At 74.1% G+C, this 197359-nt stretch carries 169 protein-coding genes and 3 pseudogenes; 79 read left to right on the plus strand and 93 right to left on the minus strand.

What is annotated here, in order from left to right:
• The 3 genes and pseudogenes from ACZ3YL_RS21920 to ACZ3YL_RS21930 all read left to right on the plus strand — a co-directional run.
• A pseudogene (locus ACZ3YL_RS21920) lies at positions 1 to 95 on the plus strand (ABC transporter ATP-binding protein); the annotation flags it as partial.
• Positions 96 to 154: 59 nt separating this feature from the next.
• Positions 155 to 2743, plus strand: coding sequence for an ABC transporter permease (locus ACZ3YL_RS21925; RefSeq protein WP_465659205.1), 2589 nt, complete (start codon positions 155 to 157; stop codon positions 2741 to 2743).
• Positions 2744 to 3051: 308 nt separating this feature from the next.
• Positions 3052 to 3240, plus strand: coding sequence for a hypothetical protein (locus tag ACZ3YL_RS21930; protein ID WP_188305126.1), 189 nt, complete (start codon positions 3052 to 3054; stop codon positions 3238 to 3240).
• Positions 3241 to 3322: 82 nt separating this feature from the next.
• Here ACZ3YL_RS21930 and efeU read toward each other — a convergent pair whose 3' ends face one another.
• From efeU to ACZ3YL_RS21950, 4 genes are all read right to left on the minus strand, one after another.
• Complete coding sequence (gene efeU / locus ACZ3YL_RS21935; RefSeq protein WP_465659207.1) at positions 3323 to 4165, minus strand: iron uptake transporter permease EfeU; 843 nt, start codon at positions 4163 to 4165, stop codon at positions 3323 to 3325.
• Positions 4166 to 4462: 297 nt separating this feature from the next.
• The gene (gene efeB, locus ACZ3YL_RS21940) at positions 4463 to 5788 is read right to left on the minus strand and encodes an iron uptake transporter deferrochelatase/peroxidase subunit (protein ID WP_465659209.1); all 1326 of its coding nucleotides are present in this window, start codon (positions 5786 to 5788) and stop codon (positions 4463 to 4465) included.
• Between the two features lie 86 nt (positions 5789 to 5874).
• A complete protein-coding gene (gene efeO, locus ACZ3YL_RS21945) occupies positions 5875 to 7023 on the minus strand; it encodes an iron uptake system protein EfeO (protein ID WP_465659211.1) in 1149 nt (382 codons plus the stop codon).
• Between the two features lie 160 nt (positions 7024 to 7183).
• On the minus strand, positions 7184 to 8059 hold the full coding sequence (locus ACZ3YL_RS21950; RefSeq protein ID WP_188305122.1) for an ABC transporter ATP-binding protein: 876 nt from the start codon (positions 8057 to 8059) through the stop codon (positions 7184 to 7186).
• 293 nt (positions 8060 to 8352) lie between these two features.
• Between ACZ3YL_RS21950 and ACZ3YL_RS21955 the strand changes: the two genes are divergently transcribed.
• Positions 8353 to 10446: an amino acid adenylation domain-containing protein gene (locus ACZ3YL_RS21955; RefSeq protein ID WP_465659212.1), complete on the plus strand. Its 2094-nt coding sequence runs from the start codon at positions 8353 to 8355 to the stop codon at positions 10444 to 10446.
• A 7-nt stretch (positions 10447 to 10453) separates the two neighbouring features.
• Here the strand turns inward: ACZ3YL_RS21955 and ACZ3YL_RS21960 are convergent, their stop codons facing one another.
• Positions 10454 to 11782 carry a hypothetical protein gene (locus ACZ3YL_RS21960; protein WP_465659214.1) on the minus strand — a complete coding sequence of 443 codons (1329 nt, stop codon included), beginning with the start codon at positions 11780 to 11782 and terminating at the stop codon, positions 10454 to 10456.
• A gap of 231 nt (positions 11783 to 12013) precedes the next feature.
• On the opposite strand from ACZ3YL_RS21960, the gene ACZ3YL_RS21965 reads away from it, so the two are divergent.
• On the plus strand, positions 12014 to 13606 hold the full coding sequence (locus ACZ3YL_RS21965; protein ID WP_465659216.1) for a M4 family metallopeptidase: 1593 nt from the start codon (positions 12014 to 12016) through the stop codon (positions 13604 to 13606).
• A 10-nt stretch (positions 13607 to 13616) separates the two neighbouring features.
• Here ACZ3YL_RS21965 and ACZ3YL_RS21970 read toward each other — a convergent pair whose 3' ends face one another.
• The 3 genes from ACZ3YL_RS21970 to ACZ3YL_RS21980 form a co-directional block, all read right to left on the minus strand.
• Positions 13617 to 14531, minus strand: coding sequence for a hypothetical protein (locus ACZ3YL_RS21970; RefSeq protein WP_465659218.1), 915 nt, complete (start codon positions 14529 to 14531; stop codon positions 13617 to 13619).
• A gap of 215 nt (positions 14532 to 14746) precedes the next feature.
• Positions 14747 to 15709, minus strand: a complete 963-nt coding sequence (locus tag ACZ3YL_RS21975; protein ID WP_465659220.1) for a D-2-hydroxyacid dehydrogenase family protein — start codon at positions 15707 to 15709, stop codon at positions 14747 to 14749.
• A 228-nt stretch (positions 15710 to 15937) separates the two neighbouring features.
• Entirely contained in the window at positions 15938 to 16918 is a 981-nt protein-coding gene (locus tag ACZ3YL_RS21980; protein ID WP_223242768.1) for an ArsR/SmtB family transcription factor, read from the minus strand.
• An 82-nt stretch (positions 16919 to 17000) separates the two neighbouring features.
• Between ACZ3YL_RS21980 and ACZ3YL_RS21985 the strand changes: the two genes are divergently transcribed.
• Both ACZ3YL_RS21985 and ACZ3YL_RS21990 read left to right on the plus strand, forming a co-directional pair.
• On the plus strand, positions 17001 to 17957 hold the full coding sequence (locus tag ACZ3YL_RS21985; protein WP_188306927.1) for an aldo/keto reductase: 957 nt from the start codon (positions 17001 to 17003) through the stop codon (positions 17955 to 17957).
• 67 nt (positions 17958 to 18024) lie between these two features.
• Positions 18025 to 18675 (plus strand): histidine phosphatase family protein, encoded by a 651-nt coding sequence (locus ACZ3YL_RS21990; protein WP_317621243.1) that lies wholly within the window; start codon positions 18025 to 18027, stop codon positions 18673 to 18675.
• Positions 18676 to 18731: 56 nt separating this feature from the next.
• Here ACZ3YL_RS21990 and ACZ3YL_RS21995 read toward each other — a convergent pair whose 3' ends face one another.
• The 4 genes from ACZ3YL_RS21995 to ACZ3YL_RS22010 all read right to left on the minus strand — a co-directional run bounded on the left by ACZ3YL_RS21995 (position 18732) and on the right by ACZ3YL_RS22010 (position 20725).
• On the minus strand, positions 18732 to 19199 hold the full coding sequence (locus ACZ3YL_RS21995; RefSeq protein WP_465659223.1) for a nuclear transport factor 2 family protein: 468 nt from the start codon (positions 19197 to 19199) through the stop codon (positions 18732 to 18734).
• A gap of 44 nt (positions 19200 to 19243) precedes the next feature.
• The gene (locus tag ACZ3YL_RS22000) at positions 19244 to 19846 is read right to left on the minus strand and encodes a class I SAM-dependent methyltransferase (protein ID WP_465659225.1); all 603 of its coding nucleotides are present in this window, start codon (positions 19844 to 19846) and stop codon (positions 19244 to 19246) included.
• A complete protein-coding gene (locus ACZ3YL_RS22005) occupies positions 19843 to 20337 on the minus strand; it encodes a hypothetical protein (protein ID WP_465659227.1) in 495 nt (164 codons plus the stop codon). The genes ACZ3YL_RS22000 and ACZ3YL_RS22005 overlap by 4 nt, the downstream gene beginning before the upstream one ends.
• Before the next feature lie 157 nt (positions 20338 to 20494).
• The gene (locus tag ACZ3YL_RS22010; RefSeq protein WP_188306923.1) at positions 20495 to 20725 is read right to left on the minus strand and encodes a hypothetical protein; all 231 of its coding nucleotides are present in this window, start codon (positions 20723 to 20725) and stop codon (positions 20495 to 20497) included.
• Positions 20726 to 20961: 236 nt separating this feature from the next.
• Here ACZ3YL_RS22010 and ACZ3YL_RS22015 point away from each other — a divergent pair, with 236 nt between their 5' ends.
• Positions 20962 to 21486 (plus strand): hypothetical protein, encoded by a 525-nt coding sequence (locus ACZ3YL_RS22015; protein WP_465659229.1) that lies wholly within the window; start codon positions 20962 to 20964, stop codon positions 21484 to 21486.
• 169 nt (positions 21487 to 21655) lie between these two features.
• Here ACZ3YL_RS22015 and ACZ3YL_RS22020 read toward each other — a convergent pair whose 3' ends face one another.
• From ACZ3YL_RS22020 to ACZ3YL_RS22030, 3 genes are all read right to left on the minus strand, one after another.
• Entirely contained in the window at positions 21656 to 23779 is a 2124-nt protein-coding gene (locus tag ACZ3YL_RS22020; RefSeq protein WP_465659231.1) for an acyltransferase family protein, read from the minus strand.
• Positions 23780 to 23989: 210 nt separating this feature from the next.
• Complete coding sequence (locus ACZ3YL_RS22025; RefSeq protein ID WP_465659233.1) at positions 23990 to 25714, minus strand: glycosyltransferase family 2 protein; 1725 nt, start codon at positions 25712 to 25714, stop codon at positions 23990 to 23992.
• A 186-nt stretch (positions 25715 to 25900) separates the two neighbouring features.
• Positions 25901 to 26470 (minus strand): GNAT family N-acetyltransferase, encoded by a 570-nt coding sequence (locus ACZ3YL_RS22030; protein WP_465659235.1) that lies wholly within the window; start codon positions 26468 to 26470, stop codon positions 25901 to 25903.
• A 269-nt stretch (positions 26471 to 26739) separates the two neighbouring features.
• On the opposite strand from ACZ3YL_RS22030, the gene ACZ3YL_RS22035 reads away from it, so the two are divergent.
• Positions 26740 to 27636 carry a lysozyme gene (locus tag ACZ3YL_RS22035; protein WP_465659237.1) on the plus strand — a complete coding sequence of 299 codons (897 nt, stop codon included), beginning with the start codon at positions 26740 to 26742 and terminating at the stop codon, positions 27634 to 27636.
• Positions 27637 to 27708: 72 nt separating this feature from the next.
• Here the strand turns inward: ACZ3YL_RS22035 and ACZ3YL_RS22040 are convergent, their stop codons facing one another.
• On the minus strand, positions 27709 to 28080 hold the full coding sequence (locus tag ACZ3YL_RS22040; RefSeq protein ID WP_188310026.1) for a hypothetical protein: 372 nt from the start codon (positions 28078 to 28080) through the stop codon (positions 27709 to 27711).
• A gap of 143 nt (positions 28081 to 28223) precedes the next feature.
• Here ACZ3YL_RS22040 and ACZ3YL_RS22045 point away from each other — a divergent pair.
• Positions 28224 to 28696 (plus strand): annotated as a pseudogene (locus ACZ3YL_RS22045) (hypothetical protein); the annotation flags it as partial.
• Here ACZ3YL_RS22045 and ACZ3YL_RS22050 read toward each other — a convergent pair.
• Positions 28686 to 29315: a maleylpyruvate isomerase N-terminal domain-containing protein gene (locus tag ACZ3YL_RS22050; RefSeq protein WP_465659238.1), complete on the minus strand. Its 630-nt coding sequence runs from the start codon at positions 29313 to 29315 to the stop codon at positions 28686 to 28688. The pseudogene ACZ3YL_RS22045 and the gene ACZ3YL_RS22050 sit on opposite strands and share 11 nt — an antisense overlap.
• Positions 29316 to 29436: 121 nt before the next feature.
• Here ACZ3YL_RS22050 and ACZ3YL_RS22055 point away from each other — a divergent pair, with 121 nt between their 5' ends.
• From ACZ3YL_RS22055 to ACZ3YL_RS22070, 4 genes are all read left to right on the plus strand, one after another.
• On the plus strand, positions 29437 to 29571 hold the full coding sequence (locus ACZ3YL_RS22055; protein ID WP_465659240.1) for a hypothetical protein: 135 nt from the start codon (positions 29437 to 29439) through the stop codon (positions 29569 to 29571).
• A 255-nt stretch (positions 29572 to 29826) separates the two neighbouring features.
• Positions 29827 to 30549, plus strand: a complete 723-nt coding sequence (locus ACZ3YL_RS22060; protein WP_188310024.1) for a TetR/AcrR family transcriptional regulator — start codon at positions 29827 to 29829, stop codon at positions 30547 to 30549.
• A 50-nt stretch (positions 30550 to 30599) separates the two neighbouring features.
• Positions 30600 to 30938: a hypothetical protein gene (locus tag ACZ3YL_RS22065; RefSeq protein ID WP_465659242.1), complete on the plus strand. Its 339-nt coding sequence runs from the start codon at positions 30600 to 30602 to the stop codon at positions 30936 to 30938.
• 16 nt (positions 30939 to 30954) lie between these two features.
• Positions 30955 to 32034: a M14 family metallopeptidase gene (locus ACZ3YL_RS22070; RefSeq protein WP_188310022.1), complete on the plus strand. Its 1080-nt coding sequence runs from the start codon at positions 30955 to 30957 to the stop codon at positions 32032 to 32034.
• 91 nt (positions 32035 to 32125) lie between these two features.
• Here the strand turns inward: ACZ3YL_RS22070 and ACZ3YL_RS22075 are convergent, their stop codons facing one another.
• From ACZ3YL_RS22075 to ACZ3YL_RS22090, 4 genes are all read right to left on the minus strand, one after another.
• Entirely contained in the window at positions 32126 to 33514 is a 1389-nt protein-coding gene (locus tag ACZ3YL_RS22075; protein WP_188310021.1) for a hypothetical protein, read from the minus strand.
• Between the two features lie 6 nt (positions 33515 to 33520).
• Entirely contained in the window at positions 33521 to 34288 is a 768-nt protein-coding gene (locus ACZ3YL_RS22080) for a hypothetical protein (protein ID WP_188310020.1), read from the minus strand.
• An 18-nt stretch (positions 34289 to 34306) separates the two neighbouring features.
• Positions 34307 to 34603, minus strand: coding sequence for an ABC transporter permease (locus ACZ3YL_RS22085; RefSeq protein ID WP_188310019.1), 297 nt, complete (start codon positions 34601 to 34603; stop codon positions 34307 to 34309).
• 294 nt (positions 34604 to 34897) lie between these two features.
• Positions 34898 to 35524, minus strand: coding sequence for a TetR/AcrR family transcriptional regulator (locus tag ACZ3YL_RS22090; protein ID WP_465659244.1), 627 nt, complete (start codon positions 35522 to 35524; stop codon positions 34898 to 34900).
• Positions 35525 to 35751: 227 nt separating this feature from the next.
• Between ACZ3YL_RS22090 and ACZ3YL_RS22095 the strand changes: the two genes are divergently transcribed.
• Genes ACZ3YL_RS22095 through ACZ3YL_RS22105 form a run of 3 tightly spaced genes read left to right on the plus strand, consistent with a single transcriptional unit; the run spans position 35752 to position 38260 of the window.
• Positions 35752 to 36510: an SDR family oxidoreductase gene (locus ACZ3YL_RS22095; RefSeq protein ID WP_465659246.1), complete on the plus strand. Its 759-nt coding sequence runs from the start codon at positions 35752 to 35754 to the stop codon at positions 36508 to 36510.
• Positions 36507 to 37292 carry an SDR family oxidoreductase gene (locus ACZ3YL_RS22100; RefSeq protein ID WP_465659248.1) on the plus strand — a complete coding sequence of 262 codons (786 nt, stop codon included), beginning with the start codon at positions 36507 to 36509 and terminating at the stop codon, positions 37290 to 37292. The genes ACZ3YL_RS22095 and ACZ3YL_RS22100 overlap by 4 nt, the downstream gene beginning before the upstream one ends.
• Positions 37289 to 38260, plus strand: a complete 972-nt coding sequence (locus ACZ3YL_RS22105) for an NADPH:quinone oxidoreductase family protein (protein ID WP_188310016.1) — start codon at positions 37289 to 37291, stop codon at positions 38258 to 38260. The genes ACZ3YL_RS22100 and ACZ3YL_RS22105 overlap by 4 nt, the downstream gene beginning before the upstream one ends.
• Before the next feature lie 92 nt (positions 38261 to 38352).
• Here the strand turns inward: ACZ3YL_RS22105 and ACZ3YL_RS22110 are convergent, their stop codons facing one another.
• From ACZ3YL_RS22110 to ACZ3YL_RS22170, 13 genes are all read right to left on the minus strand, one after another.
• Positions 38353 to 39402, minus strand: a complete 1050-nt coding sequence (locus ACZ3YL_RS22110; protein ID WP_465659251.1) for a DUF6081 family protein — start codon at positions 39400 to 39402, stop codon at positions 38353 to 38355.
• 114 nt (positions 39403 to 39516) lie between these two features.
• Positions 39517 to 39744: an acyl carrier protein gene (locus ACZ3YL_RS22115; protein WP_188310015.1), complete on the minus strand. Its 228-nt coding sequence runs from the start codon at positions 39742 to 39744 to the stop codon at positions 39517 to 39519.
• Positions 39745 to 39836: 92 nt separating this feature from the next.
• Positions 39837 to 40853, minus strand: a complete 1017-nt coding sequence (locus ACZ3YL_RS22120) for a 3-oxoacyl-ACP synthase III family protein (RefSeq protein ID WP_188310014.1) — start codon at positions 40851 to 40853, stop codon at positions 39837 to 39839.
• Positions 40850 to 41890 carry an AvrD family protein gene (locus ACZ3YL_RS22125; protein ID WP_188310013.1) on the minus strand — a complete coding sequence of 347 codons (1041 nt, stop codon included), beginning with the start codon at positions 41888 to 41890 and terminating at the stop codon, positions 40850 to 40852. Before ACZ3YL_RS22125 ends, ACZ3YL_RS22120 begins: the two co-directional genes overlap by 4 nt.
• A complete protein-coding gene (locus ACZ3YL_RS22130) occupies positions 41887 to 42657 on the minus strand; it encodes a thioesterase II family protein (RefSeq protein ID WP_188310012.1) in 771 nt (256 codons plus the stop codon). Before ACZ3YL_RS22130 ends, ACZ3YL_RS22125 begins: the two co-directional genes overlap by 4 nt.
• A 78-nt stretch (positions 42658 to 42735) precedes the next feature.
• On the minus strand, positions 42736 to 44046 hold the full coding sequence (locus tag ACZ3YL_RS22135; protein ID WP_188310011.1) for an amidohydrolase family protein: 1311 nt from the start codon (positions 44044 to 44046) through the stop codon (positions 42736 to 42738).
• A gap of 118 nt (positions 44047 to 44164) precedes the next feature.
• Positions 44165 to 45421, minus strand: coding sequence for an MFS transporter (locus tag ACZ3YL_RS22140; protein WP_188310010.1), 1257 nt, complete (start codon positions 45419 to 45421; stop codon positions 44165 to 44167).
• 43 nt (positions 45422 to 45464) lie between these two features.
• Positions 45465 to 47081 carry an FAD-dependent monooxygenase gene (locus ACZ3YL_RS22145; RefSeq protein WP_465659256.1) on the minus strand — a complete coding sequence of 539 codons (1617 nt, stop codon included), beginning with the start codon at positions 47079 to 47081 and terminating at the stop codon, positions 45465 to 45467.
• Positions 47082 to 47173: 92 nt separating this feature from the next.
• Positions 47174 to 47566 carry a carboxymuconolactone decarboxylase family protein gene (locus tag ACZ3YL_RS22150; RefSeq protein WP_188310008.1) on the minus strand — a complete coding sequence of 131 codons (393 nt, stop codon included), beginning with the start codon at positions 47564 to 47566 and terminating at the stop codon, positions 47174 to 47176.
• A gap of 95 nt (positions 47567 to 47661) precedes the next feature.
• Positions 47662 to 48348 (minus strand): HAD family hydrolase, encoded by a 687-nt coding sequence (locus ACZ3YL_RS22155; RefSeq protein WP_188310007.1) that lies wholly within the window; start codon positions 48346 to 48348, stop codon positions 47662 to 47664.
• Positions 48345 to 49067, minus strand: coding sequence for an AAA family ATPase (locus tag ACZ3YL_RS22160; RefSeq protein WP_465659259.1), 723 nt, complete (start codon positions 49065 to 49067; stop codon positions 48345 to 48347). The genes ACZ3YL_RS22155 and ACZ3YL_RS22160 overlap by 4 nt, the downstream gene beginning before the upstream one ends.
• Positions 49068 to 49308: 241 nt before the next feature.
• Positions 49309 to 50178, minus strand: a complete 870-nt coding sequence (locus tag ACZ3YL_RS22165; protein WP_188310005.1) for a helix-turn-helix transcriptional regulator — start codon at positions 50176 to 50178, stop codon at positions 49309 to 49311.
• Between the two features lie 216 nt (positions 50179 to 50394).
• A complete protein-coding gene (locus ACZ3YL_RS22170) occupies positions 50395 to 51147 on the minus strand; it encodes an SDR family NAD(P)-dependent oxidoreductase (protein WP_465659262.1) in 753 nt (250 codons plus the stop codon).
• 125 nt (positions 51148 to 51272) lie between these two features.
• Here ACZ3YL_RS22170 and ACZ3YL_RS22175 point away from each other — a divergent pair, with 125 nt between their 5' ends.
• A complete protein-coding gene (locus ACZ3YL_RS22175) occupies positions 51273 to 52184 on the plus strand; it encodes a LysR family transcriptional regulator (protein WP_465659264.1) in 912 nt (303 codons plus the stop codon).
• 37 nt (positions 52185 to 52221) lie between these two features.
• Here the strand turns inward: ACZ3YL_RS22175 and ACZ3YL_RS22180 are convergent, their stop codons facing one another.
• Complete coding sequence (locus tag ACZ3YL_RS22180; RefSeq protein WP_465659266.1) at positions 52222 to 53043, minus strand: NAD(P)H-binding protein; 822 nt, start codon at positions 53041 to 53043, stop codon at positions 52222 to 52224.
• Between the two features lie 79 nt (positions 53044 to 53122).
• Here ACZ3YL_RS22180 and ACZ3YL_RS22185 point away from each other — a divergent pair, with 79 nt between their 5' ends.
• Positions 53123 to 53536: a winged helix-turn-helix transcriptional regulator gene (locus ACZ3YL_RS22185; RefSeq protein WP_465659268.1), complete on the plus strand. Its 414-nt coding sequence runs from the start codon at positions 53123 to 53125 to the stop codon at positions 53534 to 53536.
• On the opposite strand, the gene ACZ3YL_RS22190 is transcribed toward ACZ3YL_RS22185, so the two are convergent.
• From ACZ3YL_RS22190 to ACZ3YL_RS22235, 10 genes are all read right to left on the minus strand, one after another.
• Complete coding sequence (locus ACZ3YL_RS22190; protein ID WP_465659269.1) at positions 53533 to 54465, minus strand: threonine/serine dehydratase; 933 nt, start codon at positions 54463 to 54465, stop codon at positions 53533 to 53535. The two genes, ACZ3YL_RS22185 and ACZ3YL_RS22190, sit on opposite strands and share 4 nt — an antisense overlap.
• 27 nt (positions 54466 to 54492) lie before the next feature.
• Positions 54493 to 54855, minus strand: coding sequence for a DUF6086 family protein (locus tag ACZ3YL_RS22195; RefSeq protein ID WP_465659271.1), 363 nt, complete (start codon positions 54853 to 54855; stop codon positions 54493 to 54495).
• Between the two features lie 144 nt (positions 54856 to 54999).
• Positions 55000 to 56304, minus strand: a complete 1305-nt coding sequence (locus ACZ3YL_RS22200) for an alpha/beta hydrolase family protein (RefSeq protein ID WP_317621466.1) — start codon at positions 56302 to 56304, stop codon at positions 55000 to 55002.
• Positions 56305 to 56456: 152 nt separating this feature from the next.
• A complete protein-coding gene (locus ACZ3YL_RS22205) occupies positions 56457 to 57017 on the minus strand; it encodes a histidine phosphatase family protein (protein ID WP_465659272.1) in 561 nt (186 codons plus the stop codon).
• Between the two features lie 225 nt (positions 57018 to 57242).
• Positions 57243 to 58118 carry a methyltransferase domain-containing protein gene (locus ACZ3YL_RS22210; protein ID WP_465659274.1) on the minus strand — a complete coding sequence of 292 codons (876 nt, stop codon included), beginning with the start codon at positions 58116 to 58118 and terminating at the stop codon, positions 57243 to 57245.
• Between the two features lie 57 nt (positions 58119 to 58175).
• Entirely contained in the window at positions 58176 to 59408 is a 1233-nt protein-coding gene (locus tag ACZ3YL_RS22215) for an acyl-CoA dehydrogenase family protein (RefSeq protein ID WP_465659276.1), read from the minus strand.
• A 2-nt stretch (positions 59409 to 59410) separates the two neighbouring features.
• Positions 59411 to 60439: a phosphotransferase family protein gene (locus ACZ3YL_RS22220; protein ID WP_465659278.1), complete on the minus strand. Its 1029-nt coding sequence runs from the start codon at positions 60437 to 60439 to the stop codon at positions 59411 to 59413.
• Positions 60440 to 60613: 174 nt separating this feature from the next.
• Complete coding sequence (locus ACZ3YL_RS22225; protein ID WP_465659280.1) at positions 60614 to 60850, minus strand: hypothetical protein; 237 nt, start codon at positions 60848 to 60850, stop codon at positions 60614 to 60616.
• A 124-nt stretch (positions 60851 to 60974) separates the two neighbouring features.
• A complete protein-coding gene (locus ACZ3YL_RS22230; protein WP_465659282.1) occupies positions 60975 to 61184 on the minus strand; it encodes a DUF397 domain-containing protein in 210 nt (69 codons plus the stop codon).
• Between the two features lie 3 nt (positions 61185 to 61187).
• Positions 61188 to 62012, minus strand: coding sequence for a helix-turn-helix domain-containing protein (locus tag ACZ3YL_RS22235; protein ID WP_465659284.1), 825 nt, complete (start codon positions 62010 to 62012; stop codon positions 61188 to 61190).
• A gap of 106 nt (positions 62013 to 62118) precedes the next feature.
• On the opposite strand from ACZ3YL_RS22235, the gene ACZ3YL_RS22240 reads away from it, so the two are divergent.
• The 5 genes and pseudogenes from ACZ3YL_RS22240 to ACZ3YL_RS22260 form a co-directional block, all read left to right on the plus strand.
• A complete protein-coding gene (locus tag ACZ3YL_RS22240) occupies positions 62119 to 62466 on the plus strand; it encodes a recombinase family protein (protein ID WP_188309385.1) in 348 nt (115 codons plus the stop codon).
• Positions 62463 to 62828, plus strand: a complete 366-nt coding sequence (locus ACZ3YL_RS22245) for a hypothetical protein (protein WP_465659285.1) — start codon at positions 62463 to 62465, stop codon at positions 62826 to 62828. The genes ACZ3YL_RS22240 and ACZ3YL_RS22245 overlap by 4 nt, the downstream gene beginning before the upstream one ends.
• Positions 62829 to 62927: 99 nt before the next feature.
• Positions 62928 to 63923, plus strand: a complete 996-nt coding sequence (locus ACZ3YL_RS22250; RefSeq protein WP_465659286.1) for a trypsin-like serine peptidase — start codon at positions 62928 to 62930, stop codon at positions 63921 to 63923.
• A 178-nt stretch (positions 63924 to 64101) separates the two neighbouring features.
• A complete protein-coding gene (locus ACZ3YL_RS22255; protein WP_188309382.1) occupies positions 64102 to 65316 on the plus strand; it encodes a polysaccharide deacetylase family protein in 1215 nt (404 codons plus the stop codon).
• Positions 65317 to 65346: 30 nt separating this feature from the next.
• Positions 65347 to 65493, plus strand: a pseudogene (locus tag ACZ3YL_RS22260) (RNA polymerase subunit sigma-24); the annotation flags it as partial.
• A gap of 7 nt (positions 65494 to 65500) precedes the next feature.
• Here ACZ3YL_RS22260 and ACZ3YL_RS22265 read toward each other — a convergent pair.
• Positions 65501 to 67576 carry a transglycosylase domain-containing protein gene (locus ACZ3YL_RS22265; protein ID WP_465659288.1) on the minus strand — a complete coding sequence of 692 codons (2076 nt, stop codon included), beginning with the start codon at positions 67574 to 67576 and terminating at the stop codon, positions 65501 to 65503.
• Between the two features lie 176 nt (positions 67577 to 67752).
• Between ACZ3YL_RS22265 and ACZ3YL_RS22270 the strand changes: the two genes are divergently transcribed.
• A complete protein-coding gene (locus ACZ3YL_RS22270) occupies positions 67753 to 68871 on the plus strand; it encodes a hypothetical protein (protein ID WP_188309380.1) in 1119 nt (372 codons plus the stop codon).
• Between the two features lie 24 nt (positions 68872 to 68895).
• On the opposite strand, the gene ACZ3YL_RS22275 is transcribed toward ACZ3YL_RS22270, so the two are convergent.
• The 5 genes from ACZ3YL_RS22275 to ACZ3YL_RS22295 all read right to left on the minus strand — a co-directional run bounded on the left by ACZ3YL_RS22275 (position 68896) and on the right by ACZ3YL_RS22295 (position 72898).
• Complete coding sequence (locus tag ACZ3YL_RS22275; protein WP_317621465.1) at positions 68896 to 69525, minus strand: ribonuclease FAU-1 family protein; 630 nt, start codon at positions 69523 to 69525, stop codon at positions 68896 to 68898.
• Entirely contained in the window at positions 69522 to 70421 is a 900-nt protein-coding gene (locus tag ACZ3YL_RS22280) for a Gfo/Idh/MocA family protein (protein ID WP_188309379.1), read from the minus strand. The genes ACZ3YL_RS22275 and ACZ3YL_RS22280 overlap by 4 nt, the downstream gene beginning before the upstream one ends.
• Positions 70422 to 70447: 26 nt before the next feature.
• Positions 70448 to 71128: an O-methyltransferase gene (locus ACZ3YL_RS22285; protein ID WP_465659291.1), complete on the minus strand. Its 681-nt coding sequence runs from the start codon at positions 71126 to 71128 to the stop codon at positions 70448 to 70450.
• A gap of 89 nt (positions 71129 to 71217) precedes the next feature.
• Positions 71218 to 71877, minus strand: coding sequence for a DedA family protein (locus ACZ3YL_RS22290; RefSeq protein WP_465659293.1), 660 nt, complete (start codon positions 71875 to 71877; stop codon positions 71218 to 71220).
• 202 nt (positions 71878 to 72079) lie between these two features.
• Positions 72080 to 72898: a class I SAM-dependent methyltransferase gene (locus ACZ3YL_RS22295; protein WP_188309376.1), complete on the minus strand. Its 819-nt coding sequence runs from the start codon at positions 72896 to 72898 to the stop codon at positions 72080 to 72082.
• 290 nt (positions 72899 to 73188) lie between these two features.
• Between ACZ3YL_RS22295 and fabV the strand changes: the two genes are divergently transcribed.
• On the plus strand, positions 73189 to 74403 hold the full coding sequence (gene fabV, locus ACZ3YL_RS22300; protein WP_188309375.1) for an enoyl-[acyl-carrier-protein] reductase FabV: 1215 nt from the start codon (positions 73189 to 73191) through the stop codon (positions 74401 to 74403).
• A gap of 69 nt (positions 74404 to 74472) precedes the next feature.
• Here the strand turns inward: fabV and ACZ3YL_RS22305 are convergent, their stop codons facing one another.
• Positions 74473 to 75681, minus strand: coding sequence for an MFS transporter (locus ACZ3YL_RS22305; RefSeq protein WP_465659294.1), 1209 nt, complete (start codon positions 75679 to 75681; stop codon positions 74473 to 74475).
• A 136-nt stretch (positions 75682 to 75817) separates the two neighbouring features.
• Between ACZ3YL_RS22305 and ACZ3YL_RS22310 the strand changes: the two genes are divergently transcribed.
• Positions 75818 to 76135, plus strand: a complete 318-nt coding sequence (locus tag ACZ3YL_RS22310) for an ArsR/SmtB family transcription factor (RefSeq protein WP_188309373.1) — start codon at positions 75818 to 75820, stop codon at positions 76133 to 76135.
• 36 nt (positions 76136 to 76171) lie between these two features.
• On the opposite strand, the gene ACZ3YL_RS22315 is transcribed toward ACZ3YL_RS22310, so the two are convergent.
• Entirely contained in the window at positions 76172 to 76966 is a 795-nt protein-coding gene (locus ACZ3YL_RS22315) for a spermidine synthase (protein WP_188309399.1), read from the minus strand.
• Between the two features lie 104 nt (positions 76967 to 77070).
• The gene (locus ACZ3YL_RS22320) at positions 77071 to 78042 is read right to left on the minus strand and encodes an alpha/beta hydrolase (protein ID WP_188309372.1); all 972 of its coding nucleotides are present in this window, start codon (positions 78040 to 78042) and stop codon (positions 77071 to 77073) included.
• Between the two features lie 258 nt (positions 78043 to 78300).
• On the opposite strand from ACZ3YL_RS22320, the gene ACZ3YL_RS22325 reads away from it, so the two are divergent.
• Positions 78301 to 79704, plus strand: a complete 1404-nt coding sequence (locus tag ACZ3YL_RS22325) for a selenium-binding protein SBP56-related protein (RefSeq protein ID WP_465659297.1) — start codon at positions 78301 to 78303, stop codon at positions 79702 to 79704.
• Between the two features lie 366 nt (positions 79705 to 80070).
• Here the strand turns inward: ACZ3YL_RS22325 and ACZ3YL_RS22330 are convergent, their stop codons facing one another.
• The 3 genes from ACZ3YL_RS22330 to ACZ3YL_RS22340 form a co-directional block, all read right to left on the minus strand.
• A complete protein-coding gene (locus ACZ3YL_RS22330) occupies positions 80071 to 81429 on the minus strand; it encodes an alpha/beta hydrolase family protein (protein WP_465659299.1) in 1359 nt (452 codons plus the stop codon).
• Positions 81430 to 81493: 64 nt separating this feature from the next.
• Entirely contained in the window at positions 81494 to 82777 is a 1284-nt protein-coding gene (locus ACZ3YL_RS22335) for a globin domain-containing protein (RefSeq protein WP_465659301.1), read from the minus strand.
• 97 nt (positions 82778 to 82874) lie between these two features.
• Positions 82875 to 83783: a helix-turn-helix domain-containing protein gene (locus ACZ3YL_RS22340; RefSeq protein ID WP_188309369.1), complete on the minus strand. Its 909-nt coding sequence runs from the start codon at positions 83781 to 83783 to the stop codon at positions 82875 to 82877.
• A 159-nt stretch (positions 83784 to 83942) separates the two neighbouring features.
• On the opposite strand from ACZ3YL_RS22340, the gene ACZ3YL_RS22345 reads away from it, so the two are divergent.
• On the plus strand, positions 83943 to 85094 hold the full coding sequence (locus ACZ3YL_RS22345) for an NAD(P)-dependent alcohol dehydrogenase (RefSeq protein WP_465659302.1): 1152 nt from the start codon (positions 83943 to 83945) through the stop codon (positions 85092 to 85094).
• A 217-nt stretch (positions 85095 to 85311) separates the two neighbouring features.
• On the opposite strand, the gene ACZ3YL_RS22350 is transcribed toward ACZ3YL_RS22345, so the two are convergent.
• From ACZ3YL_RS22350 to ACZ3YL_RS22360, 3 genes are all read right to left on the minus strand, one after another.
• Positions 85312 to 85905, minus strand: coding sequence for a DUF6114 domain-containing protein (locus ACZ3YL_RS22350; RefSeq protein ID WP_411293094.1), 594 nt, complete (start codon positions 85903 to 85905; stop codon positions 85312 to 85314).
• A gap of 2 nt (positions 85906 to 85907) precedes the next feature.
• Positions 85908 to 86564, minus strand: coding sequence for a DUF6230 family protein (locus tag ACZ3YL_RS22355; protein ID WP_188309367.1), 657 nt, complete (start codon positions 86562 to 86564; stop codon positions 85908 to 85910).
• A 139-nt stretch (positions 86565 to 86703) separates the two neighbouring features.
• Positions 86704 to 87456: a TetR/AcrR family transcriptional regulator gene (locus tag ACZ3YL_RS22360; RefSeq protein WP_188309366.1), complete on the minus strand. Its 753-nt coding sequence runs from the start codon at positions 87454 to 87456 to the stop codon at positions 86704 to 86706.
• Positions 87457 to 88054: 598 nt separating this feature from the next.
• On the opposite strand from ACZ3YL_RS22360, the gene ACZ3YL_RS22365 reads away from it, so the two are divergent.
• From ACZ3YL_RS22365 to ACZ3YL_RS22375, 3 genes are all read left to right on the plus strand, one after another.
• Positions 88055 to 88726, plus strand: a complete 672-nt coding sequence (locus ACZ3YL_RS22365; RefSeq protein WP_465659304.1) for a Tat pathway signal sequence domain protein — start codon at positions 88055 to 88057, stop codon at positions 88724 to 88726.
• Between the two features lie 211 nt (positions 88727 to 88937).
• Entirely contained in the window at positions 88938 to 89828 is an 891-nt protein-coding gene (locus tag ACZ3YL_RS22370; protein WP_188309364.1) for an AAA family ATPase, read from the plus strand.
• Positions 89825 to 91252, plus strand: a complete 1428-nt coding sequence (locus ACZ3YL_RS22375; protein ID WP_465659306.1) for a VWA domain-containing protein — start codon at positions 89825 to 89827, stop codon at positions 91250 to 91252. The genes ACZ3YL_RS22370 and ACZ3YL_RS22375 overlap by 4 nt, the downstream gene beginning before the upstream one ends.
• A gap of 113 nt (positions 91253 to 91365) precedes the next feature.
• On the opposite strand, the gene ACZ3YL_RS22380 is transcribed toward ACZ3YL_RS22375, so the two are convergent.
• From ACZ3YL_RS22380 to ACZ3YL_RS22390, 3 genes are all read right to left on the minus strand, one after another.
• Positions 91366 to 92025, minus strand: coding sequence for a hypothetical protein (locus ACZ3YL_RS22380; RefSeq protein ID WP_465659308.1), 660 nt, complete (start codon positions 92023 to 92025; stop codon positions 91366 to 91368).
• Positions 92022 to 92609 carry an RNA polymerase sigma factor gene (locus ACZ3YL_RS22385; RefSeq protein WP_317621070.1) on the minus strand — a complete coding sequence of 196 codons (588 nt, stop codon included), beginning with the start codon at positions 92607 to 92609 and terminating at the stop codon, positions 92022 to 92024. The genes ACZ3YL_RS22380 and ACZ3YL_RS22385 overlap by 4 nt, the downstream gene beginning before the upstream one ends.
• Positions 92610 to 92744: 135 nt before the next feature.
• Complete coding sequence (locus ACZ3YL_RS22390; RefSeq protein ID WP_465659314.1) at positions 92745 to 94976, minus strand: MMPL family transporter; 2232 nt, start codon at positions 94974 to 94976, stop codon at positions 92745 to 92747.
• Positions 94977 to 95237: 261 nt separating this feature from the next.
• Here ACZ3YL_RS22390 and ACZ3YL_RS22395 point away from each other — a divergent pair, with 261 nt between their 5' ends.
• Positions 95238 to 96458 carry a sensor histidine kinase gene (locus ACZ3YL_RS22395; RefSeq protein ID WP_188304963.1) on the plus strand — a complete coding sequence of 407 codons (1221 nt, stop codon included), beginning with the start codon at positions 95238 to 95240 and terminating at the stop codon, positions 96456 to 96458.
• On the plus strand, positions 96455 to 97174 hold the full coding sequence (locus ACZ3YL_RS22400) for a response regulator (RefSeq protein WP_188304964.1): 720 nt from the start codon (positions 96455 to 96457) through the stop codon (positions 97172 to 97174). Before ACZ3YL_RS22395 ends, ACZ3YL_RS22400 begins: the two co-directional genes overlap by 4 nt.
• A 6-nt stretch (positions 97175 to 97180) precedes the next feature.
• Here the strand turns inward: ACZ3YL_RS22400 and ACZ3YL_RS22405 are convergent, their stop codons facing one another.
• The 3 genes from ACZ3YL_RS22405 to ACZ3YL_RS22415 form a co-directional block, all read right to left on the minus strand.
• Complete coding sequence (locus tag ACZ3YL_RS22405; protein WP_188304965.1) at positions 97181 to 98149, minus strand: alpha/beta fold hydrolase; 969 nt, start codon at positions 98147 to 98149, stop codon at positions 97181 to 97183.
• Between the two features lie 206 nt (positions 98150 to 98355).
• Positions 98356 to 101787: a S8 family serine peptidase gene (locus ACZ3YL_RS22410; RefSeq protein ID WP_223242287.1), complete on the minus strand. Its 3432-nt coding sequence runs from the start codon at positions 101785 to 101787 to the stop codon at positions 98356 to 98358.
• Positions 101788 to 102371: 584 nt separating this feature from the next.
• A complete protein-coding gene (locus tag ACZ3YL_RS22415) occupies positions 102372 to 103226 on the minus strand; it encodes a siderophore-interacting protein (RefSeq protein WP_188304967.1) in 855 nt (284 codons plus the stop codon).
• A gap of 89 nt (positions 103227 to 103315) precedes the next feature.
• On the opposite strand from ACZ3YL_RS22415, the gene ACZ3YL_RS22420 reads away from it, so the two are divergent.
• Entirely contained in the window at positions 103316 to 104077 is a 762-nt protein-coding gene (locus ACZ3YL_RS22420; RefSeq protein WP_465659316.1) for a TetR/AcrR family transcriptional regulator, read from the plus strand.
• A gap of 13 nt (positions 104078 to 104090) precedes the next feature.
• Here the strand turns inward: ACZ3YL_RS22420 and ACZ3YL_RS22425 are convergent, their stop codons facing one another.
• Positions 104091 to 104288 (minus strand): hypothetical protein, encoded by a 198-nt coding sequence (locus tag ACZ3YL_RS22425; protein ID WP_188304969.1) that lies wholly within the window; start codon positions 104286 to 104288, stop codon positions 104091 to 104093.
• Positions 104289 to 104465: 177 nt separating this feature from the next.
• Here ACZ3YL_RS22425 and ACZ3YL_RS22430 point away from each other — a divergent pair, with 177 nt between their 5' ends.
• Positions 104466 to 105812, plus strand: a complete 1347-nt coding sequence (locus tag ACZ3YL_RS22430) for a D-alanyl-D-alanine carboxypeptidase family protein (RefSeq protein WP_465659318.1) — start codon at positions 104466 to 104468, stop codon at positions 105810 to 105812.
• An 86-nt stretch (positions 105813 to 105898) separates the two neighbouring features.
• Positions 105899 to 106309: a PPOX class F420-dependent oxidoreductase gene (locus ACZ3YL_RS22435; RefSeq protein ID WP_188302987.1), complete on the plus strand. Its 411-nt coding sequence runs from the start codon at positions 105899 to 105901 to the stop codon at positions 106307 to 106309.
• 33 nt (positions 106310 to 106342) lie between these two features.
• Here the strand turns inward: ACZ3YL_RS22435 and ACZ3YL_RS22440 are convergent, their stop codons facing one another.
• Positions 106343 to 107293, minus strand: coding sequence for a GlxA family transcriptional regulator (locus ACZ3YL_RS22440; protein WP_188302988.1), 951 nt, complete (start codon positions 107291 to 107293; stop codon positions 106343 to 106345).
• Between the two features lie 103 nt (positions 107294 to 107396).
• Here ACZ3YL_RS22440 and ACZ3YL_RS22445 point away from each other — a divergent pair, with 103 nt between their 5' ends.
• Complete coding sequence (locus ACZ3YL_RS22445; protein WP_465659321.1) at positions 107397 to 108074, plus strand: HD domain-containing protein; 678 nt, start codon at positions 107397 to 107399, stop codon at positions 108072 to 108074.
• 32 nt (positions 108075 to 108106) lie between these two features.
• Complete coding sequence (locus ACZ3YL_RS22450; protein WP_188303008.1) at positions 108107 to 108508, plus strand: NTP pyrophosphohydrolase; 402 nt, start codon at positions 108107 to 108109, stop codon at positions 108506 to 108508.
• A 20-nt stretch (positions 108509 to 108528) separates the two neighbouring features.
• Here the strand turns inward: ACZ3YL_RS22450 and ACZ3YL_RS22455 are convergent, their stop codons facing one another.
• Positions 108529 to 108729, minus strand: coding sequence for a hypothetical protein (locus ACZ3YL_RS22455; RefSeq protein WP_465659323.1), 201 nt, complete (start codon positions 108727 to 108729; stop codon positions 108529 to 108531).
• A gap of 57 nt (positions 108730 to 108786) precedes the next feature.
• On the opposite strand from ACZ3YL_RS22455, the gene ACZ3YL_RS22460 reads away from it, so the two are divergent.
• The 3 genes from ACZ3YL_RS22460 to ACZ3YL_RS22470 are packed head-to-tail and all read left to right on the plus strand — an operon-like array spanning position 108787 to position 111715.
• Positions 108787 to 108948, plus strand: a complete 162-nt coding sequence (locus ACZ3YL_RS22460) for a hypothetical protein (protein ID WP_465659325.1) — start codon at positions 108787 to 108789, stop codon at positions 108946 to 108948.
• Complete coding sequence (locus ACZ3YL_RS22465) at positions 108945 to 111188, plus strand: heavy metal translocating P-type ATPase (RefSeq protein WP_465659326.1); 2244 nt, start codon at positions 108945 to 108947, stop codon at positions 111186 to 111188. Before ACZ3YL_RS22460 ends, ACZ3YL_RS22465 begins: the two co-directional genes overlap by 4 nt.
• Positions 111185 to 111715 (plus strand): copper chaperone PCu(A)C, encoded by a 531-nt coding sequence (locus ACZ3YL_RS22470; protein WP_465659328.1) that lies wholly within the window; start codon positions 111185 to 111187, stop codon positions 111713 to 111715. Before ACZ3YL_RS22465 ends, ACZ3YL_RS22470 begins: the two co-directional genes overlap by 4 nt.
• 69 nt (positions 111716 to 111784) lie before the next feature.
• Here the strand turns inward: ACZ3YL_RS22470 and ACZ3YL_RS22475 are convergent, their stop codons facing one another.
• Positions 111785 to 112636: a universal stress protein gene (locus ACZ3YL_RS22475; RefSeq protein WP_188302993.1), complete on the minus strand. Its 852-nt coding sequence runs from the start codon at positions 112634 to 112636 to the stop codon at positions 111785 to 111787.
• A 384-nt stretch (positions 112637 to 113020) separates the two neighbouring features.
• On the opposite strand from ACZ3YL_RS22475, the gene ACZ3YL_RS22480 reads away from it, so the two are divergent.
• The 12 genes from ACZ3YL_RS22480 to ACZ3YL_RS22535 all read left to right on the plus strand — a co-directional run bounded on the left by ACZ3YL_RS22480 (position 113021) and on the right by ACZ3YL_RS22535 (position 128744).
• The gene (locus ACZ3YL_RS22480; RefSeq protein WP_465659409.1) at positions 113021 to 114724 is read left to right on the plus strand and encodes a sensor histidine kinase; all 1704 of its coding nucleotides are present in this window, start codon (positions 113021 to 113023) and stop codon (positions 114722 to 114724) included.
• A 164-nt stretch (positions 114725 to 114888) separates the two neighbouring features.
• On the plus strand, positions 114889 to 116163 hold the full coding sequence (locus tag ACZ3YL_RS22485; RefSeq protein WP_465659331.1) for a sodium/calcium exchanger protein: 1275 nt from the start codon (positions 114889 to 114891) through the stop codon (positions 116161 to 116163).
• A gap of 344 nt (positions 116164 to 116507) precedes the next feature.
• A complete protein-coding gene (locus ACZ3YL_RS22490) occupies positions 116508 to 118058 on the plus strand; it encodes an amino acid adenylation domain-containing protein (protein WP_465659333.1) in 1551 nt (516 codons plus the stop codon).
• Positions 118055 to 118297 (plus strand): phosphopantetheine-binding protein, encoded by a 243-nt coding sequence (locus ACZ3YL_RS22495; protein ID WP_188302996.1) that lies wholly within the window; start codon positions 118055 to 118057, stop codon positions 118295 to 118297. The genes ACZ3YL_RS22490 and ACZ3YL_RS22495 overlap by 4 nt, the downstream gene beginning before the upstream one ends.
• On the plus strand, positions 118294 to 119733 hold the full coding sequence (locus ACZ3YL_RS22500) for a flavin monoamine oxidase family protein (RefSeq protein WP_465659335.1): 1440 nt from the start codon (positions 118294 to 118296) through the stop codon (positions 119731 to 119733). Before ACZ3YL_RS22495 ends, ACZ3YL_RS22500 begins: the two co-directional genes overlap by 4 nt.
• A gap of 111 nt (positions 119734 to 119844) precedes the next feature.
• Entirely contained in the window at positions 119845 to 121554 is a 1710-nt protein-coding gene (locus tag ACZ3YL_RS22505; RefSeq protein ID WP_465659337.1) for a class I adenylate-forming enzyme family protein, read from the plus strand.
• Positions 121555 to 121560: 6 nt separating this feature from the next.
• Positions 121561 to 122991, plus strand: a complete 1431-nt coding sequence (locus tag ACZ3YL_RS22510; protein ID WP_188302999.1) for a KamA family radical SAM protein — start codon at positions 121561 to 121563, stop codon at positions 122989 to 122991.
• Positions 122988 to 124046 carry an ATP-grasp domain-containing protein gene (locus ACZ3YL_RS22515; protein ID WP_188303000.1) on the plus strand — a complete coding sequence of 353 codons (1059 nt, stop codon included), beginning with the start codon at positions 122988 to 122990 and terminating at the stop codon, positions 124044 to 124046. Before ACZ3YL_RS22510 ends, ACZ3YL_RS22515 begins: the two co-directional genes overlap by 4 nt.
• Positions 124043 to 125269 (plus strand): AMP-binding protein, encoded by a 1227-nt coding sequence (locus ACZ3YL_RS22520; protein WP_188303001.1) that lies wholly within the window; start codon positions 124043 to 124045, stop codon positions 125267 to 125269. The genes ACZ3YL_RS22515 and ACZ3YL_RS22520 overlap by 4 nt, the downstream gene beginning before the upstream one ends.
• Positions 125266 to 126549, plus strand: coding sequence for an MFS transporter (locus tag ACZ3YL_RS22525; RefSeq protein ID WP_465659340.1), 1284 nt, complete (start codon positions 125266 to 125268; stop codon positions 126547 to 126549). The genes ACZ3YL_RS22520 and ACZ3YL_RS22525 overlap by 4 nt, the downstream gene beginning before the upstream one ends.
• A complete protein-coding gene (locus ACZ3YL_RS22530) occupies positions 126546 to 127430 on the plus strand; it encodes an SDR family NAD(P)-dependent oxidoreductase (RefSeq protein WP_188303003.1) in 885 nt (294 codons plus the stop codon). The genes ACZ3YL_RS22525 and ACZ3YL_RS22530 overlap by 4 nt, the downstream gene beginning before the upstream one ends.
• Before the next feature lie 54 nt (positions 127431 to 127484).
• Entirely contained in the window at positions 127485 to 128744 is a 1260-nt protein-coding gene (locus ACZ3YL_RS22535; protein ID WP_465659342.1) for a phenylacetate--CoA ligase family protein, read from the plus strand.
• Positions 128745 to 128766: 22 nt separating this feature from the next.
• Here the strand turns inward: ACZ3YL_RS22535 and paaI are convergent, their stop codons facing one another.
• The 12 genes from paaI to ACZ3YL_RS22595 all read right to left on the minus strand — a co-directional run bounded on the left by paaI (position 128767) and on the right by ACZ3YL_RS22595 (position 140057).
• Positions 128767 to 129180 carry a hydroxyphenylacetyl-CoA thioesterase PaaI gene (gene paaI, locus ACZ3YL_RS22540; protein ID WP_188303005.1) on the minus strand — a complete coding sequence of 138 codons (414 nt, stop codon included), beginning with the start codon at positions 129178 to 129180 and terminating at the stop codon, positions 128767 to 128769.
• 466 nt (positions 129181 to 129646) lie between these two features.
• A complete protein-coding gene (locus ACZ3YL_RS22545) occupies positions 129647 to 130105 on the minus strand; it encodes a pyridoxamine 5'-phosphate oxidase family protein (RefSeq protein ID WP_465659344.1) in 459 nt (152 codons plus the stop codon).
• A 78-nt stretch (positions 130106 to 130183) separates the two neighbouring features.
• Positions 130184 to 130900 (minus strand): response regulator, encoded by a 717-nt coding sequence (locus tag ACZ3YL_RS22550; RefSeq protein WP_188303007.1) that lies wholly within the window; start codon positions 130898 to 130900, stop codon positions 130184 to 130186.
• Positions 130901 to 131071: 171 nt separating this feature from the next.
• Entirely contained in the window at positions 131072 to 131605 is a 534-nt protein-coding gene (locus tag ACZ3YL_RS22555; protein ID WP_465659347.1) for a hypothetical protein, read from the minus strand.
• A gap of 109 nt (positions 131606 to 131714) precedes the next feature.
• Complete coding sequence (gene ctaD, locus ACZ3YL_RS22560) at positions 131715 to 133490, minus strand: aa3-type cytochrome oxidase subunit I (RefSeq protein ID WP_465659411.1); 1776 nt, start codon at positions 133488 to 133490, stop codon at positions 131715 to 131717.
• 366 nt (positions 133491 to 133856) lie between these two features.
• Positions 133857 to 134729 (minus strand): Vgb family protein, encoded by an 873-nt coding sequence (locus tag ACZ3YL_RS22565; RefSeq protein ID WP_465659349.1) that lies wholly within the window; start codon positions 134727 to 134729, stop codon positions 133857 to 133859.
• A gap of 78 nt (positions 134730 to 134807) precedes the next feature.
• Positions 134808 to 135896 (minus strand): AI-2E family transporter, encoded by a 1089-nt coding sequence (locus ACZ3YL_RS22570; protein ID WP_465659350.1) that lies wholly within the window; start codon positions 135894 to 135896, stop codon positions 134808 to 134810.
• Between the two features lie 116 nt (positions 135897 to 136012).
• On the minus strand, positions 136013 to 137128 hold the full coding sequence (locus tag ACZ3YL_RS22575; protein ID WP_465659351.1) for a winged helix DNA-binding domain-containing protein: 1116 nt from the start codon (positions 137126 to 137128) through the stop codon (positions 136013 to 136015).
• A 41-nt stretch (positions 137129 to 137169) separates the two neighbouring features.
• Entirely contained in the window at positions 137170 to 137883 is a 714-nt protein-coding gene (locus tag ACZ3YL_RS22580) for a glycerophosphodiester phosphodiesterase (protein WP_188306628.1), read from the minus strand.
• Entirely contained in the window at positions 137880 to 138323 is a 444-nt protein-coding gene (locus ACZ3YL_RS22585; protein ID WP_188306629.1) for a hypothetical protein, read from the minus strand. The genes ACZ3YL_RS22580 and ACZ3YL_RS22585 overlap by 4 nt, the downstream gene beginning before the upstream one ends.
• Before the next feature lie 46 nt (positions 138324 to 138369).
• Positions 138370 to 138786 carry a TOBE domain-containing protein gene (locus ACZ3YL_RS22590; protein WP_188306630.1) on the minus strand — a complete coding sequence of 139 codons (417 nt, stop codon included), beginning with the start codon at positions 138784 to 138786 and terminating at the stop codon, positions 138370 to 138372.
• A gap of 86 nt (positions 138787 to 138872) precedes the next feature.
• Positions 138873 to 140057, minus strand: coding sequence for an ROK family transcriptional regulator (locus ACZ3YL_RS22595; protein WP_465659354.1), 1185 nt, complete (start codon positions 140055 to 140057; stop codon positions 138873 to 138875).
• Between the two features lie 90 nt (positions 140058 to 140147).
• Between ACZ3YL_RS22595 and ACZ3YL_RS22600 the strand changes: the two genes are divergently transcribed.
• The 7 genes from ACZ3YL_RS22600 to ACZ3YL_RS22630 all read left to right on the plus strand — a co-directional run bounded on the left by ACZ3YL_RS22600 (position 140148) and on the right by ACZ3YL_RS22630 (position 146644).
• Positions 140148 to 141377, plus strand: coding sequence for an MFS transporter (locus ACZ3YL_RS22600; RefSeq protein ID WP_465659355.1), 1230 nt, complete (start codon positions 140148 to 140150; stop codon positions 141375 to 141377).
• A gap of 114 nt (positions 141378 to 141491) precedes the next feature.
• Positions 141492 to 142031 (plus strand): HEAT repeat domain-containing protein, encoded by a 540-nt coding sequence (locus ACZ3YL_RS22605; protein ID WP_465659357.1) that lies wholly within the window; start codon positions 141492 to 141494, stop codon positions 142029 to 142031.
• Between the two features lie 286 nt (positions 142032 to 142317).
• Positions 142318 to 143046: a TVP38/TMEM64 family protein gene (locus tag ACZ3YL_RS22610; RefSeq protein ID WP_465659359.1), complete on the plus strand. Its 729-nt coding sequence runs from the start codon at positions 142318 to 142320 to the stop codon at positions 143044 to 143046.
• 64 nt (positions 143047 to 143110) lie between these two features.
• Entirely contained in the window at positions 143111 to 143626 is a 516-nt protein-coding gene (locus ACZ3YL_RS22615; protein WP_188305313.1) for a DinB family protein, read from the plus strand.
• A gap of 273 nt (positions 143627 to 143899) precedes the next feature.
• Positions 143900 to 144289 carry a cell division protein SepF gene (locus ACZ3YL_RS22620; RefSeq protein ID WP_188305314.1) on the plus strand — a complete coding sequence of 130 codons (390 nt, stop codon included), beginning with the start codon at positions 143900 to 143902 and terminating at the stop codon, positions 144287 to 144289.
• Between the two features lie 160 nt (positions 144290 to 144449).
• A complete protein-coding gene (locus ACZ3YL_RS22625) occupies positions 144450 to 145076 on the plus strand; it encodes a TetR/AcrR family transcriptional regulator (RefSeq protein ID WP_223242366.1) in 627 nt (208 codons plus the stop codon).
• Positions 145073 to 146644: an MFS transporter gene (locus ACZ3YL_RS22630; RefSeq protein ID WP_465659361.1), complete on the plus strand. Its 1572-nt coding sequence runs from the start codon at positions 145073 to 145075 to the stop codon at positions 146642 to 146644. Before ACZ3YL_RS22625 ends, ACZ3YL_RS22630 begins: the two co-directional genes overlap by 4 nt.
• Positions 146645 to 146711: 67 nt before the next feature.
• On the opposite strand, the gene ACZ3YL_RS22635 is transcribed toward ACZ3YL_RS22630, so the two are convergent.
• The 3 genes from ACZ3YL_RS22635 to ACZ3YL_RS22645 form a co-directional block, all read right to left on the minus strand.
• Complete coding sequence (locus ACZ3YL_RS22635) at positions 146712 to 149177, minus strand: SpoIIE family protein phosphatase (RefSeq protein WP_188305317.1); 2466 nt, start codon at positions 149175 to 149177, stop codon at positions 146712 to 146714.
• Positions 149178 to 149322: 145 nt separating this feature from the next.
• Positions 149323 to 149943 carry a TetR/AcrR family transcriptional regulator gene (locus tag ACZ3YL_RS22640; RefSeq protein ID WP_188305318.1) on the minus strand — a complete coding sequence of 207 codons (621 nt, stop codon included), beginning with the start codon at positions 149941 to 149943 and terminating at the stop codon, positions 149323 to 149325.
• Between the two features lie 107 nt (positions 149944 to 150050).
• Positions 150051 to 151637 (minus strand): 4-coumarate--CoA ligase family protein, encoded by a 1587-nt coding sequence (locus ACZ3YL_RS22645; protein ID WP_188305319.1) that lies wholly within the window; start codon positions 151635 to 151637, stop codon positions 150051 to 150053.
• A gap of 224 nt (positions 151638 to 151861) precedes the next feature.
• On the opposite strand from ACZ3YL_RS22645, the gene ACZ3YL_RS22650 reads away from it, so the two are divergent.
• A complete protein-coding gene (locus ACZ3YL_RS22650; RefSeq protein ID WP_465659364.1) occupies positions 151862 to 152563 on the plus strand; it encodes a hypothetical protein in 702 nt (233 codons plus the stop codon).
• The gene (locus tag ACZ3YL_RS22655) at positions 152550 to 153236 is read left to right on the plus strand and encodes a class F sortase (RefSeq protein WP_465659365.1); all 687 of its coding nucleotides are present in this window, start codon (positions 152550 to 152552) and stop codon (positions 153234 to 153236) included. Before ACZ3YL_RS22650 ends, ACZ3YL_RS22655 begins: the two co-directional genes overlap by 14 nt.
• 15 nt (positions 153237 to 153251) lie before the next feature.
• Here ACZ3YL_RS22655 and ACZ3YL_RS22660 read toward each other — a convergent pair whose 3' ends face one another.
• From ACZ3YL_RS22660 to ACZ3YL_RS22675, 4 genes are all read right to left on the minus strand, one after another.
• Positions 153252 to 154439 carry an acyl-CoA dehydrogenase family protein gene (locus ACZ3YL_RS22660; RefSeq protein WP_465659367.1) on the minus strand — a complete coding sequence of 396 codons (1188 nt, stop codon included), beginning with the start codon at positions 154437 to 154439 and terminating at the stop codon, positions 153252 to 153254.
• 101 nt (positions 154440 to 154540) lie between these two features.
• Positions 154541 to 156496 carry an acetyl/propionyl/methylcrotonyl-CoA carboxylase subunit alpha gene (locus tag ACZ3YL_RS22665; RefSeq protein WP_465659369.1) on the minus strand — a complete coding sequence of 652 codons (1956 nt, stop codon included), beginning with the start codon at positions 156494 to 156496 and terminating at the stop codon, positions 154541 to 154543.
• A gap of 8 nt (positions 156497 to 156504) precedes the next feature.
• Entirely contained in the window at positions 156505 to 158103 is a 1599-nt protein-coding gene (locus ACZ3YL_RS22670) for an acyl-CoA carboxylase subunit beta (protein ID WP_465659370.1), read from the minus strand.
• Positions 158100 to 159758, minus strand: coding sequence for an acyclic terpene utilization AtuA family protein (locus tag ACZ3YL_RS22675; RefSeq protein ID WP_465659413.1), 1659 nt, complete (start codon positions 159756 to 159758; stop codon positions 158100 to 158102). Before ACZ3YL_RS22675 ends, ACZ3YL_RS22670 begins: the two co-directional genes overlap by 4 nt.
• A 287-nt stretch (positions 159759 to 160045) precedes the next feature.
• On the opposite strand from ACZ3YL_RS22675, the gene ACZ3YL_RS22680 reads away from it, so the two are divergent.
• The 5 genes from ACZ3YL_RS22680 to ACZ3YL_RS22700 all read left to right on the plus strand — a co-directional run bounded on the left by ACZ3YL_RS22680 (position 160046) and on the right by ACZ3YL_RS22700 (position 165269).
• The gene (locus tag ACZ3YL_RS22680) at positions 160046 to 160549 is read left to right on the plus strand and encodes a GNAT family N-acetyltransferase (protein ID WP_188309425.1); all 504 of its coding nucleotides are present in this window, start codon (positions 160046 to 160048) and stop codon (positions 160547 to 160549) included.
• A complete protein-coding gene (locus tag ACZ3YL_RS22685) occupies positions 160542 to 161300 on the plus strand; it encodes a class I SAM-dependent methyltransferase (RefSeq protein WP_465659372.1) in 759 nt (252 codons plus the stop codon). The genes ACZ3YL_RS22680 and ACZ3YL_RS22685 overlap by 8 nt, the downstream gene beginning before the upstream one ends.
• 87 nt (positions 161301 to 161387) lie before the next feature.
• Positions 161388 to 162131: a class I SAM-dependent methyltransferase gene (locus tag ACZ3YL_RS22690; protein WP_188309427.1), complete on the plus strand. Its 744-nt coding sequence runs from the start codon at positions 161388 to 161390 to the stop codon at positions 162129 to 162131.
• Positions 162132 to 162398: 267 nt separating this feature from the next.
• Positions 162399 to 162812: a VOC family protein gene (locus ACZ3YL_RS22695; RefSeq protein ID WP_465659374.1), complete on the plus strand. Its 414-nt coding sequence runs from the start codon at positions 162399 to 162401 to the stop codon at positions 162810 to 162812.
• A gap of 93 nt (positions 162813 to 162905) precedes the next feature.
• Positions 162906 to 165269, plus strand: a complete 2364-nt coding sequence (locus ACZ3YL_RS22700; RefSeq protein WP_188309429.1) for an ATP-binding cassette domain-containing protein — start codon at positions 162906 to 162908, stop codon at positions 165267 to 165269.
• Positions 165270 to 165275: 6 nt separating this feature from the next.
• Here the strand turns inward: ACZ3YL_RS22700 and ACZ3YL_RS22705 are convergent, their stop codons facing one another.
• Positions 165276 to 165830, minus strand: a complete 555-nt coding sequence (locus tag ACZ3YL_RS22705; protein ID WP_188309430.1) for a GNAT family N-acetyltransferase — start codon at positions 165828 to 165830, stop codon at positions 165276 to 165278.
• Positions 165831 to 166045: 215 nt separating this feature from the next.
• Positions 166046 to 166945 (minus strand): Gfo/Idh/MocA family protein, encoded by a 900-nt coding sequence (locus ACZ3YL_RS22710; protein WP_317621472.1) that lies wholly within the window; start codon positions 166943 to 166945, stop codon positions 166046 to 166048.
• 217 nt (positions 166946 to 167162) lie between these two features.
• Here ACZ3YL_RS22710 and ACZ3YL_RS22715 point away from each other — a divergent pair, with 217 nt between their 5' ends.
• From ACZ3YL_RS22715 to ACZ3YL_RS22725, 3 genes are read left to right on the plus strand one after another with little or no spacing between them, the layout of a single operon-like run.
• Positions 167163 to 168458 carry a hypothetical protein gene (locus tag ACZ3YL_RS22715; protein ID WP_465659375.1) on the plus strand — a complete coding sequence of 432 codons (1296 nt, stop codon included), beginning with the start codon at positions 167163 to 167165 and terminating at the stop codon, positions 168456 to 168458.
• Entirely contained in the window at positions 168455 to 169294 is an 840-nt protein-coding gene (locus ACZ3YL_RS22720) for an FkbM family methyltransferase (RefSeq protein WP_465659377.1), read from the plus strand. The genes ACZ3YL_RS22715 and ACZ3YL_RS22720 overlap by 4 nt, the downstream gene beginning before the upstream one ends.
• Before the next feature lie 29 nt (positions 169295 to 169323).
• Positions 169324 to 170484 carry a glycosyltransferase family 4 protein gene (locus ACZ3YL_RS22725; protein WP_465659379.1) on the plus strand — a complete coding sequence of 387 codons (1161 nt, stop codon included), beginning with the start codon at positions 169324 to 169326 and terminating at the stop codon, positions 170482 to 170484.
• On the opposite strand, the gene ACZ3YL_RS22730 is transcribed toward ACZ3YL_RS22725, so the two are convergent.
• Positions 170485 to 171153 (minus strand): response regulator, encoded by a 669-nt coding sequence (locus ACZ3YL_RS22730; RefSeq protein ID WP_465659380.1) that lies wholly within the window; start codon positions 171151 to 171153, stop codon positions 170485 to 170487.
• Positions 171141 to 172418, minus strand: coding sequence for a sensor histidine kinase (locus ACZ3YL_RS22735; RefSeq protein WP_465659382.1), 1278 nt, complete (start codon positions 172416 to 172418; stop codon positions 171141 to 171143). The genes ACZ3YL_RS22730 and ACZ3YL_RS22735 overlap by 13 nt, the downstream gene beginning before the upstream one ends.
• Positions 172419 to 172570: 152 nt before the next feature.
• Between ACZ3YL_RS22735 and ACZ3YL_RS22740 the strand changes: the two genes are divergently transcribed.
• The 8 genes from ACZ3YL_RS22740 to ACZ3YL_RS22775 form a co-directional block, all read left to right on the plus strand.
• Positions 172571 to 173317: an ABC transporter ATP-binding protein gene (locus ACZ3YL_RS22740; RefSeq protein ID WP_465659384.1), complete on the plus strand. Its 747-nt coding sequence runs from the start codon at positions 172571 to 172573 to the stop codon at positions 173315 to 173317.
• An 8-nt stretch (positions 173318 to 173325) separates the two neighbouring features.
• A complete protein-coding gene (locus ACZ3YL_RS22745; protein WP_465659387.1) occupies positions 173326 to 175296 on the plus strand; it encodes an ABC transporter permease in 1971 nt (656 codons plus the stop codon).
• A 194-nt stretch (positions 175297 to 175490) separates the two neighbouring features.
• A complete protein-coding gene (locus ACZ3YL_RS22750; protein WP_465659399.1) occupies positions 175491 to 176165 on the plus strand; it encodes a response regulator in 675 nt (224 codons plus the stop codon).
• 22 nt (positions 176166 to 176187) lie between these two features.
• Complete coding sequence (locus ACZ3YL_RS22755; protein ID WP_465659401.1) at positions 176188 to 177582, plus strand: sensor histidine kinase; 1395 nt, start codon at positions 176188 to 176190, stop codon at positions 177580 to 177582.
• 129 nt (positions 177583 to 177711) lie between these two features.
• Positions 177712 to 179034, plus strand: coding sequence for a serine hydrolase domain-containing protein (locus ACZ3YL_RS22760; RefSeq protein WP_465659402.1), 1323 nt, complete (start codon positions 177712 to 177714; stop codon positions 179032 to 179034).
• A 210-nt stretch (positions 179035 to 179244) separates the two neighbouring features.
• Positions 179245 to 189489, plus strand: a complete 10245-nt coding sequence (locus ACZ3YL_RS22765) for an amino acid adenylation domain-containing protein (RefSeq protein WP_465659403.1) — start codon at positions 179245 to 179247, stop codon at positions 189487 to 189489.
• 63 nt (positions 189490 to 189552) lie between these two features.
• Positions 189553 to 189759, plus strand: coding sequence for an MbtH family protein (locus ACZ3YL_RS22770; protein WP_465659404.1), 207 nt, complete (start codon positions 189553 to 189555; stop codon positions 189757 to 189759).
• Between the two features lie 124 nt (positions 189760 to 189883).
• The coding region (locus ACZ3YL_RS22775; protein ID WP_465659406.1) for an amino acid adenylation domain-containing protein at positions 189884 to 197359 on the plus strand (7476 nt) is incomplete at its 3' end.

Consider the following 197359-nt stretch of genomic DNA (forward strand, 5'->3'; position numbering starts at 1 on the left):
CCGACGGCCGCATCGTCGACGAACTCCACCACCCCACCGCCGACACCGTCCTGGACCGCATGCGCCGCTTCGAGGCCAAGGGCCGCACCAGCTGAGCCCGTTCAGCCACCCGACGCCCCCGATCCCCTAGTACCCCCAGGACTGACGCTCCCCCATGTTCCGCACCGCACTGCGCAACGTACTGGCCCACAAGGGCCGACTGCTGATGACGATGCTGGCCGTCATGCTCGGCACCGCCTTCGTGGCCGGCACGCTCGTCTTCACCGACACCATGGGCCAGGCCCTCCGGACCCAGAACTCCAAGAGCTACGCCGACATCGCCGTCACGGTCAGCGACGACTCGGCCGTGGGCAAGGGTTACGACCGCGGCGCCACCACCGTCACCGGCCCGACCCTCACCGAGGAGGCCCGCCGGAAGGTCGCCGCGCTGCCCGGCACCGCCGAGGCCCGCGGCGTGGTCAGCGGCTTCGCCGGCATCGCCGACAAGAAGGGCGCGCTGATCGGCAACGGCTTCTCCACCACCGGCACCAACTACGTGCCGGGCGCCGACGGCACCGACCCGCGCTACCCGCTGGTCCAGGGCCGCGGCCCCAAGGACGCCACCGAGATCGCGCTCGACACCAGGACCGCCGAGAAGGGCGGCTACCGGGTCGGCGACACCGTCCGGGTCGCCGTCAACGGCCCGGTGATGGAGCTCAAGCTCACCGGCACCCTGCACACCAACGACCCGCGCGTCCTGGCCGGCGGCTCGCTGGCCGCCTTCGACACCGCCACCGCCCAGCAGCTCTACCTGAGCCCCGGCCGCTTCGCCTCGCTGGACGTCAAGGCCAAGCCCGGCACCGATGACACCGCCCTGCTCGCAGCCGTCAAGCAGGCGCTCCCCCAGGGCGACACCATCGAGGCCAGGACCGGCCGCGAACTGGCCGCCGAGCAGGACCGGATGATCGACCAGGGCTCCAAGGTCCTGAACACCTTCCTGCTGGGCTTCGCCGCCATCGCGCTGTTCGTCGGGATCTTCATCATCGCCAACACCTTCACCATGCTGGTCGCCCAGCGCACCCGGGAGCTGGCCCTGCTGCGCGCCGTCGGCGCCACCCGCCGGCAGATCACCCGCTCGGTGCAGGTCGAGGCCGTCCTGGTCGGCCTGACCGCCTCCGTCGGCGGCCTGCTGGCCGGTGTCGGGATCGCCGTCGGGCTCAGGGCGCTGCTGAACGGCCCGATGGACTTCAACCTGCCGGACGGCCCGCTGGTGATCGCCCCCACCACCGTCCTGACCGCGCTCGCGGTCGGCGTGCTGGTGACGCTGGTGGCCGCCTGGCTGCCCGCCCGCCGGGCCTCCCGGATCGCCCCGGTGGCGGCGATGAGCGCCACCGAGCAGCCCGCCACCCAGAAGAGCCTGGTGGTCCGCAACACCGTCGGCCTGCTGTTCTCGGTGGCCGGGCTCGGTCTGCTGGCCGCCGGTATCAGCGGCAAGGAGGTCAAGCTGGTCGGCCTCGGCGCGGCCGCACTGCTGCTCGGCGTGTTCGTGCTGACCCCGCTGCTGTCCCGGCCGCTGATCGCGCTGCTCGCCCCGGTGCTGCGCGCCGTGTACGGCACCCCGGGCAAGCTCGCCCAGGAGAACGCCGTCCGCAACCCGCGCCGCACCGCCGCCACCGCCTCGGCGCTGACCATCGGCGTCACCCTGATCACCTCGCTGACGGTGATCGGCGCCTCGGTGAACAAGGCCGTGGACGACTCCACCGAGAGCGACCTCAAGGCCGACTACACGGTCGCCATGCAGAACGCCTCGATGCTCTCCGACGAGGTCGCCACCCAGATCGCCAAGACGCCCGGTGTCCGCGTGATGAGCGCCGAGCGCGGGCTTCCGGTCACCGTCGGCCAGGGCAACGGCGAGGGCGAGGGCGACGGCGACGGCGACCGGGAGTGGCTGACCGCGGTGGACGCGGCGACCATCGACCAGCTGACCACCGTCAAGATCAAGGAAGGCTCCGCGGACGCCCTCAAGCAGGGCAAGCTGCTGGTCAGCGCCGGCCGCAGCGAGCGCGCCGGCTACAAGCTCGGCGACACCCTCGCCGTCACCTACCCGGACGGCGCCAAGGGCTCGCTCACCGTCGGCGGCATCCTGGAGGCCGACACCGCGCCGGCCAACGTAATCGCCCCGGAGGCCGTCGTCGGCCCGCACGCCAAGCCCGGCACCGGCCTGGACAAGATCCTGGTCAAGGGCGAGCACGGCGCGACCGAGCAGCTCAAGCAGGCGCTGCGGGACGCCACCGGCGGCAACCCGCTGATCGCCGTCAAGGGCGACAAGGACATCAAGGCGGAGAGCCGCCAGGCCATCACCAACATGCTCAACCTGATGTACGGGCTGCTCGGCATGTCCGTGGTGATCGCCGTCCTCGGTGTGGTCAACACCATGGCGATGTCGGTGTTCGAGCGCCGCCGGGAGATCGGCATGCTGCGGGCCATCGGCCTTGACCGGCTCGGCATCCGCCGGATGGTCCGGCTGGAGTCGCTGCTGATCGCGCTGTTCGGCGGGCTGGTCGGGATCGGCCTGGGCATCCTGACCGCCTGGGCGGCGATCCGGACGATGGCGGACGACCTCAAGGGGCTCGGCACCGTGGTGCCCCCGCTGCAGATCGCCTGCTTCCTGCTCGCGGCCGCCGTGATCGGCCTGCTGGCCGCGCTCTGGCCGGCCCACCGGGCGGCGAGGCTGGACATCCTGGACGCGATCAAGAGCCAGTAACCCGCGCCCCGCGTCACCCACGGAGCCCCGGACGGTCCGACCGTCCGGGGCTCCGCGCTTGCCCCGTACACCGAGGACCGGTGGCGTGCGCCGGCGTTCGCCGGCGCTCGGTGGTGTTCGGTGGTGTTCGCTGGCGCTCGGTGGTGATCGGTGGCGGATTGTCGGTGATGCGTGCAAGGATCGCCGCACATTGACACGACGTCACACCACGGGGGTGGATCGTGATTTCGAGCTGGATCACGGGGACGGACTCGAGCGGGAACACGCACACGGCGAGGATCGTCACGCGCGGCAACGACGAGCGCTATGTGGAGTGCGACAGCTGCGACTACCAGCGGCGGGTGTCCTGGAGTGCGCGCGACACCGCCGAGTCGCACCTGTGGAACGCCCACGACGCCTCCGGGTTCCACCGGCGGCTCGCGGCCGGCCCGTTCGTCGTGGCCGGCATCGCGCTGCTCGTGATGTTCTTCTTCCTGGCCAAGTCCCACATGATCTAGGACAGATCCAGGACTGTTGACACGACACCGCACCGCCCGGCGGGGCGGCCGGGCGGTGCGGGGCGTGCGGTGAACTGCCGGGTCAGGCGGCCGGCTTGGCGGCGACGGGCTCGGCGGGCTTCGCCTTGCCGCCGAACAGGTTGAAGAACACGGCCAGCGTGGGCAGCAGGTAGGCCAGCCAGACCACCAGCTGCAGCACTGTCGGGTCCGGCTGGAAGTTGAACACGCCCTTCAGCAGGGTGCCGTACCAGCTGTCCTTGGGGATGGTGCTGGAGATGTCGAAGGCCGTCGCGTGCAGGCCGGGCAGCCAGCCGGCCTCCTGGAGGTCGTGCACGCCGTAGGCGAGCACGCCGGCCGCGACCACGACCAGCATCGCGCCGGTCCAGGTGAAGAACTTCGCCAGGTTGATCTTCAGCGCGCCCCGGTAGAACAGCCAGCCGAGCACCACCGAGGTGAGCAGGCCGAGCGCGGCGCCGATCAGCGGGTTCCAGCCGTCGTCGGTGGCCTGCACCGCCGACCAGATGAACAGCGCGGTCTCCAGGCCCTCCCGGCCGACCGCCAAGAAGGAGGTGACCACCAGCGCCGTGGTACCCATCGCGAGCGCCGCGTCCAGCTTGCCGTGCAGTTCGGTCTTCAGGTGCCGGGCGGTGCGCCGCATCCAGAACACCATCCAGGTCACCAGCCCGACCGAGATGATCGACAGCGAGCCGCCGAGCGCCTCCTGGGCCTCGAAGGTGAGCTGCGAGGAACCGAACTGCAGCACCGCGCCGAAGACCATGGAGAGCACCACGGCCGCGCTGACGCCGAGCCACACCGGCGGCAGCTTGTCCCGGCGGTCGGTCTTGACCAGGTAGGCGATCAGGATGCAGACGACCAGGCTGGCCTCAAGGCCCTCGCGCAGGCCGATCAGGTAGTTGCCGAACACGGCTGACTCCTTGGATCCGTGGGGGTGGGGACGGGCCTGTCTCTCGGGTTGTGTCGGATCAGGCCGCGGCGTTGGGGTGCGTGCATCGCAAGGCGGAGGTGGGGGCGCCTCCCGGCCGGAGGCCGGGAGCGGAGGCGATGCGGTGGGGGCACCTCCCGGCCGGAGGCCGGGAGCGGAGGCGATGCGGTGGGGGCACCTCCCGGCCGCCTGGCTGGGGGCCATCGGGCGACCGACGACAACGCGGCGAGGTGCGTGCCCCAACACCGCGGACCCGGCAAGGGCCCGGGAGACAGGCCCCTAGCCGAACAGGGCCTGGCCCCACCACTCGCCCGGCTTGCGTACGCCCGCCGGGCAGGCGAAGTGGGCGGAGCCGACGTGCTGGATGTACTCGTTGAGCTTGTCAGAGGCCGCGAGCCGCTGCTGGAGCGGCACGAAGGCCTTGCGGGTGTCGCGCTGGTAGGCGAGGAAGAACAGCCCGGCGTCCAGGCGGCCGAGGCCGTCGGTGCCGTCGGTGAAGGAGAAGCCGCGGCGCAGGATCATCAGGCCGTTGTTGGCGTCCGGGTGGGCCAGGGCGACGTGCGACGTCGCGGGCATCGCCTTGAGGTCGGGGGCGTCGTGCTCCCTGCCCTTGCCGTACGGGGCGCCCTCGCCCTTGGTGCGGCCGAAGGTGTCCTCCTGGTCCTTGAGCGAGGCGCGGTCCCAGGTCTCGATGTGCATCCGGATGCGGCGGGCGACCAGGTAGGAGCCGCCGGTCATCCACTCCGGGCCGTCGCCGGGGGCGGCCCAGACGTGCGCGGCCAGGTTGCCGGCGTCGGAGCCCGCGATGTTGTGGGTGCCGTCCTTGAAGCCCATCAGGTTGCGCGGGGTCTGCTCGTCCGGGGTGGTCGAGGAGGTCTTGCCGAAGCCGAGCTGGGACCAGCGGATGTTGACGGTGCCCATGCCGATCCGGGCCAGGTTGCGGATCGCGTGCACGGCGACCTGCGGGTCGTCGGCGCAGGCCTGGACGCAGAGGTCGCCGCCGCTGCGCAGCGGGTCGAGCCTGTCGCCCTTGAAGGCGGGCAGTTCGATCAGGGCGTCGGGGCGCTGGGCCTTGAGGCCGAAGCGGTCCACCGGTTGTCCGTCCGGGCCGGTCTTCTCGAACAGGCTGGGCCCGAAGCCGATGGTGAGGGTGAGCCGGGAGGCGGGCAGGCCGAGCGCCTCGCCGGTGTCGTCCGGCGGCGCCTCGGCGGAGCCGGGGACGGCGCCGGTGCCGACCTCGCGGCCGCCGGTCATCGCGGCGGCCGCCTTGGTCCACTCCTTGAGCAGCTTGACCAGGGACTCCCGGGTGGCCTTCTCGGAGACGTCGAAGGCCGCGAAGTGCAGCCGGTCCTGGACCGGGGTGGCGATGCCGGACTGGTGCTCCCCGTAGAAGGGCACCTCCCCGGCGGCCGTCGCGGCGGCGGCCGGGGCCGGGTCGTCGTCCTGCCGGACGGCCGCGGCGACCGAGCCGACGGCGGCGGCGCCGAGCGCGACGCCCGCGCCGGCCCAGCCGATGACGGCGCGGCGGCTGACCGCGCCCGGGTTGGCGGTGGCGGTGGCGGCAGCGGCCGGGGTGCCGTTCTGCTGCTCGTTCTCGGCGTCCATCGGCGGGCGGGCCCTTCTCACGTGCTGAACCACTGAACTGCTGAACTTCTGACTGACTGGCCTACTGAAGTGCTCTCGGCGGAGCGCTACTTGACGACCACGGCGGCGGCCAGCCGCGACAGCGGCTCGCCCAGCGAGTTGACCGCGTCGGAGAAGGTCTTGCGCTCGGCCTCGGTGACCTTGTCGTACGGGGTAAAGATGCCGTCGGCCTGCCGGTACTTGGCGAGCAGGGCGTTGATGGCGGCGAACTCGGAGTCGAGGGTCTTGGCCAGCTCCGGATCCTTCTCGGCGGCGACCGGCTTCAGCAGCTCGTAGGCCTTCTGGGCGCCCTCGACGTTGGCGTGGAAGTCCGCCAGGTCGGTGTGGCTGTAGCGGTCCTCCTCGCCGGTGATCTTGTTGGTGGCGACCTCGTCCAGCAGCTCCTTGGCGCCGTTGGCCATGCTGGTCGCGGTGATCTCCGCCTCAGGGATCTTCTTCTGCCAGTCCTTGAGGTCGGCGACCAGCCGGTCGGCGAGGGTCTTCTCCTCGTCGCCGATCCTGGCGTCGGCCCAGAGCGCCTTCTCCAGCCGGTGCCAGCCGGTCCAGGCCTGGCCCTGCTCCAGCTTGTCCTCGCGGGTGTCGGTCTTGGGGTCGACGTCCCCGAAGCTCTCGGCGACCGGCTCGGTGCGCTCCCAGCCGGTGCGCGAAGGCGCGTACAGCGACTTGGCCTTCTCCAGGTCGCCGGCCTTGATCGCGGCGGCGAAGGCTTCGACGGCCGGGATGGTGGCGTCGGCCTGCTCCTGGGCGTAGGTGCGGTAGGAGTCGACGGCGGCGGCCAGGCGCGGGTCGGCCGGGGCGGTGCTGCCGCCCTCGCCGGTGACCGTGATCTTCTGGCGGATGCCGTCGCCAACCATGCCGGGTTTGCAGGCGATCTCGTACGAGCCGGCCTTGATCTCGGCGTTGATGCTGGCCTTGGTGCCGGGGCCGATGTTCTCCCGCTCGGTGACGATCTTGTCGCCGGCGGCGTAGACGTAGACCTCGGTGGTCTTGGAGCCCTTGTTGCTGATGTCCAGCACCACGTGACCGGCCGGGAAGCTGGCCTTGGAGACCTCGCAGGCGGTGTCGGTGGCGTTGATCCTGACCGCGTCCGCGCCGCCCGCCCCGTCGTCCTTCTTCGACGCGCAGCCGGCCAGGGCGGCGGTGGCCACGGCGAGGCTGAGCAGCGCGGCTGCGGTGGAACGACGGCGGGCGGGCATGGGGGCTCCAACGGAAAAGGGCATGGGGGTGCCAAGGCCGGGTAAAGCGCCGGCCAGGCCGGTGCCTCCTTTTTAGCTAAGGCATACCTTACGTAAGAAGTCTTTACCGTCGACACCCGGCCCCCGCCCTGCCCGAACCGTTACCTCCCTGCCCGAACCGTTACCTCCGGGGCCGCCGCTCCTCCGGCTGCTCCCCCGCCTGCTCCGCCGCCTGCCGCTCCGGCACCCGGCGGGCGGCCGCGCGGGCCGTCCAGCGGCCCTCCCGGCGGCTGATCCGGATCGGGTGGCCGAAGGTCTCGCTGATCAGCGCGGTGGTCATCACCTCGTCCACCGGCCCGGCCGCCAGGCACTCGCCCTCGCGCAGCAGCAGGGCGTGGGTGGTGCTCTCCGGCAGCTCCTCCAGGTGGTGGGTGACCAGCACGCTCGCCAGCTCGGGGTGCTGGTGGCGCAGCAGGTCCAGGCTGTCCAGCAGCAGCTCGCGGGCCGTGAGGTCCAGCCCGGTGGCGGGCTCGTCGAGCAGCAGCAGCCGGGGGCTGGGCATCAGCGCGCGGGCGATCAGCGCCCGGCCTCGCTCGCCCTGGGAGAGCGTGGTCCACGGGGCGTCGGCCATCGCGGCCATGCCGAGCGTCTCGATCAGCCGCTCCGCCCGCTCCACCGCCTCGGGGGCGGGCTTGCGGTGCCACTCCGGCTCGATCGTGTTGGTGAACCCGGTGAGCACCACCTCGCGCACGCTCAGCGGCGAGCGCAGCGGGTGCCGCGGGTTGACGTGCCCCAGGTGGGCGCGCAGCTCCCGGATGTCGACCCGGCCCAGCCGGCGGCCGAGCACGTCCACGGTGCCCCGGGTCGGGTGGGAGACCGCGCCGAGCAGCGCGAGCAGGGTGGACTTGCCCGCGCCGTTGGGGCCGAGCAGCGCCCAGTGCTCGCCGGGCCGGATCTCCAGGGTGATGCCGCGCAGCAGGTGCCGGCCGTCGCGCACGACGTCCACGTCCTGGGTGCGCAGCAGCGGGCCGTCGAAGGACGGGTCGGACGTGGTCATGGGGGCGGCTCTCCGATCGCTGCACCGGGCAGGGTACGGGCGGGGCGCCGCACCGGCCGGCCGGCGCCGATCGTCCGTGTGCACCGTACAACCGTCGGCGGGAGCGGAACCCGGCCGTCCGAGGGATGGACCCCGGCCCGCGCGCAGCGGGCCCGACCCGCCCGGCCGCGCGCGGCCTGCGCCTGACGCCGGATCCGATCGGCCCGCCCGCGGGCGAGTCTTCAGAATCCCCTTGCGCGAAGGGAGTTGGGGAGGAACATGGTGCCTTCCGAGGGGGACGAGGGGGAGGCGTGATGGTCGTGGACGAGGAACGGCCCGACAGTCTGCACGGCCTGGTCGAGCGGCAGGCCCGCCGGGCGCCGCAGGCGGTGGCGGTGCGCTGCGGCGAGCAGGAACTGACGTACGGGGAGCTGGACGCCCGCGCCGACCGGCTGGCCGCCCACCTGGCGGGGCGCGGGCTGGGCCCGGGCCGGCGGGCGGCGGTCGCGCTGGGCCGGGGCACGGAGGTGTACGTCGCGATGCTGGCGGTGCTGAAGACCGGCGCCGCCTTCGTCCCGCTGGAGCCGACGGCGCCCGACGCGCTGCTGCGGCACGTGCTGGGCGACGCCGCGCCCGAGCTGGTGGTCACCGAGGAGCGCCACCGGGTGCGGCTGGCGGACGCGGGTGGGGCGCAGTTGGTCTGCCTCGACGAACCGGACCTGCCGCAGCGAGAGTTCGCGCAGCCGGAGGTGTCCCCGGGGGACGTCGCCTGCGTCTTCTACACCTCCGGTTCCACCGGCCTGCCCACCGGCACCCTGGTCGAGCACCGCAACCTGCTGGCCGCGTACGCGGGTTGGCGCGAGGTGTACGGGCTGACGCCCGAGGACCGGATCCTGCAGACGGCGAGCCTGGAGTTCGACGTCTTCACCGCCGACTGGGTCCGCGCGCTGGGCACCGGCGCCACCCTGGTGGTCGCCGCGTACAACCTCACCCTGGACCGCACCGCCGACCTCGCCGCCCTGCCCGCCCTGGTGGCGGAGGAGCGGATCACGGTGCTGGAGCTGAACGTCCGCACCGCGCGCCGGCTCACCGCCCTGCTGACCGCGACCCGCGCCGGGCTGCCCGGGGTGCGGCTGCTCACCATCGGCGCGGAGAAGTGGTACCTGGACGAGCAGTTGGCCCTGCAGCGCCTCCTCGGCGGGAGCACCAGGGTGCTGAACGTCTACGGCCTGGCCGAGGCCACCGTGGACAGCACCTACTTCGAGGTGCGCGGCGCGGCCGCCGCCGAGGGCGCCGAGCGGGTCTCGCTGGTCGGCCGGCCCTTCCCCGGCACCCGGGTGTACGTGCTGGGCCCGAACGCCACCCCGGTGCCGTCCGGGCGGGTCGGCGAGATCGCGATCGCGGGCTCCGGCCTGACCCGCGGCTACCTCAACCGGCCGGTGGACACCGCCCGCCACTTCGTCCGTGCCGACTTCGCCCCGGACGGGCGGGTGCTGCTCACCGGCGACCTCGGGGTACTGCGGGCGGACGGCGTGCTGGAGTTCGTCGGAAGGGCCTCCACCGTGGTCGGCCCGCTCGGCGCGAACCGGGCGACCACGGTGACCACGCGGGTCAAGGCGGCGGCCCGGGCCGAGGGCGCGCTGCGCGCCCACCCGGCGGTGCGGGAGGCGGCCGTGGTCGAGGTTCAGCCCGTACCGGGGCGGCGGGTGCTGGTCGGCTACGTGGTGCCCACCCAGGGCTCGCCGGGCGGGGTGGACGGCTGGTCGCTCACCCAGTACCTGCTGACCGAGCTCAACGGCTTCTCCTCGCCCGCCGCCGTCATCGTCGTCCCGGAGCTGCCGCGCACCCGGGCCGGGAAGCTGGACCGCGCCGCGCTGCCGCTGCCGGCCCCGCCGCAGCACACCGCGCCGCACTCGGCCAAGGCGGGCGGCAGCCGCAAGGGCGGCGGCAAGGCGGGGGGCGGGGCGAACAACGGCGACGACTCGGCGGGCTGCCTGGCGGCCTTCATCACGGTGGTCACCACCATCCTCACCCGGGCCCTCACCGACACCTTCTTCCCCGGTTCGACGGACCTCTCGGGGGTGCCGTCCGAGTACCACTTCTGGTTCGGACTCCTGTACTTCGCCGAGTGCGCCGCCTTCGGCGCCGGGCTGGCCTTCCTGTTCCTCGGCCTCCCGGCGGTGCTGCGGCAGGGCCGCTCACCCAAACTGTCGGTGCTCACCCACCTCTCGGTGGTCTGGCTGCTCGCCAACTGGTGGCCGCAGGACAATCTCTACCGGCTGACCGCGGCCACGGACTGGGCGCGCGAGACGGCGATGGTGTACGTGTTCAACATCTCGCTGATGCTGGCCGCGGTGATCGTGGTGATCTTCCTGTTGACCAAGCCCCGTGCCGGCAGCAGAAAGTGACGTGTGATCAGCGCAGTGCCTCGAACATCCCGGTCAGCCCGTGGTTGGCCGCCGTGAGCAGCGCCTGGGCGGCGTCTAGCGCCTCGGTGTCCGGCCCGGCCAGGGCGAGGCCGACGGCGGGCTCCGGCTCGTGGCCGGCGGTCGGGATCAGCGGCAGCAGGGTGACCCCGAGCCGGGCGCAGCGCCGGCGCTGCCGGTCGAGGTGGTCGTGCAGCGCCTCGGGGGCGAGCCGGGCGCCGAGCGGCAGCGCGTCCAGGGTGCGGACCAGGTGGCCGGGGCCGCGTACCCGGTCGAGGCGTTCGCGGAGCATGAAGGCGACGGCGGGGCCGGTGAGCCGCAGGTTGATCTCGGTGGGGGCGAGCCGGCGCTGCCGGTCGGTGACGAAGTCGACGTCGTACCAGCCGCGGTAGCCGTCGGCGGCCAGCCGCTCCCCCACCGCGAGGGCGAGGCCGCGGGCGGTCTCGGCGGCGGCCCGAGGCACCACGCCGGGGCCGACGGTGACGCCCTGGTAGCGGGTGCCGGCCACCTCCATGGCGCCCGCCCCGACCGGGTGCACGGTGCCGTCGGGGCCGATCACGGCGTCGTAGGTGAGGTCGCGCAGCCGGGCGGCCGGGCCCGGGTCCACGTACTCCTCCAGGAGCAACTCGCCCTGGGGCGGCAGGACTTCGGAATGGACCAGGCGGCGCAGCAGCGCGCCACCGCCGCCGGCGGCGAACAGTTCGGCGGGCTCGACCACGACGGTGCCGTATCCGCCGACGCCGTGCGGGCTCTTCAGTACGGTGGTCAGGCCCCGGGTGGCGCGGACGGTCAGCCGGCGGGCGGCGCGGCGGCGGCCGTCAGCGCGCTCCTGGGCCGGGACGACGATCCCGGGGTATGCGGGCGCGAGCTGCGCGAACAGCCCGTGGGCGGCGGCCTTGGACTCGTAGCGGCGGACGGCGGCCAGTTCGGGCCCCTCGCCCTGGGCCGCCGTGCGGCCCCAACTGATGACCGGGTGGCCGGAGTCGGCGATCGCGGCGGCGAGGGCCGGCCGGGCGGCGAGCGCCTCGGCGAGCGTCTGCCCGGCCGCGACTCCGCTGTGCACCTGGACCGGCCCCCAGGCCAACTCCCGGGCCAGCCAGTCGGTCCAGGCCCGGTCGACCTCGGCGGGCAGTACCAGCACCGCCGGTTCCGGGCTGTAGCCGACGGCCAGGCAGGCGTAGTGGTGCGCCTGCCGCAGCCGTCGTGCCCGCTGCGCGGCATCCATGCCGGGCGCGACGAACTGCGCGTTGAAGTCCGCGACGTTGCCGATGTGCACCGCCGCCCGCCCGCCGGTCCAGGCCCCCACCCATCCGTCCATGGAGCGAGAGCTTAGGGGCTCGGAGCGTCAACGGCCCCGGCGGTGCCGGTAGTCGACGGTCACGACGGCCGTGTGGACGGCTTGTTAAGTTCCGATCAGTTTTGATTTGACAAGGACACAACTTGGCAAAGTTATGACCTTTCCTCTAGCTCAACCTGACTGATCGCCGTCAATCTCGGTCGCAGCTCTTTGCAGCCCCTTTCCCTGCAGCTAACCCCACTGGAGCCAGAGTTGAGCCTGACCCCCTCCTCCCACCGTGTCCGCACGGCCGGAGCGATCGCCGTCGTCGCCGCCCTCGCCGCCGTGGCCGTCCCCGCCACCACGGCCTCCGCCGCGCCCGCCACCCGCGACGCGGCGATAGCCCAGGCCCGCGCCAACGTCACCCACAACGCCGGGGTCTTCGGCTACGGCGCGGGCCAGGACCTCGTCCTCAAGGACGTCGTCCTCGACGCCGACGGCACCTCCCACATCCGCTTCGACCGCACCTACCAGGGCCTCCCCGTGGTCGGTGGCGACCTGGTCGTCCACCAGGACACCCGCGGCAGGCTCAAGGACACCTCCCGGGCGGCCGCCCACGACGCCGCCGTGAAGTCCACCGTCCCCAAGGTGCCCGCCCAGTCCGGCGCCGCGAACGCGCTCTCCGCCGCCCCCGGCGTCCGGGACGCCACCAGCACCCCCGAGCTGGTGGTCTGGGCCGCCGACGGCACCCCCCGGCTGGCCTGGCGCACCGTCGTGGAGGGCACCGGCGAGCACGGCCAGCCGGCCGGCAAGGTGGTCGTCACCGACGCCACCACCGGCGAGCAGATCGAGTCCTACGACGCCGAGCACCAGGCCGCCGGCACCGGGAACTCCGAGTACACCGGCCAGGTCACCATCGAGACCACCGCGGCCAACGGCGGCTACACCCTCACCGACCCGGTCCGCGGCCACGTCACCAAGGACGCCGGCAACCTCTCCGCCGGCTCGATCAAGGCCACCTCCGGCACCCCGTTCACCAGCACCACCAACGTCTGGGGCGACGGCCGGAAGTTCTCCGCCAACCGCGCCACCGCCGCCGTCGACGCCCACGCCAACACCGCCTGGACGTACGACTACTACAAGAACGTGCACGGCCGGAACGGCATCAAGAACGACGGCAAGGGCGCGACCGTCTTCGTCCACGTCGGCACGAACTGGGACAACGCCCAGTGGTCCGACAGCTGCTTCTGCATGATGACCGGCGACGGCAACGGCAACACCGACCCCGAGCAGGTCGACCTCGACACCATGGGCCACGAGATGACCCACGGCGTCACCAGCGCCACCGCCAACCTGCGCTACAGCGGCGAGTCCGGCGGGCTCAACGAGTCCACCAGCGACATCTTCGGCACCATGGTGGAGTGGTACGCCAACAACAAGGTCGACACCGGCGACTACCTGTTCAGCGACCAGTCCACCCCGCCGTGGCTGCGCCGCTTCGACAAGCCCTCGTTGGACGGCAAGTCGGCCGACTGCTGGAGCAGTTCGGTCGGCAAGCTCGACGTCCACTTCTCCTCCGGCGTCGGCAACCACTGGTTCTACCTCGCCAGCGAGGGCAGCGGCGGCAAGACCGTCAACGGGGTCGCCTACAACAGCCCGACCTGCAACAAGTCCACCGTCACGGGCATCGGCAACCAGAAGGTCGCCAAGATCTGGTACCGCGCGCTGACCGTCTACATGACCTCCACCACCAACTACAAGGGCGCCCGCGCAGCCTCCCTCAACGCCGCCCGCGACCTCTACGGCGCCGGCAGCACCGAGTACAACGCGGTCGCCGCCGCCTGGAGCGCCGTCAACGTCAACTGACGCCCCACAGTCAGCTGTTGAACCCGATGTGGACGTGGTCGTGGTGGGTGTCGTCGGTGAAGAACCGGTTGCCGACACCCGCGATCGCCACCGGCCCGCCCACGTTGTACGAACCGGCCGCCGCCGCGTCCCGCATGAAGGACTCGACCAGCTGCCGGGGCGTGGCCGGGTCCACCACCGCCCGGCCGTCGATCCGCCACACGTCGAAGGCCCGGCCCAGCGGATGGTCGCTGGGCCGGGCCGTCCCGAAGACGTCCAGCGGGTGACCGCTGCGCACCACGCTCACCGACAGCGCGTACGGGCCGGCCAGCCGCAGCATCGCCGCGAGCACGGTGTCGTGGACGGTGCCGCTGCGCAGGTCGTCCGCCGCCTCGGGCGGCAGCTCGATCCTCGGCTCGGCCAGCACCCTGGCCACCGCCGGGACGGGCGAGGCCGCGGCCGGGCCCGGATCCCCCGGGTACAGCGCGGTGACGGTCCAGCGCGGCTCGGCCCGGCTCAACCGGACGTCCACCGTGACGCCGCCCGAGGCCACCGAGCCGTCCGGCTGTCTGGTCCACTGCCGGCAGACCACCAGCACGCTGGCCGAGTCGGCGAGGATCCCGCCGTACTGGGCGACGATCACCTCCAGGCTCGCCTCCGGGGCCGCCGCGGCGAGCCGGCCCGCCTGGTCCGCCAGCCCCGGCGGCAGGCCCAGCGCCGCCACCCGGGCCCGGGCCGCCGGCGCGCCCTGCCCGCCGGGCGGCCAGGCGCCGAGCGCGGAGACCAGCTCGACGGCGCGGCGCTTGACGTCGGGCTGGATCTCGCCGGGGCCGGGCTGCCAGAGCGGTGGGTTGGGCAGCGGGCTCGGGGTCGGCGTCAGCGTTGGTGTCGGCGTCAGCGTTGGTGCCGGCGTTGGTGTCGGCGTCACCGCAGGGGTCGGGGTCACCGTCGGGGTTGGTCCTTCGGTCAGGGCGGACCCCGAACTCGTCGCCGCGGCACGTGGTTCGGCCCCGCCGGAACACCCGGCCACCCCCAGCAGCACCACCGCCGCCCCCGCCCGCAGCACCCCGCGCCGGCCCGCACCCCGGCCACCGTCTCCGAGTCCGTCTCCGCTCGCCATGCGGTCAGTATGCGACCGGCGGCCCCGACCGGGCGCGGGCGTCAGCCCAGACAGCGGATCGGCTCACCCGCCAGGAAGGCCGCGATGTCCTCCACCGCCTCGCCGAAGTACCGCCGGTAGTTGTCCTGCGAGACGTACCCCAGGTGCGGGGTGGCCAGCAGCCGGGGCGCGCGGCGCAGCGGGTGGTCGGCGGGCAGCGGCTCGATGTCGAAGACGTCCACGGCGGCGCCCGCGATCCGGCCGCCGGTGAGCGCGGCGAGCAGCGCGTCCTGGTCGACGATCGCCGCCCGGGAGGTGTTCACCAGGTAGGCCTCGGGCTTCATCAGGGCGAGTTCGGCGGCGCCGATCAGCCCCCGGGTGCCCGCGTTGGACGCCAGGTGGACCGACACGAAGTCGCTCTCCCCGAGCAGTTGCTCCTTCGACCCGGCCCGGCGCACCCCCGCCTCGGCCGCCCGCTCCTCGGTCAGGTTCCGGCTCCAGGCGAGCACGTCCATGCCGAAGGCGAGCCCCACCCGGGCCACCGCGGCGCCGATCCGCCCGAGGCCGAGCAGGCCGAGCGTCCGCCCGTGCAGGTCGGCCCCGACGGTGCTCTGCCAGGGGCCTCCCTCGCGCAGCGCGGTGTTCTCCTGGACGATGCCGCGGGCCAGGCCGAGCAGCAGCGCCCAGGTCAGCTCGACCGGCGGGGTGCCGGAACTGGCGGTGCCGCAGACGGTGACGCCGTGCGCCGCGGCGGCCGCGTGGTCGATCACCGAGTTGCGCATGCCGGAGGCGATCAGCAGCTTGAGCCGGGGGAGCCGGGCGAACAGCGTGGCGGGGAACGGCACCCGCTCGCGCAGGGTGACCACGATGTCGTACTCGGCGAGGGCGGCGGCCAGTTCCTCCTCCGAGCCGTGGTGCTCGCGGAAGGCCGTCACCTCGACCCGGCCGGCCAGCGGGGACCAGTCGGCGGAGCTGGTGGCGACGCCCTGGAAGTCGTCCAGGACGGCGCAGCGAAGGAGCGTCATGCCTGCAGCTAAGCAGACGGGCCACGGCCCCGGGAGCCGCAGCCCGTCACGGTCCCCGGTCCGGACGATCCACGAGGGCGCGCCGAGCTCGGCGCGCAGGACGGCCATCGGGTACCTCGGCTCGCGCGGGTCGGACCAGGCGCCCCGGCCGTCCAGCAGGATCTCCAGCGGGCCCTGCTCGACGGGTTCGGCTCCGTCCGTGCCGGGCAGCCTATCCGGCCGGCCGGCTCAGCCGTCCGGGGTCAGCAGCGCCTCCGCGGTGGCCGTGCGGGCGTACAGCACCCAGCGGCCCGCGCGGTGGGCGCTGACCAGCCGGGCGTCCCGCAGCGCCGTCAGGTACTGGGAGACAGCGGAGGGCGACAGTCCGGTGCGCCGGGCGAGTTCGGCGGTCGAGGCCGGGGCGGCGAGTTCGGCCAGCAGCCGGGTGCGGGAGCGGCCGAGCACCGCCGCCAGCGCCTCCGTACCGGGCGGGGGTGCGGTCGCCCTCCAGAGGCCGCCGATCCCGCGGGCCGGGTAGGCGAGTTGCGGCGGGTCCGGCGGGGCGAACCGGGTGTACAGGGCGGGGCCGGTGAAGGCGGACGGGATGAGCAGCAGGCCCGGCCCGGCCGTGCCGCGGGGCAGCGGGCGGGAGCGCCGGCTCAGCTTCAGGGCGCCGTCCGTCCACCGCAGTTCGGCGTGCAGGTCGTTCAGCGCCCGCTCGGCGCCGTGCTCGGCGGCCTGCCGGGCCCGGTGCCGCACGTCGGCGTCGAGCACCGCGCGGATCCGCGCCCAGTAGGGCGCGAGGGCCAGTTCCCAGTACGCCTCGACCGCCTCGGCGAGCCGCGCCAGCCCGGCCTCCGGGTCGGTGTGCAGGGCCCGCAGCCGGGGACCGAGGGCGCCCTGTTCGGCCGCCAGCCGGTCCAGATCGCGCCGCACCTGCCCGGCGGGGGTGGCCCGGATCGCGGCGAGTTCCCCGCCGAGGGTCGGGGCGGGGCCGGCCGGGGCCGGGTTGATGAAGTCGGGGACGTAGCCGCTCGGCGGCACCAGTTCGGCGAGCAGTCCGGACACCGCCGGGCCGAGCGCCGCCAGCCGGGGCCGCACCTGCTCCGCCCAGGGGCCGTGGACGGCGTGCGGCAGCCCCGAGCGCAGCAGGCGCAGGCTCGGCCCGACCTCCCACATCGGTGCGACCACGAACCGCATCCGCGCCAGGTCGCCCGCCGTGAACCGCAGCTCCGCCAAGGCCCGCCCCCGTGGATTCACACATGTCCGAATCAGTGGCGATCAGACTAGTTCAGCGACGATCATGACCGGCATGACCTCCGCCACCACCCCGACCGCCGCTGTCACCGCCCCCGCCAGCACCCCGACCGCCAGCACCCTGACCGCCGCCGCCTCCGGCACCTGGCAGCTCGGCGACCGCGCCGTCCACCGGATCGGCTTCGGCACGATGCGCCTGCCGCAGACCGGCCCCGCGCTGGTGCCCGACGCCGTACCCCGCGACCGTGACCAGGCCCTGCGGGTGCTGCGCCGCGCGGTCGAGCTGGGCGTCAACCACATCGACACCGCCGCCTTCTACTTCTCCCCGCTGCGCTCCGCCAACGAGCTGGTCAACCGCGCCCTCGCGCCGTACGCCGACGACCTGGTGATCGCCACCAAGGTCGGCCCCGCCCGCGACGCCGACGGCCGGTGGGCCGACCACGCCCGCACCCCCGAGGGGCTGCGTGCCCAGGTCGAGGAGAACCTGCGCCAACTCGGCTGCGACCACCTCGACCTGGTCAACCTGCGCATCCTCGGCACCGACTCGATCGCCGAACGCTTCGGCGCACTCGCCGAGTTGCGGCAGGCCGGCCTGATCCGCCGGCTCGGCCTGTCCAACATCCACCCGCACCAGCTCGCCGAGGCCCAGACCATCGCGCCCGTCAGCTGCGTGCAGAACCCGTACGGCATCGGCGCCCCGGCCGCCCAGGACGAACTGCTGCGGCTCTGCGGCGAGCAGGGCATCGCCTTCGTCCCCTTCTACGCGATCGCCGGCGCCGGGCGCGAGCGGGGCGCCGGCGGCGCGGAACCCGCCGAGGTCCGCACGGTGGCCGAGGCCCGCGGCGTCAGCACCGCCCAGGTCCGGCTCGCCTGGACGCTGCACCGGGGCCCGCACGTCCTCACCATCCCGGGCACCGGCGACGTGGCGCACCTGGAGGACAACATCGCCGCGGGCGCCCTGCGGCTGACCGCCGAGGAACTCGCCCTGCTGGACCGGGCCCACACCGGCTGACCCGGAACCACCGGCGGCCCCACCGGCGTCGCTCCGAGGCAACCGTTCCCGACCCCGGAGCCCGCCCGTGCCCGACATCGCCACCGCCACCGCCACCGCCACCCGCTACCTCTACCTCGCCCGCCACGGCGAGGCCACCCAGGACGGCCCGGACGGCGGCGGCCTCACCCCCGCCGGCCGCCGCCAGGCCGCCCTGCTCGGCCGCCGTCTGGCCGGCCGCCCCCTCACGGCCGTCCACCACGGGCCGCTCCCCCGGGCCGCCGAGACCGCGCGGCTCGTCGGGGAGCAGCTCGACGGGGTGGCGGTGTCGGTCTGCGAGGAGGCCGGCGACTACCTCCCGTACGTCCCCTCGGCCGGTGAACTCCCCGCCGAAAGTGCCGAGTTCATGCTCCGCTTCCTCGCCGGCGCCTCCGCCGAGGAGCGCTCCCGCGGCCCCGAGCTGGCCCGTCGGGCCGTCGACCGCTTCACCGGTCCCGCCCCGGGGCCCGAGGAGCGGCACGAGCTGGTCGTCACCCACGCGTTCCTGATCGGCTGGCTGGTCCGGCACACCCTGGACGCCCCCGCCTGGCGCTGGCTCGGCCTCAACGCGGCCAACGCGGCCCTCACCGTCCTCCGCTTCGCGCCGGGCCGCCCCTCCGCCGTCCTCGTCCTCAACGACCAGACCCACCTGCCCGAGGAGCTCCGCTGGACGGGTTTCCCGCCCGAACTGCGGCTCTGAGGGCCCTGCCTGTCCCCGCACGGGAAGTCGGACGGGCCGACTTCCCGTGCCGGCGACTACCGCCGGGCGGCGGCCTGGTGCAGATGGCGGCTCACATCGCCGACCAGGGTGATCCGGACCAGCCGTTCGGCGAACCGCCAGTGCCCGTCGGCGCGTTCGAAGCGGTCGCGGTAGCGCCCGGCGGCGATGGGTTGCAGCGGCAGCTCGGGCAGGGCCTGGAACACGGTGACGTACGAGCGTGCGAGCGCCGTCCCCGCCGGCTCGTCCACCTCGACGGCGAGGTTGCTGACGACGTGCTGGGTGCGCGGTGTGCCGTCCCCGTGGATGATCACGGTGTCCCGGAACATCCGCTCGATCGCCGCGCGGCCGCGCACCGGCTGGCCGCCGCCCGCGAAGACGGCATCGGCGAGCAGTTCACCCAGCCCCGCGAAGTCCCCGTCGTCCACCAGCTCGGCGTAGCGCGCGATCAGGCGCTCGATGGCCCGGTGGCTTGACCCCGGATCCCCGGGCACGTCCTTCGACATCGATACCTCTCCTCCCCGCGCCGCCGGGCGGCGCCGGACAGGGCCTAACGCCCGCGTTCCAGGACCAGTTCGGTCCAGCTCACGTCCTGGCGTCCGTGCAGGTCGGGGCGTTCACCGCGGTGGAGCAGCCGCAGGCCCTGGGCCTGCGCCAGGGTGACGGTGTGCTCGGGCGGGACGTCGAACATCCGGCGGCCTGGCGGCACCGGGCCGTGCCGGAGGCTGAGGGCGAGCCGGGCGCCGGGGGCGAGCAGCCGGGCCACGGCGGCCATCGCGGGCGGGCGTTCGGCGGGGGCGAGGTGCATCCACACCGCGGTGATCAGGACGAGGTCGAAGCGTTCGCCCGCCGCGCTCAGCCGGGGCAGGGCGGGCAGCTCGTCCGCCACCCACCGCACGCCCGAGTCGGGGTGCAACCGTTCGCCGACGGCCCGCAGTTCCGGGGTCGGTTCGACCGCGACCACCCGGTGGCCGAGCGCGGCGAGGGCGGCCGCGTCACGGCCGGTGCCGGCGCCGACGTCCAGGACGGCGGCGGGCGGGGCCGGGTAGAGGTGCAGCAGTGCGCGGTGGACCTCGGTGAAGTCCACGCTCTCGTACTGGACGGCGAGTTGTTCCGCCGCCTCGCCGTACCCCGCCGTGCCCGGGGCGCTCATTCCGACTCCCGGACGACCACCGCGTCGCCGGCGGCGGCCGCGCCCGCGAAGAAGTCCCGTAGTTCGCGCAGGTCGTGGACGACCCGGCTGGCCCAGGTCTCCGACCAGGGCGGCTCGGCGCCGAGCTGGGCGACCCTGCGGGCGAGCACCGTGTCCTGCTGACGGACGAGTTCGCCGAGCGCGGAGTCCCGCAGGAAGGTGAAGGCGGCCGCGACCTGTTCGGGGCGCAGCACCAGCATGTCGCCCCCGGCCTCCGGGGGTGCTCCGCCGTAGACGGGCAGCCGGGCGGCCGGGTCGGGATGCAGGCCGTTCTCGGTGAGCGCGAGTTCCATCAGGACGGCGGTCTGCCGCACTCCGAGGGCCAGTCCGGCGGCGACCAGCCGGTCGTAGCCGACGTCGCGGCTCCGGGGCACCAGTTCGCCGAGTTCCTCGGGCGAACAGACGTCCACGGCCTGCCCTGGCAGGCGACGCCAGAAGTGATCAACGCTCACCCGGAAAGCGTAGCGAACGGCGGGCCCAGCGATCAGCGGCTCAGGGCCCGTCTCACCATGCGAGCCGTTCGAGTCGCGTCAAGGATCCGCGGGGCGGGGGTTGCGGGGCCGGGGTTGCGAGGCAGGGGCCGCAGGGTGGGGGTTGCGGGGCGCGGGTTCAAGCCTCACCGGGGTGCCAGGTCGGCCATTCCCAGGGGCGGTCGGCCCAGTGCACCTTGGCGGGGTCGTGCGGGTCGAGGCCGGGGAAGAGCTGCTGGACACGGGGTTCGAACTCCTCGGGGGCGAGCGGCTCCCAGCCGTGGCCTTCGAAGTGGACGAGGCGGTAGCGGCTGTCGGTCCGGAACTCGGCGATTTCGACCGGGTGTGCGGACGTGCTGTTGGTCTCCATGACCCCCAGCATGTGGCGCGGCGGCAATCAGCGCCCGCTCAGACCCCTCTTCCGGGTCATGTCCCCGCGTCGGCGCGCTCGTTGAGCAGGGAAAGGTACGGCGGGGGCGGCGCTGGAAGGACAAGCACATGACTGGGCAGCCCACCGGAGGACAGTGGCAGTGGCCGCCGAACGCCTGGCAGCCTCCTCCGGTCCCCATTCCGGCACAGGCCGGACCGCCTCTGACGGGGCCGTCCATGGGGCCGCCGGTGGGCCCGGATCCGGGCCCACCGCGCCGTTCGCGGAAGGCCTGGGCGGTGGCGGCGGGCGGCACGCTCGCGCTGCTGGCCGCCGTGCTGGTGATGTGCGGGCCGGGTTCGGGCGATGACGTCCGGGTGGTGGCATTGCCGGAGGCCTCGCCCTCGGCCACCCCGTCGGAGCTGCTGCCGGTCCTCCCGCCGGCCGGCACCCCCTCGCCCTCCCCGGGGCCCTCCCCCGCGCCGTGGGGCGCCCTGCCGGGCGGCGGTGGCCCGGCCACCGCGGCGGCCGCCCCGGGCGGGGCGGAGCGGGCCGACGCCCAGCACGCCTCGCCCGGGGCGCGGCCCAAGTCGGGTCGCGGCTCGCACCCGAGTCCGACCGGCCGGCCGGCGCCGAGCGGGGGCCCGGGTGCGCCGGGGGTCCCGTCGCTCGGCCCGGGCACGATCTGCGACCAGGCCGAGCGGATCGGCCGCTGGTCGGCCGGTTCGGAGCAGGCCCGCCTCTGCCGCGGCGTCTACGGCTGACCCTCGCCGATCGGCCCTGACCGGCGCTGACCGGCGCTGACCGACCCCGCCGGCGCCCGCCACCGCCCCCGGACGGGCGCCCGTCCGGTGGAACGGCCCCGCGAGCCCGTCCCGGGCGGAGCCGGCAGCGGGCAGCGGGCGCCCCGTGCGGGCCGGTTCCCGGCCGGCCTCACCGCGTGCCCAGCAGCTCCTTGTCCAGTCGGGGCGCCAGCACCCGGGCCAGGGTGTCCGTGATGTGCCCGGTGTCCCGGTAGAGCACCACGCCCTCCAGGACGGCCGGGCAGCTCGGCCCGCCGCCCGGGCAGAGCACCGGCCCGAGGTCGAGGGTCCGGACGCCGTAGCGGGCCGCGAGGCCGCCGTCGAGCAGGGGGTCGGGCTCGAAGGCGGTGTCGCGGGGGAAGAAGCAGGCGTCGGAGCGGCCGTCGGAGGCGGCCAGGCAGGTGGGGATGTCCTTGCCGGGCATCGGGGTGTCGCCGAGGTAGGCGAGCGGGGCGCCGAGCGCGGTCAGCCGGTCCAGGGTGCGGGTCCAGCCGGCGGTGCGTTCCTCCTGGCTGCCGTAGCGGTTGAGGCCCGCCAGCAGGACCAGCCGGGGCTTGGGCCCGGAGGTGAGCCGGGTGAGGGTGTTCTCGCGCCAGCGGTCGCACTCGTCGAAGGTGCGGCCGAGGACGTCGTTGCGCACGGTCAGGGTGGCCAGCGGGCAGCCGGGCTTGACCAGCACCTCCAGCGCCCAGTGCCGCTGTTCGGCCATCTTCAGCCCGGCGGAGATCCACTGTCCGGCGTGGGAGTCGCCGAGCAGCACGATCCGGTCGGGGCTGTCCTGGTTGCCGAAGAGGCAGCGGGGGCTGGCGTCGGCGTTGAGCGGGATCTCGCAGCCCTTGCCGGGCGGGAAGTCCTCCCGGGCGCGGGCGAGCGACGGGGTGAGGCCGAGCACCCGGACGCCGGGGGCGAGCAGGGCGGGTCCGTCGACGGCTCCGGCGGGTGCGGCGGCGGGGGTGTCCGCGGTGCCGCCGAGCGCGCGGACGGTGCCGCCGCCGAGGGTGAGGGCGGCGATCAGCGGGATGACCAGGGCGCTGGCGCCGACGGCGAGGCCGCGCCGGGGTACCGGGCTGCTGCCGTACCGCAGCGGCTGTTCGACCAGGCGCAGGGTGAGCCAGGCGGGCAGGGCGCTGGCGGCGGTCAGGGCGAGCAGGACCGTCCAGGGCAGCTGGCCGTAGCGGGCCTGGGCGATGGTCAGTACCGGCCAGTGCCACAGGTACCAGGCGTACGAGAGGCGTCCGGCGGCACGCAGCGGTCGGGTGGCGAGCAGGCCGCCGACCATCCGGTCGGCGGGGGCGGCGAGCAGCAGGGCGGCGGTGCCGAGGACGGGCAGCAGGGCGGCCGCACCGGGGAAGGGGGTGGTGCGGTCGTACCGGAAGACCGCCGCGAGGACGGCCGCCAGGCCCGCCCAGCCGAGCAGTCGCAGTGTGCCCGTCAGGGCGCGCCCGGGGGTGCGGGCGGCGAGGGCGCTGCCGAGCAGGGCCGCGCAGGCGCCGGCCGCGAACTCCCAGAGCCGGCTGCCGGTGGAGAAGTAGGCGAGCGGCGCGGAGGTGGCCGTCCAGCGCAGGCAGAGGGCCAGCGAGGTCCCGCCGATGGCGAGGGTGGCGAGGGTGATCGCCAGGGTCCGGCGGCGGCCGTGCAGGTAGCGGGCGAGGCCGAGCAGCAGGACGCCCCAGAGCAGGTAGAACTGGTTCTCCACGCCGAGGGACCAGAAGTGCTGGAGCGGGCTGGGGTCGCGTTCGGCGGCGAGGTAGTCGGTCTGCTGTCCGACGAAGCGCCAGTTGGCGAACTGGCCGGCGGCGGCGATGAGGTCGCGGGCGAGGTCGGTGCCGCGCAGTGGGTCGAGCAGGGCCCCGCCGGCGGCGGCGGTGGCGACCAGCACGGTGGCGGCGGCGGGCAGGATGCGACGGGCCCGGCGGGCGGCGAAGTCCCACAGGCCGATCGGGCGGCCGGTGAGCAGGCCGGTGATCAGGAAGCCGGAGATGACGAAGAAGATGTCGACGCCGACGAAGCCGCCGGCGGGGCCGGGGACGGCGGCGTGGAAGGCGAGGACGGAGAGCACGGCGATGCCGCGCAGCCCCTCGATGTCGGGGCGGAAGGCGGTGCGCCGGCGGGGCTCGCCGGTCGGCACCGGTTCGGCGGTGGCGGAGGCCGGGGCGGTTTCGGCGGCGACGGCCTGCCGGTCCACCCGGACGACTCCGGGCAGCAGTTCAGCGGAAGGGGACGTGGAAGACGTCGGTGGTACGGCCGTTGACACGGCGGTGCTCCTTGCTGGGCTGGCAGCGGTGGTCGGGCCCGCCGGGCCGATGGGGCGGCCTGGCGGCGGGGTCCGCGCCGGTGGGGCGACGCGCAAGGAAACGCAGCGTTGGACAGTCGGTTCCAGAGGACGGGCGGTTCCGGAAAACGGTCGGTGCTGGAAGAACAGTCGGTGCTGGAAGAACAGTCGGTGCTGGAAGAACAGTCGGTGCTAGAAGATCAGCGGATCGGCCCAGCCGGAGGCGAGCACCCCGCACAGCACCAGCACGGCGGTGACGGCGACGGCCTCCGCCCGTCCGAAGCCGAGGTCGGAGCGGCGTCGCACCGGCGCGGCGACCTCGCCGCCCCTGCCGCCGGCCCCGCCGAGCAGCGGCCACAGTTCCCTGATCAGCGGGATCATGGTGTACGCGGTGAGCCCGAGCAGCGCGGTGAGCGCCCAGAAGGGCCGCCAGCCGTACTCCAGCGCGGCGCGCACCAGCCCCGCCCCGCCCGCGAGGACGACGAGGCCGAGCCAGCCGACCCCGAGCCGGGCGACGCCGCGGGCCAGCGCGGTGCCGCCGGAGACGGCGCCGGTGGGCACCCAGTCGGCGGAGCGGCGGCGCAGCGCGTGGGCGATGGCGATCACGTGGCAGAGCCCGCCCAGGAGTTGGACCCGGGTGACCTCGAAGCGCCAGCGGGTGCGGGACATCGCGGGCAGCAGCACCAGGGCGACCCAGATCGGCGGCAGGAAGGGCAGCACCTGCCAGGGCTGGATCTGCTCGGGGGCGAAGAACAGCATGATCAGCGCGGGCAGCGGCACGGCGAACACGTTCACCGCGCTGGTGACGTAGCCGAGGATGCCGTTCCAGAAGCAGAGCCGGGCCGAGCGCGGCAGGGGTCCACGGCGGAAGTCCGGGTCGCGGACGAGGGCCAGGGAGCCGAGGCACCAGCGGTACTGCTGGCTGATGAAGGCGGGCAGGCCGGTGGGCGACATGCCCTTGGCGACCAGCGCGGGGACGTAGCGGGTGCTCCAGCCGGCCCGGGCGAGGGCGAGGCCGGTGTAGAGGTCCTCGCTGTGGTCGATCTCGGCGAAGCCGCCGATCCGTTGCAGGGCGGCGCGTCGGTAGAGCGCGTTGGTGCCGCAGCAGACGGTGCCGTCCTGGGCGTCCCGGGAGGGCTGGATCCAGCGGTAGAAGATCTCCTGGGTCGCTCCCGCGGCGCGTTCGAGCCAGGACATGTCGGCGTCGGTGTCGAAGCACTGCGGGCTCTGCACGATGCCGACCCCGGGGTTGTCGAGGTAGGGCACCAGGTGGTGCAGGAAGTCGGGGCGCGGGCAGAAGTCGGCGTCGAGCACGGCGATGATCTCGCCGGCGCCCTCGGCCAGGCCGTGGTTGAGGTTGCCGGCCTTCTTGAACCGGCCGCGGTCGGGGCGGGCGCGGTACTGGAAGCCGTAGGAGCGGGCGAGTTCACGGACCTCGGGCCGGTCGGCGTCGTCGAGGACCAGGACGGTGAGTTCACCGGGCCACTGGACGGCGGCGGTGTGCCGGTAGGCGTTGTCCAGGACGGCCAGTGGTTCGCCGGCGGTGGGCAGCAGCAGGTCCACGCTCGGGTGGCGGGCGGGGTTCCAGGCGCGCAGCAGCAGGTCGTGCGAGTCGCGGGTGAAGCGGCGGGCGCGCTGGCCGTCGGCGAGCGAGAGCAGCCACGTGACGGCGTTGAGCACGGTGAGCACCAGGAACGGCCACAGCAGCGGCTTGCTCAGCGCGAACAGGCCGAGGGTGGCGGTGGCTCCCGCGTAGGAGAGGGTGGCGCAGAGCAGCACCCAGCGGCGCTGCGGGCCGAAGTACCAGTAGAGCTCCTGGTCGTCGGGTGGGCTGGGGAGTCGGAGGTCGGGGTCCGCGGGTATCGGGCGCGGACCGGTGTCGGGTGCGGGCATGGCGGTGCCATGGAGTACGGGCATGCGGAGATGGCCCCCCTGGGCATCGGACGGAACCTTGCCGTTCGACCACAGCCTCTCATATTGGTCTGGACCAATCATGAACGAGGTGTGACATCTCCGCATCGCCCCAGCTCAACGACTTGATGCCGCGTCAGTAGCACGACGGACCGTCAAACGATCAACAAACCGGCCCGCTTCCACCCACCCTCAGGCCGCCTTCAACTCCTTGATCAGCCGCTCGAAGCGGAGGTCCGGCCGGCGCGGGATGCCGAACCGCTCGTCCCCGTACGGGAAGGGGCTGTACTCGCCGGTCCGGCGGAAGCCGCGCCGCTCGTACCAGGCGATCAGCTCCGCGCGCTGCTCGATCACCGTCATCTCCATCGCGCCGACGCCCCACTCCTCGCCCGCCAGCCGCTCCGCCCGGGCCAGCACCGCCCGGCCGATCCCGCCGCCCTGCAGGCCGGGACGCACCGAGAACATGCCGAAGTAGGCGCGGTCGCCGCGCCGTTCCAGCTGGCAGCAGGCCAGCAGCTCGCCGTCCCGCTCGGCCAGCAGCACCAGCCCGTCGGTGTGGCCGACGGCGTCCGCCACGGCCTCGGCATCGGTGCGCCGCCCGCCCAGCAGGTCCGCCTCGCTGGTCCAGCCGGCCTTGCTGGCCTCGCCCCGGTAGGCGGACTCGACCAGCGCGACCAGGGCCGGGACGTCGGCGAGGGTCGCGGTACGGAAGGCGGGTTCCCCGGTGGGCTCGGTGGCGGGCCCGGTGGCGGTTTCGGACATGGCGGTTCCCCTTCTCAGGCAGGTCGGCTCGATCCGGGCATCGTGCCACAGCGAGCACACCCCCACCGCGAGGACCATGGCCGTCACCGCCAGGGGAGGGCGACTCGCCGTGTGGCCGCGGAGCCTGGCGCAGCTGGCGGGTACATGGCTACCCTGCTCCCCGGCCGGTGCCGACCACCGGCCGTACCGGGCCCGTCCGGCCCATCCGTAACGGGCTCGTCCGTACCGGGCTCGTCGAGCCCGGCCGCACCGGAACCAGAGGAGTGTCCATGCCCCGCTCTTCCCGCTCCGCCCGCCCCACCGGTCCCACCAGACCGGGAGCCCGCCGCCGGCTCCCCGTACTGGCCGCACTCGCCGCCGCGACCGCCCTGGTCGCCGGCGCCACCGCGCCCGCGTACGCGGCCGACCCAGCCCCTCTCGCCCCCGCCCCCACCACCGAGCACCGCCCGGCCTTCCACCCCGACCGCGACTTCGCCGGCTCCACCGTCGCCGCCCACGAGGGCCGCACCCCCGGCTCGCCCCCCGCCCTGCTCGACGCCGCCCAGACCCCCGGCCTGGATGTCGCCAGCTACCAGGGCAACGTCGACTGGACCACCGCCGCGGCCAACGGCGCCCAGTTCGCCTACGTCAAGGCCACCGAGGGCACCAGCTACACCAACCCGTACTTCGCCCAGCAGTACAACGGCTCCTACAACGCCGGACTGATCCGCGGCGCCTACCACTTCGCACTGCCGGACCACTCCTCCGGCACCGCCCAGGCCAACTGGTTCGTCGACCACGGCGGCGGCTGGTCCGCCGACGGCGCCACCCTGCCGCCCGCCCTGGACATCGAGTACAACCCGTACGGCGCCAGCTGCTACGGCCTCAGCCAGAGCGCCATGGTCGGCTGGATCCGCGACTTCAGCAACACCGTCCTCAACCGCACCGGCCGCTACCCGACGATCTACACCACGACCAACTGGTGGTCGGGCTGCACCGGGAACTACGGCGGCTTCGGCGCCACCAACCCCCTCTGGATCGCCCGTTACTCGTCCACCGCCGGCACCCTGCCCAACGGCTGGGGCTACCAGACCTTCTGGCAGTACTCCGACTCCGGCACCTTCCCCGGTGACCAGGACCTGTTCAACGGCGCCGCCGACCGGCTGAGCGCCCTCGCGCTGGGCTGACGCGGAAAGAGCGGCTCCCCGTGGGTACGGGGAGCCGCTCGGCGCGCGGAACCGCTCGACGCACGGAACCACTCAGCGCGGGTCGGTCAACTCCGGTGCGAACACCGTGCCCAGCGGCTCCGGCCCCACGTACTGCTGGCAGTTGCACTGCCCGGGCTCGAAGCGCACCGGGCGGCGGTCGGCGTCCCAGGCGGTGGGCGTCTCGACCACCTCGTGGCAGCGGCCCTGCCGGTCGTGCTTGGCCAGGTGGTGGGTGCAGCCGCAGACCGGCTCGGGCGGCCGGTGGGCCTCCTCCAGGACGAGGCGCTGCCGGTGCTGGGCGTCGAGCAGTTCGAGCTTGCGCTCATGCCGGTCCTTGATGTCCCGGCGCACCCGGTTGGCGATGTTCCCGCCCCCGTAGAGGACAGCCGGTACCAGCCACCACAGGTTCCACAACGAGTCCATCGACGCCCCCCAGCCCTGCCGTTCTTCTGGTGCAGATCATACGACCGACCAGCGCGTACGGCTCCCGCGCGGGATCGCCCCCGCCCAGGGGTGGTGAACTGCCGGCGGTTGAGTGTTGTTGAGTGATCTTTGCTGTTCATGGCCGCTTCCGGCAACTCGTCGACGGCATGCCCACCGGCAGACTTCGTGCCAGGCTCGCCGCCATGACCGCCGAAGCCGGAATCGGTGTGATCGCGGTCGATCCCGCCTACACCAGCATGTGGGGCGCGCAGCACTGGCAGGCCCCGCTCTCCACACCCCGACGCCCCGCCGGCCGCCACCAGGCTGCCGCCGTGGCGATCGGCAGACGCGCCCTCGGCCACCGGATCAGGCGACGGACGGCACCCGTGCACACCAGAGCGATGTGCACGGGCATCGGACCGCCCAGGCCCGACCCGGCGACCAGGGGCGTGAGGGAAACCGCCCCGCGCACCCGGACCACGGACACGATCCGTGCGCGCCGAACGCGGCAGGAACGCGGTCGACCAGCCCATCCACAACCGTTCGGGATGGGCGCAGTGCCGGATTGACCTCGATGGTCACTTCTGATCACTGTCCAGGAACGGTCAGCGGATGACCGGCAGCACCGGCTCCGAACTGCGGCCCGCCGCCGCCTCGATGAAGGCCATCGGGTCGGCGACCTCGGCCAGCAGCGCACGGGTGAAGTGCAGCGCTCCCTCGGCCGGCGCCGGCCCGCCGACCGCCGCGATCAGGTCGAGCAGGTGGACGGTCGCCTCCATCAGCGCCACCTCGCCGAGCGCCCCCACCGTCACGGGGCCGAGCAGCGGGTGCGCCACCACCGTGTCGGGCGTGAGGTCCGCGATCCCGGCCAGGGCGGCCGGCCCCTCGGTGCCGAACCGGGCGATCAGCGTGGCCGGTTCGGTCACCTTGGCGGCCTCCTTGGCCAGATCGGCGACCTGCCCGGCGGCGGTGTGGGCGAGCCCGCCCGGCTGGTTGAACGTCCGCAGCATGTCCGCCCCGCGGGTCAGCCCGGCCGGGGCGTCGACCACGATGGCGCGCAGCCCGGCGAACTGCTCGGGCACCGGCGCCACATGCGCGTACAGGTCCCGTACGGTCCACTCGGTCAGCCGGGTGGGCCGGTCCCAGTCCGCCGCGCTCAGGGCCGCACCGCGTTCCGCCCAGGACGACCACGCCTCGACCAACAGCTCGTTGACGCGGGTGTTCTGACTGCTCATCGGTACCTCCTCGAACCAATGTTCACCGGAGTGCCCCACAGTACCCGCCGTCACGGGCAAAACCCCTTGCACCCCCTACCGCACCGCCGTCACCGCCCTGCCCGGCCGCGGCTCCTCCGTCTTGACCGCGCCGACCCCGCCCGGCCCGGTGCGCGCCTTCCCGGCCCTGCTCGGGATCACCCTGCCCAACCCGCTCGCCGTGCCATCCTTCGCCGCCCTGGTCGGCGGGCTCGCCCTCCGGCTGCTGCTCGGCTGATCGCCCCCGACCGCCGCACCCCGGACCACCACACCCCCCAGCCCCACCGCACCCCAGCACCACCGCACCCCAGCACCACCGCAGCCTGACACCACCGCATTCCGGCATCGACTACGCTCCGTCACCGATCATGGTGCAACCAAGGCCTGTTTCCGACCTATTCGTCCCTTGTATCCTGGTTCTGTATCCGCTGCGTCACCTGCCGCCTGTCCGGCCGGGGCACGGCCGACGGTGCCGACTCGGAGGAGTGCGGACATGGTTGAGCGGGACGGGCCCGAGAAGCGGGGTCGCCTGAGTCGTCCACTGGTGCTGGCCGCCGCCGTCGCCCTGGTGGACCGCGAAGGCCTCGCCGCGCTCACCATGCGCAGACTGGCGGCGGAGCTGGGCGTCGAGTCGATGGCGCTGTACCGCTACACCCCCGGCAAGGAAGCCCTGCTGGACGGCCTGACCGAGGCCTACTTCACCGAGATCAACGCCCGGCTGCGCACCAGCCCCGGTCGCGGCCCGGACGAGCCCCAGTGGCGGATGGAGCTGCGGCGGATCGCCCAGGCCTTCGCCGCCGTGGCGCACGCCCACCCCGAGATCCTGCCGCTGGTCGCGACCCGCCCGCTGGCCGTCCCGGTGTCCCGCCGGCCCGCGCCGGCCCTCGATCTGACCGAGCACATCCTGTCGGTGCTCGGCCGGGCCGGCTTCGACGACGCCACCGCCCTGACCGTCTACCGCACCTTCGTGGCCTGGAACCTCGGCTGCCTGCTGGTGGACAAGCGCCAGGTGGTCGACAACCCCGAAGAGCCGGACCCGGTGCTGCGGCTGGGCCTGCACCGGCTGCCCGCCGCCGACTACCCGCGGTTGCGGGCGCTGGTCCCCCGCTTCGCCGACTTCGACGACCGCGCCGAAATGCTGGCCGGCCTGGACAGCCTGCTGGACGGGATGCCGGAGCCACCCCTTGACGGGTTCTACGACGGCGGCGGATCCTGAGGATACGAGGTACACGTCGGACATATCCGTACTCATCACCCGAGGTCGTCATGTCCGCCGTCCCATCCGCATCATCCACCCCTCCCCGGCCCGACATCCTCCGGCTCCGCGTCACCGCCAAGGACGCGGAGACCCTGCTCGCGCTGCTGCGCGACACCCGCCCCGACACCGGGGGACACCCCCAGCCGGAGCCGGACGGCCGGATCGGCATCGACGTCTACGCCCCGGACGCCCAGGTCGCCGCCCTCGAACGCGAGGGCGTCACGGTCACCCGGCTCGGGAACGCCAGCGAGGACGGGCGGGCCGCCCAGGCCGAGGTCGGCGCCGGCGACCGGTTCGCCGCCGCCGACGCCGTCCCGCACGGCCTGGCCGCCAAGCTCACCGGCTGACCGGGGAGGGCCCGTCATGTCGTACCTGAACATCACCGAGGTCGAATCCGCCGTGACCAGCCTGGCCGGCGCCTACCCCGGCCTCACCGAGCTCATCACCCTGCCCGAGCCCTCGATCGAGGGCCGCACCGCCCACGCCCTGCGGATCGGCGCACCCACCGCCACCGGCCCCAAGAGCTGCGTGATGATGATCGGCGGCGTGCACGCCCGCGAGTGGGGCAGCTGCGAGATCCTCGTCCACCTCGCCGCCGACCTGCTGGAGGCCTACCAGTCCGGCACCGGCCTCGGCTACGGCGGCACCGCCTTCACCGCCGACCAGGTGCGCGGACTGCTCCAGCGGCTGGACTTCGTGCTCTTCCCGCTGGTCAACCCGGACGGCCGGCTGCACAGCCAGACCGTCGACCCGATGTGGCGCAAGAACCGCAACCCGGCCAACTCCGGCGGCAGCGCGAACCCGGACTGTATCGGCATCGATCTCAACCGCAACTACGACTTCCTGTTCGACTTCACCACCGCCTTCGCCCCGACCGCCACCCCCCAGGTCTCCACCAACCCGTGCGACCAGCAGGTCTACGAGGGCCCGAGCGCCTTCTCCGAGCCCGAGACCCGCAACGTCCGCTGGCTGCTGGACCGGTACCCGCGGACCGGCTGGCTCGTCGACGTGCACAGCTACTCCCAGGACATGCTCTACAACTGGGGCGACGACGAGAACCAGTCCGACGACCCGGGCATGAACTTCCGCAACGCCCGGTACGACGGCAAACGCGGCCTGCCCGGCGACACCGCGTACGCCGAGTACATCCCCAAGGACGACGCCGACAGCGCCCTCGAACTCGCCACCGCCTTCTGCCAGGGCGTCCAGGGCGTGCGCGGCACGGCGTACAAGCCGCTGACCGGGTTCCACCTCTACCCGACCAGCGGGACCAGCGACGACTACGTCTACTCCCGCCACTTCACCGACCCCGACCAGGGCAAGGTGCTCGGCTTCACCGTCGAGTGGGGCGTGAAGTCCTTCCACCCGCCGTGGGCGGAGATGGAGAAGATCGTCCTCGACGTGGACGCCGGGCTCGTCCAGTTCTGCCTGGCCACCGCCTGAACACCCCCGAACCACAGTGCCCGACAGCGGGGCGCCCGCCACGACCGATCGTGGCGGGCGCCTCGACGCCGGCGCTCAGCGACACCGGCGCTCAGGCGGCCCGGTGGAAGAAGAACGGGTCGAGGGACGGCAGCACCCGGGTGACACCGTCGAGGGCGAACAGCTGGTGGGTGGTGAAGTTGGCGTTGCGCTGGTACGTCACGCCGACCGGGAAGTTGGCGCTGTCCGGGGTGTTGTTGCCCACGAAGACCCCGTAGAAGTCCTTCCCGATCGTGAGCATCCGGATGTAGTCGCCCAGGTACGGCAGGTGGCCCGGCGGAGCCTTCGGCACGTTGCCGGGGGCCTGGTGCAGGACGTGGCTCTCCATGGTCGTGAAGCCGTCCGAGGTCAGCTCCAGGGCCGTCGTCCACTGGTTCTTGGCGAGCTGCTGGTAGACCAGTCCGACCAGCCCGTCGGAGTTGACCGCCAGCGAGGGGTTCTTGGCGTTGATGAGGTCCTGACGGGCCGCGGCCCACGTCCTCCCTCCGTCGCCCGAGTGCCGGACGTGCAGCACGTAGTCGGTCGGAACGGTGCCGCCGAGGCCGTCGCACCAGGCGATCCAGACGCTGTCGGCGTCGTCGGGGTCGACCGCGATCGACAGGTCCGCGCCGGTCCGCTCCTGGCCCAGCGACGCCACCTGCACGTTGAACGGCACGGTCCGCCCGCTGACCACCGGCTGACCGATGTCGCCGGCCTGGTCCGTGAGGCCCTCGAACGGACCGAGCCCGCCCTTGTCGTCGCGGGTCACCACGACGTCGAAGGTGACGACCAGGGTGTTCTGGTCGAAGCCGGTCCAGTTCTCGAAGGCCGCGTAGACGACCTTGCCGCCGGGGTGGGCGGCGAGCCGGACCGGCGGCCCGTCCTGCGGTGCCGTGGCGGGACGCTGGTCGACCTGGACGTCGGCGAACCCGCCCGTACCCGTACGGGCGTCGGCCGAGACCGCCACCTCGGCGGTCCGGGGCGCGCTGCCGACGATGTTCTTGCCGACGTACACGACGTCCTGGCCCCCGCCGTTGGCTGCGGCGGCACCGGTGACCACCCACGGCTGGTCCGGCGTGTGCTGCGAGGGCACGGTCGCCAACACCGTCATCGGGGTGGTCGAGGCGATGTTCGGCGCCCGCAGGATCTGCAGGTCGTCGGTCCGGCCGTTGAGGATGCCGGTGTAGAGCGTGCCGCCCTGCGCGGCGAAGCCGACGCTGATGTCCCCGGTACCGGTGCCGGGGGAGTTGCCCGGGACGACGCTGTTCAGCACCCAGGTGTCCCCGCCGTCGGTCGAGACGTAGACCGGGGCGAGCGGCCCGCCCAGCGGGTCGGGAGTGAAGGCGGTCGCGACCATCTCCTTCGGGTTCTCCGGGTTGACGGCGAGGTTGGGCTCACCGTCCAGGTTCGCGTCGCCGCTCTGCGCCTTGGGGGTGATGTTGACGACCTTGATGGTGGGCATGTCGGCTCACCTCCGTTCCCGCAGCACGGCGAGGTTCTGCGCCGGCTGGTAGTCGTCGGGATCGCTCAGCTGGTACGGGGCCTGCGCCGCCAGGTCGGCCGGCGCGGCGTGCAGCAGCCACAGGCCCAGCTGCCCGGCCGTCGGCTTGGGGATGGCGCGCCAGCGGACGTCCCCGCTGCGCGGGTAGAGGAAGGTGGTCCGCCCGTCGACCGGGCCGGACTCGACGTGCGAGACCTCCAGCGTGGCGCGCCACCAGAGCGGGGCGTGCTCGGAGAACGCCGGCAGCCGGAGATCCTCCAGGGCGACCACGGTGCCGACCACCACGGCCTGCGCCGTCCGGGCATGGGCGGCGAGGTCCTCCTCCCGGTTCTCGCGCTGCACCGAGGAGAACGGCAGTTCGTCGGCGGTGGTGGCGGCCAGCGAGACATGGGGCTCGACCTCGGCGGCGGGCAGCCGACCGACCTCGGCGAGGCCCAGGCTCTCGCCGTAGACCATCCCCTGGGTGAAGAAGGCAGCCGTCTCGCCGACCTTCAGCAGATCCGCTTCGGGCGCCAGCTGAACGGTGACCTCACTGCCCGCGAGGTGCCGGAAGGCGGCCGGAGCGTGGAGCACCTCGTTCACCTTGACCACGGTGGTCCGCTCGTTCCGGGCCTCGGCCGGGAAGGCCGCGAGTGAGGTGCCGCCGACCCGGGTGACCGTGCCCAGGAAGCTCAACGGAGCTTGCCGGACGAGTCTCTTCAACTGCTCGGAGGCGGTGGGAGTCCTGTCTTCCATGACGGCTCTCCTCTCCGCTCACCGCGCGGCGCGGGCCGCGGCCGGGTGCGCCCGGCGCCACTCGATCCGCGCGCCGAGCAGACAGGCCGCCGTGACGGCGGCCGCCAGGGCGACCACCAGCCACTCGGCCGCGCCGCTGCCGGCGTCCGGATCGACGCCGAGGAGCGTCTCGATCCACTGCGGCCACACCAGGGTGAGCAGGAACAACAGCCCGGACAGCCCGCCGAGGGCCGTCTCCAGCCAGAAGCGGGGCCGGACCGGGCTGGAGCTCTGCTGGGGGATTCCTTGCCGGGGCTTTCCCTGCCGGGAAGGCATCGTTGCGCCTCCCCTCTCCCTCCGTCCGGGCCGCGCCCGACGCGCCACGCGCTCGACCGGTCCGCCGGTCGGCCCGGGTCGGGGGTCGGCTCCCGTCGGCGCCACCGGTCGGGGCGCGGTCGCCGCAGGAGGCACTGCTGGGGGTGCGCGGCGACGGAAACCGCGCCGGGGTCCGTTGACCGGGCCGGGAACGCGCCGACATCGGCGCTGTACGCCTACGAGGCACACGTACTTCGTATACGAGTCTGCCCGCACCCCCGGAGTTTGGTCAAGGGCGGCCGCAGGGGCCGGCGGTCAGAGCCGGGCGCCGAGCATCCGCAGCACCAACTCACCGTAGCGGCGGCCGAGTTCCTCCGGGGTCTCGGAGGAGCGCTCGGTGTACCAGCGGGAGACGTCGATGCCCAGCGAGGTGACCGCGCGGGCCGCCGTGCGCACCTCGGAGACCTCGAACTCCCCGGCCGCCGCGCCCGTCTCGATCAGCACGCTGACCTCGCGCTCGATGTCCAGGCGCAGCGCCGCGACCAGCGCGTAGTCGTCCTCGGGCAGGGCGTGCAGCTCGTAGTTGACCACCCGGCCGACGGTCCGGGCCCGGGCGTGCCAGGCGGTGAACTGCTCGACCAGCCGACGCATCCGCTCCGCCGGGCCGCCGTCCCCGGCCACCGCCTCCCGCACCAGGGCGAGGGTGGCGGCGTGCCCGGCCCGGCTGATCTCGGCGAGCAGGGCGGCCTTGGACTGGTAGTGGATGTACAGCGCGGCGGGGCTCATCCCCGCGGCGGTGGCGATGTCCCGGGTGGTGGTGGCGTGGAAGCCGCGCTCCGCGAACGACTCGACGGCCGCCTGGAGCAGCCGGTACGCCGCCTCGGGGCGGGTGTCGGCGCCGGGCAGGGTCGGCCAGAGGTCGGCGATGGGCGTGCTGGTCATGGCGTCATCCTCGCAGAGAACTCGTACAGGCTTTCCCGTCGGCCGTCCGGCGGGCCCGGGCGGACTGTTGACAGGCTCCCGCACCGACAGCATGCTGAGCAAGCGCTTAGTCAGCGCCCATGAAGCAGCGGCACGAAGCAGCGGCATGAGGCAGCGACGTGAAGCAGCAGCGCGAAGCAGCAGTGTGCAGCAGCAACGTAGAGCAGACCGGAAAGGCAGGACCCTCCGTGGTGCACTCCTTCAAGGGCCGGGTGGCCGTCGTGACCGGATCGAGCCGCGGCATCGGCCTCGGCATCGCCCGCGAACTGGTCGACCGCGGCGCCAGTGTCTGCCTCACCGCCCGCAACCCCGAGCCGCTGGCCGAGGCCGTCCGCGACCTGGGCGGCCCGGACAACGCGATCGCCGTCGCGGGCAAGGCCGACGACCCGGCCCACCAGGAGGAGGCGGTCACCCGCACCCTGGAGGCCTTCGGACGCCTCGACCACCTTGTCAACAACACCGGCATCAACCCGGTGTACGGCCCGGTCCTGGAGACCGACGAGGCCGCCGCCGCCAAGATCTTCGCCGTCAACGTGCTCGGCCCGCTGGCCTGGACCCGCCGGGCGCACGCCGCCTGGATGGGCGAGCACGGCGGCTCGATCGTCAACGTCGCCTCGATCGCCGGCATCCGCGCCTCGCTCGGGATCGGCATGTACGGCATCAGCAAGGCCGCGCTGATCCGGCTCACCACCGAGCTCGGCGCCGAGCTGGGCCCCCAGGGCATCCGGGTCAACGCCGTCGCCCCCGCCGTCGTGAAGACCAGGTTCGCCGAGGCGCTGTACGAGGGCCGGGAGGAGAAGGTCGCCAAGGCCTACCCGCTGGGCCGGCTCGGCGTCCCCGAGGACGTCGCGGGCGCGGTCGCCTTCCTGCTCTCCCCCGAGGCCGGCTGGATCACCGGCCAGACCCTGGTGGTGGACGGCGGGGTCACCCTCGGCGGTGGCATGTGACCACCGACCTGACCGGCCAGGGCGTGGTGGTCACCGGCGCCGGCCGGGGCATCGGCGCCGCGCTGGCCCGGGCCTTCGCCGCGGCCGGCGCCCGGGTGGTGGTCAACGACCTGGACGCCGAGGCCGCCCACACGGTCGCCCGGGACTGCGGCGGCACCGCCCTGCCCGGCGACGCCGCCTCCGCCACCGGCCTGGCCGCCCTGGTCGACCGGGCCCGCGCCGAACTCGGCGAGATCGACGTGTGGTGCGCCAACGCGGGTGTCGCCCCGGTCGGCGGCGCCGACGCACCGGCCGCGGCCTGGGCGGGCGCCTGGGAGGTCAACGTCATGGCCCACGTCCGGGCCGCCGAGCTGCTGCTCCCCCGCTGGCTGGAACGCGGCCGGGGCCGCTTCCTGGCCACCGTCTCCGCCGCCGGGCTGCTCACCATGCTCGGCTCGGCCCCGTACGCGGTCAGCAAGCACGGCGCGCTCGCCTTCGCCGAGTGGCTCTCCGCCACCTACCGCCACCGCGGCGTACGGGTGCACGCGCTCTGCCCCCAGGGAGTGCGCACCGACATGCTGGCCTCCACCGGCGCCGTCGGCGAGGCGCTGCTCGCGCCGACCGCGCTGGACCCGGAGGACGTCGCCGAGGCGACGCTGGACGCGCTGCGCGAGGAGCGCTTCCTGATCCTGCCGCACCCCGGGACCGCCGAGTACTACCGCGTCCGGGCCACCGAACCGGAGCGCTGGATCGCCGGGATGAACCGGCTCCAGCAGGACCTGGAGAAGGGCGGAGCACTGTGAGGGCCTGGCAGGTGCACGAACTGGGTGAGCCGGCCGCCGTGCTGCGGCTCGCCGACGACGTCGCCCGGCCGGTGCCGGGCCCGGGGCAGCTGCTGGTCCGGGTCCGGGCGGCGGCGGTGAACTTCCCGGACGCCCTGATGGTGCGCGGGCACTACCAGGTCCGCCCGCCGCTGCCGTTCACCCCGGGGGTGGAGCTGTGCGGCGAGGTCGCCGAGGGCCCCCGGCGGGGCGAGCGGCTGATCGGCAACCCGGTGCTGCCGCACGGCGCCTTCGCCGAGTACGCGCTGCTGGACGCCGCGGCCGCCTTCCCGGCGCCCGAGGCGCTGGACGACGCCGAGGCGGCGGCGCTGCACATCGGCTACCAGACCGCCTGGTTCGCCCTGCACCGCCGGGCCCGGCTGCGGGCCGGGGAGACCCTGCTGGTGCACGCGGCGGCCGGCGGGGTCGGCAGCGCAGCCGTCCAGCTCGGCCGGGCCGCTGGGGCCCGGGTGGTCGCCGTGGTCGGCGGGCCCGCGAAGGCCGAGGCGGCCCGGGCGCTCGGCGCCGACCTGGTGGTGGACCGGACCGGCCAGGACTTCGTCGCCGCCGTCAAGGAGTTCACCGGCGGGCGCGGCGCGGACGTGGTCTTCGACCCGGTCGGCGGCGACGCCTACACCGGCTCCACCAGGTGCGTGGCCTTCGAGGGCCGGATCGTGGTGGTCGGCTTCGCGGCCGGGCAGATCCCGGCACCGGCGCTCAACCACGCCCTGGTGAAGAACTACGCGATCCTCGGCCTGCACTGGGGCCTCTACAACACCCACGACCCGCAGGCCGTCCGCGCCGCCCATGACGAGCTGACGAAGCTCGCCGACCAGGGCGTCGTCCGGCCCCTGATCAGCGCCCGGGTGCCACTGGCCGAGGCCGCGACGGCCGTCCAGCTGGTCGCCGACGGGCGCAGCACCGGGCGGATCGCCGTCCTGGGCGGCTGAGGGCCGGGGAAGGGCCGGGGAGCCATGGGCGGCTGAGGACCGGGGAGTCCCGGCCCGGCGCACGGGTTCCGGGCCGTGCGCCGGGCCGGAGATCACTGGGTGGTGGTGACGGTCAGGTACGAGGAGGAGATCTCCGCGCCCTGGCCCCAGAGCCGGTCGCCCGGCCGGCTGTTCGGGTCGACGAAGGTCTGCGGGGCCGGCCGGCCGCTCAGCGGGGCGTAGTAGTAGCCCGGGGTGGTGTCCAGCCGGACGAGCCCGCGGCCGTCCTGGCCGGCGCCGTCCATGATGGTGAACGTCCCCAGGCCGCACAGGAGTTGGCGCGGCGCGACGGCCTGGTCGGTGCCGCCGTGGTCGGTGACCAGGTGGGACCGGTCGGCCGGGCGGGCGCCGAGGCCGGACACGCTGTACACCGGGATGCCGTCGATCATCCAGGTCGCACGGGTGCGGCTGTCGTCCAGCACGATCCGGTAGTTCAGGGACGCGCCCTTGGAGATGGTCGCCACCGGCACCGCGTAGGCGAAGGCCGAGTACGTGGTGTTGGGGTAGCGCAGCCGCTCGTACCAGGCGTACACCGTGTTGTCGGTGACGTGGAGGTCCATCAGCACGCCCGTCTCCAGGTCGGCCACGACCATCCCGCCGTTGGCGAGCCGGAGGTCGGACTGGGCGTCGGTGGCGTTCACGCCGAACGGGTTGGCCCCGGTCTTGCGGGTGGTCACCGACAGGTTGGCGTCGCAGGTCCAGCTGCCGGTGGCCGGGGTGTCGTAACCGGCGAAGCCCGCCGTGGAGTTGTGGTTGGCGAAGGTCAGCCACTTGGTGTGGTCGCGGTCGCCGGCACCGCCGGCGGTCTGCTGGGCGGTGGTGAAGGCGAAGGCCGGGTTCCCGGTGGCCGGGTCGGTCCCGCTCGGTATCACGTGCAGCCCGTTCGCGTCCGTACTGGGGATGCCGTCACCGCTCGGCATGCCGGGCGCGGGCCAGAGCTGCCACTTGCCGGCGGCGGAGGTGTCGAAACCGCTCTGGAAGTCGTCGGTGAAGACGGTCGTGGTCGTGCCGGCGGCGTGGGCCGGGGAGGTCGCGACCGGGACGACCGCGGAGGCCAGGGCCAGTGCGGCGGCGGCGCGGACGAGACGTCTGATCGGGCGCATGGCAGCAGGTACCTTTCGAGGTTGCTCGGGCTTGTTCGGGGACGTTCGGGGTTGTTCGGGGTTGTTCGCGGGTGTGAGGTCCCGGCGGTTCGGGGTACGGCCGGCGGGCGGGGTTCAGCGGGCGGCCGTCAGCAGATCCGCTATCGCGTCCGCGTTGCCCGCGTCCATCAGTTCGTCGCCCGGTATCCGTCGGCCGTACTCGTGCTCCAGGATGACGGAGAGTTCGAGCATGACCAGGGAGTCGATGTCGATGTCGGAGAACCGGGTGGCGGGCGTGACCTCGCCCTCCACCGCGAACTTCTCCACCAGGAGTCCGACGATCCGGTCGGCCACTGCGCTCATGGGTTCTCGCCTTTCGATGCCGGCCGGCCCTGCCCGGGCCGGCCTCGGTACGTCGTTCGGATGGGGTGGGGGGCGCGCCGGGGAGCTGCGCCTCAGTCTCCGAGGACGCCGTCCACCGTGATGTCGGGCCAGGTCAGGGCGGTGGAGCCCCAGTTGAGACCGACCCCGAAGGTGCTGGAGAGGATGCGGTCGCCGACACCGAAGGTCCCGGCCGCGGCGGCGTGGGTCATCGCCAGCGGAATGGAGGCCGCCGAGGTGTTGCCCACCCGGTCGATGTGCAGCAGGACCCGCTCGCGCTGCACCTTCAGCAGGTCGGAGACCGCGTACAGGATCCGGGAGTTGGCCTGGTGACCGGCGAACCAGTCGACGTCCCCGACCTCCCAGCCGATCCGGTCCAGCAGCTTCGCCGAGGAGGAGCTCATCCGCTCGACCGCGTGGGAGAACAGGTCCTTGCCGCGCATGGCGAGCAGGTTGTCCTCCTCCGTCGGCGGCTGCCGGTGGGAGCGCTGCCGGGAGCCGCCGACCGCCAGCCGGGCCAGATCGTGGTGCTCACCGTCGCTGCCGAGGTCGAAGCCCCGGAACGCGCCCGGCTCGTCCGGATCACCGGCCCGCAGCACCGCCGCGCCGGCCCCGTCGCCGAAGATGATCGCCGAGGCCCGGTCCCGGTGGTTCAGCCGGGTGGACCAGATGTCGGCCCCGATCACCAGCGCCCGGTCGACCAGGCCGGCCGAGATCGCGCCGACGGCGTTGGCCATCCCGTAGACCCAGCCGGTGCAGGCCGCCGAGAGGTCGTACGCCCAGGGCTCGCCGAGGCCCAGCCGGTGGGCGATCTCCGGTGCGGTGGCGGGCATCGGCTGGTTGGGGGTGCTGGTCGCGAGCACCACCAGGCCGACCGTACCGCCCCCGGCGGACTCCATCGCCCGCTGTCCGGCGGTGATCGCGAGATCGCCGGTGACCGTACCGGGGTCGGCCCAGTGCCGTTGCCGGATGCCGGTCCTGGTCCGGATCCAGGTGTCGTCGCTGCCGACCAGCTCGCCGATCTCGTCGTTGGAGACGATCCTCGGCGGCACCATCGCGCCGAGCCCCTCCAGTACCGCGGCCCTGGTCACACCGCCACCTCCGCCCGGTCGTCGCGGACCCGGCCGGCCGGCAGCCGGTGGGTCGCCGCACAGCGGATCCGGAGGTGTTCGAAGGCCGCGGCGATGTCGACCACGCGCCAGTCCTCCCCCTCCCTGGTGGTGAGCAGCCGCGGTTCGACCAGTTCCACGGACAGCGGCGCCGGGCCGGCCACCGGCCGGTGCGGGTCGCCGATCTCCAGCACGGTCTGCCGCATCCAGAGCGTGTCGCTCTCGGCGCGGGGGACGTCGTCCAGTCCGTAGATCAGGATCTGGCCCAGCTGGATCGCGCCGACGAAGGCGTCGATGACCGAGACCGACCCGTGGCTGTAGCTCTCCAGCCCGCCCACCGGGCCGGCCGGCGGCTCCACCGCGCGGCTGCCGAGCAGGGCGGTCGCCCGCCGGGCGGACAGGTCCACCCGCAGGTCCTCGATGGTCTGCGCCCTGCTCCGGTGCGCGGCGGCGAAGGGCCGCAGCGGGGCCGGCCCGAGCAGTACGTCGGGCGAGTCGCAGCGGGCGGTCCGGGCGGCGCCGGCCGGGAGCTGCGGGTGCTCGACCTCCAGGCGGGCCCGCAACTCGCCGACCTGGCAGTCCACCACGGTCGAGTGCCCGGACGGCCGGGCGGCGGTGGCGCGGACGGCGAAGCCCCCCAGCTCCTCCTCCACCGGCTTGGTCCCGGCCTTCAGCCGCACCCGGCGCAGCCGGAGCCGGCCGCGCTGCTCGGCGCCCAGGCCGAACGTGTGCGTCAGGTGCAGTTCGGCGGCCTCCCCCGCGATCAGCAGGGCGTCGATGCTGCTCAGGTGCGGGGCCTGGTCGGTGCCGCCCTTGCGGGACCAGTCGGCCGGGTACTCGACGGCTCCGCGGGCCAGCACCGTACCGGTGCCGTCGGCCTGCGAGCTGATCCGGATGTCGGTCAGCCGCTGCCGCGCCCTGCGGTAGCCGCTGCCGAAGAAGCGGCGCTCCCCCGCGCCGAGGTAATCGTCCACCGTGGTGCGGGCCGGTGCGCCCGGCGTCTGTGTCGTGCCGATCATCTCACTCCCCCGTGGTTGTCGATCACGGCTGCGAGCCGCGTGAAGAATGCGTCCTTGGACTGTCGTTGGAAGAAGTGCCCGCCGGGGACCACCTGGAGGGTCCCGCCCCGCATGGAGTGCTCGGACCAGGCGGCCGCGTCCGCCACCGCCACCAGGGGGTCGTCGGCACCGGCGAAGACGTCGATGGGGCAGGGCAGTTGGTAGCTGAGGTCGGTGTGCCGACGGCTCTCGCACAGTTCCAGGCCGGCCCGGACCTGGGCGAGGTGCTCGGCGAGCCGGTCCGGGCAGCTGCGGACGGCCTCCGGCAGACCGTCGAACGCGGCCAGCCGGCGCATGAGCCAGGCGTCGTCCAGGTGCAGCGCCGACTCCAGCGGGAGCGGCAGGTGCGGCGCCGAGTGGGCGCCCACCAGCAGCCGTTGCGGCAGCCGGCGCCCGGTCGCGGCCAGGAACCGGACCAGGTGGTACGCGACCAGCGAGCCCATGCTGTGGCCGTAGCACAGGTACGGTTCGTCCAACTGCGCACCGAGCTGCGCCTGCAGGGCCCGGGCGAGCGCGGCGAGGTCCCGGTGGGGTCCGCTGCCGGGCCCGTCCCGCTCCGGCAGCCGGACCGCGACGACCTCGACCCGCGACCCCAGCCGCCGCTGCCAGCCGGCGAACGAGGCGGTGCTGCCGCCCGCGTGGTGGAAGCAGAACAGCCGGACCGGCCGCGCGGCCGGCGTCGCGCGGGCGGCGCGCACGTCGGCGAGACGGACGACGTCGGCACTCACAGGCTGTTCCTCTCCTACGGGCTACGGCGGGCGGCGGTGGGTGCGTGCCCGCCCCGGCCGGGGCGGGCACGCGGTCGGTCACTGCTCGGTGCCCCGCAGGTGGGCGGCCGAGGCGACGGCCAGCTGACGGGCCCGGGCGGTGTCGGCCAGCAGGCGGCCACCGCGCTTGACGACCCGGCCGGCCACCAGGACGGTGTCCACGTTGCCGGTGTGGGCGGCGAGGACCAGCGACTCGGCGGCGGTGGTGACCGGAGCCAGGTCGATGTCGTCGGCGCGGACCAGCACCAGGTCGGCGGCCTTGCCCGGCTCGATGGAGCCCGTCCGGTCGCCGAGGTGGACGGCGCGGGCGCCCTCGACGGTCGCCATCCGCAGCACGGCCTGGGCGGGCAGCACCGGCTCGCCCTCCGGCGTGTCGGCGCGGTCGGCGGCCAGCGCGAAGCGCATCTGGGTGAACAGGTCGCCGCTGGACTCCATCTCGGTGTCGATGCCGAGACCGGGGTTGACGCCCGCGGTGCGCAGCCGGCGCACGGCCACGTTGCGGCCCAGTCCGGGCATGGTGAGCTCGATCTGCGGGCAGATCGACACGGTGGTGCCGGAGTCCGCGAGCAGCTTGAGCGCGTCGGGCTCGGCGCCGTTGACGTGCGCCAGGTTGACGTCCGGGCCGAGCAGGCCGGCCTGGTGGAGCAGCTGGACGCCCTGGTGCTCGGGGCTGGGGCTGCCGGTGGACAGGTGCGTGGTGATCGGGACGCCGAGCTCGCGGGCGAGGGCGAAGTCCTTGACCGCGTTGTCGATGCCGGAGTAGTCCGGGCCCTTGGCGGCCATCGCGAGGGTGACCAGCCCGTCGTCCGAGGGGAGCAGCTGCTCGCGGACGCGGCGGATGTCGAGCGGGTGGGTGGCGGCGAAGTCGAGCTTCGAGCCGATCGGCCAGGCGTGGCCGAACACGGCGCGCACGCCCGCGTCCTGGAGGGCCCGGACGGCGGCGTCGGCGTGCTCGGGCGAGTTCATCGCGTGGGCCCAGTCGAGCACCGTGGTGATGCCCGCGTTGAGCGCGGTGAGCGCGCCGAGGTAGGTGCCCGCGTAGACGTCCTCCGGGCGGACCTTGTCGCCGAGGCCGATCAGGGTCTGACCGACGTACTCCATGATCGAGGCCTCGGAGTCGGACTGCCGGAGGCTGCTCTGCCAGGTGTGCCGGTGGGCGTCCACCAGGCCGGGCAGGACGAAGGTGCCCGAGGCGTCGATCACCTCGGTGTCGGGGGCCGGCTGGAGGTCGGTCCCGACGGCCGTGATCCGGCCGTCCTCGATGAGCACGTCGCCCGTGGGGAATTCGCGGTTCTGGGCGTCCATCGTGACGATCCAGCCGCCACGGACCAGGGTCCGCTGAGTGGTCAAGGCAATTCTCCCAGTGTCTCCGGTGACGGCCCGGGGGTCGGGCCGTCGTCGTTCGGTTCGGTGGCCGGGCGGATCGGTCCGTCCGGCCGGTGGGGGCCGGGGCGAGCCCCGGCCCCGGTCATGCGGCGGCCGACCCGGCGCCGGCCCGGGCGTCGACCGCCCACACCAGCAGGGCCAGCAGGGCCAGCGCGGCTCCCACCGCGCACACCGCGCCCCAGCCCGCCGCCGCGTAGGCGGCGCCCGAGGCGGCGGATCCGGCGAAGCCGCCGATGAAGTAGGTGGTGGTGTAGGCGGTGGTGATCCGGCTGCGCGCGTCGGCCCGCAGCCGGTAGATCACGCTGAGGTTGGTGACCTGGACGCCCTGGACACCCAGGTCGAGCAGGACCACCCCGAGCAGCAGGGCGACCAGCCAGTGCCCTCCGTTCAGCGCGAGCAGGCCCCAGCCGGCGAGCACCACCGCCAGCAGGACGCCGGTGGTCACACGGTCCAGCCGCCGGTCGGCGAACCGGCCGGCGATCCGGGCCGCGTACGCCCCGACCGCGCCGACCAGACCGACCAGGCCGATCAGCGCCGCGTCGAAGTCGTACGGCGGCCGGGCGAGCAGGAAGGCGACGGAGGCCCAGAAGGCGTTGAACCCGGCGAAGGTGACGAAGCCGAGCAGGCAGCGCCGCCGCAGCACCGGTTCCTCCCGCAGGATGGTCAGGACCGAGCGGAGCAGCGCCGGGTAGGGGAGCCGGGCGGCCGGCTCGACCTTCGGCAGCCGGAGCCTCAACACGGCGGCCAGCAGCAGGGTGAGCACCCCGGCGGCGACGAACACCGCCCGCCAGCCGGCCCAGCCGCCGAGCAGCCCGCTGCCGGTCCGGGCGAAGAGGATGCCCAGCAGCAGCCCGCTCATCACCCGTCCGGAGACCTTGCCCCGCTCCTCCGCGCCGGCCAGGGAGGCCGCGAAGGCGACCAGCATGGGCCCGACCACGGTGCACATCGACAGCACCGCCATCGCCGCGACCAGCACGGCGAAGTCGGGCGCGGCCGCGGCGACGGCGCAGGCGACGGCCGTCACGGTGAGCATCACCACGACGATCCGGCGGCGTTCCGTGACGTCCCCGAGGGGCACCAGCAGGGCGAGCCCGGCCGCGTACCCGAGCTGGCCGACGGTGGTGACCAGGGAGGCCGACCCGCTGCCGAGCCGGAAGGCGTCGGCGATCCCGTTGAGCAGCGGTTGCACGTAGTACAGGTTGGCGACCGCGAGACCGCAGGCCCAGGCGAACAGGGTCACCAGGCGGGGGTCGATGCCCGCGCCGGGACCGGCTGCCGGGCCGGTCGGGGCGGGGGGTGACGCCGGCTCCGTGTCGTGGGCCGGGGTTCGGGGGGTCATGGCTGTCCTTCCCTGTCCTTCCGTCAGGACGGTGTGCGGGGGGTCAGGGGGTGTCGGAGCTGGCCGGCCGGGCAGCGCGCAGGAACCGGAGCACCTGGTCGGGGCGGTCCGCGCCGGCCAGCAGCGCGAGGTGGCCGTCGGGGCGGACCACCGCGAAGGCGGGGTTCCGGCCGAAGGTGCGGTCGAGGATCCGGGCCGGCCCGCCGGAGACCCGCGCGAGGTCGCGCACCGTGATCCCGGGGTCGAGCTTCCCGCTCAGCGACCGGGCCCGCTGCGCCCAGTCGGCCTTCGGGCGCCGCCCGGGCCAGAGCAGCACGGTGTAGTACGCGGGGTCGAGGGTCGGCATGCCCGAGTCCGGCTCCGGCGGGACGAACATCGGGACGCGCTGGCCGGGCTCGATCGGCCGCGGGTGGCGCAGCAGGATCGGCTCGGTGGCGAGCCGGCCGTAGCTGACGTCGACCTGGCTCAGCAGCGGCACGACCATCCGGCTGACCAGCCCGGTCTTGCAGGCGAGGGTGAACAGCGTGTCGCGCACGGCGATCCGCCCCGCGCTGCGCTGGAGCGCGAACCGGGCCTGCGCCGCCGAGGTGCGCGAGAGCCGGGTGGTGCCGGCCTGCCGCTCGGGGGCGTAGCTCTCCAGGACCGACTCCCGCAGGGTGCCGTTGACCACGCCGGCCAGCTTCCAGCCGAGGTTGGCGACGTCCATCAGGCCGACGTTGAGGCCCTGGCCGCCGGCCGGGCTCACCACGTGCGCGGCGTCGCCGACCAGGAAGCACCGGCCCTTGCTGAAGGTCTCGGCGATGCCGAGCCGCGGGCGGAAGGCCCGGGTCCAGTCCGGTGTGCCGACCTGGATGTCGCGCCGGGAGCGGGAGCTGAGGATGTGCTGGATCAACTCGCGCGAGGGGTTGCCGTCCTCCTCGCGCCGGTGCGGGGTGGTGGCGGCGAAGCGGTAGCTGCCGTTGCTCAGCGGCACGATCGCGGCGACGCCGTCGCGACAGTAGTAGTACTGGCCGAGCGGCGGGACGTCCCCGGAGAGCGGTACGTCGCCGATGGCGTAGGTGACGTCGATCTCCTCGCCGTCGAAGCGGATCCCGAGTTCGCTCCGCACGGTGCTGGCCGGTCCGTCCGCGCCGATCAGCCAGTGCGGCTCGACGGTCTCGCCGGTGCCGTCGGAGTGCTTGAGCACGGCCCGCGGGCGGGCCCCGGAACCGTCCAGCGAGACCAGTTCCACCCCGCGCTCGACGACCCCGCCGAGCTCGGCCAGGCGCCCGCGCAGGACGCGCTCGGTGTCGCGCTGCGGCAGCGCCAGGATGAAGGGGTACGGCGAGTCGTCGAGGGTGCTGAGGTCGGCGGTGCCGAGCAGCCGGCCCTCGGAGTAGTAGCTGAGGCCGGTGGTCCGCCGGCCCTCCCGGACGAGGGCGTCGGCGACTCCGATCCGCCGGAGCATCTCCAGGTTGCGCGGCCAGACGAGGACCGCCTTGGAGTGCGGGTCGCTGGTGTCGATCCGCTCCTGACGGTCAATCAGCCTGACGTTCACGTCCTGCTGGAGGAGTTCGCAGGCCAGCGCCATGCCGATGGGTCCGGCGCCCACGATCAGCACCTGCGGGGCGGGGTCGCGACCGGCGCCCGGCTGGGCCGGGGGCTGCTCGTCGGCGGGCATGTGGGGTCCTTCCGTCTCGGTGGCCGCGGTCGGCGGTCCTGGAACACCCGGTGACCGCGGTCGGCGGTCCCGGCACGTCTCGGTGACCGCGGTCAGCGGTCCTGGAACTTCTCGATGGCGCTCTGCGCGACGCCCATGGCGTTGATCGCCCGGGGCACCCCGGCGTAGAGCGCGACCTGGCTCAGCGTCTCGGCGACCTCCTCGGCGGTGGCGCCGTTGCGCAGCGCTCCACCGACGTGGAAGCCGAGTTGGCCCTCGCAGCCGCCGAGGGCGGCCAGGACGGCGACCGTCACCAGCTGGCGGGTGCGCAGGTCGAGGCCGGGACGGCCGACCACCTCGGCCAGGCCGAAGGCGACGGTCTCGGCGAGCGCCGGAGCGGTCGCGTCCAGCGCCTCCCAGGGCACGGCGGCGGTGTCTCCGGCGAGGCGGCGGAAGACCTCGCCGGCCTCCTTCCGCAGCGGGTCGGCGGACTGGTGCTCGGTCATCTCTGTTCTCCGGGAGAGTGGTTGGGGAACGGGGCACAGGGCACGGGGGCACAGGGCACAGGGCGCGGTGGCGGATCGCCCGCGCGCGGCGCGGGTCAGGCCGGCAGTGGGGCCGGGGTGTCGGCCCAGCAGGTCCACGCCCGGCCGCGGGCCTGGTCCACCAGCGCCCGGTCGGCATTGGCGACCACGACCGGGTGTCCGACCGACTCCAGCAGGGGCAGGTCGGAGATGTGGTCCCCGTACGCCCAGGAGCGCGGGAGGTCGAGCCCGTGCGTCCGGGCGGCCCCGGCGAGCGCCTCCGCCTTGTACCGGCCGATCATCGGGTGCGGGAGTTCTCCGGTGTAGCGGCCGTCGGCGACGGTGGGCCGGGCGCAGATGACCAGGTCCGCGCCGAGGTGACGGCCGATCGGGTCGAGGCAGGGCGGGAAGGAGCCGGACACCAGCACCGTCAGGTGCCCCTGCCGCCGGTGGCCCTGGAAGGCCGCCAGCGCGCGCCGGTGGAAGAGCGAGCCGCCGGCGAGTTCCCGGGCGAACCACTCCCGGCCCAGCTCGGCGAGTTCGGCCTCCGGCCGCCCCGCGTAGTTCCGGTAGTACAGCAGGTTGGCCTCCTCCCGCCGGCCGTTGGCCCGGGCTTCGGCGAGACGGGCCATCGCCTCGTCGAACGCCGCGTCCGGCAGGCCGCGGGCGGCCAGGTCGAACCGGAGGAAGCCGATCATGCTGACCACGGTGGTCAGGGTCTCGTCGACGTCGAAGAAGGCGGCCCGGCGCCCGGTGGCGCTCACTTCGCCCCCAGCACTCCGGCGGGGACCCGCTCGGTCTCCAGTCGCAGGTCCTGCCCGCCGTAGTCCGCCTTCGCCCGTCGGATCGCCTCGTCCACCGGGATCAGCGCCGGCAGGTCGAGCAGCTTGACGATCTGCTGCAGCCGCTCGGCGATCGTGCCGCCGATCACGTGGTACGGCATCCCCATCTCGGCGAAGCTGCTCAGCAGCATCTCGTCGCAGAGCCGCCGGAACTGGTCGTTCATCGGCCGGTGGCCGTCCGCGACGATCGGCAGCTCGTTGCGCAGGTGCACGAAGGTGTCGTAGGTCTTGGCGACGTGCTGCTTGAAGGCGCTGCCGTACTGGACCATCACCTGCTCGAAGAAGTCCATCTCGGCGGTCCGGGCCACGGCTTCGCCCTCCGGGAGGTGGGCGGAGGCGGTCGGGTTGATGCCCGCCCGGACCCGCAGCGTGCCGTAGATCCACTCCTGCAGCGAGGACCCGTCGGAGACGAAGCCGTCGCCCAGGAGGTTCTCGTGCACCGCGCGCTCGACGTGCCGGCGCATCACCAGCTGGAGGAACTCCGGCGGGGTGCACTCGGCGAGTGCCTTGCCCGGCAGGGCTTCGGGAAGGATCTCCCGCATGGTCTTGGCCAGCGTCCTCGGTATGCCGGTCAGATGCGACAGCGCCATCACCGTGAACGTCTTGCCGGACGAGTACGTACCCGAGACTGCCAACTTCACCTTGCGCCCCCTTGTGACCGGTCTTCCGGCTCGTCGGACGGCGAATCCCCGGGCCCGGCCCGCGTTCCCCGCCGGCCGGGCCGCCTTCGCCCGGAGACGACGCTAGATCGTCCGCGATCCTGGTGGCAGTGTCGGATCATGGTGGTGGTGGCACCACCAGGCACCGGGTACCGGACAGCACGACGGGGGCGGGCGGGCGTGGGGGAACGCCCGCCCGCCCCCGTGGGGCGGAGCGGTCCGGTCAGGCCACCGCGCGGCCCTGATCGGAGAGTTGACGCAGCAGCAGCTTGAACGGGGCGGAGGCGGCGGTCTGCTCGTCCGGCCCGTAGAGGTGCAGCCTGAGGTGCGGCGCCTCGCTCAGGTCCAGCGCGGTGTGCTCGAAGGTCAGCGCGCCGCAGCGGGGGTGCAGGACGGTCTTGGTCGCCCGGGTGGCCAGGCTGATCTCGTGCCGGTCCCAGAACGTGCGGAACAACGGGCTCTCGGTGCGCAGCCGTTGGGCGATGTCCATGAAGTGGTGGTCGTCCGGGTAGCGCGCCGCCTGGTCCCGGAGGAATCCGATGACCTCCCCGGCCACCGCCTCGGTGTCCGGGAACCTGGCGCGCCACTCGGTGTCGAGGAAGAACCGGACCGCCTGGTTGTTGTTCGCCTCGGTCAGCCCGAACACCTCGCGGGCGGCCTCGTTGAAGACCGGGATGTTGCCGTAGCGGTCGACCAGTTTGGCCGGGAACGGCATCCAGCGGTCGACGATCCGCTGGAGCCTCGGCGGGACCCCCTCGGTGTGGGTGTCGCGGGGCAGTGGGGAGTTGAGCCCGGCCAGCCGGTACAGGTGGGCCCGCTCGGGCTCGCCCAGCCGCAGGGCCCGGCTCACCGCGTCCACGACGTCCGGGGAGACCTTGATGTCCCGCCCCTGTTCGAGCCAGGTGTACCAGGAGACCCCGATACCGGCGAGCACCGCCACCTCCTCCCGCCTCAGCCCGGGGGTGCGCCGGAACCCGGCCGAGGGTAATCCGACGTCCTCCGGTTTGAGCGCGGCGCGGCGGCTCCGCAGGAAGTCTCGCAGCTCCGTCCGTCGAACGTGCCTCGCATGCGTACTGTCAATCGCCTTCTCCATAGGACCAGACTAACTCTGGAGTTTTCGGCCGAAACATCAGCGGGGCACCGGACTTGACCGGGAAGACCTGCCTGACCTGCGGTTCTCTCCGCGCTCAAGCAGCCCTGCCGGCGCATCCGGAATCCTCGGCTCGATTTCTTCACGATTCCCCAGCGACCGCCACCTGCGGTCACGCGAATACCGTGACGATTTACGCCGATTCCGGCCCGGGTTCGGTCAGCGGGGGTGAATGCCGCCGTTCAGCCCGATCACCTGGTCGGTGAGGTAGCCGTTGCGCAGCACCGCCATCACCAGGTCGGCGACCTCCTCCGGGCGCCCGTACCGTCCGACCGGGACGGCGGGCGAGAGGCTGCCCTCGGTGAGCGAGGGCAGCATCCGGGTGTTCTCGATCAGCGCCGGCGCCACCGCGTTGACCGTCACCCCGTGCCCGGCGACCTGGGGCGCCAGGGCGTGCACCAGGCCGTGCAGCCCGGCCTTGGAGGCCGCGTAGTGCGGGCCGACGATGCCGCCGATGAAGGCGGCGGTCGAGGAGATGAAGACCAGCCGGCCGTAGCGGCGCGCCATCATCGCCGGGATCACCTCCTGGGCCAGCAGGAAGGGCGCGCGGAGGTTCACCGCGAGGGTGCGGTCCCAGGTCCGGGTGTCGACGGCGAGACGGATCCGGCGAGGCGCGTAGCCGGCGTTGGGGATCAGCACGTCGATCGGTCCGAGCGCGTCCGTGGCCTCCTGGACCAGCCGTTCCGGCGTCAGCGGATCAGCCAGGTCGCCCTCCAGGGCGACCGCGTCGAGCCCGATCTCCCATGCCTCCTCGGCCAGCAGTTTCGCCTCGGCGTACCGGCCGCCGGCCGCGAAGGCCACCCGCGCACCGGCCGAGATCAACCGGCGGCCCAGCGCACCGCCGATCCCGCCGGACGCCCCGGTCAGCAGCACCGCCCTCCCGGCCAGACCCGATTCCTCCAGGCGCATCATCAGCTCTTCCCCTCACCGTCGGACCAGCGATTCCCCCCTCACCATGCGGTCGTCGGACTGCCGGTGTCCAAGACTCTTTCCCGAAGCTGTCATACCCTGCGGGCATCACGACCGAGGAGGACCCGGTGGACCTGGACCTGCGGAAGCTGCGCTACTTCATGGCCGTCGCGGAACGGCAGCACTTCGGCCGGGCGGCGGAGGAACTGCACATCGCCCAGTCGGTGCTGTCCCGTCAGATCATGGCACTGGAACGGGAGTTACGTGCCCAGCTGTTCGTCCGCACCCGGCGCACCACCCGACTGACCGCCGCCGGCGAGCAGTTGCTCGCCGACGCCGGGCCGCTGCTGGCGAACGCCGAGGCGGTCCGCCGGCGGGTCGGTCTGGCCGCCGGCTCGGGACCGCTCGGCTTCGTCGTCGGCTTCATGCCCGGCCTGATCGTCACCCCGGCGGTCCGGGTCATGTCGCAGCGCCACCCCGAGCTGTCGGTCGAGGTGTTCCGCACCGGCTGGGACGACCAGGCCCAGGTGATCAGGGACGGCCGGGCGGACGTCGGCTACCTCCGGCTGCCGGTCGACCAGCGCGGGCTGACCGTGCTGCCGCTGCTCGCCGAACCACGGGTGGCGGTGCTCCCGGCCGACCACCGGCTGGCCGGCCACGACGCGGTCACCCTCGCCGACCTGGCCGGGGAGCACCTGCTGCAGAACCCCGACGCGGTGCTGCCCCCGCACGCGGCGTCCGCGCTGCTAAACGGGCGCACGCGGCCCTCCGTCCAGACCATCCGCACCGTCGAGGAGAAGCTGGAGTACGTCGCCGCGGGCCACGGCTTCGTCGTCCTCCCGCTGTCCGTCGCGACCTTCTACACCCGCCCGGACGTCACCCACCTCCCCGTCCACGCCCTCCCTCCGTGCCAGGTGGCGCTCGCCTGGGACCGCAGCCGGCGCAGCCCGCTGATCGAGGAGTTCGCCGGCATCGCGGCCATGCTCCAGGCCTCCTCGCTCAAGCCCCTGGACGCCCGGCAGCCCACCGCCCTCGGCTGAGGCTCCGGCCTGCGGCCTCCGACCTCCGGCGCCGGGACTACCGGCCCGCGATGACCTCCAGGGCCGGGCGCGGCGGGCGGCCGAGCAGGGCCGCCAGGTCGCCCGGCCCGCCCGGGCCGGCCAGGAAGCCGTGGGCGATCGCCGAGCAGGTGCCGACCAGCATCGGCACCTGGAAGTCGCGCAGGGTGTCCGAGGCCGCGGCCGCCGTACGGGCCCCGGCGAGCCGGCCCGGGCGGTACTCGGCGCCGAGCGCCTCGGCCACCTCCGCGCCGCCGACCGCCCGCTCCCCCACCAGCTCGTACGTCCGGCCCGCGTGCCCGGCGGGCGCCAGGGCGACGTTCACCGCCACCTCGGCGAGGTCCGCCCGCGCCACCGCCGCCAGCCGGCCCGCGCCCAGCGGCGCGGTGATCACCCCGTCCGGGCCGGGCGCGGCGATCGCGGCCAGCAGCTCCGCGTAGAGGCCGTTGCGCAGCACCGTCCAGCGCAGCGCGCCGGACTCGCGCAGCCGCCGCTCGGTCCAGCGGTGGGCGAGGGCGTAGGGCAGGTGGTCGCCGTCGCCGGAGAGGCTGGTGTAGACGACGTGCTCGACGCCCGCCGTCTCGGCCGCCTCGATCGCCGCACCGTGCCGGGCGATCACCACGTCGTCCTCGGCCGCACCCGCCGAGATCAGCAGCAGGGTCCGGACGTCCTTGAAGGCCTCGGCCAGGGTCTCCGGCCGGTCGAAGTCGACCAGCCGGGCCGGGGTGTCCTCCGGTACCTTTCCTGGGGTCCGCGACCCGGCGACGACGCCCGCGCGACCGCGCAGGCGCTCCAGCACGAGACCGCCCAGACCTCCGTTGACACCGGTGACGAGCAGCATGGTTCTCCTCCTGATGACTGGCCGCTGAAGACCTGACCATCCTCGGTAACCTGGCCGTCCGGCGTAAGGAGGCACTTTCATGTCCGTAGGGCACACCACGGTAACCACCGCCCGCCCGGTCGTCTGGTGCGAGGACGGCGTGGACTGCGGGATCCGCGACCTGCTGAACCGTCTCGGCGACCGGTGGTCGGTGCTGGCCGTGGTCGAACTCGCCCAGGGAGTACGGCGGTTCCGCGAGCTGCAGCGGGCCCTGCCGGGCATCTCGCAGCGGATGCTGACCCTGACGGTGCGCCGGCTGGAGCGCGACGGGCTGGTGTCGCGGACCGTCCACCCGACCGTCCCGCCCCAGGTCGAGTACGAGCTGACGCCGCTCGGGCACAGCCTGACCCACCTGGTGCGGGCGATGGTCGACTGGTCCTCCTCCCACCACGACGCGATCGTCGACTCCCGGCGGCAGTGGGACGAGGCCAACCCGGGCTCGGAGATCCGCTAGCGGCCCGGCGCCACCAGGTCCGTCGGGTCTGTGTTGGCGCCGCAGAGCACCACGCAGACCCGCTCGCCGGGCGCGGGCCGGTAGACCGGGAGCGCCGCCAGGGCGGTGGCGGCCGCGTGCTCGACGGCCAGCCGGTGGTCGTCCCAGAGCGCCCGGCGGGCCCGGAGGATCGCCTCGTCCGGCACCAGGACGGAGCGGACGTCGCCCTGCCGCGCCACGTCGAGGGCCATGGCGGAGGCGCGCCGCGCACCCAGGGAGTCGGCGGCGACCGAGTCGACCGGCACGTCGACCGGGTGGCCCGCCTCGACGGCGGCGTTCAGCGCCCGGCAGTGCTCGGGCTCCACGGCGACGGTGCGGATGCCGTGCTGCCGGGCGGCGGTGGCCACCCCGGCGAACAGCCCGCCGCCGCCGACGGCGACCACCACGGTGTCCAGGGCCGGGAGTTGCCGGTGGATCTCGTCCAGCAGGGTGCCGGCCCCGGCGGCGATCAACGGGTGGTCGTAGGCGTGCGCGGCCAGCGCGCCGCTGCCGGCGGCGAACTCCTCGCAGGCGGCCAGCGCTTCGGCGTACTCCGAGCCGACCGGCCGCACGTCGGCGCCGTAGCCGCGCAGCTTGGCCACCTTGACGGCGGGCGCGGTGGTGGGCACGAACACGGTGGCCCGTACACCCTGCTGCTGCGCGGCCCAGGCGCAGGCCAGGCCCGCGTTGCCGCCGGAGGCGATGGTCACGCCCGCGTCCGGGAGCGTGCCGGCCTCGCGGTGTGCCCGGATGAAGTTCTGCGCACCCCGGGCCTTGAAACTTCCGGTGTGCTGCAACTGCTCCAGGGCCAGCCAGAGCCCGGCGTCGGCCTGGGCCAGCGCCACGGGTCGGACGCGTCCGGCGATCCGGTCGGCGGCGGCCTTGATGTCGCCGTAGGAAAGCTGTGGCACTGGGTCAACTCCTGGATCTGGGGATGGTCACCCGGTCATGCACCGGTCGAGCTCACGCACCTTCGCCCGCAGCCCGGCCGCCTCCGGCCCGGGCCCCCAGTCGATCACGGCGCCGGCCCGCCCGGCGAGCGCGAGCACCGTCACGGTGAACCCCTCGCCGAGCGCCCGGATCACGGCGTGCCGGCTCTCCAGCTGGTGCGCCAGCAGCGCGTTGGCGAAGACCCCGAGCGCGACCGGGTGGACCCGGCACTCGTCCGACTCCATGGGCCCGATGCCGGCGGACAGCCCGAGCTCCTCCTCGAAGACCGCGAGCTGGCGCAGGAACAGCCGGGAGGCGCCGTTGGACGGGTTCCAGAGCGTGACGCCGCCCATCGCGTAGTACTGGCTCACCTGGCGGCCCCCTCTGCTCGTCCCGCTGGTCGTTCCCGCTGGTCGTCCGGGCCGGTCGTTCCCGCTGATCGTTCCCGCCGGCCCGCACCGACCGACCGGAACGGCCAGCCTAACCGGGCACGGCCGGGCCGTCGCCCGGTTTGCCTACCGCTCGTACGTCATCTCCGGGAAGCGCGCCGAGGGCCCGTCCAGCAGGTGGTCGTCGTGGCCGCGCAGCCAGCGGTCGAAGAAGGAGGCCACGTAGCTGCGGGTGGCGAGTTCGGCCCGGTCGGGGCGGATGTCGCCGATGTCGTCGGCCAGCGTCCCGGGGCTGACGGCGCCCTGCCGGGCGAGCTGGGGCAGCAGGGACTCCGCGTCGGTGTAGGAGCCGTGCCGGGAGCCTTCCAGGGTGAGGTCGGCGTGCCAGCCGGTGCTGTGCTGCCACAGGGCGTCCCAGCCGGGCTGCCGGTGGTAGCTGCCGGAGTCGCCGTCATCGGTGCCCATCAGCAGGAAGGGGCGGTCCAGGCCGTCCTGGGCGACGCTGGGCAGGTGGACGCCGGTCCGGCCGTCCGGACCGGGGAAGTGCAGTTGGCCGTCCAGGTTGACGCCGGCCGCGATCCGCGGGTCGTCGTGCATGGTCTGCAGGGCGGTGAAGCCGCCCGCGGAGTGGCCGACCATGCCGATCCGGTCGAGGTCCAGCGCGCCGGCGAGGCCGGGCGGCAGGCTCTGGACGCGGCGCAGCCCGGTGAGTTCGTCCAGCACGAAACGGGTGTCGGCCACCCTGGTGTCCAGGGACGTGCGCAGCACCGCGCCGATGTCCAGGCCGGGCTGCCCCAGCATGGCGGGGAACACCGAGGTGGCCAGCTTCCCGTCGGGGAAGGCGACTTCGGAGGCTTCGTAGGTGTGGTCGACGGTGACGACGACATAGCCGCGCGAGGCGAGGTCCTCGACCAGGGCCGTCCCCCAGCTGCGCGGGTCGCCGAGGCCGGGCGAGTACAGCACCACCGGGCGCGGGCCGCCGGGCCGGGCCGGGGCGTCCCGCCGGGCGTGGGTGAGGATGCCCGACCAGTCCGTACTGCCGGGCCGGACACCGTAGTTGACCTTGCCGACGCCGGTGTCGCCGCCGAAGTGCTCCCCGGCGTCGGGCCGCATGTAGCGGGCCCGGTCCTCCCCGGCGGCCGGGCGGGCCGTCGGGTACCAGAAGCTGATCATCAGCTCGCGCTTGCGCCCGGGCTGCCAGGGGTCCTCCCGTCCGGCGTCGGTCAGGTGCAGCGAGGTCGTCCCGATCGGGTACGGCCCGGTCGGCTGCGGCAGCCACGCGGTGGCCTGCCGCTGCCCGCCACCGTCGGCCGGCGCGGCCACCGCCCCGGGCGCGCCCGCCACCCCGAGCGCTGCCGACGTCGCCAGCAGTACCGCCGCCACGGCCCGTCCCCGCCTGCCCATTGCTGCCTCCACGTCCGGATCGGTCACGAGGAAGACGCTACGGGCGGGGCGGGCCGGGGCCGTCACACCCCGGAGCCAAGTCCCCCTGAGTACCCAGGTATGACACCCTTACGGGCCCCTGGGCCCCGGACCCAGGGCCTCCGCCGGAGCGAGCAGGGTCACCGCCGGAGCGAGCGGGGTCACCGGGTCGGGGCGGGCCAGTCGGCGGGAAGCGTGTAGTGCCAGCCCGGGCGCCAGGCCGGCGGGGCTTCGAGCAGGTCTTCCAGTGCTGCTCCGGCGAGCAGACAGTCCAGGGCCCATCGGTTGGCCGAGTGGGCGATCAGCAGGATCCGGCAGCCGTCCCAGTGAGTGGCCAGGTCGTGGAGGAACGCGTCGGTGGCCGCCAGGACCTGGCGGTAGCTCTGTCCGCCGGGGAAGGGCTCGTCGATCCGGCGCGCCCGTTGAGCGGCGATGAGCACGGCCGGTGTTCCGTTGAGGTCGCCGTAGTCGCACTCGCGCAGTCGGACGTCCTGATGGATCGCGGGCTTGCCGTCGGGGAACGCGATCCGGGCGGTTTCCACGGCGCGGTGAAGGTCGGAGGTGAACACGGCGGCGAGCCCGTCGCCGCGTCGGCGCTCGCCCAGTTCCCCGGCCTGGCGGCGGCCCAGTTCCGAGAGCCGGCCCGGGAGCCAGCCGGTGGCGATGCCCGCCTGGTTGTCGGTGGTGGTGGCGTGCGTCTCGTAGACGATCCCTACGGCCATCGGAGGCTCTCCTCTCGGCGGGTCAGGCCGCTCCGGCGGGTGGGCGTCCTCCCCCTCATCGACGCCCTCGCCGACCGCCAGGGCATCATCCCCCGCCGGCCCGACTCCAAGACCGTCCGGGCCGAACTCGACCTCACTGCCCGGCATCCCCCCGACCAGCCCAGCCCGCAGCTCACTTCGAGCCCCACACCCACTCCTCGCCTGCTGCGACGGGCGGGCCGGCGGCTACTCGGCCGGACGGCGCCCCCAGGCCGAGATCAGCGGCGCGAGCGTCAGGTCGAGTTCGCCCGCGTGGATGGCGGCCAGGTGGGCGTCGATCTCGGTGTCATCGGCCAGGCCCGCCGCGAGCAGCTCGCCGCGCACGTGCCGGATGGTCGCCGCCTCCAGCCGGTCGCAGGCCGGCCCGCCGACCGGGAAGGTGCCCGCCGCGGCGACGTCCACCAGGCCGGCCTCCCGCAGGGCCCGCGGCAGGGTCCGGCCGTAGCTGAGGTCTGCGCCACGGCGCCGCAGCAGCTCCCGGACCGCGTCGCGCAGCCGGTTGGCCCGCCGCTGCGCCGGGCCGCTGTCGTCCAGGCACGCCAGCGGCTGCAGGGCCGTGTCGGCGTCCTCGACCAGCAGCCGGCCGCCGGGCCGCAACGCTGCCGCCATGGTGGCCAACGCCCTTGCCCGGTCCGGGACATGGACCAGCACGAGCCGGGCGTGCACCAGGTCGAAGGTCCCCGGCTCCGGGGTCGGATCGGCGGCGACGTCGTGCCGGCGCACCTCGTACCCCCCACCGGTCGTCAGCCACGACGGGTCGATGTCGGTGGCCAGCACGTACCCGGTCGGACCGACGGTCTCGGTGAGCGCCTCCGGGATGCCGGGGCCACCGGCGCCGACCAGCCAGCAGCGCGAGCCGGCCCCGACCCCCAGCCGGGCGAAGTGCCCGAGCGTGACGCCGTCGAACAGCTCGGCCAGCCAGCGGAAGCGCTCGCCCGCCTCGGCGCGCGCGTTGTCCAGCAGGTACCCGCCGGCGGGAGCGGACTCCGTGCAGGGCGCGGGGGTCCCGTCGGTCGGGTCGGGGCGGCCACCGGCGTGCGGCGGGCGGGGCGAAGAGGTCATGACTCCATGGTCGACCTACCCGCGCCGGCGACGCCAGGAGGACGGGAGAGGGATGCCTCACACGCGGTACTGCTTGAGCTCCCGCCGGGCCAGCGAGCGCTTGTGCACCTCGTCCGGCCCGTCGGCCAGGCGCAGGGTGCGGTTGCCGGCCCACAGTTGGGCGAGCGGGGTGTCCTGGCTGACCCCGGCCGCGCCGTGCGCCTGGACGGCCTTGTCGAGGATCCACTCGACCGTGCGCGGGGTGGCGATCTTGATGGCCTGGATCTCGGTGTGCGCACCCCGGTTGCCGACGGTGTCCATCAGCCAGGCCGTCTTGAGCACGAGCAGCCTCAACTGCTCGATGCGGACCCGCGATTCGGCGATCCAGTCCTGCACCACGCCCTGCTCGGCCAGCGGACGGCCGAAGGCCACCCGCTCGCTCGCCCGGCGGCACATCAGCTCGAGTGCCCGCTCGGCGATGCCGATGGCCCGCATGCAGTGGTGGATCCGGCCGGGCCCCAGCCGGGCCTGGGCGATCGCGAAGCCGCCGCCCTCCTCGCCGATCAGGTTCTCGACGGGGACGCGGACGTCCTCGAACAGCACCTCGGCGTGGCCGCCGTGGTCGGCGTCGTCGTAGCCGAAGACCGTCATGCCGCGCCTGACGGTGACACCCGGGGTGTCGCGCGGCACGATCACCATGCTCTGCTGGCGGTGCGGGGCGGCGTCCGGGTCGGTCTTGCCCATCACGATGAACAGCTTGCAGTCCGGGTTCATCGCCCCGGTGATGTACCACTTGCGGCCGTTGACCAGGTACTCGTCGCCGTCCCGCTCGATCCGGGTGGCGATGTTGGTGGCGTCCGAGGAGGCCACCTCGGGCTCGGTCATCGCGAACGCGGAGCGGATCTCGGCGTCCAGCAGGGGCCGCAGCCAGCGCTCCTTCTGCTCGGCGCTGCCGAACTGGGCGAGCAGCTCCATGTTGCCGGTGTCGGGCGCCGCGCAGTTCAGCGCGGGCGGGGCCAACTGGATGCTGCGGCCGGTGATCTCGGCGAGCGGGGCGTACTGGAGGTTGGTGAGGCCGGCGCCGTGGTCCCCGGGAGTGCTGTGCTTGTCCACGAAGAACAGATTCCACAGGCCCTGCTTCCGGGCCTCGGCCTGGAGCTCGGCGACGACCGGCGGGATGCTCCACGGCCGGCGCGCCGGGTCGGTGAGGTGCTGCGCGAGAACGGGTTCGGCGGGGTAGACGTGCTCGGCCATGAAGGCGAGCAGCTGCTCGCGGAGTTCCTCGGTCCGGGCGTCGTAGGCGAAGTCCATGCTCAGTGCTCCTTGAGGGTGCTCAGGCCGTGCCGGGCGAGGATCGGGGCCATCTCGCCGGCGCGCTCGAAACCGGCGCCGAGGGTGCGGCCCTGCTGGAAGCGGAAGTGGATGCCCTCGGCGACGGCGGCCAGCTTGAACGAGGCGAAGGCCACGTACCAGTCCAGGTCGGCGGCCTGGCGGCCGGTCAGCTCGGCGTAGGACGAGACGATCTCGTCGGCCTTCGGGAAGCCGGGGGCGGTCATGGCGTCGGGGATGATGCCGCCGCCGACGCCCGCGAGTTCGGTGTACATCACCAGGAGGCCGATGTCGGTGAGCGGGTCACCGAGAGTGGACATCTCCCAGTCGAGGACGGCGGTGATGGCGTCGGCGTCGTCGACCAGGACGTTGTCGAGGCGGTAGTCGCCGTGCACGAGCGCGGGGGCGGGCGAGACCGGGAGGCGCTCGGCGAGCAGGGCGTGCAGCCGGTCGAGATCGGGGAGGTCGCGGCTGCGGGACTTCTCCAGCTGAGTGGACCAGCGGCGCAGCTGGCGCTCCAGGTAGCCGTCGGGGCGGCCGAAGTCGGCGAGGCCGACGGCGGCGGGATCCACCCGGTGCAGCGCGGCGAGGGTCTCGACCAGCCGACGGCCGAGCGCCTCGACCCGCCCCGCCCCGAGGGCTTCCAGCAGCTGACGGTCACGGTGGGCGACGCCGCCGACGTACTCCATGAGGTACCAGGGCGCCCCGAGGACATCGGTGCCGTGGTCGATCAGCAGCATGTCCGGGACGGGGACGTCGGTGTCCCGCAGGGCCGACATCACCCGGTACTCGCGCCCCATGTCGTGCGCGGTGGCCAGCACGTGTCCGAGCGGAGGCCGTCGCAGTACCCAGCGGCCGACACCGTCCGTGAGGACGTACGTGAGGTTGGAGCGGCCCCCTTCGATCAGGTCGGCCCGCAAGGGTCCCTGGATCAGGCCGGGCAGCTCCGCGTCCAGGTGGGAGCGGAGACGGGTCAGATCCAGCCCGGGCGGGTCAGCGGGGGTCTCGGCCATCGAGCGGCTCCTCGGGAAAGCGGATCATTGACTAAGCGCTTGCTTAGCATTCAACCGAAGGAGGGCCCCTGTCAATGCCGTGAGCCCCCGGACCGGGCGGTCCGGGGGCTCGCGGAAGGGGAGGAGGAGGTCAGCGCGCATGATCACGCTCGCGCCCGCCACGGGGTGGTCAGATCAGGAGCAGGGTCTTGCCCAGGGCGCTTCGGCCTTCGATCGCGGCGTGCGCGTGTACGGCAGGTCGGGCTTGGCGTGCCACGGGTCGACGCCACGGCGAATCTGCGTCTCGACGAACGTGATGCCGGCAACGGACACCTCGACCATCACCTGCCCCGGTCCGGCAACCGGCTCCGGCCCCTCGCCCGGAACCAGAACCTCCGGGCCCCCGAAACGCACCGCTCGCACCGTCCGCATGCTGCACTCCCCTGTCCAGTGACAACGACTTCGACACCACGGATTCTTCAACCTCAACCGAACTTGAGGTCAAGGACGGGAGCAGGGGGCGACTGAAACGGACAACAGGTCACGTACCGCCCCGTCAGACGTCGCCGAACTCGCCGGAGACGGTCGCGGCGACGAAGGAGCGCCACGCGTCGATCGGGAAGACGAGGGCGGGGCCCCGCAGGTCCTTCGAGTCACGGACGGGTACCACGCCGGGGAAGTCGGGCGAGACCTCCACGCAGGAACCGCCGTTGCCGGAGTGTGACGACTTGAACCAGGAAGCGCGGGACAGGTCCGGGCGAGTCATGAGTCAAAGTTCCTTTCGGGCCTTGCGAATCAGGTCGAGGGTCGCAGCTCTGGTCAGCGCTTCCACCTGCAACCGATCGTAGGCCCTTTCCCACGCCCTGACCGTGTCCTCTTCCCTTACTACGTAACCGTGATCCGCAGCTTCCGTGTAGCCGATCACCGAACGGTCGGCAAAGGTCAACAACGTCACAAAGGAAACGAACGGGGCGTGTTCAGCCAAGCCGAACGGGGCCACCTGGAAGATCACATGAGGTCTGGCCGCCATGTCGGCCAGGTGGTCGAGCTGCGCGCGCATCGTCTCGACGCCGCCCACCGGGCGACGGATGGCACTCTCGTCTATCACCGCATGAACGACCGGCGGTTTCGCCCGCCTGTGCAGCCTCTGACGCGCCAGAAGGAACTTCACTCGCTCGTCAGCCTGATCCGGCGTACTACTTCCTCGCTGCACTGCTGCCGCTTCGATCGCGGAAGCGTAGGCCTTGGTCTGGAAGAGCCCAGGGATGAGGTTCGGCTCGAAGATCCTGATCTCGGAAGCCCGAGCCTCCTGCGCAGCATGCTCCGGGAAGCCCTCCAGGAACCCGCTCCTGCGCATCCCGACCCACATCAACTCAAGGGTCTGACCCGTCCCGAGCGCCTTGTCGGCCGCTCTGACGAAGTCTCGGCTGGTGGATTTGCGACCTGTTTCCACGGCCGAGATGTAGCTGTCCGAGTACCCCATGGCCACGGCCAGCTCCTGCTGGGTCCAGCCCCGCGCCTCGCGCGAACTGCGGAGCAGCGCGCCGAAGGAGTCGCGCGGGGATGCCGTCGGATCAAGTTCCTTGCGGTTCACGGCTCACGTCCGATTCCACTTGCGACGCAGACAAGTTGAACGATTCCCAAGCGTAGCGGACAGTGGGCACACTTGGTAGTCGTGGCACTACAGAGAGGAACGAACGTTGAGCCGCCCCACCGCTCCCCAGACCTTGCGCCGCCTTCAGGTGGTCATCTACCTGGGCAAGACCAACTCCGCCTTCCCCGAGCGCGAGTTGAGCCTGTGCGAGGCCTACGCCCTCGCCTTCGACTGGGACATCTCCCTCATCGTCGTGGACGACGAGGTCGACGTCCGGGGGCCGGAGCACCGCCCCATGCTCCAGGCCGCCCTGCGCCAGATCCTCGACCGCCAGGCCGGTGCGATCCTGGTCCCCACGAAGGCGACCATCTCCCCCATCGAGGGCGAGTTCAACGAGTTCGCCGAGCGGGTCGAGAAGGCCTCCGGCTTCATCCAGGTGGCGACCCGCCGATGAACGACCGCTACGCCATCGTCCCCGCCGACGCCCCGCGCGGCACCTACTACCAGGCCTGGGTCGTCCGCGACCGCGCCACCGACCAGTTGGTCAGGGCCCTCCCCCCGGCCGACGAACCGCTCCGCTTCTACTCGTACGTCCGGGCCCAGGCCTGGGTCCGCACCAACACCCCGGCCCCGTTCGAGGTCCGTCTGATCGACTCCGGCAGCCCGCACTTCCTCCAGCTCGACTCCTGGGGCCTCTGGAACCCCGAACGCCACGAGTACCTCCGCGCCCCCGGCTCCTCCTCCCGGATCAGGCGCTTCTACAGCCGCACGGACGCCGAAGCCTTCCGACGCAGCATCAGCCACCCCACCGTCTGACTGGGCCCGGCCAGGGTGAGCCGGCCTCGATCGTGGGCACCCCACACTGTGCGGGGGCCCACGTCGACGACCGTCTCACCCACCCAGGAAGGACCACCGATGTCGTCCAGCAGCAGGTTCACCCGGCACGCCGCAGTCATCGCGGCCGCCCTCCTGTCCACGGCCGGGCTCACCCCGGCCGCCTCCGCCACCGCCGCCTCTGCCACCACCACACCGACCACCGCCGCACCGACCACCGCCGCACCGACCACCGCCGCGCAGCTCGGCGCCTACTGGACCCCCGCCCGCATGGCCGCCGCGCTACCGGCCGACACCACATCCCCCGCACTCACCGCCCCACCCACGGCCGACGGCCCCCGCCCCGGCGAGTTCATCCCCCCGAGCAGGAGCTTCGACGGCATCCCCCAGGCCGGCGCGTTCTTCTGGACCGACGTCAACGGCACCGGCCGTACCTGCAGCGCCTCCGTCGTCCACAGCCCCGACCACGACCTGGTGCTGAGCGCCGGGCACTGCCTCAAGGGGTACGCCGGCCCCTCCCCCCGGCGGAACCTGGGCTTCGTCCCGCAGTACCACGACGGCCTCAAGCCGTTCGGCGTCTTCCCGGTCAAGGCCGACGGCATCTACCTCGCCCAGGAGTACTACGACCGGGGCGAACACGCGGGCGCTGCCTACGACTTCGGCTTCGCCGTGACCGAGCCCAACCAGGACGGCCGGCCGCTCGAAGACGCGACCGGCGCCGTCCGGCTCCTCACCGACACCGGCTACGTCCACGCCCCGGTACGGATGATCGGCTACCCGGGCGGCGCCCAGAAACCCCTGGAGTGCCTCAGCTGGACCACCCGCTGGGCCGGCGACGACCCCGCCGACCCGGGCACCTTCGAACGCATCGTCTGCGACGGCTTCACCGGCGGCACCTCCGGCGGCCCCATGCTCATCCCGTGGTTCGGCGGCTGGGCCGTGATCGGCCTCGTCGGCGGCTACCACACCGGCGGCAACACCCCCCAGGTCTCCTACAGCGCCCCCTTCACCTCCGCCGTCCGCGCCCTCTACGAGGCCGCCACCACCGGCGCCCCACCCGCCGCCCCGGCCCCCTGACCCGACGAACCCCCACCGGTGCCCCCGGCCGACCGCCACCCTCGCAAACCTTTTCGGCGAACCGCGCAACCTTTCCGGCCCTTCAAGTCATCGATCAAGGGAATGCGTTTGATCGAACTGTTGGCCGAGCGAAGGGGATTACGTGCGGACTGCTCGTGGCGCAGCCGTCCTGTTGGCCATGGGGGTCATCGCGTCCCTCACGCTGACCATGGGGGACTCGTTCTCACAGGGCAGACCGAACGCAGCCGCCCCGGATCCGGGCGGTGCCTCCGACGCCCCCGCCGAGGCCCCCGCCCCCGAGCCGAGCGCGACGCCGACCTGGGACGGCCAGGTCAAGGTGATCGGTGACGGTTCGACCTCCTACACCGGCCCGCAGCCCAAGCAGCCCAAGCCGGAGAAGCTGAAACCGGGTGAGAAGCCGCCGCAGTTCGTGGTGTTCTCCTGGGACGGGGCGCTGGAGGGTGACGACCACCTGTTCTCCCGGTTCCGCACGCTGGGTGCGGAGAACAACGCCCAGATGACGTACTTCCTGACCGGCCTGTACACCCTGCCCAAATCCAAGCGCACCCTCTACCACCCGCCCCAGCACGATCCGGGCGCCGCGTCCATCGACTACGCCACCGACGCCCACATCAAGGACACCCTGGAGCAGGTGCGCCTGGCCTGGCTGGACGGCAACGAGATCGGCACCCACTTCAACGGCCACTTCTGCGGCAAGAAGGGCGGCGGCGACTGGAGCACCGAGGAGTGGAAGAGCGAGCTCGACCAGTCCGTCTCCTTCGTCACCAACTGGAAGACCAACACCGGTGCCAAGGACCTCCCGCCGCTCCCCTTCGACTACACCAAGGAGCTGGTCGGCGGGCGGGCCCCCTGTCTGGAGGGGCAGAAGAACCTCCTCCCGGCGGAGAAGGCGGCGGGGTTCCGCTACGACGCGAGTTCCCCGGGCGAGTTCCAGGTCTGGCCGACGAAGAAGGACGGCATCTGGAACTTCCCTCTCCAGATGCTGCCCTTCCCGGCCAAGTCCACCCAGGGCCTGTCGATGGACTTCAACTTCCTCGCCGGCCAGTCCGGCAACTCCACCAAGGGCGACCCGAAGAAGTACGACGAGTGGGAGAAGGAGACCCGGGACAGCTACCTCGCCGGCTTCAACCGGGTCTACAACGGCAGCCGCGCCCCGCTGTTCATCGGGAACCACTTCGAGGACTGGAACGGCGGCATCTACATGGACGCCATCGCGGACGTGGTGAAGAACGTCTGCCACCAGGACGGCGTCCGCTGCGTCTCGTTCCGCCAGGTCGCCGACTGGCTGGACGCCCAGGACCCGAAGGTCCTCAACAGCCTGCGCCAACTCGACCCGGGCCAGCCGGGCGACTGGTCCCGCCTGCCCAAGTGACCGCCACCGGGCGGCCGCGGGCGCGTCCCGGAGCGCTCGGTGAACGGCGCGCCGGGCCGGGTGGCCCGGCGCGCCGGAGTCGTCCTGACGGTGGCCCCGCTCGACGTCGCGGACGGCCGGGTGACCAGGATCCGGGCGGTCCGCAAACCGGAGAAGCTCCGCCCGTGGTCCCGGTGACCCGTCGCTACCCGGCCGCCTTCATGTACGCGGCCCAGATCCGGCCGGGCAGCTCGGAGTCCGGGGTGTCCGGGGCGGCCCCGCCCACGCCCTCCAGCGGGAGCAGCTTCATGTCCTTGAGGTCGGCCCGGAACACGGTGACCGCCGTCGACAGCTGCCCGTTGTAGCCGACGGTCCATCCGGCCGTACGGTCCGGGGTGGTGCCGGGCTTGGCGGCCAGGCCGGGGCCGGCCGCCGCCAGCGCCTGGGCGCTGCCGCCGCGGACCGCGCCCTTGAGCGCCGTGTCCACGTCCGCCGCCACGGCCGCGGGCAGGGCCTGGACGGCGGTGGGCAGCCGGAGGTCGACCGGCGCGCCGTTGCGGGTGACACCCAGCACCGAGTACGGCTCGGTGTGGCTGCCGCCCGCCGCGAAGGCGGCGTAGGCGTCGGCGGCGCGGATGGCGCTGGGCGTGGAGTTGCCCGTCCCGAAGGCGGGCACCAGTTCGCCCATGCTGTCCGGGAGCAGGCCCAGGGCGGCCGCGGTCTGCTGCACCTTGTCCAGGCCGACGTCCATGCCGAGTTGCATCATCGGGCCGTTGACGGACTGTTCCACCGCGCTGCGCAGGCTCAGCGGGCCCCAGTTGCGCTTGCCGTCGTTGGCGGTCTTCACGACCTTCCCGTCCCGCCCCCAGTACGGGCCCTCCGGGGTCATGATGGTGACCCCGTTGTCGCCGTCGTAGCTAGTGCCGGGGGTCACCGGGGTCCGGGGGCCGCCGCGCTGGTGTTGCACGCCCTGGCTGAGTCCGGCGGCGTACACCAGCGGGGTGAAGGCCGAACCCATCGGCACCGTCGAGGTGTTGGCGTTGTCGAAGCCCTGTTTCCGGTAGTCGGGGCCGCCGTAGAGGGCGACGATCCGGCCGTCGAAGGCGACGGAGGCGGCGCCGACCTTGAGCAGCTTGTCGGCCTCGCGGCCGTCGGGGTCGAGCCCCTTGCCGGCCTCCTGCACCGCCGCGGCCAAGGCGTTGACCTTCGGTTTCTCGAAGGTGGTGCGGATCTGGTAGCCGCCGAGGTCCAACTGGGCCGGGGAGAGGTCGCTGTGGCTCTCCACGAAGCTCCGGGCGAGGTCCACCAGGTACCCGGTCTGGCCGCTCAGCCCGGCCGCCTTGGGAGGCGTCCTCGGCTCCGGGAACACGGTGTACCTGGCGCGCTCGGCGGCGGAGAGCTTGCCGGTGTCGACCATCCGGTCCAGGATCCAGGACCACCGCTCCTCGGCCCGCTGGTGGTTGGCGGCGCTCAGTGCCGGGTCGTACTGCCCGGCGCCCTTCAGCAGGGCGGCCAGGAAGGCCCCTTCACTCGGGTTCAGTTCCGAGACGTCCTTGCCGTAGTACGCCGCCGCGGCGCGTTCGATGCCGTAACTGCCGCGCCCGAACCAGCTGGTGTTCAGGTAGCCGGCCAGGATGTCCTGCTTGCTCATCCGCTGGTCCAGCTTGAGCGCGATGACCATCTCGCTGAGTTTGCGGGAGACGTCCTGGCGCTGGTTCAGGTAGATGTTCTTGACGTACTGCTGGGTGATGGTCGAGCCGCCCTGGGTGTCGCCGCCGGTGGCCATCGCGTAGACCGCGCGGCCGATGCCGCTGACGGAGATCCCCGGGTCCGAGTAGAAGGTCTCGTTCTCGGCCGACAGCACCGCCCACCGCACCGGCTCCGGCACCTGGTCCAGCGGCACCTCCTGCCGGTTGGTCTCGCCGATCCGGGCCATCTCGGTGCCGTCCGCCCAGAAGTAGACGTTGTTCTGCTGGGTGGCGAAGGCGTTGAGGTCCTCCGGGACCTTGGTGGTGACGAAGAACCAGGCCGCCAGCCCGCTCACCGCCACCGTCACGGTCCCGCCCGTCAGCAGCAGCTGCCGCCAGGAGGGCAGCCAGCGCCGGACCCCGCGCCGCCCGCCGCGCGGATAGTCGATCCGCCGCAGCAACCGCCACCGCCGACGGCCGGGCCGCTCCTCTGCGGCTTCCCCGCTCTGCTCCGCTGCCGCGCGCTGCTCGGCTTTCCCACCCTGCTCGGCTTCGGTGCCCTGCCCGGCTTCCCCGCCCTGCTGTGCACGCATCCGGTCTCCGATCTCCTGGGACGACCCCCTACTCAGATAGACGCCTTTCGGACCGCCCCAGGGCGGCTCCCCATCGGTGTGATCATGGTCATACCGCGTACCGCAACCGCCCGCCGCACCGGCCGGGACGCCCCCTCCGCACCACGACCACCCCCCGCGACCGCCACAATGGCGCCATGAGGTTGATCCACACCCTGCTCGGCGTGCTGCTGCTCCTGCTCGTCGTGGGCAGCATCCTGCGCACCCTGGTCGTCCCGCGCGGGCTCTACTCGGCCCTGGTGTTCCGGCTGTGGGCGGGGCTGCGCACCATGCTGCGGCTGGGGGCCGCGCCGTTCGGCACCTACCGGGCGCAGGACCGCGCGCAGACCTGGCTGGCGCCGCTGGTGCTGCTCGGCATGCTCGGGGTCTGGCTCAGCGGGATGCTGCTCGCCTACACCCTGCTGCTGCACGGCACCTCGGGGATCAGCTGGTCGGTGTCCATCCGGGAGGCCGGGTCCAGCCTGTTCACCCTCGGGTACGCGAGCGGCGAACGGCTGCAGCTGTCCGCGATCGACTTCCTGGCCGCCGCCAGCGGCCCCCTGGTGATCGCCCTGCAGATCGCCTACCTGCCCACCCTGTACGCCGCCTACCAGCGGCGCGAGACCGAGGTGACGCTGCTGCAGTCCCGGGCCGGCGAGCCCGCCTGGGGGCCGGAACTCCTCGCCCGGCAGTCCCTGGTGGACACCGAGACCGCGCTCCCCCAGCTCTACCGCGACTGGGAGCGGCTCGCCGCCGACATCGGCGAGAGCCACTCCAACTACCCGGTGCTGCTGTCCTTCCGCTCCCCGCAGCCCAACCGCAGCTGGGTGGTCGGCCTGATCGCGGTGATGGACGCCGCCGCCCTCCACCTCGCCCTGTGCCCGCGCTCGGCCCCGCCCGAGGCCCGGCTGGTGGTCCGGGCCGGCTTCACCGCGATGCGCGACATCGGCCGGGCGCTGCGCATCGACTTCGACGCCGACCCGGACCCGGACACCCCGATCCGGCTCAGCTACGCCGAGTACCTGGGCGCCGTCGCGATGGTCACCGCGGCCGGCTTCCCGCGCGAGCGCCCGGTCGAGGACGCCTGGCGGCACTTCCGCGGCTGGCGGGTCAACTACGAGGCCCTGGCGTACGAACTCGCCCGCCGCAGTGACTCCGTCCCGGCCCTGTGGACCGGCCCGCGCGACTTCCACGCCCCGCCCATCCCCCCGGCCCGCCCCACCGACCGCCGCCCGGAGGCCTCCCGCCCGGGCCTGCCGCCGAGCGGGCCCTCCTGACCGGCCTGACCGACGGCCCGCCCGCTACGGCCGGACGGGCCTGGCCGGGCGCTCCGGGAGCGGCCAGTCGGCGGGCGGGGCGAAGTCCCGGTGGGTCCCGTCGAAGGGGAACGCCCCCGCCTCGACCAGCCGCGCCACCGCCTCGCCGCCCGCCCGGATCGCCCGCGCCTCGGCGGCGCTCCAGTAGGCCGGGTGCCCGGTCTTGGCGGCGAAGGACTCCTCGTCCTTCCAGCGCCACCGGCGCTCGGCGTCCACCTCCAGGTCCAGTTCCAGGTCGTGGACGTCGACCTCCTCGCCGCGGTACTCCCGGTGCTCCAGGTTCACGTACCAGTGGGAGAAGCCGGTGCCCGGCTCGAAGATCCACCAGACCGCGTACGGCCGCCCGGCCGGCTGGTGGATCAGCGCGCTGACCGCGTCCCACTCGCCGGGCACCAGCGGGTAGCCCCCGGCGGGGTGGCTCTCCGGCGGAATGTCCCGGATGTGCCGCCCGCCCGGGAGTTCGGCCTTCCACAGCGGCGAGCCGGCCGCCAGCCAGAGCAGCAGCCCGTCCGGGCCGCTCTCCACCACCCGCATCGGCAGGCAGCTGGTCAGCTGCCCGCCGAAGTGGAACCGCCAGCGCAGCACCCGCCCCGGGACGTGGTCCGCCGGCCTCACACCTCCACCGTTGCGCCGCTCGTCAGCGAGCGCTCGGCGCCCGCCAGGATCTCCACCACCCGCAGGCCGAAGTCCGCCCCGCAGGGGTGCGCCTCGCCCGAGTCGGCCGAGGCCAGCAGGGCGTCCACCGCCCGGTGCAGGGCCGCGGTGGGGCCCTCGCCGCGCTCGGGAAGCTGCGCCACCCCGTGCTCGCCGCGCAGCTCCATCGCGACGCCGCCGCCCGCGCGCGGGGCGGTCAGGCTGAGCGCGAGCGTGCTGGACGCGCCGCCGGCGTGCCGCAGCACTAGGTGGACGGTGTCCTGCGGCCCGGCCACCGCGGTGACCTGCGTCGCGTCGCCCAGCACCGGCAGCAGCACGGACAGCGCGTGCGGGCCGACGTCCCACAGCGCGCCCTTGTCCTTGCGCCACGGCGAGGCCGCGTACGGGCTGGTGCTGTCCGGGGCGAACACCGAGCCGAGCCAGTCCGAGCGGCCGGTGAACCAGCCGCCGAGCTCCGCCTGCCGCTCGATCCACGGGATCTGCTCGCCGCCGAAGCGGACGGTGAAGAACACCACCGAGGCGACGCCGTGCGCGCGGACGGCGCCAGCCACCGCACGGGCGTCCGGCACGGTGAACGCGACCGGCTTGTCCAGCAGCAGGTGGCGGCCGGCCTCGGCGGCCCGCACCGCCAGCCCGGCCTGGACGGCCGGCGGCAGCGCGATGGAGACGGCGTCGACCTCGGCCAGCAGCCGGTCGAGGTCGCCGTACCCGGGCACGCCGTGTGCCGCGCCGAGCGCCTCGGCCGCCTCCGGCCGGCGGCCCCAGACACCGGTGAACTCCAGCCCGGGGTGCTCGGCCAGGACGGGTGCGTGCACCCGCTCCGCCCAGGTGCCGGTGCCCAGCAGTCCGATCCGCACGTCGTCTCTCCGTTCCTCTGGGGGGGTCAGCCCTGGACGCGGGCCAGGGTGAAGCCGTCGTAGCCCTTGCTGCCGACGGTCTGGACGGACGTCGCGGTGACCCTCGGCTCGGCGGCGATCAGCTCGTGCAGGGCGCGGGTGGCGACGACCGCCGGGTCGGTGCTGGCCGCGTCGGCGATCGCTCCGCCGCGCACCACGTTGTCGACGATGATCAGCGAGCCCGGCCGGGTCAGTTGCAGCGCCCGCCGGAAGTACTCGGGGTTGTTCGGCTTGTCGGCGTCGATGAACACCAGGTCGAAGGGGGCCTCGCCCTGCTCGACCAGCGCCGCCAGCGCGTCGGCGGCCCGGCCGGTCCGCACCTCGGCGACCGTGCCCAGCCCGGCGCGCGCCAGGTTGCCGCGCGCCACGTCGGCACGCGCGGGATCGATCTCCAGGGAGATCAGGGTGCCGTCCGCGGGCAGCGCCCGGGCCAGCCAGATCGCGCTGTAGCCGCCGAGGGTGCCGACCTCCAGGATCCGGCGCGCCCCCTGGGTCAGCGCCAGCAGGTGCAGCAGCTTGCCCTGGTTGGGGGCCACCGCGATCTTCGGCAGCCCGGCGGCGTCGGCGTCGGCCGTGGCGGCCTCCAGCACCGGGTCAGGGCCGACCAGCTGGTCGGAGAAGTAGGCGTCCACCGCGTTCCAGGTCGCCTGCTGGGTCGGCTGGGTCATCGGGCCCTCCAGTGGTGCAAGATCGGCAGCTTCCGGCCGATGCTACTCCGGGGCCCGACGACGCCAGGGCGACTACCGGCTACGCTCCGTCACTCCGTGACGGGGGCAGCGGCGGCGGCCTTGGCCGCCTCCTCCGCCTCGATCTTCGCGTGGGTCCTGGCGGCCCGGCGCTTCATCACCCAGGCCGAGAGCGCCCCGATCACCACGGCCGCGGCCAGGCCCGCCCAGGAGAACCGGGACAGCCAGGGCTCGATGGCCTTGCCCACCTTGAAGACCAGCAGGGTCGTACCGCCGGCCCAGATCACGCCGCCCAGCACGTTGGCGATCAGGAACTTCCAGTACGGCATCTTCAGGGCGCCCGCCAGCGGGCCCGCGAAGATGCGCAGCAGGGCGATGAAGCGGCCGAAGAAGACCGCCCACATGCCCCACTTCTGGAACGAGCGCTCGGCGGTCGCCAGGTGCGCGGGTCCGAAGTGCTTGGGGAACTTCCGCCCCAGCTTCTCGAAGAGCGGCTTGCCGCCCTTGCGGCCGATCGAGTACCCGATCGAGTCGCCGATGATCGCGCCCGCGATCGCACAGGCCGCGATCCCCCACGGGCTCACCACGCCCTTGACCGCCATCAGGGACGCCGTGACCAGGGCGATCTCACCGGGCAGCGGGATGCCCAGGGATTCGATCCCGATGATCAGGCCGATCAGGGCGTACACCGCGGTCGGGGGAACGCTCTCGATCCAGGCGTCGATGTGCAAGGCCAGTACCTCCGTGGCAGGTCGGGGCGGGGCCGGCTCCCCGTGGAGCCGCACGCCCGTCCCGACGGTTGTCCGATGGCGGCACCCGGGCCGCTTCCCCGGGGCGCAGCCTAACGTGCCGGGCGGCCTGTCCCCCTGGCCGATCACCCGTCGTTACGACGTACGCCCCCGCGCCAATAGTTCCAGGCCGACCGGCCTTTCTTCAAGATTGGGTAAAACGCAGGGCGACGACGGAAGGCCGCTGCTTGATCCGTCGTGCCGCCGGCAGCAGGGCCCGCAGCAGGCCGCGCCCGCCCTCCGGGTAGACCTCCCGCACGTCGGTGACCGCCGGGTGTGCCTGCGCCAGCTTGCCGAGCTCGTCCGCGTCCATGCCGAAGGGCATCGGCGGCGCCTGGTAGTGGCGGTCCCGCAGCTTGCCCCGGACGGCCAGGCGGCTGGCCCAGCGCGGCACCGCGTCGAGCACCATCGCGCCGCCGGGGAAGCGTTCGGCGCAGGCGGCGATCAGCTCCCGGACCTCGGTCGGCCGCAGGTACATCAGCAGGCCCTCGGTGGTGATCAGCACCCCGCGGTCCGGGTCCGGGTCGACTTCGTCCGCCCAGCGCAGGTCGGTGGCGGAGCAGGCGAGGATCCGGCGCCGGTCGTCCGGGGGCAGCAGCCGTTCGCGCAGCCGGGCCGTCTCGGGCAGGTCGACCGACAGCCAGTCGGCCCGCCCGTTGTCCACCCGCCAGGCCTGGGTCTCCAGTCCGTCGCCGAGCCCGACCACCGTGGCGCGCGGGTGCCGGTCCAGGAAGTCCGCCGCCTCGCGGTCGAAGCAGGCCGCCCGCAGCGCCTGCAGCTGGCTCACCAGCGGCGTCCGCCCGAACCGCTCGGCGAACGGGAAGTCGATCCGCTCCACCAGCTCGACCGCGACCGGATCGTGCAGCACCGTGTCCGGCCGCCGGGCCTCCAGTGCCCGGTGCCACAACGTCCACAGCGCCGTCTCCGGCACCTGCTCCAACTCCGGCCGTTCCCCGCCGCCCATCGCTCACTCCTTAGGACGTGCACCGTGCTCCGGCATGAACCCGCCGATTCTGACACCCGCCCCGTGCCCACCCTTCCGCCGACGCGCCGCCCGGGCTGCGGGCCGTGCCGGGCCGGACGGGGCCCGGGCGTCAGTGGTGGAACACCCCAAGATCCACTCGTGATCGTTGTGCCTGGTGGGGGCCGCTGCCGCGCCCGGCGCTGCCCCAGACTGGCTGCACGCGGCGGCCCGGCCGGTCGCCGCGGCCGGACTCCGGCCGACCCCTCCAGCCGACCCAAGGACTTGCCATCGTGAGCGAGCGCGTCATCGTCCCCCGCAACCGGGGCTTCCTCTTCCTCGACTCCCACCCGGCGGGCTGCGAGCGGCTGGTGACCGACCTGTGGCGGGACTGCCCGGAGCCTGCCGACGCCCCGGAGGGTGCCGGGCCGGTGGCCCTGATCATCGGCTCCTCGGCCGGGTACGGCCTGGCGGCCACCGTCGCCGGGCTCAAGCGGGCCGGCATCCGCGGCGTCCTGGTCTCCTTCGAGAAGGCCCCCACCGAGCGCCGCACCGCTACGGCCGGCTGGTACCGCACCGCCGCCACCGCCGAACTCGCCCGGGCCGCCGGGCGGGACGTGGTCTTCCTCAACGGCGACGCCTTCTCCGACGCGATGAAGGAGCAGGTCGCCGACCTCCTCCAGGAGCGGTTCGGCGGCCGGCTGGACTACCTCGTCTACTCGGTGGCCGCGCCCCGGCGCACCGACCCGGACACCGGCGCCGGCTACGCCTCCGTCCTCAAGCCGATCGGCGCGGCGAACCGCACCAAGACCCTGGTCTTCGACGAGCAGGGCGTCCCCGAGGTGCGCGAGGTCGAGACCGGTCCGGCCGAGGGCGACGACGTCGAGCAGACCGTGGCCGTGATGGGCGGTGCGGACTGGGAGCGCTGGATCGACCACCTGGCCGGCCGGGGGCTGCTCGCCGACGGCTTCGCCACCGCCGCGCTGTCGTACATCGGATCGCCGATGACGGCGGCGATCTACCGGCAGGGCACCATCGGCGCGGCCAAGGCCCACCTGGAGGCGACCGCCCGCACCCTGGACGAGCGGCTGGGCAGGGAGCTGGGCGGGCGGGCCGTCACCTCCGTCAACGGCGCCGCCGTCACCCAGTCCTCCACGGCCATCCCGGGCATCGCCCTGTACACCGGTCTGCTGCGCGGCGTGCTCGGGGCGGCGATGGTCCCGCCGGTGCACCAGCTCGCCGCCCTGTGGGACCAGCTCACCGGTGCCGCCCCGCTGGTCCTGGACGACGAGGGCCGGATCCGGCTGGACGGCTGGGAGCTGACCGAGTCCGTCCAGGCGGCCGTCGCCGAACGCTGGGCGGCCGCCACCACGGGCACCATCGCCGGCCTCGCCGACCTCGGCTGGTTCCACGCCGAGGTCCAGCGGCTGTACGGGTTCGCCGTGCCGGGCGTGGACTACACCGCCCCGGTGGCCACCGAGGTGCCCTGGCCGGTCCCGACCGCCTGACCGGTCGCCGCTGAACCCTCTTCTCCCGTCCGGGAGTTCGATGGTTCAGGTCTCCTCACGGCGGGCGGCTCACCGGGCCGCCGGGCTGCCGGCCGGCACCGGGGCCGTCGGGGCGGCCTCGGTGGCCTCCGCCTCGGGGGTGACCTGGCGGACGCTCAGGAGGGTGGCGAGGGCGACGGCCCCGCCGACCACCGGCACGGCGGCGGGCCCGACGCCCGACAGCGCGAGGCCGCCGAGCGCGCCGCCGACCGCCACCCCGAGGAACTGCGCCGAGAAGTGCAGCCCGAGCGCCTGGGCCCGCTGCGCGGGGGCCAGGCCGGCCAGTCGGGTCTGCTGGCCGATGCCGCCGGACCACCAGGCCGCGCCGAAGGCGAACATCAGCGGGAACGAGATCACCGTGGCCACCAGCGGGGCGTCGGTGACGGTGAGGGCGGTCAGCACCGCGAGCAGCCCGGTGATCAGGGTGAGCGCCCCGCGCAGGACGGGGGTGACGCCGCGCCTGGTGATGAGCCTGCTGACGGTCCGTCCGGCGAGCAGGCCGCCGGCGCCGAACACGATCATCAGCGCCGCCACGCCGTTGCCGCCCAGCCCGGCCGCCCGCTGCTCCACCGCGTCGAGGTAGGTGTAGACGCAGTAGGCGGCCAGGAAGAGCCCGAAGCTGGTCACCAGGCCCCAGCGGATCGGGGTGCGGCGCAGCAGGTCGAGCCGCCCGGCGGCGGAGTTGCCGCCGGAGGGGACCTCGGGCAGGCCGGTCCAGACCGCGACGGCGGTGATCACGGCGAGCAGCGTCACGAACCAGAAGGACGCGCGCCAGCCCATGGCCGAGCCGATGACCGTCCCGATCGGGGCGCCCAGGGTGAGGGCGACGGCGTTGCCGCCGGCGGTCACCGAGATGGCCTTGGGCAGTTCCTCGGGGGCGCAGAGCGCGGCCGCGGTCGCGGCAGCGGGGGCCGCGAAGAGCGAGGCGCCCAGGGCGGCGAGCACCCGGGCGACGGTGAGCACCGCGAAGTCGGGGGCGACGGCGGCGATCGCGTTCGCGGCGGCGAAGAACAGGGCGGCGCCGATCAGTAACCGCTTGGGCGGGGTCTGGTGGAACAGGCCGATCAGGGGCGGCCCGGCCAGGGCGTAGACCAGCGCGAACACCGTGACCATCTGACCGCACAGGGAGACCGAGGTGTGCATGTCGCGCGCCACGCTCGGGAGCACTCCGGCGATCACGTAGCCCTCGGTGCCCACGGTGAAAGTGCCGAGGGCCAGGAGGTGGATCCGTGGATTCATGGTTTGACGGTACAACATTCGTTGAACCTTTAGAAGGATCCCTGCGCGAAGGCGAGATGATGGCACGTCATGCCCGGCGAAGCCGTCCCGACCATGCGCCCGGAGCGTCCGTGACCACGGAAAGTAGAATCGGCCCATGCGAGATGCGTTCCACGCCGAACTGGCCAACGTCAGCCTGGCCGGGGCCATGCACGGCCTCAGCGACCCGCTGCGGCTGCGGATCGTCGACCTGCTGGCCCGCCAGGGCGAGACCGAGTGCTCGGCCATCTACAACGCCCTGGGGATCAGCAAGTCGAACGCCTCGCACCACTTCCGGGTGCTGCGCGAGTGCGGCCTGATCCTGCGCACCCACCAGGGACAGCAGCAGAGCGCCCGGCTGCGCGACGACGAGTTCGAGGAGCGCTTCCCCGGGCTGCTGCGCGCCGTCCTGGCCAACGTCGACAGCGCGGCCTGACAGGGGAACGAGGCCGCGCTGCGCCGCGCCGCCGCCTCAGCCGATGCTGAAGGCGCCGTCCGGCGGCGGCGGGGAGTCGGTGGCGTCCGCGTCGGTGACCGGGGCCGCCCGGCCGACCAGGGCGGCCAGTTCCTCGCCGTCGGTGAGCCGGGCCGGGAAGATGTCGCCCGCCAGCAGCCGGCTCAGCTCCACCGCCGGCAGCGGCGCCGTCGACCCGGCCAGCAGGATGTTGCCGTACCGGCGCCCGCGCAGCACCGGGGCCTCCGCCACCAGGCAGACGTACGGGAAGACCGCCGCCACCGTCGCCGCCTGCGCCCGGGCGAAGGCCAGCGGCGGGCCGTCCGCCAGATTGGCCGCGTAGCAGCCGCCCGGGCGCAGCGCGGCGGCGGCCAGCCGCAGGAACTCCACCGAGGTGAGGTGCGCCGGGGTGCGGGAGCCGTGGAAGACGTCCGCGATCACCAGGTCCTGGGAGTCGGCAGGGGTGGCGGCCAGCGCGGCCCGGGCGTCGCCCACCGTCGCGGTGATGTCCGCGCCGGGACCCCGCCAGGGCAGCCGCTCGGCGACCAGGTCGAGCAGCGGCCCGTCCACCTCCACCACCCGCTGCCGCGAACCGGGCCGGGTCGCGGCCAGGTAGCGCGGCATGGTGAGCGCGCCGCCGCCCAGGTGCAGCGCGTCCAGCGGACGGCCGGGCGGGGCGAGGACGTCGGCGAGGTGGCCGAGCCGACGGGTGTACTCGAACTCCAGGTGCGTGGGGTCGGCGAGGTCGACGTACGACTGCGGAGTGCCGTCCAGGGTGAGCAGCCAGCCGCCGTCGCGGTCCAGGTCCGGCATCAGTTTGGCGAAGCCGAGGTCGGTGGGCCGGCCGACCGGCACCGGCTCGTCCGACTCCGACTCGTCCGGCAGCGGCTCCGGCCCGTCCGGCACCGGCTGGTCCGTCACGCGTTCTCCCCCACCGGCCGGACGTCCAGGTAGGCCGCGAGCCAGTGGTCCAGTTCGGCGAACACCGTGCTGCGGGCCTGCTCGCCGGAGAGCACCAGGTCGTGCATGCCGCCCTCGATCCGGACGATCGTCACGTGCCGGCCCAGCCGGGGCCCCTGTGCGGCGATGTCGTCGGCGCGCAGCACCGCGTCGGCGTGGTGCAGGGCGTGGTGCCAGGTGGTGGTGGAGATCGACTTGGTGGAGGCCATCAGCAGCACTGGCACGTCGATCCCCAGCCCGCGCCGCAGCCGCCGGTGCCCCTGGTGGATCGCGGCCAGCCAGCCCGCGTACAGCGGGAAGCCCTCGGCGGGCTTGAGGGTGAGGTCGAAGTCCCACTCGCCCTTGTGGTCCTGGTGCAGGCTGTGGGTGTAGTGGGGGTTGAGCGAGGAGGGCAGGATCCGGGTCGGCTTCATCCGCCCGATCGCCGTCACCACCGGGCCGCCGGCCGTGCGCACGGCCGCCCCGGCCGGCATCGACAGGAACGGGCTGTTCAGGAACAGCCCGTTTACCAGCCCGCGCCCGGCCCGGCGCCCCGCCCACAGGGCGCCGACCAGGCCGCCGGTGGAGTGCCCGTTCAGCAGCAACTGCCGGTGGCCGTCCACCTCGCGGATGATCCGCACCGCCTCGTCGATCTCCTCGTCGTACTCGGCGAGGTCGCGGACGAAGTTCGGCGACTGGTGCGGGCGCAGCGAGCGCCCGTACTTGCGCAGGTCCAGGGCGTAGAAGGAGAAGCCGAGGGCGGTGTAGTGGTCGGCCAGGTTGGTCTGGAAGAAGTAGTCGTTGTACCCGTGGACGTACAGCACGGCCCGCTCCGAGCCGGGCACCAGCCGCCGTACGAGGGTCGCGCAGACCGCCCCCTCGTCGTCGGGCCGCAGCGTCAGCTCGGCCGCCTCGTAGGGGGCACCCAGGATGTCTTCCCGAAACTCCATCTGCCGCCGCACCCGTTCCCTCTGCTCCGCCTGCCCTTGCCGCAGGTGACCGCCCGTTTCCGCCCCCGACCATACCGGCCGGTAGGTCCGGCGGCGACCGGCGGCGGCGCCGATGCTGCCGTCCGGGCTGTCATGTACCCCGCCGGGGTACGCGTCCGCGCCTCCCGGCCGCCTCCCGGCCGCTTCCCGTGCGCCTCCTGTGCGCCGGTGGTCGTGTGGAACGCTTCCCGGACAGAGACGGCGAGTTGGGGAGTTTGCATGCAGCACGGGCATACCGATCCATCCCTGTACCGTTCGGCCGCCGAGGCGATCGCGGCGCCGCCGGAGAAGCTGGCCTACGTGGCCGGGTTCGACCGGTCGGCCCGGCAGCCGGACGCCCTGCTCACCGTGGACACCGATCCGGCCTCGGCGAGCTACGGGAAGGTGCTCAACTTCTCCGAACTTCCCACCCTCGGCGATGAGTTGCACCACTTCGGATGGAACGCCTGCTCCAGCGCCCTGGCGCACGCCTGCCACCAGAACCCGGAGCGGCGGTTCCTGCTGCTGCCCGGGCTGCGCTCCTCCCGGCTGCACGTGATGGACACCCACCCGGATCCGGTGCGCCCCCGGCTGGTCAAGACGGTCGAGGCCAAGGAGCTGGCGGCGCGGGCGGGTTACTCCCGGCCGCACACCCTGCACTGCGGGCCGGAGGGGGTCTTCCTCTCCTGCCTCGGCTCCGGCGAGGGCGGCGACGGGCCCGGCGGGGTGGCGCTGCTGGACCACACCACCTTCGAGGTGCTGCGCCCCTGGGAGACGGAACGCGGGCCGCAGCACTTCGCCTACGACGTCTGGTGGCACCTCGGGACGGACATCGGGGTGACCAGCGAGTGGGGCACCCCGTGGATGATCGAGGACGGTGTGCTGCCGGAGCAGTTGCTCGCCCGCAAGTACGGGCACGCGCTGCACTTCTGGGAGCTGGGCACCGGGCGGCACCTCCAGCGGGTCGACCTCGGGGACCAGTACCAGATGGTGCTGGAGCTGCGCCCGGCGCACGACCCGCAGGCGGAGTGGGGGTTCGCCGGGGTGGTGGTGAACGTGGAGGACCTCTCCTCCTCGGTCTGGCTCTGGTACCGGGAGGGCCCGGCGTTCACCGCGCGCAAGGTGATCGAGATCCCCGCCGAGCCCGCCGCCGCCGAGCAACTGCCGCCCGCGCTGAGGTCGTTCGGGGCTGTCCCGCCACTGGTCACCGACATCAACCTGTCGGTGGACGACCGCTGGCTGTACGTCTCGGCCTGGGGCACCGGCGAGTTGTTCCAGTACGACGTCTCGGACCCGTTCCACCCCCGGCTGGCCTCCTCCGTCCGCCTGGGCGGAGTCGCCGCCCGGACACCCCACCCGGCCGAGCCGGGGCGGCCGCTGAGCGGGGCCCCGCAGATGGTGGAGATCAGCCGGGACGGACGGCGGCTCTACCTCACCAACTCCCTCTACGGCGCCTGGGACGACCAGTTCTACCCGGACGGCATCGAGCCCTGGCTGGTCAAGCTGGACGCCGACCCGGTGGCCGGCGGGCTGAGCGTCGACGAGCGGTTCTTCCCGCACGGCGCCGACTTCCGGGGCCTGCGCGTCCACCAGACCCACCTGGCGGGCGGGGACGCCTCCTCGGACTCCTACTGCTACCGCTAGGCCTGGTCGTCAAACTCCCGCCTGCGGGGCGACGCTCCCCCAGCCTTCGGCCGGGAGGCACCCCCAGGGCACAGGCGCACCTCGCCGCGTTGATCCTTCGGGGGTTGCCGGTCAGCCGGCGGGGTCGCCGAGGTGGAGGCCGACGGCGCGGTCGAGGGCGTCAACCAAGTCGAGCTGTTCTGCACACCGCCCTGACCCGACGTCCACCGCGCCGCGGCCGGTTCGCCTCCCGCGACGAACCGGCCGCGGCCATCGCCACCTTCGTCCTGGCCTACGACGAACACGACGCCAAGCCCCACCGCCGGACCTACGACGGCAGCCCACTCCAAGCCGCACGAACCCCCGAAGGATCAACGCGGCGCCGCACTAGTGCTGGAAGAGTACTTCCGGATTGTTCGGCGAGGGGCCGTCCAGCAGCGGACTGTGGATCCCCTTCAGCGCCTGGTCGAAGAACGCCGTCACGTACTCACGCGTGATCGCGATTCCACGTTCGGGGTCGAGGGGCGGCGTCGGGTACCCGGCCTCCTTCATGAGCAGGTCCATGTCGGTGAAGGTGGGGTGGTTGGCGCCGGTGACCGCCAGCCACTTTTTGTAGCCGCCGAGGGCGGCCCAGGCCTTCCCCCAGTTGTCGCCACCGCCGGCCGAGTGGACGTCGGCCCTGCCCAGCATGAGGAACGGCCGGTTGATCTGGCCGGGCATCGGGGCCGGGAAGAAGGAGCCGTCCATGTTCACTCCGGCCCGTACGCGCGGGTCGGCGATCATCGTGGCGGCGGCCGAGGCTCCGCCGATGGAGTGTCCGGCCGTGCCGATCTGGTGCTTGTCGATGAGGTGGGCCAGGCGCCACGCGCTCTTGCCGTGCGTCAACTGGTCGATCACGAAGGACATGTCCAGCGCGCGGCTGGCGGCGACGGCGTCGAAGTCGATCGTTTCCGGGTGATCGCAGATCGCGCACGGCGGCGTCTCGCCGTTCGCCAGCGTCTCACCGCCGTCCTCGTGGGTGGGGCCGACGAGCGCGACGACGTAGCCGTGGCTGGCCAGTTCGGTCGCGAGCGAGGTGAGCGCCGAGCGCTGGTCCCCGAACCCGGGTGAGAGGAGCACCAGCGGATGCTTGCCGCGCTGCGGCCGCGCGCCGTCGAAGGCGTGCGTGGTGATGCTGGAAACGTTCTGCGGGGTGATGCCGGAGCTCGCCGGTATCTTCGCCTGCTGGATGTGTCCGGCTGCCTCGGCGAGGGTCATGTAAGGGGCCGGCGTCCCGGTCCCGGGGACGGCCGGGTAGACCATCGTGACGGTCAGTTGGCGGGGGCCGGATGACGGCACCCACGGGTCGGGACGGTTCGCGTCGGTGAGGTGGATGATGTCCTCGCCCGCGGCGTAGGGGCCGGTCGGCGCGGGGAGCGTGCCGTGGAAGGACGGCGTGGGCGCCGTGGCCGTGGCCGGTGCGCTGTCGAAGGCGTGCGTGGCCACCGGTGTGGCCGACGGTGTGGTCGTGGCGGCGAACCCGGTGCCGGTTCCGGTGACGATGGCGGCGAGCGCCAGCGCCGCGACGGCGCTGATTCGGCGATTGCGTTTCATGGGGTCGACGCTAGGTTCCGCAGCTCCGTATCGAATCAGCCCGTGGATGCAAACATTCCGGTGTCGTCCGTAGCCCCCGCGACGTACCGGAGTAATCCGCCGGGAGTATGTCGTGCGGCGCGGGCCCCCTTCGCCGGCATCGTCGAGCGCCACCTTCGTCCTGGCCGACGACGAACAGGACGCCGAGCCCCACCGCTGGACCTACGACGGAGCAGGGCTACCGGTAGACCACCCGGTCGAACCGCACCCGGTCCAACGGCAGCCCCGCCGACAGCAGTTGGGAGCTCACCGAGGCGACCATCCCGGAAGGCCCGCTGACGCAGGCCAGGTGCTCGCGCCAGTCCCCGGCGGCCGCGACGGCGTCCGCGAGCCGGCCGGACGTCACCGGGGTGAGCGACAACCAGGGTTTGTGCAGGCCGAGTTCGGCGAGCGCCTGCCAGTCGTAGAGGTCGGTGCGGTCACGCGCGCCGACGAAGAGGTGCACCCGGCGGCCCGGCGGGCGGTGCAGCGCCTGCTGCTCGACGATCGCCTTCATCGGGGCGAGTCCGGTGCCGCCCGCGACGAGCAGCAGGTCGCGGGCGTCGCCGTCGGGCAGCAGACTGCCGCGCGGCGGGCCGAGGCGCAGCCGGTCGCCGACGGCGGTGCGCTCGACCAGCGCCGCGCTGACGCCGCCGGGGCCGGTGCGGCGCACGTGGAGTTCCAACTCGTTGTCGCCGCGCGGGGCGCAGCCCATCGAGTACTGCCGCCAGGTGTGCGGCAGCGCCGGGTGTTCGACGGTGCCGTACTGGCCGGCCCGGTAGGGGTACGGCTCGCCGGTGCGCACCCGCAGGACGGCGAGGTCGGGGCGGCGGCGCTGGTGGCCGGTCACCACGGCGTGCCAGTACGGGGGTTCGGTGAGGGCGGAGTCGGCGCCGGCGACCATGGCGCCGACGGCGAAGCGCAGCATCCGCACCCAGGCGGCTTCGAGCTCCTCGGCCCACCGCTCGCCGGTCCGGTGCCGCAGGGCCGCGCACAGGGCCTCCTCGAAGGCCTCGTAGTGGACCGGCCGGACGCCCAGCTTGCGGTGGTCCCGGCCGAGTTGGCGGAGCATCCGGGCCAGTTCGGCGGGCTGGTGCAGGTGGTCGATCAGGTGGTGGAAGATGCGTTCCAGGTGGGCCCGCTGGAACTCCATCGAGGCGGGGAAGAGCGGTCGCAGGTACGGTCGGCGGCGGAACATGACCGTGTAGAGGTGGTCGATCAGCTCCGAGAGCGGGGCGACGGCTTCGAGCTCGCACCGGATCAGCCACTGGTCCGCGGCGCCGTCGTGGCCCTCGCCGCCGCCGTAACGCTCTCCGCCGCCGACATCGGCTCCGGCGCCGGCGGCGGCTCCGGGCCCGGGCCCCGAGGGCGTTGCGGGGGTGAGGAGTTGGCGCCGCAGTCTCATCGCGTGGTGGCGGGCGATCAGACGGTCGTACTCGGCGGTGGCGGTGGCGGCCACGGCGGCCTGGCTGCTGTTGTCCATGACCTGCCCAGTCAACCGCCGGGCCGGCGGGCGGGAGAAGGGCCGATGGCCCCGGGCGCCCCCGGGACCATCGGCCCTCGGCGCCGCGACCGGGCGGCTACCGGCTCTGCTCGGACGCGGCCTGTCCGGCCGGCCCGGTCTGTCCGCCGCTCTCCGCCCGCCGCTCGGTGGCGTCCCAACTCGCCAGCAGCCGCAGCGATTCGGCGGAACCGGAGCCCGGTTCGGCGTGGTAGGCGACCAGCACCTGATCGGTGTCCCCGGCCGGGCGCAGCGTCTCGTACTGCAGGCTGAGCGGGCCGACCACCGGGTGGCGCAGCCGCTTGGTGCCGTGGGCCTTGTCCTTGATCCGGTAGGTGGCCCACAGCCGCCGGAAGTCCTCGCTCTTGACGGAGAGTTCGCCGACCAGCGAGGCGAGCCCGGGGTCGTCCGGGTAGCGTCCGGCGTCCAGGCGCAGCAGGCCGACGACGTCGCTGGCCTTGCCCTCCCAGTCCTCGAAGAGGGCGCGGGCGGCCGGGTCGAGGAAGACGTGCCAGGCCATGTTCCGCTGCTCGGGCGGCATCGCGCCGTAGTCGCCGAGCAGGGCGGTGCCGAGCCGGTTCCAGGCGATGATGTCCAGCCGCCGTCCGAGCACGTACGCGGGCACGCCCTCCATCGAGTCCAGCAGTTGCCGCAGCGCCGGCCGCACCCGCTGCGGGCGGGCGGCGGCGGCCCGGCCGGGGCGGCGGCGGGCGGGCTCGGTGAGCCGGCCGAGGTGGTCGCGCTCGGCGGGGCCCAGGCGCAGCACCCGGGCGATGGCGTCCAGGACGGCGGCGGAGACGTTCTCGCCGTGGCCCTGTTCGAGCCGGGTGTAGTAGGCGGTGCTGACCCCGGCGAGCTGGGCCAGCTCCTCGCGGCGCAGCCCCGGGACCCGCCGGCGGCCGGCGCCCTCCGGCAGGCCCACGTCCTCGGGCCGCAGCCGGGCGCGGCGGGATCGGAGGAACTCGCTGAGTTCGGTGCGCTGGTCCATGACTGCAGTATGCGGGCGGGCGGACGGGCCGGGGGGCGGGCGAGGGTGATACTGCCGTGCGTACGTTCCGCGGTCGTACGTCCGGTCTTCGTACGCGCCGTCTTCGTACGACAAGCGCTGGTCTGGTTGGCCCCGCCGCCCCGCCGCACTCTGGTGGGCATGACGAACGAGACGACGCAGCGCACGATCGATGGCACGACCGGCGACACGACCGGTGACACGACCGGTAGCACGGAGCAGAGCACGACCCCGGACAGCGCCGCCACCCGCACAGTCGCCGCCTACGCGGCCCGGCTCCCGCACGCCCCGCTGGCGAGGACCACCGTCACCACGCGCGCCGTCGGCGAGCACGACATCCTGATCGACATCAAGTTCTGCGGCATCTGCCACTCCGACATCCACCAGGTCGGCGAGGACTGGGGCGACGGGATCTTCCCGATGGTCCCGGGCCACGAGATCGCGGGCGTGGTGAGCGAGGTCGGCCCGGGCGTCACCCGCTGGCGGGTCGGCGACCGGGTCGGGGTCGGCTGCTTCGTCGACTCCTGCCGGGAGTGCGACAACTGCCGGGCCGGCCTGCAGCAGTACTGCACCGGTGAGGGCGGCATGGTCTTCACCTACAACGCCACCGGCAAGGACGGCCGGCCCACCTACGGCGGCTACGCCAGGGAGCTGGTCGTGGACGAGGCGTACGCGCTGCGCATCCCCGACGCCCTGCCGCTGGACGCCGCCGCGCCGTTGCTGTGCGCGGGCATCACGCTGTACTCGCCGCTGGCGCACTGGGGCGCCGGGCCGGGCAAGAAGGTCGCGATCGTGGGCCTGGGCGGGCTCGGCCACATGGGCGTGCAGCTGGCCCACGCGATGGGCGCGGAGGTCACCGTGCTGAGCCAGTCGCTGCGCAAGCGCGAGGACGGGCTGCGGCTCGGCGCGGACCACTACCGGGCCACCTCCGACCCGGCGACCTTCGAGGAGCTCGCGGGCCGCTTCGACCTGATCGTCAATACGGTCTCCGCCGATCTCGACCTGACCGCCTACATCGGCCTGCTGCGCACCGACGGCACGATGGTGCAGGTCGGCGTGCCGGAGAAGCCGGTCTCGCTGCACCCGTTCCCGCTGGCCATCGGGCGCCGCTCGCTGGCGGGTTCGGCGATCGGCGGGCTGCCGGAGACCCAGGAGATGCTGGACTTCTGCGCCGAGCACGGCATCACGGCGCAGATCGAGCTGATCCGGGCCGAGCAGATCGACGAGGCGTTCCGGCGGGTGCTGGCCGGCGACGTCCGGTTCCGCTTCGTGATCGACGCCTCGACCATCTGACCGCCTGCCGCCCGCCGGCAACCGGACGGAACGCCCCGCGCACCCGGTGCTCTCCCACCACCGGTGCGCGGGGCGCCGCCGATGACTCCCGGCGGAACCTTCCCGCGGTCCCCTGCCTCTCGGCCCCGAAACCCAAGGTCCGAAACCTCAGGTCCGAAGCCTCAGGCCCGAGCCCTCGGACCCCAGCGCTCGGACCCGACCCCTCGGGCGCGGGTCCTCAGACCCCGGCCGTCCTGGCCCCGGCCCCCGCCCGGCGCTTCGCGCGCCGGTCCTCCCGCCGCTGCCGCCCACGGCGCAGCGGCTGGTCGGGCAGCCACCCGAAGGTCAGACAGGCGCCCACCATCCCGAGCAGCATCCCGATCACGAAACCGCCCAGGTTGGAGGTCACCCAGCTGCCCAGCGAGGCCAGCACGGCGAGGATGGAGTAGAACAGCCGCTGGGTCGGGTTGAACAGGATCAGCAGGCCGCACAGCACCATCACCGCCGGCACCAGGTAGCCGGCCAGGCCGACCAGCGAGATGTGCAGCAGAAGGGGCAGCGGGGCCCACAGCGTCAACAGGATCTCGGCGCCGCCGAGCGTCACCAGCAGCCCGCCCCAGAACGGCCGGTTGCCCCGCCAGTCGCGTTTGGCCGGTCCCGCGGGGCTCGCGGGCGCGGCGTTCGCGATGGCTCCCGAGGGAGCGGCGGCGGGGCCGGCGACGGAGGCGGCCGGCGCGGCGGGCGTGGCGGCCGTCCCCTCGACCGTCACCTCCTCGGTCCGCGCGGCGGCGCCCTCGCCGGTCCCGGCCTGCTCCGGTACGGACTCCGCCATGCTCAGCAGCCCTTGGAGCTGAAGCTCAGCCGCAGGTTGGGCAGTTTGAACCCGACGGCGGTGCTCGCGTAGTTGTGCTGGTTGAGGTGGGTCAGCTGGACGTGGTCGGCCTGCTGGCCGAAGACGCCCGGCTGGCCCTTCCCGACCGGGCCGGCCTTGGTGTAGGTGCTGGCGTCGCCGCCGATCTCGATGTTCTTGAACTCCGCGTCGCCGGACAGCAGATCGGAGTCGGTGGTGAGGTCGGAGGCGGAGACCGGAGTGCCCTGGTCGCCCGCGCGGATCACCAGGCTGACGCCGCCGAGGTCCACGCTCTGGCACAGGTTGGTGATCTCGGCGGTCTTGATCGCCGAGACCGCCACCAGCACCTGACCGCCGGTGTGGCCCTGGTTGGGGCTGCCGGGGATCATGTGGTCCAGCGAGCCGAACTGGGCGAAGCCGTCGCCGTCGAGCTTGTCGGCGGTGATGGTGAACGGCATGCCGGAGATGGAGAACTGCGCGGCGAGCACGCCCTGGGCGGTGAGGGTCATCAGGATGCCCCCGACCGCGACGGCCGGTACGGCCATCAGGGCGGAGCGCTTCATCCGGACCCGTCCTCTTCTGGTCCCGGTCGGCGTCGGCGGCGTTTCCGCCGCGGCGGCGGCTTCCTCGGACATGGCCATGTGTGCTCCCTGTGAATGGATTGGGTGTGCAGGCACTGGCACGTTGCCCTGGCGCGGACAGCGTTCCGCGCTCCGACCGGGCCGTCCGCCCCTCGGCAGCGGGGCGGATCCGGTCGGAGCGCGTTGAGTAACTGGGAAGCTACTGCCCGGTATTCGCCGGGTCAATACGGGTGCACGAAGGATCTTCACCGATCCTCGACCCGAGCCGCCTGGCCGCCTCGGCCGGCCCGAGGAACGGCGCGAGGCAGAACATGCTCAACGCCGGTAGTAACTCGGGAAGTTGATCGGTGCAGCCGGCGGCTATCCGGCGGTACACCGCGCTGTAGACGCCACCCACCACCGCATCGGTCATCTCCTGCACCCCTACCCCGCCCGGGAGTTGGGGCACCTCGGCGAAGAACACCCGGAACCGGGTGAGGAGTTGATCGCGCTCGCGCCGCCCGTCCGGGCCGACCGCCTCGATCTCGATCACCGCCATGGTCGCGAAGGACGGTGTCCCGGCAAGGAGTTGGAGCATCGCCCCGAGCGCCTGCCGAATCCCGGCGCACCAATCGGATTCGGCCGCGAAGGCCGCCGCCATCCGCCGGATCACCACCCCCGTCCCGTACCGGTGCGCGGCCAGGAAGGCGTCCTCCTTGCCGCTGAACAGCTCGTAGAAGACCGGCCTGGTCACGCCCGCCGCGCGGCAGATGTCGCTCACCGTCGCGTGCTGGTAGCCGCGTTCGGCCACCGTCCGGACCAGCCCGTCCAGCAGCCGCTCGCGCTGGGTCGCGGCGACCACTCCGGCGGGCAGCCGGCGCGGGCCCGGCTTGATCGACCTGGCCGGGTCCCGGCCGGTCCGGGCACCTGGCAGCAGGACCACGTCGGCACTCCGGAGGTTTTTGGTATCCATCACCAACTCCTGTGTCCTGTATTGACATTGACGGAACGCCGGGTTTACAACACTGCCAGGTTTCCAACCGGTCGGTGCGCAGGCCACCACCGGCGGAAACCAGGGGCTCCGACGGCCCCGGGCGAGCCGCCCGGGCCACCGGACCAGGGCCGATCCGGGTCCGCGGCGGTGGCAGCCGCCCGTGCACCCCGCACCACCGCACGTCCGCACGGCCGCACGCCGTGCCGCCGGGCACCGGACCGAACCCTCCGGCCCGCCGGGTACCGAACTGCCGTACCCGGCACCGCCGTACGGGCCCCTCGCACGATGTACCACGCACGCCGCACCAGGCACCACCACCATGCACCACACCGTCGCACCGCACGGCGATCCGCCGTACCTCGCGAAACGCCGTCGCACCGCGACGCCGCACGGCAGAACACCGCCGCACTGCACGAACACCGCCCTACCGCACGAGCGGGCCCGTGGCGCCGGGCCCGCCCGCAGCCGCGGTCCGGCGGGGCTCCCGGTACGCCATGCACCTCCCCCCGCCGTGCACACCACCACTCCGGCACGCGGGGATCCCCCACCCGTCCCCCGGACGGAGAGAGGCACCCTCATGCGCATCCGTCGCACCTTCGCAGCCGCATCCCTCGCCGCCATCGCCCTCACCGGCGCCGCGGTGGCACCGGCCCAGGCCGACGCCGCCGCCGTCATGACCCAGGGCAGCGCGTCCGGCCCGGCCATCGCCGTCGGCGACACCCTGGTCGCCAACCTGGCCTCCGGCACCGCCGCCACCTTCACCGACGGCCCCGGCAGCACCAACGGGGTGAGCTGTGCCAACTCCTCGTTCTCCGCGACCGTGACGTCCAACCCGGCCGCCCCCGGCAGCGCGACCGAGCAGCTCAACAGCCAGTCCTTCGACTCCTGCACCTCCAGCGTCTTCGGCGTCATGAGCGTGCAGAGCGTCACCGCCACCAGCCTGCCGTACACCAACACCGTCACCTCGGGCTCCGGCAACAACGTCTCGCTCAACGGCACCAGCGCCGGCCCGGTCGGCATCACGGTGGTCCTGAACACCCTGCTGGGCACCGTGAACTGCGTCTACCAGAGCCCCAGCGGCATCACCGGCTCCACCTCGAACAGCGGCAACAGCATCAGCTTCGCCAACCAGGCCGCCACCCTGGTCTCCGGCCCGGGCCTGTGCTTCTCGACCGGCTACTTCAGCGCCAGCTACGGCCCGGTCACCGACACCTCGGTCGCCGGCAGCCCGGTCCTGTACGTCAACTGACGCCCCGGGCCGGCGGATCCACGCGAGCGGCGTACGGCGGGCCACGGCCCGGCGTACGCCGCTCCACCGCACCGGCCGATCCCCCGAGACAAGCAAGTGACCGGCCGGTAGGGTGGCGCCGCACGGGCCCGCCGCAGCGAGCCCGACGGCACGGGCCCGGCGCGACGAGCCCGACGGCACGGGCACGGCGAACCGGAACGGGGCGGGTCAGATGGCCAGCGGCAGCAGCGGGAACGGCGACGGCACGGGATTCTTCACCTCGGTGGCGGACACCGCCGAGCGGCTCGCCGCCACCGGCTACCTCGCCTCCCCCGCCGTGGCCACCACCGTCTTCCTGGCCGACCGGCTCGGCAAGCCGCTGCTGGTCGAGGGCCCCGCCGGGGTCGGCAAGACCGAACTCGCCAAGGCCGTCGCCGCACTGGGCGCGGCCCGGCTGGTACGGCTGCAGTGCTACGAGGGCATCGACGAGGCCCGGGCGCTCTACGAGTGGAACCACGCCAAGCAGTTGCTGCGGATCACCGCCGGCCGCGACGAGGGCTGGGACCAGGCCCGCGGCGACATCTTCGGCGAGGAGTTCCTGCTCACCCGCCCGCTGCTCACCGCCATCCGCGGCGAGGAGCCCACCGTCCTGCTGATCGATGAGATGGACAAGGCCGACGTCGAGGTGGAGGCGCTGCTGCTGGAGGTGCTCAGCGACTTCCAGGTGACCGTCCCCGAACTCGGCACCATCACCGCCAGCCGGCGCCCCTTCGTCCTGCTGACCTCCAACGCCACCCGGGAGCTCTCCGAGGCGCTGCGCCGCCGCTGCCTCTTCCTCCACCTCGACTACCCGGACGCCGAGTTGGAGCGCCGGATCGTCCGGCTCAAGGTGCCCGGCCTGGACGACACCCTGGCCGCCTCGCTGGTCCGGGTGGTCGGCGCGCTGCGCGCGATGGAGCTGCGCAAGGCGCCGTCCGTCGCCGAGACCATCGACTGGGCCCGCACTCTGCTGGCGCTCGGCGCGGACACCCTGGACGACGCCGTCGTCCAGGACACCCTCGGAGTGATCCTCAAGCACCAGGACGACATCCGGAAGGCCGCCCAGAAGCTCACCCTCGCGTGAGCACCACCCCGGGGCCCACCGACACCGCCGCCCGGCTCACCGGCCTGGTCCGCGCCCTGCGCGGGCACGGCCTGCGGATCGGCCCGTCCGAGACGGTGGACGCCGCCGCCGTGCTCGACGTCCTCGGCTTCACCGACCGCGAGCAGATGCGGGCGGGCCTGGCCGCCGCCCTGCTGCGCTCGGACGGCCAGCGGGCCGTCTTCGACGCCGCCTTCGACCTGTTCTTCCCGCTCGGCGTCGGCACCCCCGAGGCCCTGCGCGGCTCGCCGCCGCCGGTGCCCGACGACCCCGAGCCGCCCCGCTTCGGCCGCCCCGACCCGCTGCGCGAGCAGCTGCGCGAACGCCTGGCCGCCGCCCTGGCCGCCGACGACCGGGCCGCCCAGGCCCGGCTGGCCGGCGAGGTGGTCGAGGCCTTCGGCCGGTACGGCACCGGCAGCGCACCCGGCGCGGACGGCTGGTCCGCCCACCAGGCGCTCGGCCGGCTCGCCCCCGAGACCCTGCTCGCCCAAATCCTCGCCGCCCTGCGCCGGCAGGGCACGGACGACGTCTCCGACCGCGTCCTCGCCGACGAGATCCGCCGCCGCATCCGGGACTTCCGCGCCCAGGTCACCGGCGAGGCCCGCCGCCGGGTCGCCGAACTGCGCGGTGCCGAGCGGATCGCCGAGCGTGCCGTCGCCCCCACCGCCGACCGGGTCGACTTCCTGTCCGCCGGCCGCGATCAGCTCGCCGAACTGCGCCGCACCGTCCACCCGTTGGCCCGCAAACTGGCCACCCGGCTGGCCGCCCGGCGCCGCCGCGCCGCCCGGGGGCGGATCGACCTGCGCCGCACCCTGCGCCGCTCGCTCACCACCGGCGGGGTGCCGCTGCGCCCGGCGTACCGGCTGCGCCGCCCGGCCCGGCCCGAGCTGGTGCTGCTGTGCGACGTCTCCGGCTCGGTGGCGGGCTTCGCCGACTTCACCATGCTGCTGGTCCAGGCGATGGGCGAACAGTTCAGCAAGGTCCGGGTGTTCGCCTTCGTCAACCGCACCGCCGAGGTCACCGACCTGCTGCGGCGCGGCCAGGACGACCCGGCCCGCCTCGCCGCCCGCATCCTCGCCGAGGCCAAGGTGATGGGCTACCACGGCAACAGCGACTACGGCTCCGCCCTCGGCGAGTTCGCCGACCACCACCTGGACGCCGTCGGCCCCCGCACCTGCGTGCTCGTCCTCGGCGACGCCCGCAACAACCACCGCGACCCCCACACCGACGCCCTGCGCCGGATCGCCGCCCGGGCCCGCCGGGTCTTCTGGCTCAACCCCGAACACCCCGACCTCTGGACCACCGGCGACTCCGCCGCCCCGGCCTACGCCGACGTCGTCGAGATGCACTCCTGCCGCAACGCCCGCCGCCTCGCCGACCTGATCACCCGCCTGCTGCCGGTCTAGGGCGTGCCTGACGGTCCCCGCCGGGCCGCGCGGATCGCCGGACACGCGCCGAGGCCGGGAGGCAGGTGACCGCGGGCCTCGGTCCGGGCCCGGTTCCCCCGCGCGGCGAGGGCTCAGCCCACCCCGACCACATTGGCCTGGGAGAGCGGGAAGCAGCTGGGCGTCTCCTTGGTCAGCGAGATGTCCAGGCTCCCGACGGTGGCCGGTCGGGCCGCGCCCTGGGGTGCGGTGTCGAGCAGCAGCAGGCTCTCACCGGGCGGGACGGCGGCGGGGTGCAGGATCGCGATGCGGCCGTTGTGCGGGTCCAGCGACATCACCGCGTCCAGCCGGCTGCTGTCGGTGGCCACCGGGGTGTGGCAGGAGGCCGAGGGCCTCATGACCAGCGCGGGCACGCCCACCGAGCGCAGGGCGCCCTGGAGCCCGGACCATTCGGCGCCCATCAGCTGGACGGAGACGGTGCCGTCCTGGTGGGGGGTCACCGTGTAGGAGGCGGTGCTGAGCTGCACCGACGTCGGGTCACCGGCGGCCGGGCGGGAGGCGGCGGGGCCGGAGGCGACGGGGTCGGCCTGCGGTGCCGGGGCCGTGGGGCTGCCGTCGGTGTGCGGTGCCAGGACGACCGCGGTGACGGCGGCGGCCAGCCCGAGGCCGGTCACCACCAGCCTGCGGGTGTGGCGCGGCCGGACCGGCACCGGGGTGGCCGTGGCGGGCAGGTCCGTGGCACGGGCGGCGAGTTCGGCGCCGAGCTGCTGCCGGAAGTGCAGGGGCGTGGTCACGGGGCGACCTCCAGGAGGGTGTTCACGGACGGGTGGGCGGTGCTGCTCTGCGGGGCGACCTTCTGCAGCGCCTTGCGGGCCCGGTGCAGCCGCACCCGGGCGGTGGCGGCGCTGATGCCCAGCGCCTTGGCGGCGTCGCGGACGGCCAGCCCGTCGACGGCCACCAGGTCGAGCACCGCGCGCAGCGGCTCGGACAGCGCGGCGTGCCACCCGGCCAGGGCGCGGGCGCCGCGGGTCGCGTCGATGCGCTCCTCGATCGCGGACACGTCCTGGTCGTCCAGCATCCGCTGCCCGGCGATCCTGGCCACCGCGTTGCGCTCGCGGGCACTGCCGCGGAAGTGCCCGGCCACAACGTTGCGGGATATCCCGTACAGCCACGCGACGGGCGTGCCGCGGCGGGCGTCGTAGCCGTCGGCCTGCTCCAGCGCCGTCAGGAAGATGTCGGCCGTCAGGTCGGCCGCCAGGTGGGCGCTGTCGGTGCGCCGGGTGACGAAGCCGAGCACGGTGTCGAACTGCTGCTGGTAGAACACGGCGAACGCCGCCGGGTCGCGCGAGGGTGGTGCCATCTGCTGCTCCGCTGACACGGATTGACTCCTTGGAACGTCGAGCACTGCCTGACACCTCTACTTGGCTCGGGCCGTCCGGGACGTTACACACGCATCCCGCACCCGCGGCCGGCGGCGACCGTGGGTGCGGGATGCGGGGGTGGTCAGGCGCGGTCAGCGGGCGCCGAGGTGGTCCGGGGCCGGGCGCGGCGCCGCCACGAACGGGTGGGCCTCGGTGCCGGGCGTCGCGGGCGGGGTGGGCGGGGTGGGCGAGGTGGGCCGCAGGGGCCACCAGAGGGCGCGGCCCAGGAGGGCGGCCAGGGCCGGGACGGTGATCAGGGAGAGGACCAGGGCGGAGAGCAGGATGCCGAGGGTCAGCGAGAAGGCGACCTGTTCGCTGCCCGGGGTGGTGGCCAGGGTCGCGAAGGAGCCGGCCAGGACCAGGCCCGCGGTGGCGACGGCCGGGGCGGTGTGCCGGACGGCGCGGGCCACGGCGGTACGGGCCGGGCCGGGGCGGTGCATCTCCTCGCGGATCCGGTCGGTGATCAGGATGTTGTAGTCGGTGCCGATGGCGACCACGAACAGGAACAGCACCAGCGGGAGGGTGAAGGAGACACCGGGCCGGTCCAGGCCGTGCTGGAACAGCAGGGTCGCGGCGCCGAGGGTGGCGGCGAACCCGAGGCCGACGGAGAGCAGCAGGGCGACCGGGGCGAGCAGGCTGCGCAGGAGCAGCAGCAGGATCAGCGCGATCAGGCCGGCCGCGACCGGGAAGACCACGCGCAGGTCGCGGTCGACGGCGGTGGAGATGTCGACCACGATCGCCGCGTTGCCGCCGACGTGGGCCTCGGTTCCGGCCGGGGTGTGCGCGGCGACCGCGGCGCGCACCGGGCCGGAGACCAGGTCGCGGGCCCGCTGGCTCTGCGTGTCGGCGTTGAGGAAGAGGTCGATCCGGGCGGCGCGGTGGTTGTCGGCGAGGACGGGCCGGCCGACCTGGCCGACGCCCTCCGTCTTCTTGAGCTCGCCGGCGAGGCCGTCGAACCGCTTGGCGTCCAGCGTGCCGCCGTCCTTGGCGACCATGTACACGGTGGTCGGGTCGGAGACGCCGGCCGGCAGGGCGCGGGAGATCTCCGCCGCGGTGGCGGCTGCCGCGGTGGTGGTGTCGTCGGGCTGGCTGTAGTCCATCTTGAGCCCCACCGTGCCGGCGGCCAGCGTGCCCAGCAGGACGACCGAGCCGAGCAGCAGCGCCAGCGGGCGGCGGGCGACGAGGTCACCGAAGCGGGCCGCCACGCCGGGCCGCGGCACCCGCCGCAGGCTCCGGGAGGGCCAGAACATCGCGCGGCCGCAGGCGGCGAGCAGGGCGGGCATCAGGGTCAGGCTGCCCAGCAGCATCACCAGCACGGAGACGGCGACGGCCGGGCCGAGCGAACGGAACTGGCCGAAGCTCGCCACGCCCAGCGTCGCGAAGGCGGCGACGATGGTCAGCGCGGCGCAGGTGATCGCGGTGCCGACCTTGGCGGACACCTCGGCGGCGGCCTGCCGGGCGTTCTGCTCGGGCCGGGCACGCAGCTGCTCGCGGAACCGGAAGAGCAGGAACAGCAGGTAGTCGACGCCGATGCCGAGCAGCACGACGTTGATCAGGCCGGGGGTGGAGGCGTCCAGCTTGAGCCCGGTGAGGCTCGCCGCGCCGGCCACGGCGCCGCCGGCCGCGCCGCCGACCATGGCGACCGCGAGCAGCGGCAGCAGAGCGGCCAGCGCGCTGCGGAACACCAGCACGTTGAGCAGCACGATCAGGCCGGTGAGCAGGGCGTGGCCGAGCAGCGCGGTGCTGCGGTTGGCGTCGGTGGTGTCGGAGGCCTCGGCGAGGTTGCCGGTGAAGCCGGTGCGCATGCCGATTCCGTCGAACTGGGCGCGGGCCTGGTCCCGGAAGACCCGGAAGACGCTCTGGACGCCCTCGTCGGAGGAGTTGCCGGTCATCTCGACGGTGAGCAGTTCGAAGGTCCGGTCGGGCGCCATCGTGGCGGGGGCGACCCGGGGCGTCTGGGAGTGGTCGGGCACCAGGGCGGCCGGCTCGTCGGGCTTGCGGGGCATGACGACCCGGCGTTCGGCGAGCTTGCCGGCCCCGGCCTCGATCTGCTGCTGGTCGCCGGCGGTGAGCGGCTTGCCGTCGGTCCGGGCGACCAGCACGGTGACGGTGGTGGCGTCGGGCTTGACCCCGAAGTCCTGCTCGGCGATCCGCAGCGCTGCGGCCGAGTCGTAGCTGCGCGGCAGGAACTCTCCGGTCTGGGACTGGGTCACCCGGCTCATCAGCATCGGGCTCAGGACGGCCAGCCCGATGCCCACCACCGCCCACAGGGCGATGACCTTCCAGGCGTGTCGGGTGGAGAATCCGGTCAGTGCGCGGATCACTGTTCCTCCGGTCGGTGGACGCGAACGTCGGCCTCGGCGCCGGGGGTTCCCGGCCTGTTCCAAGACCATCAGCCGCAGGGGTGCCGGGGCGTCGTGGCAGCGGAGGATCCGCCCGGGGGCCCGCGCTCCCCCCGCCCGGCCCCGGACCGGGACCGTGGTCCTGGTCCGGGACCCTGCTCCTCCGCCCGGGGGACCACGCCCGGACCGGCCGGCCGATGTCAGAATGGGGGCGTCAGCGCTGGTCAGCCGGGAGGAACACAGATGGACGGGCGTCAGCGCCCCTTGGCGGACGCGGGTACGGACGGGCCGCCGGAGGAGTGGACGGGCCGCCTTCCGTGGACCCAGACGGACGCCCTGGTGGTCATCGGGGCCGGCACCCTGGACGTGCTCGGCTACCTGCTGCTCGGCCCGTTGACCGGCACCCGCAGCATGTCCGTGCCGGGCTTCGCCGTGATCGTCCTCTCCGGCCTGCCGCTGCTGGCCCGGCGCAGCCGCCCGGTGGCGGCCCTGGCCGTCGTCCTGGTGTTCCAGGCGGCGGCCGACCTGCTCTCCCCGATGGGCCCGCACTACGGAGCGGTGCTGGCCGTCGCGCTGTACTCGGTCGCGGTGAGCCGGAGCGTCCCGGTGACCGCGGCCGCCACGGTGGTGACGGCGGTGAGCACCACGCTGACCCAGCTGCGCTACGACGCCCCGATCTGGCCGCAGCTCATCTCCGACCCGGCGGCCGCCACCATGGTGGCCGGGGCCGGTCTGGCGGTGGCCCGCTGGCAGCGCGAGGTGGCCGACAACCGCCGGCTGCTGGCGGACCGGGCGGTCGCCGACGAACGCCGCCGGATCGCCCGGGAGCTGCACGACATCGTGGCCCACCACATCACCACCATGCAGCTGATGGCCGGCGGCGCCCGGGCCAACCTCGGGGACCAGGAGCTGGTCCGGGACGCCCTGGTCGTCCTGGAGTCCTCGGGCCGGCTGGCGCTGCGCGAGATGCGCCAGCTGCTGAACGTGCTGCGGACCGGGGACGAACCGGACGCCGCGCCACCGCTGCCCCAGCCCGGGGAGGCGGACCTGGAACGGCTCGTGGACGAGTCCCGGGTGGCCGGGCTGCCGACCGAGTTCACCGTCGAGGGCTCCCCGCGCCCGCTGCCGCCCACCCTCGGCCTGACCGTCTTCCGGATCGTCCAGGAGGGCCTCACCAACGCCCGCAAGTACGCCGGGCCCGCCCGGGCCACCGTCCGGTTCGCCTATCACCCGGACCGGGTGACCGTCGAGGTGCGGGACGACGGCGGCGGCGCGCCCCCGCCGGAGCCTACCGGCCGGCCCGGCTACGGCCTGCTCGGCATGCGCGAGCGCGTCTCCCTGCACGGCGGCACCCTGGCGACCGGCCCGCAGCCGGGCGGCGGCTTCGCCGTGACGGCCGAACTTCCGCTGACCAGCGCCGAATCGGCCGAGGCGGCCGTCCAGCACGGGCAGGCGGTCCGATGACCGCGCCGACCACCCCGTCCGACGCCCCCGCGATCAGGGTGCTGATCGTGGACGACCAGCCGCTGGTCCGCCGCGGCCTGGCGCTGATCCTCTCCCCCGACCCGTCCCTCGCGGTGGTCGGCGAGGCCGAGGACGGCGAGCAGGCCGTCGCCGCCGCCCTGCGGCTGCGCCCCGACGTCGTGGTGATGGACATCCGGATGCCCGTCCTGGACGGCGTCGGCGCGACGGCGGAGCTGGCCCGCGCCCTGCCCGAATGCCGGGTCCTGGCACTCAGCACCTTCGACATGGACGAGTACGTGGTGGCCGCGCTGCGCGCCGGTGCCCACGGGTTCCTGCCCAAGGACGTCTCCCCGGAGGAGCTGGGCTCGGCGATCCGCACGGTGCACGCCGGGGAGGCGGTGGTCGCCCCGCGGCTGCTGACCCGGCTGATCTCGGCCTACGTCCGGGCGCCCGGCGCCGCCGTCCCGCCGCCGCCCGCCGCCGGAAGCGGCGAACTCACGCCCCGGGAGGTCGAGGTGTGGCGGCTGATCGCCGGCGGCCTCGACAACGCCGCGATCGCGCTGGCCCTGGAGATCAGCCAGTCCACCGTGAAGAACCACATCACCAGCCTCTTCGGCAAGCTCGACGTCCGGGACCGCGCCCAGGCGGTGATCGCCGCCTACGAGTCCGGCCTGGTCACCGCCCGTGCGGGCCAGGGTGACCAGGCCGGCTCGTGACGTGGCTCAGCCCTCCAGGCTCTTCAGGAAGTCCAGCAGCGCCTCGGTCACCTCGGCCGGGCGTTCCTGCTGGGTCCAGTGCCCGGTCTCCGGCAGCCGCACGTGCCGGTGCAGCCTGGGCAGCCGGTCCAGCAGGTGGGCCAGGGCCTCCGGCGGCACCATCGCGTTGACCAGGTCCTGCTCGCCGGCGACGTACAGCGCGGGCACCTCGACCGTCACCCCGGTGAAGGCGGCCAGCAGTTCGGCGTTGCGGTCCATGTTGCGGTACCAGTTGAGCCCGCCGGTGAAGGCCCGCTCGCCGTGGGTGGCGTAGTCGGCCGCGAAGGCGTCGAGGTCCGCGTCGGTCAGCCAGTCCGGCAGCCGCTCGGGCTCCGGGACGGTGTCCAGCAGGGCCTTGCCCTCGGGGACGATCCACGGCCGCGGCTCGCCGTCGGGCTGGATGCCGCACATGATGCGCCGCAGGCTGGACTTGACATCGGCGGCCAGTTCGGCGTCGGCCCGGCCGCGCTCCTGGAAGTAGAGCACGTAGAAGCCGTCGCCGAAGTTCTCCCGGAAGCCCCGCAGCGGCGGCGTCCCGCCCACCGGCAGCGGCGGCACGCTCAGTCCGGCCACCCCGCGCACCAGGTCCGGCCGGAGGGCGGCGGTGGCCCAGGCGACCGGCGCGCCCCAGTCGTGGCCGACCACCACGGCCCGCTCCTCGCCCAGCGCGCCGATCAGCGCGGTGACGTCGCCGACCAGGTGCAGCAGGGAGTAGGCGTCCACGTCCTTCGGCTGCGCGCTGCGGGCGTAGCCGCGCTGGTCGGGGGCGACCACCCGGTACCCGGCCTCGGCGAGCGGCCCGAACTGGTGCCGCCAGGAGTACCAGCTCTCCGGGAAGCCGTGCAGCAGCAGGACCAGCGGCCCCTCACCCTGTTCCGCGAGGTGCAGCCGGACCCCGTTCACCTCGACGTGGCTGTGCTTGATCGCGTCGTTCAACTCCCGCTCCAGATCCGGTCGACAGGTCCGTCGCGAGCCTCCTGCCCGGCGGTGCGGGCCCGCAACCCCAGCAGCTTCCGCCCCGGGCGACGACACGGCGGGAGAACGGCGGCGGCCCGGCGCCAGAACGACGGCAAGCAGCCGAGGCCGCCCCGGAACTCCGGGACGGCCTCGGCCTCAGGCGTACGCGCTGAACTGGTTGAGCGTCAGTTCACCGTGTAGCTGTAGGGAATCGCCGCGAGCACCGCACCGGTGGTGCCGAGGCTGTTGTTGGCGGTGGCCACGAAGGTCGGGCCGGACACCAGGTAGAGCACACCCTTGACCGTGCTGCCCTTCGGGCCGGTCGGGGTGACGGTCACCTGCAGCGAGCCGGTGGCGCCGGGGGCGACGGTCACCGGGGCGGCGGCAGCGGCCTTGGCGTCCACCGCGGAGGCGTACGGGTCACCGGTGCTGGAGGTCAGCGCCGGGTCGAACGCCAGGGTGTGCGCGGTGGCGGTGATGGTGGAGGTGCCCTTCGGCGCGCCGGCGGGGCCGAACGGGCCGATCTGCTGGACGAAGGTGCTCCAGCCACCGGGGACGACCGGCTGCTCGGCGGTGCCCTTGGAAGTGGCGACCGAGATGGCGGAGCCGTCCTGGGCCTTCTTCAGGTCACCGAAGAGGTCCGGCGAGGCGGTGGTGGCGCTCAGCTCGATCTGCGCCGGCGTCGAGGACGCCGCCACGGCCTTGAGCTGGTCGGTGCCCGGGGGCACCAGGAAGCTCGGCACCGAGGAGGTCAGGCTCAGCGGCAGGTTGACGCTGGCCGAGGCACCCTGCGGCACCAGCGGCAGGTCGACGCGCTTGTCGAGGCGGCCGTCGGCCGCGATCGACTGGGTGGCGACCGTGTTGTTGGTGTAGTTCACGTTGACGGTGACCGGCTTGCCGGCCGCCAGCTTGGTCTTCGCGTCGTTCGGGAGACCGGCCGCGGTGGCCTGGTTCTGGTTGAACGCGATGGTGCCGGCGAAGTCCTGCGAGAGCTCCTGGCCGCTGACCGGGCCGAGCACGTTCAGGACGAAGCGCCAGTGGCCCTCGGCCGGGTTGACCGTGGTGGCCGAGACGCCGTTGGTGGAGGCCGTCACGTTGCCCTGGGCGTCGAACAGGGCGTTGCCCTCGATGTCGACCGGGGTGCCGTTCGGGCTGATCAGGGCGCCCTGCATGAACAGGTTCGCGTCCTTGGCGACGGTGACGCCGACCCGCAGGTCCTTCTGGCCCTTCGGGACGTCGAAGCCGTAGGCGAACATCTGGGTCGGCGAGGAGCCGCGGCCGTTGCCACCCGTGATGGTGCCGGTGAAGGCGCCCTTGCCGTCCTTGACCGGGACGAGGCTGCGCAGCACGACCGGAACGCTGGTGCTGTTGCCGTTCGAGCTGGAGACGACGACCGCCTCGCTGCTGTCGCCGCTGGTCGCGGGGACGGTGAGCTGGGCCTTGAGGGTCTTGGTCTCACCCGGCTGCAGGTCGGTGGTGTTCGGGCTCACCGCGCCGGCCGGAACCGCGCGCTGGGTGGAGGTGCCGAGCTGGACGTCGCCGGTGTAACCGGCCTTGCCCGCCGGGGTGTAGAGGACCGCGGTCCACTCGCCGGCCACCGGGTGCGCGACGTCGACCAGGCCGTAGTTGGCCGGGGTGGCGCCGCCCTGCGGACGGGTGTTGGTCTCGAAGCGGCCCGACGGGTCGAGCAGCGTCATGCGGACCACGGGACCGTTGGTGACCGGGTTCGGGCCGCCGTGCCAGGCGATCGAGGCCGCGAGGCGGTCGGCACCGGCCGGAACGGTGAACTTGACCTGCTTCTGCACCCAGTCGGCACCGTTGGTGGCGTACTTGAAGGTGTCGGTCGAGGCCGAGTCCAGCTTGACGGTCTGCTGGTTGTTCGCCTGCGGCGCGAAGCTGCGGGTGGTGGCGCTCACCGACTGCGGCTCGTCACTGGTGTTGGTGACGGAGACGTCGGTGGTGTGGGTCGAACCGGGGGCACCGGAGATGCTCACCTGGCCGGTGTTCACCACGACGGTGCGGGCACCGTCGGTGCCGTCGCCGTCGTCGTAGCCGCGGGCGGCCTCGACGGCGGCCCGGACGTTCAGCAGACCGGCGCCCTGCTCCTCGGCGGGGACGCCGAGGTCGGTGGCGGTGCCGGTGATGAACTTCTTCACCAGCGCCGGGGACGGCGAGTCGCCGCCGTGGGTGTCGCGGTAGGCCTGGATGACCAGGGCCGCGGCGCCGGTGACGAACGGCGCGGCCTGGCTGGTGCCGCCGAAGGGCTGGATGTTCGAGCCCTTGCCGTTGAAGTTGGTGCAGTCCGCGTACTTGGAGGTGTCGGCGGTGCACAGCGCCCAGTCCGACTCACCCGGCGCGACCAGGTCCAGCGTCCGGCCGGCCATGGTGAAGCCACCCGAGGACAGCGCGGAGATCCGGCTGTTGTTCCAGGTCCCGTTGGAGAACTTGGAAGCCGCGTAACCGGTCTGCTGGTAGTTCTGGTTGTCCGTCGACGCGCCGACCGAGATCACGTACGGGTCGGTGGCCGGGGTACCGATGGTGCCGCTGAGGCCCGCGTCACCGGTGGAGACGGCGACGGTGACACCGGCCTTGACGGCCTGCTCGTTGAAAAGCGCGATGGTGTCGTGGGCGCCGCTGTCCGGGGTGACGTTGCCGCCGAAGGACTCGTTCAGCACGTCCACGTGGGCGACCCGCACCGCGTAGTCGATGGACTGCAGGATCGACGAGTTGGACATCATCTCGCCGCCGGCCTTCAGCGCGACCAGGTCGGCGTCCGGGGCGAGGCCGCGGATGTTGATGTTGCAGCCGGCCGGCAGCGGGTGCGAGGCGTTGACGAACTGCGAGACGTCGTAGGTCTGACGGCCCTGGGCGATGACCGCCGAGGCGTCGCCGAAGGCCTCGGCGCCACCGCTCGGCGCGTCCCAGCCCTCACCGGAGAAGTCCTGGTGGTCGACCACGGCGTGCGAACCGTCGGCCCGGATGAAGTCCGGGTTGTTCGGGTCGAGCGCGTCGGCGATGTAGGCGACCTTGACACCCTTGCCGGTGGCGAGCTTCTCCGCACCGGGGTTGCCGTTGCCGCTGTAGGCGTGGACCGAGTAGAGGCCCTCGGGCTCCAGCAGCGGCTTGGACGGGTCGGAGGGGCAGACCGTGTTGGTCGCGTTCTCCTGGGAGGCCTGGCCGTTGCTGCCCGTAACGGCCTTCGAGGCGTCGGCGGACTTGCCGGACGTCGCAGCCGCGGCGTCGGCCTTCTTCGCGGTGGTCCCGGCGACCGGGGCCACCTGCACCTGGGTGTCCGCAACCACGGCGGCGACCGCCGGGTCGGCCTGCAGCGACGCGCGCTCCGCCGGGCTGACCGTGGCGGAGAAGGCGTTGCCGACCACGAAGCTCTTGACGTTGGTACCGCCGCTGGCCTTGACCTTGTCCAGCAGCGGCGCCTGCGAGCTGGCGGTCTTCTGCTGACGTGCGCCGAGGTGACCGTGGTCGGCCGGGGCGTCCGCTATCTGGTCCTTCAGGATCACGATCACCGGCGCCGGCGACCCGTCCGAGGACGCCGCCTGGGCGTTCTGCGGATCCTGGGTCGGGGCTGCGCTCGCGATGGTCCCGAGGCTCAGGACCATGGACGCGGCGGTAACGGTGACGGCGGCTGCTAGCTGGGTCTTGCGCCAGCCGATCAATGGACATCCTTTCGTCTGATGAGACGTCAGGTTGCACGGCTGAGCGTAACCGGATCCTGGTCGGACGCATGGTTGCTCCGGACCGCGCGTCCCGACAGCGGACGCATTCCAGCGCATCCGCCACGACCACGACAAGGGGTCAAAAACCCATCAGAAAGTAAAAATAACCATCGGAAAGTAAAATACACAGTATAAATCCGGCCGAGTCCGCCCCTTTTTCACCGATCAGAGCCGGTCGGAGAACGGTGAGAACTGACCGATCCACCTGCAAAAACTTCCCGTGGCGAACACTGGCCACAGGCGGAACATCGCCACCTACAGCCAACTTGTCGACAACGTGACCCTTCCTTCCCTGTCGATCGCGATCGAAACAGCGGTCGGCCCGATACACGGACCGGGCGGCCGGGGAGTTCAATCGACTCCCCGGCCGCCCGGGTGTTTCGTCATCGGATGCGAGGCGACTCAGGTGTGCGGTTCAGGAGTACGGCTCAGGTCTGCGGTTCAGGACCGCGATTCAGCAGCGCGGGTCAGGAAGTGGCCGCCAGCCGCTCCTGAGCGTCCGCCAGGTCCTCGGCCGTCGGGGCGTCGTCCTGGGTCAGCCGGTGGCGCCAGTACCCGGTGAAGTCGATGGACTCCTTCGGCACCCCCCGCTCCTCCACCAGCCACCGGCGCACCGCCCGTACCGCCCCCGCCTCCCCGGCCAGCCAGACGAAGGGCCGGCCGCCCGGCAGCACGCCACCTCGGAACGCCCCGGTCAGCAGGGTGCCCGGGGCCGCGCCGTCGCGGTACAGCCACTCCACCTCCAGGCCGGCGCGGGTCGGCAGCTCCTGACGCTCCGCCCGGTCCGCCACCTCGATCCAGGCGTACGCCCGCACCCCGGCGGGCAGCGCCTCCAGCAGCGTCGCCATGGCCGGCAGCGCGGTCTCGTCGCCGGCCAGCAGCACCCAGTCGGCCGCCGCCGCGGCCTCGGTGAGCGGCACCGGCGGGGCGTACAGCGCGGAGGGGCCGACCAGGCCGAGCCGGTCCCCCGGCACCGCCCGCAGCGCCCAGGAGGCAGCCGGGCCGGTGTCGCCGTGCAGCACGAAGTCGACCACGATCCGCCGGGTGCCGGGCTGCCGGCGACGCAGGGTGAAGCTGCGCAGCACCGGGCGCTCGGCCTCGGGGATCGCCAAGTAGGCCTGGTACCAGCCCATCGGGTCGTCCTGCTGGGCGGGCAGCACCGGCTCGCGCTGCCCGGGGCGCGGGAAGCAGAGCTTGAGCTGCTGGTCGGGCGCGGTGCCCACGGTGTCGGCCAGGGCCTCGGCCTCGAAGACGATCCGGGCGGTGCGCGGCGTGATCCTCTCCACCGCTACGACCTCGACGAAGCTGACGGGCAGTGTCATCGCGAAACCCCTTCGATGCGCGATCCTGATAACTTACGGCATAAAGAGTTGCTGCCGCGCGGATACTTTACGCTATAAGGAGACTTGGGATGACCGTCTACGCCGGGCAGGGCGACGCCCACCGCTCGCTCGCCCTGCTCTGGGGCCGGCCCGACGAACCGCGCACCGGGCGCAGCGGCCCGAAACCCGGCCTGAGTGTGGACGCGATCGTGTCCGCCGGAATCGCGGTGGCCGACGCCGAGGGAATGGCCGCGCTCTCCATGCGCGCCGTGGGCGAACGACTCGGCCGCACCGCGATGGCGCTCTACACCTACGTTCCCGGCAAGGCCGAACTGCTCGACCTGATGCACGACCGGGCGCTCGCCGAACTCCCCACCGGACCACCCCCGACGGACAGTTGGCGGACCGCCGTCACCGTCTGGGCCGAGCAGCTCTACGCCTGCTACCTGCGCCACCCCTGGGTGCTCCAGGTGTCCCAGGCCCGCCCCGTCCTCGGCCCGGCCGAACTCGCCGCCGTGGAGCACCTGTTGACCGCCCTGCAACCGGCCGCACTCGCCCCGGACCGGCTGCGCGGCGCGGTCGCCGCGCTCTGGCAGTTCGTCCGCGGCACCGCCGCCACCACCGCCGACGCCCGCGGCGCGGCCGCCGCCACCGGCGTCGCGGACGAGGAGTGGTGGACCACCCGCTCCGCCCGACTCGCCGAACTGGCACCGGACTTCCCCCAGCGCTACCCGCTGCTCACCGCCCTCCAGAGCACCGCCGGCGGCCCGCCCGAGGAGAGCGGGCGGGAGGCCTTCCGCACCGGGCTGGCGGTGCTCCTCGACGGGGTGGCGGCGGGAGCCGGAAGCTGATCCGGAAGCTGGGCTAACCCCGGCGGGCCGCCGGGATCGCCAGCAGGACGCCGAGCACCAGCAGGACGGCGTACCCGGCGGTCTCATGGCCGTCCGGCACCAGGAAGCGGACGAAGCCGAACAGCCGGAAACCCCCGAGCCGGTCGGCCAGCAGGCCGGAGCCGCCGCCCAGGATCAGCACGAAACCGAGGTAGCCGAGCATGGTCTTCATAGCCCCCGAGCCTAGGAACCCGCGACCGTCCGACCAACCGACTTTCGGTGCGACCCGGGCCCACCAAAGTCGCGCCCCGGGCCCCGGCCGCCCCGCCGCCCGGTGGATCCGGACGGAGCAGCAGGCACGGCGGCGACGCGGCACCGCCGGTACGTTCGCCCTGTGCAGCCAAAGCGTGTGCAGCAGAAACCACCGTCCGTCGCCAGGGTCGCGGCCGCCTCCGCCGCCTCCGCCCTGGTGCTCGCCGCCGGAGCCCCGGCGGCCCTCGCCCAGGACACCGCCGTCGGCGGGGAGCGGCTGGGCCGCCCGGCCGTCCAGGTCGCGCCGCTGGCCGGGGCGCCCGCCCTGCCCGCCGAACTGACCGGCCGCTCCTGGCTGGTCGCCGACGCCGACACCGGCGAGGTGCTCGCCGCCCGCGACGCCCACCGGCCGCTGCCGCCGGCCAGCACCCTCAAGATGCTGTTCGCGGACACCGTGCTGCCCAAGTTCGACCGCAGCGCGGAACACCAGGTCACCCCCGCCGAACTCGCCAACCTCGGCGTCGGCAGCAGCCTGGTCGGCGTCAAGGAGAACCTCCCCTACCGGGTCGAGGACCTCTGGCGGGGCGTCTTCCTCAGCTCCGGCAACGACGCCGTGCACGTCCTGGCGCACATGAACGGCGGCGTCCAGCAGACCGTCGGCGAGATGCAGGCCCGCGCCCAGTCGCTCCAGGCCAAGGACACCAGGGTGATCTCCCCCGACGGCTACGACATGGACGGCCAGGTCTCCTCCGCCTACGACCTCACCCTGTTCGCCCGCGCCGGGCTGCGCAACGCCGACTTCCGCTCCTACTGCGCCACCCGCACCGCACGCTTCCCCGGCGGCCTGGACAAGACCACCGGGCAGCGCACCACCTTCGACATCGCCAACACCGACCGGCTGCTCGGCAAGTACCCGGGCCTGATCGGCGTCAAGAACGGCTACACCACCAACGCGGGCGCCACCTTCACCGGCGCCGCCGAACGCGGCGGCCGCACCCTGCTGGTGACGGTGATGCACCCCGAAGCCCAGGGCAAGGTCTACGACGAGGCCGCCAGCCTGCTCGACTGGGGCTTCGCGGCCGTCGGCAAGGTCCAACCGGTCGGGCAGCTGGTCGACGACCTCGCCGCCCCGAAGGGCGGCGCCGGCGCCGCGGCGGGCTCGGCCGGCTCCCCGAGCGGCGGGGCCCCGCAGGCCGACGCCGACGCCGGACTGCCGCCCTGGTCCCGCCCGCCCGTCCTCGACGGCAGCGGCTCCGACCTCGGCCCCGCCCTGTGGACCGGCGCCGTGCTCGCCACCGCCCTCGCCGTCTGGGGCACCGCCCGCACCGCCGCCCGCCGCCGCGCCGCACCCGCCGCCGCCCGCCCGGCGGCCACCGCGCCCACGCCCACCGGCATCAGGTCCACCCGTATCGGCGCCACCGGCGTCGGCAGCCGCACCCCCCGCCGGCTCACCCGCCGCGTCCGCGCCCTGCTGCACGGCACCCGGCCCCGCCGCGGCCACTGACCTGCGGCCCCTCCGGGACCTCCCCGAGGGCGGGTCTGACGGCTCGCGCCCGGCGGGACCGTCAGCCACGCCCTAGACTTCCGGCCATGACCACGCCCGACCCCGCCGCCGACCGGCTCGCCCGGATCGTCAGCCTCTCCTCCGGCAGCTACCTGCTCGTCACCACCTACAAGAAGGACGGCACCCCGGTACCGACCCCGGTGTGGGTGGTCCGCGACGGGGAGGCCCTCGGCATCTGGACCGTCGCGGACTCCTGGAAGGTCAAGCGGATCCGCAACCGCTCCGACGTCCTGGTCGGCCCCTGCGACGTCAAGGGCCACCCGACCGGCGACCAGTACCCGGCCACCGCCGAACTCCTCTCCCCCGAGCGCACCGGCGCCTACCGCACCCTGCTCCGCCAGAAGTACGGCCTGCTCGGCGTGCTCACCCTGCTCGGCAGCCGGCTGCGGCGCGGCGAGCGCGGCACCGTCGGCATCCGGATCACCCTGGCGGACTGACGGCCTGCCGGGTGCGGGCCCGCCGGCGCGCCGTCAGGTGGTGCTGGTGAACCGGCGGCGGTACTCGGTGGGGGTGGTGCCCAGGTGGCGGGCGAAGGCGCGGCGGAGGGTCTCGTCGCTGCCCAGGCCGCTGTGCCGGGCGGCGGCGGTGACGCCGTATCCGTCGAGGAGGAGCTGCTGGGCGCGGTCGAGCCGGACCCGTTCGACCCAGCGGGCGGGGGTGGTGCGCAGTTCGGCCTGGAAGAGCCGGGTCAGGTGGCGGGTGCTGACGGCGGCGGTGGCGGCCATCGCGGGCAGGCTGTGGTCGGCGGCGGGGTCGGCGAGGACGGCGTCGGTGAGGGTGCGCAGCAGGGCACTGCGGGTGGGCGGGGTGGCCAGTGCCGTGGAGAACTGGGACTGGCCGCCGGGGCGCTGCATGAAGACCACGAGTTCGCGGGCGATCTCCCGGGAGATTCCGGCGCCGTGGTCGTGTTCGACGAGGGCGAGGGCGAGGTCGATGCCCGCGCTGATGCCCGCACTGGTGTGGTACCGCCCGTCGTGCACGTGCAGGGCGTCGGGTTCGACCCGGACCCGGGGGTGGCGCAGTTCGAGGGCCCGGGCATGGCGCCAGTGGGTGGTGGCGCTGCGGCCGTCCAGCAGGCCGAGCGCGGCCAGGACGAAGGCGCCGCTGCACACCGAGGCGACCCGCTCCGCCCGTCCGGCCAGGCGCTCCGCAGCGGCGAGCAGCCGCTCGTCGGGCCCCGTGGTGGCGAGGTGGTCGGCCCCGGCGACCACCAGGGTGTCCAGCGGCCCGGTGTCCCCCGGTGCGGCGGTGGCCGCGAGGACCACGCCGTTGGCGGCGGTGACGTTGCCGCCGTGCGGGGAGACCAGCGTGGTCGGGTACGGGTGGCCGAGCCGGCCGGCCTGGTGGAGGACCTCCATCGGACCGCTGACGTCGAGCAGGGTCACGCCGTCGAACACGAGGAAGGCGACCCGCCGCGTCATGTCCGGATCCGAGGGGTGGGCGTCTGAACGGACATGGTGCCAGCCTACGCCGCCGGGCGAGGGTGGAGGAGTCCACCGAGCGACTTCCCGAGGAGATGACGTCATGACCACCGGAATCACCGGAACCAGCGGAACCAGCGGAACCAGCGAGACCGTCGCGGGCGTGCGGATCCCGGACACCGCCCTGGCCCGCGAGGCGACCGAACTGGTCCGGGACACGGCCTCCCCGCTGCTCTTCGACCATTCGCGGCGGGTGTTCCTGTTCGGGGCGCTGCGCGGGGCCGAACAGGGCCTGGAGTTCGACCCGGAGCTGCTGTACGTGGGAGCGATGTTCCACGACCTCGGCCTCACCCGGCGCTTCGCCCGCACCGATCAGCGGTTCGAGATCGACGGCGCCGACGAGGCCCGCCGCTTCCTGGCCTCCCACGGCATCGCCGAGGAGCCCGCCCAGCGGGTCTGGACCGCCATCGCGCTGCACACCACCCCCGAGATCCCGCTGCACATGGCGCCGGAGATCGCCCTGGTCACCCGGGGCGTGGAACTGGACGTCCTCGGCCTCGGCTACCACGCCGTCACCGCGGAGCAACGCGCCGCCGTGACGGCCGCCCACCCCCGGCCCGACTTCAAGAACCGCATCCTCACCGCGTTCACCGAGGGCATCAGGAACCGCCCGGGGACGACCTTCGGCAATGTGAAGGCCGACGTCCTGGCGCACTTCGTCCCCGGCTTCGAGCGGGGCGACTTCGTCGAGGTGATCCGGGGCTCCGACTGGCCGGAGTGAGATCCCCCTTCACCGTGGCAGGCTTGACGGTCATGGAACATGACGAGGCCGCGCTGCCGCCCCTGCTGGTGGTGGACGGCGCGAACGTGGTCGGCTCGGTGCCGGACGGCTGGTGGCGGGACCGGCGCGGGGCCGCCGAACGCCTCCGGGACGCGCTGGTCGCGGTCGCCGCGCAGGGCCTGCCGGAGCGTCCCGGGCCGCTGGACGTGGTGCTGGTGGTCGAGGGCGCGGCCCGGGGCGTGACCGGGCTGCCGGAGGTCCGGGTGGTGTCGGCGGGCGGCAGCGGGGACGACCGGATCGTGGACCTGGTCCGCGAGGCCCGCGCCGAGGATCCGGCGCGGGCCTGCGTGGTGGTCACCGCCGACCGCGAACTGCGCGCCCGGGTCGGCGCGTTGGGCGCGGCCGTGACCGGCCCGCGGAGCGTCCGGGGCTGAGCCCGGGGTCCGGGATCCGGTCAGTGGGCAGGGCGGATCTGGAGCGCGTTGATGCCCCAGTGGACCGACGGGTCCGAGGTGTGCACGGTGAACCGGAAGTCCCGGCCGGGACGGGCGGGTATCTCCACCGAGCCGACGCCGACGGAGTCGGCCGGGCATCGCACCGCGAAGTCGGCCGGGGCGGCGGCCGGACGTGGGAATCCGGAGGCGGCGGGAACCAACCGTTCCGGCCGTCCGACTGGTGGGGCGTGAGTGCGAAGTCGCCGGGTGTCCGGCCGTTGAGTGTGCTGGTGGGGTTCGTCCTGCTGCTGGTGGTGGTGTTCGTGGTGGCGTACGCGGTGGGGAGGCAGGTGGGGCCGGTGGCGCCGGGGCTGACGCCGGGCCCGGGTGGCGGGGCTTCGCCCGGGATGGGTGGGCACGACATGGGCGGGATGCGATGAGCCCGGCCGTGGGTGCGGAGGCCGGGGAGCTGGTGTCCACCGACCTGGCGGTCGGCGGGATGACCTGCGCCGCCTGCGTGGGCCGGGTGGAGAAACGGCTGGGCCGGATCGACGGCGTGACGGCCGGGGTGAACCTGGCCACCGGCCGGGCCCGGGTGCTGCACCCGGCCGGGGTGTCCGTCGAGGAGCTGGTCGCGGCGGTGGAGCGGGCCGGTTACACCGCCGAGCCGGCGCCCGCCGGGGTGCCGGCCGGGATCGCCGCCGAGGAGCCGGACGAGCGGTGGCGGCTGCTGCTGACCGCCCTGTCGGCCGTCCCGGTGCTGGTCCTGTCGATGGTGCCGGCGCTGCAGTTCACCGCCTGGCAGTGGGTCTGCTTCGCGCTGGCCGTGCCGGTGGTGACCTGGGGCTCGGCGGGCTTCCACCGCCGGGCCCTGCAGGGGCTGCGGCATGCCGCGGCGACCATGGACACCCTGGTCAGCCTGGGCGTGGTGGCCTCCTTCGGCTGGTCGGCGTACGCGCTGTTCCTGGGCGGGGCCGGGCAGTTGGGCATGCGGATGCCGTTCTCGCTGACCGCCGACGGCGCGGCACACGTGTACCTGGAGGCGGCGGTCGGCGTGCCGCTGTTCGTGCTGGCCGGGCGGCTGTTGGAGGGCCGGGTGCGCCGGCGCAGCGGTTCCGCGCTGCGGGCGCTGGCCGAGCTGGGCGCCAAGCAGGTGTGCGTCCGGGCGGAGGGCGGCGACGAGCGCCTGATGCCGATCGAACTCCTGCTGCCGGGGCAGGAGTTCGTGGTGCGGCCGGGTGAGCGGGTGGCCACCGACGGGGTGGTGCTCGAAGGGGGTTCGGCGCTCGACCTGAGCCTGCTGACCGGGGAGAGCGTGCCGGTCGAGGTCGGGCCCGGGGACCGGGTGGCGGGTGCGACGGTGAACGTCGGCGGCGCGCTGGTGGTGCGGGCCACGGCCGTCGGCGCGGACACCCAGCTGGCCCGGATCACGGCGCTGGTGGCCGACGCCCAGGCGGGCAAGGCCCGGGCGCAGCGGCTGGCGGACGCGGTGGCCGGGGTGTTCGTGCCCTGTGTGCTGACGATCGCGGTGTGCGTGCTGGGGTTCTGGCTGGGCGCGGGCGCGGCCCCGCAGGCGGCGGTGACGGCGGCGGTGGCCGTGCTGGTGGTGGCCTGCCCGTGCGCGCTGGGCCTGGCCACCCCGACGGCGCTGCTGGCGGCGACCGGCCGGGGCGCCGAGCTGGGCGTGCTGGTGCGCGGTCCGGAGGTGCTGGAGAGCCTGCGCCGGGTGGACACCGTGGTGGTGGACAAGACCGGCACGCTGACCACCGGCCGGATGGAGCTGACGACGGTGACCGTCGCCGAGGGCTGCGCCGAGGAGGAGGTGCTGCGGCTGGCGGGCGCGGTCGAGCACCGCTCGGAGCACCCGATCGGACGGGCCGTCGCGGCCGCCGCCCGGGAGCGCTGCGGGGCCCTGCCGCCGGTGGACGGCTTCGCGGCCGCGACCGGCCTCGGGGTGTCCGGCACCGTCGAGGGCCGGGCGGTCCGGGCCGTCCGCCCGGACGGCACCGAGCTGCCCCCGGGGCTCTCCGGGGCGGTGGCGGCGGCCGGGGCGGCGGGCCGTACCGCCGTACTGGTGGAGCTGGACGGGCGGGCCGCGGCCGTGCTGGAGGTCGGCGACACGCTGCGCTCCGGCAGCTGGCGAGCGCTCCACCGGCTGCGCGGGATGGGCCTGGAGACCGTCCTGCTGACCGGTGACGGCCCGGGCGCGGCCCAGGCCGTGGCCGATGAGCTGGGCATCCGGCAGGTGCACGCCTCGGCCTCGCCGGAGCGCAAGGCCGAGGTGGTGGCCGAACTGCGGGCCGCCGGACGGACGGTGGCGGTGGTCGGCGACGGCGTCAACGACGCGGTCGCGCTGGCCTCGGCCGACCTCGGGGTGGCGTTGGCCTCCGGCAGCGACGCCGCGATCGGCGCGGCCGGGCTGACCCTGGTGCGCGGCGAGATCGAGGCGGTGGTGGACGCCGTGCGGCTGGCCCGGCAGACCCTCGCCACGATCCGGGCCAATCTGCTGTGGGCCTTCGGCTACAACCTGGTGCTGATCCCGCTGGCGGCCGTCGGGCTGCTGAACCCGATGCTGGCGGCGGTCGCGATGTCGCTCAGCTCCCTGCTGGTGGTGGGCAACAGCCTGCGGCTGCGCACCTGGGAGCCGGGGCGCGGGCAGCGCAAGGGGGGCCGGCGATGACGGCCCCGGAACCCGTCGAGCGGCTGAACCGCCTGAACCGGCTGAACCGGCTGGACCGGCTCAAGGTGGTCGGCCCGCCGGTCGGCGCGGCGGCCCTCGCCCTGGTCCTGCTCACCGGCTGGACGGCGGTCGGCGGCGCCGGCCGCCCCCGCCCGGTGGAGGCCGGCGCCGGCTGGGTGCTGCTGCCGGCGACGGGCGCGGCCTCGGCCACCGCCGCCTTCTTCACGGTCCGCAACCCGGGCGACGTGCCCGACGAACTGACGGGCGCCAGCTGGGAGTTCGGCAGTCCCATCACCCTCAAACGCCATCTGCACCAGGGCGCGGCGGGCCGTTGGGAGCCGGCCGCCGCGCTGCCCGTCCCCGGCCGGGGCGAACTGGCGATGTCCCCCGAGGACGCCGACCTGATGATCGCCGCCCCACCCCCGCTACGGCCCGGCCAGCGGGTGACCTTCACCCTGACCTTCCGGCACAGCCCGCCGCTGCGGCTGGCGGCCGAGGTCCGGTCAGCGGCCGACCGGCCGCGCTGAACCCCCGCACGGGGCGGCCCGCTCGGGCGGCCGGGCCGTTGGTCGCCCGGCCGACCGGCCGACCGGCCGTCACCCGTGCGGGACGACCGCCACCGGCGCCTCGGCGTGGTGCAGCGCCGCGTGGGCGACCCGGCCGAGCCGGGGGCCGAGCTCGATCGGACGGTGGCGCCGGCCGACGACCACCAGCGCGGCCCCGGCGGAGGTCTCCACCAGGCCGCGCGCGGCGCCCAGCCGGACGTCCTCGACCACCTCGACGGCCGGGTGCCGCTCGCGCTGTCCGGCCAGGGCGAGCGACAGCAGCTTCGCCTCCAGGGCCTCCAACTGCTCGATCTCGCCCGCCGGGACGGCCCCGCCCGCGTAGCCGAACAGCGGCGGCAGGTCCCAGCCGTGCACGGCCCGGACCGGGGCACCGCGCAGGGCGGCCTCCCGGAAGGCGAAGGCGAGCACCTCCTCCTCGGGTGCGTGGGCGTCGACGCCGACCACCACCTCGCCGGAGCCCGCGGAGCCGGTCTCCCGCACCACGACCACCGGCGCGCCGCTGCGCCCGGCCACCGCCATGCTGACCGAGCCGAGCAGCAGCCCGGTGAAGCCGCCGCGCCCGCGCGAGCCGAGCACCAGCAGGCCAGCATCGGCGGCGGCGGTCAGCAGTCCGTCCACCGGGGCGTCCAGCACCGCGTCGGTGGCCACGGTCAGTTCGGGGTGGCGGGCGCGGATGCCGTCGGCGGCCTCGGTCAGGATGCGCTGGGCGGCGGCGGGCAGGTCGTCGGATTCGGCGAAGGAGGACACGCCGTCGGTCAGCCACGGCCAGGCGTGCACCAGGCGCAGCGGGGCCCCGCGGCGCTGCGCCTCCTCGGCGGCCCACTGGGCGGCGGCGGTGCTCTCCGGTGAGCCGTCGACCCCGGCCACCACGGTTGACGTCATGTGAGTTCCTCCACTGGTTCGGCGCCGGGACCGGTGCGCTCTGACGCCCCGTCCGCGCTGCTCTGTTCCCACCCTGTCGCCCTTCGGCGGCCCGCCGCCAGAGGCCGCAAGCCCTCCGTCCACGGGACGAAAGGCCCCCCGCCGGAACATTACGGGCGACCCCGGCCTCCACCCGGCCGACACCCGGGCACTACCGTGGGGACACGGCGTTCCCGCTGGTCGGACGACCCCCGGTGTCGGCCCGGGCCGACACCGGGCGGGCCGGTCAGGGCACGAACGGGGCGGTCAGGGCGCGAACGGAGCGGGAACGGGCACGAACGGGCGCGAACGAGGAGGACAGCGGTGGGCGGAGCGGACGGCAGTGCGGCGGGCGGCGGCGCGCGGATGCCCCGGCTGCGCCTGGACGAGCTGCTGGAGGAGCTCCAGTGGCGGATCGACGCGGCGCGCGGGACTCAGAACCGGGTGCACAGCCTGCTGGAGGCGGTGCTCGCGGTCGGCCGGGAGCTGGACCTCGCCCAGGCGCTGCACCGGATCGTGGAGGCCGCCGTCGACCTGGTGGACGCCCGCTACGGCGCGCTGGGCGTGATCGGGCCCGACGGTCACACCCTGTCGCAGTTCCTGACGGTGGGTCTGTCGGACGGAGAGATCGAGGAGATCGGCCCGCCGCCCTCCGGCCGGGGCATCCTCGGCGAGCTGATCCACCGTCCGCAGCCACTGCGCTGCCCGGTGCTCTCCGACCACCCGGCCTCGGTCGGCTTCCCGCCCGGCCACCCGCCGATGCACACCTTCCTGGGGGTGCCGGTGCGGGTGCACGGCGAGGTGTTCGGCAACCTCTACCTGACCGACAAGCGCGGCGGGCTGGACTTCGACGAAGACGACGAGGCCGTGATCGCCACCCTGGCGGTCGCGGCCGGGGTCGCCATCGACAACGCCCGACTGTACGAGGAGGCGCAGCTGCGCCAGCGCTGGCTGCGGGCGAGCACCGAGATCACCCGCAGCCTGCTGTCGGGCGCGCCGCGCCTGGAGGTGGTCGAGCTGATCGCCCGCCGGGCCCGGGAGATCGCCGGCGCCGAGCTGGCGGACGCCTCGGTGGCGCTGGCCGGTCCGGAGGAGCGGGCCGAGGAGCTGGCGGTGGAGGTCGCGCTCGGTGCCGAGCCGGCCGCGCGGCTGGGGGTGACGGTGCCGGTGGACGGCACGCTCTCCGGCGCCGCGTACGCCTCCGGTTCGCCGGTCACCAGTGACGAACTGGCCGCCGACGCCCGCTTCCCGGCCGGCCCGGCGGGCCGCTTCGACGGTCTGGGCCCGGCCGTCGCGGTGCCGCTGGGCACCGGCCCCGGGTACGGGCGGGGCGTGCTGCTGCTGGCCCGGGCGCAGGGGCAGCCGGCCTTCGGGCCGGAGGAGACCGGCCCGCTGCTGGGCTTCGCCGACCAGGCCGCGCTGGCCCTGGAACTGGCCGAACGGCGGCGCGACGCCGAGCAGTTGAACCTGCTGGAGGACCGCGACCGGATCGCCCGGGACTTGCACGACCTGGCCATCCAGCGGCTGTTCGCCACCGGAATGACGCTGCAGAGCGCGGGCCGGTTGATCGAGAGTCCGGCCGCCGCCGACCGGGTCGCCCGCGCGGTGGCGGACCTGGACGAGACCATCAAGATCATCCGCTCGACCATCTTCGGCCTGCGTGCCCACAGCGAACCCGACCGCGGGCTGCGCGCCCGCGCCACCCGGGCCGTCACCGAGGCCCAGGGCCCGCTCGGCTTCGCTCCCCGGCTGAGCATGGAGGGCCTGCTGGACACCGACGTCCCGCAGGAGCTGGCCGCCCACGTGGTCGCCGTCCTGGCGGAGGCGCTCAGCAACGCCACCCGGCACGCCCGGGCCACCCGGGTCGAGGTCACCCTGCGCGCCCTGGCCGGGCGGGTGGTGCTCACCGTCGCGGACGACGGGGTGGGCATCCCGGAGGGCGGCCGGCGCAGCGGGCTGCGCAACCTGGCCGAGCGCGCCGAACGGGTGGGCGGAGCCTTCACCCACGGCCCGGCGGACGGCGAGGGCGGTGGCACCCGGCTGGTGTGGGAGGCCCCGCTCGGCTCGTAGCGGCCGTCCGACGACTCCCGCCGCCGTACGGGGGAACTCCGCCACCGCCGCCGCGCCGTGCTCCCGGCGCCGGCTCGGGCCGCCCCTAGCCTGCTCGCGTTCCCCCTCCCGCTCCTGCCCGGCCGGGCGACGAGCGGACGAGCTGACGAGCACGAGGACGGCCGATGGCCCACGAGTCACCCGCGACCGCAGCCCCGCCCCCGGGCACCGCCGAGGTCCCGTCCGCGCCGCCGCCCGGCGGGGCGGTGACGGCGCTGCGGATCGCGGTCGCCGCTGCCGGTGCGCTGCCCGCCGTGGTGCTGCGGCTGGCCGGGATCCACCCCGCACCGGTGCCGGGGATGCTGCTGTTCGGCCTCGGGGTGCTGTCGGCGGCGCTGCTGCTGATGTGGGCGGCGGAGACCGCCCGGGCGGACATCTCCGGACCGCTGGCGCTCGCGCTGCTGGCCTTCATCGCGGTGCTGCCCGAGTACGCCGTCGACCTCTGGTTCGCCTACACGGCCGGCACCCGCCCCGAGTACGCCGCCTACGCGGCCGCCAACATGACCGGCGCCAACCGGCTGCTGGTCGGCGTCGGCTGGCCGCTGGTCGCGCTGGCCGCGTACTTCGCCGCCCGCCGCCGGGGGATCGCCCCGGGGATCGTGCTGCGCGAGCACCGCCGGATCGACACCGCGTTCCTGGGCGCCGCCGCCCTGGTGGCGTTCGTGATGCCGGCGACCCGGCGGATCTCCTGGGTACTCTCGGTGGTGCTGATCGCCTGGTACGCCTACTACCTGTTCCGGATCAGCCGCTGCAGCGAGACCGACGAGGAGGAACTCGTCGGCGTCCCGGCCCGGTTGGCGCTGCTTCCGGCCCAGCGCCGCCAGGCCGTCACCGTCCTGGTGTTCACCGCGGCCGCCGCCGTGGTCTTCGCCTGCGCCGAGCCGTTCGCCACCTCGCTGGTCGACGCCGGCTCCTCGCTCGGCATCGACCGCTTCCTGCTGGTGCAGTGGCTGGCCCCGCTGGCCTCCGAGGCGCCCGAGCTGATCGTCGCGGTGGTCTTCGCCTGGCGGCTGCGCGGCGACGACGGCCTGGGCGCACTGCTCTCCAGCAAGGTCAACCAGTGGACGCTGCTGATCGGCTGCCTGCCGCTCGCCCACCTGCTGGGTGGCGGCCCCGCCTCGCTCCCCCTGGTGGAACGCCAGGTGGACGAGGTGCTGCTGACCGCCGCCCAGACCGTCCTCGCCGTCGTCCTCCTCCTCGACCTCCGCTTCCTCCCTTGGAAGGCCGCCCTGCTGCTGGTGCTGTTCGCCGCCCAGTTCGCGCTGCCCGGCGAGTCCTCCCGGCTGGTGCTCAGCTGGGTGTACCTCGGCCTGGCGCTTCCGCTGCTGGCTCTGCGCCTGCGTGAACTGCCGCCCACCGTACGGGCCTTGGCGGGCCGGATCGCGGGCGATCCGCACTGACCGCACTGACCGCACCGACCCCTGACGGCCGCGCCGGCGAGCGCAGGAAGCGAGCATCGCCCCGCTCCGTTCCGAGTGGTAGTCAAGCGAACGGCGGGCGGCGGGGCAAGTGGTGCGCGTGGATCCGCCGGAACCCGGGGCCCGCTGTGAAGATGGCAGCCCGTCAGACCCGCTTGTCGGCATCGTCCCTACCCGAACGAAGGGACCGACCGGGAGTGGTTCACAGTTCCGCCACGGAGCCTTGGAAGAACACCCTCAACATCCATTGTCGCCACGCATGTTCGAAGGTAGAGTCGCCGTTCGCCGAGCACGGATGAGCAGTTCTCAGCGCATTTGGGGCGGGCATGTCAAATAATCACGGTTCCCTCCAGGTCGCCCCCGACCTACTTGACGTGTTCAGTGATATCGCACGTCGAAATCCCCTTCGTCCGGCGATCGTCCACAACGGACGCGCCCTCACCTACCACCGCCTCCAGGAGGCGGTGAACGCCCTGGCCACGCGCCTGGGCCCGGATCCCGGCACGGTCGCCGTGCCGGCCGTCCACGCACCGGAAACGGTGGTCGCACTTCTCGGCGTGCTGACCGCCGGGGGCACCTATTGCCCCATCGATCCGGCATTCCCGGCGGCCCGCCGACACGCCATGGCGGCGGCCGCGCGATGCCGTACCGCGGTGTCCGCGGGCTCCCCCGACCTCCTCCAACTCGACATCCGATTAGTGGAGTTACCAGACCCATCAAAAAACTCCGGGGACCCCCCGGGAAGCCCCCCGGCACACCCGCCCGGGGCAGGCCCGGAACAACCGGCCTACATTCTCTTCACGTCGGGTTCGACCGGGCAGCCGAAACCCGTCCTGACACCCCGCCGGGCCGTCTCGGCCACCGCCCACGCCCTGGGCGGGCTGTTCCGGCTCACCCCCGAGGACCGGGTGCTCCAGTTCGCCTCGCTCAACTGGGACACCTGCTTCGAGGAGATCCTCCCGACCCTCGCCACGGGCGCGACCCTGGTCATCGACCGGGACGCGCACAGCGGCTCCTTCCCCCGGTTCCTGCGGCTGGTCGAACGCGAGCGGATCACCGTGCTCGACCTGCCCACCGCCTTCTGGCACGAACTGGTCCACCACCTGGTCGACTCCGGCGACCGGCTTCCGCCCTGCCTGCGCCTGCTGGTCATCGGCGGAGAGGCCGCCGCGCCCGCCAGACTGGCCGACTGGGCCCGGCTGCCGACCAGGGGGATCCGGCTGCTCAACACCTACGGCTGCACCGAAACCACCCAGATCACCCATGCCGTGGACCTCGCCGGCCCACTGGCCCCCGGGCGGAGCTGGGACGGCACCGCCCGCGCGCCGATCGGCCGCGCCCTGCCGCACGTCGTCGAACGCCTCGGCGAGCAGGGCGAGTTGCTGATCGGCGGCCCGTCCCTCGCACTCGGCTACCTCGGCCTGCCCGAGGCCGGCGCGGCGCGGTTCACCACCCTGGACGGCGAACGGTTCTTCCGTACCGGCGACCGGATGAGCCGCGACCCGGACGGACTGCTCACCCACCAGGGCCGTCTGGACGGCGAGTTGAAGGTCCGCGGCATCCGGGTGGACCCGGCCGAGGTGGAGGCGCACCTGACCGGCCACCCGGACGTCACCGCCGCCGCCGTCACCGGCGTCACCACGGCCGGCCGCACCACCCTGGTCGCGTACGTGGTGGCCCGCCCGTACGCCGCCTCCGCCGAGCTGGACCGCGAACTGCTGCGCCACCTGCGGGCGCGCGTCCCCGGCCACCTCGTGCCGGGCCGGATCACCCTGGTACCCGCCCTGGTGCACACCCCGAGCGGCAAGGTCGACCGGACCGGCTGCCACCTGCGCTACGCGGGCTCCCCCGACAGGTCGAAGGAGACCTCCCCATGAGCACCGACCTCACCTCCCCCGCCGGCACCCAGACCCTGGTGGCCGTCTTCCGGCGCGTGCTGGAACGCGAGGACGTCACCGCCGACTCCGACTTCTTCGACCTGGGCGGCGACTCCCTGGTCGCCACCCGGGTGCTCAGCGCCGTCGCCCGCGCCCACGGCGTCGAGCTGACCTTCGACGACTTCCTGCTCGCACCCACCCCGGCCGGCCTCGCCCAGCGCATCGCGGCCGCCGCGTGAACGAGGACCACAGACGTACCACCGTCGTGGTCGGCGCCGGCCTGGCCGGCCTCACCGCGGCGACCGGACTGGCCGCCCGCGGGTACGCCGTCACCGTCCTGGAGGCCCGGGACCGGGTCGGCGGACGCACCCACGGCATCGAGGCCGCCCCCGGCGTCCTGGTCGACGCCGGGGCCGCCTACCTCGGCGACCGGCACACCGAACTGCTGGCCCTGGCTGCCGACTTGGGGCTCAAGACCACCCCCACCATGATGCTCGGCGCCAGCCGCTTCGCCCTCACCCGGCACGACGGCTCCGCCGAACCCGCCACCCGGGACGGCCGGTTCCCCCCGCTCGACGCCGTCGCCCTCGGCGACCTCTTCGAGCGACTGGCCGAACTCACCGACACGGTACGGCCGGAGGCCCCCTGGCTCACCCCGGACGCCGAACGGCTGGACGCCCTGACCGTCGCCGAGTGGGCCGAGCGGCACCTCACCCACCCGGACGCCCGGCTCTTCCTCCCGCTCTTCCTCGGCGAGATGTGCGCCGCCGACCCGGCCGACCTCTCCGTCCTGCACCTCGCCTTCTACCTGCGCTCCGGCGGCGGCCTGCGCTACCTCAACGCCTTCGCCGGCGGCGCCCAGCAGGACCGGATCGACGGCGGCGCCCACCAGCTGTGCGAGCGGCTGGCCGAACCGCTGGGCGCCCGGGTCCGGCTGGGCGAGGCGGTCCGGGCCGTCCACCAGGACGACCGGGCGGTGACGGTGCACACCGACCGGGGCGCCTACCGGGCGGACGTCGCGGTGCTGGCGCTGCCGCCCCTGCTCGCCGACACGATCGCCTACCAGCCCCCGCTGCCCGCGCCCCGGGCCGGGGAGCGCACCACGCGCGGCTGCGCGATCAAGGTCCACCTGGTCTACCCGTCCCCGCTCTGGCGCGAGCACGGCCTCTCCGGCTGGTCGGTCAACGCCCGGGGGCCGCTGCTCTCCACCGTGGACGACTCGCCCGGGAGCGGCTCACCCGGGAGCGGCTCATCCGGGGACGACTCGCCTGGGGGCTACTCCTCCGGGGACTGCTCCTCCGGGGCCTGCTCACCGGCGGACGGGATCGGCGTGCTGACCGGCTTCGTCACCGGCGCCGAGGCCCACCGCTTCGGCGCGCTCACCCCCGAGCGGCAGCGCGCCGAGGCCGTCGAGCAGGCCGCGCGGCTGTTCCCGATGCTCCCCGAGCCGCTCGGCGTCCACGTCACCGACTGGGTCAACGACCCGTTCAGCCGGGGCTGTTACGCCGCCCTGCTGGGGCCCGGTGACTGGATCCGGACCGGCCCGACGCTGACCGCGCCGCACCAGCGGGTGCACTGGGCCGGCACCGAGACCAGCACCGCGTTCTTCGGCCTGATGGAGGGCGCGATCCGCTCCGGCCACCGGGTGGTCGCCGAGGTCCTCGCCCGCGGCTGAGCCCGCGTCCCCTCCCCCGGCCCCACCTCCCCCTCACCCTCACCCTCACCATCCCCCCAGGCGCCCGTCCCACGAGGCCGCGCGTCCGGCACCCCACGCCCGGAGACCGCCATGAGCGACCAGACCCCCATCACGCCCCTCGCCGCCCGCGAGCGGCTGATGACCGAGCCCGCCCTCGGGGCCGGCAACTTCCTCGACCACGCGGTCGCGGCGAACCCCCACCGGTCCGTCCCGTTCGTCTTCACCCACCGCACCGACCACCGCGGCGAGGTCGTGCTGCGCGGCCACAGCCTGCTCGACCTGGTCGCCCTGCGCGACCGCTACGCCGCCTGGTACCACGCCAACGGGGTGCGCCCCGGCGAGCCGGTCGCCGTGGTGGTCGGCGAGGGCCTGGAGCCGCTGCTGCACTTCCTCGCGCTCACCTCGCTCGGCGCCGTCCCCGCGCTGGTCAACGACGCGATGCGGCACGACGTGCTGGTGCGCTACCTGGACCACGTCGGCGTGGTCGGCGTGGTCGCCGACGACACCACCCGGCTCGCCGCCGCCTACCGCCAGGACCCGCAGCGGCGCCCGCGCTTCCTCGCCCTGGCCGCCGAGGTGCGGGCCTTCGACGCCGCCGCCGTCGACCTGCCCGCCGGCCACCCGTACCGGCACGCCGACGACGACGTGGTGGCGCTGATCCACTCCTCCGGCACCACCGGCACCCCCAAGTCGACCATGCTGGCGCACCGAGGCTTCTGGGACGGCAAGCAGCCCCGGATGACCCGCTTCCCCGCCGAGCCGTACGACCGGCTGATGTCGCTGATGCCGCACACCCACGCCGGCGGCCTCAGCTACTTCCTCACCGCCGTGTTGCTCGGGCTGCCGACCGTGGTGATGGCCGACTGGCGGCGCGCCGTGGTGGAACCGGTGATGGAGGCGTTCCAGCCGACCATGGTCGCCTCCTTCCCCCGGACCTTCGTCGAACTGGCCACCGGCGAGCTGCCGGTGCGCGGCGCGGCCCGGGTGCACTCCTGGTTCAACACCGGCGACAGCGCCCACCACGGGCACATCCGCCGGCTGGTCACCCTCGGCGAGCGGCCCGCCGGACTGATCCGCCCCTGGCTGCTGCCGCCGCAGCAGGCCGGGCAACCCGCCCTGCCCGGCTCGCAGTTCGTCGACGGACTGGGCTCCTCGGAGATGGGCATGGCCCTGTTCGGCCAGGTCACCACCCCGGAGAGCGAGCGTGACGACCGCTGCGTCGGCAAGCCGCTGGAGGTGGTGCGCCGGGCCGCCGTGCTGGACCACGACGGCGTCGAAGTCCCGGACGGCACCGTCGGGTTGCTGGCCGTCGACTCCCCCTCGCTGACCCCGGGCTACTGGAACGACGAGCGGCTCACCGCGAGCTTCGAGCTGGCCGGCTACTGGCTCACCGGCGACGTCGCCCGCCGCGACGCCGAGGGCCGCTTCCACCACCTGGACCGCACGGTGGACGTCATCGACACCGTCGACGGCCCGGTCTACAGCCTGCCGATCGAGGAGGTGCTGCTGGCCGACTGCGCGGACCTCGTCCGGGACTGCGCGGTGGTCGGCGTCCCGGCCGGCTCCGGCGCCGGGCAACTGCCCATAGCGGTCGTCCAGTTGCAGGCCGAGGTGGCGCAGGCCGACGCCGAGGAGGTGGTCCGGTCCGCCGCCAACGAGGCGCTGGCCGCCGCCGGACTGGCCGCCCTCGCCGCCGTCCGGCTGGCCCGCACCCCGGCGGACTTCCCGCTCGGCCCGACCGGCAAGGTCCTCAAACGCGAGCTGCGCACCCGCCACGCCGGCCTCCTCACCGGCCGGTAGGGCGCCGTGGACCACCCAGCCGACCACCCCGCGGACCACCCCGCGGACCGTCCGGCGATCCGCCAGCCGTACCAGTACGTACGGACGGCACTGGTCGAACCGGACTGGCGCCGGCTGCCCGGCTGGCGGCAGGTCACCGCGGCGCAGTGGCGCGACCCCCAGTGGCAGCGCGCCCACTCCGTGCAGAACGCCCGCCGACTGCGGGCCGTCGTCGGCGAGCTGCTCACCGACCGCTTCTACGACGAACTCGCCGCCGACCAGGCCGAGTTGGCGACCATGCCGGTGCTGCTGCCGCCCCAGGTGCTGAACACCATGGCGGCCGACGCCCCGCCCGAACCGCGGGCCTTCACCGAGGCCTTCCTGGCCGACCCGGTGCGCCGCTACATGCTGCCGGTACGGGCGGACCGCCACCCGCGCTGGCCCAGCCACCCGCTGGCCGAACGGGACTCCCTGCACGAGGCGGACATGTGGGCCGTCGAGGGCCTGACCCACCGCTACCCCACCAAGGTGCTCGCCGAACTGACCGCCACCTGCCCCCAGTACTGCGGGCAGTGCACCCGGATGGACCTGGTCGGCACCTCCACCCCGCAGGTCGCCAAGACCCGGCTGCTGCTGCGCCCCGCCGACCGGCAGGAGCAGATGCTCGACTACCTCAAGCGCACCCCCTCGGTGCGCGACGTGGTGGTCTCCGGCGGCGACCTCGCCAACGTGCCCTGGCCGCGCCTGGAGTCCTTCCTGCTGCGGCTGCTGGACCTCGGCTCGGTCCGCGACATCCGGCTGGCCAGCAAGGCCGTGGTGGGCCTGCCCCAGCACTGGCTGCAGCCCCGGGTGCTGGAGGGGGTGGCGAGGGTCGCCGCCGTCGCCGCCCGCCGGGCCGTCAACCTCGCCGTCCACACCCACGCCAACCACGTCCGCTCCGTCACCCCGCTGGTCGCCGAGGCGGCCCGGGCGCTGCTGGACGCGGGCGTACGGGACGTCCGCAACCAGGGCGTGCTGATGCGCGGCGTCAACGACACCCCGGAGGACCTGCTGGACCTCTGCTTCGCCCTCCAGGGCGAGGCCAACGTCCTGCCGTACTACTTCTACCTCTGCGACCTCGTCCCGGGCGCCGAGCACTGGCGCACCCCGCTGCACCGGGCGCAACACCTCCAGGAGGCGATCATGGGCTACCTGCCCGGCTACGCCACGCCCCGCCTGGTCTGCGACGTCCCGCGCGTCGGCAAGCGCTGGGTGCACCAGGCCGTGGCGTACGACCGCGAGCGCGGCATCTCGTACTGGACCAAGAACTACCGCACCAGCCTGGAGGGCGGAACGGCCGACGAGGCCGCGCTCGAACGGCGCCACCCCTACTACGACCCGGTGGACACCCTCCCCGAGGCCGGCCGCCGCTGGTGGGCCGGATCGTCCGCCGCCCCCGCACCCCGAGGAGCCCGATGAACACCCGCGCCGCCGAGCGCCCCCGACCCGGCGACCCGGCCGGCCCGCTGCGCCGGATGTGCTGGATCTTCCCCGACCGGGAGTCCTCCCGGATGGCCGAGATGTGGCACGGCTTCTTCTGGGACCTCTACGCCGAGAGCGCCGCCGGCCTCGGCCTGCGCTGGAGCCGGCACGCCCCGGACGCCGTCAGCGTGGACGCCACCGGCCCCGGCCGCCCCCGGGTGTACGTGGACGACGAGCCGGTGACCCCCGAGGACACCCTGTTCATCACCGCGCTCTACTCGCTGCCGTACCAGTCGATGGACGTCTTCAACCAGTACTCCCTCTACGCGGTGCTCGAACAGGCCGGCTTCTACCTGCCGTTCCCGCCCCAGGTGTCGCTGATCGGCAACGACAAGCTGGCTACCCTGCTGTTCCTGGCCGGCTCCCCGGTGCCGACCATCCCGACCGTACGGATCGGCACCGGGCGGGACACCGCCAAGTACGGCTACGAGGTCGCGCTCGGGGCGATGACCTACCCGGCCATCGTCAAACCCGCCGGCTGGTGCGGCGGCGGCGGGATCAACCTGGCCCACGGCCCCGAGGACGTCCGGGGCCTGGCCAGCCTCGCCCAGGGCGGCGACACCACCCTGGTGATCCAGCCGTACCTGGGCGACGGCACCATCGACTACCGGGTGTACGTGGTCGACGGCCGCCCCTACGCGGTGATGAAGCGCACCCCCGAGCCCGGCTCCCCGGTCGCCAACGCCAGCCGCGGCGGGGCCATGGAGTTCCCCCCGGTGCCGCCCGAACTCGCCGCCGCCACCGCCTGGTTCGCCGAACGGCTGCCGATCCCGTTCTTCTGCGTCGACTTCCTGTACGACGGCGAGCGCTACTGGTTCTCCGAACTGGAACCGGACGGCGTGATCGCCCCGGACTACACCGACCCGGACCGCACCCTGCAACGGGACGTCACCCGGGCCCGGTTCGCCGCCTACCGGGACGGCCACGCCACCTGGCTCGCCGACGGCGCCCGCCCGCTCACCCTCCCCCCAGCACCGGACGGACCCCGATGACCGCCTTCTCGCTCGCCCCCGAGGCCGCCGGGCCCCGGCTGCACGTGGCCCGGCGCACCCTGGAGCGGCTGCGGAGCGTCCCCGCACTGGCCCCGCGCTACCCGGCGCACCTGGACGCCGACAGCCTGGAGCGGCTCGCCGAACTCCCCCCGCTGGCCAAGGACGACCTCAACACCGCCCTCGCCCACCTGGAGCCGGCCGCCGAGCAGTCCGCCACCTGGCTGTTCCAGAGCGGCGGCTCCACCGGCGCCCCGAAGGTCGGCTACGCCCCCACCGGCTTCTACATGGCCGGTGTGCACGCCCACTGGCAGCCGCTCGACCGCGCCGACGTCTTCGTCAACGCCTGGGGCGCCGGCCGGATGTGGGGCGCGCACTTCCTCGCCGCCGCGCTCGCCGACCTCTCCGGCTGCCGGATCATCGCCCTCGGCTCCGTCGCCGGGGACGAGTACGGCGGCTGGCTGGAGTTCCTGGCCGCCCGCCGGGTGACGGCCATCGGCGGCACCCCCAGCGTGCTGCGGCTGTGGTTCTCCCAGGCCCGCGCCGCCGGGGTCCGACTCCCCGCACTGCGCAAGGTGTTGTGGCTCGGGGAGGCCTGGCAGCCGCAGCTGGCGGCCGACCTGGCCGCCGTCGCCCCGCAGGCCCGGCGGTGGGGCATGTTCGGCAGCACCGAGACCTGGGTGGTGGGCACCAACACCCCCGACTGCCCGGCGGACGTCTTCCACCCGCTGCCGCACCAGTTGGTGCACACCGACGCCGACGGCCTGCTGGACTTCACCACCCTCGACCCCGAGATGCTCAACCCGGTGCTGCGCTATCGCACCGGCGACGCGGGCGAGTTGACCACCTGCCGGTGCGGCCGCCCGGAGCCGGCCATGCGGGTGCTGGGCCGGCGCGACAGCGTCGTGCAGGTGCGCGGCCTGGGGCTGGACGTGGACGAGCTGATCGCCCGGGCGGAGCGCACCCCGGGCGTGGCCCGGGCCCAGGTGGTGCTCACCGAACGGGCCGGCCGGGCGACCGGCGTGGAGGTCCTGGTGGTGCCCACCGGAGCGGCACCCGCCCCCGACGTCGAGCGGCTGCGCACCGAACTGTTCACCGCCACCCTCACCCTCGGCACCGCCTTCCAGCACGACCCGGGCTCCTTCCGGGTCCGCCCGGTGGCGGAGCTGGTCAGCAACGGCCGCACCGGCAAGACCGCCGCGCTGGTCCTCCGGGAGGAGGCATGACGGCGGACACCGCCCCGGCCCGGCCGGCCCCGCTCGGGCGCGGCTTCGACCTCTTCTGGGCCGGACAGACCGTCAGCCTGGTCGGCGACAAGGTCACCGTGTTCGTCGTCCCGACCCTGATGATCTTCGCGCTGCACGCCTCCGCCCTCCAGGTCGGCGTGGTGGCGATGGCCCAGTACCTCGGCATCCCGCTGCTCGGCCCGATCGCCGGAGTGCTGGTCGACCGCTGGGACAAGCGCCGCACCATGCTCGTCTGCGACCTGGTCCGGCTGGCCGCCGTCGCCGCGATCCCGCTCGCCTACGCGCTCGGCGTGCTCTCCACCCCGCTGCTGTTCGGCTGCGTGGCCGTGATCAGCGGCGCGACCATCTTCTTCAACGTCGGCTACCTGGTCGCCGTCCCCGCCGTGGTGCCCGAGGACGGCATGGTCCGCGCCTACTCCCGGCTGGAGGGCAGCGGTTCGGTCTCCGAGGTGGCCGGGCCGTCCATCGCCGCCGCCCTCTACAGCGCGCTCGGCGTGGCCGCCCTGCTCGTCGACGCGGCCAGCTACCTGGTCTCGGCGGTCTGCTTCCGCGCCATGCGCCCCTGGGGCGAGCGGACGGTCGAGGAGGGCTCCGTCCGGGAGCGGCTGACCCGCGGCTTCCGGCTCAACTGGTCCGACCCGGTGCTGCGCCGGGTGGTGCTGGCGGCCGTGATCCTCAACTCCGGCGGACCGGTGTTCGTCACCGTGCTGCCCGTCCTGGCCTACCGCGGCCTGGGCGTGCGGGTCGGCGTCTTCGGCGCGGCCATGTCCGTCGCGGCGCTCGGCGCGCTGCTCGGGGCCGTGGTCGCGCCCCGGCTCTCCCGGCGGTTCGGCCTCGGCCGGACGATGGCCTGGTCGCTGCTGCTGCACTGCCTGGTCGGCCTCGGCGTGCTCGCCGCGCCCGCGCTGCCGGCCGGCCCGGTGATCGCCGTGACCATGGGCTGCTACGGCTTCTTCATGTCCTGCATCAACGTGTGCAGCGCCCCCGCCCGGCAGTCCCGGATGTCCGCGCGCAACCAGGGCGTGATGCACGCCGCCTTCCGCACCGTCACCTGGGGGGTGATCCCGCTGGCCGCGCTGATCGGCGGCCTGGCCGTCACCCTGCTCACCGGACCGCTCGGCGTCCTGGACGCCGCCCGGTCCACCATGGCCGGCGGCACCCTGCTGGCGGCCTGCTCCTTCGTCCCCGCCCTCGGCCTCCAGCCGCTGCTGGACGCGGCCGAGCGCGCCAAGGCGGCCCCCGGGGAGGGCGCCGCGTGACCGAGCCGCAGCCCGAGGACCCTGCCGGCCAGGTGCTGCTGATCACCGGCACCTCCTCCGGCATCGGCCTGGCCACCGCCGTCGCCGCGGCCCGGGCCGGCTACACCACCGTCGCGACCCTGCGCGCACCCGCCCGGGCCGAGGCCCTGCGCGCCGCCGCCGAGGCCGCCGGAGTCACCCTGGACGTCCGCCGACTGGACGTCACCGACCCCGGATCGGTCACCGACTGCCTGGCCGCCGTGCACCGGCGGTACGGCCGGCTCGACGCCGTCGTCAACAACGCCGGCGTCTCCAACTCCGACCCCACCCTGGAGATGTCCACCGACGCGGCACTGCGCGCCAACCTGGACGTCAACTTCTTCGGCGTCGCCACCGTCAGCCGGGCCGCCCTGCCGCTGCTGCGCGCCGCGGGCGGCCGGCTGGTCACCGTCGGCAGCGTGCACGGCGTGGTCGGCCAGCCCTTCAACGAGGCCTACTGCGCCGCCAAGTTCGCCGTCGAGGGCTTCCTGGAGGCGCTCGCCCCGGTGGCCGCGGCGCACGGCGTCCGGGTGTCGGTGGTGGTTCCGGGCTTCGTCCCCGACACCGAGTTCGGCGTCTTCCCCGACATCGACCGCACCACCCTCCAGGCCGCCTCCGGCCCGTACGCGCCCACCTTCGCCGGCTACCTCGCCCAGCTCGGCGGCCAGGGCTTCGAGTCGGCCGGCCAGCCGGCCCGGGAGGTCGCCGAGGTGGTGCTGCGCACCCTGCGCGCCCGCCGTCCCCCGTTCCGGGTGCCCGCCAACGCCTGGGCCGCCGACTACCTGGCCGCCAAACTCGCCGACCCCGACGGCTCCGCCGTCCAGTCCCTCGCCCGCGGCTGGCTCGGCCGGCCCTCCTCCTGATCCACCCACCCCACCGACCCGGACCCCGCCGACCCCCGACCCCCGGAGCCCGCCGTGCCCGCCAAGCCCCTGGCCGAGCTGATCCGCTTCGCCCGCGCCAACTCGCCCTTCTACGCCGACCTCTACCGCGACCTGCCCGAGGGCGCCGACCGGCTCGACCAGCTGCCGGTGATCGACCAGACCGCGTTCTGGACGGCCAACACCTGGCCCGACAACCGGGTGCTGACCGGCCCGCTCACCGACGCCGGGGTCTACAAGACCGGCGGCACCACCGGCGTCCCCAAGTTCTCGCCGTGGACCCGCACCGAGCACGCCGACTCGGTCACCGCCTTCGGCGCCGGTCTCGTCCGGGCCGGCCTGCGACCCGGACACCGGGTCGCCAACCTCTTCACCGCCGGCGAACTCTACGGCGGCTTCCTCTACATCGAGAACGCCCTGCACCACGCCCCGGTGGACAACGTCCGCCTCGGCGTCGGCGGCGCCGCCCCGGACGGCTACATCGCCGACCTGATCGCCGGGTTCGGCGTGCAGGTGCTGGCCGGCGAGCCGATGAAGCTCAGCGCCGTCGCCGAGTGCCTGCTCTCCCGCGGCGAGCGCGCCGACGGCGTGGAACTGCTGCTGTTCGGCGGCGACCTGCTCTTCGCCGACCTGCGCCCGCTGCTCTCCCGGGCCTTCCCCGGGGCGGCCGTCGCCTCCGTCGGCTACGCCTCCAACGACGCCGGGCTGGTCGGCGCGCCCGTCCCCGGCGACGACGTCCGGATCCACGAGGCCTTCGCCGAGCGCACCGTGGTGGAACTGCTCGACGAGGTCACCGGCGAGGCCGTCACCGCCCCCGGCACGCCCGGCCGGGTCGTGGTCACCAACCTGTTCCGCACCCTGATGCCGATCCTGCGCTACCCCACCGGCGACCGCGCCGAGTGGGTCGACGGCGAGTGCCGCCGCTTCCGGCTGCTCGGCCGCTCCACCGAGGGCGCCCGGGTCGGCACCGTCACCCTGCCCACCGAGGAGATCCGCGCCGTCCTGCTCGCCGCCGACCCCGGCCGCAACATCGCCGGGATGCAGCTGGTGCAACGGCGCTGGGACGGCCGGGACGGCGTCATCCTGCGGCTCGGCCACCTCGGACCGCCGCCGCCCGCCGACCTGGCCGGCCGGCTCGTCGCCGCCGTCCACGCGGCGCTGCCGCTCTACCCGGCGGAGGCCGCCCTCGGCAGCATCCACGACCTCACGGTGGAATGGGTGCCGCGCTCGGAGCTGGTCACCAACCCGCGGACCGGAAAGCTCCAGCAGGTCCTGGACGAGCGCCCCCGGGAGTAGCCCACGCAGCGGGGCCGGCCGCTCAACCGCCCTGCGGCCGGACCCCGATCACCACGCTCTGCCCCCGGAACTCGGCGATCACCCCGCCGTCCGCCGCCCGGCGCACCGTCACGTCGTAGATCCCGCTGCGCCCGGCCCGCGAGCGCTCCACCGCCTCGGCGACCAACTCGTCCCCGACCGCCGCCGGGGCCAGGAAGGCCACCTGCGCCGCCTGGGCGACGGCCACCGGGCCGTGGCTGTTGCAGGCGTACGAGAACGCGGCGTCGGCCAGCAGGAAGAGGAACCCGCCGTGCGCCGTGCCGTGGCCGTTCACCATCGTCGCGGCCACCGTCATCCGCATCACCGCGCGGCCGGTGGACGCCTCCTCCAGGGTGATGCCCAGCGAACGGCTGGTCTCGTCCCGCTCGTACAGCGCGGCGATCACGGGGTCGAACATGGCGTCGCTGGTCCCTCCGTCGGCGGTGTCCGGGCCAGCGTAGGGGACGGGCCGCCTCCGGTCACCGGCTGATGCACGGTCAGCAGCCCGCCGGTGGGCTGCCGGTGCTGTCAGCGCTCCGTCGGTGTCCCGCGGGTGAGCGCGCGCAGGCTGGTCCGTGACAGCGGGAACCGACCCACCGCAGGACCACGTGCCGATCAACACCCCTGCGGACCAAGGCCGGTCGCACCCCGTCGCACCCCGTCGCACCCCGTCGGCCGCGAGCGCGTCCGGCGCCGGACGCCGGGGCGGCGGCGGGTTCGGGGCCCGGCCAGGAGACGTCGAGGGTGACCTTCCAGCTGATGACCCACGGCGGGCAGACCGAGCCGCGGTCCGGCACACAGCGGCCGGTCCCGGTGGTGGCACCCGTCCCGGCGGCCTCGCCGTCAAGGGCCCCGGCCGCCCGGCGCGGGAGGAGGGGCCACCGCTACAGCAGGCGGCGGCCGATGACCAGCTCCGGGCGGATCCGGATCCGGACCGCCTCGGCGGCGGTCGCGGCGCTCGCGGCGGTCGCGGTGGCCGGGCGGACCCGGGCGCGGCCCAGGACGGTGACGAACCAGCCGGAGCCGTCCCGGCCGTCCACCTCGTCGGCCTCGAAGGCGATCACCGCGCCGTCCACCGCCCGGGCCAGTTCGGAGCCGGCGGGCGCGGAGACCAGCACCCCGCCGGGCACCAGCCGGAAGGGCACCGGCAGCACGGCCGGGAGCGCGTCGACGGTGTAGACCAGCCGCCCGACCTCGGCCCGGCCCAGCAGCTCCAGCGCCCGCTTCCGGTCGAGTTCGCGGTGACTGGGCCGGTCGGGCCGGTCGGGCCGGTCCTCAAGGTCGGCGAGGTCGGCGAGGTCGGCGGAGCAGGGCCGGGGGGACGGGACGCGATCGCGGTTCATGCGAGCGATGCTCACCCGGGCCCCGGCCCCCTCACGAGGGCCGATGGTCCCGCCGAGGGGCCCGGGCGGGGTGGGCCGTCAGCCCCGGCCGAAGCGCAGCGACGAGGACCGGGCCGCCGCCGGCTGCCGCAGCTCGGTGGCGATCAGCGCCGCCTGCACCCGGCGCTCCACACCGAGCTTGGCGAGCAGCCGGGACACGTGGTTCTTCACCGTCTTCTCGGCCAGGTAGAGCCGCTCACCGATCTGCCGGTTGGTCAGGCCCTCGCCGATCAGCGCCAGCACCTCCTGCTCACGCACCGTCAGCCCGGGCCCGGCGGTCACCGGCTGGGCGGGCTCGGCGTCGCTGCGCAGCCGGTTCAGCAGCCGGGTGGCCGCGCCGGGGTCCAGCATCGACCGGCCGGAGGCGACGGTACGGACGGCGGCGACCAGGTCGGTGCCGCTGATCTGCTTCAGCACGTACCCGGCGGCGCCCGCCATCACGGCGTCCAACAGCGCCTCCTCGTCATCGAAGGAGGTCAGCATCAGACAGGCCAGGTCCGGCATCCGCGACCGCAGTTCACGGCAGACCGACACCCCGTCCCCGTCCCCCAGCCGGACATCCAGCACCGCCACGTCGGGCCGCAGCGCCGGCACCCGGGCCAGCGCCTGCTCGGCCGTCGCGGCTTCGCCGACCACCTCCAGGTCCGGCTCGCCGTCCAGCAGGTCGTGCACCCCGCGGCGCACCACCTCGTGGTCGTCCAGCAGGAACACCCGGACCGGTGCCGGAGCCCCGGCCCCCTCCGCCTTGGTCGCCATCACGCGGCTCCACCTTCGTCACACCCCCGCACACTCCCAGCGGGGCCCACCGCATCATCCCCCGCCGCGCGGCACCGGCCCAGGGCCCAACGACCCCATTCGCCCGCCGCCCCGCCCCCGGCGCTGGCCGGACGCCGTCCCCCGCGGCGCGGGCACCCGGTGAGCCGCCGCTCAGCGGTCGTGCCGCCGGACGTTGCCCAGGCCCACCAGCAGGAACGCCAGCGCCACGCCCGCCCCGCTGACCGCCGCCAGCGCCACCTTCGAGGCCGTCCCGCCGCTGTCGGACAGCAGGATCGCCACCGCCCCCAGCGAGGCCACCGCCGCGCCCACCACCAGCCAGCCGGCCAGGGCGACGGCCGCCGGACGGCCGCTGCGCGGCGCCGGCCCGGCGTCGAGCGCGGCCCAGCGAGCGGCGCTCTCCTGCTGCTCCCCGCGCCGGTCCCACCGGGCCCGGAGCCGCAGGGCCGTGCCGCCGACCAGCCCGGTGAGGGCCACCTGGGCGGCCGGGCGCCAGTCGGGCAGGGCGAGCAGCAGTCCGCCCGCCAGCGCGAGCGCCGCCCACCAGAGCACGCAGGCCGCCGCCGCGGTGCGGGTGGAGCGGGGCCGGTCGGCGCCGGCCTGGAGGTCGGCGATGGCGGGCAGGTACCAGACGCAGCCGCTCGCGGTGAGCGCGGCGGTGCCGATGGCGAGGACGGTGTGGGTCATGGGCCGGCCTTCCTGGTGTCGCACGGGAGTGGGTCAGGGTGCCGTCCCCGCCCGCCCGGGGGCGGCGACGCGGGCAGGGGCGGCGTTCGGGGGCGTTCCTCAGCCGTCCTCAGCCGTCGGCGGGCGAGGACGACGAGGGGGACGAGGGGGACGAGGCCGCGGAGGCCGTCCGCGCCCGCTCCGCCCGGGTCAGCGGCCGGTCGTACTTCGCCGGCTCCACGTCGCCCAGGTGCGGGGCCGGCTTCCCGGTGTGCTGGAGCACGTCCCGGGCCGCGATGTCCGGGTGGTGGAGGTCGAAGGCCGGGGATTCGGAGCGGATCCGGGGCAGCTTGACGAAGTTGTGCCGCGGCGGCGGGCAGGAGGTGGCCCACTCCAGCGAGCGGCCCCAGCCCCACGGGTCGTCCGAGGTGACCTTCTCGCCGTACTTGGCGGTCTTCCAGACGTTGTAGAGGAACGGCAGGATCGACAGTCCGAGCAGGAACGACCCGATGGTCGAGACGGTGTTCAGGGTGGTGAAGCCGTCCGAGGCCAGGTAGTCGGCGTACCGGCGGGGCATGCCCTCGGCGCCCAGCCAGTGCTGCACCAGGAAGGTGGTGTGGAAGCCGACGGTGAGCGTCCAGAAGGTGATCCGGCCGAGCCGCTCGTCGAGCCTCTTGCCGGTCATCTTGGGCCACCAGAAGTGGAAGCCGGCGAACATCGCGTAGACCACCGTGCCGAACAGCGTGTAGTGGAAGTGGGCGACGACGAAGTACGAGTCGGAGACGTGGAAGTCGATCGGCGGCGCGGCCAGCAGCACGCCGGTCAGTCCGCCGAACAGGAAGGTCACCAGGAAGCCGACCGTCCACAGCATCGGCATCTCGAAGCTCAGTGAGCCCTTCCACATGGTGCCGACCCAGTTGAAGAACTTCACGCCCGTCGGCACCGCGATCAGGAAGGTCATGAAGGAGAAGAAGGGCAGCAGCACCTGCCCGGTGACGTACATGTGGTGCGCCCACACCGTCACCGACAGCCCGGCGATGGCCACCGTGGCGGCGATCAGGCCCGCGTAGCCGAACATCGGCTTGCGGCTGAACACCGGGATGACCTCCGAGACGATCCCGAAGAACGGCAGCGCCAGGATGTACACCTCGGGATGCCCGAAGAACCAGAACAGGTGCTGCCAGAGCATCGCCCCGCCGTTGGCCGGGTCGAAGACGTGCGAGCCGAACTTGCGGTCGCACTCCAGCGCCAGCAGCGCGGCGGCCAGCACCGGGAAGACCAGCAGCACCAGCACCGAGGTCAGCAGCACGTTCCAGCAGAAGATGGACATCCGGAACATGGTCATTCCGGGCGCGCGCATGCAGATGATGGTGGTGATGAAGTTGACGGCGCCGAAGATGCTGCCGAAGCCGGACAGCGTGACGCCCATGATCCACATGTCCGAACCGACGCCCGGCGAGTGGACGGCGTCGGACAGCGGCGCGTAGAGGAACCAGCCGAAGTCGGCGGCGCCCTGCGGGGTGGCGAAGCCGGCGGCGGCGATCAGCGAGCCGAACATGAACAGCCAGTAGGACAGCATGTTCAGGCGCGGGAACGCCACGTCGGGCGCGCCGATCTGCAGCGGCATGATCCAGTTGGCGAAGCCGGTGAACAGTGGCATCGCGAAGAGCAGCAGCATCACCGAGCCGTGCATGGTGAACGCCTGGTTGAACTGCTCGTTGGAGAGGATCTGCGTTCCGGGCCGGGCGAGTTCGGCGCGCATGACCAGAGCGAGGACGCCGCCGATCAGGAAGAACGCGAACGAGGACACCAGGTACATGGTGCCGATCGTCTTGTGGTCGGTGGTGGTCAGCAGTCCGACCAAGGCCGAGCCGGGTCGGCGGGCCCGAACCGGCCCCGTCGGCAGGGGCGTTGGCGGTGTGGTGGGGTCGCCCTGTGCCTGGGTGGCGCTCAAGGACGCACTCCTTCGGAACGTCGTGCGGATGGATGGCGATCCATGATCCGAACGCACGCCCCGTACACCCCAGGGCCGTTGGGCCCGCCCGGCCGGGGCCGCTGGGCCCGAGTTCCCGCCCCCGCACCGGGACCTCCCGACCGGGACCCGTACGGGGACCGGGCTCTCCGCCGGGCCGCCGCCTCGGGCGAGCCGTTGGTGGTGGCGGACCTCGGCGCCGACCGCACCTTCGGCCGCGCCGTCGGCCACCCCTTCGACCGGGCCTTCACCGAGTTCACCGCCTACCGGCCGCGCCGCCCCGGCACGGCGGTCAGCCCGTCAGCCCGTCAGCCGGGCGAGCTGCCCGCGTTCCAGCGCCGCGTACACCGCACCGTCCGGGCCGACGGCGATCCCATGCGGCTCGGCGCCCGGGCCGGGGATCGGATACCCGTCCGACCGTCCGTCCGCGTCCAGCACACCGATCCGGCCGGCGCCCCACTCGGTGAACCAGAGCCGCCCGTCCGGGCCGGCGGCGATCGCGTGCGGCTTGGCGGCCCGGTCGGCCAGCGGGTATTCGGTCACCCGTCCGTCCACGGTGATCCGCCCGATCAGCCCGCCGCCGATCCCGACGTACCAGAGCGCTCCGTCCGCACCGGCGGTGATCCCGACCGGCGCCGTGCCCTCGGTGGGCAGCTGGTGGACGGTCGCCTCGCCCTCCACCGTGATCCGGGCGACGGCGTCCGCCTGGTTGAGCGTGCACCACAGCGCGCCGTCCGCGCCGGCCGCGATCATCGACGGGAACGCGCCGGCGAGCGGCAGCGGATACTCCGCCACCTCCCCGTCGACGGTGATCCGCCCCACCCGGTCGGCGTTCAGCTCGGTGAACCACACCGCCCCGTCGGGCCCGGCCGCGATCCCGTACGGCCCGGCGCCCTCCGTCGGCACCCCGAACGACGAGACCTCGCCGCCCGCCGTGATCCGCCCGATCCGGTGGTCCCGCATCCGGCTGAACCACAGCGCCCCGTCCGGCCCGACGGTGATGACGGCGGGCCCGCAGCCGGGCGCCCCGAGCCCGAACCGCTCCACCGAGCCGTCGGCCGACAGCCGCCCCACCTCCCCGGCATGCACCAAGGTGAACCAGACCCCTCCGTCCGGCCCTACGGCCACCCCGTACGGCCCGGCCCCCGCCTCGGCCACCTCGAACAGTTCCATCCCCACCCCTCCCAAGTTATCGCGACGCCAGTCGCATTAGTGATGCTGCCACGACACCCCCGCCGGCGGCAACCGACTTCACCCCCGGTCGGACGCCGCGCCCCACAGCACCGAGATCACGCCCATCCCCGCCGCGCACACCGGCACCGCCAGCAGCGCCCCGATGATGCCCGCGACGCCGGAGCCGGCCACCACCGCGACCATGATGGCCGCCGGGTGCAGTTCCACTGTCCGGCTCTGGATGACCGGCTGGAGGATGTTGCCCTCGATCATCTGCACCGTCAGCACCACCCCGAGCGCCCACAGCGCCGTGCCCAGCCCGCCGTCCGCGAGCGCCACCAGCACCGCCACCGTGCCGGACAGGAACGCGCCGACGAACGGGATGTACGCGCCCATGAAGACCAGCGCGCCGAGCCCCGGGGCCCCGGGCACCCCCAGGGCGAGCAGGCCGATCGTGATGAAGCCCGCGTCGATCAGGGCGATCAGGGTGGTGCCGCGCATGAAGCCGGCCATCGCCTCGAAGGCCCGCTCGGCGCAGGCGACCACGGTGTCGGCGCCGCGCCCGGGCAGGTGGGCGCGGATGGTCTCGCCGGTGCGGTGGCCGTCGCGCAGGAAGAAGAAGACCAGGGCGAGCGCCAGGACGGCACCGGTGACCACCTGGGTGAGCAGGCCGAGCCCGGACAGCACGCCGTTGGTCAGGGTCGAGACCAGCGAGTTGGTCTCGCCCTTGGCGTTGTTCAGCGCGTGCTCGATCTTCGTCCCGAACGGCCCGAGCCAGTCCGCCAGCCGCCGCCCGGCCGCCGGAAGCGAGGCGGCGATCTGCGGGGCGCTGTGCACCAGGGAGTTGACCAGCAGGAAGATCACCCCGACCACCGCGACCACCAGCACCAGGCAGGTCAGCCCGGCCGCCAGGCCCCGGCTCACTCCCCGCCGGACCATCCACGGCACCACCGGGTAGAGCAGCGAGACCCCCAGCAGCGCCAGGACGAACGGCACGGTGGCGGCCCGCAGCTCCACGAGCGCGAACACCAGCAGCGAGCCGACGGTGATCAGCAGGATCACCGCCACCGACCAGGCCGCCGCCCAGCGCACCGCGGGCGGCAGCATCAGGTACGGCCTGCGGTGGTCGGGCCGCCCATCGGGCGGGCGCTCCACGGACACGGCCACCTCCGCCGAGGATCGTCGTTGAGTCCGAACCGACCCATCTCAGCAGAGAATCTGACGATCTGCCCGTTTTTGGACCCGTTACCGCAGTGACAACCCGTCACCCCAGCGACAACCCGTTACGGCCGTTCTGCCGCCCCGATCCGTACCGACCCGCCCCCGCCCGCGAAGGCCAGCACCCGCTGCGCCTCGGCCTCCGCCGCCTCGCGGTCCGCCCGCGCCAGCCGGACGAACGGCTCGACGACCACGTCCCGCTCCGGCGTCAGCCGCCACGTCCCGGTGACCAGCCCGTCCACCAGCAGGGTGCCGGGCACCAGGCCGTTCCTGGTCATCACCCGCTCCTTGTACTCCGCCGGCAGCACCCGGCCGCGGTCGGCGTGCGAGAGCAGCAGGTTGTCGAACGGCGCGATCAGCCGCACCGGCACCGGGACGTCCGGCTCCGGCCGGGGCGCCTGCGGCAGGTCGTACAGCAGCCGGCCCTGCTCGTCCCGGAAGGTCAGCAGCCGCGGCGCGAGCCGCCCCAGCACCGGGCCGAGCCCGGTGCGGCCGCACCACTTCGTGAGGTCCGCCGCGCTCGCCGGGCCGAAGGCGGCCAGGTAGCGCAGCACCAGGTCGTCCGGCACGGGCGCGGGGTCGAGCGGCCGGCCGAGCCAGGCCTCGGCGGTGGTGTGGGCGGCCGGGCCGCTGCGCCCCCACAGCCCGCGCGGCGGCACCTGGACCAGCGGCAGCAGGCAACGGGCGGCCTGGGCCAGGGCCGCCGGGTCGCGGTCCGGCCGGGTCGCCGCCAGCAGCGCGCCGAGCCGCTGGAAGGTGCGCGGCTCCTCCTCGACCAGGGCGCGGGCCTCGGCGGCCAGCGCGGTCAGGTCGAGTCCGGCCAGCCGTTTGCCGTAGGTGGTGCGCAGCGCCTGGTCGAGGACGGGCTGGAGCAGCGGGCGCAGGGTCAGGCAGTCCTCGGCGGTGACCAGGTGGATGGTGCCGCGCTGGAGCGCGATCCGGACCACGGCCCGCTGTTCGAGCAGCGTGCTCAGCCCGTCCGAGGAGAACCCGTCCAGCCGGGAGAGCAGCCCGAGGTAGGGCGGCTGCGGTACGGCCTGGGCCTGGAGGCCGCCGAGGTGGTGGATGACCTCGGCGGGTGTCCGGTCGGTACGGACGAGCAGGTGCTGACGGGCCAGCAGTGCGCGGCCCAGCGCCCGGCGCCCCAGGACCGGCAGCTCCGTCAGCCGTGGATCCGTCACCGGCCCCTCCGTCACCGGCCCCTCCGTCCCCGACGGTTCCGTCACCGGCGGCCGTCCAGCACCGAGCGCAGGACCGCGATCCGGTTGCTGGTGATGGAGGCGGCCCCGGTGTCGCGCAGCCGGCGCATGGTGCGGCGCAGGTCGACGGTCCAGGTGGAGACGGCGAGCCCCTGGTCCGCGGCGGCTGCCACGAACGCGGGGGTGACCAGGCCGAACGGCGGGTTGAGGAAGCGCGGGCGCAGGTCGCGCAGCAGGGCGGGCGCGGGCATCCGGGGCTGCTTCCAGGTGAGCGCGATCTCGGCGTCCCGGCTGAGTTCGCGCACGGCGAGCATGGCGGTGGCGGAGCCGCAGAAGGCGACGCGGTCCTCGGCGCCGAGTCCGGTGACGACGTCCCAGGTGGCGGCGACCGGGCCGGGCTCGTCCAGGTCGATCAGCAGCCGGCGGCCGCGCGCGGCGGCGACCGTCTTGATCGCCTCGGCGAGGGTGGGGACGGCCAGGTCGCCCTGGCGCAGTTCGGCCAGCTGCTCGGTGGTGACCCGGCCGATCGACCGCGGGTCCCCCCAGAGCCGCTCCAGGGTCTGGTCGTGCAGCAGCACCGGCACCTTGTCGCGGGTCAGCTGGACGTCCACCTCGACGGCGTCGGCCCCGGCGGCGAGCGCGGACTCGACGGAGGGCAGGGTGTTCTCGCGGTGGCGGTACGGGTCGCCGCGGTGGGCGACGGCGAGCACCGGTCGACGGTCGGCGGGGGTGGTCATCGAATCCTTCCGGAGAGCCAGGGGGTGAGGTCGTGCGGGCCGACGGCTTCGCGGTAGCCGGGTTCGCCGGGCACGGTGACGATCAGGGTGGTGGACGGCGGGAAGGTCCGGGCCCTGACGTGCACCAGGTCGGCCCAGACCGAGTTCAGGAAGGCCGGGACGCTGTCGCGCGGCACGTCGAAGGCGATGCCCTCGACCGTCACGGTGACCTCGTCGTGGCTGAACAGCCGGACGGCGAGCCGCGGGCTGCCGTCGAACTCCAGCAGCGCCTCGTGCGGGACGGCACCCGGCCCGCCGTCCTGGCCGACCAGCCCGGCGAAGGTCTGGTCGCTGCCGATGTCGTGCTGGGCGCGGACGGTGCGCCCGTGCCGGGCGGCGACGGCTTCGATCGCCAGGACGGCGGCCTGGGTGGTCGGCAGCGTGGACGGGTGCGGGGGCATCCGGGCCTCTCGTGGGAGTACTCGCAGGGAACGCGCGGGGGGACGACTAGCGCCGTTCGATCATCACATTGGTCGACTTGATGACCGCCGTGGCGGGTGCGCCCGGCACCAGGTTCAGCTCCTCCACCGAGTCCCGGCTGATCAGCGACACCACCCGGAACGGCCCGGCCTGGACCTCCACCTGCGCGGCCACGTCGCCGAGCCGCACCTCGGTGACGATCCCGGGGAAGCGGTTGCGCGCCGAGGACGGACGGCCCTCGGCCTCGGCGATCTCCGGCCGGGCCAGCTCACGGGCGAAGGCGGCGAGTTCCGCCCCCGGGATGATCCGGTGCCCGTGCTCGTCCCGCACGGCGGCGAGCTTCCCGGCGTCCACCCAGCGCCGCATGGTGTCCGCGCTGACGCCGAGCAGCGCGGCCGCCTCACCGATGCGGTACGGGTTGACCGGCACGTCGGGCTGGCCCATCTGCGTCTCCTGACGGTGGTTCGAGGTACGGGGTACGCGCCCCCCGGGCGCCATCCTGCCGTACCGGGGACGCCGACGGAAACGCGCTACGACTCCCCGAAGAGGTCCCTCCGCACGGCGTCACCGGCGGTGAGCACCGCGCCCGCGAGCACCGCGCCGCCGCCCGCCGTACCGGCCCGGACCTCGGTGCGCAGCGGGGAGAGCCGGGCCAGCCGGCGTTCGACCCGGCCGGCCAGTTCGGCGCCGCCGGCCCGGCCGATCTCGCCGCCGAGCACCAGGCAGCCGGGGTCGAGCACCACGCAGACGCTGGCGGCGCCGAGCGCGATCCGCTCGGCCAGCTCGTCCAGGAACGGCGCCCCCCGCTCCCCGGCGGCCAGGGCGGCGCGGACGGCGGCCTCGGCGGCGGGGGCGTCGTCGGCCGGGCCGACGGGCAGGGCGTGGGCGCGGGCGAGTGCGCACAGGGCGGCGCTGCCGACCAGTCCGTGGAAGCCGCCCTCGCAGCTGTCGGCGCTGGGCAGTCCGGTGGCGCCGGGGACGGGCAGGAAGCAGATCTCACCGGTGCCGCCGGAGAAGCCGCGGCGCAGCCGTCCGTCCAGGATGACGGCGGCGCCGACGCTGTGGCCGAGCCACATCAGCACGAAGGTGTCGCGGTCCCGGGCGGCGCCGATCCGGTGCTCGGCCCGGCCGGCCAGGTTGACCTCGTTCTCCAGGATCACCTCGGTGTCGGGCAACTCGCCCAGTGCGGTGAGGAGTTCGGCGTGCCAGCCGGGGAGCTGGCCGGTGCTGTGCAGCCGGCCGGTGGCGGGGTCGACCAGTCCGGGGGCGCCGACGGCGACGGTGTGCAGCCGGTCGACGCCGACGGCGTGGGCGGTCTCCCGCAGGGTGCGGACGATCGTGGCGGCGGTGTCGGGGGTTCCGGCGCCCTCGACCGGGACGTCGGCGGTGCCGAGGGTGCGTCCGGCGAGGTCGGCGACGACCAGGCTGACGCCGCCTTCGCGGACGTCGAAGGCGGCGAGGTGGGCGCGGGAGGCGACCAGCGCGTAGAGCCGGGCGTTGGGGCCGCGCCGCTGTTCGCCGCGTTCGCCGACGAGGGCGACCAGGCCGGTGCGCTGGAGGCGGTCGAGCAGGTCGGCGACGGTCGGCCGGGAGAGGCCGGTGAGGTCGCGCAGCTCGGTCGCGGTCAGCGGGCCCTGTTCGAGCAGGAGGTTGAGCGCCAGCCGGTCGTTGATGGCCCGGGCGGTGCTCGGCGTGGCCGTACGCACGGTGGTCATGGCCGGTCATCCTTCCAGAGCGTTTCTATCAGGGTCCCTTCCTGATAGTTTATCGAACCGTTCGGACCATCCGCCGGGAGGGAACGCCAGATGACCGCCACCACCCTCGAACCACTCGCCGAACCACGCCGCTCCCGACTGAGCATCGCGCTGGTCTTCGGCGTGCACGGCGCCGTCGGCGGCACCTTCGTCACCCGCATCCCGTGGATCCAGGACCGCCTGGACCTCTCCCCCGGGCAACTCGGCCTCGCCCTGGTGATGCCCGCCATCGGCTCCTCCCTCGCCATGCCGCTGGCCGGGCGCTTCGTCCACCGCTACGGCGGCCGGGCCGCCGTGCGCGGACTGGTCTCGCTCTGGTGCCTGGCCCTCACCCTGCCGGCGCTCGCCCCCTCGCTGCCCACGCTCTGCGCGGTACTGCTGGTGTACGGCGCCACGGCGGGCATGGCCGACGTCGCGATGAACGCCCAGGGCGTGGAGATCGAGCAGCGCCTCGGCCGCTCGATCATGTCCGGGCTGCACGGGATGTGGAGCGCGGGCGGCCTGGTGGCCTCCGGCTTCGGCATCCTGGCCACCCACCTCGCCCTCGACGCCCGGCTCCAGCTGGCCGTCACCGCGCTCGTCCTGCTCGCCCTCGCCCAGCCGGTCTGCCACGGCCTGCCCGACCTGCGGGCCCACGAGGAGGCCGAGGCACCGCCGCGCTTCGCCCTGCCGCCGCGCAGTTCGCTGGTGATCGGCCTGGTCGGCTTCTGCGCGGTGTTCGGCGAGGGCGCCTCGATGGACTGGAGCGGCGTCTACCTCAAGGACATCACCGGCGCCTCGGCCACCGTCGCCGCCGCCTCCTACACCGCCTTCTCGCTCACCATGGCCGTCAGCCGGCTCGCCGGGGACGCGGTGATCCGCCGGATCGGCGCCGTCCGCGCCACCCGGCTGGGCGGGGCGGTCGCCACCCTCGGCGGCCTCCTGGTGGTGGCCGCCGACACCCCGGCGCTGGCCATCCCGGGCTTCGCCCTGATCGGCGTCGGCGTCGCAGTGATCGTCCCGCTGGCCTTCGCCGCCGCCGGACGGATCGGCAGCAACCCCAGCCAGGCCATCGCGGGCGTCGCCACCGTCACCTACACCTCCGGCCTGATCGCCCCCGCCGTGATCGGCGCCCTCGCCCAGGCCACCTCGCTGACCGTCTCCTTCGGCCTGGTCACCCTGCTCGCCTTCGCCCTGCTGCTGGGCGCCGGGGCGCTGCGCCGCGCCGAGCCGGACTTCCCGGCGGGCAACACACCGGACAACACACCGGACAGCGCGCCGGACAACGCGACCGCGAGGTGACCGAGAAGCACCCCCGTAAGGATCCCGCCGCGATGTGGCCAACGGTTCCACCCGCTGCGACCCCGGGGTGAAATCCCTTTGCCCGCACGGGCGGTGCGGTTCGACACTGGGTCCATGCTCGGATTCGTCAGGACCGACAACGAAGCCCTCGTCAGCTGCCTCGGTGACCCCCAGCGCACCGTGGCGGCCTACCGGGAGCTGCTCCGCCGCGCGGACGCGGCGCTCGGCGCCATCCGCGCCGGGCTGTCCCACGACAGCGCGGCCGTCCGGGAGGGCTGCTGCCGGCTGCTGGACCACCTGGTCGACACCGAGTCGATGGGCCTGCTCATCGCCATGGCCGACGACCCGGACGCCGAGGTGCGGATCGCCGCGTTCCACGCCCTGGCCTGCGACCGCTGCAAGGGCGACACCTGTGCACCGGGCGCCGACCGGGTGCTGGAACCGGCCCTGCGACACCTGGCCGACGACCCGGACCCCCGGGTCCGCAACCGGGCCGCCGAACTCGTCGGCAAGTTCGCCCACACCGACCCCCGGGCCGTCGCCGCCCTGCGGGCCTCCCACGCCCAGGACCCGAGCCCGGCGGTCCGCAAGAAGGCGGGCTGGTACGCCCCCGGCGGGACGATCTACGAACGGACCGCCCGGCGCCCCGGATAGCCGGCCGTCAGCTCTCCGACCGCCATCGATGCCGCCACTCCGCACCGCGCGGGCCGTCCGTCCGAGCCGGTCGGGCGAGGAGCGTGGCCGGCCCCGCCCAGCTGTGGGTCCAGCCGGGCCGGCGGTCGCGGGCCGCCATCGTGCCGATCGTGATCACCGGCGTCGACTCCCGACCCGGCCCCTCACCGGACACCCCACCCGGGCCCCACCGGACGCCCCACCCGGCACAGACCGAGCGCCCCCCGGCACGGACCGGCCCGCGACCGGGACCGGTTAGGCTCGGGCGGTGCCCGCAGCCCTGACCACGCCCCCCGCGCCGAGCGCCACCGGATCCGCCGAGCCGGAACAGTCGCGCCCGGCCCGCTCGCCCTGGTGGCGGTTCGGCCTGCTGGTCCTCCTCCTGGGCGCGTGCGCGGGCTCGCTGCTGCTGTGGAGCCCGACCGACCTGCTCTCCGGCGGGCTGGCGGACCGGATGCCCGGCTACTGGTTCGCGCCGCTGTTCGCCCTCGTCTACGCCGTCGGCACGCTGGCCTTCGTCCCGCGCCCCGCGCTGAACGCCGTCGCCGGACTGCTGCTGGGCATCCAGCAGGGCGTGCTGCTCGCCGTGCTCGGCACCACCCTGGGCGCGGCCCTGGCCTTCGCCCTCGGCCGGGGCCTGGGCCGCGAGGCGCTGAAGCCCCACCTGCGCGGCAAGGTGCTCGGCGCCCTCGACCAGCGCTTCACCGAACAGGGCTTCCGCAGCGTGCTGGTGCTGCGGCTGCTCCCCGGCCTGCCGTTCCAGGCGGGCAACTACGGCGCCGCCTTCTCCGGGGTGCGCTTCCTCCCCTTCCTGGTCGCCACCGCGATCGGCGTGGTCCCGACCACCGCCGTGTACGTGGTCGCCGCCGCCAGCGCGGACCAGCCCGGTTCGGCGGCCTTCCTGGTCTCGGCCGGGGTGATCGTCCTGCTGGTGCTCGGCAGCCTGGTCGGCCTCTGGCGGGCCGCCGCCGCCCGCCGCCGGTCCCAGGCCGGCTGACCGGGTCCGCGCCACCCCGCAAATCGCTCGCACCGACGGCCCGCCGGTGGCGAGGATGGGTGGCATGACCGAACTCACCCCGCGGGTCAACCCGCCGATGGCCGCCGACGAGGCCGCCATGCTCACCTCCTGGCTCGACTTCCACCGCAGCACCCTCGCCCTCAAGTGCGCGGGCCTGACCGACGACCAGCTGCGGCTGCGCTCCGTCCCGCCGTCCACGCTCTCCCTGCTCGGCCTGGTCCGGCACATGGCCGAGGTCGAGCGGCACTGGTTCCAGGGCGTCCTGCTCGGCGAGGAGATCGCCACCGGCCACTACTGGACCGAGGCCGACCCTGACGGTGACTTCGACAACGTCGACACCGCCGACGTCGCCGCCGACTTCGCCACCTGGCGCGCCGAGATCGAGGGCGCCCGCCGGGCGTCGGCCGGTCTGCCGCTGGACACCGTCGGCAAGCGGCCGAGCCAGGGCCAGGAGGTGACGCTCCGGTGGATCCTCGTCCACATGATCGAGGAGTACGCGCGGCACAACGGGCACGCGGATTTGCTGCGTGAACTGGTGGACGGTTCGACCGGCGAGTGAAATCGTTTCCGCATTGTTGACAGAAGGTCAATTACGCGGTGACCGCTACCGATATGGTCTACGCGCGCAACCGTACGGCGCTGCGCCGCGTCGCTCTCTTTTGCCCGGGTCCGCCCGGGTTTCCGGCGCGGCGCGACTCGTACGGGGGCCGCGAGCGGGCACGGGACCGGTGAACAGTGCGATACTCGGACAGTTCCGACGAGTGGATGACGTGTCAAGAAGGACACCACCCACCCCCGGGGGACCAGACGGGACGAGGCAGGGAGGCGCGGCATGGGAGCACTTCGCGACGAGCACCACAACGGGTGGCTGATGCCCTCCGGGCACTACCCGGCCGCGGTGTACGACGACGAGTGGGTGGATGAGGAGACGATTCCCGTCCCCTCCCCCGCGAAGATCGTCTCCCTGCGGCCGACGGGCTTCGAGGCGGCCCGCACGGTCGGTGAGCACATCCGGGCGAGCACCCCGGTGGTGATGGACCTCACCGAGATGAACGAGGCCGAGGCCAAGCGGATGGTCGACTTCGCCTCCGGCCTGATCTTCGGCACCAGGGGGGGCATCGAGCGGATCGCCCGCCGGGTCTTCCTGCTCACCCCGGCGGACGTCGAGGTGATGGTGATCGACCGCCCGCTGGACGAGACCGGGTTCTACAACCAGAGCTGAGCACAGCGACACCGGCCACACGGCCCGCACCACCCCGACCGGGGACGGCACACCAGCCGTCCCCGGTTTTCGCTGTCCGGAGGCCGTCCGCCGGTGACGCAGATGAGAGCCTCACGATAATTCTGAGACACGGATGTCTCATCTGGACTACACTCGATGCATGGCCACCGACCGCGACACCGTTCTGGAAGCCGCCGTCGGCGTGCTGTCCCGCCGCCCCACCGCCCACCTGGACGAGATCGCCCGGGCCGCGCACATCAGCCGGGCCACCCTGCACCGGCTGTTCCCCGGGCGCGACGCCCTGATCCGCGAGGTCGGCCTGCTCGGCCTGCGACGCTTCGCCGCCGCCCTGGACACCGCCGCCATCGAGGAGGGCGACGCCGAGGCCGCGCTGCGCCGACTGGTGGACGCCGCCGTCCCGGACGCCATGCTCTGCGCCTTCCTGGCCGGCGAGAACCAGCTCTACGAGAACGACGACATCAACGACCTCTGGGAAGTCCAGATCGAACGGCTGCACGCGCTCTTCCTGCGCGGGCAGCGCGAAGGCGCCTTCCGGATCGAGCTGAGCGCCGCCTGGCTGAGCGAGGCCTTCTTCGACCTGGTGGCCGGCATCGGCTGGGCCATCCAGGACGGCCGGCTCGCCCCGCGCGACGCCGCCTTCTCGCTCGCCGAGCTGTTCCTCGGCGGCGCCCTGCGCCGGCCGGACGCCGCTGCCTCCGCGACTCCCACCCCCCTGAGCCCCACCCACAGCACCTCGGACCGGAAACCGGAAACCGATACACCATGAGCAGTACCCCCGCCCTGACCGCCCGCCAGCGCTGGACCGGCCTCGCCGTCCTGGTGCTGGCCGTCACCGTGGTCGCCCTCGACGCGACCGTGCTCTCCCTCGCCATCCCCTCCATCAGTGAGACGCTGCGCCCCAGCGGCACCCAGCTGCTCTGGATCGGCGACTCCTACTCCTTCGTGCTGGCCGGCCTGCTGGTCAGCATGGGCGCCCTGAGCGACCGGATCGGCCGCAAGAAGCTGCTGCTGACCGGCGCCGCCGCCTTCGGCGCCGCCTCGCTGCTGGCCGCGTACGCGCCGGGGCCGGGCTGGCTGATACTGGCCCGGGCACTGCTCGGCGTCGCCGGCGCGACGATCATGCCCTCCACCCTCTCGCTGATCCGCGGCCTCTTCCCGGACGACCGGGAGCGGGCCACCGCGATCGGCATCTGGGGCGCGGCCGCCACCGCCGGCGCCGCGCTCGGCCCGGTGGTCGGCGGGCTGCTGCTGGAGCACTTCTGGTGGGGCTCGGTGTTCCTGCTGAACATCCCGGTGCTGCTCCTGCTGCTGGTGTCCGGCGCGTGGCTGCTGCCGGAGTCCAAGGACCCGAAGCCGGGCCGCTGGGACGTGCTGAGCGTGGTGCTGTCGCTGGCCGGTGTGATCGGCGTGGTCTACGGGATCAAGGAGGCCGCCGCCCACGGCGTGGCCCGCTGGGACGTCCCGGTCACCTTCCTGCTGGGCGCCGCCGCGCTCACCCTGTTCGTCCGCCGCCAGCTGCGGCTGGAGACCCCGCTGCTGGACGTCCGGCTGTTCCGCGACCGGCGGTTCACCGCCGCCGTCACGGCCTCACTGATCTCGCTGGTCGGCCTGTCCGGCGTGATCTTCGTGGTCTCCCAGTACCTCCAGCTGGTGCGCGGCTACGAGCCGCTCCAGGCGGGTCTGGCGGAGCTGCCGGCCTTCGCCGGCTCGGTGGCCGGCGGGCTGCTCACCGCCCGGATCGCCCGGCGGTTCGGCGCCCGCAAGACGCTCACCGCCAGCCTGCTGGCGATGGGTCTGGCCGCGGGTGCGCTGGGCTGGCTGCAGCAGGACACCACCTACCTGCTGCTGGCCGTCTCCTTCCTGGTCACCGGCACCGCCGAGGGCGTGGTCTACACGCTCGGCGCCGACCTGGTGCTGACCGCCGCGCCCGCCGACAAGGCCGGGGCCGCCTCGGCGGTCTCCGAGACGGCGTACGAGCTGGGCACCGCGCTCGGCATCGCGCTGGTCGGCTCGGTGGTCGGCTCGATCTACGCCGGCGGGCTGGCCGTCCCGGCCGGGGCCTCCCCGGAGGTCGCCGCCCGGGCCGGGGAGTCGCTGGGCGCGGCCGTGGAGACGGCACGCGGGCTGTCGCCGGAGGTGGCCCAGCCGCTGCTGGCGAGCGCGAAGGACGCCTTCGTGCACGGCATGAACAGCGCCGGGCTGCTGGCCGGGGTGCTGCTGGTCGGTGCGGGCGTCCTGGCCTGGCTGCTGCTGCGCGGGCTGTCCGCGCCGACGGCGGCGGCGGCCGAACCGGTCCCGGCCGTCGAGCCGGAGCGGCCGCAGGTGCCCGTGTGAGGACACGCCCACAGGGCTGAGAACGGCCGTTCCCGATCCGGGAACGGCCGTTCTCGCGGTTCGGGCCTCAGGAGGCGCCGAAGGGCAGTTCCAGCTCGGCCCAGACCACCTTGCCGTCCCTGGTCAGCCGGCTGCCCCAGCGCTGGGCCAGCTCGCTGACCAGGAACATCCCGCGCCCGCCCTCGTCCTGTTCGGCGAAGGGGCGCAGCTGCGGGGTCTGGCCGCCGGCGTCGGAGACCTCGACGGTGAGCACCCGGTCGCGGAACAGCCGCAGCCGGCGCGGTGCCTCGGCGTGCAGCAGGGCGTTCGTGACCAGCTCGCTGACCAGGAGTTCGGCGTAGTCGGAGAGCGCGTTCAGGCCCCAGGCCTCCAGGGTGGCGCGGGTGAAGCGGCGGGCCTGGCCGGGGAGCTTGCCGCCGCCGGTGAGCGGGAGGGTGGCGATCCGGTCGGCGGGCACCGGCAGCGCCCGGGCCATGATCATCGCGATGTCGTCCTCGGTGCCGTCGGTGACCAGCGCGCTGATCACCGCGTCGCAGCTCTCCTCCAGCGTCCGGCCGGGCCCGGCCAGGGTGCGGGTGAGCAGGTCGATGCCGTGGTCGAGGTCCTGGCCGCGCCGCTCGACCAGGCCATCGGTGTAGAGGGCGAGCATGGCGCCCTCGGGGAGGGTGAAGCCGATGGACTCGAAGGCGACCCCGCCGACGCCCAGCGGGACGCCGGGCGGCACCTCGATCCTGCGGGCGGTGCCGTCGGTGCCGACCCAGACCGGCGGCAGGTGCCCGGCCGAGGCGACCTGGATGGTGCGCTCCAGGGGGTCGTAGAGGGCGCAGATGCAGGTGGCGAACTGGCCCTCGCCGATCCCCGACGCGGTTTCGTCCAGCCGGGTGAGGACCTGCTCGGGCGGCAGGTCCAGGGTGGCGAGGGTGCGGGCGACGGTGCGCAGCTGGCCCATGGTGGCGGCGGCCCGGATGCCGTGGCCCATCACGTCGCCGACCACCAGGGCGACCCGCCCGCAGGACAGCGGCACCACGTCGAACCAGTCGCCGCCGACCTCGCTGACCACGCTGCTGGGCAGGTAGCGGTAGGCGATCTCCAGGCCGAGGGTGCGGTGGATCTCCTGCGGCAGCAGGCTGCGCTGGAGGGTGAGGGCGGTCTCCCGCTCCCGGCGGTAGAGCCGGGCGTTGTCCAGGGCGAGGGCGGTGCGGGCGACGAGTTCCTCGGCGAGCGCGACGTCGGCGTCGTTGAAGGGCTCGGGGTTGCGCATCCGGATGAACTCGGAGCCGCCGAGCACCATGCCCCGGGCGGTGATCGGCACCATCAGGTACGAGTGGATGCCGGCCGCCATCCCGGGGGCGACCCGGTCCTCGCTGGACACCAGGCCGCGCAGCACCTCCTCGTCCACATGGGCGCGCAGCAGCGGGCGCCCGCTGCGCAGGCACTGGGTGTAGCTGCGGTCGGGGGCGTACTCGGAGGTCTCGCCGACGACGTCGACGGCGTGGGCGAGGCCGGTGTCGTAGTTCTCCCCGACGGCGACGGCGCGCAGGGTGACGGTCCGGTCGGCGAGGATCGGGGTGGGCTCGGCGCCGCGCAGGACCGGTTCCAGCAGGTCGACGGTGGCGAAGTCGGCGAACCGGGGGACGACCGCCTCGATCAGTTCCTCGGCGGTGCGCTGGAGGTCGAGGGTGGTACCGATCCGGGCGGTGGCCTCGGCGATGGTGGCCAGGCGCTCCTGGGCGCGGGCGGCCCGGGCCTCGGCCTGGAAGCGCTCGGTGACGTCGATGATCGAGGAGCAGACGCCGAAGACCCGGCCGGTGGAGTCCTCCAGCCGGAAGTAGGAGGCGGACCAGGCGCGGTCCCGCTTGGGGTCGCCCGGGACGCGGCCGTGCGAGCGGGCGTCCACCACGGGCTTGCCGGTCTTGAGGACCTGCCGCATGGTCTGTTCGATCTCGGCGCCGTTGATGCCGGGCAGGACGGCGGATATCCGTCGGCCGAGGTGGGCGGCGACCGGGACGCCGTTCATCCGGGCGAGGGCCTCGTTGATCCGGACGTAGCGCAGGTCGGTGTCGTACACGGCCATGCCGATCGGGGAGCGGCCGAAGATGCCGTCCAGCACGGCGAGGTCGGCCTCGATGGCGTGGACGGCCCGGGTGTCCGAGGCGGTGGCGAGCAGCAGCAGGGTGCCGGAGGGCCCGGCGATCGGGTAGGTGCGGAACTCCAGCTCGACCTTGTGGCCGTCGCGGTGGCGGACCGGGAAGACGAAGGAGGTGTCGGTGCCGGACAGGATCCGCTGGAAGATCGCGAGCACGTCGGCGCGGTCGCTCCGGTCGGTGAGCAGCTGGGCGGCGTAGCTTCCGACGGCCTGGTCCGCGGTGTAGCCGAGCAGGGCCTCGGCGTCCTCGCTCCAGTGCAGGATCAGGCCGTCGCCCTGGACCAGGACCGTGGCGAGCGGGACGAGGCGGTGGCCCTCGGGGCGTGCGGGGCCACTGTCCGGTACGGGGCCGGCGGCGTCGGTCGCGTCCCACTCGTGTCTGTGCATTCAGGCAGCACCCCGGTTCGGCTCGTGCCCGGCCGGGTGGGCCTCGCGGTCGGTGCCGGCCGGGTTTCTTCTCCAGACTGCACGGACATCGGCCGCCCGGCGACCCCTTGGTCAGGGGGCGTCCGGTCGCTCGGTTGTACGGGCGTCATGGGCGTACCGGCCGCAGCGTACTCTCCAGAACGCCCGCCCACTGCCGGATCACTCCGGAACGTCGAAGGCTGTCGTCGGTGAGCAGGTTGGCCAGGCCGAGGCCGCGGGCGAGGTCGAGGGTGGCCTGCACCGATTCGCGCACGCCCGGGCGGGTCTCGTCGGCGTCCAGGAACTCCACGGCGGCCCGGTGGGCCTCCCGGCCGACGCGGCCCTCCAGGGCGACGATCCGCTCGCGCAGGCCCTCCTCGGTGGCGGCGGCGGTCCACAGGTGCAGAGCGGCGCGGAACAGCGGGCCGGTGTAGAGGCGGACGATCATGTCGACCACGGCCCGGGTGCGGTCGGGGCCGGCGGCCGGCAGTTCGTCCGCATGGGCGCGGACGGCTGCCAGCCGCTCGGCGGTGACCTGCTCGACGGCCGCGGTGAAGAGGTCCTCGCGGGTGGGGAAGTGGTGCTGGGCGGCGCCCCGGGAGACGCCGGCCCGTTCGGCGACAACGGTGACGGTGGAGCCCTGCCAGCCGAGCTCGGCCAGGCAGTCCACGGCCGCCGCGAGCAGCCGGGCCCGGGTCGCGCGGCTACGGTCCTGCTGGGGGGTGCGGACGGCGGGCTGGCTGGTCATGGCGGGTGGCAGTTCCTGTGTCGATGGGGTCTGTTCCGGTCGGGGCCCGGCGGGTCGATCCTCACAGACCGGCCGCGGTCCTCGGCCGCCGGGGGTGGGGCCCGGGGTCAGCGGGAGGCCTCGCGGGCGCGCAGTTCGCGGCGGAGGATCTTGCCGGCCGCGGACTTGGGGACGGCGTCCACGAACTCGACCGCGCGCACCTTCTTGTAGGGGGCGACGTGTCCGGCCACGTAGCCGGTGACCTCCTCCGCGGTCAGCTCGCTGCCCCGGGCACGGACCACGAAGGCCTTGGGGCACTCCGTCCCCTCCGCGTCCCGGACGCCGATCACGGCGGCGTCGGCGATCTGCGGGTGGCCGAGCAGCACGGCCTCCAGTTCGGCCGGGGCGACCTGGTAGCCCTTGTACTTGATCAGCTCCTTGACCCGGTCGACGACGAAGAGGTAGCCGCGCCCGTCGACGTAGCCGATGTCGCCGGTGTGCAGCCAGCCCTCGGCGTCGACCATGGCGGCGGTCTCGGAGGGCCGGCCGAAGTAGCCCTTCATCACCTGCGGGCCGCGGATCAGCAGCTCGCCCTGCTCGCCCGGCCCGAGGTCGTCGCCGGAGCCGTCCAGGGCGATGACCCGCAGTTCGGTGGAGGGGACCAGCCGGCCGACCGAGCCGGGCACCGGGTCCTGCTCGGTCGGCGAGACCACGTGGGTGACCGGGGACAGCTCGGTCATCCCGTAGCCCTGGAGCAGGTGGGGCAGGCCCAGCCGGCGGGCGCAGGCCTCGGCGAGGTCCTGGTCCAGCGGGGCGGCGGCGCACAGCAGGTACTCGACCGAGGAGAGGTCGAAGCGCTCCACCACCGGGTGCTTGGCCAGGGCGAGGACGATCGGCGGGGCGACCACCAGGCCCTGCACCCGGTGCCGCTCGATCGCGCCGCAGAACTGCTCCAGGTCGAAGCGGGGCAGGACGACCACGGTGGCGCCGCACCGCAGCGGCTGGTTGAGCAGCGCCGTCAGGCCGTAGATGTGGAAGAAGGGCAGCACGGCGAGCACCCGTTCGCCCACCGAGGGGCGGTAGAGGGCGTCGGTCTGGGCGAGGTTGGTGGCGATCGAGCGGTGGGTGAGCATCACGCCCTTGGGCAGGCCGGTGGTGCCGCTGGAGTACGGCAGCACGGCGACGTCCTCGCCGGGGGCGATGGCGGGCTCGGGGGCGGGGCCGGTGGCGGCGAGCAGGTCGGCGAGCGAGGGGTGGCCCTCGGCGCCGTCCAGCACGATGACCTGGGTCAGCGGGCGGCCGGCGGCGGCGAGCAGCTCGGCGGCGGCCCGGGCGGTCGGCAGGAACGGGGAGACGGTGATCAGCCAGCGGGCGGCGCTGTCCCCGAGCTGGCCGGCCAGTTCGCCGGGGGTGCTGAGGGAGGACACCGTGGTCACGGTGGCGCCGGTCCGGCTGGCGCCGTAGTAGGCCATCGGGTAGACGACCGAGTTGGGGCTGAACAGGGCCACCACGTCGCCCTGGCGCACCCCTGCCTCGGCCAGTCCGGCGGCGACCCGCTCGACGGAGGCGGCGAGCCGGGCGTAGCTGACCTCCTCGCCGGTGAGGCCGTCGATCAGGGCCGGCCGGTCGCCGTACCGGGTGGCGGCCTCGAGTACGGCGTCATGGATCGGCAGGTCGACGACGGGGACGTCCGGGAACTCGCTACGGAACACCAAGGTATGCCTCCAGTAAGGAAGTTGACGCGGCAACTAATCCGGCGAGACGGGGTGGAACGGGGCGCGTTGAGGAGCATACGGACAGTCAGGGCGGAGGCTGGGCCATTGTGGGGAACCCGGGGTGGAGCACGCGTGGCACAGTTGCTCCGCAGGGTGCCCGCCCGGACGGTGTGCACCACGGCCGCCCGCCCCCGGGAGCGGCCCCGGACCCTGGAGCAACCCCCGTGAGACCCACCTCCGCCACCCTGCCGTCCGCCCGCCGTCTGCTCGCCGCCGCCAGCGTCGCGGCCGTGCTCACACTCGGCGGAGCCCCGGTCGCCTTCGCCGCGCCGGGCGACAACGGCGACGTCAAGGTGCACGACAGCACCACACTGGTGACCGACCGGCGGGACGACCCGAAGGTCTGCAGGTTCTACCTGGACGCCTTCAACTTCGACACCGTCCAGCAGGTCAACTGGACCATCGAGCAGCAGCCGCCGACCGGCACCGCCCAGGTGCTGTCCGGCTCCATCACCCTGGTCGGCGGGATGGGCGCCACCGGCCTGTTCACCCTCCCGGACGGGCACTACAAGCTCGACTGGACGTTCGTCGGCGAGAACGGCAGCGCGAAGCACAAGGTCTTCGACGTCTCCTGCGCCACCTCCTCCCCCTCGCCGTCCCCGTCGCCCTCGCCGTCCGGGTCACCCTCGCCCTCCTCCTCGCCGTCCACGTCCCCGAGCCCCTCGCACTCGCCGTCGGTCTCCCCCGGCCACTCGCCCGGCGCCACGCCCAGCGGCGGCCCGCACGGCGGGGTCGGCACCGGTGGCGGCGGCACCTCCGGCGCCGACACCGCCGAGGTGCTCGGCGGTGTCGCGCTGATCGTCGGCGCGGGCGGCCTGGGGATCCGCGCGATGCGCCGCCGGCCCGGGCGCAATGCCGAGTCCTGACCGCGCCACCCGCGCGCCGCGCGGCGGCTCCGGCCCCTGGCGGGCCGGGGCCGCCGCGCTCGCGTTGGCGGCGGGCGGCGCCTGGCTGCTGCACGACGGCACCACCGGCCGGGACGGGCCGCCGCTGCCGCCCGCACCCGCCGCCGTCCGACCGGCCGCGGCGCCGTCACCGGTCGCCGAGCCGAGCCCGACCCCGCCACCCGCCCGTCCGCCGCTGCCGGCCTCGGCGCCCACCCGGATCCGGATCCCCGCGATCAAGGTCGACGCCCCGGTCACCGGACTCGGGCTCACCGCCGCCAGGCAGCTGAACACCCCGCCGATGGAGCAGCGCAACCTGGCCGGCTGGTACCGGGACGGCGCCACCCCCGGCGCCGCCGGGAACGCGCTGGTCGTCGGGCACGCCGACAGCCACACCGGCCCGGCCGTGTTCTACCGGCTCGGACTGCTGCGCCCCGGCGACACCGTCGAGGTGACCCGCAAGGACCGGCGCACCGCCGTGTTCACCGTGGACGAGGTGCGGGTCTTCCCCAAACGGGACTTCCCCGACGCCCTGGTCTACGGCCCCACCGAACGGGCCGAGCTGCGGCTGATCACCTGCGGCGGGAAGTTCGACCGGCGCACCGGGTACGAGGCCAACACCGTGGTCTTCGCCCACCTGACGGACGCGCGGTGACGCCACCTCCCCCGGTCAGTAGGACCTGGGCAGGCCCAGGGTGTGCTGGGCGACGAAGTTGAGCACCATCTCCCGGCTCACCGGGGCGACCCGGCCGACCCTGGTGGCGGCCAGCAGCGCGCCCAGGCCGTACTCCTGGGTGAGGCCGTTGCCGCCGAGGGTCTGCACCGCCTGGTCGACCGTCCGGGCGGCGGCCTCGCCCGCGGCGTACTTGGCCATGTTGGCGGCCTCCCCGGCCGCCAGGTCCTCGCCCGCGTCGTAGAGCAGCCCGGCCTTCTGGGTCATCAGCCGGGCCAGCTCGATCTCCACCGCGCACTGGGCCAGCGGGTGCGCCAGGCCCTGGTGGGCGCCGATCGGGGTGGACCAGACGGTACGGGTCTTCGCGTACTCCACCGCCTTGCCGAGCGCCTGGCGGGCCAGGCCGAGCGAGAAGGCGGCGGTCAGGATGCGCTCCGGGTTGAGGCCGGCGAACAACTGGAGCAGGCCGGCGTTCTCGTCCCCGACCAGGGCGTCGGCGGGCAGCCGGACGTCGTCCAGGAAGACCTGGAACTGCTTCTCGGGGGCGACGAGTTCCATCGGGATCGCCCGGTACTCGAAGCCGGGGGTGTCGCGCGGGACGACGAACAGGCAGGGCTTGAGCCTGCCGGTGCGGTCCCCTCCGGTGTCCACGGTCTCGGTACGGGCGACGAACAGCACGGCGTCCGAGTGGTCGATGCCGGAGACGAACACCTTGCGGCCGGTCAGCAGCCAGTCCTCGCCGTCCCGGCGGGCGATGGTGGAGATCCGGTGCGAGTTGCTGCCGGCGTCCGGCTCGGTGATGCCGAAGGCCATCGTGCGGCTGCCGTCGGCCAGTCCGGGCAGCCAGCGCTGCTTCTGCTCCTCGGTGCCGTACCGGGCTATCACCGTGCCGCAGATCGCCGGGGAGACGATCAGCAGCAGCAACGGGCAGCCGGCGGTGCCCAGTTCCTCCAGGACGATGGCGAGGTCGCTGATGCCGCCGCCCCCGCCGCCGTACTCGGCGGGCAGGTTGACGCCCAGGTAGCCGGCCTTGCCGGCGTCCGCCCACAGCTCCTCGGCGGGCTCGCCGGCCCGGGCCTTGGCGAGGTAGTAGGCGGAGCCGTAGCGGCGGCCGAGGTCGCCGACGGCCTTGCGCAGGGCGGTGCGTTCGGGCGTTTCGAGGAGCTGACTGCCGATGGCCGACATGCGGGTCCTTCCTCTGTTCCGGATGTTCGGGCGCGTGCTCAGGCGGTTCGGGAGGGTGCTCAGGCGGTTCGGGTGCGTGCTCAGGCGGCTCGAGTGCGTGCTCAGGCCTCTTCGGGGGACTTGATGACGGCGAGCAGGGCGCCGAGCCGCACCTGCTGGCCGGGGGTGACGTGCAGTTCGACCAGGGTGCCGTCGGTGGGGGCGGTGACGCGGTGCTCCATCTTCATCGCCTCCAGCACGAGCAGCGGCCGGCCCGCCGTGACGGTGTCACCGACGGCGGCGGTGGTGCGCAGGACGGTGCCGGGCATCGGGGCGAGCAGGGCGCCGGGTTCGGTCCGGGCGGTGGGGTCGGGGAAGCGCGGCAGGGCGGTGAGGGCGGTGCCGCCGGTCGGGGCGTCGACGTACACCCGGTCGCCGTAGCGGGCGACGTCGTAGCGGCGCCGGACCTCGCCCTCGCGCAGCACGACGTAATCGGGCCGGGCCTCGACCAGTTCGACGTCCGGGTGGTCCTCGGCCTCCAGGCCGGCCCTGGTCCGGCGGTAGCGCACCTCCGACTCGGTGCCGTCCGCGGCCCGGTAGCGCTTGGACTGGGGCTGGGAGGGCAGGTTGCGCCAGCCGGAGGGGAACGTTCCGTGCGGCGCGCCGGCGCGGTCGGCGGCGTCGGCGAGGGCCGCGGCCAGGGCGGCCCGGCCGGTGCCCCCGGTGTCGGGGGCGAGGAGCTCGGCCGCGTGCTCGGCGAGGAAGCCGGTGTGCACCCGGCCGGCCAGGAAGGCCGGGTGCCGCAGGGCGCGGACCAGCAACTCCCGGTTGGTGGCCGGGCCGTGGATCCGGGCCCGGGCCAGCGCGTCGGCCAGCCGGCGGGCCGCCGCGGCGCGGGTCGGCGCCCGGACGATCACCTTGGCGAGCATCGCGTCGTAGTGCGGGGTGATCTCGCTGCCGGACTCGACCCCGGAGTCCAGTCGCAGCCCCGCGCCGGTGAACTCCTGGTGCTCCGCGACCAGTTCGAGCCGGTGCAGGGTGCCGGTGGCGGGCTGCCAGTCCTTGGCCGGGTCCTCGGCGTACAGCCGGGCCTCGATCGCGTGGCCGGTGGTCGGCGGCGGCGCGTCCGACGCCAGCTCCTCCCCCTCGGCGACGGCCAGTTGGAGCGCCACCAGGTCCAGGCCGGTGACCGCCTCGGTGACCGGGTGCTCCACCTGGAGCCGGGTGTTCATCTCCAGGAAGTGGAACCGGCCGTCCTCGGCGAGCAGGAACTCGGCGGTGCCGGCGCCGACGTAGCCGATCGCCCGGGCCGCGTTCACCGCCGCCGCGTGCAGCTCGGCCCGCACCCGCGGCGGCAGGCCGGGGGCCGGGGCCTCCTCGATCACCTTCTGGTGCCGCCGCTGCAACGAGCAGTCGCGGTCGCCCACCGCCCACACCGTGCCGTGGGCGTCGGCCAGCACCTGCACCTCCACGTGCCGGCCGGTGGGCAGGTAGCGCTCACAGAACACCTCGTCCGAGCCGAAGGCCTTGGCCGCCTCGGCCCGGGCGGCCGCGAGCTCGGCCGGGAGGTCCGCCAGCCGGCGGACCACCCGCATGCCGCGGCCGCCGCCGCCCGCCGCCGCCTTCACCAGCACCGGCAGGTCGGCCTCGGCCGGCTCGGCGAGCGCCGCCAGCACGGGCACCCCGGCCGCGGCCATCAGCCGCTTGGCGGCCGTCTTGGAGCCCATCGCGGCGATCGCGGCCGGCGGCGGGCCGACCCACACCAGGCCCGCGTCCAGCACGGCGCGGGCGAACTCGGCGCTCTCGGACAGGAATCCGTACCCCGGGTGGACGGCGTCCGCGCCGGCCTGGAGAGCCGCCCGGATGATCAGCTCGCCGCGCAGATAGGTGTCGGCGGGCGCGGCGCCGGGCAGTCGGACGGCCGCGTCGGCCTCCCGTACGTGCGGGGCGTCGGCGTCCGGGTCGGAGTGGACGGCGGTGGTCGCGATGCCCAGCTCCCGGCAGGTGCGGAACACCCGGCGGGCGATCTCGCCGCGGTTGGCGACCAGCAGGTTGTCGATCGATTTCCTGGAAGTCATCTGCCCTCTCACAGTCGGAAGACGCCGTAGCCACGCGCGCCCTCGACCGGCGCGTTGTGGATCGCGGACAGGCACAGGCCGAGCACCGTACGGGTGTCACGCGGGTCGATCACGCCGTCGTCGTACAGCCGGCCGGACAGGAAGACCGGCAGCGACTCCGCCTCGATCTGCTGCTCGACCATCGCCCGGATCGCCGCGTCGGCGTCCTCGTCGTACGGCTGCCCCTTCGCCGCGGCGGACTGACGGGCCACGATCGACAGCACCCCGGCGAGCTGCTGCGGGCCCATCACCGCGGACTTGGCGCTCGGCCAGGAGAACAGGAAGCGCGGCTCGTAGGCCCGTCCGCACATGCCGTAGTGGCCGGCCCCGTAGGAGGCGCCCAGCAAGACGGACAGGTGCGGCACCCTGGAGTTGGCGACGGCGTTGATCATCATCGCGCCGTGCTTGATGATGCCGCCCTGCTCGTAGTCCCGGCCCACCATGTAGCCGGTGGTGTTGTGCAGGAACAGCAGCGGGGTGTTCCGCTGGTTGGCCAACTGGATGAACTGGGCGGCCTTCTGGGACTCCGCGCTGAACAGCACGCCCTGGGCGTTGGCCAGGACGCCGACCGGGTACCCGTGCAGCCGGGCCCAGCCGGTGGCCAGGCTGCTGCCGTAGAGCGGCTTGAACTCGTCGAAGTCGGAGCCGTCGACGATCCGGGCGATCACCTCGCGCGGGTCGAAGGGCACCTTGAGGTCGCCGGGGACGATGCCCAGCAGCTCCTCCTCGTCGTACCTGGGCGGCTCGGCGCGCCGGTCCGGCCCGGGGCCCGGCTTGCGGTGGTCCAGCCGGGCGACGACCCGGCGGGCGGTCCGCAGGGCGTCCGCCTCGTCCACCGCGAAGTGGTCGGCCAGCCCGGAGGTGCGGGCGTGCATCTCGGCGCCGCCCAGCGACTCGTCGTCGGCCTCCTCGCCGGTGGCCATCTTCACCAGCGGCGGGCCGCCGAGGAACACCTTGGCGCGCTCCTTGACCAGCACGGTGTGGTCCGACATGCCCGGCACGTAGGCGCCGCCGGCCGTCGAGTTGCCGAACACCACGGCCACGGTGGGGATCCCGGCCGCGGACAGCCGGGTGAGGTCGCGGAACAGGGCCCCGCCGGGGATGAAGATCTCCTTCTGGCTGGGCAGGTCCGCGCCGCCGGACTCCACCAGGTTGACCACCGGGAGCCGGTTGTTCAGCGCGATCTCGTTGGCCCGCAGGGCCTTTCGCAGCGTCCACGGGTTGCTGGCGCCGCCGCGCACCGTCGGGTCGTTGGCCGTGATCACGCACTCCACGCCCTCGATCACCCCGATCCCGGTCACCAGCGCGGCGCCCACCGGGTAGTCACTGCCCCAGGCGGCCAGCGGGGACAGCTCCAGGAACGGCGAGTCCTGGTCGACCAGCAGCTCGATCCGCTCCCGGGCCAGCAGCTTGCCCCGCTTGCGGTGGCGCTCCACGTACGTGGGGCCGCCGCCGGCCAGCGCCTTGGCGTGCTCGGCGTCCAGCGCGGCCAGCTTGGCGGTCATCGCGGCACGGTGCTCGGCGTACTCGGCCCCGGCCGGGTCGACGCGGGTGGGCAGCACGGTCACAGCAGGACCTCCGGAATGTCGAGGTGGCGCGAGCGCAGCCACTCGCCCAGGGCCTTGGCCTGCGGGTCGAAGCGGTGCTGGGCGGCGACGCCCTCGCCGAGCAGGCCGGTGAGGGTGAAGTTGACCGCTCTGAGGTGCGGCAGCAGGTGCCGGGTGACGGGCAACTCGGCGGTCTCGGGCAGCAGTTCGCGCAGCTTCGGGACGGTGAGGGTGTGCGCCAGCCAGCGCCAGCCGTCCTCGCTGCGGGCCCAGACGCCCAGGTTGGCGTCGCCGCCCTTGTCGCCGCTGCGGGCGCCGAGCAGCAGGCCGAGCGGGGCGCGGCGGGTCGGGCCGGGCGGCAGCGGGTCGGGCAACTCGGCTTGGGTGTCGGCTGGTTGGATGTCGGCCGGGTGGGTGTCGACCGGCCGGGAGGTCACCGGGGCGGGCGGGACGGCGATCCGGCGGCCGTCCGGCAGCACGGCGGTGTGCTCGACCAGCTTGGCGTTCACCCGGGCGGCGGTGAACACCCCGTACGGCGCACCCGGGCCGGGCGGGGCGGTGAGGTGGAAGCCCGGGTACCCGGCGAGGCCCAACTCCACCGCGGCCTTGCCCAGTTCGCGCCCGACCCGGGCCGGGTCCCGGTCCCGGGCGGTCAGCCGGAGCAGGGCCGAGGCGGCCTCCTCGGTGTCGGCGTCCGGGTGGTCGGTGCGGGCCAGGGTCCAGCGCAGCTCGGCGGGGCGGGCCTCGGGCGGCAGGGCGGCGGCGAACTGGCGTTGCACCAGGGCGGACTTGGCCTCGATGTCCAGTCCGGTGAGGACGAAGACCACCTCGTTGCGGTGGCCGCCGAGACGGTTCAGCCCGACCTTGAGGGTGGGTCGCGGGGCCTCGCCGCGCACGCCGTCGATCCGCACCCGGTCCGGGGCCTCCTCGGTGAGCCGGACGGTGTCCAGCCGGGCGGTCACATCGGGGCCGAGGTAGTGCGGCCCGCCCGTCTCGTACAGGAGTTGGGCGGTGACGGTGCCGACGGTGACGGCCCCGCCGGTGCCGGGGTGCTTGGTGATCACGCTGGAGCCGTCCGGGTGCAGCTCGGCCAGCGGGAAGCCCGGGTGGTCCACGTCGTGCTCGCGGAAGAAGGCGTAGTTGCCGCCGGTGGCCTGCGCCCCGCACTCCAGGACGTGCCCGGCCACCACCGCCCCGGCGAGGGCGTCCAGATCCTCGGGTGTCCAGCCGAAGTGGGCGATCGCCGGCCCGGCCACCAGCGCCGCGTCCGTGACCCGGCCGGTGACCACCACGTCCGCGCCCCCGGCCAGGCAGGCGGCGATGCCGAAGCCGCCGAGATACGCGTTGGCGGCCAACAGGCCCTCGGGCAGCCCGAGTTCGGCCCGGCGCGGCAGCAGGTCGTCACCCTCGACATGGGCGACGGCCGTCGGCACGCCCAGGTGTCGCGCCAACTCCCGCAGCTGCTCGGCGAGTCGGGCCGGATTGAGGCCACCGGCGTTCACCACGATCCGCACGCCCCGGTCCCGGGCCAGCCCGAGGCACTCCTCCATCTGCCGCAGGAACGTCCGGGCATATCCGAGCGACGGGTCCTTCAACCGGTCCCGGGCCAGGATCAGCATGGTCAGCTCGGCGAGGTAGTCCCCGGTGAGCACGTCCAGCGGCCCGCCCGTGAGCATCTCCCGCACCGCCGCGAAGCGGTCCCCGTAGAACCCCGAGGCATTGCCGATCCGCAGTACCGAGCTCGCGCGCGCCAATGCGCCTCCCCTGCCGGTGGGTTGGCGGCACTCCGCACGAGTGCCACCGGGCAGCAGCGTGGCACCGGCCGGAGAAAAAAGCAATCATGCCTGCTTGTTTTCCCCCTCCCGGGGCGCGGCCGCCATCACCGGGCGGGCGGACGCTGCCGGCCTGGGGCCGGGCAGATACCCGGTGCGTTCACGGCCGGTTCGTGGATAGCCTCAGCGGTATGACCTGGCTTCCCGCTGACTTCGTCCACCCCGTCCATGTGCCGCTGCTCGGCGGGGCGTACCACCTGCGGCCGATCCGGGAGGCGGACGCACCGATGGACTATCCGGCCGTGATGGGGTCGCGGGAGCGGCTGTTCGGGATCTTCGGACCGGCCTGGGGGTGGCCGGCCGAGACGATCACGGCCGAGGCGAACCGGGTCGACCTGGCACGGCACGAACGGGAGATCGCCGCGCACCAGTCGTTCAACTACGTGCTGCTGGACGACGCGGAGACGGCGGTGCGCGGGTGCGTGTACATCGACCCGCCGGAGCGGGCCGGGGCGGACGGCGAGATCGCCTGGTGGGTGGTGGACGAGCTGGCCGGCGGCGAGGTGGAGCGGGCCCTGGACGCGCTGGTGCCGCGATGGATCGCCACCGACTGGCCGTTCCGGCAGCCGCGGCTCCTGGGGCGCGACCTCACCTGGGAGGAGTGGCTGGCGCTGCCGGAGGCCCCGAATGCCTGAGCGCGCGCGGAGTTTCGGACCGGTCGCCGAGGCCTACGAGCGCTACCGGCCCGGGTATCCCGCCGAACTCTTCGACCTGGTCGCGCAGTACGCCGGCCGGCCGGTGCGCACGGCCCTGGAGATCGGCGCCGGGACGGGCAAGGCGACCCGGCTGTTCGCCGGGCGCGGCGTGGCCGTCACCGCGACCGAGCCGGACGGCGCCATGCTCGCCGAACTGCGCCGGCACACCCCGGCGAACGTCCGGACGGTGCGGGCGGCCTTCGAGGAGCTGCCTCCGGGCGAACCGTACGACCTGGTGTACGCGGCGGCCTCACTGCACTGGACCCGCCCGCGGGGGCGGTGGGCGCGAATGGCCCGACTGCTGGCGCCCGGTGGGGTGTTCGCCTGCTTCGGCGGGCCGGTGGAGCCGGCCGACCCGGCGGTGGCGGAGGCCGTCCGCACGGCCCGGGCGCCGTTCCTGGAGAGAGACGACGTGCCCTCCCCGGACGGCACGCCGCCGGAGCAGGCGATGCAGTGGCCGGGCACCGAGCTGCGGCGCTCCGAGTGGTTCACCGACGTCCGACAGGCCGTGCTGGCCCGGCAGTTGACGAGGACCGCGGAGGAGTACGTCGGCCATCTGTCCACCGTCTCGGCCTATCTCCTCCTGTCGCAGGACACCCGGGCGGAGGTGTTCCGCCGGATCCTGGCCGCGCTGCCGGAGCGCGTCCGACTGGACGCGGACATCACCGCGCACCTCGCGCGGCGCCGCTGATTCGTGGCTTCCGCCAGTACGACGGCGCGTCAGGCTGCGCAAGACTCCCAGCACAGCACACGGTGGCGCACACGGGAGGACGACGCGATGAGCGTGCAGCAGTACGACCTGATCGGCGAGGCGTTCGAGGGCTTCAAGGCACTGCCCCTGACCCGCTACGGCGAGGTGCCGAGCGTGCTCGGCCTGGTCGGGGACGTGCGCGGCAAGGCGGTCCTGGACCTGGCCTGCGGCACCGGCTTCTACAGTCGGGAGCTGCGCCGGCGCGGCGCGGCGGACGTGCTCGGGGTCGACATCTCCACCGAAATGATCGCCGCCGCCCGGTCGTTCGAGGAACGCGAGCCGCTCGGGGTCCGCTACGAGGTCGGCGACGTGGCCGAACTACGGCCGCTGGAACGGCAGTTCGACGTGGCGCTGGCGGTGCAGTGCCTCAACTACGCGGAGGACCGTGCCGCGCTGGACCGGATGTGCCGCACCATCCACCGCAGCCTGGTGCCGGGCGCGGGCTTCTACGTCTTCGCCCAGAAGCCGGACTACGCCTTCGACTGTCCCTCCCTGGAGCGGTACGGGTTCCGCTGCGAGCCGACCGGTGAGCAGGCCGAGACCGGCCCGCGGGTGCGGGTGACCGCGCTCCTCGACCCCCAGCCGATCAGCATCCTCGGTACGGTCCCGCGCCGCGAGATCTACGAGGAGTCGCTGCGGGCGGCCGGGTTCACCGAGCTGGAGTGGGTGCCGCTGCGGATCTCCGAGGCGGGCCTGCGCGAGTTCGGCGCGGAGTTCTGGGCGGATGTGCTCGCCCACCCGCCGCTGGAGCTGCTGCGCTGCCGCGCCTGAGCGGCTGAGCTGCTGAGCTGCTGAGCTGCTGAGCTGCTGAGCTGCTGAGCGTCCGAGCTGCTGGAGCGGCTGAGCCACCCAAGCGGCCGGGCGCCTGCGTACCTGAGCGGACCCGACGGCCCGGCCCCCGGACACTGGTCCGACCGGGGGTCGGGCCGTCGGGCTGCCCGGGGAAGCCGTGCCGTCCGGAGAAACCGGACACCCCCGGAGCAGACCGATCAGGATTCGAGAAGCGCCCGCCCGGGGGCCGCGCCTAGCGTTGCCGTCATGAACGACATCAGCATTCACTGGACCTTCCTCCCCCACACCGACCCGGAGGCCTCGCTCGCCTTCTACCGCGACCTGCTGGGCTTCGAGGTCCGCCAGGACGTCGGCGGCGGCCCGATGCGGTGGATCACCGTCGGGCCCGCCGGCCAGCCGAGCGTGTCGCTGGTGCTGGAGCCGCCGTTCGCGGACCCGGGCATCACCGAGGACGAGCGGCGTACCATCACCGAGATGATGGCCAAGGGAACGTACGCCCGGGTGGTGCTCGCCACCGCCGACCTGGACGGGGTGTTCGACCGGCTGAAGTCCGGCGGCGCCGAGCTCGTCCAGGAGCCGACCCTCCAGCCGTACGGCGTCCGCGACTGCGCCTTCCGCGACCCGGCGGGCACCATGGTCCGCTTCAACGAAGTGCGCTGACCCCTCCCGGGCCCGCCCCGGCCACCCCCGGCCGGGGCGGGCCCGATCCATCTGTCCGTAGGATCCGCCCGACCACCAGGAGCGAAGAGAACGATGGCCGAGCCGCACGTCGCCGACAGCCACGACCTGATCCGCGTGCACGGGGCACGCGAGAACAACCTCAAGGACGTCAGCGTCGACATCCCCAAGCGCCGGCTGACGGTGTTCACCGGGGTGTCCGGCTCCGGCAAGAGCTCGCTGGTCTTCGACACCGTCGCCGCCGAGTCGCAGCGGCTGATCAACGAGACCTACAGCGCCTTCGTCCAGGGCTTCATGCCGACCCTGGCCCGCCCCGAGGTGGACGTCCTGGAGGGCCTGACCACCGCGATCATCGTCGACCAGCAGCGGATGGGCGCCGACCCGCGCTCCACCGTCGGCACCGCGACCGACGCCAACGCGATGCTGCGCATCCTGTTCAGCCGGCTCGGCACCCCGCACATCGGCTCCCCCAAGGCCTTCTCCTTCAACGTCCCCTCGATCAGCGGCGCCGGCGCGGTGACGGTGGAACGCGGCGGCAAGACGGTCAAGGAGCGGCGCAGCTTCAGCATCACCGGCGGCATGTGCCCGCGCTGCGAGGGCCGGGGCAGCGTCTCCGACATCGACCTCACCCAGCTGTACGACGACGGCAAGTCGATCGCCGAGGGCGCCATCACCATCCCCGGCTGGAAGGTGGACAGCTGGTGGACGGTCGGGGTGTACGCCAACTCGGGCTTCCTCGACCCGGACAAGCCGATCCGCGAGTACACGAAGAAGGAACTCCAGGACTTCCTGTACCGGGAGCCCACCAAGGTCAAGGTCAACGGGGTCAACCTCACCTACGAGGGCCTGATCCCCAAGATCCAGAAGTCCATGCTGTCCAAGGACAAGGAGGCGCTGCAGCCGCACATCCGGGCCTTCGTGGAGCGCGCCGTCACCTTCACCGCCTGCCCGGACTGCGAGGGCACCCGGCTGAGCGCGGCCGCCCGCTCCTCCACGATCGCCGGCATCAGCATCGCCGACGCCTGCGCGATGCAGATCAGCGACCTGGCGGACTGGGTCCGCGCCCTGGACGAGCCCTCGGTGGCGCCGCTGCTCTCCGCGCTGCGGCAGGCGCTGGACGCCTTCGTGGAGATCGGCCTCGGCTACCTCTCCCTCGACCGCCCCTCCGGCACCCTGTCCGGCGGCGAGGCGCAGCGCGTCAAGATGATCCGCCACCTGGGCTCCTCGCTCACCGACACCACGTACGTCTTCGACGAGCCCACCACCGGGCTGCACCCGCACGACATCAGCCGGATGAACGACCTGCTGCTGCGGCTGCGGGACAAGGGCAACACGGTGCTGGTGGTGGAGCACAAGCCGCAGACCATCGCGATCGCCGACCACGTGGTGGACCTCGGCCCCGGGGCGGGCGCGGCGGGCGGCTCGGTGTGCTTCGAGGGCAGCGTGGCGGGGCTGCGCGGGAGCGGCACCGTCACCGGCCGCCACCTGGCGGACCGGACGGCGCTGCGGGAGGAGGTGCGCAAGTCCACCGGGACGCTGGCGATCCGCGGCGCGAACCGCCACAACCTGCGGGACGTGGACGTGGACGTCCCGCTCGGGGTGCTGACCGTGGTGACCGGGGTCGCGGGCTCCGGGAAGAGCTCGCTGATCCACGGCTCGATCCCTTCGGCGGACGGCGTGGTCTCGGTCGACCAGGGCGCCATCAAGGGCTCCCGGCGCAGCAACCCGGCCACCTACACCGGGCTGCTCGAACCGATCCGCAAGGCCTTCGCCAAGGCGAACGCCGTCAAGCCGGCCCTGTTCAGCGCCAACTCGGAGGGCGCCTGCCCGACCTGCAACGGCGCGGGCGTGGTCTACACCGACCTGGCGATGATGGCCGGGGTGGCCAGCACCTGCGAGGACTGCGAGGGCAAGCGCTTCCAGGCCTCGGTGCTGGAGTACCGGCTGGGCGGCCGGGACATCAGCGAGGTGCTGGCGATGTCGGTGACCGAGGCCGAGGAGTTCTTCGGCGACGGGGAGGCGAAGCTGCCGGCCGCGCACCGGATCCTGGAGCGGCTCGCCGACGTCGGCCTCGGGTACGTCAGCCTGGGCCAGCCGCTGACCACGCTGTCCGGCGGTGAGCGCCAGCGGCTGAAGCTGGCCACCCACATGGCGGACAAGGGCGGGGTCTACGTCCTGGACGAGCCGACCACCGGTCTGCACCTGGCGGACGTGGAGCAGCTGCTCGGCCTGCTGGACCGGCTGGTGGACTCCGGCAAGTCGGTGATCGTGATCGAGCACCACCTGGCCGTCATGGCGCACGCGGACTGGATCATCGACCTCGGCCCGGGTGCCGGGCACGACGGCGGCCGGGTGGTGTTCGAGGGCACCCCGGCCGAGCTGGTCGCCGCCCGCTCCACGCTGACCGGCGAGCACCTGGCGGAGTACGTGGGCGCCTGACGGGCCTCAGCCGAGCGGAAGGACCATCTCCAGGATCCGGGCGCTCTCGTCCAGCACGTACGGCGTCTCGCCGCCGGTGTACGTGAAGCCGCGCCGCCGGTAGAAGGCGGCGGCGCGGTCGTTCGCCTCGTGGACGCCGAGCAGCATCCACTCGGCGCCGCCCTCCCGGGCCCAGGCGATGACCGCGTCCAGCAGGGCGTCGGCGACGCCGCGCTCACGGCCGCGGTGCGCCGGGTCGACCCAGACGCCGATCAGGTCGACGGTCGCGGTCTTGCGGCTGGGGATCGAGAGCATGGTGGCGACCCACCGGCCGTCGGCCGGATCCACCGCGACCAGGCCGATCCGGCCGGGCTCGTTCAGCCAGTCCGTCCGGGCCCGCCAGTTGCCCTCGCCCTGGAGCAGCGCGTACGCGTGGGTCTCGCCGAACGCCAGCGGAGTGTCCAGGAGTTGGGCCAGCCGGATGGTGCGCAGCCGCTCCCAGTCCTCGCGTCCGATCCGTTCGATCCGGTACTCCGGGCCGGCCGCGCCGCCCCCTCCGGCCTCGGTCCTCGTACCGTCCACGCCGTCCCCCATCAGGTGCAATGGCTCCGCCGCCGGTGGTCACCGGCGGCGGAGGCAGGATAACCGGGCCGGGGATCAGGGCTTGATCCGGACCGCCTGCGGGTCGTGGCCGCCGGCCTGCCGGGCGGACTCGGCGCTGATGTGCGCCACGTCGTCCGTGGCGTAGCCGCCTCCCCGGCCCACTCCCCTGCCCACTCCCCGGCCCACTCCCCTGCTCACTCCCCGATCCGCTCCACGATCAGCTCGCACAGCTCGTGGGTGCGCAGCGCGTCGTGGGCGTCCAGGGTCCGCCCGGCCCGGACGGCGTCCAGGAAGGCCAGCACGCACTGCTCGATGCCGCGCTGACGGGCCACCGGCACCCAGTCGCCGCGGCGCCGGACGGTGGGCTGGCCGCGGTGGTCGATCACCTCGGCCAGGTTGCGCACCTCACGCTTGGAGTCGCCGCCGGAGACCTCCAGGACCTCCTCGGTCGAGCCGGAGACCCGGTTCATGATGCCCAGCGCGGTGAACCCCTCGCCGCCGAGGGTGAGCACCACGTGCTCCACCAGGCCCTCACGGTCCTTGCGGGCCCGGACGTCCACGTGCTCGATCTCGCCGGGCGCCAGGAACCGCAGGGTGTCCACCACGTGCACGAAGTCGTCGAAGACCAGCGTCCGCGCGGCCTCGGCGAGTCCCTCGCGGTTCTTCTGCAGCACGATCAGGTCGCGCGGGCGCTCCAGGGCCTGGGCGTAGCCGGGCGCGTGGCGCCGGTTGAAGCCGACCATCAGCGAGCGGCCGGTCCGGTCGGCGAGGTCGACCAGCTTCCGGGCGCCGTCCACGGTGTAGTCGAGCGGCTTGTCCACGTACACGTCCACCCCGGCGTCGAGCAGCCGCTCGACGATCGGCACGTGCTGGTCGGTGGCCGCGTGCACGAAGGCGGCCCGGATGCCGCTGTCGACCAGCGCGTCCAGGTCGGTGAACCGCCGCTCGGCGTCGATCCGGTGGGCCTCCCCCAGCCGGTCCAGCTTGGCCCGGTCCCGGGTCATCAGCCGCAGGTCCAGGCCGGGCAGGGCGGTCAGCACCGGCAGGTACGCCTTCTGCGCGATGTCGCCGAGTCCGATCACCCCGACCGGCAGCGGGCCGGCGGGGACAGCGGTCGAGGTCATGGGTGCTCCCTGGGGTGCGGCCGATCTTCGTCCCGGCCACCCTACGCGGTCCGTTCCGACCGTTCCGGGCCCGCCGACCGACGGTGCTCAACGGCCGCCCGGCGCACGGATGGTAGAGGAAACCCGACCACCGGTCCTCGACCTGGCTGTCGTGACGTCACCGGCCGCCGGCGGCTGCAATGGACGGGTGCTCACTCACCTGGCCCACCGGGCCCCGGGAGCGGACGGGCACAGGTGGTTCTGGTGCGCCGGATGGCTCGCATGCGCCGCCTGGGCCGCCGCGTTCCCCCTCGTCTCCTCCCTCGGTCCGCACCGGACCTGGGGCACCGTCGCCGCGGTCGGCTACCTGGGCGCGGCGGTCACCGTGCTGCTGCCCTCGCGGCGGGACGCCCGGCTCGGCTCGGCCGTCCTCGCGCTCGCCGGGGCGGTCGTGCTTCCGCTGCTGCTCCTGGTGCACACCGGGGCGGCGCAGAGCGAGGTCGGGGTGATCGAGCGGTCCGGCTCACTACTGCTGCACCAGGCGTCCCCGTACCTCGACGCCCCGCGCACGGTGGACGAGGTGACGCCCTATCTGCCGGCCATGGCGCTGCTGGGCGTCCCACACGCGCTGCTCGGCGGCGCGGGCCCGCTCGCCCGGCTGGCCGGCGACCCCCGGGTGTGGTGCGCGGCCGTGCTGCTCGGCGGCCTGTGGCCGGCCCACCGGCTGCTGCGGCTGGCCGCACCCGCCAGACCGGCCGCCCGGCCACGCTGGGGTGCGGTACCGCCGGGGACGGTGCTGGCCGCGCTGGTCGCCTCGCCGGTGGTGGCGCTGCCGCTCGCGGTCAGCGGCATCGACCTGCCGCTGACCGGCCTGCTCTGCCTGGCGCTCGCCCTGGCCGCAGTGCGCCGCCCGGCGGCCACCGGGCTGGTGCTGGCCGTGGCCTGCGCGATGAAGTGGACCTCCTGGCCGGCCGTCGCCGTCGCCGCTGCCCTGCTCGCCGCCACGGCCGGCCGGCGGGCCGCGGCCCGCTGCTTCGCGGTGGCGTTCCTCGGCACCGCCGCGCTGGTGCTGCCCGCCGCGCTGCTCGCCCCCGGGCCGATGGTCGACCAGGTGCTGGCCTTCCCGCTCGGCCGCGGCGGGCTGCGCACCGAGGCGGCCAGCCCGCTGCCGGGCAAGCTGCTCGCCGACCTCGGGTCGGCCGGGTGGTACGTGGCGGTCGCGCTGCTGCTGCTCGGCGGCCTGACCGTCGCCGTCTCGCTGGTGCGCCGGCCGCCCCGCGACCTGGTCGCCGCCGCCGACCGGCTGGCCCTCGGCCTGGGCGCGGCCTTCCTGCTGGCCCCGGCCGGCCGGTTCGGCTACCTCGCACTGCCGGCCGTGCTGGCGCTCTGGGCCCGCGTCATGCCCGGGACCGGCCCGGCGGCCCCGCGCCCGAGCCCGAGCCCGCTGCCCGAGCCCGCGACCGCATCCATCACCCGTTCCTCCCAGGAAGGAGGTGTCCGTTGAGCCTCCACCCGTCGGACGCCGCGACACCGCTCGACCCTGCCGACCACACCGACTTCACCGACCGCACCGAGCACACCGACCACACGGCCGGGCCCCGGCCCCGACCGGTCGGCGCCCGCGCCGCGACCGTCGCCGCCGCCCTGCGCTGGGGCGGGGGCCGGCTGTCCTTCGTCGAGGACGAGGTCGCCGGCCTGCGCCAGGTCGTCGCCCCCGGCGCCACCTGCCTCGACATCGGCGCCGAGTACGGCCTCTACACCTGGGTGCTGTCCGCGCTGGTCGGCCCGTCCGGCGCGGTCCACAGCGTGGAGCCGCTGCCCGGCCCGGCCCGCTGGCTGCGCACCGCCTCGCGGCTGCTCGGCACCCGCAACGTCGCCGTGCACCGGCTCGCCCTCGGCGCGGAGCCGGGGCGCGGCACGCTCAGCCTGCCCAAGCGCCGCGGGCTGCCGGTGCACGGCCGGACGTACCTCACCGAGGGCGCCGACGGCCCCGGGCCGAACGCCGAGTTCACCGCCTCCGTGCGGATACCCGCCCGGGTCGCCACGCTCGACCAACTGGCGGACGAACTGCGCCTGACCCGGCCCTCGTTCATCAAGGCCGACGTCGAGGGCGCCGAACTGGCCGTGCTCCGGGGCGGGGCGGCCACCCTGCGCCGTCACCGGCCGACGCTGCTGCTGGAGATCGAGGACCGGCACCTGCGCAAGTACGGGTCGCGCGCGGCCGACGTGCCCCGGCACCTGGAGCAGTACGGCTACCGGGCGCACCGCTGGTGGCGCGGCCGGTGGGTCCCGGCCCCGCAGGTCACCGACGACTGCCGCAACTACCTCTTCACCGTCTGACCCCTCCCGGATGCGAGGCCACAACCCCCATGGGAACCACCCTGATCGTCACCAACGACTTCCCGCCCCGGCAGGGCGGCATCGAGACCTTCGTGCACGCCATGGCGGTGCGCGTCCCGGACGACGACGTGGTCGTCTACACCTCCAGCGAGCCGGGTGACGCCGCGTACGACGCCACCCTGCCCTTCCCGGTGGTCCGGGACCGGAGCCGCACCCTGCTGCCGACCGCCCGGGTGACCCGCCGGACGCTGGAGATCGCCCGCGCCCACGGCTGCGACCGGGTCTGGTTCGGCGCCGCCGCGCCGCTGGCCGCGATGGCGCCCGCGCTGCGGCGGGGCGGCATCGAGCGGACCGTCGCCACCACCCACGGCCACGAGATCTGGTGGGCCCGCGCCCCGCTCGCCCGCCGGCTGCTGCGCCGGATCGGTGACCACGTCGACGTGGTCACCTACCTCGGCGAGTACACCCGGCGCCGGATCGCCCCGGCGCTGGGGCCGCGGGCCCGGCTGGTGCGGCTCGTCCCCGGTGTGGACGCCGAGGCCTTCCGGCCCTCGCCGGAGCACCGCCGGGTGATCCGCGAGCAGTACGGGCTCGGCGACGCCAAGGTGATCCTGTGCGTGTCCCGGCTGGTGCCGCGCAAGGGCCAGGACGCCCTGATCCGGGCGCTGCCGCTGATCCGCCGAAGCGTCCCGGACGCCGTCCTGGTGATCGTCGGGCACGGCCCGGACGAGTCGCGGCTGCGCCGGTTGGCGAGCCAACTCGCCCCGGGCGCCGTGGTGTTCGCGGGCGGCCAGGACCACGCCTCGACGGTCTGGTACTACGCCGCGGCGGACGTCTTCGCCATGCCGTGCCGGACCAGGAAGGCCGGACTGGAGGCGGAGGGGCTGGGCATCGTCTTCCTGGAGGCCGCCGCGAGCGGGCTTCCCGTCGTGGCCGGCGACTCCGGCGGCGCCCCGGACACCGTGCTGGACGGCCGGACCGGCAGCGTGGTGGACGGCCGGTCCGTGCCGGCCGTCGCGGACGCCGTCGCGGCGGCCCTGCTGGACGCCGACCGGGCCCGGGAGTTCGGGCGGCGCGGCCGGGCGTGGGTGTCCGAGCAGTGGTCCTGGGACGCCTCGGCGGAGCAGCTCACCCGGCTGCTCACCCCCGGGGTGGAGCTGCGCTCCGTCACCGTCCCGCCGGTGGAGTGACTACGCCCGCGCCCCGCCGCCGCGCAGGTAGGCGAGCACCGCGAGGACCCGCCGGTTGCCCTCGACCGGGTCGAGGTCCAGCTTCATGAAGATGTTGCTGGAGTGCTTGACCACCGAGGCCTCGGTGACGGTCAGCCGCTGGGCGATCGACTGGTTGTTGAGCCCCTCCGCCATCAGCCCCAGCACCTCCCGCTCGCGCGGCGTGAGGCGCTTCAGCGGCTCGTCGGCGGTGCGCTGCTGGAGCAGCACCCGGACCACCTCCGGGTCCAGCACGGTCTGCCCGCCCGCCACCCGTTCCAGCGCGTCGAGGAAGTCGGTGACCTCCCCGACCCGGTCCTTGAGCAGGTACCCGAGGCCGCCGTCGGTGGAGGCGTCGCTGCCGAACAGCTGGGTCGCGTACGCCGTCGCCACGTACTGGGAGAGCACCAGGACGGGCAGGCCCCGGTGCCGGGAGCGCAGTTCGACGGCGGCCCGGAGCCCCTCGTCCCGGAAGTCCGGCGGCATCCGCACATCGGTGATGACGATGTCGGGCCGCTCGGCGTCGACGGCACGGGCCAGTTCCCCGGCGTCGCCGACCGCGGCGACCACCCGGTGGCCGACCCGCCCGAGCAGCTCCACCAGGCCGGCCCGCAACAGGACGGCGTCCTCGGCGAGCACTACACGGAGCACGGGACCTCCACACGCAGTTGGGTCGGTCCTCCGACCGGGCTGGTCACGATGAGTCGTCCTTTCAGGATGGCCACCCGGTCGGCCAGCCCCTGGAGGCCGGCACCGGCAGCGGGATCGGCCCCGCCGTGGCCGTTGTCGGTGACGAGCAGCACCAGCTTCTCGCCCTTCAGATGGGCCGCGACGGCGACCTCGTCCGCGCCGCTGTGCTTGGAGACGTTGGTCAGCGCCTCGGTGATGGTGAAGTAGGCGGCCGTCTCGACCGGGCCGGGCAACCGGTCCGGCAGGTCGATGTCGACGGTCACCGGGATCGGGTTGCGCAGCGCCAGCTCGGCCACCGCCGCGGGCAGCCCGTGGTCGGTGAGCACCTGCGGATGGATCCCGCGCACCAGGGTGCGCAACTGCTCCAGGGCCCGCTTCGCCTCGCCGCGGGCACGGGTGACCAGCTCGGCGGCGGCCGGGTGCTGCCCGCGCAGCTCCAGCTCGGCCAGCCCCAGGGTCATGCTCAGGGCGACCAGCTGCTGCTGGGCGCCGTCGTGCAGATCGCGCTCGATCCGGCTCCGCTCGGCCTCGAAGGCGTCCACCAACCGGGCCCGGGAGCGGGTGAGTTCGACCACCCGGGTGCCGAGGTCCTCGTCCCGCACCGGGAGCAGGAACTGCGCCGTGCGCACCTGCGCCCCGGCCAGCAGGGCCCCGGCGTAGGCGGAGACCACCAGCCCGAGCAGGCCGGCGGCGCTGCCGGGCAGCGCCGTGACCGGGTCCGAGATCGGGTGGCCGGGCCAGAGCATCACGGTGTCCGGGCTGATCGCCCAGACGATCAGCGGCGTGGTCAGGAGGATCAGTGAGATCCCGAGCAGCGCGACGAAGCCGATCCCGCTCGCGGTGTACAGCACGGCCTGGATCAGCAGGTACGCCAGTTCGCGCCAGGTCGCCCGCTCCTTCAGCCTGGTCCGCAGCCAGGCCGCCGCCCCCGCGCCGGGCAGCGAGCCGTGCGGGTCGGGCAGCGGCACCGGCTCGACCAGCAGCAGCCGGCGCCGTTCCAGTGCGGCCATCGGCACCCCGAGCACGGCCACCCCGGCCAGCACCACCAGCCCGACCCCGACCACGGACAGCCCGACCCCGACGAACAGCAGCGCGGCCAGCGCCACCAGCGAGACGGCGCCCTGAACGGTGCCGGTCAACAGGAAGGCCCAGGCCCGCAGCGGCCAGGACGACCACAGGAAGCCCAGCGGCCGCCGTCGCACGGCCTCCCACACGGCAACCGTCATCGGCGCTCTCCTCCCCTACCTCGCCGCACGCGTACGAACCTCGGGCCGACTCTATCGGCCCTCCGGGACCGGTGGATGGTAGGGAAAACCCAACCCCCAGGACTCCTCGCAGGCCCACTGCGCCCGCGGCCGCGCTCTGTTGGACTGGGGGCATGTCACTGCTCACCGACATCCAGCTGCCCGCCGTCAACCTGGTCGGCGTCACCAAGAGCTACCCGAGCTCCGCCGGACCGGTCCCGGTGTTGCGCGGGGTCAGCCTGGGCTTCCCCCAGCGCGCCCTGACCGCGGTGATGGGGCCGTCCGGCTCCGGCAAGACCACCCTGCTCAACTGCGCGGCCGGCCTGGACCGGCCGGAGAGCGGCAAGGTGCTGCTCGGCGACACCGACCTGGCGGCCTGCGACGAGCGGCAGCTGACCGAGGCGCGGCGCAGCCGGATCGGCTTCGTCTTCCAGCAGTTCAACCTGCTGCCGATGCTCACGGCCTTCGAGAACGTGGCGCTGCCGCTGCGGTTGCAGGGCCGCAAGGTGCGGCGCGGCGACGTGGTCGAGGCGCTGCGCATGGTGGGGCTGGAGGACCAGGCCGACCGCCGGCCGGCCCAGCTGTCCGGCGGCCAGCAGCAGCGGGTGGCGATCGCCCGGACGCTGGCGGCCGAGCCGGAGATCATCTTCGCCGATGAGCCGACCGGCTCGCTCGACCGGCGCAACGGCCGCCAGGTGATGCAACTGCTGCGGGACGCGGTCGACCACGAGGGCCGGACGATCGCCATGGTGACCCACGACCCGGCCGCGGCGGCCTGCGCGGACCGGGTGGTGTTCCTGTCCGACGGGCGGATCGTCGGCCGGCTCGACCAGCCGACCGCCGAGGCGGTGGCCCACCAACTGAGCGTCTGGGAGCAGTGATGTGGCGGATGTCGGTGCAATCGGTGCGCCACTACTGGGCGTTGTTCGCGGGGACGTTCGTGGCGCTGGCGCTGGGTGTCGGCCTGGTCGGGGTCTCGGCCTCGGCGCTGGCGGCCACCTGGGTGGTGCCGGCCGCCGCCGGTACGGCCTCGGTGACGCTCACCGACCAGGCCGGCGGCTCGCACACGGTCACCACCGGCCAGGCCGACCTGGGCGGGGTGCAGTCCGTGCTGGCCATGGGCGGGGTGGTGTCGGGGTTCGTCACGGTCTTCGTGGTCGCGGGCACCTGCGCCTTCGGGATCGCCCTGCGGCGGCGGGACATGGGGCTGCTGCGGCTGGTCGGCGCGGGCGGGCCGCAGGTGCGCCGGATGGTGCTGGGCGAGTCCTTCGTGGTGGCGGTGCCGGCCGCCGCGGTCGGCTGCGTGCTGGCGGCCGTGGCGGCGCCCGCCACCGTGCGGGCGCTGAACGGGACCGGCCTGTCGCCGGTGGAGCTGAGGCCGGGCCCGCTGTTCTGGCCGCTGGTGTTCGCGGCGGGCACCGGGCTGCTGCTGGCCTTCCTCGGGATGGTGGCGGCGTCCAAGCGCGCGGCGAAGGCGCGGCCGGTGGAGGCGCTGCGCGAGGCGGACCTGGACTCCCGGCCGATGACGGCCGGGCGGGCGGTGGCCGGGGTGCTGGCGCTGGTGGGCGGCGGCGCGATGGTGGCGCTGACCTCCGGCGCCGGGGAGGAGGCGACCACGCCGCTCGCGCTGTTCGGCACCATGGCGCTGGCGGTCGCGGCCTCGCTGCTGGGGCCGCTGTACCTGCCGCCGGTGCTGCGGCTGCTGTCGCTGCCGCTGCGGCTGAGCGATCCGGTGGCGGGGCGGTTGGCCGCGGAGTCGGTCCGTGCCTCGCGGCGGCGGACGGCGGCGCTGGTGGGGCCGGTGCTGGCGATCACGGCGATCGTCGGGGTGTTCACCACGGTGCTGTCCACGGCCGGGGCGGCCAGCGCGGCCGACGACCGGGCCCGTACGGCCGGGCAGTTGGTGGTCGAGCCCGTCGGGGCCGACGGGCTGAGCGCGCGGCAGCTGGCCGCGCTGCGCGGCGACCCGCGGGTGGCGGCGGTGTCGGCGCCGGCCGCGCTGGACCTCGCGGTGGCCGGGCCGACCACGGCCTGGAAGGAGCAGGCGGCGGTGGTCGACCCGGTCGAGCTGTCCCGGACGCACCGGATCACTGCCGCCGAGGGCACGGTGGCGCCGCTGGTGCCGGACACCGTCGCGGTGTCCAAGGAGTTCGCCTCCTGGTACGGCTTCCACGCCGGTAGCACCGTCACGTACGGGCTGTTCGGCGGCCGTCCGGTGAACGCCCGGGTGAGCGCGGTGCTGGAGGGCGGCTCGGCGGTGCCGCACCTGCTGCTGCCGGCCTCGGCGGCGGCCGCGGCCGGCGCGCCGGAGCGGGCGAGCGTGTTGCTGACGCCCGCGGCGGCGGGCGTGGCCGGGGAGGCGGCCGCGGCGCTGACCGCCGAGCTGGGGGCGGACCGGGTGCGGGTGGTGCCGAGTGCGACCTGGTTCGACCACCACAGCACCGATCAGGAGCGGCTCAACCGCCTGGTGCTGCTGGTGTTGACGGTGCCCGGCTGCCTGTACGCGCTGATCGCGGTGGGCAGCACCCTGGTGATGTCGTACAGCCGCCGGGGCCGGGAGATCACGGCGATGCGGATGCTGGGCGTGAGCGCCGGGCAGGTACGGCGGATGGCGCTGTGGGAGTCGGTCTCCACCACGCTGCTGGGGGCGGCGGTGGCGGCCGCGGTGGTGACCCTCGGGGTACGCGCCTACCGCGGGGCGCTCACGGTGTTCGGGGGTACGACGCCGCTGAGCGTGCCGTGGCAGTTCCTCGGCACGCTGTTCGCGGCCTGTCTGCTGACGAGCGTGACGGTGAGCCTCGCCGCCACCGGGCACCTGTTGCGGCGGGTGAGCGTCGGGAGCGCCGGATCGCGCCAGTAGTCGTCGCCCCGGTAGTCGTCGGCCGGCAGCGGTCGTGCCGGTCGTGGTCGTGCCGGTCGTGGGGGCCGACGGGCGTAGCGTCAGTCGGTCCGCCGTGCCTATGCTGAGCCCCAACTGATGAGCGATCACGTTTATGTTCATCATTCAAGGTTTGTGCCCGCCACCCGGCGTGGACCCACTATTCAGGAGTCGCCATGCGCGTCGCGATCGCGGAGGATTCCGCTCTCCTACGGGCCGGAATGGCGAGGCTGCTGGCGGACGAGGGAATAGAGGTGGTGGCTTCGCTGGGCGATGCCACAAATGTCCTCGATGTCGTCCGGGAGACCTGTCCGCACGTGGTGATCATGGACGTCCGGATGCCCCCGACCCACACCGACGAGGGCATCCGGGCGGCCGTGAAAATCCAGCGACTGGACGGCGGCCCGGCCGTGCTGCTGCTGTCCCAGTACGTGGAGCACACCTACGCGCAGCAGTTGGTGAGCAACGCCCGGGGCGGCACCGGCTACCTCCTGAAGCAGCGGATCGGTGACTTCGCGGAATTCCTGGCCGCCCTCCAGCGGGTCGGGAAGGGCGAGACCGTCCTCGACCCGGACCTCTTCCGGCAATTCATCGGGAGTCCCCGCGAGAAGCGCGCCGCGGAATTGCTGACCCCGCGCGAGCACCAGGTGCTGGAACTCATGTCGACCGGTCTGACGAATATGGGGATCGTCAATCGGCTGAACATCTCCGAGCGGGCCGTGGAGAAACACGTCACGGCGATCCTGGGAAAGCTGCGCATTCCGAATTCCGGGGAGAGCCACCGGCGCGTACTGGCCGTCCTGGACTATCTGCGCGGCATCGACCGGCTGGCCGCGGACGAGAGCCGCTGACGCCGCAGTGTCCCCGCCGCACGTGAAACTGCCGAGCCCGTACCGGGCCGCCGCAGGGCTCATCTACCTCTCCGTCGGCAGCCTGGTGGGCCTCCTGCTGGCGCCGCTGGTCGTCCTCTCACTGGTCCTGCGGGTGCTGTCCTGGGCGCTGCTGGTCGGCCTGCCGATGCTGGTGGTGCTCTGCGTCCGGGCGCTCAGCACGGCGTTCCACCGGGTGGCCCGCCCCGGACCGGCCGGCTCCGCGCCCGAGCAGCCGGCCCGGCCCAGCCGGACCTGGCGCGAGCACCTGCGGGACATGCCCGCCCGGCTGGCCTTCCTGCGTGACGGCATCTCCTTCAGCCTGCCGCTGCTGCGCGCCGTCGCCGAGCTGGAGCAGCTGCTCGCCCGCTTCGTGCACGGCGTCGACGGGCCGCGGGAGCCGGTGCTGCGGGCCCTCGCCCTGCGCCGGGAGCGGCACCGCCCGCCCGAGGCGACCTGGGACGACATCGGCTACCTGGGGCTGCTGCTGCTCGGCACGGTCTGGCTGGCGCCGCTGGCCGCGCTGGCCGTCCCGGTGGTCGCCTTCGTGGTGGCGCTGCCGATCGGCCCGCCCGACCAGCTGGCCTTCGGCCCCGGCAACAACATCGTGGTGGACTCCGCCGTCAGCCGGCTGCTGGTCGCCGTCTGCTCGGTGGTGGTCTTCGTCCTGCTGCTGGGCCTGCTGCTGTGGCTGGGCCGGCTGCGCGCCCGGATGGTGCGCCGGGTGCTCGGCCGGATCGAGCAGACCGAGACCCGGCGGCGGGAGGCCGCCGCCGAGCGCCAGCGGATCGCGGCGCTGCGGGTGAACGACGCCGATTTCCGCCGGGTGGAACGCGATCTGCACGACGGCGCCCAAGCCCGGTTGGCCGCACTGCTGATGCACCTCTCGCACGCCCGATTGCGCCGCAGTGACGACGCGGAATACCTGGCGGCGGTCGTCGGCGAGGCGCACCAGGAAGTCGAGAAGGCCATCGAGGAAATCCGCGACCTGGTCCGCGGGATCCAGCCGCCGATACTGAGCGACCGCGGTCTGGACGCCGCCGTGACGGCCCTGACGGAACGCTTTCACGTACCCGTCTCGATTTCCAGCAATCTGGACCGGCGGCCGGATGTCCGGGTGGAGTCGACCGCCTATTACGTCATCGCGGAATGCCTCGCCAACACCGCGAAGTACGCGGGTGCCACGGCCATCCACATCGCACTCGAACAGGGTGACGACCGTTTGGTGGTCTCGGTCACGGACGACGGCGTGGGCGGGGCCAGCCCGACCGTGGGCACCGGCCTGCGCGGCCTGGAGGACCGGGCCGCCGCGATCAACGGCCGACTGGACGTCAGCAGCCCGCCCGGCGGGCCCACCACCGTACGGGCCACTCTGCCCTGGTCCGTGACTCCGGTCTGACCTGCGGCTTTTCCCCATACGGAAAGATCTTGCCCTTCTCTGAACATCTGATCGAGGATGGATGGTGCGGGTAACCGCACCATCGACGGTGCGGCTACCCGCACCGGTGCACTCGATGAAGGGGGAAACATGGATGCGCACCTCGCCGTCAGACTGGCCGCCGCGGCACGCGATCACGCGGTTCCCGGCGCCCAGTTGACCGTGTACCGAAACGGTCGGACCAGGTCCGTCGTCACCGGCGTCACCCAGGTCGGCGGCACCGATCCGGTCACCCCGGAAACCGCCTTCGCGCTCGGCTCCGTCACCAAGGCCTTCACCGCCACCGTCATCGCCCAGCTGGCCGCCGACGGCGATATCGACCTCGACGATCGAATCGCAGAGCACGTACCGGAGTTGAGCACCCCGGCGGCCGGCGAGTTGTCGTCCGTGACAATTCGGCAGGTGCTCAGCCACACCGCCGCACTGGTCGCCGACCACGAACTCGACAACCACGAGGACGCCTCACTGATCCGGTACGCGGCCAGTGTCGCGAACACCGGGCTGCTGAATGCGCCCGGCACCTGCTTCTCCTACTCGAACACCGGCTACAACCTGCTCGGCCGGGCCATCGAATACGTCACGGATATGAAGTGGCGGGCGGCCCTGGAGAATTTCCTGCTCCGCCCGCTCGGCATCGACCCGTTGCTGCCGCAGGATTCCGCCGACCGCTCCCGCGCGCTCGCCACCTGCCACACCGTCCGTCCCGGCGACGGCTCGGCGCGCCCGGTGGGACTGTTCCTGCCGCACAGCTGGGCGCCGGCCAGCGGCCTCGCCGCCAGCGCGGACGACCTGGTCCGCTTCGCCCGGCTCCACCTGGGCGACCACCCCGACGCCGAGGTGCTGCTCCCCGGCGAGGTCCGGGCCGAGCTGGCCCGACTCGCCCCCGGCGCCGACGCCTTCGGCATGGCCGACGGCTGGGGCCTCGGCCTGGCCCGCTACGACTCCCCGGACGGCGTCTGGCTCGGCCACGACGGCACCGTCGACGGCGGCACCGCCCACCTGCGCTTCCACCCGGCGAGCGGCACCGCGCTGGCGCTGACCACCAACTCCACCACCGGCACCCTGCTCTGGGCCGACCTGGTGGGCTCGCTGCGCGAACTCGGCCTGGCCGTCGGCGAGTATCGCCCCCGGCTGCCCGCCCCCGCCCAACCGCTCGCCGCCGACCGCCTGGTCGGCGACTACCGCAACGGCGACACCTCCTTCTCCGTCCGCAGCCACCCCACCGGTCTGCGGCTGTCCGACGGCACCGGCCTGGTCGCCGAGCTGGCCCTGCACGGCCGGTCGGTGTTCACCGCCCGGCGTCTGGACGCCCAGGAGGCCGCCTACACCGGCCGGTTCGTCACCGACCCGGTGACCGGCGAGGCCGTGGTGCTCCAGCTCAGCGGACGCTCCGCCCGGCGCACCGCCGCCTGACCCTCCCCTCCCCCGCCCCACCACCCCCAGCGTCTCTCCCCCCACCACCACCGTCCCCCGGCGCCCCCTCGACTCCGCCGGCCCCCGCCGCGCGTCCCCGTTCCCGCGCCGCGGCCCACCGTTCCCCCGCTCTCCCCGTCGCCGGCCCGTCACCAGGGGCTCCCCTCGGCATGCCCCCGTGCTGACGCCGGCCTTTCTGGAGGTACAACCGTGGCTCGCCCCGACATGCCGGTCAACCGTGCGGTCCCCCACCAGGTGGCGTTCTGGCGGAAGCGGCTGGCGGGTGTCGCCCCGCTCGAACTGCCCACGGACCGACCGCGTCCAGTGGTGCGGACCGCCGACACCGCGAGCTGCGAACGCGCCCTCCCGGCCGGCGCGGCGGCCGCGCTGGCCGACCTCGCCCGGGCCCACGACACCGCCCCGTCCACGGTGCTCACCGCGGCAGCGATCGCGGTGCTGATGCGCCACTCCGGCCAGGAGGACGTCGCGCTCGGCGCGGTCTCCCCCCGCACCGGGCACACCCTCACGCTGCGCACCGCCGTCGACCCGGCCGCCGGCTTCGACGCGCTGCTGCGCCGCACCGCCGCCGACCTCGCCGAGACGCTCGCCAACGACGGCGTCCCGATCTCCGAGCTGGTCGAGGCGCTGGCCCCGAGGCAGGACACCAGCACCACCCCCTTCGTCCAGGCCGTGGTCGCCCTCACCGACGAACTCCCGCTGGCACACCGCGCGTTCGACCCGCTCGACCTGTGCGTCGAGGTGCTCGCCGGGGAGCGCCGGATCCGGATCCGGTACGCCACCGCCCTGTTCGACCGGGACACCGCGGCCCGGCTCGCCGACCAGCTGGCCGTCCTGCTCACCGCGGCGGGCGCCGACCCGACCCGGCCGCTGACCGCGCTGCCGCTGCTCGCCCCCGAGGAAGCCGAGCGGGCCGTCCGGGCCTGGAACGACACCGCCCGCGAGGTGCCCACCGGCAGCTTCCCCGAGCTGTTCGCGGCCTGGGCCGGCACCCGGCCGGACGCCCTCGCGGTGGTCGACGAACGGGAGCGGATCAGCTACCGCGAACTCGACGAACGGGCCAACCGGATCGCCCACCACCTGATCGGACTCGGCGCCGAACGCGGCCAGTTGATCGGCCTGTGCGTGGAGCGCGGCGCCGCGATGGCGGCCGGCCTGCTCGGCATCATGAAGGCCGGCGCCGCCTACCTGCCGCTCGACCCGGACTACCCCGCCGACCGCCTCGGCTACCTGCTCCAGGACTCCGGCGCCCGGCTCGTCCTCACCCAGCGGAACCTGCGCGACCGGCTGTCCGGCAGCGACGCCGTCCTGGTCGACCTGATCGCGGACCGGGCCGCCATCGCCGCCCGGCCGGACACCGCCCCCGAGGTGGAGCTGCGCCCGGACGACCTCGCGTACGCCATCTACACCTCGGGCTCCACCGGCCGCCCCAAGGGCGTGCTCGTCCCGCACGCCGGGATCGGCAACCTGGCCGCCGTCCAGGCCGAGGCCTTCGACGTCACCCCCGGCTCGCGGGTCCTGCAGTTCGCCTCCGCCAGCTTCGACGCCGCGTTCTGGGAGGTCAGCATGGGCCTGCTGACCGGCGCGACGCTGGTCATGGGCAGCAAGGAGACGCTCGCGCCGGGCGAGCCGCTGGCCGCCTGGGCCGCCGAGCACGGCGTCACCCACGCGACCCTGACCCCGGCCACCGTCGCGGTGCTGCCCGAGGGCCGGGGCCTGCCCGAGGGGGCCACCCTGATCGTGGCCGGCGAGGCCAGCACCGCCGACCTGGTGGCCCGCTGGTCCGCGGGCCGCCGGATGGTCAACGCGTACGGCCCCACCGAGACCACCGTGTGCGCCACCATGAGCGCCCCGCTGAGCGGCGCGACGGTGCCCCCGATCGGCACGCCGATCGCCAACTTCCAGGTCCACCTGCTGGACGAGGCCTTGCGGCCCGTCCCGGTCGGGGTGCGCGGCGAGCTCTACCTGGCCGGCGTCGGCCTGGCCCGCGGCTACCACGGCCGGCCGGGCCTGACCGCCGAGCGCTTCGTGGCCAACCCCTTCGGCGCCCCCGGCGATGGGCCCCTGTCCGGTGGCGGGCGAGGCGGGAGGATGTACCGCACCGGCGACATCGCCCGCCGCCGCCCCGACGGCACCCTGGAGTACCTCGGCCGCGCCGACGACCAGGTCAAGATCCGCGGCTTCCGGATCGAACTCGGCGAGATCGAGAGCGCGCTAGCCCTCCACCCCGACGTCGCCCAGGCCGCCGTCGTCACCCACAACACCAACCTGGTCGGCTACGTCTCCCCCACCGAGGGGCGCCGCCCGGACGGTGACGCGCTGCGCGCCCACCTCGCCACCGCCCTGCCCGAGCACTTGGTCCCCTCGGCCGTCCTGGTCCTCGACACCCTGCCGCTCACCCCGAACGGCAAGGTCGACCGCCGGGCGCTGCCCGGCCCGGGCGCGCTGCGCGCGGGCGCCCGGGCCGCGGCCCCGCCGAGCACGCCCGTCGAGGCGACCATCGCCGGCGTGTGGTCCGACGTCCTCGGGGTCGAGGCCGTCGGGGTGCACGACGACTTCTTCGAGCTGGGCGGCAACTCGATCCTGGCCGTCCGGGCCGTCTCCCGGCTACGGGCCGCGCTCGGGGTGAAGCTGCCGCCGCGGATCCTCTTCGACGCCCCCACCATCGCCGAGCTCGCCGCCACCGTGGCGCCCGCCGACTCCACCGCCGAGCAGCCGATCCCGGCCGTGCCCCGCGACGGCGTGCTGCCGATGTCCTTCGGTCAGCAACGCCTGTGGTTCCTGGAGGACTTCGACCCGGGCAGCGCCGAGTACCACACCGCGCTCGGGCTGCGGCTGGCCGGCCCGCTCGACGAGGAGGCGCTGCGCGCGGCGGTGGGCGACCTGGTGCGGCGCCACGAGTCGCTGCGCACCACCTTCGGGGTGATCGACGGCCACGGCGTCCAGGTCGTCCACCCCGGACTGCCGCCGCAGTGGCGCACCGTGGACCTCACCGCCACCCCCGACGGGCTGCGCGAGGAACGGCTGGACGAGTTGGTCGGCGCCGAGACCTCCCGGGCCTACGACCTGCACACCGGCCCGGCGTTCCGGGTGCTGCTGGTCCGGCTGGCCGCCGAGCAGCACGTGTGCGTGCTCGGCATGCACCACATCGTCACCGACGGCTGGTCGATGGGCGTGGTCCGCCGGGAGCTGGGCGGGCTGTACACCGCCCGGGTCACCGGGCGCGCCGCGCAGCTCGGCGAACTGCCCGTCCAGTACCCGGACTTCGCCCAGTGGCAGCGCGGCCGACTGGCCGACGGAGCGCTGCTCGACCGCCACCTCGACTGGTGGCGCGAGCAGCTGGCCGGCGTCACCCCGCTGGAGCTGCCCACCGACCGGCCCCGCCCGCCGGTGCGCTCCTCGGCCGGCGCGGTGCACTCCTTCCGGCTGCCCGACGCGACCGCCGCGGCGCTGCGCGAGCTGGCCCGCGCCGAGTCCGCCACCCTGTTCATGGTGCTGACCGCCGTCGTCAAGGCCGTCCTCGCCCGCTACTGCGCCCAGCCGGACATCGCGGTCGGCACCGCCTCCTCCGGCCGCGACCGCGCCGACCTGGAGGGCCTGGTCGGCTTCCTGGTGAACACCGTGGTGCTGCGCTCGCGGGTCGAACCGGAGCAGTCCTTCGCGGAGTTCCTGGCTGCCGTCAAGGAGACCGTGCTGGCGGCCTTCGCCCACGAGGAAGTGCCCTTCGAACGGCTGGTGGAGGCCGTCCAGCCGGAGCGGGACGCCAGCCGCACCCCCCTGGTCCAGGCCATGGTGGTGCTGCAGAACGCACCCGGGGACGCCCTGGAACTGCCCGGCATCACCGTCACCGACCACCCCGTGCACCGCGAGGCCGCGCCCTTCGACCTGACCGTCGAGTTCTTCGAGACCGACGGCGGCCTGACCGCCCGGATCGGCTACAGCACCGCGCTGTTCGACCGGGCGACGGTGGTGCGCCTCGCCGGGCACCTGAGCACCCTGGCGGCGGCCGCCGCCGCGGAGCCCGGCCGGGTGCTGGCCACCCTGCCGATGCTGACCGAGGCCGAGCGGCACGAACTGCTGCCCGCCCCGGCCACCGCCGCGCCGGAGCCCCCGACCTTCACCGAGCTGATCGAGGAGCAGGCCCGCCGCCGCCCGCACGCGCCCGCCGTGGAGGACCGGCACGGCACCCTGAGCTACCGCGAGCTGGACGAACGGGCCGACCGGCTCGCCCACCACCTCGCCGAGCTGGGCGCCGGACCGGGCCGCATCGTCGGCCTCTGCCTGGAGCGCGGCACCGAACTGCTGGTCGGCCTGCTCGGCATCATGAAGTCCGGCGCCGCCTACCTGCCGCTGGACCCGAACTACCCGGCCGACCGGCTGGCCTTCATGCTCGCCGACTCCGGCGCCGGGATCGTGGTCACCCGCACCGAGCTGCTCGGCGAACTGCCCGCCACCGAAGCGGTGTCGGTGGACCTGACCGCGCAGGCCGACCGGATCGCCGCCCGGCCCACCGGCCCGACCGCCGGGCGCCCGCGCCCCGCCGACCTGGCGTACATGATCTACACCTCCGGCTCCACCGGCACCCCCAAGGGCGTCCTGGTGCCGCACTCCGGCATCGCCGGTCTGGCCGCCGCGCTGGCCGAACGGCTGGCCGTCACCCCGGACAGCCGGGTGCTGCAGTTCGCCTCGTCCTCCTTCGACGGCGCGGTGATGGAGATCCTGATGGCCCTGCCCGCCGGCGCCACCCTGGTCCTGCCCCCGCACGGCCCGATCGTCGGCGAGGCGCTCCAGGACTTCCTGCGCGAGCGGCGGATCAGCCACGCCCTGCTGGCACCCTCCGCGGTGGCCACCCTGACCCCGGACGGCCTGGACGGGCTGCGCGCCCTCGCCATCGGCGGCGAGGCGGGCACCGGCGACCTGGTGGCCCGCTGGTCGGCCGGCCGCCGGATGATCAACGCCTACGGCCCCACCGAAGGCACCGTGGTGGCCACCATGAGCGGCCCGCTGGCCGGCGACGCCGTCCCGCCGATCGGCACCCCGCTGCCCGGCACCCGGGTCCTGCTGCTGGACGCCCGGCTCCAGCCGGTGCCGGTCGGCGTCCCGGGCGAGCTCTACCTCGCCGGGCCGAACCTGGCCCGCGGCTACCACGCCCGCCCCGGCCTGACCGCCGAGCGCTTCACCGCCAACCCGTACGGCGCCCCGGGCGAGCGGATGTACCGCTCCGGCGACATCGCCCGCCGCCGCCCCGACGGCACCCTGGAGTACCTCGGCCGCGCCGACGACCAGGTCAAGATCCGCGGCTTCCGGATCGAACTCGGCGAGATCGAGACCGCGTTGGGCCGCCACCCGGACGTCCGCGACTCCGCCGTGGTGGTCCACCAGGACGAGGCCGGGCGCAAGCGCCTGGTCGCCTACCTGGTCGCCGACCCCGCCCCAGCCGCGGGCGAGCTGCGCGCGCACCTGACCGGCACGCTCCCGGACTACATGATCCCCGCGCTGTTCGTACCGCTGGACCGGCTGCCGCTGACCCCCAGCGGCAAGGTGGACCGGCGCGCACTGCCCGAGCCCGATCTGCGGGCCGGCCGGGCGGAGACGCAGTACACCGCGCCCCGGGACGAGGCCGAGCGGGTGCTCGCCGCCGTGTGGGCCGAGGTCCTGGGAGTGGAGCGCGTCGGCGTCCACGACAACTTCTTCGACCTGGGCGGCGACTCCATCCTCTCCATCCAGGTGGTCTCCCAGGCCCGGCAGGCCGGGCTGCGCCTGACCTCCAAGATGATCTTCGTACACCAGAGCGTCGCCGCGCTGGCCGCCGTGGCCGGGACGCTCGACGAAGCACCCGCCACCGCCCCGGCCGTGGTCGCCGGGGAGGTCGCGCTGACCCCGATCCAGCGCTGGTTCTTCGCCGAACACACCGTCGCCCCGGGCCACTTCACCATGTCCGCGCAGCTCGAACTGGCCCCCGGGACGGACACCGTGCTGCTGGACCGGGCGCTCGGCGCGGTCGTCGACCACCACGACGCACTGCGGCTGCGCTACACCCGCAGCGGCCCTGAGTGGGTTCAGCAGTACGGCGAGACCCGCTGGCACGCCGGACGGCTCGCCGTCCGGGACCTCTCCGCGCTGCCCGCCGAGGAGCAGGACGCCGAACTGCACCGCACCGCGCTCGCCGCCCAGAGCGGACTCGACCTGGCCGAGGGCACCCTGGTGCGGGCCGTCTTCTTCCGGCTCGGCCACGCCCGGGCGCCCAGGCTGTTCGTGACCGTCCACCACCTGGCGATGGACGGGGTGTCCTGGCGGATCCTGCTCCAGGACCTCGACACCGCCTACCGGCAGCTCGGCGCGGGCCGCCCGGTCGAGCTCGGCGCCAAGACCAGCAGCTTCCAGCAGTGGTCGCGGCGGCTCGCCGAGCACGTTCGCGACGGCGGCCTCGATTCCGAACTCCCCTACTGGCAGCAGGCCTCGGCAGCCGTACGCCCGCTGCCCGGCGGCTCCGACGGCGACCGCCCGAACACCTTCGGCGCGGCGCGCACCGTCAGCGTGCGGCTCGGCCGCGCCGAGACCGAGGCACTGCTCCAGCGCGTCCCGGCCGCCTACCGCACCCGGATCAACGACGTGCTTCTCACCGCCCTCGGCCGGGTCCTGCGGGACTGGGCGGGCGCCCCGGTGACGATCGCCCTGGAGGGCCACGGCCGCGAGGAGCTGTTCGCCGACCTCGACTCGTCCCGCACCGTCGGCTGGTTCACCACCATCCACCCCGTCACCCTGGACGTGCCGGCCGGCGGCTGGGGCGAGGCACTGAAGTCGGTCAAGGAGCGACTGCGGGCCGTCCCCGGCCACGGCCTGGGCTACGGCGCGCTGCGCCACCTCGCCGCGCCCGGCAGCCCGGCGCACCGCGCGCTGGCCGACGCCGCCCAGCCGCAGCTCAGCTTCAACTACCTCGGCCAGTGGGACGGCACCACCAGCTCCGAAGGGCTGATCCGGGGCCGGCTGGACGCGCCGGGCGCCGACCAGGCCCCGGACGAGCACCGCCCGCACCTGATCGACATCGTCGCCCAGGTCGGCGACGGCGAGCTGCGGATCGACTGGATCCACGCCCCCGCCGTGCACGCGACCGCCGAGGTGCGGCGACTCGCGGAGGCCTTCCTGGCCGCGCTGGGCGAGCTGGTGGCGCACTGCCTCCGGCCCGGCAGCGGCGGCGCCACGCCGTCCGACTTCCCGCTGGCCCGGCTCGACCAGGCGGCCCTGGACCGGATCGTCGGCGACGGCCGCGGCATCGAGGACGTCCACCCGCTCACCCCGGTGCAGAGCGGCATGCTGTTCCACGGCCTGGCCGAGCCGAGCGCCTACTTCGAGCAGCTGAGCTTCGTCCTGGACGGCGTGACCGACCCGGAACTGCTGGCCCGTGCCTGGCAGTTGACCGCCTCCCGGTTCGACGTCCTGCGCGCCCGGGCGGTCTGGCAGGACCTCGAACGCCCGCTGCTGGTGGTCGAGCGACAGGCCGAACTGCCCGTCACCCACCTGGACTGGCGGGAGCTGACCGACACCGAGCAGCGGGCGGCCGAGCAGCGGCTGCTGGCCGAGGACCGCGCCACCCCGCTGGACCTTGGCACCGCCCCGCTGATGCGGCTGACCCTGGTCCGGCTGTCGGCCGATTCCGTCCGGGTGGTCTGCGCCTTCCACCACGTCCTGCTCGACGGCTGGTCCACCTTCACCCTGCTCGCCCGCACCTACGACGTGCACGCGGCACTGGCCGCCGGCCGGGAGCCCGAACTGCCCGGTCACCGGCCGTTCCGCGACTACGTCGACTGGCTGGAACGGCAGGACCACGGCGCGGCCGAGTCCTACTGGCGCGCGGCGCTGGCCGGCTTCCCGGCCCCGACCCCGCTGCCCGCGCTGCGCCGCACCGCCGGCGGGCAGGGCGCCGGCGCCGACGGGAAGTGCGCCCGCCGGCTGCCCGCACCCGCCGCCGAGCGGCTGCACGAGTTCGCCCGCCGCCACCGGCTCACCGTCAACACGGTGCTCCAGGGCGCCTGGGCGCTGCTGCTGGCCCGGCACGCCGGGGAGCCGGACGTCGTCTTCGGCACCACCGTCTCCGGCCGCCCCACCGACCTGCCCGGCGCGGACGCGATGGTCGGCATGCTGATCAACACCCTGCCGGTGCGGGTCCGGGTCGAGGAGTCCGCGCGGGTCACCGACTGGCTGGCCGATCTCCAGCACCGCCAGGTCGAGGACCGCCAGTACGAGTACGCCGCCCTGCCGCAGATCCAGTCCTGGAGCGAACTCGCCCGCGGCACCGCCCTGTTCCAGACCCTGATGGTGTTCGAGAACTACCCGGTGGACGAGCAGGCGGCGCTGGCGCACGGGCTGCGGGTGCGCGAACTGGCGGGCACCATCGCCGCACACTACCCGCTCAACCTGATCGCGTACGGCGGCGACGGCCTGGACTACACCCTCGCCTACGACACCGAGCTGTACGATCCGCGGACCGTCGCCCGGCTCGCCGACCGGCTGGACGCGCTGCTCGCCGGGATCGCCGCCGGCCCCGCCGACGCCCGGCTGGCCGAGCTGTCGATGCTGGCCGCCGACGAGGCCGAACTCACCCTGCACACCTGGAACGACACTGCCCGGGAGCTGCCGGAAGCCGGACTGCCCGCCCTGTTCGAGGCCGCCGTCGCGGCCCACCCCGACCGGGTCGCACTCGCCCACCCCGGCCCGGACGGTCACGTCCACGAGCTGAGCTACCGGGAGCTGGCCGAGCAGGCCGACCGGCTCGCCCACCACCTCGCCGAACTGGGCGCCGGAGCCGACCAGTTGGTCGGCATCTGCCTGGAGCGCGGCCCGCGGGCGATCACCGCCCTGCTCGCCGTCCTCAAGGCCGGCGCCGCCTACGTGCCGCTCGACCCGGACTACCCCGCCGACCGCCTCGCGTACATGATCGAGGACACCGGGATGCGGCTGCTGGTCACCGAGGAGCGGCTGCGCGACCGGCTGCCCGACACCGGCGCCCGGCTGGTCGACCTGGACCGGGAGGCGGCCCGGATCGCCGCCCGCCCCGCCACCGCCCCCGCGACCGCGCCGCACCCGGACCAGCTCGCGTACGTCATCTACACCTCCGGCTCCACCGGCCGCCCCAAGGGCGTGCTCACCACCCACCGGGCGGTGGTCCGGCTGGTGCACGGGACGGCCTTCACCGACATCGGCCCGGACAGCACCGTCGCCCAGTTCGCCTCGCTGTCCTTCGACGCCTCCACCCTGGAGGTCTGGGCGGCGCTGCTGCGCGGCGCCCGGCTGGCCGTCCACCCGCCCCGGCTGCCCACCCCGGCCGAGCTCGGCGCGTTCCTGAAGGAGCAGCAGGTCACCCACCTGTGGCTGACCGCCGGCCTGTTCCACCAGGTCGCGGACGAGCGGCCGGACGCCTTCGCCGACCTGCGGCAGCTGATCGCCGGCGGCGACCGGCTCTCCCCCGAGCACTGCGCCAAGGTGCTGGCCGCCCACCCCGGGCTGCGGCTGACCAACGGCTACGGCCCCACCGAGGCGACCACCTTCACCACCACCCACGACCTGGCCGCCGACCGGTCCGAGGGCCCCGTGCCGCTGGGCGCCCCGATCGCCAACACCCGGGTGTACGTGCTCACCGACACGCTGGCTCCGGCCCCGATCGGCGTGCCCGGCGAGCTGTACATCGCCGGCGCCGGACTGGCCCGCGGCTACCACGGCCGGGCCGGGCTGACCGCCGAGCGCTTCACCGCCGACCCGTACGGCGCCCCCGGCGAACGGATGTACCGCTCCGGGGACCTGGTCGCCTGGCGGGCCGACGGGGTGCTGGACTTCCTCGGCCGCAGCGACGGCCAGGTCAAGATCCGCGGCTTCCGGATCGAGACCGGCGAGGTCGAGGCCGCCCTGGTGACCCACCCGGCGGTCGGCGACGCGGCCGTCGTCCCGCACACCGAGGACGGGCGCACCGTCCTGGTCGGCTACCTGGTCCCGGCCGGCGACGCGGCCGTGCCCGACGCCACCGCGCTGCGCGCCCACCTGGCGGCCACCCTGCCCGGCCACATGCTGCCGGCCGCCTTCGTCCCGCTGACCGCCCTGCCGCTGACCGCCAACGGCAAGGTCGACCGGCGGGCCCTGCCCGCCCCGGCGGAGCGGCTCGGCACCGGCGGCGGACGGCAGGCTCCGCGCACCGCCACCGAGGAGCTGATCGCCGAGATCTGGCGGGAGCTGCTCGCGGTGGCCGAGGTCGGCGTGCACGACGACTTCTTCGTCCTCGGCGGCGACTCCCTGCTGTCGCTGCGCGCGGTGTCCCGGATCAACGCCGTGTTCGGCACCGGGCTCTCGCCGCGGGCCCTGTTCGAGCGGCCGACGGTCGCCGGGACGGCCACCGCGGTCGAGGACCTCGTACTGGCCGAGCTGGAAGCGGCCGCCGCGCAGTCCTGACGTCCCGCACCCCCTCCCCCCGCCCCTCCCGTTCATCTCCCCGACGCCCCGACAGGAGTCCCCGTGTCCAACCCCTTCGAGCAGAACGACCGCTCGTACAGCGTCCTGGTCAACGACGAGGGCCAGCACTCGCTCTGGCCCACCGGCATCGCCGTCCCGCTCGGCTGGGACACCGTCCTCGCGGACCGGCCCCGCGAGGAGTGCCTCGGCTACGTCGAGACCCACTGGACCGACCTCAGCCCGCGGAGTCTTCGCCCCGCCGCGGGCTGACCGGGGCGCGTCCGACCGAGCAGACCGGGCTTGGCCCGACGACTCCCCACCCGACCGAGTCGTCGGGCCCGCCCCGGGCCCCGCCGCACCTCCCCGACCACCACCTCACTGGGGGATTCTTCCGATGAACACGCCGTCCGCCCGCGAAGACCGGATCGCCGCCCTGCCCGCCCACCTGCGCGAGGCGCTCGCCCGCCGCCTGGCCGGCCAGGCGGCGCCGGGTGCGGCCGAACCGCTGATCCCCGCGGTCCCGCGGGACGGCGAGCTGCCCATGTCGTACGGGCAGCAACGGCTCTGGTTCCTGGAGGACTTCGAGCCGGGGAACACCGACTACCACTCGGCGCTGCCGCTGCGGATCACCGGCCCGCTCGACCCGGACGCCCTGCGGGCCGCCCTCAGCGGGGTGGTGGCCCGGCACGAGGCGTTGCGAACCACCTTCACGGCGCGGGACGGGCGGGGCCTGCAGCTCGTCCACCCCGAACTCGCCCCCGAGTGGACGGCCGCCGAGGCGGACGGCGAGGACGCCGCCCGCGCCCTGGTCCGGGCCGAGATGGCCCGCCCGTACGACCTGCGGCACGGTCCGCTGGTCCGCGCGCTGCTGATCCGGCTGGCCCCGCAGGAGCACCTGTTCGTGCTCGGCATGCACCACATCGTCACGGACGGCTGGTCGCTGGGCATCGTCGCCCGCGAGCTGGGCGCGCTGTACGCCGCCGAACTCGACGGACGAACCGCCGATCTGCCCGAAGTCTCCGTCCAGTACCCGGACTTCGCCTCCTGGCAGCGCGCCCGGCTGGAGCGCGACGGGCTGCTGGACAGCCGACTGGACTGGTGGCGCGAGCAGCTGCGCGGATTCTCCCCGCTCGAACTGCCCACCGACCGGCCCCGCCCTGCCGTCCGCTCCACCGCCGGCGCGGTGTACGCCTTCGAGCTCGCGGAACCGACCGTCACCGGGCTCAAGCAGCTGGCCAAGGAGCACGGCGCCAGCCCGTTCATGGTGCTGACCGCCGCCGTGAAGGCGGTCCTGGCCCGCTGGTCGGGCCAGCAGGACATCGCCGTCGGCACCTCCTCGGCGGCCCGCGAGCACCCGGAGCTGGAGCAGCTCGTCGGCTTCCTGGTCAACACCGTCGTGCTCCGCACCCAGGTCGAACCCGCGCTTACCTTCGCCGAGTTGACCGCCCGGGTGAAGGACACCGTGCTGAACGCCTTCGCCCAGGGCGACGTCCCGTTCGACAAGCTGGTGGAGGCCGCCCGGATCGAGCGCGACCCGAGCCGCACCGCCCTGGTGCAGGCCACCGTCGTGCTGCACAACACCCCCGACGACACCCTGGCCCTGCCCGGCGCCGCCACCACGCCCTACCCGCTGGAGCGGGCCGCCTCGCTGTTCGACCTGACCTTCGAGTTCGAGGAGCGGGACGGCCGGCTGCACGGCCTGGTCGAGTACTCCACCGAACTCTTCGACCGGACCACCGTCGCCCGGATGAGCGGCCACCTCGGTGTGCTGCTCGACGGCGCGATCGCCGCGCCGGACCGCCCGCTGTCGGCGCTCCCGCTGCTCACCGCCGAGGAGCACCGGCAGCTGGTCACCGACTGGAACTCCACCGCGCTGCCCGCCGGGGGCGATCGGGCGCTGATCCACGAACGGATCGCCCGGCAGGCCGCGCTGACCCCCGACGCGGTCGCCGTGATCGCCGAGGACGCCGCCCTCACCCACCGCGAGCTGGACGAGCGTGCCAACCGGCTCGCCCACCACCTGGCCGCCCTCGGCGCCGGCCCCGGCGCGCTGGTCGGCCTGAGCGTGGAGCGCGGCTCCGCGATGGCCGTCGGCCTGCTCGGCATCCTCAAGGCCGGCGCCGGCTACGTGCCGCTCGACCCGGCCTTCCCCGCCGACCGGCTGTCGTACATGCTCGCCGACTCCGGCGCCCGGATCGTGGTCACCGCCGGCGCCGTGCGCGACCGGCTGCCCGCCGCCGGGCTCCGGCTGGTCGACCTGGACGCCGACCGGGCCGACATCGACGCCCGGCCCGCGACCGCCCCGGACACCGCCGTCACCGCCGGCGACCTGGCCTACGTCATCTACACCTCCGGCTCGACCGGCAACCCCAAGGGCGTCGCCGTCGAGCACCGCAACGTCCGGCACATCTGCGCCGCCTGGGACGCCCGGTACGGGCTCGCCGAGCTCAAACCCCGCTTCCTGTCCGTCTCCAGCCTCTCCGTCGACCTCTTCTTCGCCGACCTGATCCGCTCCGTCCCCTTCGGCGGCGCGCTGATCATCGCCTCCAAGGACGTCACCACCGAGCCCCCGGCCCTGCTCGACCTGATCGCCGCGACCGGAGCCACCGGCCTGGAGATCGTGCCCTCGCTGCTCAACGCCGTCCTCCAGGAGGTCGAGCGGCGCGGCGACGACTTCCCGCTGCTTCGGCTGCTCTCGGTCGGCTCGGAGGGCTGGCGGGTCGAGGACTGCCGCGCCCTGCTGCGCCGGCTCCGGCACGACGCGGTGGTGGTGAACGCCTACGGCGGCACCGAGGCCACCGTGGACTCCACCGTCTTCACCCCCACCGAGGAGTCCCTGCACGGCAGCGTGTACGTCCCGATCGGCCGTCCGCTGCCGGACACCCGGGTGTACGTCCTGGACGCCCACGGCGGCGTCGTCCCGATCGGGGTGCCCGGCGAGCTGTGGATCGGCGGCGAGGGCGTCGGCCGCGGCTACCACGGCCGCCCCGAGCTGACCGCCGAACGGTTCACCGCCAGCCCCTTCGTCCCCGGCGACCGGCTGTACCGCACCGGCGACCGGGCCCGCCGGCTGCCCTCGGGGGACCTGGAGTTCCTCGGCCGGGCCGACGACCAGGTCAAGATCCGCGGCTTCCGGATCGAGCTGGGCGAGGTGGAGAGCGCCCTGCTGACCCACCCGTCGGTGCGCGAGGCCGTGGTGCTGGCCCACCAGGACGCCGCGGGGCGGCGCCGACTGGCCGCGTACGTCGTCGGCGCGGGCGAGACGCCCGGCGCCTCCGAGCTGCGCTCCCACCTGTCCGGGCTGCTCCCGGACTACATGGTCCCGGCCGTCTTCACCGCCCTGGACCGGCTGCCGCTGACGCCCAACGGCAAGGTCGACCGGCGGGCGCTGCCCGAACCGACCGCCGGAAGCGCGCCGGCCGGCACCGAGTACACCGCCCCGCGCGACACGGTCGAGGAACGCCTCGCCGAGGTGTGGGCCCAGGTGCTCGGCGTCGAACGAGTCGGCGTCCACGACAACTTCTTCGACCTGGGCGGCGACTCCATCCTCTCCATCCAGGTCGTCTCGCGGGCCCGGCAGGCCGGTCTGCAGCTCAGCTCCAAACTGCTGTTCCTGCACCAGAGCATCGCCGCCCTGGCCGCTGTGACGGGCACGGCCCCGGCCTCGGCGGCGCCCGCCACCGCGACCACCCCGGCCACCGGACGGGTCGAACTCACCCCGATCCAGGCCTGGTTCCTCGCCGCCCACACCGTCAATCCCGACCACTACGCGATGTCCGTCCAGGTCGAACTGGCCCCGGACACCGACCCCGGGCTGCTCGCCCGCGCCCTTGACGCGGTGCTGGACCAGCACGACGCCCTGCGGCTGCGCTACACCCGCAGCGGCGAGGAGTGGCTCCAGGAGTACGGGAGCCGACCGGACGACGTGCTGACCGTGCGTGAGCTGAGCGGCCCGGACGCCCCGGCCCTGGAAGCCGCCGCCGTCGAAGCCCAGCGGGCCCTGGACCTGTCGGCCGGCCGGCTGGTCCGGGCGGTGCACCTCCGCTTCGCCGACGGGTCCGCGCCCCGGCTGTTCCTCGCCGTGCACCACATCGTCATGGACGGGGTCTCCTGGCGCGTCCTGCTGGACGACCTGGCCACCGCCTACGACCGGCTCGCCCGCGGCGGCCCGGCCGAGCTCGGCCCCCGCACCAGCAGCTACCAGGACTGGGCCGGACGGCTCGCCGAGCACGTCCGGGCCGGCGGCCTCGACCACGAGCTCGCCCACTGGAGCGCGGTGGCCCCCGCCGACGCCCCCGCCCTGCCCGTCGACCACCCCGAGGGCCGCAACGTCACCGCCCGGGAGCGCACCGTCGAGGTCCGCCTCGGCCGCGCCGAGACCGAGGACCTGCTGCACCGGGTGCCCTCGGCCTACCGCACCCGGATCGACGACGTCCTGGTCGCCGCGCTCGGCCGCACCCTGGCCGACTGGACCGGGACGGACCGCCTGGTACTCGGCCTCGAAGGGCACGGCCGCGAGGAACTGTTCGAGCAGGTCGACCTCTCCCGCACCGTCGGCTGGTTCACCACCCACTACCCGGTCGCCCTGCGGCTGCCCGCAGCCCCGTCCTGGGGCACCACGCTGAAGTCCGTGAAGGAGCAACTGCGCGCCGTCCCCGGCCGCGGCCTCGGCTACGACGCGCTGCGCTTCCTGTCCGCGCCCGAGCAGCCCGGCCACGCCCTGCTGGCCGACCCGCTGCCCCCGATCAGCTTCAACTACCTGGGCCAGTGGGACGGCACCACCAGCGTCGACGGGCTCATCCGCGACCGCCTGCCCGCCCTCGGCCTCGACCACGAGCCCGAGGAGCCCCGCCCCTACCTGCTCGACGTCGTCGGCATGGTGGAGGACGGTGTCCTCGGTTTCACCTGGATCTACTCCGACGAGGTCTTCGACGAGGCGACGGTCGCCCGGCTGGCACAGCAGCACCTGACCGCGCTGCGCGAGCTGGTCGAGCACTGCCTGCGGCCCGGCAGCGGCGGCGCCACACCGTCCGACTTCCCGCTCGCCCGGCTGAACCAGGACGCCGTGGACCGGATCGTCGGCGACGGCCGGAACGTGGAGACCATCCACCCGCTCACCCCGATGCAGAGCGGCATGCTCTTCCACACCCTCTCCGAGCCCGGCTCCCAGGCCTACTTCGAGCAGACCAGCTTCCTGCTCGACGGCGTCGCCGACCCGGCCCTGCTGGAACAGGCCTGGCAGCACGTCACCGACCACCTGGAGATCCTGCGCGGCGCCCTGGTCTGGGAGCGGGTCGACCGCCCCCAGCTGGTGGTGCACCGGCGGGTGGAACCGCCCGTGGTCCACCTCGACTGGCGCCGCCTGCCGGAGCCGGAGCGGGCCCGCGCACTGGAGCAGCACCTCGCCGAGGACCGCGCCCGGGGCATCGACCTGTCCGTCGCGCCGCTGATGCGGATGGCCCTGATCCGTCTCACCGACACCACCGTCCGCGTCGTCCGCACCTCCCACCACGTGCTCCTGGACGGGTGGAGCACCTTCCAGATGCTCGACGACCTCACCACCGCCTACCGGGCCCTGGTCGCCGGCCGGCGACCGGTCCTCCCCGCGCGGCGCCCGTTCGCCGCGTACGTGGAGTGGCTGGAGCGCCAGGACCTCGCCGAGGCCGAGTCCTACTGGCGGCGACTGCTCGGCGGGTTCACCGAGCCGACCGCACTGCCCTTCGACCGGCTGCCCGCCACCGGGCACCAGGCGCAGTCCTCCCGCCGACTGCTCACCCGGATCCCGACCGGGGTCTCCCAGCGGCTCTACACCGTCGCCCGGGAACACCGGCTGACCGTCAACACCGTGCTGCAGGGGGCCTGGAGCCTGCTGCTGTCCCGCTACTCGGGCGAGCCGGACGTGGTGTTCGGTGCGACCGTCTCCGGCCGGCCCGCCGACCTGCCCGGCGCCGACGCGATGGTCGGCATGCTGATCAACACCCTCCCGGTGCGGGTCGAGGTCGACGGCGACGCGCCGATCGGCGACTGGCTGGGCGGCATCCAGCAGGCCCAGGCCGAGGCCCGGCAGTACGAACACGTCCCGCTGACCCAGATCCAGGGCTGGAGCGGGGTCGAGCGCGGCACCCACCTGTTCGAGAGCCTGGTCGCGTTCGAGAACTTCCCGGCGGACGGCGGCACTTCACCCACCGACGGGGTCCGGCTGTACGGCCTGGAGGGCGCCGACGTCACCAACTACCCGCTCAACCTGGTCGCCTACGCAGGCGAGGAACTGGCCTTCGCCCTCTCCTACGACCCCGCGCTCTTCGACGCCGGGACCGTCGAACGGCTGGCCGGCCACCTCGGCGCGCTGCTCGCGGCGATCGCCGAGGACCCGAACCGGCGGGTGTCGGCCGTGCCGATGCTGATGCCCGGGGAGCTGGAGCGGGTGAGCGGTGAGTGGAGCGGTGTGCCGGGCGTGCCCGCCTGGGCGGGCACCATCCACGGACTGGTCGCCGAGCAGGCCGCCCGCACACCCGATGCGCCGGCCGTCACCTTCGGCGACGAGACGCTCAGCTACCGGGAGTTGGACGAAGCCGCCAACCGGCTCGCCCACCACCTGATCGGATTCGGCGCCGGACCGGACCGACTCGTCGCCCTGTCCGTCGAACGCGGACTGTCGATGGCCGTCGGCCTGCTCGGCATCATGAAGGCCGGCGCCGCCTACCTCCCCCTCGATCCGGCCTACCCCACCGACCGCCTCGCCTACATGCTCCAGGACTCCGGCGCCCGCCTCCTCGTCACCCACCACGGCCTCAACCGGAACCTCCCCTCGGAGAACGTCCAGGTCATCGACCTCGACCAGGACGGCGCCACCATCGCCGCCTGCCCGACCACGGCGCCGCAGTCCGGTGCCACCGCCACCGACCTGGCTTACGTCATCTACACGTCGGGGTCGACGGGCCGGCCGAAGGGCGTGGCCATCGAGCACCACACCGTGCTCCACCTGATGGCCAACTCCCAACCCCTGTACGACTTCAACACCGACGACGTGTGGACCGTCTTCCACTCCTACGCCTTCGACTTCTCCGTCTGGGAACTCTGGGGCGCCCTCACCACCGGCGGCCGCGCCGTCATCATCGGCCACGACACCGCCCGCAACCCCGACGCCATGTGGCACCTCCTCCACCACCACAACGTCACCGTCCTCAACCAGACCCCGTCACTCTTCCGCGAACTCGTCGAACACGCCGCCCGAACCACCAACACCACACCCCCACAACTACGGTGGATCATCTTCGGCGGCGAAGGCCTCGAACCCAAACACGTCACCACCTGGTTCAACACCTTCCACCAGAACCACACCCGCCTGATCAACATGTACGGCATCACCGAAACCACCGTCCACGTCACCCACGGCGAGATCACCCCCCACCACCTCACCACCGGACGACGCCTGCCCGCCGGACGCCCCCTCCCCGGCTACGGCATCCACCTCCTCGACCCCCACGGAAACCCCGTCCCCACCGGCATCCCCGGAGAGATCCACGTCACCGGCGGCGGCCTCGCCCGCCACTACCTCCACCGCCCCGACCTCACCCTCGAACGCTTCCCCCACCACCCCCACGGCCAACGCATGTACCGCTCCGGCGACATCGCCCGCTGGCTCCCCGACGGCACCCTCGAACACCTCGGCCGCGCCGACCACCAAGTCAAGATCCGCGGCTACCGCATCGAACTCGGCGAAATCGAAACCGCCCTCCTCACCCACCCCCACATCCACGAAACCCTCGTCACCACCCACCCCACCCCCGACGGCCACCACCGCCTCACCGCCTACACCGTCACCACCACCCCCACCACCCCCACCGAACTACGCACCCACCTCGCCACC

Source organism: Kitasatospora sp. NPDC023176, assembly GCF_055560495.1.

Bases quoted from the DNA above. Each gene is read 5' to 3' on its own strand.
- ACZ3YL_RS21925 (WP_465659205.1), top strand. From the start codon at position 155: ATGTTCCGCACCGCACTGCGCAACGTACTGGCCCACAAGGGCCGACTG.
- efeB (WP_465659209.1), bottom strand. From the start codon at position 5,788: ATGGACGCCGAGAACGAGCAGCAGAACGGCACCCCGGCCGCTGCCGCC.
- efeO (WP_465659211.1), bottom strand. From the start codon at position 7,023: ATGCCCGCCCGCCGTCGTTCCACCGCAGCCGCGCTGCTCAGCCTCGCC.
- ACZ3YL_RS21950 (WP_188305122.1), bottom strand. From the start codon at position 8,059: ATGACCACGTCCGACCCGTCCTTCGACGGCCCGCTGCTGCGCACCCAG.
- ACZ3YL_RS21955 (WP_465659212.1), top strand. From the start codon at position 8,353: ATGGTCGTGGACGAGGAACGGCCCGACAGTCTGCACGGCCTGGTCGAG.
- ACZ3YL_RS21960 (WP_465659214.1), bottom strand. From the start codon at position 11,782: ATGGACGGATGGGTGGGGGCCTGGACCGGCGGGCGGGCGGCGGTGCAC.
- ACZ3YL_RS21975 (WP_465659220.1), bottom strand. From the start codon at position 15,709: ATGACGCTCCTTCGCTGCGCCGTCCTGGACGACTTCCAGGGCGTCGCC.
- ACZ3YL_RS21985 (WP_188306927.1), top strand. From the start codon at position 17,001: ATGACCTCCGCCACCACCCCGACCGCCGCTGTCACCGCCCCCGCCAGC.
- ACZ3YL_RS21995 (WP_465659223.1), bottom strand. From the start codon at position 19,199: ATGTCGAAGGACGTGCCCGGGGATCCGGGGTCAAGCCACCGGGCCATC.
- ACZ3YL_RS22000 (WP_465659225.1), bottom strand. From the start codon at position 19,846: ATGAGCGCCCCGGGCACGGCGGGGTACGGCGAGGCGGCGGAACAACTC.
- ACZ3YL_RS22010 (WP_188306923.1), bottom strand. From the start codon at position 20,725: ATGGAGACCAACAGCACGTCCGCACACCCGGTCGAAATCGCCGAGTTC.
- ACZ3YL_RS22015 (WP_465659229.1), top strand. From the start codon at position 20,962: ATGGGGCCGCCGGTGGGCCCGGATCCGGGCCCACCGCGCCGTTCGCGG.
- ACZ3YL_RS22025 (WP_465659233.1), bottom strand. From the start codon at position 25,714: ATGCCCGTACTCCATGGCACCGCCATGCCCGCACCCGACACCGGTCCG.
- ACZ3YL_RS22030 (WP_465659235.1), bottom strand. From the start codon at position 26,470: ATGTCCGAAACCGCCACCGGGCCCGCCACCGAGCCCACCGGGGAACCC.
- ACZ3YL_RS22035 (WP_465659237.1), top strand. From the start codon at position 26,740: ATGCCCCGCTCTTCCCGCTCCGCCCGCCCCACCGGTCCCACCAGACCG.
- ACZ3YL_RS22040 (WP_188310026.1), bottom strand. From the start codon at position 28,080: ATGGACTCGTTGTGGAACCTGTGGTGGCTGGTACCGGCTGTCCTCTAC.
- ACZ3YL_RS22050 (WP_465659238.1), bottom strand. From the start codon at position 29,315: ATGAGCAGTCAGAACACCCGCGTCAACGAGCTGTTGGTCGAGGCGTGG.
- ACZ3YL_RS22060 (WP_188310024.1), top strand. From the start codon at position 29,827: ATGGTTGAGCGGGACGGGCCCGAGAAGCGGGGTCGCCTGAGTCGTCCA.
- ACZ3YL_RS22065 (WP_465659242.1), top strand. From the start codon at position 30,600: ATGTCCGCCGTCCCATCCGCATCATCCACCCCTCCCCGGCCCGACATC.
- ACZ3YL_RS22070 (WP_188310022.1), top strand. From the start codon at position 30,955: ATGTCGTACCTGAACATCACCGAGGTCGAATCCGCCGTGACCAGCCTG.
- ACZ3YL_RS22075 (WP_188310021.1), bottom strand. From the start codon at position 33,514: ATGCCCACCATCAAGGTCGTCAACATCACCCCCAAGGCGCAGAGCGGC.
- ACZ3YL_RS22080 (WP_188310020.1), bottom strand. From the start codon at position 34,288: ATGGAAGACAGGACTCCCACCGCCTCCGAGCAGTTGAAGAGACTCGTC.
- ACZ3YL_RS22085 (WP_188310019.1), bottom strand. From the start codon at position 34,603: ATGCCTTCCCGGCAGGGAAAGCCCCGGCAAGGAATCCCCCAGCAGAGC.
- ACZ3YL_RS22090 (WP_465659244.1), bottom strand. From the start codon at position 35,524: ATGACCAGCACGCCCATCGCCGACCTCTGGCCGACCCTGCCCGGCGCC.
- ACZ3YL_RS22110 (WP_465659251.1), bottom strand. From the start codon at position 39,402: ATGCGCCCGATCAGACGTCTCGTCCGCGCCGCCGCCGCACTGGCCCTG.
- ACZ3YL_RS22115 (WP_188310015.1), bottom strand. From the start codon at position 39,744: ATGAGCGCAGTGGCCGACCGGATCGTCGGACTCCTGGTGGAGAAGTTC.
- ACZ3YL_RS22125 (WP_188310013.1), bottom strand. From the start codon at position 41,890: ATGATCGGCACGACACAGACGCCGGGCGCACCGGCCCGCACCACGGTG.
- ACZ3YL_RS22140 (WP_188310010.1), bottom strand. From the start codon at position 45,421: ATGACCCCCCGAACCCCGGCCCACGACACGGAGCCGGCGTCACCCCCC.
- ACZ3YL_RS22145 (WP_465659256.1), bottom strand. From the start codon at position 47,081: ATGCCCGCCGACGAGCAGCCCCCGGCCCAGCCGGGCGCCGGTCGCGAC.
- ACZ3YL_RS22150 (WP_188310008.1), bottom strand. From the start codon at position 47,566: ATGACCGAGCACCAGTCCGCCGACCCGCTGCGGAAGGAGGCCGGCGAG.
- ACZ3YL_RS22165 (WP_188310005.1), bottom strand. From the start codon at position 50,178: ATGGAGAAGGCGATTGACAGTACGCATGCGAGGCACGTTCGACGGACG.
- ACZ3YL_RS22170 (WP_465659262.1), bottom strand. From the start codon at position 51,147: ATGATGCGCCTGGAGGAATCGGGTCTGGCCGGGAGGGCGGTGCTGCTG.
- ACZ3YL_RS22180 (WP_465659266.1), bottom strand. From the start codon at position 53,043: ATGCTGCTCGTCACCGGTGTCAACGGAGGTCTGGGCGGTCTCGTGCTG.
- ACZ3YL_RS22185 (WP_465659268.1), top strand. From the start codon at position 53,123: ATGTCCGTAGGGCACACCACGGTAACCACCGCCCGCCCGGTCGTCTGG.
- ACZ3YL_RS22205 (WP_465659272.1), bottom strand. From the start codon at position 57,017: ATGGCCGTAGGGATCGTCTACGAGACGCACGCCACCACCACCGACAAC.
- ACZ3YL_RS22210 (WP_465659274.1), bottom strand. From the start codon at position 58,118: ATGACCTCTTCGCCCCGCCCGCCGCACGCCGGTGGCCGCCCCGACCCG.
- ACZ3YL_RS22215 (WP_465659276.1), bottom strand. From the start codon at position 59,408: ATGGACTTCGCCTACGACGCCCGGACCGAGGAACTCCGCGAGCAGCTG.
- ACZ3YL_RS22220 (WP_465659278.1), bottom strand. From the start codon at position 60,439: ATGGCCGAGACCCCCGCTGACCCGCCCGGGCTGGATCTGACCCGTCTC.
- ACZ3YL_RS22225 (WP_465659280.1), bottom strand. From the start codon at position 60,850: ATGCGGACGGTGCGAGCGGTGCGTTTCGGGGGCCCGGAGGTTCTGGTT.
- ACZ3YL_RS22230 (WP_465659282.1), bottom strand. From the start codon at position 61,184: ATGACTCGCCCGGACCTGTCCCGCGCTTCCTGGTTCAAGTCGTCACAC.
- ACZ3YL_RS22245 (WP_465659285.1), top strand. From the start codon at position 62,463: ATGAACGACCGCTACGCCATCGTCCCCGCCGACGCCCCGCGCGGCACC.
- ACZ3YL_RS22250 (WP_465659286.1), top strand. From the start codon at position 62,928: ATGTCGTCCAGCAGCAGGTTCACCCGGCACGCCGCAGTCATCGCGGCC.
- ACZ3YL_RS22255 (WP_188309382.1), top strand. From the start codon at position 64,102: ATGGGGGTCATCGCGTCCCTCACGCTGACCATGGGGGACTCGTTCTCA.
- ACZ3YL_RS22265 (WP_465659288.1), bottom strand. From the start codon at position 67,576: ATGCGTGCACAGCAGGGCGGGGAAGCCGGGCAGGGCACCGAAGCCGAG.
- ACZ3YL_RS22270 (WP_188309380.1), top strand. From the start codon at position 67,753: ATGAGGTTGATCCACACCCTGCTCGGCGTGCTGCTGCTCCTGCTCGTC.
- ACZ3YL_RS22285 (WP_465659291.1), bottom strand. From the start codon at position 71,128: ATGACCCAGCCGACCCAGCAGGCGACCTGGAACGCGGTGGACGCCTAC.
- ACZ3YL_RS22295 (WP_188309376.1), bottom strand. From the start codon at position 72,898: ATGGGCGGCGGGGAACGGCCGGAGTTGGAGCAGGTGCCGGAGACGGCG.
- ACZ3YL_RS22305 (WP_465659294.1), bottom strand. From the start codon at position 75,681: ATGAATCCACGGATCCACCTCCTGGCCCTCGGCACTTTCACCGTGGGC.
- ACZ3YL_RS22310 (WP_188309373.1), top strand. From the start codon at position 75,818: ATGCGAGATGCGTTCCACGCCGAACTGGCCAACGTCAGCCTGGCCGGG.
- ACZ3YL_RS22315 (WP_188309399.1), bottom strand. From the start codon at position 76,966: ATGCCGGACCTGGACCGCGACGGCGGCTGGCTGCTCACCCTGGACGGC.
- ACZ3YL_RS22320 (WP_188309372.1), bottom strand. From the start codon at position 78,042: ATGGAGTTTCGGGAAGACATCCTGGGTGCCCCCTACGAGGCGGCCGAG.
- ACZ3YL_RS22325 (WP_465659297.1), top strand. From the start codon at position 78,301: ATGCAGCACGGGCATACCGATCCATCCCTGTACCGTTCGGCCGCCGAG.
- ACZ3YL_RS22335 (WP_465659301.1), bottom strand. From the start codon at position 82,777: ATGGACAACAGCAGCCAGGCCGCCGTGGCCGCCACCGCCACCGCCGAG.
- ACZ3YL_RS22340 (WP_188309369.1), bottom strand. From the start codon at position 83,783: ATGGACCAGCGCACCGAACTCAGCGAGTTCCTCCGATCCCGCCGCGCC.
- ACZ3YL_RS22345 (WP_465659302.1), top strand. From the start codon at position 83,943: ATGACGAACGAGACGACGCAGCGCACGATCGATGGCACGACCGGCGAC.
- ACZ3YL_RS22350 (WP_411293094.1), bottom strand. From the start codon at position 85,905: ATGGCGGAGTCCGTACCGGAGCAGGCCGGGACCGGCGAGGGCGCCGCC.
- ACZ3YL_RS22355 (WP_188309367.1), bottom strand. From the start codon at position 86,564: ATGGCCATGTCCGAGGAAGCCGCCGCCGCGGCGGAAACGCCGCCGACG.
- ACZ3YL_RS22360 (WP_188309366.1), bottom strand. From the start codon at position 87,456: ATGGATACCAAAAACCTCCGGAGTGCCGACGTGGTCCTGCTGCCAGGT.
- ACZ3YL_RS22365 (WP_465659304.1), top strand. From the start codon at position 88,055: ATGCGCATCCGTCGCACCTTCGCAGCCGCATCCCTCGCCGCCATCGCC.
- ACZ3YL_RS22370 (WP_188309364.1), top strand. From the start codon at position 88,938: ATGGCCAGCGGCAGCAGCGGGAACGGCGACGGCACGGGATTCTTCACC.
- ACZ3YL_RS22395 (WP_188304963.1), top strand. From the start codon at position 95,238: ATGGACGGGCGTCAGCGCCCCTTGGCGGACGCGGGTACGGACGGGCCG.
- ACZ3YL_RS22400 (WP_188304964.1), top strand. From the start codon at position 96,455: ATGACCGCGCCGACCACCCCGTCCGACGCCCCCGCGATCAGGGTGCTG.
- ACZ3YL_RS22410 (WP_223242287.1), bottom strand. From the start codon at position 101,787: ATGGTCCTGAGCCTCGGGACCATCGCGAGCGCAGCCCCGACCCAGGAT.
- ACZ3YL_RS22415 (WP_188304967.1), bottom strand. From the start codon at position 103,226: ATGACACTGCCCGTCAGCTTCGTCGAGGTCGTAGCGGTGGAGAGGATC.
- ACZ3YL_RS22420 (WP_465659316.1), top strand. From the start codon at position 103,316: ATGACCGTCTACGCCGGGCAGGGCGACGCCCACCGCTCGCTCGCCCTG.
- ACZ3YL_RS22425 (WP_188304969.1), bottom strand. From the start codon at position 104,288: ATGAAGACCATGCTCGGCTACCTCGGTTTCGTGCTGATCCTGGGCGGC.
- ACZ3YL_RS22435 (WP_188302987.1), top strand. From the start codon at position 105,899: ATGACCACGCCCGACCCCGCCGCCGACCGGCTCGCCCGGATCGTCAGC.
- ACZ3YL_RS22440 (WP_188302988.1), bottom strand. From the start codon at position 107,293: ATGACGCGGCGGGTCGCCTTCCTCGTGTTCGACGGCGTGACCCTGCTC.
- ACZ3YL_RS22445 (WP_465659321.1), top strand. From the start codon at position 107,397: ATGACCACCGGAATCACCGGAACCAGCGGAACCAGCGGAACCAGCGAG.
- ACZ3YL_RS22450 (WP_188303008.1), top strand. From the start codon at position 108,107: ATGGAACATGACGAGGCCGCGCTGCCGCCCCTGCTGGTGGTGGACGGC.
- ACZ3YL_RS22465 (WP_465659326.1), top strand. From the start codon at position 108,945: ATGAGCCCGGCCGTGGGTGCGGAGGCCGGGGAGCTGGTGTCCACCGAC.
- ACZ3YL_RS22470 (WP_465659328.1), top strand. From the start codon at position 111,185: ATGACGGCCCCGGAACCCGTCGAGCGGCTGAACCGCCTGAACCGGCTG.
- ACZ3YL_RS22475 (WP_188302993.1), bottom strand. From the start codon at position 112,636: ATGACGTCAACCGTGGTGGCCGGGGTCGACGGCTCACCGGAGAGCACC.
- ACZ3YL_RS22480 (WP_465659409.1), top strand. From the start codon at position 113,021: ATGCCCCGGCTGCGCCTGGACGAGCTGCTGGAGGAGCTCCAGTGGCGG.
- ACZ3YL_RS22485 (WP_465659331.1), top strand. From the start codon at position 114,889: ATGGCCCACGAGTCACCCGCGACCGCAGCCCCGCCCCCGGGCACCGCC.
- ACZ3YL_RS22490 (WP_465659333.1), top strand. From the start codon at position 116,508: ATGTCAAATAATCACGGTTCCCTCCAGGTCGCCCCCGACCTACTTGAC.
- ACZ3YL_RS22495 (WP_188302996.1), top strand. From the start codon at position 118,055: ATGAGCACCGACCTCACCTCCCCCGCCGGCACCCAGACCCTGGTGGCC.
- ACZ3YL_RS22505 (WP_465659337.1), top strand. From the start codon at position 119,845: ATGAGCGACCAGACCCCCATCACGCCCCTCGCCGCCCGCGAGCGGCTG.
- ACZ3YL_RS22515 (WP_188303000.1), top strand. From the start codon at position 122,988: ATGAACACCCGCGCCGCCGAGCGCCCCCGACCCGGCGACCCGGCCGGC.
- ACZ3YL_RS22520 (WP_188303001.1), top strand. From the start codon at position 124,043: ATGACCGCCTTCTCGCTCGCCCCCGAGGCCGCCGGGCCCCGGCTGCAC.
- ACZ3YL_RS22525 (WP_465659340.1), top strand. From the start codon at position 125,266: ATGACGGCGGACACCGCCCCGGCCCGGCCGGCCCCGCTCGGGCGCGGC.
- paaI (WP_188303005.1), bottom strand. From the start codon at position 129,180: ATGTTCGACCCCGTGATCGCCGCGCTGTACGAGCGGGACGAGACCAGC.
- ACZ3YL_RS22545 (WP_465659344.1), bottom strand. From the start codon at position 130,105: ATGAACCGCGATCGCGTCCCGTCCCCCCGGCCCTGCTCCGCCGACCTC.
- ACZ3YL_RS22550 (WP_188303007.1), bottom strand. From the start codon at position 130,900: ATGGCGACCAAGGCGGAGGGGGCCGGGGCTCCGGCACCGGTCCGGGTG.
- ACZ3YL_RS22555 (WP_465659347.1), bottom strand. From the start codon at position 131,605: ATGACCCACACCGTCCTCGCCATCGGCACCGCCGCGCTCACCGCGAGC.
- ACZ3YL_RS22565 (WP_465659349.1), bottom strand. From the start codon at position 134,729: ATGGAACTGTTCGAGGTGGCCGAGGCGGGGGCCGGGCCGTACGGGGTG.
- ACZ3YL_RS22580 (WP_188306628.1), bottom strand. From the start codon at position 137,883: ATGACCACCCCCGCCGACCGTCGACCGGTGCTCGCCGTCGCCCACCGC.
- ACZ3YL_RS22585 (WP_188306629.1), bottom strand. From the start codon at position 138,323: ATGCCCCCGCACCCGTCCACGCTGCCGACCACCCAGGCCGCCGTCCTG.
- ACZ3YL_RS22590 (WP_188306630.1), bottom strand. From the start codon at position 138,786: ATGGGCCAGCCCGACGTGCCGGTCAACCCGTACCGCATCGGTGAGGCG.
- ACZ3YL_RS22595 (WP_465659354.1), bottom strand. From the start codon at position 140,057: ATGACCACCGTGCGTACGGCCACGCCGAGCACCGCCCGGGCCATCAAC.
- ACZ3YL_RS22600 (WP_465659355.1), top strand. From the start codon at position 140,148: ATGACCGCCACCACCCTCGAACCACTCGCCGAACCACGCCGCTCCCGA.
- ACZ3YL_RS22605 (WP_465659357.1), top strand. From the start codon at position 141,492: ATGCTCGGATTCGTCAGGACCGACAACGAAGCCCTCGTCAGCTGCCTC.
- ACZ3YL_RS22615 (WP_188305313.1), top strand. From the start codon at position 143,111: ATGACCGAACTCACCCCGCGGGTCAACCCGCCGATGGCCGCCGACGAG.
- ACZ3YL_RS22620 (WP_188305314.1), top strand. From the start codon at position 143,900: ATGGGAGCACTTCGCGACGAGCACCACAACGGGTGGCTGATGCCCTCC.
- ACZ3YL_RS22625 (WP_223242366.1), top strand. From the start codon at position 144,450: ATGGCCACCGACCGCGACACCGTTCTGGAAGCCGCCGTCGGCGTGCTG.
- ACZ3YL_RS22630 (WP_465659361.1), top strand. From the start codon at position 145,073: ATGAGCAGTACCCCCGCCCTGACCGCCCGCCAGCGCTGGACCGGCCTC.
- ACZ3YL_RS22635 (WP_188305317.1), bottom strand. From the start codon at position 149,177: ATGCACAGACACGAGTGGGACGCGACCGACGCCGCCGGCCCCGTACCG.
- ACZ3YL_RS22640 (WP_188305318.1), bottom strand. From the start codon at position 149,943: ATGACCAGCCAGCCCGCCGTCCGCACCCCCCAGCAGGACCGTAGCCGC.
- ACZ3YL_RS22655 (WP_465659365.1), top strand. From the start codon at position 152,550: ATGCCGAGTCCTGACCGCGCCACCCGCGCGCCGCGCGGCGGCTCCGGC.
- ACZ3YL_RS22660 (WP_465659367.1), bottom strand. From the start codon at position 154,439: ATGTCGGCCATCGGCAGTCAGCTCCTCGAAACGCCCGAACGCACCGCC.
- ACZ3YL_RS22665 (WP_465659369.1), bottom strand. From the start codon at position 156,496: ATGACTTCCAGGAAATCGATCGACAACCTGCTGGTCGCCAACCGCGGC.
- ACZ3YL_RS22675 (WP_465659413.1), bottom strand. From the start codon at position 159,758: ATGCTCACGGGCGGGCCGCTGGACGTGCTCACCGGGGACTACCTCGCC.
- ACZ3YL_RS22680 (WP_188309425.1), top strand. From the start codon at position 160,046: ATGACCTGGCTTCCCGCTGACTTCGTCCACCCCGTCCATGTGCCGCTG.
- ACZ3YL_RS22685 (WP_465659372.1), top strand. From the start codon at position 160,542: ATGCCTGAGCGCGCGCGGAGTTTCGGACCGGTCGCCGAGGCCTACGAG.
- ACZ3YL_RS22690 (WP_188309427.1), top strand. From the start codon at position 161,388: ATGAGCGTGCAGCAGTACGACCTGATCGGCGAGGCGTTCGAGGGCTTC.
- ACZ3YL_RS22695 (WP_465659374.1), top strand. From the start codon at position 162,399: ATGAACGACATCAGCATTCACTGGACCTTCCTCCCCCACACCGACCCG.
- ACZ3YL_RS22700 (WP_188309429.1), top strand. From the start codon at position 162,906: ATGGCCGAGCCGCACGTCGCCGACAGCCACGACCTGATCCGCGTGCAC.
- ACZ3YL_RS22725 (WP_465659379.1), top strand. From the start codon at position 169,324: ATGGGAACCACCCTGATCGTCACCAACGACTTCCCGCCCCGGCAGGGC.
- ACZ3YL_RS22735 (WP_465659382.1), bottom strand. From the start codon at position 172,418: ATGACGGTTGCCGTGTGGGAGGCCGTGCGACGGCGGCCGCTGGGCTTC.
- ACZ3YL_RS22740 (WP_465659384.1), top strand. From the start codon at position 172,571: ATGTCACTGCTCACCGACATCCAGCTGCCCGCCGTCAACCTGGTCGGC.
- ACZ3YL_RS22745 (WP_465659387.1), top strand. From the start codon at position 173,326: ATGTCGGTGCAATCGGTGCGCCACTACTGGGCGTTGTTCGCGGGGACG.
- ACZ3YL_RS22750 (WP_465659399.1), top strand. From the start codon at position 175,491: ATGCGCGTCGCGATCGCGGAGGATTCCGCTCTCCTACGGGCCGGAATG.
- ACZ3YL_RS22760 (WP_465659402.1), top strand. From the start codon at position 177,712: ATGGATGCGCACCTCGCCGTCAGACTGGCCGCCGCGGCACGCGATCAC.